We start from the raw sequence: 230,686 nt of genomic DNA on the forward strand, positions 1-230,686 counted from the left end.
ATCTATTAGAAGGTATCTATCTAACAAGCCACGGCGCTAAAGCTAAGGTGATTATCCTCTGCCCACTGGAAGCCTTAAATACATCTGCTGCCAATGCGCTATTAAAGAGTTTGGAGGAGCCGCCAGAGAATACTTATTTTTTGATGACAACCAATCAATTACAGTGGATTATGCCAACATTGCGCTCGCGCGTACAAGTATTTGATCTGGCGTTAACATTGGCGCAAAAGAAAGCGTATCTCAGACAAAAGTATCAAATGAATGATGAGGATATTGCCAAAGCATTAGCGATTAGTAAGGCTGATCTGCGGGTGATTGATCGCATTAAGACAGATAAGAGTTTCTGGCAACTACGTAAAGAGCTGATACAGGTTATTCAAGGTCAGTTGTCGCCCTTGGCATTAACTATTGATATCAATGCCTATTATCAGGATGCGATTTATTGGTTAACCAGTTTACTGATTGATGCTTATTATTATCGTTTGGACTCATTACAAACCATGCCAACACAAGAGCAAAAAGCGTTATTAGAGGGATTGATTAAGCGCTATGACCATATTGCTTTATATGGTTTTTATCAGCGCCTACTAAAGCTTAAAGCCTATGAAGGTAAGCATTATAACGTCAATAAACAACTAGCTATTGAGAGTTTTTTGATAGAGTTGAGTGCTTGATTTTAACTGGAGTTATGCACTTTAAAAAATAGAAAAAAACGATGATTTTATAAACACCCCGTCAGCCTACGGCTGCCACCCCTCTTGCAAAGAGGGGAATTGGGCAATGGTGATTTTAATTCCCCTCTTTGCAAGAGGGGTGCCGAGCTTGCGAGGCGGGGTGTTGAAATAGTAAGAGTTCGTAACTCTAGATTTTAAGAGCAATTATTTTTTATGATCAATATGCTTGGCAAGAAAAATTCCTTGACCAATAACAAATACAAAAGTAATTCCAAGCATGCCAAAGAGCTTAAAGTCTACCCAAATATCTGTTGAGAAATTATAAGCAACAATAAGATTAATCGCGCCTAAAAATAAAAAAAACACACCCCAGATATTATTAAGGCGTTTCCAAATTTTTTGTGGCAGTTCAATGCTTTCTTCCATCAGGCGTTGAATAATCGGCTTTTGCATTAAATAGGTTGAAAAGATAAAAATTACACCAAATAACCAATTCACAATCGTTACCTTCCATTTGATCAATGCTTCATCATGGAAGTAAACGGTGGCACCTCCCAAGATTAACACCAAGACAAAAGTCACAACATGCATCATTGACACTTTGCGATAGCGGATAACTTCATAGGTTAGCTGAATTGCGGTGGCGATGATGAGTGCCACTGTCGCAGTGTAGATGTCATACATTTTATAGACGACAAAAAAGATGATAATAGGGAAAAAGTCAAAAAGCAGTTTCTTCATGTTCTCTCCAGAGAGGGTTAGTGGTACACTTAGCACAAATTTTCGCGACCAGTATAAAGTAAGAAGCTGCTATGAGCCAATACATTGAAATAAATCCTTACTCATCGAATAAGGCTGTCTTAGCAGAAATTGTTAATGCCTTAAATGATGGCAAGGTGATTGCCTATCCGACAGACTCAGGCTATGCCTTGGGATGCAAGATGGGCTTGAAAAAACCGTTGCAGCAAATAAAAAAGATTCGTGATTTGAATGATAAACATAATTTCACAATTATTTGTCGTGATTTATCTGAGATCGCGCAATATGCCAAGGTTGATAACAGTGTTTATCGTTTACTCAAAAGGGCAACACCGGGTGGTTACACCTTTATTTTGCAAGCAACGAGTAAAGTGCCGGGATTGATGTTAAACAAAAGCAAAAAAACCGTTGGCATTCGTGTGCCGGATCATCCAGTACCTTTGATGTTAAGTGAGGCTTTAGGCGAACCGCTATTAAGTACCACCTTTATCTTGCCAGATCAGGATAATGCGCTTGTATATAGCGAGGATTTTGCCAATGAACCCTGTGCGCAGATGATTGATTATATTCTAGAGTCGGATTATTGTGGTTATGAACCAACAACGGTTGTGGATATGACCGAAGTCCCTGTCGAAATATTGCGTGTTGGCAGTGGTGATATCAGTATATTTGAATAATTTAGGAAGAAAATGCAGGATCAATATTACAGTATTATTAATGAACAGTTATTACAGCCATTTGATTTAAGTTTGGAGAAATTAAAAGGCTTACTGGACTTATTAAGCCAAAAGCGAATTGATTTTGGTGATTTGTATTTGCAAAAGATAATCTCTGAAAGCTGGATGTTAGATGACGGTGTCGTCAAACATGGCAGCTTTGGTATTGAGCAAGGCATTGGTGTCAGAGCCGTATTTGATGGTGAGACAGGCTTTGCTTATGCTGATGATTTGCATCTGAACACCATTGAGAAACTCATTAAAACGGCACTTTACCTATTAAAAGACAGTGCTAATCCCTATAGGGTTGAAAAACTTAACACGCCACACATTATTCGCCATTATCCAGCATTGTCCCCATTGGATAGTATGCCTGCGGAAGATAAAATTGCACTGCTTCATCAAATTAATGCTTATGCTAAATCATTAGACAGCAATATCGAGCAAGTCACGGTTTCCATTGCCTCGAATATGGAAATGGTGTTGATCTTAAATACCGATGGTTTGTGTGTAATGGATGTAAGACCGTTGGTGCGCATGAATGTCAGTTTAATTATGGTTACTGATGATAAGGGAGATCAAAAGCGCGAAAGCTTTTCAGCCGGTGGCGGTGGGCGCTATGACTATCATTACTTCACTGAGCATAATCTATGGAAGTCTTATGTTGATGAAGCATATAAGGGCGCTAAAACTAATCTTCAGGCAAGTCCTGCACCTAGTGGTAAAATGCCAGTGGTGCTTGGATCAGGTTGGCCTGCAGTACTTTTGCATGAAGCAGTAGGGCATGGTTTAGAGGGTGATTTTAATCGTAAAAAAAGCTCACATTTCTCGGGAAAAATCGGACAGAAAGTTGCCTCAGAGAAATGCACGGTAATTGATGAAGGCTGTATTGCCAATCGTCGTGGCTCGCTTAATTTTGATGATGAAGGAACACCGACTCAGAAAACGGTGTTGATTGAAAACGGTATTTTAAAAGGCTATATGCATGATCGAATTTCAGCGAAAGCTTTTGGTGTATCAGCAACGGGTAATGGCAGAAGGCAATCCTATGCGCATTTACCATTGCCAAGAATGACCAATACCTATATGTTGCCAGGCGAGGATACGCTTGAGGATATGATCCAAAGCATTGATCATGGAATTTATGCGACTCATTTTAATGATGGTCAAGTGGATATTACCTCAGGGCAATTTGTATTTGTAATGGATCAGGCATATTTGATCAAAAATGGTAAGATTATGCACCCAGTCAAGGGCGCTTCTTTGATTGGTCACGGTCCGGAAGTAATGCAAAAAATCTCGATGGTTGGCAGTGACTTTGCTTTGGATAAAGGCATTGGCGTTTGTGGCAAGGATGGACAGTCTGTGCCTGTTGGTGTTGGGCAAGCCAGTTTAAAGATCGATGAAATAACGGTTGGTGGTTGTGAGTAGAAGTGTATAACTTCAATAAAAAAATGGATGAGATAAAGAAGATGAGCAATAAAGGAAAGGCAATAAGTAATGCTAAGAAAGCAATACTATTGGTTAATTTGGGAACTCCTGACTCATATCAAGTCAAAGATGTGCGCAAATATCTTAAAGAATTTTTGTCTGATCGGCGTGTGATTGAAGCATCTTCATTCATTTGGCAACCCATTTTGCGTTTGTTTATTTTGCCATTTCGCTCCCCTAAAACCGCTAAGCTTTATGAAAGTATCTGGTTTCAAGATAAACAATTATCACCTTTGATGTATTACACACAAGCTCAAGCACGTAAACTCGCCGATAAGTTAGGCAATGAGGTGATCGTTGATTTTGCAATGCGCTATGGTGAGCCATCGATTAAAGCAAAGATTGAGGCGTTGAGTGTCCAAGGCGTTACTGAAATTACTATTGTGCCACTTTACCCGCAGTACTCAGCCACAACAACGGCGTCTGTATATGATGAGGTTTTTCGTGTATTGCAAACAATGCGTTATCAACCTAATATTGTTGGTGTTGCCCCGTATTATCAGCATCCTGCTTATATTAAGGCATTAAAACAGAGTGTTTTAAGTTATCTGGAGACGATCGATTTCACGCCAGATGTGTTGTTACTGTCATTTCATGGTATTCCACTGGAGTGTGTACAAAAGGGTGATCCGTATCAAGCACATTGCTTACAAACCTTTGAACTACTTAAAAGTGCACTGAGTGAAACAAAGCTAGATATTCAACTATCTTTCCAATCTCGCTTTGGACCCAAAGAGTGGCTTAAACCATATACAACAGAAGTGTTGGCAAATCTTGCCAAAAAGGGCAAAAAAAATGTGCTAGTAATGGCGCCAGGATTTGCTTCTGATTGCTTGGAAACCTTGGAGGAATTAAAAGAGACGGAACGCGAGACATTTTTAAATGCAGGTGGTCAGCATTATGCCGTTATCCCATGTTTGAATGATCGTGATGAGCATATTGAGATGTTGAAAACCATTATTGGTGAGTAATAACGATGACGCTGCAAAAGCCAGAAGTTCTTCTTTGGTTTCGCCAAGATTTAAGAATTATCGACAATCCAGCGCTGAATGCAGCACTCAAAAGTGGTGTGGTTCTGCCGATTTATATTCTTGATGATACTGATTCACAAGACTGGCAAATGGGTGCAGCGACTAAAGCATGGCTTCATTATGCATTGCAATCTTTAAATCAGACACTTCATCATCGATTACAATTTTTTATAGGTGACCCTTATGAGATCATTATTGAGCTTATTGATCGCTATGATATTAAGCAGGTATTTTGGAATCGCTTATATACACCATGGCACGTCACGCGAGATAAACATATTAAGGCGCAACTAAAAACGCACGCAATAGATGTGCACAGTTTCAATAGCAGTTTATTGTGGGAGCCGTGGGAGGTATTAAAGAGTGATGGCCAGCCTTACAAAGTCTTTAGTGCATTTAAGCGCCAAGCATTGCAAGTCATGCCGCCAAGAGCGCCAGTAGATGAGATTAAAGAGATGCAAAGCTGCTTAACTGAAGTTAAAGTAAGTAATAGCAGTTTGGCGGATCTAAACTTATTACCTCAGCATGATTGGTCAGAGAAGGTATTATCACATTGGCAAATCAGTGAGAAGGCGGCGCATGATTATTTAGCAACCTTTATTGAGCATCATTTACATGATTATCAGCATAATCGTAATATTCCAAGCTTAAGTGCAACATCTAAGCTTGCGCCTTTTTTACATTTTGGGCAAATTTCACCACATATTATTTGGGAGAAGGCACGCCAAAGAAAATGCGATAAAGATAACAAACAGACCTACTTATCAGAGATTATATGGCGTGAGTTTAATTATGCTTTGCTCTATCATTACCCACAATTAAGTGATCACAATTGGCAGCAAAAGTTTGATCACTATCCATGGCAAGACAATAAGAGATTATTAACAGCATGGCAACAGGGTCAAACAGGTGTTCCAATTGTTGATGCTGGAATGCGGGAGTTATGGCAAACGGGGTTTATGCATAATCGCGTTAGAATGATCGTCGCGTCATTTTTGACAAAGAATTGTCATATTCACTGGCGCCATGGTGCTAAATGGTTCTGGGATTGCTTATTTGATGCTGATTTAGCGAATAATAGTGCCAATTGGCAATGGGTTGCCGGAAGTGGCGCTGATGCCGCTCCTTTTTTTCGCATATTTAATCCAGTCACTCAAGGGCAAAAGTTTGATAGTGATGGTGAGTACATTCGTCGCTATTTATCTCAATTGAGTCAACTTCCGAATAAGTATTTATTCTCACCGTGGTTGGCACCGGAGAGTGTTTTAAAACAAGCTGGTATCACTCTTGGTAAAGATTATCCTTATCCAGTTGTTGATCTTAAAGTCTCAAGAGAGGAGGCGTTAGCAAATTATAAAGATTTGTAGTTTTAGTATGGCGTAGCTAGGTGAGTTGGTTATTGATTTCCTATGGAGCTACCCATCTGCAAATGGAGAGATTATAATCATCGGACCTTAACCTTAATGGCGACTAGAAAGTGCATTATTTACCACTTTTATTGTTGGTTATTATTTTTATTGCGGCGTCTTTGCGTAAAGTAGGGCGATTTTCAGCGCCTATTTGGCTGGTAATGTTGGTATGCGCCATTATTGTTGTCGCTAGTGGCAATATCTCGCTGCAGCAGGCTTGGCAGTCGATTGATTTTCCGACGATTTTCTACCTTATTGCAGTTTTCTTTATCGGTAGCGCATTACATGATAGTAGGTTGTTGGATGTGATGTTGACAAAGTATGTTTTGCGTCATGCCTCACAAGAGAAGTTACTATGTATTTTGTGTTTTGGCAGTGGTTTGTTATCAGCACTTTTTCTTAATGATACGATTGCGATTATTGGCGCGGGTATTGTAATAACCTTGATTAAACGCCATTCACTTGCCAGTACGCCATATTTATATGCGCTGGCGTTTTGCATGACAATTGGCAGTGTTTTTAGCCCAATTGGTAATCCGCAGAATTTGCTGATAGCTGGATATTTGAGCACTCCATTTATTAGTTTCTTTGGCTGCTTATTTATTCCTAGTATGATCACGCTTTATGCTTGTTATCGACTGATTGCATTTGTATATCGCAAAGAGCTACGCCTACCGATGAACACTAATATCTTAATGACTGAAAGTGTTTCAATAAATGTTAAAGCAGTTACCCCTATCACCATCGCCCTGATAAGTTTTGTCATACTTATTATATTCAAAGTGCTATTAACGCTCATTGAGATGCCTTTTATTTCGCTAACCTATATTGCCCTTATTGCTTGTTTGCCGATTATCATTGCTTACCAACGACGAATGGCTGTATTTAAACATCTAGATTGGACGAGTATCATCTTTTTTGTTGCGATGTTTGTTTTTATGCATGCAGTTTGGTTAACAGGGATAACGCAGAGCTTTTTAAGTACGCATCAAGCATGGCTGCTTAATCCATTAAGCCTTATTATGATTGGTTTTGTGTTAAGTCAAATGTTATCTAATGTGCCCGCGGTAATGTTATTGCTACCGTTATTAAACCAATATGGACAGACAAGTGAGTTATTCATCGCACTTGCGGTAGGTAGCACATTGTCAGGGAATCTTAGCATGTTGGGGGCAGCCAGTAATGTCATTCTTTTTCAATCGGCTGAGCGTGTGAAAATATTTGCTTTTCGCTTTGCATCTTTTCTTTGTATTGGTTTAATATTGAGTTTGATTTTTCTAGGATGTTATTGGCTAATGACTTTATGTTTTACTAGTGTTTAAGCGTTTTCATCGGTAGCACAAACCCGTAAGCAATCGGTTTGAATTTGCTGATAAATAAGTTAGCTGACTTGGTATTGATGGTTTTATCTTTTGGGTTGTCGATGCTTTCAGCGATTTCTTTTTCAAGTTTTTTTATCTTCATCATAATGTCACCTCTAAAAGTTGATTGGTTCATTGTTTAAAGTAGATCAAGATTTAAATTTTTGCCATAAATACGAAAGAAATGTAGTTGAAATAATACCCAATGCGACATAATGAGGATAAATAGTGCTGTTAATCCCCTAGTCAAATGTAATACACTAGCCTCAGGAATAATGATTAACCCTCATGGTTGTCATCAAGCATATGAAAAAGATTAAAGTCATGTTTGTCTGTATGGGCAATATTTGCCGCTCACCAACAGCGCATGGTATCTTGCGTAAGCTTGTTGCTCAAGCGCATTTAGAACCTTATTTTGAAATTGAATCATCGGGCACACACTCTGCTCAATGGCACAAAGGTGATGCCTCTGACCCAAGAACGATAGCAACAGCGTTGAAATATGATTGTGATATTCGTGACTTGCGCTCAAGACAGTTAGTGGCAGAAGATTTTGAGCATTATGATTATCTGATTGCCATGGATGATCAGAATCTCAAAGATATGCAGATGATTGCGCCAAATAGTGATATGCAAAAGGTAACGAAATTGCTGCAATATGCGCCGACTTTGGCAATAAATAATGTGCCAGATCCGTATTATAATGATGGGTTTGACCAAGTGTATTTAATGATTGACACGGCGTGCAGACATTTACTGGAAGCATTAAAAACTGAATTGAAACAAAGATAAGATATGTTGCATATAGCCTCATTTTTTTGGGGTATGTGATGATAAAAATAAAGAAGATATGTTATGAATGATAAAAAAATAAAAAAAGTCAAAAAAGTAAAAGAAAGAGAAAAAGTAGATAAAGTCAATAAAGTGAAAGATTTGGAAAACATTAAAGAGCCACAAGCAGTCGTTGATGAAGCAGGTGAATCACTGCCGCTCAAGCCGATGAATTACCGGCATGCAACCTATGTGATGGGGGCTGCATTAGTTGAGCAACTTCCTCATGACTATGGTATTGAAGTAGCGTTTGCGGGACGTTCTAATGCCGGTAAATCCAGTGCCTTAAATGCATTAACCGAACAGACAAAATTGGCACGTGTCAGTAAAACACCTGGGCGGACGCAGCTGATCAATTTATTTGAGTTGGAAGAGGATAAACGCTTAGTCGATTTACCCGGTTATGGTTATGCCAAAGTATCGGAAAAGATCAAAGCAAGTTGGCAGAAAACGCTAGAGATGTATCTAACCACCAGAGCCTGTTTAAAGGGGATAGTGTTGCTCGTAGATTCTCGCCATCCCATTAAAAGCTTTGATTGCATGATGATCGAAGCGGCAGTACAGAATAATTTAAACTTGCATGTTTTATTAACCAAGGCGGATAAGCTTAATAATTCAGAAAAAGCAAAAGCTGAGCGCTTATTACGTGACTATTTAAAGCAAGTGCGCGCACCTGAGAATATCAGTTTTCAATTGTTTTCAGCGCAAAACAAAATGGGATTAGATAAGTTAAAGCATAAGCTCGATCAATGGTATAACCTGCCATTTGTTGATTTGGAAAGTATCTAGCGGCTAAATCTTAAGAGGGAGAAGATTGTGCAAAGGCATGAAGATCAATGTGTATTACGCTTAGAGAATATTCATAAAAGTTTTCCAGGGACTAAAGCATTAGATGGTGTGAGCTTATCAGCATATCGCGGCAAAGTGATGGGGCTTTTGGGTGAGAATGGTGCCGGTAAATCAACGTTGATGAAAGTGTTAAATGGTATTTACCAAAAAGATGAAGGTGAGATTTATTGTTTTGGTCAAAAGGTTGAGTTTGATGGCATTGCCAAAACGCAAGCAGCGGGCATCGCTATGGTGCATCAAGAGCCGCATATATTGCCGGATCTGACAATTGCTGAGAATGTTCTCTTGGGTCGCGAGGTTATGCGTAATCGCCTAAGTATTGACTGGAAGGCAACTTATCATAAAGTTGATAAAATACTTGATGGGTTGCATATGAAACAAAAGGCATCAAGCTTGGCAAATAACTTAAGTATTGGTGATCAAAAACTTTTGGAGCTTGCCAAAGCTTTATCATTAGATGCACAAATTATTGTGATGGATGAACCTACCGATGCATTAACTGAAAAAGAGGTTAAACGCTTATTTGAAATTATTAGAAAATTATGTGAGGAAGGAAAATGCATTATTTATATCTCGCATCGCATGGAGGAAATCTTTGAGATTTGTGATGATATTACGATTATGCGTGATGGTCAGTTTATTATCGAGAGTAAAACAAATGCGTTAACGCATGAACAAATCATTGAGAAAATGGTTGGTCGTAAGATGGCAGCATTATCATCTACAGAGCATACCCAGATCTCAGAGCAGCCGATGCAGCAATTATTTAAAGCAGAAAGTATTAGTAATGACAAAATCAAGCCAGCAAGTTTCGTTATTCATCAAGGTGAAGTGCTTGGTGTGTATGGGTTAATTGGGGCGGGACGAACTGAGCTTGCGCGTAGTATTTACGGTTGTCATCCGATTAAAAAGGGACAAATGACATTGGCAGGTGAAGTAATTCGCGTAAACAACCCAACACAAGCTTTAGCCCATGGTATTGTCTATATTTCAGAAGATCGCAAAGTTGATGGACTTGTTTTAGGCGCTAGTGTTAAAGAGAACATGACGTTAGCATCACTTAAAAAACTTTCAAATGCATTTGGGCATATCGATCGATCACAAGAAAAAGAAGTGGCTTCTAAGTATATAGATAAACTGAAAATTAAAACACCGAATCAAGATCAATTAGTCAGTAACCTAAGCGGTGGTAATCAGCAAAAAATTGCGATTGCCAAGGGTTTATTATGTCAACCGAAGTTGTTAATTTTAGATGAGCCAACGCGTGGTATTGATGTCGCGGCAAAGCGCGAGATATACCGCTTGATTCATACACTCAAAGCGCAGGGTTTGGCGATTTTATTTATTTCCTCAGAAATGCCTGAGGTGATTGGTTTGAGTGATCGTATGCTCGTGATGCGTGAAGGTGAGATAAAGGGTGAGTTGATGGCAGATAATATTTCACAAGAAGCAGTAATGAAATTGGCAATTGCTTAAATGGTTTAAGGGGAGAGTAATGCTGAAAAATAGAGTGATGAGTAAAGTTAATAAACAATTTTTAATTGAGCATAAAGCGGCATTGGCACTTGTTGTTATGATTATTGTGATGTCATGTTTGAATCAATACTTTCTGACGTGGAATAATATCTTAGTGATTTTGCAACAGACATCTGTCAATGCCGTGATTGCAGTGGGTATGACGTTTGTTATTTTAACCAAAGGCATTGATCTATCGGTTGGCTCTGTATTAGCACTTTGTGGTGTTGTTTGTGCGTTTTTATTGCAATGGATGGTACCGATTTATTTAGTTATTCCCTTGACGATTTTAGCCGGTGTTATCTTTGGTGGTGTCAGTGGCACGATTGTCACTAAAGGCGCGGTGCAGCCGTTTATTGCAACATTGATTACCATGACTTTATTTCGTGGGTTAACTATGGTGTTTAGTGATGGTTATCCGGTGGCAACAAGCTCTGATGCTTTTGCTTTTATTGGTACGGGTAGTTTGTTGGGTGTTCCTTTTCCTGTGTATATTATGGCAGTGGTTTTTGCGGTGGCTTTTTATGTATTGAAATACACGCGTTTTGGGCGATATGTCTATGCTACCGGTGGCAATGAAGAGGCAACAAAGCTTGCTGGCATTCGTGTGAATCGTATTAAATTTGCTGTTTATGCCATCTCGGGTGCTTTATCAGCAGTTGCGGCAATGATTATTACCTCGCGACTGTCATCAGCACAACCTACAGCAGGTACTGGTTACGAGCTTGATGCAATTGCTGCTGTAGTCTTAGGCGGGACAAGCCTTTTTGGTGGTAAAGGTAAAATTATGGGCACATTGATGGGCGCGCTTATTATCGGTTTATTAAGTAACGCGCTTAATTTAATGGATGTTTCCTCGTATTATCAAATGATCGTCAAGGCATTGGTCATATTGATAGCGGTATTATTTGATTTTAAAGTGAAAAACTAGTGTAACTAACCTCATGGAGAAGAAATGAAAATGAAAACACGTATTTTTAAAGTGATTACAGCTATTATTGGTGTTGTTGCAATGCTAATAGTGGCAGGATGTGGTAGCTCAAATGATAATGATAAAACGGTTGGCTTTGTGGTCTCAACTTTAGATAATCCATTTTTCGTTAGCATGAAAAATGGCGCGGAAGAAACAGCAAAAGCGGAAGGATATAAAGTTATCACCCTTGATTCACGTAATGACCCAGCAAGAGAGCTGTCTAATGTCCAAGACCTAGTGACTAAAAATATTAAAGTGATTATTATCAACCCAACGGATTCACAAGCCGTTTCTAATGCGGTGAAATATGCGAATCAGCATGGTGTTGAAATCATTACTTTAGATCGCACAGCTGATTCAGGCAAAGTATTGTCACATATTGAGTCAAATAATGTGGCAGGTGGCAAAATGGCAGCACAATATATGATTGATCGTTTAAATAACAGTGGCAAAATTATCGAACTTCAAGGGATCCCAGGTGCTTCAGCTTCTAAAGAGCGTGGTCAAGGTTTTGATAATGAAATGGCAACATCAGATATCAAAATTGTGGCGAAACAGCCAGCGAATTTTGATCGCACACAAGGTTTAAATGTCACGCAAAACTTATTACAAGCCAACCCTGATGTTAATGGTATTTTTGCGCAAAACGATGAGATGGCATTGGGTGCTATGCGTGCGATTGAAGAAGCAGGTAAAAAGCATATTATCCTTATCGGTTTTGATGGCACGAAAGAGGGTATCAATGCCGTTAAAGCCGGAAAAATGGTAGCAACCATTGCGCAACAACCGTATTTAATGGGTGAGCTTGGTGTTGAAGCGGCGATTAAATTCTTGCGCGGTGAAAAGGTAAATCCACATATTGTTGTTCCTTTGAGATTAGTCACTCAATCTAACGCTTAATCTGCTAGGCATTTAGAGCAAATATTGGTATTCTTATGCCAGTTTTTAGGAATGGAATGAACAAATTAAAGGTAAAACAATGAACGCAAAAATTAGTAATGTTGTTGCAAGACAAATTTTAGACTCTCGTGGTAATCCAACAATTGAAGCCGATGTTATTTTAGAATCAGGTGCTTTTGGTCGTGCTGCTGCACCTTCAGGTGCATCAACAGGCACCAGAGAAGCACTGGAATTACGTGATGGTGATAAGAAGAACTATCTTGGCAAAAGCGTGCAAAAAGCAGTGAATAATGTCAATAAAGCAATTAAAAAAGCGGTTGTTGGCTTAGATGCTTTAGATCAACGTTTGGTTGATCAGACGATGATTGATCTAGATGGTACTGAAAATAAAGAAAAGTTAGGTGCTAATGCCATTCTAGCCGTGTCTTTGGCATGTGCTAAAGCAGCAGCTTCACACCTTAGAAAACCTTTTTATCGTTATTTGATGAACTCTAAAGAGTATATTATGCCGGTGCCGATGATGAATGTAATAAACGGTGGTGAGCATGCTGATAATAATGTCGATATGCAAGAGTTTATGATTATGCCAGTTGGCTTTGATAAATTCTCTGATGCACTTCGTTGTGGCGCTGAAATCTTCCACACCTTGAAAAAAGTTCTAGCAAATGCAGGCTTTAGCGTTGCCGGTGTAGGGGACGAGGGCGGATATGCACCTAATTTGCCATCAAATGCGGTTGCGATTGAAATGATTTTAAAAGCGATTGAAGAGGCGGGTTATAAAGCCGGTGAAGAAGTTTATATCGCGCTAGATCTAGCCAGTAGTGAATTTTACAAAGACGGCAAGTATGTGTTGGCATCTGAGAATAAATCATTAAGCTCAGCGGAGTTTGTTGATTATCTAGAAGATTGGGTCAATCGCTATCCGATTATTTCTATTGAAGATGGCATGGCTGAAAATGACTGGGAAGGCTGGAAGTTATTAACTGAACGTTTAGGCAAAAAAGTACAATTAGTTGGTGATGATTTGTTTGTGACCAATAGTAAAATTTTGCGTGAAGGAATTGACAAAGGTATTGCTAATTCAATTTTAGTTAAACTCAATCAAATCGGTACATTAAGTGAGACATTTGAAGCGATGGCGATGGCAGCTGAAGCAGGTTATACTTGCGTTATTTCACATCGCTCAGGTGAGACATCTGATACGACGATTGCTGATTTAGCGGTGGCAACGGGTGCTGGACAAATCAAAACAGGTTCTTTATGTCGCTCAGATCGCGTTTCTAAATACAATCAATTATTACGTATTGAAGAAGATTTAGCAGATAATGCCATCTACCCTGGACTTAAGACATTTAATTTTAGTGACGATGTTGATGCTGATGATTCAACTGCTGAGCAAAATGCTGAAACAGATGAAGCAGATGAAGCAGGTGAAGCAGGTGAAACAGCAAAAGCGCATGTAGCGCAAAAAAATACTGTTGTTGAAGAGACAATCGTCATTGTTGAAGATGAAAAAAATCACACCACTGAAGTCAAGGAACATATCGTTGAAAAAACGGAAAGTTTAGTGAATGATGCTCAGTCTCAAGAGGACAAAGAAATTAAAAAAGCTGAGTCGGTTGGAAGTGATGCAACAGCAGAAGCTCAGCCAAAAGCATAAGCAAATATCAAAAACCTAAAAACTTAAAAAAATAAAAGCATAATGATCTCACGTTACACCCTGTTTATTGCTGTACTATTTATTGGCATTGTTGCCTTACAATACGATTTTTGGTGGAGCAAAACAGGTTTTTTTGCCACGCACGAGCTAAATGGACAGGTAAGCGTCAAACAGCAAAAAAATAATGAACTCTTAGCGCGTAATATGCATTGGTATGCAGAGATTATCTCTTTGCGCCAGAATGACTCCGTACTTGAAGGCATGGCGCGTGCTAATCTTGGCTTTATCAAGAATGGTGAGGTTTTCTATCAAATCGTCACACCGCAGGATAAAAAAGTGGCATTACAGGAAGATAGTCAATGAAACGAATTCTAGTGATTCCGGCAAGTGGCATTGGTAGTCGCATGAATCATGATATTCCAAAGCAATACATTAAACTGGATAATGGTTTATCGATTCTCGATACGACGATTTCACGCTTATTAAGCGAACCCTTCTTTGATCTGGTTGTGGTCGCACTTGACTCAAAAGATCGTTACTGGAAAAACTCAATTCATATCAGCAATGCACGCATTAAGATCTGCGCCGGTGGCAAAGAGCGTAGCGATAGTGTGCGCAATGCCTTGATGGCGTTGAAAAATGTCGCTAGTGATGATGATTGGGTTTTTGTACATGATGCCGCAAGACCTTGTGTGCGTTTAGATGATATCAGAAGGCTTTATGCGGCTATTCGTGTTGAAAATGCGATTGGTGGGATTCTCGCCACCGCAGCTCATGATACCGTTAAAGCTGTTGATACGGAGTTTAATATCGTTAAAACGCTTGATAGAAAACAGATTTATCTTGCGCAAACGCCACAGGTATTTCGCTATCGCAGTTTATTGATGGGCTATTATTTTTGTCTACACAATAATATTGTTGTGACGGATGAGGCATCCGCAATTGAAGCGCTTGATCATCAGCCTATTATTATTGATGGCGATAAGCGTAATATTAAAATTACGACACCAGAGGATCTGGTGCTTGCCAATTATTTTTTATCAACGCTAAGTTGAGCCGGAATATTTTCGATATGTAATGATCTTTGAGGGAAAGGGATCTCAATATCATTGTCATCAAAGCAAAGTTTAGTCTGTTCGGTTAATGCCCATTTAGTTTCCTGAAAGTCAGCGCGCTTTGTCCAATAGCGAACCAGTAAATTAACACTGCTATCAGCCAAAGCATCAACACGAATAATAGGGGCTTTATCACCTTCTTGAATAATGTTTGCATTGTTTGTTACAAGCTCTTGCAATAGCAATTTTGCTTTCTTTAGATCGCTACTATAGCCAATACCGATAATGAAATCATTGCGGCGAAACTCGTTGTTAGAGAAATTAGTAATAATGCGTGAAGTCACTAAGCTATTAGGCACTTTAACCTCTCGACCATCGGTAGTACGTAGTGTGCAAAAGACAAAGTTAATTGCCTCGACAGTTCCTGTTGTGCCGCCCATATCAACAAATTCACCAATTCTAAATGGGCGCGTTGAGACAATCATAATGCCCGACACAACGATATTAGCAGAGGTTCTTAAAGACATACCGATACCAACAATAAGTGCCGTAATTGCGGCAGTCAATGGGGTAGTGGATATACCCATTTCACTCAAGGCAATCAAAATGACAAAGATAACCAGAAAGATATGTAATATCTGCATTAAAAACATCGTTACCGCTTTGTCTAGCTTGGTTTTAAATAGCAGCTTCTGCGTGGTTGATCGAATAATTTTGGCAAGAATAAGTCCAATAACAAAGATAATCAGCGCAAGAACAACGCTAGGCAAATGTTCTAAGATAAGCGATATGATCCATTGAAAATATTGATTAATATTCTGTGTTTGAAACTCCATAAAGTTAGTCCTTTAAGTCTAAAGATTTATTGATGAAGCTAAAGTTACAGAAAATAGTAAATAGTGCAAGTGGAAATGTGAATAAGTCTAAGCTAAGTACCTAAACAACGGGTGAGGGGGAATTAAACACCAATTTTATCATCAAAGGCGATAATATGATCGCGACCGGTGAAGTTAAAACCGTGCATGAGGGCTAGATCAATAATTTTGGGATAGGCTTTAATTATTTCCTGACGAGTACTGCCTGCTGGCATTAAATACACTTTATGCTTTGGAATATTAAGCGCCTTAATCAAAGACGTTATTTCTGCTAGATTTTCATCACTGCCATCGCACACCGGTTTTAATTGATAGTCATGGTGATAATCAATCATCTGACGCATGGCAGTAAGATTTAAGCGATATTTGTTATGTTGATCAATCAGCTTTTGATCAACAATAGTGCCTTTAGGTGTTTTTATACCTAGCTTTGGAATGCTGTTAGTAAATTTAGGTGACAGGCTTAATAAATCAATCGGATGATCGGTTTTTATAAAATGTGAACCTTCGGTTTCTAGTGTCACAAATAGCTTATGCTCATGTGCCACATGCATGATCTCATTAATCAATGCCGGATGCATGGTTGGCGCACCACCTGTGAGCATGATTTCTTTGATGTCAGGATATGCTTTGACCATGTCGATAATATCGTTAAAACAAAACTTGCCTTTATCCGCATGAATGCTTGAGTACCATGTATCACACCAACCACCATGTTCACCGAAGTGGCAGCGATGCGTGCAACCCGTCGTGCGAATCGCAAATGAGGGGTGTCCACGGCGTGATCCCTCACCTTGTAAACAAGGGTAAAGTTCAATAATCGGTAGTATTTTATGGTAATCATTAATGCGCATAATCAATCTCAACGGCGCCAAGGTTTTTGTTATTCTCCATGACATCGACACGAAATAATGTAACGCGATTATCACTATGCTGCTGTACTAACGGATTTAAGGTGTTTAATACAAACTCGGCAATGCCCTCACAACTGAAGTATGGTAAGGTGCGTAATTGTAATAATCCTTGTTGCTCCAATGCTTTAAATGTCTCAAGGGCTGGATCTTTTTGTGATAAGACAACGGTGTGATCAAACATATAGTGAAACCACTCTTTAGCGGTCATGCCGTCAATGGTGTGATTTTTATCTTTAAGCCAGCCAAAATCCCAGACCCAGTTATGCTGATCGAGTGATTTAGCAGCAAAGTGTAAACGAAAAGAAATGGCATAACCATGCAAAAAGCGGCAGTGTGAGTGTTCAGCATTCCATTGGCGAAAGCAAGTGGAAAAGCCATCAAGATATTTTTCAACTCGATAAATCATTATGGTATGATACTTTGAATTTTTGAGCACTATACCATTTGCTGATGCTTTTATAAACTTTTGCGTTGAAATTAGGGAATGATTTGGAGAATAGAATGAGTAATGAAATAAAAAATAATACAAAAAGTATAAAAAGTACAAAAAATAAATATGCAGTATTGTCGCTTTCAGGTGGTATGGATTCATCTTCATTGATGTTGCGTTTACTTGATGATGGCTATGAGGTGACAGCGATTTCATTTGACTATGGTCAAAAGCATAAAGTGGAGCTAGAGAAAGCGTTGAGCCTTACTGATTACTTAAAACAGCAAGGTCTTAAGGTCAAACATCATACCATTAACATCGATGGTTTATCGCAATTATTACATTCAGCATTGATCAGTGGTGGTGAGGATGTACCGACTGGGCATTATCACGAGAGTAATATGCGTCTAACCGTTGTACCAAATCGCAATAAAATTTTTAGCTCAATCATTCAAGCTGCAGCATTATCGATTGCCGAGGCGCAAAACACCGATGTAATTATTGCGATGGGTGTTCATGGCGGAGACCATGCAACCTATCCTGATTGCCGACAATTATTCCGTGATAAAGATTATGATGCCTTTATCGCAGGGAATTGGGATGCTGAGAAAGTCACGTATTATTTACCATATATCAATAGCTCAAAGACTGATGTGCTACGCGATGGCATGCGCGCTTGTGAGGCATTGGGATTAAAATATGAGGAAGTGTATGAGATGACGTTTACCTCCTATATTCCGGTTGAACATGACAATACGATTTACAGTGATTATCAATCTGCTTCATCGATTGGGCGCATTGAAGCATTTTTGAACCTGGGGCTTCAAGATCCTGCTGCTTATGCCGATGAGTTGGGACCTGTGACTTGGCAAACTGTCAAAGCGCATGCTGAAAAAACGCTTGCGGAATTTAAAAAGCAAGAAGTTTAAATAAGACAGCCACCGTACCCTGAGCGAAGTCGAAGGGTGTATGCCCTTTGTGTTTTGTAATGGCTTCGACTATCTCAGCCAACGGTGAGGTGGCTTCGACTAGCGCTCAGCCAACGGGTGGATAAGTTGTTTGAATGAAATGTAAAAAACAAAAAAACAAAAAAACAAAAAAACAAAAAAACAAAAAAATAAAAAGAGTATTGAATGACTGAATATACTTTGCATCTGCAAAAAATGAAAACTTCATTAGATCATGACAATAACGCTTGCTATCAGTTGCATGATATTAATATGAATGACTTACTGGGCAAAGTAATTAAGCTTGAGTTTTTAAACGAGATAAATTGCGTTGCTTGTGGGCGATTAACCAAAAAAAGCTTTAGTCAGGGCTATTGTTTTCCTTGTATGCGTAGCTTGCCTGAGTGCGATACTTGTATTATCAAGCCTGAGTTATGTCATTTTCATGAGGGGACATGTCGAGATAGCAATTGGGGAAATGAGCACTGTATTAAACCGCATTATATCTATTTGGCAAATACTGCCAAGGCGAAGGTCGGTATTACGCGTGAGAAAAATACGCCCGCGCGTTGGATTGATCAAGGTGCGGTACAAGCTTTACCGATTATTAAGGTGAGTGAGCGTTTGTTATCAGGGCTGATTGAAACCAAGCTTGCGAAACACTTAGCGGATAAAACCAACTGGCAGGCAATGTTAAAAGGGCAGCCTGATACGATTGATTTGTTATCAATAAAAAATGAAGTGCTCCTAAAAGAGCATGATTTTATTGAATCACTTAAAACACAATATGGCACACAGTCAATTGAGCTGATGAATAGTGAAGTGATTGATATTCATTATCCTGTGCTTTCATATCCGCAGAAAGTTAGCTCACATAATCTGGATAAAAATCCATTGGTTGAAGGCGCATTATTGGGTATTAAGGGGCAATATATCATCTTAGATACAGGGGTGATGAATATGCGCAAGTTTGCCGGATATAAATGCCAATTGGTGGTGTAATTAACAATAAGCTAAATTCAAGGAGGAAAAATGAAAATTTTACTAGCAGGAGGCTCAGGGTTTATTGGTCAAAACCTTGTTCATCATCTTAAAAAACAAGGTTATTGGGTGTCATTATTAAGCCGTCAAATACAAACAATCGAGGGCTTTGATGAATGTATTACGTGGCAGGACATGACGACGACAAAAATCACACAATTTGACGTAGTGATTAATTTATGTGGATTTGGCATTGGGGAGCAGCGTTGGCGCAAATCAGTAAAAGACAAGATAATAAACAGCCGCGTTGAACCGACTGAGCGTTTGATTAAACTTATTGCTGATCATGATGTGTGGTTGATTAATGCCAGTGCGATTGGCTTTTATCCCTTCTCTGTCAAAGAGCAAGATGAAACACATATTATCCAAAGAACTAAAGCAAATAGTGGCTTTTGCCAATATGTTGTGAATCAGTGGGAGGCGGTGGTCAATCGCGCACGCTTACGCCGCAAAACTATCGTGCGCTTTGGTGTCGTGCTTGGTAAAGGTGGTGTGCTTGACAAACTGCTGCCAACTGCCAAAAAGGGATTAGGTGCAATGATTGGCAATGGTCAGCAGATGATGTCATGGGTGCATGTTGATGATCTGTGTCAGGCGATGGTTTTTATCCTTGAGCAGAAGTGCATAAATACTGAAATCAATATTGCCTCGGGTAATGCCTGTAGCCAGAGAGTATTTATTAAGGCATTGACAAAAGTGCTTAATAAACCCTGTTATTTGGTTTTGCCGCAATGGTTGATAAGATTAATGTTTGGGCAAATGGGTAAGGAACTGCTGCTATCTTCACATAATATCTCGGCGAAATACTTACAAGAAAAAGGGTTTATGTTTGAATATCCATATATTGAGATGGCATTGATGGATTTGTTGGAATGACTTTTTAGTTTTTTACCGCAATATAAAGTAACTACTGTTGTGACTCGTTTTCTTGGCATACCTTAATCTTAATTATCTGCAGCTTTATTGATTAAGGAATAGACTACATGATTCAATCGGCAATTCTAGTTGTCGTGACTGGTAAAGCTAATTGTCACCTAATATTAGATCACCTTTAAGGAGTTAAGCATAATTAAAAAACAACAGAAGGTGATAATTACCGGCATGGGTGTTAGTTGTTTGCGATCTTGAATAAGAACAATCACAAACCAGCTAACCATGCCCCAAACAATACCTTCTGATATTGATAAGGTCAACGGCATGAGAATAATCGTCATAAAAGCAGGAATCGCTTGCGTTAAATCATCCCAATGAATTTGCTTAACTGAACACAGCATAAAGCTGCCGACAATCACAAGTGCTGGTGCGACAACAAAAATCGGCACCATCATCACTAATGGCGCTAAGAATAAGAAAGGTAAAAATAATAAGCCCACAACGACAGCGACTAAGCCTGTGCGCCCGCCAACAGAAATACCTGTGATCGATTCAACATAAACAGAGGTTGGTGAGCTGCCAAAAAGACCAGAAGAGGCTGAAGCAAATGAATCCACAATCAGTGATTTTTTAATGCGAATTGGTTGACCATCTTTATCAAACCAGTTGGATGCTTGTGCTAAGCCGATTAACGTTCCTGTGCTGTCAAAAATATTAATAAACAAAAAGGTAAAAACCGCCGGAATAATGGCAATTTTAAAGCTCCCCAACCAGTCAATTGAGAGAAATAGTGAAAAATCAGGTAATGAGAAGATATGATCTGGTGTGTGCATGATAATGTGATCACCAAAGAAACGTCCCACAGGAAAAGAGATAACACATCCTAAAATAATCATCAGGAGAATAGCCGCTTTAAAACGGCATGCTAAGAAGATGATAAGCACAAAAAAACAGATTAAGAAAATTAAGGTTTCAGCGGTTAATGGCGCGATTTCCAATAAACCTGATGGTGCTTGGTGGATAAAGCCTGCGTTATAAAAACCAACTAAGGCAATAAATATGCCAATCCCTGCGCCAATGCCGTGCTTCACGCCATCAGGGATCCCTGCAAGAATTTTGGTGCGGATATTAAAAAGTGCTAAAAGGGCAAAGATAACCCCAGACCAGAACACAGCACCTAATGCTACTTGCCAAGGAATGCCCCATGCTTTAACAATGGTGTAGGTGAAAAATACATTCATACCCATGGCAGGAGCTAGCGCGTAAGGGTTTCTCGCGTAAACGCCCATGGCAATAGAGGCAAAGGCTGAGATGATGACAGTGCTTGTTACCAATGCATTCTCGGGCATGCCTGATTGAGAGAGAATCTTGGCATTAACGACAATAATATAAAGCATTGCTAAGAATGTCGTGACACCAGCGATAAGCTCAGTGCGTAGTGTGGTGTTATATTTAGTAAACTCAAAATAACGGCGTAAAAAATGTAAAAAATTCATAGTGGATTAAAGCTTGGTTCCCAAGCGCGCTATTGTAGCATGAAATAAAAAACATGCTATGACACGAATAGGTAAAAAAACTTTATTTTAGGCAGAACTTACTGTTGAGGGACAGGCAAAACTCGCTTATCATGCATGCGTATTTTGTCAAAACAAAACAGTAGGTTAAAAATGCACTACAACGAGAGAACGCAAGCGGTTATTCAGAAATTAACAAGCATGTTCAATGAGAAATTTTCGTCACAGGATGCCTCAATACTCGAATCTCTATTAAAAGCTTATGTACGCGTGATATCAGAAGATGAGCTTCATCAGCGTGAGCTATTAGATTTATATGGTTCGATTATTTCTTTTTGGAAATTTATCTACAAAAACCCCGAAGGAAAAGCACTGATTCGCGCATATAATCCGGTATATGAACAAAATGGCTGGGTATCACGTCATACCGTTATCGAGCTAAGTTGTCAGGATTCCCCTTTTATTGTTGATACGTTAATGATGTTGATGTCATCGATGGGGCTTGGTATTCATTTTATGATGAATATTGGTGGTATTGATTTAAAGCGTGATGCTAAAGGCAATCTTATCTCATTAGCTGACCGCATGACAGATGATAAAAATGCTACGAGCAAGGATAAGACGTGTTTAGTGATTATGGAAGTGGATCGCCAGACAGATGATAAAAATGCGCTTAAGGCGATTGAGCAAAAAATTGCTGAAAATTATAAAAAACTGCAGGCGGTTGTTCGTGACTTTGAGCCGATGAAGGCGGAGTTGCAAACGATGATCAAAGAGGTGCATCAACCTAAAGATAAAGTCGCACAAAACTATTATGAAGAAGCGATTGACTTTTTAGAGTTCTTAAAAAAAGATCATTTTATCTTTTTGGGTTATTGTGCATTTAATGCCACACCTGTAAAAGGTGAAAAGGCATTTGTCGCTGAGAAATCATCAGCATTAGGTTTGTTCTCAGTTAATGATGATTACATTACGGCGTTAAATGATATCTATGAGAAGAATCTAAATATCAATAAAAATGTCGATGCCATTTTAACAGTTGCGAAATCCGATGAGATTTCTCCGATTCACCGTCCTGCGTACATGGATATTATCTCAGTGGCAATTTATAACAAAAAAGGTGAAATCACTGGTTATAAACGGCTGCTCGGTTTATATACATCAACAGCATACCACTCATCACCACAACACATTCCTTTTTTGCGTTTGCGTAAAGAAATGGTGTTAAAGCAATCGGGCTTTAGACAGTTTGGTCATGCTTATAAGGCGTTAAGTAATATTATTGATACCTATCCGCGTGATGAGTTATTTTTAAGCTCAGATGAGGAGTTGTTTAACACAGCCCTTGGCATTTACCATATTCGTGAGCGTCAAGTCATGAAGTTGTTTGTGCGCAAAGATCAATTTAGCCGTTATTATTTCTGTATGTTATACATGCCAAGAGATCGTTATAACTCAGAAGTCAGAGAGCGTGTTGAGCGCATATTGTTAAAGACGTTGAACGGTCAACGTATCACTTTTAAAACAAACTTCTTAGAAAGTGTATTATGTCGCATTGATTTTACGGTTTATCTTGATGGTAATAAGCCGGTGGATCATGTTGATTTAGAATTATTGGAAGATAAAATTAAAAATGTTGAGCGCCAGTGGAGCGATTATCTATTTGATGATTTAATTGAAGAATTTGGCGAGAACAAAGGTCGATCTTATGCCCAAGAATATGCGCATGCCTTTTCTTCTGCTTACAAAGATGACTATATCCCACGCAAAGCAGTTTCGGATATCCTGCATTTTGAACAGGCACGCAAAAATCGCCTATCGATGAGTCTATATCAGGTACTTGAAGAATCTGGTGATCGTTTACACTTCAAATTATTCTTAAAAGATCAGGCAGTGCAGTTAAGTCAGGTCATGCCGATTTTAGAAAACTTTGGTTTATCCGTTGCTGAAGAGCGCCCTTATAAAGTTAAACCTAAATCAGGTGGCTTTGTTTGGTTGTCTGATTTTGCTTTATTGACCAGTAAGCCAGTTGAAATTGCTGAAGTAACCGATAAGTTAAAAGAAGCATTTGCTGTTACTTGGGCAGGTGTTGCTGAAAATGATCGTTTTAATTCACTCATTGTTTATGCGGGTCTTGATTGGCGTGAAGTGGCGATTGTGCGCGCTTATACGCGTTATATGACACAAATTGGTGTGCGCTTTAGTCAACAATATATTGAAGATACGTATATCGAATATGCCGAGATTATCCGTCTGATGGTGTTATTATTTGATGCTCGCTTTAACCCTATTTATGAAGCAAAAGAGCGTGAGATCATAGCAAAAGATGTTCGCGAGATATTGGCTGCAAAACTCATTAACGTTGCAAGTCTTGATCAAGATAAACTATTACGTCGTTTACAAGAGGTAATTGAAGCAACACAAAGAACGAACTTTTATCAAAAAGATGCGCATAATCAACATAAGGAATACATCTCATTTAAGTTAATTCCATCAAGAATTTCTGAAATGCCAAAACCTGTGCCAATGTTTGAGATTTTCATGTATTCGCCACGTGTTGAAGGGGTTCATTTGCGTGGTGCTAAAGTCGCGCGTGGTGGACTACGATGGTCAGATAGAAAAGAAGATTATCGCACCGAAGTATTAGGTTTAGTTAAAGCACAACAAGTTAAAAATGCGGTCATTGTGCCATTGGGTGCAAAAGGTGGCTTTTTACCAAAAAGATTGCCAATTCTAGAAGGGCGCGAAGCGGTGATGGAAGAAGCAATTAGCTGCTATCGCATGTTTATCAGCTCATTGTTAGATATTACCGATAACATTAAAAATAATGAAATCATTAAGCCACAACATGTCATCTGCTATGATGAGGATGATCCGTATTTAGTGGTTGCGGCAGATAAAGGTACGGCCACCTTCTCTGATATCGCCAATAGTGTGGCGATGGAATATGATTTCTGGCTAGGGGATGCCTTTGCTTCGGGTGGTTCTAATGGTTATGATCACAAAAAGATGGGGATTACCGCTCGCGGTGCTTGGGAGTCGGTGAAACGTCATTTCAGAGAAAGAGGTAAAGATACCCAAACTGAGGACTTTACGGTTGTCGGTATTGGAGACATGGCAGGTGATGTATTTGGTAATGGTATGCTATTATCCAAGCATATTCGCTTAGTGGGTGCCTTTAACCATATGCATATCTTTATTGACCCAAATCCAGATGCGGCTTCAAGCTATAAAGAAAGAAAACGCATGTTTGATTTACCGCGTTCAAGCTGGGAAGATTACAACCAAAAGCTTATCTCACAAGGTGGTGGTATATTTAGCCGTCAATCTAAGAGCATTCAATTAAGTCCTGAAATGAAAGCATTGTTAAAAACAGATGCGGTCAGTCTCGAACCAAACAAACTCATTCAGTTATTATTGAAAGCAGATTATGAATTATTGTGGAATGGTGGCATTGGTACTTATGTCAAAGCGCATACCGAAAGCAATGAAGCCGTTGGTGATCGCGCCAATGATCCAGTGCGCATAAATGGGCGTGATTTAAACTGCTTGGTGGTTGGTGAAGGCGGTAACTTAGGTTGCACACAGTTAGGGCGTATTGAATATGCCTTAAAAGGCGGCTCGATCAACACTGATGCGATTGATAATGCTGCGGGTGTTGACTGTTCAGATCATGAAGTAAACATCAAAATTTTACTGAATATGGCGATTGAAAACGGTGAGTTATCCGAAAGTAGCCGCAATAAATTATTGGCTGAGATGTCTGATGATGTCGCGCATTTGGTGCTGCAAAATAACTACGGTCAAAACCGCACGATTGCTAATGAACTGCAATCACAAGAGCGCTATTTTGTTGAATCATATGCACGCTTGATGCGTGAGCTTGAGCGTAAGATGCAGCTTGATCGTGAGGTTGAGTATTTACCAACAGATAAGATGCTGCAATCACGTGCGTTATCAGGCAAAAGCTTAACAGCGCCTGAGTTCTCTGTGATTATGGCGTATACCAAGACGATGATTAAACAGCAGATTTTGAAATCTGACTTACCAGATGATCCGCACTTTAACTTTTTCTTATTGTGGGAGTTCCCAACGGTGCTACGTGAAAAATACGCGGATTTAATGCAAGGGCATAAGCTCAAGCGTGAAATTATTGCCACACAGATCACCAATGCGGTTACGTTGCACATGGGGGTCACCTTTATTCAACGTCTATATGATGAAACAGGGGCGTCGGTTGCCGATATTATCAAAGCGTTTATTGCTGTGGTTGAGATCTTCTCTTTGGATAAACTGTGGCAAAAAGTTGAAAAATTAAGTGGACAAGTAAGCGCTGAAAGCATTCAGAAATGCTTACAGATCTTATTTAGATTTGTGCGTCGTAATTGCCGCTGGATTTTACGCAACGAACCTAAAGGCTTCCCAATCGCTGAGGTGATTGCTAAGTATAGACATACAGCACCTAGCGCGTTAAAAGTCTTTCCAAGATTGTTAATTTCATCAGAAAAGCAAAAGATTGAGGATAAAGCGACGGCTTTAATTGATGCAGGTGTGCCAAAAACAATTGTTGATCAGGTGTTATCATTTAAAATGGCAACATCCGTGATGGATTTAGCGCATAGTATAGAGATCTCAAAGGATAGTAAGTCATTTGAAAAGATTGCTATATTGCTTAATCAAAAGCTATGGTTATCTTGGTTTAGAAGTTGCATTAACCACTTAGGTGGTAAGCAATCGTACTGGGGCACGTTATCAACATCGGCCTTACGTGATGATCTGGATAAAATGCAATACCGCTTGGTCAGACGTGTGATTGAATTCACCAAAGATATCGAAGATGTCAATGACAAAGTTGAGCATTGGTTGAGTACCAACAGCAGTTATTTAGCACGCTGGAATGGTCTCATTGAAGATATGCGCACGGATGAGCCAAACTTTGAATCCGTCAATATCGCTTTTAGAAGCTTAAGCGATTTGGCGCGCTCTCATTAACCTTTACGCTTGATAGCGTTCAACGCTATCAAGCCTTATATTCTCTCTTATATTTATCTTACAAATAGCACTAACGACAAACTGTAATTCTATTAAGCTTTAGTGTAGTATTATGCCCATTCTTATCAGGGTTAATAAGACAAATAATGCAAAGCAATTTACAAAAAGCACGCGTTTTAGTTGTAGGTGATGTGATGTTAGATCGCTATTACTATGGTTCAACAGAACGTATCTCACCTGAAGCACCGGTTCCTGTGGTACATGTTAAGAATATCCAAGATCGCGCAGGTGGTGCTGGTAACGTCGCTTTAAATATTACCTCCTTAGCAGGAGAGGCTGGAATTTGTGCGATGGTTGGGCAAGATGAGCCAGCGCACATACTAAAAAACTTTTTAGCGGATCAATCAATTCATAGTCATTTGATTGAAACACATTTGCCAACGATTACAAAGTTGCGTGTTTTATCGCAAAAGCAGCAACTTTTGCGTCTTGATTTTGAAGAAGGTTTTGCACAAGTTGATGAAGGTGTGCTTTTCAACAATGTTGAGGCAGTGCTTAAAAACTATAATGTGATGGTATTGTCAGATTATGGTAAGGGCACCTTGCATGATGTGCAAAAACTCATAAAGCTTGCAAATAAGCAACAGGTTGCAACGTTAGTTGATCCTAAGGGCAATGACTTTAGTATTTATCAAGGTGCTACTTTAATAACACCAAATCGCAAGGAGTTTGAAGCGGTTGTTGGCAAGTGTCACACTGAAGATGAGCTAATTGCGAAAGCGCATCAATTAATAGCAAACTGTCATTTAGGTGGACTGTTAATTACTCGTAGCGAAGAAGGGATGACGTTGGTGTTAAAAAACGGTGAGGTAACCACGATTCCTACCGTTGCCAAAGAAGTCTTTGATGTTACCGGTGCCGGTGACACCGTCATTGCAGTGATGGCAATGGCAGTTTCCTGTGGTTATGATTATATCTCAGCGATGCGTCTGGCGAATGCCGCAGCAGGCGTTGTCGTTGGTAAAGTCGGCACAGCAACATTAAATGCTCAAGAGTTGCATGATTCACTTCATGCACAAGCGAGTGTACACAAAGGTATTTTAAGTCAAACCGAGCTTAAAAAAGCAATGAGTGAAGTTCATCTTCAAGGTGAGAAAGTCGTTATGACTAATGGCTGCTTTGATATTTTGCATGCCGGACATGTTGAGTATTTACAAAAAGCGCGTGCTTTGGGTGATCGATTGATTGTCGCTGTCAATACCGATGAGTCGGTTAAGCGCTTAAAGGGTGAGTCTCGACCATACGTCAATTTGCAATCGCGGATGGAAGTGCTTGCGGCATTAGGCTGTGTCGATTGGGTGGTAGCTTTTGAGGAAGATACCCCTAAGCGGGTTATCAGTGAGCTGTTGCCGGATATTTTGGTTAAGGGTGCAGATTATGAAATCGCGCAAATTGCAGGAGCCAAAGAGGTATTAGCCGCAGGTGGCGAGGTTAAGACCATCACCTTAAAGCCTAGTCACTCGAGTACGTCGATTATTGAAAAAATAAAAAATCAAAAGTAGAAACTTATACCTTAGTGCTTACAACTGACAAAGTATGCTTTGGTATTATTGATGATTACAGTTGAAATAGAAAAAGTGAGCAACTCCAGTAAGAAATAGTATTATCATATTTTGGGCGTATTCAATACGCCCCTACGGTAGATATGAAATAAATAAAAGAACAAAAGAACAAAAGAACAAAAAAAGAGCAAAAAAGAATAAAAGGAAAAGAACAATGCGTCCAAGTCAACGCCAAACCAATGAAATGAGAAAATTAACGGTAATTCATCAATTTACCAAACATGCAGAAGGCTCTGTGTTAGTGTCTTTTGGCGATACCAAAGTATTATGTAATGCCTCGGTACTAAAGGAGGTGCCTAAATTTCTAAAAGATGCCAATCAAGGTTGGCTAACGGCTGAATATGGTATGCTGCCGCGTTCCACCCACTCAAGAATGGATAGGGAAGCTGCAAGAGGTAAACAATCAGGCAGAACGCAAGAAATCCAGCGTTTAATCGGTCGTGCTTTGCGTGCGGCAGTCAACTTGAATGAGTTTCCAGGAATTACCATAAAGGTAGATTGTGATGTCTTGCAGGCTGATGGTGGCACAAGAACGGCTGCGATTACTGGAGCGAGTCTTGCGATTGAAGATGCAGTGAAATATATGCAAGCAAATGGACTTGTTAAAGAAGATGCCAAACCGATTCAGGCGCATGTTGCTGCCATTTCTGTTGGCGTCTATAAAGAAACCCCCGTGCTTGATTTAGACTATGCTGAAGATTCAGATGCTGATACGGATATGAATATTGTGATGACGCATAATGGTGGTATTATCGAGATTCAGGGAACCGCTGAAGGTACACCTTTTTCAGAAGAAGATTTTGCGCAAATGCTTGCTTTGGGTAAAAAAGGGATTAATGAGATTTTCAAGCAAACGCGTAACCTACCGTAGGGGCGTATTGTATACGCCCTAATTACATACGCCAAAAATATTGGAGTGAAAACCATGATTCGCCTAAGCCCTTTACTACAAGCCTTTTTAAGTGTTGAGAAAAATAAAACGGTACATGCTGCCGCGGAGACTCTTTTTTTGACGCAAACTGCGGTAACGCAAAGAATAAAGCAGCTTGAGGAGAAACTTGGCGCGTCACTTTTTATCCGCTCACGTAAGGGCATGCAATTGACAGAAGAAGGGCAAGTACTGCTTAGATATTGTCATGATATGCAAAACTTAGAAAACAGCTATTTGCATAGCTTAAACATGAGCGAAAGTGACAATATTATTGCTTTGAAACTGGTATCTTCCTCGACATTAATGAAAACACGGATTGTCAAAGTAGTGACAACCATTGCTAAATTATACCCGCAACTAAGACTACATTTGCAAATTCAAGATATTGAAGCGCGACATGAGTTGTTAAAAACAGGGCAAGTTGATCTAGCGATTGTTAATAATAAGCAAATTTCAAAAGAGATGTGCACTAAGGCGCTATCTCCAGAGCGTTATGTCTTTATTGTGCCTAAGATATGGGCAAAACGCTCAATTAAAGAGATTGTGCTTAATGAAAACATTATCGACTTTGATAGTAGTGATGACATTACCTTTTCCTATTTGGCAAAGTATGACTTATTGCAGTTTGCACGCAAAGACCGACATTTTATCAACTCTCCTGATCAATTAGCGCAATTGGTTGGCTTTGAGCTTGGTTATACGGTGGTTACTAAGCAATTCTTTGAGCAGTATTGTGATCAGAGTAAAGTGATCATTCTTAAAGATAATTGGTTTTATGATCATGAAATTTCATTATGTTGGTATGATCGTGGTGTGTTGCCGAGTTACTTTAAGGCGTTAATTGATGCGATTAACTAATACCTGAAATGGCTTCGACTAACGCTCAGCCTACGCATGTCCCCTGAGCTAAGTCGAAGGGGGGGAGGAAAAGGCAGTAAATGGCTTCGACTGACGCTCAATCAACATCCGTCCCCTGAGCGAAGTCGAAGGGGGAGCGGGAAAGGGAATGACAGAAAATGGCTTCGACTAACGCTCAGCCAACTTACGTCCCCTAGCGCTCAGCCAGCGTATAGTTTAAAATCCAGACTCTTTTACCCAAAGGATAAGGACTTGCTGCCATAGACGTGCGGCAAGTGATTTTCGTTCAATATCAATAAACACCTTACCTCTAACAACATGGGGTAATTCATAAGGTAAAGGTGAGATAAGCGTTAATAAAATTAAAAATACATTTTCCTGCGGTGTGAGTTTGCCTTCCTTATCAGGGTTAACTGCAATACTTCCACCAAAATTTGACGCGTGATATGCACTTAATGGAGCTGCTTCATGGATATAGCTTAAGTTCGCTTTGTTTTCATTTTGACTTTTGAAAACACTTGAGTGTGAGCTCACAATATATCTAATCTCAACGGGTATTTTAGCAAGATCAATATTTTCAGGAACAAAATAGCCCTTTTGATTAAGCTTTAACTGATCCTGATCATCCGCCGTTGTATATGCGCGTAGCTGCAAAGTTTTGCTATTGACAATAAGCATTAATGCTTGTTTTGCTTTAAGCCAAGCATCAGGGTGCAAATCCTCGGATAATGACTCCACAACACCATCAAAAGGTGCCGTAAAGACTAATTTATCCTGTTGCTTTAATAATTGATTGAGTTGGGTGTTCGTGTGATTAATTTGTGTTTGTAGTACTTGCTGTTGATCCAATTTTGTTTGAAAGTGGACACTGTTTCTTTGTTGCCAAATAAGTTGCTTTAGTTTTTCATTAGCTTGGGCGATTTGAAAATCAAGTTGATCAGATTTAAGTTGTGCTAAGAGTTGCCCTTTTTTTACGCTTTCACCTTTTTTAACGTTGACAGATATTACGCGTGCTGCAATTTCGGTATAAAGTGGCTTGGTTTGATAAGACAAGGTTGCCGGCAATGAGACTTGTGACTGCCAAGGAATAAAAAATAAACCAATCAGAATAAGGATAATGATCGAAAAAATGAAGGTGTTTTTATTAAGTGATATGTTGCTTTTCATGCTCCACCAGACTTTTAGTTCGCGATAAATGGGATGTAAAATAAAATAAACAATTTCAATGACAAATAAGATGATACCTAGTGCCTTAAAAAACAAATAATAGACCATGATCGCAATCCCTAGAAAGAGCACAAAGCGATAGATCCAAGTCAATACCGCATAGGTGATCAAAACACGTTGACGCGTTTGAGAAAATTGTTCAGGTTCAGGCATATTCAGCCCAAATAGCATCTCACGCATTTTCCATTTGGTCAATGCAAAGGCACGGGTTTGTAAATTACGCATGCTTAAAACATCAGACAGTACATGGTAACCATCAAAGCGCAAAAACGGACTGATATTAATGATATAGGTGGTCATTAAGCTGTAGGTTGCTAGAAAAAAACAAATACTTTTAATCGCTCCCTCAGGCATGAGTAACCATGCGCATAACGCAAAGATCGCAATATATGTCTCGGTGATAACACCTGCTAACGCAATGGATACACGCTCTTTGGGGTCGTTGATTTTCCAGCTCTCACCGGTATCGGTGTAAAGCATGGGAAACATGACCAAAAAAGCGACCCCCATCGTTGGCACATTTAACGCATATTTCTTACACATTAATGCATGTCCTAATTCATGGCAGCTCTTAGCAAGTATTAGTGCGATACCATAGAGTAGAATATATTGAATGGAGAAAAGCGCAAAAAAGGTGTGCGTAAACTGATCCCATTGTCTCAATGTAAAGATAATGGCAATAATGCCTAATAGCATCATGCTAAGTGCGAAACCTTTCCCAAGTGCAAAGCGCATGTAAGGATAAATAGCATTTAAAAAACGATTTGGCTTAACTAAGGGGATACGAAAGAATAGATAGTTTTTGGCAAGCCATAAAAACCAGTTCATCTTTTTAGGTGCTTGCGCTTCATTAATACTCTTCATGGTACTAAAAGATTGTTCAATCAAACAGTTTTGTGATAAAAATTTCAGGATTTGCGTGATGTCATCTGTGCTAACTTGCGCTAGTGAATTTGATTTGACCGTATTAATTAGCTCATCAGGCGAAATATTCTGCCAAAAGCGCAGTATCTCGTGCTCGCGCCAACCAAGATGGAAAAAGCGATTATTTAGAAGATCCTGAACAACCCATGTTGGACTATTATTAAAGTCCATACCACCTTTTTGCAAGACAACACCTTCACGTAAGGGCGGGAGAATCTCTGGTAATTCTGAGTTCATCGACATTTGCATAATTTACCACCCAAAAAACTGTCTTAAGGTTGTGATTGGTTTACGGAATAAGTAATAAAATAAACTAACATTACTGCCCATTAGTTTGGCAGTTCCTTGGCTGCCAATCTTAGGTATATCTTGATCTGAGTTAATACGTGCAATCACTTGATAAGCCAAAATCTGTGATGGTGTAATCGTTGCTTCAAAACTTGAGTAATCAATAATGCCATAAACAGGATTAAGTGGATCAGCATTTAGGAATAACTTTACCTTATCTCCTTTGTTAAAATTAATGGCATCAGCAACAGGTAACCAGATTTCCATTTCAACCTGTTCTGGGGTTGCTACTTGCATGACATTCTCACCCGTGACAACGGGTTTACCAAACCATTGATTCGGGGTATCAATAATCGCAATACCATTAATCGGGCTTTTGACATCAGATTCACTTATCAGATGTGCCGTATAGTTAACTTCAAGTTGCTTTTCTTGCATAAGTGCTTGCAAAACTTGGATTTCAGCGCGTTTTTGAATGTCTTGATAGCTGCTTTGAACCGCTGTTTTATATTTTGCAGTAGCAGTAGCAAGTTCTTTTTGTGCAAGTTCATTAGCGTTGATCAGATCTCGCTTATCCATATCAAATAAAACTTCACCTTGGGTGACGTATTGCTCAGGCTTCACAAAGACGGTTTCAATCACGCCTTCCATTGGTACGGTAATGATTATAGGGTCTTTGGCAATAATCGTAGCAGGGGCTAATACACTTTGTGGTATACGTATAAACATCGCAAGAAATGCAGCTATAATTATGAGCCAAATAATACGACGTTTACGACTTTTAAAGTAATAGGCAAACTGCCCAAAGATGTTGCGTGGTTTGCTTAAATGCAGCCATGCTTGTTTGTATGAGTGGGCAATCCAGTCAAATTGTTTAAACTCATTTTCTTCTGGTAACGTGTTACTCAATAGCAGCACGCCACCGATAATTTCTTTATGGCTATTACGAAAAAAATAAAAGGTTGCATATTTAGATAAGGGCTCTAACCAGATTTTATTGACAGCCTCAACCGAAGTTTCACTATCAATGGTTTGCAAATCGCTATTTTGTGCATAATAGGTAATGAGCTTATCAATGAATTCAGTGGCAGATAGTTGATAAGGGCTTGTCTTGTTCAAACGGGTAATGCCTGAGACACTTCTGATTTGAATATGCTTATTCTGCCAAGAACTCCACACCAGTGCGCGCTGATAATCAATGACGACCTTGCTTTGATGTGCAATAAAAAAAGCCAGCTCATTGAGTTTATTGATTTCTCTTAACTCTTGTTGTAAAGAAAGCAGGTTGGCTAATGTATCTTTCATGCTACCTACTCCTTGTTAACCGTTGCTTGTGTGTCTAGGTCAAAATAGGCAACGCCACTCATCCCTGAGAACAGCATTTGCGGTGTGAGTTTATCGGTTGTGTCTAAAGATGCTAGTTTGCCATAGATTAAAATCGATTGGCTTGCTGGATCAATTTGCCCGACAACCTTTGTTACTACTGCCTGAAAGCGCTCTTTTGGTAGCTCATCTAACTGTAAAGTAAAAGGTGTTTGTGCTTTGATATGTTGCAGCCAGATTGAGGGAATATACATCTTAATCTCAAGCTCACGATTATCGATGATATCAATTAAGGGATCATCCGTTTTAACGGTTTCATTTTCCTCAGCAGATTGATGGACGACTTCGCCATGATAGGGCGCTAACACCTGACATTGCTTTTGTTGGAATTTCATGATGTTAAGATCTGCCTTGGCGATTTCAAACTGACTTTTTGCTTTAGCAAGCTCAATTTTGCTTGCTGAGTTTAAGCGCATAAGTTCAGTTGTACTATCTAATTGCGCACTAGCAGCATCAAGCTCGGCTTGAGCACGTTTGCTTTTTAAATCAACCTCTTCACAATCAAATTGCACAAGCACATCACCTTGTTTGAATTGATCTCCTGGGCGAAAGTTGATTTTCTGAATAACACCAGTCATGGGACTTGATAATGAAGCTTTTTGTATCGGAAACAATGAGGCATATGTGCTATTTGATTTGTCATAGCTAATGCTTGTTGGCGTAGGCTCAGCTGCATATAGCAAGCTAGTCATCAGCAAGCTGGTATAGAAAATAATAGGTCTGTACATAACGGTTCCCTGTATAGTGATGTCTGTTTTTGTCTATGTTGAGCGTAGTAATAAGATGTCGTGATAACAATGGATAATAACTTTTTCTTATGTGCGAATTTGACGATAACAATATAGCAAAGTGCGTATTTAGTGCGTGTTTTAAAATGACAGATATTTAACTAAACTAATGACCAATTTAACCGACAACAAAAAGCAAAGAGAGCTTGTTATGCAACAGAATAATGGATTTAGTTTAACGACACGGATCATTCATATGATTGGTTTTGAGTTATTTGCAATTATCATTTTCGCCCCTGTAGCGGCATTGGTGTTAAATAAAAGCATTGTTGAGGTGGGTGTGTTGGGTGTACTTATCTCATTGATGGCGATGCTGTGGAATTTCATCTACAACTGGATGTTTGATCATTATGAGGCAAAGCTTGGCAAAGATCGCTTCAAGCGCAGTGCCATCACGCGCACAATACATGCATTATTGTTTGAATTGGGACTTTTAGTGGTAACGATTCCATTGGTTGCTTACTGGCTTAATATGACGTTATGGCAGGCGTTTATTGTTGATATCGGTTTTGTCGTATTCTTCTTGATCTATGCCTTTGTCTACAACTGGTTATTTGACTGTTTATATCTGCAATTATCGCGTAGAGCAATCGCCTAAGAAATTGAGTTAATCTCATGGATTTTAACCAGCTTTATCATATTATTTTCAACCTTTTTCACCTCGATAATAAACCCATTGATTTTAAGACAACAGTTGCCAATTGGGATTTCATGCAGTTCATCGATAATAAAGCCAGAGATGGTTTTAGCGCCTTGGGTTGGCAAATGCAGGTGCAAATGACGATTAATCTCACGAATGGTGGTATCTCCAGTGGTGCTATAAGTATTATCTTTACCTGTTTTAATATGGGTTTCAAGGTTGTACGTATCGGCAAATTCACCAACGATTTCTTCAATAATGTCTTCAACGGTAATAATGCCTTCAATCTCACCATATTCATTCACTACAGTGGCAAAACGCATGCCTTTTTGTTGGAAATTAATCAATTGGCGCTTAATAGAGATATGATCGGGAATATAGTAAGGCTCTTTAAGTAGCGCTAAAACATCTTCATAGGTGGGCGTGTCATCCGTGGCAATAAACTTTAATGCCTCGCGTGTGAGAATAATACCGGCAATATTCTCAATGTTTTCATAGCATGCGATCAAGATAGAGTGCTTTGCATGAACGATTTGGTGAATGACCTCAACAATATCAAGACTCAAGTTGATATATTCGATTTTATGATGTGGGATCATCACATCAGAGACTTTGATTTGATCAAGCTCCAACACACCTAAAAGCATATTTTTGTTTCGGGGTCCCAATTTACTTTTGGAGTCGTGGACAACCGAGTGAATCTCATCACTGCTTAATGGCTCAGCCGTTTCTTTGTGTTTTATTTTAAGTCCTACTAAACGAAATAACAGATTAGCAAAACCATTTAATAACCACACAAGTGGGTAAAATAAAACGAGCAAGATGAGTAGTAGAAAAGAAGCAGGGAAAGCCAACTGTTGCGGGAAAAGTGCCGCTAGTGTTTTTGGAATAATCTCAGCAAATAGTAGAATAATGATGGTTAATACAATGGTTGAAATAATCATGCCAATATGCCCAAAATGCTGCTCGGCATAGCTGGTTAAAATCGCTGAGGCAATGATGTTGGCAAAGGTATTGCCGACAAGAATCATGCCTAACAGGCGATCAGGGCGTTTAATCAGGTTTAAACTACGTTTGGCTGCTTTGTTCTTGCGTTTTGCCATGTGCCGCAATTTATATTTATTTAACGACATCATTGCAGTTTCAGACCCTGAAAAAAAAGCAGAGCATAAAATTAAAATGACCAAAAGAAGAAGTGTAAAGCTAAGATCCATGAGTTATTGGTTATATATTAAATTTATCACCCGGTTATCATAGCAATCAGCTGTGGGCAGCGCATTATTTTTATTGTTTTTTATTGCCAAAAATGAGCACTCGGGATGAGATTGATTCTGAGATTGGTCATCATAAGATTCTGATATTAATTTCTACTAAGAAACACTTAATTTAATCTAAAAATTCAAAAATATAATATGACTATTTAAATATCTGATTTTACGCTCTTGCTATTTAAGTTCATATTTTGACCCAAACAGTTATTTAATCCGACCCCGAGGAATATATATGATCAGCAAGAAATACAAATTACTCTATATTTTATCTGCGCTAAGCTTAACTGCCTGTGGGGGAGGTGGTGGTGGCGGTTCATCAGCGACGCCTGATACACCAACAATAGCAGCCAATGCCAAGCTTATGACGGATGTCTCGCGTCCATATATGAGTGATAAAGAAGCGATACTTGAAATGTCTATTGAAGTAGGAAGTATCAATCAAATGCTGTTACAGGCAGCTGATAATAAGAATGAGTTAGAAATATATTCAAGAGAGTTTGTGAGCACCAGTTCATCAAGTCATGCAATACACTTTGAGGAAATAAGCTCTGATCAGTCATGCCTTAGCAAAAAAATTCTGCAGCCTGCTGAGAACTGTATTGATCAGTGGAAAGTAAGTACTGTCAATCAAGAAGATCAATATCAAGGCAAGGTTGTCTATGGTACCAATCTTGGTAGCATTGAAGCGCCTGTGCAAATTGTTTTTAAGTCACCAACTGATCCAGTTTTTCAAAGAGATCGCTTTACGATTAGCTCGATTACTCCCATAGCAGTGGGCGAAACTACGAGTATCACTTTGAACAATAGCACTCAATATCCGATTAACTATCCCGTTATTGAATTTCCTAAAGGACTCAAACCATTTATCACTGATATGTCGACTGTGACAGAGATTAAAAGTGGTCAATCAGCCATTATTCGTTTTAAAATCATCGATAGTAAAGAAGCGCAACAGGCACTAAAAGCGGGGCAAGATGATCTTAATGCAAATAAAGAAGATGCACATTTAAAATACTCAAGTGCACGTTTTTCGACACAAGTTTATCAATTGCAACCAACAATTTATTTGAATGATTTAGTCATTCAAAAATCAAATGCTCAGAATTTTCGTGAGATAGATGGCAAGTTAGCGATGGATTTATCAATACTTAATGTCAGCCAAGACAGCATGACAAATCTTATAATTGATATTACAAAAGGTAGCCAATATATCACAGTAGATCATTCAAAATGCCATTTCCCATTACAAAAAAATAATAGCTGTATTGTGACCATTATGGTTGATCCAAGTATTTCAAGTACTTATGCTAGTGATTCAGTCTTTGATATAAATCTTAAGGTCAATGATCAAAGCAATAGGGAGCCAGGTTTAATTAGCTTTTTATTAGATATGAACGCAAATGTTGCTATTGGTCTTGAAAGTACTTTAGTTGCAGATCATGAGAATCAGATATATTTACAAAATAATAGTTTGATTCAATGGCTTCCATCATCTGATGTAGAAGACTATAAAATCATCGATGGAATGATGAATGATATCACCTCAGAATTTGTTATAGGCAATGGCGTTAAGTCACCTGATTGCTTAACCGCTCATACAATAGCTAAAAATACAGGATGTTATATTACTGTACTGCCAAATACTGATCAAACAGGGAAGCAACTTAAGTTGCATTTAGATCATTCTAATGTACAAAACGCAGCACTTTTGTTGCCGAGTTATAGCGCTAACGGCATTAGTGGTAATAATGCATTAACGCCTGCAACAGTAATTAAAGGACGTGATTTATCAATGTATTTTACGATAGCACCACCATCATCCAAAACATTTAAGGGTTTTGAAGTCGTTGGTCTATCAACTGCTACACAAGATATGAGTTATCCCAACAGTTGTAAACAAGGCGATATCGTCAATAGTGATCATCCTTGTCAGCTTAAAATTGATATTGCTGGAGATGAAATTGATGGCGAGAATTTTAAACCGCAATTAATCATACTCTGGCAAGATGGCACGCAATCAACTGCTGAGCTTAATATTGATATCGTTGATCCTACGCAACCAGGCGAAGATGTAAGCGGTTTGTCTGATATTAATCTTTTACAGTCGCAAACGAATTATGTTGATATTAATCAAGATGGCATACAGATATTTATTAAAAACACAACGGGTAAAGTATTATCAGCTTTAAATATACAGATGCTACCGCAATGGCTTAATGATTTAGTTGATGTAAGCCAGTTGCAGATGATCACACTTAGTCCAGATCAAGAAGCCATGCTTAACATCCCGCTTAAATCCGATAAATCAGCGAATGATCTAAGTGCTGCGTTAAGAGCACATCTGGATGAGATTACACATAATGATCATCAAGATGAAACGGGTGGTCAGGTAATACGCTTTAGTAGTAGTAACGCATTAGATGACTATTTTCCAAAGATTAAAGTGGATACCATTCCCTATTTTGATAGCGAAGGCTTTAATGATGAAAACAATAAGCAAACGCTAACTTATACGATGGTGTTTGGCAAACCTAATCAACAGTATATCGAGGTGAAAAATCCAACCAATTATCGTTATGATATAAATTTCTCAGAAAGCTTACCCAGTGGTATTACACGCGTGATGTCAGGCGCAATCAATGGGTTAACAAATTGTAGTGAGTTTCCAAGTTTATTAGCAGGGGAAAAGTGTGCTGTAGCATTGATAGCATCACCAAATGCAAATGTTATTGAAGGTGATCATCTTGATCTAAGCATGACACCTGCTGAAGGAGATGTGACAAGCACAACAACATTGCAGATGAGCTTTAAAGTGAACTATGTTTATGATATCACTTATCAAGCCGAGGGCAGTGCAATTGCAATACCATTATCAGGTCATAAGGTATATAACTTAAAATTAGTCAATAATGAACAAGGCATACAATGGGTTCCTTCAACGAATATTTCAGATTATATGATCAGTCATGACCAAGGCGTTAGTGGACTTAGCATTACTGCACCAACCATAATGCCAAATTGTACGGATGGATCTGCAGTTGCTACGGATGGCTATTGCTATATTGGCTTAGAGATTGATGAGCATGCTTTAACACAGTCAAACTATCAGCTAAGCCTTAAAATGGGCGAAAGTAATTTGGCACTTGATGTGTTGAATGTTGGACAAATATCAATTGTCGAATACGGCAAGGCAAGTGTTCAGTTAGTGCAAAATGGTCATAGCATTAATCATGTTGTGCGCGCAGGAGAAATCATTGATGTGGTGATTTCAGCACCTGAGAACTGGTACGCTTCTGTAGCGGATGATCAGCAATATAGTATCAGGGCAAACCATCCCGCTATTAGCTTTCCTCAAGGGAGCATGTGTATTCTTTCACAATCTGCACAAAGTACTGAGTGTAAAGTGCCTGTCCAGATCGACGAGGCGCTTCAAAGTGGTCATTATCTCTTGAAGATAATACCTGAACAGCAAACGATTCTACCTATTAATTTATCTGAGTTAGATTTGGGTGTTTCTTCAGTAAAATACACTTCGATTTCTAGTTTTAATAATCACGTTTGTGCACTCGATGACAAGGATAATGCTTATTGCTGGGGGCGTAATTTCAATGGTCAATTAGGATCAGGAGAAAGTTATGAGTATGCTTTAGAGCCTGTATCGGTTGTTTTAGGAGATGCATCAGCAGGAAATCAGTGGCAGAATATTGCGGTGGGATTCTATCATACTTGTGCACTTAATCAGCTTGGAGATGCGTATTGTTGGGGCTCTAATTACAAAGGAGAGCTTGGCAATGGTAGCTTTCAAGAGAGTAATACGCCCAAAGCACTTGCAAATGGCGAGATTCCACAAGGTGTCAAACTTACTGAAATGCAATCGGGTGCTTCATTTTCTTGTGCGCTAGCGACAGATAAGCATGTTTACTGTTGGGGTAATAACCAAAATGGTGTGTTAGGTGCTGGGATTACTAATCCAAATAAGACAGTGCCTGTAAGAGTTAATGAAAGCAATATAACGCCAGGTGCGCTGATTGAATCAATTTCTCTTGGAAATAACCATGCTTGTTTATTAACAGATACAAAAGAAGCTTACTGCTGGGGCAGTAATTACTATAAAGAGTTGGGCACTCAATTGCCAGTGAACACATCAAATACACCAATTAAAGTAAACCTTGAAGGCGTGAGTTTAAAAAGCATATACACGGGGCATTCTCATACCTGTGGCGTGAGTGATCATAATGAAACCTATTGTTGGGGTAATAATGACAGTGGGCAATTGGGTACTGGAGTGCCTCCATCTTTAGGTGAAGCTTTACCTAAAAAAGTAGAAAGTGGCTCAATGCCTGAAGGTGTGTATATAGAATCAATGGCATTGGGTAGCGCTCATAGTTGTGCCATTGCAAGTGATGATAAAGTCTACTGTTGGGGTGCGAATAGTAATGGTTTGCTTGGCAATGGCGTTGAAACGGGTAATTATGAAAATAAACCGATTGCGATTGTACAAGGAGATATTCCAGAAGGTGCACTTATGAGCTCAATCGTTGCCGGAAGTTCACATACATGTGTTCTTAGTATGGGGTATAGCTATTGTTGGGGGCGCAATACAAATGGTCAGCTTGGTAATGGTACGCTCAATAATAGCCTCATTCCTGCTGTTGGCAAATTGCCGATAGTCTAAACATTACAAAGTTAGAAAACGCCATACATTTACTGTTTATCAAATTACTTCAAAGATAATTAACATGCTTTAAAGGAGGGCTTTGTATGCTATGTTATGTTAATAAAAGAAAATTAAAACTCATTACTATTTTCTCATCGATGGTCTTGATAGGTTGCGGTGGAGGTGGTGGGGGTGAATCCTCTGATTCAATGCCGAATCCAACCCCCTCGACATCGCCAGATCCTGCACCAAATCCAACGCCTACACCAACGCCAACACCAACACCAACACCAAACCCTCAACCGGAGCCAGAACCAGAACCAGAACCGGAACCAGAACCTAAACCAGAGGTTATTCCAGAAGGGATAGCACAGCTTACAGCCACTCTTCATGAAGCACCGTCTGAGCCTAATGTGTTAGACAATGTTATGCTTGAGTTGACCAATGAAACTGGGCAAAAATTTAGCTATCCACTTGTGTATCTTGCCAATGGTGTCGAGATGCAAAGCGGGCGTTATAAGATATCTTCATATATGCTTGGTGAGAATAAGCATGAATATACGCTATCTCATGATCGGATTGAGTTATACCCAAATGATAATAAAACCATTGCAATTACATTTCAAAAGGTTGAACCAGAACCTGAACCAGAACCAGAACCTGAAGAAAGTGAGCATATTGCGTTAATGCCGTTTAAAGATGTGAGTTTTAACATGCTATGGTCAACTGTGCCACCACGATCCAATTTACAAGAAATTGCTGATGTTTCTAAACACTATGATTATGTGTTGGCATTTATTACGCAAAATGCATGGTCAGATAGTTGTTTTCCAGCATGGGGTGGATCTCCTGAGCTTGCTTTAGATAAAGCGCTTTATGTTAATGAAGTCAATTACCTTAAGAATCAAGGGGGACATATAGGGATTTCATTTGGTGGTGAAAATGGCAGTACTGTGGCAAGTAAATGTACGCTTAATGAGCTTATTACTGTTTATCAAGAAGCCATTAATACTTATGATCCTTTTATGATAGATTTTGATGTTGAAGGTGGTGCTTTAGGTGATACTGAGGCAAATAATAAGCGAATAGATGCTTTGCTTGCAATTAAACAAGCCAATCCGAGTATTAAGTTTTCATTTACCCTACCGGCAAATATTGATGGTTTCCCACCTTCTGCGATGCAAATCATACAGCGCGCAAAGGAAAAAGGGCTAGAGGTCTTTGAATGGAATATGATGACAATGGCATGGTATGCACAAAAACTCCAAGATAAGCCCATATCAGATAGTGTTATTGCTGCAGCTGAGAAGGGGTTTACGCAATTAAAGTCAATTTATCAAGAGGCATCAGATGATGAAATCTGGCAGATGATACGTGTCACGCCAAAGATTGGCGTTGATTATGATTACAGTGAGTTTTATCCACAAGATGCTTATGATTTGCAGGCATATGTCAAATTAAAGAAAATGGCAGGTATTTCATTTTGGTCAATGGATGGTGATCGTAATCAAAATAAAACAGGTGATTTAGGAGAGCATGCAAGCCCTGATTACTCAGGCGTGGAGCAAGCGCCTTATGATTTTACGCGTGCCTTTTTGGGTAAGCTGCCAATACCTACGCCAACACCTGATGAAATCAGTGTTAAATTTACTTTAAATGGAATTCCTTCCTTAGCAACAGGTAACTTGACATTGACAGATGCTAATAATCAAACATTGACATTTACGCTAGATCAGTTGCGATCTTCTGAAGGTATTGCCCTTAGCGAGGGTGCATATACGCTGCAATCATTGATTATATACAATGGTGTGAGTTATATTCTCTCGACACCGCAAATATCGATATCTCAAGGTATGTCATTACCTGCGACGATTGACTATACAGAAGTAGCTGCTAATGAGTTGGGTTATGTTAATATTTCACTGACTGGGTTGCCACAGGCTGCATCACAGCGGATGGTAACGGTTTATGATGCGCTTTATCGTGTTGTAATCAGTAAAAGTACCAGTAACTTTATGACAGAGTTTGAGTTGCCAGAAGGAATATATCACCTATCCTATGAGGGTTACTTAGATGAAGTAAATAAGCGCTACTATAGTACATCACAAACTGAGCAGGTGGTAATTGAAAAAGACAGCACAAAAAATTTGAGCATAAGCTATACCGCAGATAGTGTTTTTTATAAGGTTGGTGCGTATTATCCGGCATGGGGAACTTATGATCGAAATAATCAAATTCATGATTTGGATGCAAAAGATTTAGATGTGCTTTATTACGCCTTTTTAAACTTTGATAGCAATGGTAATGTCAGCTTAGGCGATAGTTATGCCGATATTGATAAGCGCTTTACGACTGAAGTGGTAACAGAGCATGGAACCTATAAGCCCGGAACATGGTCAGGGGAAGGATCAGACAAGCCTTTTTATGGTAATTTAGAGCGTATAGCACAATTAAAAGGTTTTGCTAAAGAAAAATACAATAACACGTTGATTGCCGTGTTTTCCATAGGGGGGTGGACTTGGTCAACGCATTTTGCAGAAGTCGCTAGAGATCCAGTAAAACGTGAGAACTTTGCCAATACAGCAGCGGCTTTAGTTCAAGCATATGATATGGATGGACTTGATTTAGATTGGGAATTCCCAGTATGGGGTGTACAAAATGCTTTTTTAAATGCAGCGCAAGCTGAGATTAAAGCCGCAGGGGCTAGTATTAGTGACGCGCAAAAGCAAGCCATTTATGATAAGCATTTGGCATATGAGGAAGCAGATAACTATGTTGAGCTCATCAAAGTGACACGTCAAAAACTCAATGAATTAGCCAATATTACAGGCAAACATTACCACTTAAGTATCGCAATTAATCAAGCACCCGATAATATTATCGTCAATAGCTACAGTAAGATGATGGATTATTTAGATTCAATTAATATTATGTCCTATGATGCTGCAGGGACTTGGGATCAAACGACGGGCAATCAAGCGCCACTCTCAGCTGCTGAAGGTTCTGATGCACCAAATTATACGACGACTAAAGGAGCATGGAATTTAATAAGCTCAGTTGCGGCATTAAATGCAGTAGGTGTTCCTAATAATAAGATTGTTGCTGGTATTCCTCTTTACGGGCGTCAATGGGTTGGGGTTGCCGAAGGTCAGAGCCATATCCCAGGCGTTTATCAAACCGGTAACGCAGGTAATGGCGAATGGGAAGTTGGCAATCTGGGGTATAACTGTATCATGGGTGGTACTTTCTCAGCGCAAAAGACGATAGAAGTTTGTCAAAGCTTTGAAGATACAGCCAGTGAATATACTTATATTCTGGTGCGTGATAATAATGAGGTGCTTAGAAGTGTCGGTAATTTTGGTGAAGTAACATCCTCTGGATATCGTGTTAGTGGCATCCTTTATCCCTTTGATAAAGTGATAGAAAGTTACTATTACAATCCGATAAGTAAAATGTTTATCACCTATGACTCGGCAACGATGGTTAACATAAAAGGTCAATGGATAAAACAACAAGGATTACAAGGTGGTATGTTTTGGGATACATCAGGCGATGTGCCAAATCCATCAACTAATTCAGATCCTTCTTTAATTGATACACTATCCCAGAGTTTCTCAGGTTAAATCCAGCATATAAAGTTCAGTATCAATAATTCAAATAGAGATATTAGGAAATCTAATTTTACTCAATCATTAATATAGTTCATATTTTGATCTGTAAAAACATCAATATTACCCCCCTTCAAAAAAACATTAGGAGAAATTATGAAATTTAATCTAAAGCATACCTCATTACTATTTTCATTAGCATTAATAGGCTGTGGCGGTGGTGGCGGTAGCAGCAGTGGCGATATGCCAATTCCAACACCTGTTAAAGCGCAATTGACAGCCGCAGAAGCAATTAAAGCACCCGCTGTTATTCAATCAGGTAAAACAACGGTTTTATCCTATACCGTGACGAATCCTGTTGTCGAGCAGGTGAAAATTGGGGCTATTGGTCAAAGAAGTAGTAATGCTTCAGTAGAAATTCAAGGCTTTGATGTGCCAGTTACTGATGGCGTTGAGTTGAATTATGATCTCAGTTTACCGCAAAACACTTGTTTTGATGAAAATGGACAAGGCAAAATGTTACCAGCAGGTGAGCAATGTCATATTGCTTTTTTAGCTAAGCTAAATGGTGCGATTGATCAAGAAACAGATAGGCATTTAGTCTTAGCCGTAAGAACATCAGATAATGCAGAAGATTTGCAAATTAATAAATCATTAAAGTTTGTTTCTCAACATGATGCACGCTTAATTGATTTAACTGATTCAATCACAACAAGCCGTTATCTTAAACCGGGCTCGATGGTTACAGTCGATGTGCGAAATAATACATCAGCAACAATTAATGCTCTAAATATCCAATTGCCAGAATGGTTAAAGGATATTGCTTTAAATATTTCCGCTGCGCAGATAGATGAATTGCATGTCGGTGATAGCTTTAGTTTTAGTTTTAATTTAGCGATTGATCAGAAAACGATAGATGCGCTTACTAAGCATCAAGATGATCCCGTTGATATTATGATTGAAGCGGCAAATGCCAAAGATACACATGCTATTGATCTAGAAGTTACTACTTCGATTGTCGATAGTAATGATGTTGCTTTTCAACAGCCTGAAATGCAGACAGTAACTTATACTAATAACACCGATACGGTTTTAACGATTAACTCTGTTACACTTGAAAATATTGCAGATAATAGTGTTGTGATAGAAGACAATAATTGTCAAGAAACCCTAGCAGCCCATGCGTCTTGTCGCGTGCTGCTAAAAGCAGGTGATAATGCAAGGGTAAAGGATTATGCGCAACCTGCTCACATTGTTTTTGATTACTCAACAGAGCATGGCGCTAAATTAAGTTCTCAAAATGCCATCAATATCAATCCAGTGAATGTTTCTATTGAGAAAGATGTTCATGCTAAGCAAGGTGAGACTTTTGAGGTTAATATTACCAATGATGGTCCTTTTACAGCAGAGCTTCCTGACATGTCACATTTTAATATTATGCAAGACAATAAGAACATAGCGGGTTTAACACTTGATCCTCTATCGAATTGTTTTAATACAGCGCTTGAAGTAGGTCAATCATGTCAGGTTAAAATACACGCCGCTGAAGATATTACACCCGATGGGTATTTATTGCATATAGATCAAAGCAATAATTTGATTTCTGATGTTAATGAGTCATTTTATATCAATGATGCTGATGCAAGCATTGTTGTTGAAGCCTTTGACAACTATGATCATTCAAATATGGGTTATATTAAACTGGTCAACAATGGTGAAGTTGACATTAAAAATATAGGGCTTGATCGCACTTATTTGCCTGAGAATGTTGAGTTATATAACGGTAGTAATGGTACTTCAAGCCACGGTGCAACATGGTGTACTGCTGAGCTTTGCCCAAATTATTGTGAGGTGAATGATGGGGTATTTAGTCTTGCGGTAGGGGAATCTTGTCATCTATATATGTTTAGCTCAACGGATGTGAATATAGCACAGGCACAGCTAACGATTAATGCACTTGGTCAAGACTATGGGTTTAATCTAACAAGAAAGACAGCACTTTATGCGGACACCCCAAATGCAACACACTCTGATCACAAGCTTTATCAGTTTATGGGCGATAGGATTAGCCATAAAGAAGAAAAAATAGTAAAACATTTGCATACAGCAGGAACCATAGAACAATATTATTGGCTTGAGAACGATCCTGATCATAATACACTGGCTGTTGTTGTCATTGATAAGTCACTTAATGATAGAAGAACTATTGAACTGCTTAAAAATATTGGTGGGACTTGGGTTAATCTTAACTTTCCGAGTAACCAGTATGTTTATCTTGGTATTAGAGCCATATTTAGTCCAACAGGTGAGCTTCAAGTTATCGTTGTAAATTCTTCAGAAGAAATTATAAGAGTTATCGGGAAACCAACAGCGTCAGGCTATACATGGCATGAAGATTATAATGAACCTGCAACCAGTATAAATAGCCATACTGATTTAAAAATATTAATGGATCAACATAGTAACTCTTATACAATTAGATTTGATAGCGATTATGAGTCTGGCGGCTTTATAAAAATTGGATCTAATTTTGATGATACGGATTTATATGTATCACAAGGATTACTAAAGCATAGTCTCTACTTTGCTCAAGCTGATTATATGGCAGTGATTGATGCACCCGATACGGATTCACATAGCATTAATTTCTTTAACCATCAAAGTAAGCCTGTGGAAAGAGATGGAAATATTGTTATCAATCATCCTGATGCATCTTATTTAATGCCAAGTCATTACAAAGAAATTTATTCAGTACTTGCCATTCCCAATGCGATGTCTTTCTATGCTTTAGTTGATGCTGGACATAGCAAAAAAGAAATTGTTCAGTGTGATATTGATTATGAGCATGGGCATTTTGGTGATTATTTACATTGTCGTGAATTGACTGAAATCCCAGATGCAGCGGCGAGTGCAAAAACATTGAAACTAATTGATAACAAGTTGGTTTTAATTGGTACAAAGGTAAAAAAAGAAGCACCACGCTCAAATAAATTCTCAATCTTTGAGTATGCCGACAAACAATGGACTGAATTAAGTTATCTATCAGCAGATTTTAGCGAAGGCTATCAAATATCTGAGTTAGGGTATCAATATTATTATCCGATCGTACAACACGACTAGAACATTAATTATTGGGGTTACGCATTTTTTCTATTTCAACACCCTGCCTCACAAGCTCGGCACCCCTCTTGCAAAGAGGGGAATTTGGCAACAGTGGTTTTATATTCCCCTCTTTGCAAGAGGGGTGGCAGCCGTAGGCTGACGGGGTGTTTATAAAATCATAGTTTTTCCTAAAAGTGCGTAACTCCAGTTAATTATCAAATCCTCAAATATTTCTATTAAAAGAATTGATTTTACGACATCTTCAAATCAGATCATATTACACATCATAAAAGATCATTATTTGCATCAAATACTTTGAGATCCACAAACGGAGGATTCCATGTCAAAATTTAATTACAAAAGTTTATACCTTATCTCATTAGCAACGGTTTTAAGTGCCTGCGGGGGCGGTGGTGGCGGTGGAGGATCTTCCGATCCTTCACCTACACCTGATCCAGTAGTTGGTGTTCAACCAAAACTTGCTGTAGCGAGTAATATGTCTGAGGTGTATATGAGCGATAGCAGTGCTATGCTTGAGATGCAGTTTATGGTTGAGGATGTCAATCATTTGCAAGTCAAAGCAGCCAGTCAAAATACGCATTTAACTATTTTAAGCAAAGAAGTGGTTAAAACAAGCTTAGATGATAGTAGTGTAACGATAACAGCAGTTGATAATAGCAGTTGTGTGATTAATAAAGAAATGGCAATGGGTGAGTCCTGTCGCGATACGTGGAATGCGTCAACCTCTGAAGAATCGGATCAGTTTGAAGGTAAAATTATTTATAACACAAATGTGGGAAAGGCAGAGGCAGAGATTAAGCTCACCTTTAAATCACCAGATGATCCTGAGTTTAATCTCGATAAATTTAATATTACCGATATTTCACCTATAGGTACGGGCATGCAAAGCAATGTGACAATCAGTAATGCCACCGCTCGTGCGATTAATAATCCTGAGATTATCTTTCCAGCCGTCATTGACAGCTACATTAAAAATATTCAAGCACCGACAGAGATAAAAAGTGGTCAAAGTGCCAAAATAAGCTTTGAAATGGAAGACTCACAAGCTGCCCTTGATGCATTAAAACAATGGCAAAATGATATGAGTGCTCATAAAGTAGGCTCAAGTATTGAGTATAGAAGTGCGCGTTTTCCAGTACAAGCTTATCAGTTGCAGCCTGTTATCTATCTAGGTTCTTTATCTTTAGAGGTTAATACGCTAAGCAAGTTTACTGAGGTTAACGGTAAACTTGAGGCAACTGTTTCTGTATTAAATGTCAGTGGTCAGGATATTGCAGGCATTGATACAACGATGGTGCAGGAGGAAAGTGCAATAACAATTGATACAAGTAGTTGTAGCTTCCCATTATCTGCAAATAATAGCTGTTTACTGAGAGTGATCATTGATCCTGACATTGCCAAAGGCGATGTAACACAACAGCATGTTAATATTACGCTGAGCACACCTGATGTGATTCATCGTGATCACACGACGTTAGCGATTAATATTGATAGCAAAACTGAGGTGGCATTATCAACAGAAAGCACTTTGCTTGCCAATTATAATAATCAAATAGCCTTATCAAATACGCGCTTAATCAACTGGGTTGTCTCAAAGCATATTGACGATTATCGAATTGTTGATGAAGCGGGTAATGATGTGACATCACGATTTGAGTTAAGTGGTGGTATCAAAGCGCCATCATGTTTGACGGTAACTTCTTTATCTAAGGGGCAAAGCTGCTATTTAAGCGTCAAACCTTTAGCGAATGAAACTGGCAAACGCTTATTTTTAAAGTTATTAAATACCAATGCCAATCAAACACACAATATCACCTTGCCGGATTACAGTGATAGTGGTGTATATCCAAGTGTGGATTTAAATCCCGATACCGTTGTCAAAAATAAAGATCTATCGCTTTATTTTACAATCGCGCCACCAGTTAATAAGACTTTTGTCGGTTTTGAATTGGTTGGTGTTAATAAGGTTACTCAAGATGTGGCTTACCCTAATAGTTGTATTAGTGGTGCGCTAGTAAGTGCTGATAACCCTTGTCAATTAAAACTTGATATCTCAGGTGACGAGGTTAATACGTCACATTTTAATCCGGAGCTTATTATCCATTGGCAAGATAGTACACAGACAACGACTGACATTGATATCAAAGTGGTTGATCCGACTCAGCCAGGCGAGGATGTCAGTGGTTTAGCAGATTTATATCAGTTAGATGCTGCGTTTAATTATGTTGATATTAATGTAGATAATATTGTGATTTACATTAGAAACACAACGGGGAAAGTCTTATCTAATTTTCAGGTGGAGATTTTACCAAATTGGTTGAGTGAATTAATCGATACGTCGTCATTAACACCGATGACACTTGCTAATCATCAAAACGTTGCCGTCACATTACCGTTAAAATCCGGTAAAACAGCAAATGATTTAGTCGCTGTGTTAGAGAGTAACATGTCGGATTTAGCCAATAATGCTCAAACTGGCGTTGATGGTGGAAAAGTAGTACGTTTTACAGCAAGCAATTCAGTGAATGACTATCGACCAGAATTAACCGTTGACACCTTCCCGCATATTGTGACGCCATCAAACGAAACAGTTGAGCAAAGTTTAAATCAGGTCATGGTATTTGGTAAACCGAGTATAAAGCATATTGTGATCAATAATCCAACGAGTGATCAATACACTATGAGCTTTGATCAATCTTTACCAATAGAGAGTATTGTACGTGTGACTACTGGCGGGATTAATGGCTTAGCAAACTGTAGTGAGTTTACTACCTTATTAGCGGGAGAAAGTTGCGCACTGATAGTAGAAGCCAAAGTTGATGCCTATAACACACCAGGTAGTTATCTAGATGTTATTATGACACCGATAAACTCGCCAATAACAACACAGACAAAGCTGCATATTAAACCACAGATTAATTATGTTTATTTTGTGAGCTACGAGCCAAGTGAGCAAGCGATTGAAATTCCTTATGCAGGTGATAAACACTATGATTTACAGATGTATAACGATGAAATCTATATTCATTGGCTACCGTCAACAGATTTATCAGACTATGTCATCTCGCATAAAGATGGGGCAGCAGGTTTAACCATAACCACACCAGAGCAAACACCAAGTTGCCTTGATGGTGCGCCAGTTGCGAGTAATGAATACTGTTATATTGGTTTATCCGTTAACGACACCGCAGTATCAAGGGATGATTATGATTTAACGTTAAAAATGGGGCAGAGCAATCTCGCTGTAGATAGTGTTGATATCTCTTATGTTGCAATTGTTGATCATGGTGTGGCAAGTGTCAGTGTAGAGAAAGGTGCTCAAGTGATTAGCAAAGTAGTACCAAACAGTAGTGTTGACGTCGTCATTAGACCTCCTCAAGGTTGGCAGGATCAGGTAACGGCTGATCAAAGTTATACAGTCACAGCAAATAATAGTGGTATAACTTTTCCTAAAGGTAATCAGTGTACCTTATTAAGATCTCAGCCAGAGGCAGCGTGCAGGGTTGAAGTACACATTGCAGAGGATATGGCGGTTGGGGAATATGAGTTAACTATAGTGCCAAATACAGCTACAACGGTACCTTTGTCGGAAGCGGTTGTCATTAAAGCTTTGCAGGTGATTAATGAGCAATTCCAGCAGATTTCTCTTGGGCAATTTGGAAGTTGTATGCTTAACTCGATTGGTCAAGCTTATTGTTGGGGGAGCGACGCTTATGGTTTTATTGGCGATGGTACTCCGGATCAAGACAAATATCAGCCAACTCCAGTAAACATGCCAGATAGCGTAGCATTTACTTATATAAGATCTTTGTCGAGTAGTTCTTGTGCATTAGGTGATGATAATAACGCCTATTGTTGGGGGGAAAATCACAATGGTCAATTAGGTGATGGTAGTACTACTAGTAAGTATCAACCGAATTTAGTGAAAATGCCTAATGGGGTAAGCTTTACGGCTGTATCCCTTGGATATACTCATGCTTGTGCCTTGGGTGATGATAATAACGCTTATTGTTGGGGGAGAAATTACTATGGTCAATTAGGTGATGGTAGCACTACTGATAAATATCAACCGACTTTAGTGAAAATCACAAACGGTGTAAGTTTTACTGCGATATCTGTTGGCTCTTCTCATGCATGTGCCTTGGGTGATGATAATAACGCTTATTGTTGGGGTAGAAATGACTATGGTCAATTAGGCGATGGTAGCACTATTAGGAAGCTCCAACTCACCTTAGTGACAAAGCCAAATGGCGTAAGTTTTACGACGATATCTGCTGGCCCTAATCATGCTTGTGCTTTAGGCGATGATAATAACGCCTATTGTTGGGGTAGGAATGACTATGGTCAATTAGGTGATGCTAGCACTATTCATAGGCATCAACCCAATCCAGTAAAAATGCCAGATAGCGTATCATTTACTGCTATAGAATCTCAAATGAATGGTTCTTGTGCTTTCGGAAATAACAATAAGACATACTGTTGGGGTATGAATGACTATGGTCAATTAGGTAATGGTAGCACTACTAATAAGTATGAGCCGACATTAGTGAGAATGCCTAATGGGGTAAGCTTTACGGCTATTTCCATTGGATGGATTCATGCTTGTGCCTTGGGTGATGATAATAACACCTATTGTTGGGGGGATAATCGATTTGGTCAATTAGGTGATGGTACAAAAAATAATTCATCTATCCCTGTCGCCGTTAAAATGCCGGAATAAGTAAAAATCCCTTTTCTTTAATCACCGACTAAACCTATCAATCACTGACATCACACACTTTTGCTTAATTTCAGTGATTTAACATCATGCCTCAAGAAAATCATAAGGAGGATTCCATGTCAAAATTTAATTACAAAAGTTTATACCTTATCTCATTAGCAACAGTTTTAAGTGCCTGCGGGGGCGGTGGTGGCGGTGGAGGATCTTCCGATCCTTCACCTACACCTGATCCAGTGGTTGGTATTCAGCCAAAACTTGCCATTGCCAGTAGCGTATCTGAAAGCTATATGAGTGATAGTAGTGCCATGCTTGAGATGCAATTTATGGTTGAAGATGTTAATCATTTGCAAGTCAAAGCGGCAAATCAAAGTACACATTTGAAAATTCTAAGCAAAGAAGTCGTTAAAACAAGCTTAGATGATAGTAGTGTAACGATAACAGCAGTTGATAATAGCAGCTGTGTGATCAATAAAGAAATGGCAATGGGTGAGTCCTGTAGTGATATGTGGAGTGCCTCAACTTCCAAAGAGTCCGATCAGTTTGAGGGAAAGATTATTTACAATACCAATGTCGGAAAGGCCGAAACTGATATTAAGCTCACCTTTAAATCACCAGATGATCCTGAGTTTAATATGGATAAGTTTAGCATTACCAATATCTCGCCAATCGGTACGGGGATGCAAAGCGAAATTACCATCAGTAATGCCACAGCTCGCGCGATCAACAACCCTGAGATTATTTTTCCAGCAACTATTCAAGCGCATGTGAAAAATATTCAAGCGCCAATTGAGATAACAAGTGGTCAAAGCGTCAAAATAAGCTTTGAAATCGAGGACTCACAAGCTGCCCTTGATGCACTTAAGCTGTGGCAAGAGCAAATGGTCAGTGATCCTAATGCGTTAATTCAATACAAAAGCGCATCTTTCCCAGCACAGATATATGAAGTAAGGCCAACGATTTATCTACAAGAGCTTAAACTGGCAACATCGAGTTTGAGTAAATTTATCGAAAGTGAGGGTGTTTACTCTGCCGTTGTATCATTGTTGAATGTCAGTGGCAAAGCCATCAATGATATATCGATCGCTATAGCACCTCAAACGGATGATATCAGTGTTGATTTGTCAACGTGTACTTTGCCATTAGCGTTTAATAAAAGTTGTTTGGTTAAAGTCACTGTTTCCCCTGAGATTGCTCAAAAAGCAGTGGCTGGATACAGTCATGATGTAAGCTTTGTTGGTGTGGATATTGCCTATCGTGAGCCAACGATTTTGCAAGTTAATATGCCAAATGATGTCACTTTACAAATTGGACAAAATAGTACCTTTTTAGCAAACTATCAAAACCAAATTGAGATTCAAAATAATTCATTACTATATTGGCTGCCATCTAATGAACTGCAAGGCTATCAAGTAGTTGATGCCAATGATGAGGTGATTGCATCCGATCGGGTTGAAGTCAGTGATGGTATAAAAACACCGTCATGTACAGCTGTTACGTCCTTAGCCAAAGGGCAGTCTTGTTACTTGACAGTGAAACCTAATGACAGTGTTGAAAATGATCAGTTATTTCTAAAGCTATCAGATACCAATCATGATGCATTGCCTAAGCTGTCATTACCCAATTACAGTAGTAATGGCATACAACCAAGTAATCAGCTTAATCCAGAGGCGATTGTCAAAGATCGAGATCTTACTGTTTACTATACGATTGCACCAGCTGTTGAGAAGGTTTATAAATCATTTGAATTAGTTGATATCCCAGAAGCGGTAGAAGATACAACGATTGCAAATAATTGTGTGAGTGGTAGTACAGTAAGTGCGCTGTCGCCTTGTCAGCTAAAGATCAATATTCCAGCAGCGGTAATCACTGATAAAACCTTTGCACCGGATTTACGCATTCATTGGCAAGATGATACAACGGCAGAAAGCAAATTATTCGTTGAAATCAAAGATCCTGCAGCCAATGATGATTTGACTAAATTAAATGAGTTAACGCTTTTAGAGCCATTATCAAGTTATATCGATATCGATCAGACAAGTCTGCAAATTACGCTTAATAACAATACCGCAAGAGTACTCTCTGGTGTTGAATTAAACTTTAATCAAAGTTGGGTTGGTGAGTTATTTGATTTATCAGTTATCAAACAGTTACATTCAATTGCTGTGAATGATAGCTATACGCTACATTTGCCATTGCAACAGGGCAAAACGACAGAGGATCTGCATCAAGCTGTAAAAGATCATGCTGATGAGATCTTTAGTAATCATGTTAATGGCGATACTTTGGGGAGTGTGCTTGATATTTATACCAGTAATTCTCTTAGCAAGTATTATCCTGAGTTTCGTGTTGATATCATGCCATACATAGATATGCCGCAAACCCGATTATCACAAGAAATGGACTATCAATTGATTTATACTAAACCAGTGAGTCAGTACGTTAAAGTCACCAATCCAACGATATATAATTACATGATCAGTTTTAATGAGAGTTTACCTAATGGCATAACTCGAGTAATGACTGGAAGTATCGATGACTTAGCAAACTGTAGTGAAATAGGGCAATTAGCTGCAGGTCAATCATGTGCTGCTATTTTTGAAGCCAGTGCAAGCGCTGTTGAATCAACTGGCAATCATGCTGAGATCATATTAACAGAGGCTGATGGTAATTTACCTAGTACGCTGTTAGATATTAGCTTTAAAACGAATTATGTTTATCAGGTAAATTATGTTATTGCTGATCAACCGCTAGAGATACCAGAAACATCAAGCTTGGCTTTTTATGATATTGAATTAGTCAATAATGAACCGGATGTACAATGGGTTCCATCAATGGATATCAGTGATTATTATCTTTCAGGGAGAGTGGAAGGTCTTGAAATTTTGCCAGCTGCTGAGGGCAAAAATAGTTGCACGCTAGGGGCGAGCGTTGCCTTTGGCGAGTCTTGTTATTTACAACTAAGTGTTAGTCAAACAACGCCAGCAGGTGATTATGATCTGCTACTTAATGAGGGTAATAGTAATTTAGCGGGTGATGAGATTAAGGCAGGTAGATTGTCTATTATTAAGAAAGGCAATACCCAGATCTATGTTGTTGGTCAATATCAGGATATTTATTTATCTAAAGTTTATTTAAATCAAAGTATTAGGCTCAAAATCACTCCGCCAAGTAACTGGCTTGATTACACCAAAGGTGAAAATCTTGTGTATGAAGCATCGTTTCAAAATGCGCAATCAATGAGTTCACAATCACCGCCTAAATGCACGATTAGTAAATCTACTCCAACGAAACCATGCTATATCTCGCTTGAAATAACTGCACTTAAATCAGGGTTTACTACCCTTGATGTTAATATAACAGAGGTAGGTGCTGCGAAGATAAAACCTAGTATTAAGAACCCTCAATTTTCGATTGATATTCTTAGTGATACTTGGGCATCTGTATCTGCCGGTGGATATCATACCTGTGCAACAACAAAGGCAGGTTATGCTTACTGTTGGGGACGAAATAATGTAGGTCAACTAGGTAACAAGACGACGGTTGACAGTAATCGTCCTTTAGAATCTGTTACTGTTTACCGAAATTCCCCAAATTTCAATGTTGGCAAATTTAAACGTGTAGAAACTGGGCGCTATCACTCATGTGGTATTACGCTTGAAGGAGATGTTTACTGTTGGGGTAACAATATAAATATCGAGTCATTCCCAAATCGACAGATAAGTTATTTACCTTATGGTCGCTATGTTACAGGTAAATCTACTGAAGATAGTAGAGAGATTATTGATCTTTCATTAGGTGATGGTGTGAGCTGTCTTTTGAGAGACTATAATGTAGCCACTGGAAAATCCAACGCCTATTGCTGGGGCAAAAATGATAAAGGGCAGTTAGGGCGTTCCTTTGCATCCCCAGAGGGTCATTCTTATGAAAACAGCGTACCTGTGGCATCGCCATATTTATTTTGGGACATTGATGTCGGTTCTGACCATGTTTGTGCCATTCAAAAAGGAGATAATTTTCCAGTGCGTTGTTGGGGTGAAAATGATCATGGGCAGTTGGGTAGAGGGTTTATTAGTGCATATGAACCTGCATTATCTAGCAATGTTTATACAGACTACGATAATAGAGTGAAACTAAGCCAAACATATAAGGTTTCCGCTGGTTATGGGCATAACTGTGTTACAGTGTGGAATAGCTATGATAGCGTCTTTTGTTGGGGGATCAATATTTTTGGACAGATTGGTAATGGTCAATCTGGTTACTATGCCCGCGAGGTAGAGGCAAATAGTAGATACTTATATGGTATGGTTATAAAAGCCGATTTAATTCAAACAGGTAATGAGTATAGCTGTGCTGTTGTGAGTACGAATGGTGGTGTTAACTTTAATAAAGTCGCTTGCTGGGGGTCTCCTGGCTTTGGTCAGATGGGTATTAGTAACACCAGTACAAATAGATTAAGCCCTGAAATTGTGATGGATTTTTCTGATAAGCTTCGCGAGATTCATCAGCTGACACTTGGAGAGCATCATACCTGTGTTTTAGGTGAGTCAAATACAAACCGTGAGGTTAATCGCTTATTTTGCACAGGCTATAATCTTTATGGTCAAGTCGGGGGTACCTCAGAGAGGGTAACGACACCGATTGAGATCCATTACCCACGTTAAGCTAAAGCAAAAAATTCGATCTTTTAATTTAATGATTGCTATCTATACTTGATGATGTGAATGTTTTTAATTAAAAAGGATATTTAAAATGCAGATGAAAATTCTAACAATAACGATATTGAGCCTGCTAAGTAGCCTATCACTTGCAGTGACTGCAAGAGAAATAACCAAACCTTCAGTAGACTCTAAAGTACCGGTGAATAAGCATCATCATGTATTAGGCGCGGGTGATAGCAGTGAACATATGGCTTTGGATGAATATGTAATACCCTTGACAACCTTGCAATATGATCCTAAGGGAATTGGACCAGAGCTTGAGATCAAGGCGATTCAGCCGATTACCTATCCTTACCCAAGTAGTCCATCAGAGCATGAAACCATTCCTGAATCTTTGTTTTATATTGATTTGCCGAGGATTGAGACTAATTTACCACAAAGAGCTAAGTCAAAGGTAAACTCTTCTGCGTTCCCTAATCATAGAAAGTTGCTAGATAGAATAAATGATGGGAAAAGTTATTTTGGTGAAAATCTACCCAAATATAAGCTACATTTAGCGGGTAGTGAAGCCTATTTACTTTACGATATCAAGCAAACTCATGCTGAAGAAAAGGAAACTTCGCAGTGGTCAAGTAACACAGAACTTTGGGTTGCGCAGCACGAATTTAATTCTTTTAAGCTTCCAGATTATTTTAACTCCGGAAACTTAAGTTTATCCTTTGCTAACAATGTTGTTAAAGTCGTTGATGGTAATAATGGCATTGAATATGAATTTGCTATCTCGATGGAAGAAGACTTGTATTATTCGGCATTATGGGATTATTCTAAAGAGAACGAATATACTAAAATATACAAATGCGGCTTTTTGAAAATGCCAAAAATGGCAGCTTTGCAGAAAATGACCAAACAAGGAAAATCATTTGTTTTTGACCATGGAGATAATGGCAAGATTGCAATTTATAAAGACAGTTTACTAGGTCAAAAGATTTTTGAAGGTTATCGTTTGAAAGATGAGCGTAGCTATTCATATGTTGTGAAAACACAAGGAGATGCTTTCCCCAAAGAGTATAAGATGAGTTTTCACTTGTATGAACATCAGATTGCAGATGAAGAGTATAGAACCTATTTACTAAAAGAATATAAAATTTCACCATTAAATAGTTCAAATGAATATAACACTGTAAAACTTGATTTTTCCCCATATATTACGAATGATCAAGTAAATAACAAAAGGATCTATCTTTCAAAAGAACTATATACTGTTGATAGCTCATCTAAGCCTCTGTTTTCAATTGCTAATAAGCGAAGACATAAGACCGGTAGTAATATTGATAGTTACACTGATGCGACAACCTATCGCTCGCTACTAAATAGCCAATACTACTTAAATGGTTTAGATAGCTATGAGATGGGCGCAGGTTTTTCACATCCGTCGGCAAGTCAGCCAGCGCTTAAAAGTATTGTTGCATATAATCCAAATGATATGTGTTATATAAAAGATAAATGTCATGATAGTGATCATCGATTATATAGCCAGAAATTCCCTCAAGTAGTGATGGCAGCAAGCGTGCCTTTTGAAATGATTCAATTCCAAAGGACTAAACCAGAGGTATTCTCATTATCGTCATATAGTGGTTCTTTTATTTCAGAATATAGAACTTCAGGAAATCGGCATATAAGTGAAACAACAAATAACCTTACCAGTGTATTGCCTGATTTTGTTCAAGGAGGTGATGGTAAATACAAAGATGATCTTGAGAAGCTTTTATTAGAATACACTTACTTACCCGTTGGTGTTGAAGATAGTGCTTGGATGAATCCAATACAAATAACCCAAAAAAATAAAACAGGTGATGTAGAAACAACGAATGAAACCAATTTTGTCTATCAGCGCTGTGATAAAGAGTCTTCAGTCTCGTCCCCAATAAAACCAATTTGTGTACGTGGAGAGAGGGTTAAAACCACCTCCAATAAGACAAATTATGCTGCTTGGATTATCAAAGATTATACAAATTTTACCACGCCAAGTAGTCAGCATAGCAACGCATTGCGGTTACCACAAAAAACTCAAAATAGCAGTTGTATAACAAATGCTGGCGTTGCAAAGCCAAGTAATTGTAATTTATATTCAAGCATTATAGCGGCTGAATATAACTATATGGGGGACGATTTTGGTAATTATTTCCCCGTTATGACGTGGAATAAAGAGTCAACAACTTACTATAATGGCAGTCAACTGTCTGATGTTGATAATGCCTATGCCAGTTATGTGTATGAGAAAAATCCCAGTAGTCAACTCTATCCATTATTACAAACTACGTATGAAAGTACTCAAAATAGCCAACTTGAATTAGGCAAACAGGGACTAAAAACCGAGGTGCATTATGTCACATATGCCGATAATAGTTATGATATTTATCAGGATATTGCCAGTTTGCGTACGACAAACTATGAAAATGGTGCACCGAATAAATTATCTAAAACAGGATGGGAGCATTATAACAGTAAAGGGGTTTTGCAATACTCCGTAGAAAAAATGGACTTTAGTTCAGGTGACGCATCTTCAACGGAAGATAAGTACTTTGTTACTTATTATGATTATGATGGATGGGGCAGAGTGATCAAAGAAACGAATTATTCAGCAGTCAGCGCAAGTCAAGTGGGCACACGTCAAGGTAGTTACTATCAATCAATTAGCTATGTGTATGAGCCAGGGGTAACCACCATAAAGTCATATGCAGGAAATGAGCTCGTTGCCACAAGGAAAGAATACTTTGATGGTTTTGATAATTTGGTGAAAGTAGAAGCCAGTGTTGATACGATGCCTGATAAATTGGTTACCGTGCAAGAGAATTACTATGCGTTTAAAGATACTTTAATGCAAAGCGTTCAGTATGATTATTCTGATTATCAAGAAGGGAAGACAAATCCTAAAGTGCAATATTATATTAGTAACTTCTATTTTACTGAGCAGGCTGAGCAAAATGCTATACAGAACTCAGATGGCACAATGAATTTTGTTTACAGCTATCCTGATGCCTCCATTGAGTTTAGTTTGCTAGCAGATACCAATAAGTCACCAATTCAAACACGTGCTTTGCTGCCTAAAGGTAAGTTTTTAGAGAGTAAAAATCGTCCTTCTTTCTGTTATATTCGAAGTAAAGAGCAGATTTATGGTAGCCAAGGGGCTACGGTTGATTTTTACCCATGTAAAATTGATGGATTTGAATTCGTCATAGCGCCTGAGCTAATCAATGAAAAACATTATCAAAGCAAAACACTTGCTTTTGTTTTAGATAAAAATAAGCAATATAGCTGCTATCCAGCTGGCTCATCTAGCTTAAAACAGCAGGCTTATATAACTGATTTGGCAGCGATAAATCGATTTATATCACCTGTTGATAAGGGGCTGCCTCCTGATGTCAGTGGCTTAAAAGATTTTGTTATGGATAAAGTGCGTAATGGTCAGTCATTGATACCTTATGGTTTAGTCGCACAGAACAAAACAATAAGTAATGTGCTTGGTCAACCGTTAGAGATTTTCAGCAGTGTTGATGATGGTTATTGTGCACATACAGCGGATAATCTGCACTTATCCCAAAGCTATAGCTATATTGACAAAAGCGATATTTCAGGAACAAACGCTGCTTATGCAAAACAACTGATAGGTGAAATTAAAGCGCGTCATGCTTATTCACCCTCTAATGCGACAAAACCTTTATTTAGTGTTTACTATAGCTATGATCAGAACTTAAATAATAATGGTTTTTATGTTCAAGCGAACAGCGATGGGCAATTAAAGCGTTACCATTTAGGCTATCAGCAAATTAATGATTTAGGCTTAATCACGAAGCAGTCGACTGGTGTGGGTACGATCAACGATATAGATTTTGGCAAGGTGATTGAATATATCTATAGCCCATCAACTGCTGCATTAAAAAGGACTGAGTTACCACAAGCAGATGGATATAATATTAAAAGTTTTATTAAGAGTTATGATGCATGGGGAAATCCAACAAAAACGGTGATACAGAAGCAAAAATCATACTTCTCTACCCTGGAAGAAACCGTTGAATCAAGCTTTGATCAGAAATATAACCTCCCTGTCTCGATAAAAAATGAGCATGCCGAGCATCGTTTTGAGTATAGAGAAGCAGGCGCTTTAAAATCAGCTCACTATCAAAATAAAGACAATAAAACCATCATGGCAGAGTTTATTCCAAGTTATAGTACACAAGATATTGCAGGGCTGTTGATGGCAAAGCATCAGCTTGTAACACCTAACTTTAATGCAAACAATAATTTAAGCTCACAAAATGGTCTTATCAGGAAACTCGAGAGTAACGTTCTTGACAAAGCGTATGCCAAAAAACTCGATATTGAGCTAGATTATGACTACAAAACGGATGGCACTTTAAAGAATATTACTAAATACAGAATCGCTGAAGATAGTGTCAAAAGTAGTCAGATGGAGTTTGCTCTGCAAGAAGGAGATCTCAATACCGCATATCAAATCAAGTATCAAAATATTAATCATTACATCCACAGGCAAGAAATAAATTTTGAGCAATATTATTCGCGTTCAGGCTTATTGTTACAACAGCTAATCACGATTGATGCAAACCCAGTCGCTACGTATTTATATGCTTACAACGCACAAAATCAACTGTCACAGTTCGAGTGTAAAACAAATTATATGTATAATTTCTGTCAGATCAATACAATGGAGTCAGAAGAACCAACAAGCTTTAGCAATCTTAGAATATGGTATGACTACAATAATTTAGGACTTTTACAGTCAGTGAATATTAATAATCAACAGACGTTAGGTTATGACTACAATTCAGAAAATCCCTTTCAGCTTAAATCGATCAGCACAAGACAAACCCCAGTAGTCAACTTTAGTTACAATGAGTTAGGTCAAGTGACACAAATTGATAAAAAAGACCCTCAAGGCAAACATCTCTCAACGACACAGTTAAGCTATAACTTAGCTGGAAATGTGATTAATTATAAGAAAACAGGTTATCTTGCCACTGAGTTAGAGTATCACTATGACCCTTTAGGATTCCAATTGGCAGAGATTGGTAAGTCAGGGGTTAATAAGAATCAATCTAACTATAATATTTTTATTCAAGGTAACTTAGTGTCACAATATATTAATGGTAAAGAGAAGCTGATTGTCCCAGGTGGTGCCGTAGTACAAGATCATACTAACAATAGCTTATATTACGCTGGTAATATAACCAATGGGCAAACACAATATGGTAGTTGGGCAAAGGGCGAGTTACAAAGTTTGCTTACTTATCTTCCGTTTGGGGCAAGTTATAGCGCGATAACGGCAAAACCGCGTTCGCATGATTTAGATGTCAAAAACAATACATTTGGCTACAACCTGCAAAGGGATGATCAGGCAACTGGTATTCAGTTTTTAGGCACAACGTATAATCGACCTTATGATCCCGAGTATCGCGTATTTTTATCGCCAGATAGCGCATCACCGTGGGGAGCAGGTGGCTTTAGTCCTTATGCTTATGTTAACAATGATCCAGTAAATAATTTCGATCCAACAGGGCATTATTTACAACCTATTTCAGGCGGGGATCGTGTCGCTGATGCTGGGAACCTTACTGCCATGATGGGGGGATTGACAATGTTGGTGCCAGGGGGCCAAGCGATAGGTCTTGCAATGATGGTATCAGGTGTCGCCACAGCAGTTACTGATTATGCTGCTTCAGGTGAAACAGATGCCGTAGCACAATCAATTATGAGTGTTATTCCTGTCGTTGGTGAGGCGATGATGATAAGTGACACCGTTGAAACCGCTCAGCAAATTCAAGAAGGTAATATTGGTAATGAAGCTGAAGCCATTGGACAGTTAACTCAGATGTGGGCAATGACAGTGGCGACAACGGTGGGTGGTGCAGTTGCTGGCAGTAGGGGAGTCAAAGGAGGAGCAGCATCTTCTGAAGTAGCGCCAAAGAGTCTGGCTGAAGTGGCACCAGAGAGTCTGGCTGAAGTGGCACCAGAGAGTTTGTCTGAAGAATCTCTATCAGAATTGGATACTATAGAAGAAGTGCCTGAGAGTATGGAACATGAGGCTGTATACAATTTACCTTTGGAAAAATCAGGTAGTGCATTTCTTAACATCGTTCGACATGCAGGGGATAAAAGCTCTCTCCATGAAATCTTAGCATTTCAAATTAATAAGGATTTATCGAGAGGTTTTAAAATACATCTGCAAGATACTACCTATGATAAAAATAATCTTCTAACTGCTGACGATATAGCAAGGCATCCCGAGATTGCTACTTCTTTCCAAGGAGGGGTTCATGGTCAGTTTTGGCTGGATTTAAGTACAGTTCACCAACCATCAATCGATGCAGCTGCTAATAATTTATATAATGCAGCAGATCTTGAAGTTATGAGAGAGGATCTTGCGATACAACCTGTACCGGGCGACGTCAGCAGCTTTATAATAGAAGGAAGAAAAGCTAAGCTGGTAGATAGCGATATGCAGATTATGATTCGGGAAATGAAAAATCCTGAGAATCTTGAGATAGCTAAAGGAGAATTCCAAGCTGAGATTACCAATATCGATTTCAACGCGATAAGGCAAGGAACTAATGCTTCTGGAGAAACAGTGTTTTTGATTCCCTATGATTATAGCTATAAGTTTACTCCCTCTCCCCACTAGTTTGCGGGCGGTATATATCGATAGAAATATTTAATTGTTTATCGCTTCGCTGTTAATTTTACGATTGGTATCTATACTTCATATAATCATTGATATAAAGGATGATATAAGATGGACAATGAAGATGTTCAGGTTTTACGCTTGTTACTTACGGGTGCTAAGGTGACTGAGGTTGGTGAGCAAATTAATTTATCGCAACCGGCAGTAACTGCACGCATCAATAAGCTTAGAAAGTATTTTGATGATCCGCTATTGGTGCGAGATGGCAAAGAGATGGTGCTAACTGCTAAAGCACTGTCGCTTAGCAATGCGATAACGCGCTTACATGAAAGTATTCAAAGTCTTTATCCTATTGAGCATTTTGATGCTAAAAATACACCGAGTATTATTAATTTGTATATATCTGATGGGCATTACTATTTTTGTTTTGAAGAGTATATTGATGCAATTTATGAGGTCAGTGATCTACATGAAGTGCGCATTACGGTATTCCCATTAGAGTCAGGTATTGAAGGGCGCTATGATTTTCAAAACGCCGACATTATTATTGGCACGGTGTATCCAATAAAAGGCTTTACTCAGGAAATTATTGCTTGGGATCAATATCAATTGGTTCATCAGGTGAGCTCTTTAAAAAATACTAAAAAAATAACGATGCAGCAGTACGTGAAATTACCACATGTTGTATTTGCAAGAGAGGATGAGAGCAATCCATTTTTAGAGTATTTATCAAGACCGGATCCTAGAAATATTAAGCTGCGTACTAACAATATAAACGTTGCTTATCCACACCTTGCTCAGGGGAGATGTGTAGCAACGCTTGGTGAGTCTTTTGCCAAAGAGCATGGATTGGCGTACTTGCCATTACCTTTTTTTACACCAGAGATTCCGATTGCATTGTCATATCCAAATTTCTTACAGATTGATGCTAAAAATCGTTGGTTAAGAAATCTATGTGCCAAAGTTATCCGCACTAAAGCTCGTGCGCTTAACTTAAAGCTTGGAGTATAAATCTTATGGACATAAAAGATTATCTTGTATTACAAACCTTAATTACTGAGCGCAGTCTTAGTAAGACAGCGAAACTTATGAATATGTCACAGCCTGGCGTGACCTTGCGTTTAAATAAAATACGCAATGAGCTTAAAGATCAAATATTGGTGCGCAATGGTCATAATATGGAGCTTACGGCAAAAGCACATGCGATATTGTCAACCTTGCAGCAAATTAATCATGAGTTTGTTGCTATCTTGCCAAATTTACAGCAGTTTGATCCATATAAAACACCGGCTCAGTTTACCATTCATGTTATTGAAATTGCTTATGATGTTATTGCTGAGCGCTTGATCAATGAAATACAGCGCTATAACAAAGATCATGTGATCTCGCTACAGATTTTTCAAGGGGTCTATAACTATGAATATGTACATCAATTTGATAAAGCAGATGTTATTATCGGCTTCTATGAACATTTATCAAATTTTGGTGTTAAAGTCATTGCTGAAGATGGTTTTGTTTTAGCTTATGATCGTTACCCATTGCCACAAAAAGCAATTGATTATGAAACATATATCAACTTACCACATGTTGCCCATAGCATTAGTAGTGATGACAACCTATTTGTTCAAACCTACTTAGGAATTCCCGATCCAAGAAATATAAAGTTAAGATGTGCAAGGATTGATCGAATCGTCTCATTGTTAAAAGATCGATATGTGGCAACTTTACCTTTAAACTACGCTTTATATAAAGGGTTAAATGTTGTTCCTTTACCATTTGAAACAGCGAAAGTGCCAGTAACGTTGGCTTATCCTAAACGTCTTGAGCATAATGTGCAAAATAGATGGCTTAGAGAGCTGTGTGAACGAGTGTGTTTAGAATGTATCAATGCGTTATAGTATTTTCCATTAATGAATACGATTGCATTTTGCCATTTGCTTATAGGTAACTCTAGTGAGTAACGCCAAGCAAAATACAAGGCAAAAAATCTGTAAAATAATTGACGATGGGTATATAATCTCGGGCAGTTTTTAATGTGGTGATGGGTGTTTCCTGTATGCAAGATATACATAAGCATAGATTGTTGATTTTAGATTTTGGTTCGCAATATACCCAATTGATCGCGCGTCGCGTACGTGAGATTGGCGTGTATTGTGAGATTTATCCTTATGATGTTGATGTGAGTTTTATCAAAGATTTTGCTGCCAGTGGCATTATTCTCTCAGGCGGACCTGAATCAGTTAATGAATCAGTACATGTCAGAGCACCTGAATGTGTATTTGAATTAAATGTCCCTGTATTAGGCATTTGCTACGGTATGCAAACCATGGCGCATCAGTTTGGTGGTGAGGTTGCCTCATCTGATAAACGAGAATTTGGTTATGCCAAGATTGAGATCAGTAAAGCAAACCCTCTGTATGAATCAGTACCGCAAACCCAAGATGTGTGGATGAGCCATGGTGATAAAGTGGTTGACCTAGGCGATGAATTTGAAGTGATTGCTTCTTCTGAAAACGCACCGATTGCGGCGATGGCACATAAAACAAAGCCATATTATGGTGTGCAATATCATCCAGAGGTAACACATTCTGCTTATGGCAAAGAGTTGCTTGAGAACTTCGCCTTTAAGATCTGTGGCTGTGAAGCGTTATGGAATCCAGCAAGCATCATCGAAGATGCCGTGCAAAAAATCAAAGCACAAGTTGGATCTGATGAAGTTGTTTTAGGCTTATCCGGTGGCGTTGACTCATCTGTCGTTGCTGCCCTTTTACATAAAGCCATTGGCGAGAAATTAACCTGTGTATTTGTTGATACTGGGTTATTGCGCTTGCATGAAGGTGATCAAGTCATGCAGACATTTGCTGAAAATATGCATGTTAATGTTGTGGGTGTTAATGCGGAAGATAGATTCTTAAACAAGCTTGAAGGGGTTAATGACCCTGAGAAAAAGCGTAAAATTATCGGTAATTTGTTTGTTGATATATTCGATGAAGAATCAGCCAGACTTAAAAATGCTAAATGGTTGGCGCAAGGCACGATTTATCCTGATGTGATTGAATCAGCAGGCAGTAGCAGCGGTAAAGCGCATGTGATTAAGTCGCATCATAACGTGGGTGGATTGCCTGAAGATATGAAGCTTGGGCTTGTCGAGCCGTTAAGAGAGCTTTTTAAAGATGAAGTACGTAAAGTGGGCGTTGAGCTAGGCTTGCCATATCGCATGGTGTATCGTCACCCATTCCCAGGTCCTGGTTTGGGTGTGCGTATCTTGGGAGAAGTCAAAAAAGATTATGCTGATATCTTGCGTCAAGCAGATGCCATCTATATGCAAGAGCTAGAGAAAAGTGGTTATTATGATAAAGTCAGTCAGGCTTTTGCGGTCTTCTTGCCGGTGAAATCAGTTGGAGTGATGGGTGATCAACGTAAGTATGATTATGTTGTTGCCTTAAGAGCGGTTGAGACGATCGACTTTATGACTGCACGTTGGGCGCACTTGCCTTATGAGCTGATCGGTCATATTTCCAATCGGATTGTTAATGAGGTCAAAGGAATCTCACGTGTGGTATATGATGTCACAGGTAAACCGCCAGGAACGATTGAGTGGGAATGATCAAATAATTAGGGTTACTCAATTTAGAAAAATTATAATTTTATAAACACCCCGTCAGCCTTTGGCTGCCACCCCTCTTGCAAAGAGGGGAATTAGGCAGCAGTGATTTTATATTCCCCTCTTTGCAAGAGGGGTGCTTAAGCTTGCGAGGTGGGGTGTTGAAATAGAAAAGTCCATAACTTCGCTAAATAATACTGTGTTGCTGCTTTAGGTTGGTTAACGCCGTTTTTGTTTTCTTTAAGCGCTGAGCTGCACGCTGTTCATTCAATCTTGCGTAGTTATACACCAAAAAATCAATGATTGTTAACTGCTTTAAACGATGTGCCATTGGTACAAATAACCCCGTATCGACTTGTTTTTTGATATTCAAACGCACGCTTGCTGTTTGATCAACTGGTGAACCTGGGTCGGTAATGGTGATTACCTTTGCGCCATTACTGCGTGCAAGCTTACATAAGCTAATCAAGGCTTCTGATTTACCACTGTTAGAAATGGCAATAATTGCGTCCCCTGGTTCCAAAGAGCCGATCGCCATTGCTGACATATGCATGTCAGGATAGTAGCCAACTTTTGGCATCATTCTAAAGAGTTTATGGAAGCTATCAAAAGCAGTACAGTTTGATGCACCAAAGCCGCAAACAACAACTTTATTAGAGTCAATTAGAATGTTTGTCGCTAACTCAAGCTGCTCGTTGTCAATTTCACGATCGACATTGGCAATAGCAGCGCGCGCGTATTGAGCAACCTTATCTTTAACGACAGCAGTAGAGTCATCAAGCTTGATATCAATCGATTCATTGATTTTCCCAAGGGCTAATTCCTCAGCAAAGCGAATCTTGAACTCTTGAAAACCTTTGCAACCTACTGCGCGACAAAAGCGGACAATGGTTGGTTCACTCACACCAACATTGTGTGCAATTGTCGTGATGTTTAGCGAAGTTGCCTCATGGCTGTTATCAATAATCCAATTTGCAACCTTTTGCTCAGATTTTCTTAATTTAAACTCCCCATTTTGAAGTTTTTCTAACATTGTTTCATCGTGTCTCACGCTTTTGTACCCCTAAGTTGCCGCGGTGTCACTGCATTTTTAGCGTTTAAACGCTATAATCTGCAGAGACATTAAGTTTTGCTTATAACCATAAAAAATTGGGCGCATTATAACATGGCGTGTAGATAATAAACATGGATCACAGTAAAAATGCTAAAACATTTTATATACAACTTATCAAAGAATGACCCTGGGGCACATGTGTTGTCGATGGTGATTAAAGTTGGTGCGATTATGCTTATCTATTTTCTGATTGCATGGCGCTTGGGTTTTGTTTATGAAGTCATTATTTGGGTGTTTTATTTTCTGGCATTCGCTGCCATTGTTTGTGCGGTGGGCGATATATATTCACGACGCAAGATATTTCTATGGTTTTTAGCAGGATTTGCTCTGGCATTAACTGTCTCCTACTGGTTGCACCCCTATAGGTTATTAAGTTTCAGTTTAGTAATTATCTGTGCGTACTATGCTTTTTGGGTGAGAAAATATGACCATATATTTAATCAATTTCCTGGTTATTTGGTGATTGTATTAGCAATATCGTCGATTCAGTTGCCGGTGCTTAAACAGGATCTAACACAGTTATATATCAGCCTACTGTGTGTAGGGAGCGCTTTTTTTGTGTTGGTGTTAATGCTGCGCCCATGGGATACGCCTAGGCAGTTATTACGCGTCTTACAGATGCATGCGATTTTGCTGCAAAATGAAACACGTCATATTTTGCATATGGCATTTGATCTTAATACAGGTGTTTTTGATATAGATAAAACTCAAAAAGAAGTTAACACGCGCTTGATCACGCTGCACGATAAAGGAGCGAGCTGGATTATTCTACCGAAACGTAAAGTTGCTTGGCATAAATGCTATGGTCATTATCACAACCTAGTGCAGAATATTTTCCGCTTAATCTTTTTCTATTACACGCTATCCAAAAGAAAGTCAGTCATTGCTGAGGATGTTATTAAAAAAACGGCACTTAAGGATATCGTTTATATGGCAACTAAGCTTGCAATTTGGGTGTTTTTAGTGAATAAAGATGAGGATTTTAAATACCAAATAAATCAATTCAAAACCCATGTCGATCATTATAAACAAGCGGTATTAACTCTATCTACACTAAAAGGCTGCCAAGTGCTTGTTTTTGAGATATTACTTATTCTTGAGAGCTTACACAATACAACGTTATCTTTAAGAGAGGTTGTGCATGAGATTGATTAATTGGTTAAATGCATTGCCGACGTACAAGTTGTTGGCAATTAGGGTAGCAAGTGCTTGTTTACTTGCAATTGTATTTACTGAAGCGATTGGTTTGCAGCGTAATTATTGGAGTGTGTTGGCAATCATATCCATCAGCATTAGCGTGCATGCCAGAGAAGTTCTATTTCGCTCTAAAGCTGTTGTTATTAATACGATTTTAGGCTGCTTTATTGGGACAATTGCTTATTACCTATTAAATCTATATGTACCGTTTTATGTGATTATCACGGTGATCTTGGTGTTAGCACTTTATACGCTTTATTTTAGTGTGGTGCACTATGCAGTGGGCGTTTTCTTTAGCAGTATTTTTGTGGTGATGTTTATCGGCACCCTATCCTTTTGGGATGTGTCGTTACTTATCGCGCGGATATTGGATATTGCAATAGGCGCGTTGGTGATTCTGCTCATTAGTAGGGTATTAAAACAGCGCAATTTAAGAGAAAAATTCTATATGGAATTCTCATCGGTTTATCTTACACATAAGCAAATTATTGAAATATTTTTAATGCAAAGAGCAGCAAAAGACAATACATCAATAGATAAAGAAAATGATTTTAATGAAAGTGATGAGAGTTTGGATAAAGAGATATTAAGGCTACTTATCGATGAGTTGGCATTGCAAGAAAAGCATATGGTTGAGAACTTTATCAATACCAAAACAGAACTTAATAAGGCGCAAATCAATATGATTAAGGTGCTGCTGTCAACGATGCGTGAACTTATGTCAGTTTATCGTGCTTTGTTATTATTGGATGATCGTCAAAGCAACCAGAAATTACTTCATTTTTGTCGACAGAAACTAGTGATGTTTTTTGATCTGTTAAAAAATGAATACGCTACGCTAGAGAAAATGATTAATAAGTCGTTTAAAGAAAAATGAGCAAAAGAATTATGCAGTCATGTATCGATACATAATTGCATAATTCTTTTGTGCGTTTGTGAAAAGCATGTTATCTTAGCCAAACTTATGCTTAACTTAAGTGTCATTTTATGCAATTAAATACACGCTATGGTCAGTTTGGGGGCTGTTACGCGCCTGAGAGCTTGATGCCAATTTTGACAGAGATTGAGAGAGGCTTTATCGCCATTCAACAAGATGAATCCTTTCAGTTAGAATTTAAACGTCTATTAAAAGACTACGCCGGACGCGACACACCGATTACCTATATACAGAACTTATCTAATAAATATGGCGCTGATATTTATCTTAAGCGTGAGGATTTATTGCATGGCGGTGCGCATAAAACCAATAACACCATTGGTCAGATGCTCTTGGCCAAATACCTTGGTAAAAAGCGTGTTATCGCTGAGACGGGTGCCGGTCAACATGGCGTTGCAACCGCGATGACCGGAGCGATGCTTGGACTTCAAGTTGAAATCTACATGGGAGCGGTGGATATTGCCCGACAAAAGCCTAATGTTGAGCGCATGAAATTATTTGGTGCTAAAGTCCATAGCGTATCATCGGGAAGTGCAACATTAAAAGACGCGATCAATGATGCCATGCGTGATTGGATTACACATGCTGAGGATACCTATTACTGCTTTGGCACTGCGGCAGGACCACATCCATTTCCGGCGTTAGTGCGTTATTTTCAAGAGATTATTGGTAAAGAAGCACGTGCGCAAATGCTTAAATTAAACAATGCTTTACCTGATGCGGTTATTGCTTGTGTTGGCGGAGGTAGTAATGCGATTGGCATATTCAGTGGCTTTTTGCGTGATGAGGGGGTGGCTATTTATGGCGCGGAACCCGCTGGCAAAGGACTTGAGACTGGAGAGCATGCGGCAACGATGAACAAAGGTGAAATAGGTGTATTCCATGGTATGCAATCACTGTTCTTACAAGATAAAGATGGGCAAATCAAAGAACCCTATTCGATCTCAGCAGGATTAGATTATCCTGGCATTGGACCTGAGCATGTTTATTTGCAAGAGAGCAAACGCGTGAGTTATCTTACCATCACTGATGATGAGGCAATTGCGGCATTTGAAGAGTTGTCAAAAAAAGAGGGTATTATTCCAGCTTTTGAATCAGCGCATGCATTAGCATTGGCGTTTCAATTAGCGCAGTCACAATTAAAGGGTAAAACCATTTTGGTTAACTTATCAGGGCGGGGTGACAAAGATTTGCAAAGTTATTTTAGATATAAAGGACTTTCCGATGAGTAATCAATTTGACAAATTATTTAAAGATCACGATAAAAAAGTATTTATGCCGTTTTTCACCTTAGGCGACCCTAGTTTTGATGAAAGCTTACATATCATAAGTACAGCAATTGATAGTGGGGTTGAAGCGATCGAGCTTGGCTTTCCATTTTCTGATCCGATTGCCGATGGTCCAACCAATCAGCGATCAATGGAGCGAGCATTAAAATCAGGTATGACGTTTGATCGCTGTATTGAGATGCTAAGTATTATTCGCCAAAAATATCCAGATATCGCAATTGGCTTACTTATTTACTATAACCTTTTATTTAAGCAAGGCGAAAGCGCTTATCAAAAACTTTCACAGGTTGGTATCGATGGGGTGGTTTGTGCTGATTTACCGTTAGAAGAATCAAAAGAACATGAAGCATTACTTAAGAAGTATCATATTGGTGCGGTACAAATGGTTGCCCCAAACTCATCCGATGAGCGTGTCAAGCAATTAGCTAGTCGCAGTAGTGCGTTTAATTATGTGTTAAGTGGTTTTGGTACTACGGGTGCTAAAAGCGAGATTGCTCCACAAACCATTGCGCGAATTAAGCATGTAAGAGCGTTGATTGATCAACCCATGGTCGTTGGTTTTGGTATTTCAAAACCTGAACATGTGCACGCAGTATGGCAAGCAGGTGGTAATGCGGCAATTGTGGGTAGTTATTTTACTTCATTAATTGAGCAGCATTTGTCAGATACCAATGTAGCGGCTGATCAAATACGTCAGTTTATTAAGGTGCTCAAGTAATTGATATATGGCTTCGACTGACGCTCAGCCAACGAATGCCGCTTCCTGAGCGTAGTCGAAGGCAAGGAAAGTAAAGAAGAGAAAGTAATGGCTTCGACTGACGCTTAGCCAACGAGTGCCGCTCCCTGAGCGAAGTCGAAGGGGAGGAGAGAAGAGAGGGTAATGGTTTTGACTGACGCTTTAAGCCAACTGTTATACATTGATGCTTTATAATAGCTCTAGCAATATTTCCCCCAGCTTATTTATCGTTTTTATATCAGTATTCAGTGGTGGCAGCCAATAAATAGTATTTCCTAATGGACGCATTAGTGCGCCTTTTTCAATCGCTCTTTGATAAAGCTTGTAACCCGCTCGAGGTTCAGTGGTTTTTAAATCAGCGGCAACCACGCCACCCAGACTGCGAACATTATGCAGTTTCTGGGTGCTTTGAGCGATTTCTAGCATGATGTTATGCATCGTTGGCGCCAATGTTTTATTAACATAATCAAGTATATGCTCACGCTCAAAAATAGTGAGTGTTTCTAAAGCGACTCTTGAAGCTAATGTATTGCCACTATGGGTATGCGAGTGCATAAAGGCTTTTTGTGTTGCGTAATCATCATAAAAAAGCGCATAAATATCATCATGCGTTAAGCAAATACTCAAAGGCAGCATGCCTGAGGTAATGCCTTTCGATAAGCAAATAAAATCAGGTGTAATATCAGCATGCTCACAAGCAAGCATTTTTCCTGTGCGTCCAATGCCCGTCATAATTTCATCGGCAATTAAGTAAATATCATTCTCTTTACACCATTTGGCGAGTCTGCTTAGATAGTCTTTGCTATAGATCAGCATGCCACCAGCGCCTTGAATCAATGGCTCGATAATCACGGCATTTAGCTTATCTTTAATTGCCTCTAATTGCATCTGTGACTTTTGCCAAGCACTTTGTGCATCATGCCAAAGCGGGTCGTTAATACCAGTCACATAAGGAATATCTTTTAAGAAAGTGCAATCAAATAATAAGGATTGATAAGCCTCTTTGTACAACCCTAAATCACTCACACTTAAGGTGGCACAAGTTTCACCATGATATCCATTTTGCAGTGCGGCAAAATGCGTTTTGTTTGTCGGCCCTTTGATAACACGTGCATGAACACTCATTTTCATTGCAATTTCAACAGCACATGAACCATCACTGGCAAAGAGTGCTTTATCAGTGTGGGTGAGCTGGCAGAGCTTTTGTGTTAAGTCTTCAATGGTTGTATTGGTGGTATTTGCTAAAATGGTATGCTCAAGTGTGCCTAGTTGCTGTGTTAAGGCTTTTTGCAAATCTGGATGGCTATGACCTAATGACTTAGACCACCAGCTTGAGATCGCATCAATAATCGGTTTGTCATTATGATAAATAAAGCTGCCTTTGGCCTTGGTAATATTAAGTGGTGAGAAGGTTTCATAATCCTTCATTTGAGAGCAAGGATGCCAAAGATTGGTCGAATACATTTTTTGTAAACCTTAATAAAATTATAAGTTGACTAAAGCGGCAAGTATATCTAGATTGTTGCCGATGTAAAAGTATTGCAATGTGAAAAAGTGAAAAAGTGAAAAAGTGAAAAACAAAGGATCAAGGATAATAATGACAATGATTGATTTAAATTATGCACAAAGCTTATATAAAAAACCATTTAATGAATTGCTATTCAATGCACAAACGGTACATCGCGAAAATTTTGCTGATGAAATTGAACTGTGTGTGCTGCTAAGCATTAAAACAGGCAGTTGTCCTGAAGATTGTAAATACTGTCCGCAAAGCGGGCATTATAATGCGGGCGTTCAAAAAGAAAAGTTAATGGATGTTAAGAGTATTCTAACGCAAGCTCAAAGAGCCAAAGATCTTGGTGCTAAGCGCTTTTGTATGGGGGCTGCGTGGCGCAATCCGCCGGAGAAAGCGATGCCACAGTTACTTGAAATTATCCAGTCAGTCAAGTCACTAGGGTTAGAGACTTGTATGACTTTGGGGATGTTATCCAAAGCACAAGCGACAGAATTAGCCGATGCAGGTCTTGATTATTACAATCATAATTTGGATACCTCTGAGGAATTTTATAAAGAGATTATTAGCACCAGAGATTACCAATCGCGTTTAGATACCTTAGAAGAAGTATCAAATGCTGGTATGAAAGTTTGCTGTGGTGGCATTCTTGGGATGGGTGAGACGATTGATGATCGTTTACAAATGTTAGTAACGTTGGCAAATTTAAAAACACCACCGGCAAGCGTGCCAATTAATCAATTGATTCCAGTGCCTGGTACACCACTTGGCAATAAACTAAAAAAAGCAGAAGTTGATAGCTTTGACTTTGTGCGCACGATTGCTGTGGCAAGAATCTTAATGCCAAGCTCAAAAATTAGGCTCTCAGCAGGGCGTTCTCAAATGAGTGATGAAATGCAAGCTTTAGCCTTTTTAGCAGGAGCAAACTCTATCTTTTATGGGGATAAACTGTTAACTGCGGCGAACCCTTCAGAGAATCATGATCTGAAGCTTCTCAATACACTTGGCTTTAAAGTAACAAAAAACAGTGAGGAACATCATGAGCTTGTTAGCGAATGATGCGCATTACGTTGACGACTTAACGGCAATTAAACAAAATGGGCGTTATCGACAACGTGTATTTACTCAAATACACGATAAATTTATTCATATTTGTCAGCATGCATTGATCAACTTTAGTGGTAATGATTACTTGGGATTATCACAGCATGTTGAGGTCAAAAAAAAAGCGCAACAAGCGATTGATCGTTATGGTGTAGGTAGCACATCATCTGCGATTGTTTCAGGAAGTCATTATTTGATTGAGTCGTTAGAACATGATATGGCGGCATTTGTAGACTATCCACGCGCTTTGCTATTTAACTCTGGTTATCATGCCAATTTAGCGGTGATGAGTCTAATAGGAAAAAATGCTCAGACAGTAGTTGCGGATAAATTAGTTCATGCCTCTATATTAGATGGTATTGCTTTATCAGGCGCCAAGCTTAAGCGTTATCCGCACCAAAATATTGATAGTTTATATGCCACCTTACAAAAACATCCAGAAGCTAAATATGTCATTAGCGAAGGTATTTTTAGTATGGACGGTGATATCTCGCCTTTAGCAAGACTTGGCAATATGGGTCTCGCTAAACTTATTGTCGATGATGCGCATGGCTTTGGTGTGCTAGGTCAATCAGGCAGAGGTGCGGTAAATCATGCAGGTTTAACTTTTGAGGGTGTGCCTATCATGATCGTGCCATGCGGCAAAGCATTAGGTGCCATGGGTGCACTGGTGTGTGCCAGTGAGGAATTTATTGAGCTATTGATACAAACAGCGCGTAGTTATATCTATAGCACGGCACTTGCCATTCCGGTTGTTGCGGCTTTAAATGCGAGTTTAAAGCTAGTCATGAAGGGGGATTGTTTGCGTGACAAGTTGTTTGAAAATATTGCCTTTTTTAACCAATATGCACAGAAACTAGGTCTTCATGTTGTGTCTCACGATTTAACGCCAATTCGCAGCATTATTATTGGTGATAATAAACGAACGCAAAACATACAAAGTATGCTTAAAGATAAAGGTTTTTATGTTTCGTGTATTCGCCCACCAACAGTGCCTCAAGATAGTGCTCGACTACGCATATCGCTCACTGCCTTGCATGATACAGATGATATTAAAGCATTATTAGATCAATTGGTGTATGTATTATGAATATTCAAAATCATGTGTTTTTATCAGGCTGGGGCTTTAAGGCGAGTCTTTGGCAAATATTTCACCCTGAAATATCCACTCATCAATGCATAGATATGCCTCCTTTTAGTTCTTTTGATTTTTTTGATTCTTCTAACTCTTTTGAAAGCGTGGGTAAAAAAAATGAAGAACAAGTATTGCAGTATTTATTAAGGAAATTAGCCAAAGCCGAAGCTATTCATGCATGGTCGCATAGTGGTTTGTGGGTATTGAGACTCATTCAACAAAATAAATTAGATGTCAAAAATAAAAACATTTATTGTTATGGTTTGCCATTATTATGGCAGTTTGCCAGTGATGAGAAAAAACAAGCGTTTATACGGCAATATGAATCAAATCCAAAGAGACTATCACAGAAATTTTTAAAGCTTGTTGCTTTTCCAGAGGTTGATAGGCTTAAACTGATAGAGTCGTATTGCCTATTGGCAGATGCTGGAGAGCATTATGGTCAATTAAACTACTTAAAGTGGATGTTTGCCTTTACTGAAATAATGCCAATAACAGATGCCATTGCTTTGTGTGAAAAAACGGGTGTTACTGTATTTCTGGCAGAAAATGATGCGATTGTTGATAGTCTATCTTTGGTAAAGTTACTTAATAGTGAGCTTACAAAGAATCTAAGCCATCTAGGCTTATTGGACCTTGCCGTACATGAGGTAAGTGCATGCTAAAATCGCCGCGCATAAGTTTTAGTGCCGCTAAAGATAGTTATCATCAGCACGATCAAGTGCAACGTAAGGTGGATGAGAATTTAAAAAACATGGCATTTCGGCATCTTGAGCAATATCAAAATATACAGCATATATTAGAGTTAGGTTGTGGGGATGGTGTTGCCAGTATTGATATCGCAAAACGACTTATGCCATTGACATATGATGCGGTTGATATTGCAGATGCTTTAATTGATAGAGCAAGGGAGATAGCAGTTGATAGTTCGTCCATATCAAGGTGTAACTTTAACTTCATACAAGGTGATTTTAATCAATCACTTTTCTGGCAAGCATTACCGCAAAAACAATATGATGTGATCTATAGTAATATGGCGCTACAGTGGTCTTATTGCTTGCAAAAATTATTCAAATACATTGATCAAGTGTTGGCTGTAAATAATATATTTGCCTTTTCAATTCCTCTGGATGGCACATTTAAAGAGCTTGAAAAAGTAGTGCGCATTAACAAGTTTACAACGCATCATGAAATGCAGTCTTTGTTTCAGTTGTTTGGTTGGCAGTGTCTAAGTGTCGATAAGCAAAGCATTCAATTAGGATTTGTTAATAGAATGGCACAGCTCAAGCATTTAAAAAGCACAGGTGTAAATAGTTTTTTAGGGGATGGAAAGGAGGAAAAGAATGGAAAGGGTCGAAAAAGTAAAAAGCCAGAAATGAAATCACTTTGGCGATATTTGCATGATGATAATGAGCAAATGACAACGTTAAGTTATGAGATTGGGTTATATGTTATTACAAAGGGGTAATTCATGAAAAAAATAAGGAAAATAAATGAATATATCTTCATTAACAAAATTAACAAAACATAAGCAAATCGCCATTATCGGTACTGATACCGAAGTCGGCAAAACTTATGTCTGTGTTTATTTAATGAGTCAATTAAAAAAGCAGGGCTTAACAGTTACTGGGTTAAAGCCAATGGCATCAGGTGCCTTTATCAAAGATGCTCACTTAGTTAATGAGGATGCATTGGCTTTACAAGAGGCATCTTCTGTATCACTTTCCTATGAAGTAATAAACCCTAACGTTTATGAGCCTGCCATTGCCCCGCATATTGCTGCAAAGCAAGCAAATAAATTATTAACTGTTGAAAAACTTGTTGCACAAACCAAGCATTCTTTAGCGCAAATTAACAGTGATATTACCTTTATTGAAGGCGCAGGTGGCTTATTAACGCCATTAAATTTCAATGAAACATGGGCTGATTATTTAAAGGCTTTAGATATTCCAGTGCTTTTGGTTGTCGGCATGAAGCTTGGTTGTATTAATCATGCTTTGTTAACTGAACACTATCTTAAACAGCAACAAATCCCCTGTATTGGTTGGATTGCTAATTGCATTAATCCTGATATGCCTGTTTTGCAAGAAAATATTGTGACATTGGAAGCGATGTTGAACTCTCCAAAAATAACTGATATTCAATTTAATCTGTAGCTTGATAACATCTTTAGGTGCTAGCGATCTGATTGGGTGATGAAAATGGTACAATTTTGGCTATTGTTGGTTTATTTCCTTCTGTTTAGATGATTTATCATTTTTATATAACTTTTATAACATTTGTCAGAAATTTTTGTCGCACATGCTCATTTTTTTCGGTAAATTATTGTGAGGATTGATTAATAGGATATTAACGAATGTTATCAAGTACACTTAAATTTGAGTGTGTTACATTAAAAAGGGGAAGGTATGAAATCAACTAAATTAAAACGTGATTTAAAAACGCGTCATTTAACAATGATTGCGTTAGGTGGTACTATCGGCACGGGGTTATTTCTTGCCAGTGGTTCAGCCATTTCACAGGCCGGTCCGGCTGGCGCATTGATTGGTTATGCACTCGTTGCAATCGTGGTCTATATGCTAATGACCAGTTTGGGTGAGATGTCAACATATGCACCATGTACAGGTTCTTTTAACAAATATTCAGAAAAGTTCGTTGACCCAGCACTTGGTTTTGCCATGGGCTGGAATTATTGGTTTAACTGGGCGATGACAATCTCTGCTGACTTATTAGGCGCTGGACTGTTGATGCAGTTTTGGTTTCCGGATACCCCTGTGGTGATGTGGAGTGCGATTTTCTTTGTCATTATTCTTGCTATAAATTTGTTTTCAGTATCGATGTATGGTGAGTCAGAATATTGGTTATCCTTTATAAAGGTATCATTTGTTATTATTTTTATTTTGGTTGGCGTGTTGGCTATTTTTGGCATTAGTGAGAATGGTCATGCCGTTGGCTTTAGTAACTGGCATATTGCAAATGCGCCATTTAATGGTGGAATATTTACGATACTAGGTGTGTTTTTAATTGCCGGCTATTCATTCCAGGGGACAGAAATTGTTGGTGTTGCCGCAGGTGAGGCAAAAGACCCAAGAAAGGCGATACCTAAGGCCATTCGTAGTACGTTTTGGCGTTTAACCTTGTTCTATGTTTGTGCATTAGGCGTTATTGGCTTTTTGGTGCCATATACTGCAACTTGGTTAGCAAACCCTGAATCTAATGTTGCCATGAGTCCTTTTACTATGGTGTTTCAAAGCACAGGGTTCACCTATGCCGCAACGCTCGTTAATATCGTATTAGTTACCGCAGTATTATCGGCGGCAAACTCATGTATTTATACCTCATCACGTACATTATGGTATTTATCTAAATCAAAACAAGCGCCTAAAGTCTTATCTAAAACGAATCGTCGTGGCGTGCCCGTGATTGGTGTATTAGTGACATCGATATTGGGTGCTACATTTTTCTTAGCCTCTTTTATCGGTAATGGCGCAATTTTCAACTGGTTAGTTAATTTAATCAGTTTATCTGGATATATCGGTTGGTTAAGTATTTCGATTAGCCATTTGCGTTTTCGTCGAGCATATATCAAGCAGGGTAGATCGCTTGATGATTTGGTTTATAGATCAAAGTTCTATCCATATGGCCCCATTATTTCGATTATCGCTTTGATTGTGATGATGTTTGGTGCGCAAGTAGAACAAATGCTATCAGGTACCGCAACATGGGGGGCTTTCTTTGCAACCTATAGTGGTGTGATTTTATTTGTTCTTTTGTATCTTGGTTATAAATGGCGTAAACGTACCAAGTTTGAGCGTTCAGCAACATCAGATATTGATTTCTTCCATAAAGAAGCACATCAAAGTGCGTTTTAAATTCTAAGCTTTTAGCATAGCTATATCGTTATTACTACTATTACTATGCGGTACTTTAATCAAGAAGATAACAGCTATGCTAGCAATCAAATAGCCAAATAATACGACGATCATACCATTATGGTAACTTGAGCCATCATATAGGTAGTTTGTTGTGGGTTGTGACTGACTTTCACGGATAACATAGCCAACAAATGGCTGGAAAATAAAACCCGAAATAACAACCGCCATATTATTAAAACCAATGGCAGTGGCGCGATGCTCAAGTTTATTATTGCGTGAAACCAAAGAAAAGCTTAACGCCTGTCCCGCACATGCAGCACCTGCTGCAAAGAACAATATAACAAGGATTGTGACACTATTAATTGGTGCTAGTGTAATAAACCCAAAAGCGACAGTGCCAATTACCGCACAAAGTACAAGCACGCGTTTGATATGTTCTGTTTTATCGGCAAGAAAACCAAACAAGGGGCTGCCAATGGCAATACCAATCCACATAAAAGTGACAATGGTTGCAGCGACTGAAAAAGGAACGTTAAAGTATTGCTCAACAAAAGGGATGCCATAAAGTGAGGCAACAACTGCCATTGGCATCCACAGCAAACAAGCATAGATTGCGATCATCCACGTTTGCGATTGGCGAGCAACAGACTTAAAAGCAAGCCATGAGCTTGTCACAGGTTTCGTTGTTAGGTGTTTATTAGGAAGCTTTAGATAGAAAAACATGATAATCAAGAGAATCAAGCCAAAGCTGCTAATAATCATCATTGTTGCACGCCAACCAAAGTGATCAATCAGTGGGATCAGTGGTAGCGCGCCACACATGGCACCTAATGCTGCAAGCATCTGGGTGATGCCTGCGATTAAGGTGAAATAGCGTTTACTAAAAACATGACTGGCAACGACAAGCACGCCAATAAAAGCAAAAGCGGAGCCAAAGCCCATAAAAATACGTGCACAAGCCGCAAGGTAAAAGTTTGGCGCAAGTCCAAACAGAAACCCACCAATGACGCAAATCAAAAGTGGTAACATAATCACATTGCGTGCAGAGAATCGATCATAAATAAGACCTGCGGGGATCTGCATTAAAGTATAGGTGATAAAATAAGCGCCAGAGGTCACGCCAAGCCAGAATATATCGATATGCAGACTGCTCATAAGGTTTTCGGTCATAATGCCAGGTGAGACTTGAAGAGCCATTTCAAAAAAAAGAAACAGTGCCGCTAAAATAAATAAAAGTACTGATTTAAACATAAGGTTATCCTGTTCATTGTTTATGTTTCTACGCTTAAAATATCAAAGATTAAAAGATTAAGATGCCTAATTAAAGATAAGCTTGCACGAGGCTAACAAGAGATTAAGTAGAAGGGCCGCAAATCCTAATTAGGCTTAATACATCGACAACAACAGCAAATAGGCATGGAAATAGCAGCACAGCCATTTAAGCCAGATAACTCTGTGTTTAGATATTTATTGTGCTGCATTTAAGTTTTTCTTGCCCGAAAGATCAGTGACTAGAAGGATAGACTACCTTGAAAAAAACAAAATGCAAAATGTTTTTTGTATCTATGATTATCGCTGCAATTAAAGGAAAACCAACTTTTAATCCGTTGACACAAACGCTAAAACCCATTACCCTTTGCGCATATGATACCAAGCCAGTACTATTTTGATGTTAAAAGTCAGTAAACTTGCTGATTACGCGGTGATGATCGTGCTCAAATTTGCGCAGAATCCGCAAGGATTATACAGTGCCACTGATCTTATTAGTCTTACGGGGCTTAATTTACCGACCGTGCGTAAAGTACTCAAGCTCTTGAGCCTAAAGGGGATATTACTTGCCAAACGTGGTGCTGAAGGTGGCTATGTTTTGGCTTCTGAAGTGAGTGAAATTTCAGTACTTGATATTGTTGAGGCAATTGATGGGCAGCTTGCGTTTACTGAGTGTTGCAGCACGGGATTTGTATCATGTTCTGTCAATGATTGTCATATGGGTGGCTATTGGCATGTGATTAATAAAAAAGTCCGCGAAACGCTAAGTAGCTTTAAATTACTAGAGTTAATGAATACATCATCTGATAAATTAGGTGAGTTAAGTAAGATAAGTAAAGTAAATAAATTAAGTGATATGAATCAAACTAAGAAAGAAAACAGCAAAGAGATCATGCGACATGACGGATGAAAAAATAAATAAAATGCTCGATCAGGAATATAAGCACGGCTTTGTGACTGAGATTGAACAAGAACGTTTTCGTAATGGCTTGGATGAGGATATTATTCGGCAGATTTCCAAGCGCAAGAATGAACCTGAGTTTATGCTCAAATGGCGCTTGCAGGCTTATCATAAATGGCTAGAAATGAAAGAGCCAACTTGGGCGCATGTTGATTATGAGCCAATTGATTATCAAGCGATTAGTTACTATGCGGCACCCAAGTCAGCAGCTGATAAGCCAAAAAGCTTAGATGAGGTTGATCCAGAATTAATTGAGACGTATAACAAACTAGGCATTCCCTTGCATGAGCAAGAAATGCTTGCTGGTGTTGCAGTAGATGCTGTGTTTGATTCTGTCTCGGTGGTCACTACTTTTAAAGAAAAGCTTGCTGAAGCAGGTGTGATATTTTGCCCAATTTCAGAGGCATTACAAAAATATCCTGAGCTTATTGAAAAATATATCGGCTCAGTGGTGCCGCAAACGGATAACTATTTTGCGGCATTAAATTCAGCTGTATTCAGTGATGGCTCATTTGTCTATATTCCCAAAGGTGTACGTTGTCCGATGGAGTTATCAACTTATTTTCGGATTAATGCCTCAAATACGGGGCAATTTGAACGTACCTTAATTGTTGCTGATGAGGGCAGTTATGTCAGTTATTTAGAGGGCTGTACCGCTCCGATGCGTGATGAAAATCAGTTGCATGCAGCGGTAGTTGAGTTAGTGGCATTAAAAGATGCTGAAATTAAATACTCAACTGTGCAGAATTGGTATCCCGGAGATAAAAACGGTAAAGGGGGTATTTATAACTTTGTGACCAAGCGTGGTGTGTGCATGGGCGCTAATGCAAAAATCTCATGGACACAAGTGGAAACAGGCTCCTCGATTACGTGGAAATATCCATCGGTTATCCTGCGTGGCGATAATAGTGTGGGTGAGTTTTACTCTGTGGCATTAACGCGTCATGCGCAACAAGCAGATACCGGTACCAAAATGATTCATATGGGCAAAAATACCAAAAGCACGATCATCTCAAAAGGGATTTCCGCAGGGCGCGCGCAAAACGCCTATCGGGGCTTGGTGCGCATGTTGCCAACGGCGGATAATGCACGCAATTTTTCACAATGTGATTCTTTGCTTATTGGGCATGAGTGTGGCGCACATACGTATCCGTATATTGAAAACAAATCAAAATCAGCACAAATTGAACATGAAGCAACGACATCAAAAATCTCTGATGAGCAACTTTTTTATTGCCGCCAACGAGGCATGTCAGAAGAAGATGCAGTAGCAATGATAGTGAATGGTTTTTGTAAAGATGTCTTTAAAAAGCTACCCCTTGAGTTTGCGGTTGAAGCACAAAAATTGATGGAAGTCAGCCTAGAAGGTGCAATAGGGTAGTGAAATAAGAGAAAGTGTAAAAGCTTTCACAAGGTGCAAGAGTAATAGTAAATAACTGAAGTTACGTGTTTTAGAAAAACTATGATTTTAAAACACCCCGTCAGCCTACGGCTGCCACCCCTCTTTGCAAGGAGGGGTGCTTAAGCTTGTGAGGCGGGGTGTTGGAATAAATGGAGTGCGTAACCTCAGTAAGTAGAAAAGTAAATTAAGAAAAAGCGAAGTAACGATATGTTGTTAGAGATTAAAAATTTACATGCCAAGGTTGAAGATAAAGTACTATTAAAAGGGATAAACCTTGAGATTAAACCAGGTGAAGTACATGCGATTATGGGGCCAAATGGTGCCGGTAAAAGTACGTTGGGTAATGTGCTTTCGGGTAAACCAGGTTATGAAGTGACTGAAGGCGAAGTGCTATTAAATGGTCAGAACATCTTTGATTTGGATGCTTCAGAGCGTGCGCACGCAGGGATGTTCCTAAGCTTTCAATACCCAGTTGAAATCCCAGGCGTTAGCAACACACAATTTCTAAAAACAGCCGTCAATAGTACACGTAAAGCCAAGGGGCAAAGCGAGCTTGATGCAATGAGCTTTATGAAAAAACTGCGTGCGAATATGGATATTCTTGAAATGGATCAAAAGTATATGAAGCGCGGTGTTAATGAGGGCTTCTCTGGTGGCGAGAAAAAGCGTAATGAAATGCTGCAAATGATGATGCTTGAGCCTAAAGTATGTATTTTAGATGAGACAGATTCGGGTCTTGATATCGATGCGTTGCAAGTAGTATCAAAAGGTGCAAATCATATGCGCAATGGTGAGCGTGGTTTTATTGTGATTACCCATTATCAGCGTTTATTAAACTATATCGCGCCTGATTTTGTCCATGTTTTGGCAGATGGCAAAATTGTTAAGTCAGGTGGTCGAGAGTTAGCTCTTGAGCTTGAAGATAAAGGTTATGCTTGGATTAATGACTAAGGAGCACACTATGCTGCAATTAGAACAGCCGATTTCTAAGCTTAATCTGACAGATGAGGCGATTAAACAGCGTGAAAATGCATGGCAAGCATTTGCTGATCAAGGCTTTCCAAATAAAAAAAATGAACAGTGGCGTTATACCGATTTAACTGCTTTGTATCGAAAGTACGATATTGCCCAAGTTAAGCTTGTAGCCAATACAAATATTGACGAAACATTGTCAATGATTAATCTAAATACGGATATGCATAATATTGTCTTTGTTGATGGGCAGCTTGCTCATGTTGATGACATTGATGGTGTAATCATTAACGATAGTATGTCACTACAGCCTCAGCATGAGAGTAGTGATGCGCTATCTAATCTAAACATTGCCTCGTATTTAGGCGGTGTGACGATTCAGGTTAAGAAAAACACGCGTTTGACAAAGCCTATCATTATGACGTATTTGCACACCGATAACAGCCAGAAAATGTTGGTTAACTATCAGCATACCTTAGTGATTGATGAATATGCGGAGTGTATGATTTGTGAGAATTTTATTGCATTAGGCGATACTTATTCAGCCGCCAATATCTGCAGCAATGTCGATGTTAAAGAGGGTGCCAAGTGCCGTTACGACGCTTTGGCAAACAAAAGCCTGGAGCAGTTATTGGTGACGCATAAACTAAAACTCTCAATAGCCAAAAATGCCTATTATGAAACATTTCAAATGGCAGCTTATGCGGCACTCAAGCGCATTGAGTTTGATGTGGATTTGCAAAGTGAAGATGCCGTTTTTAATGCAAAGGGCATTTACGCTTTAACACATAATGCAAAAGCTGATTATCACGTTAATGTCAAACATAATGCATCTAATACGCAAAGTGATGTCGCGTTTCGTGGTGTCGTTGGTGGCAAGGCATCGGCAACCTTTAATGCAAAAGCATACGTTGCTAAAGGCTTAAATAGCATCAAAGCGCTACAAAACAATCGTAATATTCAGCTAACGAATACTGCAGAGATTAACACCAAACCTGAGCTTGAGATTTATTCTGATGATGTTGTTTGCAGTCATGGCGCGACGATTGGTCAGCTTGATCAACAAGCGCTATTTTATCTGCAATCGCGTGGGATTAACAAAGATCAAGCAACGAGTTTGCTTATTGAAGGCTTTGTCAAGGAGCTCATTACTTTACTTGATCGTGATGAATCAACAATTGAGAGTTACCTTGATAGCCTTGAAGGGCATATCAAACATTTAGTTTAAATAAACGCCTTAAAGCCTTCGGCATATTTAACAGGGTCGAAGCTATGGTAGCTGTAACTTGCTACTTTTTCGGTGATAAAGGGATCTTCCTGTAATAAGGCTTTGATTTCATCTAAATCGCCCGTTGCCAATATAATGCCACCATTACGTGAACTATTAGGTCCTGAGGCAATAAATAATCCTTGCTCATAACCGCGTTCTAGAAATGAGCGATGTCTTGGGCGAATTTGATCAATCATATCAGTAGATGCGGTATAGGTTATGGTAATAATATGCGTTTGTTTCATCGATTTCACTTGAGTTAACATGAAGTATGGTTAATTTTGTCATAGTTATTAAGCTGTTTGTACTTTTTTTTCAAGAAACTAAAGCGTAAAATAGCACCAGCAATTTTGCTTATAGTGGTAAAGACAGTTTTCATGAAGTATTTTGATTTAAAAGCGTTAAAAAAAGATAAGATTTTCACTGAATCACGCAAACTTATGTCTCTATCACTTTGGCGAAGGCGTTTGATTTTCTGGGGTGGGGCGATTCTTGTTGGACTGATATGTGTATTGTTTGCATATCTGTGTGACAATCTTAATGATAGCTTCAATGAACTCAGTCAGGATCATCCTTATTGGCCTTTGTTTATCATGCCGATTGGTTTTATGGTGATTATTTATTTACTTAAAACCTATTTTGATGGCGCTGAAGGTAGTGGTATCCCTCAAGTGATGACAGCACTCAAAGTTAAGAATATGCAACGACGCAGTAAATTAGTATCAATGCGTATTGCGCTGGGTAAGTTCCTATTAACCGCATTAGGCTTTTTAAGTGGTGCATCGATTGGTCGCGAGGGACCGACGATTCAATTAAGTGCATCCGTTATGCACTTTTTAGGACGATTAGAGAAATTTAACCGTGAAGACACGGAAAAAGGTTTGTTATTAGCAGGAGGGGCTGCTGGGATCGCTGCGGCATTTAATGCGCCTTTGGCTGGGGTTGTCTTTGCGATTGAAGAATTATCAGGCTCGTTTGATAAAGGTATTACCGGTACGATGATTACCACCGTGGTATTGTGTGGTTTTGTATCCTTAGAGATCATGGGCAATTACGCCTACTTTGGTGCGAGCTCAGCGACGCTTGATATTTTAGGTGGCGGTTGGATCGTGCTTATTATTGTTGCTGTTGTTTGTGGTTTCTTAGGTGGATTATTTAGTCGGATGCTATTATTTGTATCCGCAGCTGTTGTAGGCATTGTTCGCAAGCACCCTGTATTATTTGCAGGGAGCATCGGTTTTGTTATTGCCGTGATTGGTGTGTGCACAAGTGGCATTATTTATGGCAGTGGCAAAGAAACAGCCGTTGCTTTGTTAAATGGCCATGATGTTCATGTATCTATTTTCTTTGGACTGTGGAAAATGATTGCAACGTTACTGTCATTTGTTAGTGGTATTCCAGGCGGGATTTTCGCCCCATCTTTATCAGCGGGAGCTGGCTTTGGTCATATGATGAGTGGTTTTTTTGATCCAAAATATGCAAGTGCAATTGTCTTGATTGGTACAGTGGCTTACTTCTCAGGGGTGGTACAAAGCCCGATTACTTGTTTTATCATCGTGTCGGAGATGACACAAAATGTCTCAAGTGGGATGTTGTTGCCGATTATGCTAGCGGCATTGTTAGGTACCGCTTCTTCACGTGTGATCTGTAAAGAGCCAATTTATCATGTGTTGTCGTTGCGCTATTTAGATAAGTTGCGTGAGCAGAAATAGATTAACTGAAGTTATATACTTTGCGATTTTTTTGAAGACTACTACTCTGTCTGCTTCGTAATCGCAGCAGAGCGTAAGTTATCAGAGTTACGCATTATAGAAAAACTATGATTTCACAAACACCCCGTCAGCCTACGGCTGCCACCCCTCTTGTAAAGAGGGGAATTGGGCGATGATGTTTTATATTCCCCTCTTTACAAGAGGGGAGCCGAGCTTGCGAGGCGGGGTGTTGAGATAGAAAAAGTGAGTAATTCCAGTAAGTTAGAAAAATAAATGTAACTATTATAGGTTTTAATAAATATGTTTGATCAATCATTATTTCAAAAAAAGCATCAGCAATATGAGCGGCGCTTTGTTAATGGTAGCTTTATAAAAAACGAAATTGCTGAGCGTTTATTGGATAAATTAAGTTTTATTAAATTAAATCCTCAATATGTCTTTGCAGAAGGGATAGACTCACATTTAGCGGAGATTAAAAGAATATACCCAAATGCAATAATACATCGCACGCTCAATCCAGAGATAGCTTATGATGTGATTATTTCACAGTGTAAAATTCAGCAAGCAGCAAATATTAATACCCGATTACGGCATTGGTATAAACAGTTAAAGCCGCAAGGCGTTTTAGTTTTCACAAGCTTTGGCAGTAGCAGTTTACATGAGATCAAAAAAGCTTGGCAGCTTATTGATGGGATGGTGCATATCAATCAAATGTTAGATATGCATGATATTGGTGATGTATTAAAAAAAGAACAATATCAAAGTGTGGTAATGGATACTGAAACGTTAAAGCTCGAATATGAAACAATCGAAACTTTACTCACCGATATTCGCGCATTGAATGAGCCTTTAGCTGATACTAAAATGCGTAAAACCTTGACAGGTAAAGCGCGTTGGCAAAGTTTTTGTGAGCGACTGGAGAAACTTGGGCTATCGGTAAGTTATGAAGTGTTTTATGGTTATGGATATAAGGGTAATGAGCTGATTGCCAGAAAAGAAACTGATCATGAGTCGATGATTAGCTTTGATCAATTAAGAGATGCGCTTAAGCATAATAAGAAATAAGCGCCTAAACAATAGCTTTTGGTAATAATGGATATTCGGGTCAAGCCCGAATATGACGGTTGGTGGTCATTCTTGGACTTGATCCGAAAATCCAAAAAATACCTGATGTACTTAGTAAAAAACAACTATTCACAGATAATTTCATCTTGGAAGGCGATGCCATCCTCTGCCTCTAAATCATTAGAGTTGACTGTACACGTTTGTCCATCTTGGGTTTCAAGGGTAAGTTTCTCTCCGAGTATGACATCAATTTGGGCAAAGCCATCGCCATCGGTTTCACTGGGCTCTAATCCGCCCGTTATTTTAGCAAAACTCAGTATTTCCCCTTGTGTATTAACAAAGTTGCCCATAATCAAAACAGCAGGTTTGGCATTAAGTGCAATGGTCTCAACATTGCCTGGATAAAGTATCACATCACGATCATTATGAGGAACACTTAAGGTGACTTCATGTGCTTGCACTTGGACGTTATGTTCTTTATATACCGACATCGGCACAAAGTAGCTTTCATTATTATCGATTACGGCATGTTCTTTACCATCAACATAGATGGAGTATTTGCTAGGAATGTCGGCATTAACATAAATAAGTGCGCCACTGCGATTGTCTGAACCACTGATTCCCCAGTTGGTCATTGGCGTGTAGGCAAGTGAGCTTGATGTCTGGATGTTGTAGCTAATGACAGATTTATCATGCTTTGATTGTGCCAAATTAAGCTGTTGTAATGAATTGAAATAACGATTGCTAGTACTTGCATATTGTGAGTAGTATTGGGTGTTGTGATTGACTTCAGTGCTCACTCCTATATCGTTTTGATAGTCACGACTTGCAAACTCTTTGCCAATATTGAGTTTAATGTTTTCCTCTCTTTGTACTTCTTTTTCACTTTGTTGACTTACTTGACCTTCAAGACCTGCTGCCATATACCAGCCATTTTGCGCACCAAAGCTCCATGTCAGTTGTAAGAAGACGCTTTTGTTACTCTCTGAGTGATCTAAAGATAACGAAAGTGTTAAGTCATTGTTATCACCAAAGCTAAAAGTTTTAGCAATACCAAAGCCAATATCATGTTGGAAGTTATTATCGACATAGGCATAGCTTAATGAAGTTGTGAAGTTAATATCATGCCAATTAAAGGACAATGATGTGCCGATATTCGTGTTACTTGTTTGAGTGTCTTCAAAATACTGGTTGATATAGCTACTACTATTTTCTTTAGCCCAAATTTGTCGAAAGAAAGTATTTAGTGTCACACCTGATACGTTGCCAGCAATAGAGAAAGCAAGACCTAAATCACCAAAATTACTCACAGCAAATGAATTATAAAAGCTTAAATGTGATAACTCCATCATTAGCATAAATTCGCCAATGGCTTCTTGTTGGTTAAATACTGTTACGTGCTCACCAATACCAAAAGACTTGCTTAAGCGTTGCTTGGCTTCAAAAGTCAGGACATTAAGATCGGTTAATGTTGGAAAAATAGTCCCAGAAACTAGCTCAGCCAAACGTCCATAGCTAATATAGTAATTAGGTAAAGTCAAAAGTGGCAGAGCATTGGTCTTAATAAAATAAACTTGTTTGTTGGAAGTTTGATTGGTCAGTGTGCGTATCTCAAGGCGCAGCATATAAGCACCTGATGGGAAGCTGCGTGTATCAAGAAAGTGATTTCCTGGTGGAAAGTATTGAGTATCAATTAAGGTGTTATCTCGATAAACATCAACATAACTAGGCACGATGATATTAACTTCAACCGGTGTGGCAATTTGCTCATTTAAGTTAGTCAAAAGCTCAAGATTGGTTTGCACGCTGGCGCCGACAATTTGTAAGCTTGGAATGATCATCGTGCCAACCGTATCTTGCAAGCCTAGTGATAGGTGATATTGTTTATGGCGCCAATTTAGATCAAAATCACGAAACTGAAACTGTTTAATAGGTGGCTGTCCTGGGGTGATAGAATAGGTGAAATTATCCTTGTAGTCCAAATGCCAATTGCCATAACTGAGGTAGCCATTATGATTTAAAGCCATCGAGTGATTTTGGTCATTATTGCCTGATAAACCAAGTTGAAATAAATTAAGCGTACCCAATCCTGCCGTTGAGTCTTGTAGAAATTTAGCAGGAACAGCGTCTTGCGCTAGAAGGTACTTGGGATTAATAAAAAGTTGCGCGCGATAATTATTGCGATCAAAAATAACGCCCAATGTTTGTGGGCGAATAAAGCCACAATTAGCACCATTGCTGCAATTACGTTCGGCATTGGTTTTTTGTGGTGCTGCTAGTTCTTCTAATAACAAATGCTGGGCAGTTTTTGCAATATAGGGTTTAAGTTTTTGTAAAATAAGATCCGGTTCATTAAAGGTGATTTCATCATCATTAAACGTAGCGGTTGTTTCTACTAATTTTTCCTTACCAAACACAATGGTCACAAGACTTGTCTCATCATCTTCAATAAAATCCTCAAAACCTGGTGGTAAATCGGATGCGGCAGCCATTTTTGGGATAACACCAACAAGTAAGCAGTGACTTAACAACAAACTTAGATATATGGAAAGGCGTTTTATTTTCTTCTTGCTGAAGTAGGAATGACAAGTAGCCATAGTTTATCTGCTTTGCAGAATTAAAGACAGCTGATAACGCCCAGCTTTGGCATTTTGAATCGTATGTTTGGAGAATTTAATGGCAATGCTTTCATAAAGTTGGCATTCATCAAAGTTATGGTTATTTGTTTGAACGCTTTGAATTTGATTGTAAGGTATCTCAATTTTGTTAATTAAAATCTGATAGGGGAGATTGCCTTGGTTATTTAATCCTTTAGCAATGAAGCCACCTTCATTGGATGTAATGCGCAAAGGAAAACCTTTGTTACCTTTATGATAGGCGCAGAAAGTGCCTAAAGAAATAATTTGATCCTGACCTTTGATGATCATGTCTGCACTAATAACGATTTTTTCATTGAGTGTCAGATTGCCAACGACAAAACGTGGATTCTCTTGTTCTTTTTCAGCTGGGCGCTCATAGTATTTTGAGTTGTTCTTGAACTGATAAGCCATTAGTGTTACGGGAGTAAAGGCGGCGATAAGGATAGCAGCAGCAAAAACAAAAGCAGGGTGTTTGCCTAGAGTTGTCATCTAACCTCCCGCACGTACGCTTAATTATTAGCTGATTGCAACGTTAGCAATATAATGGATAGAACCTTGAACATCAATACCTGCTTCGTCTTTGGCAATTTCAGTCTTATCATCAGTTGGTTTTTTATATTCGCTAATCACTAACTGTAGCTTCATGGGTTCAGTGATTTTACCCTTTGCACGCACCGAAATACGCTTGTTATTACCAGCGCTTAAATTACGAATCAATATGGGGGTAATAATGACAGGTAAATTTTTAAGCTCACTATTGCTGTAAGTGACAATATGTTTAGGGTCAGTGACGTTTTTAACTTGTACAATAAAAGTACCCTTTTCATTGCCAATATTGGTCAGCGGGATATAATCACGCTTAACTTTTTGGCTAATCACAATGTCAGGTTTAACAACATCAAGTACAGCACCTGCAAAGACTGAAGATATGGTTGTTATCAATAAAAAAAGGCCAGCGAATATGTGCGTTAATTTCATGGCTTTATTCCTTATTACTGGTTTAATATGTTTATAAATAACAAAAGGGACTCTTAAAAAAGATATCCCTTATGCTGTCACTTATATACTGAAAAAATTAATTGAATATGTGTTGTTAGGCAACACTTAAATTCAAAGAGGCATTATATGTCCCCGCTTTTGCATTGCGAATATCAGCACCTTTAAATGTCATAGCAACAGCTTCTTTGGTTTTGCAACCTGATGGTAAATCATTGCTATCAACAACTAATTCATTCTTACCATAATTTACCGCAGTCTTGTTAATGGTAAGTGTATAAGGTAGCTCGCCTTCATCTTTAGTGCCGATAACCGCAAATTTCTGCTCATTATTTGAAACATCAACGGTTACTTTGCCATCTTTATCATTGGTGTATGTGCAAAACTCTGCCAACTCAAAAGTTTTGTCTTTGCCTGCAGCAACGTCAGCAGCTGAAATAACAATCTTTTGGTTCATGCTTAGATCACCAAGAATGCTTTTTGCTTCAACAATAACTTCAGATTTGCCAGCTTCAGCAGCAAAAGCTGAAGTGGATAACAAAGCACCTACTGTGAATGCGGCAACTAGAACTTTCTTCATAAATCATTCTCCTTTAATTATAATTTTCCTTTAAGGTTTAGCTAAAACCTGATCTGTTGACACAGAGTTAACAATAGCTCATGCAACAACGCGCTTATTATTACGTAGGTTTACGAACCCTGTAAAGTAGTAACAAACAAAAAAACGTGAATACTACGCTTGACAGTGCAGGTAGCGCTGTGAAAAGCACAAGCAATCAGTTACACTGCTGTTGTTTTAGAAATTAAGTTAACAACAGGAAATATTGACAGTTATGTCAAGCAAGATAAAAAGATCACTTTATCAGGAAAAAGATTATTATCGTGGCGTGTATGAGTCACATCCAAAAGAGCACTTCTCCCCGTTTCGTCGTGATTATGCACGTGTCATTCACTCAGCATCTTTTAGACGCTTACAAGGCAAAACACAGATTTTTCCTTGTTCTGAGAGTGAATTTTTTAGAAATCGTTTAACGCATTCGCTGGAAGTGGCGCAAGTTGCCAAATCTATTGCAACAGGATTAAATTCACGCTTTGATTTGGATTTAGATACTGATTTAGTCGAAACAGCAGCATTGTGTCATGATATTGGGCATCCGCCTTTTGGGCATAATGGTGAGAAAGCATTACATGCTAAAATGCGTGAGTTTGGTGGCTTTGAAGGTAATGCACAAACGCTAAGATTATTGGCAAAAACAGAGAAAAAGGTTTTCAAAGGTGAGGGTCCGATTCACTCAGGTAAAGACAATCGCTTTGGCTTGAATTTAACCCATCGCACATTAGCAGCAACCCTTAAGTATGACAAAGAAATCCCCAGTTATATTATCAACTCAAGTGATCGACCAATAAAAGGCTATTATGCCAGCGAAAAAGCGATGGTTGAGAAGATTAAACAGCATGTGCTTTTTGGTTACCCTCTAGATGCTTTGCATGGGCGCAAGTTTAAAACGATAGAATGCTCAATTATGGACTTGGCAGATGATATTGCCTATTCGACCTATGATATTGAGGATGCGTTCAAGGGTGGTTTTTTAGATCCATTATCAATGGTTAATGCGGAAGAAAAAGTGCTTATAAAAGTGCAACAGCAGGCTGAGCTTGATGGGCTTCATTTATCAATTGCCGATATTAAAGCGATTTTAAAATCAATCTTTGAAGGGATTATTGATTTTGATGCTAAGTTTGACGATGTTTATCAGCAGGCAAAAAAGCTTGCTAACTCAAGTTATTTACGTACGAAATTCACCTCTAATCTTGTGCATTACTGTATTTCACACGTATCACTTAATTATGATGAAGTTTGTCCGGTGTTATCTTCGGTTTCTCTGGAATCAGACGTTTATAAGCAAGTAGAGGTGTTAAAGCTTTTTGTCTATTTTACGGTGATTAGCTCACCTAAGATGAATGTTGTGCGTTATCAAGGGCGTGAGATTATTTCGTCATTATTTGATATTTTGATTAACTCACAGATAGAAACATCCCTTTTGCCTGAAGATGTTGGTGAGATTTTTTATGCTTTTGATCCGGATGATCAGGTGAATCGCGCACGGGTGATTAGTGATTTTATTGCAAGCATGACGGATCGTTATGCAATTGAGCTACATAATCGTTTAACATCGTCATCTGTGCAAAGCATTTTTAAACCGGTTTAAGCTTTTCTCGTTTATGTATATTAGTGCACTTAATATCTTTCAATTTCGTAATTTAACCAATGCTTCATTAGCACTGCATCCACGTGTGAATATGATTTGTGGGCAAAATGGTAGTGGCAAAACCTCTATTTTAGAAGCGATTTATTTTTTATCGATGGGGCGCTCTTTTAGAAGCTCACAATTGGCTCGAATTATTGAACATGAAAAAGATAATTTTCAACTGTTTGCCAAATTTTATAGTGGCTATGAATTAAGTGACTCAAAAGAAAAAACGCTTGCCAGTATGCGTGATAAACACAGTAAAAGTATTGTGAAATTAAATGGCGAGGATGCTCAATCACAAGCGCAGTTAACACGTGCACTTCCTGTGCAATTGTTTAATCCAGAGAGTTTTAGTTTAATCAATAGTGGCGCGCAACAACGCTCAAAATTATTAGATTGGGGAGCCTTTTATCACAAACCTGAATTTTTAACGCTATGGCAGCAATCAAAGCGTTTGATTAAGCAGCGTAATGCGGCATTAAAGCAAGGTTATCCATTAAGCTATATCGAAATTCTAGATCAAGAGCTTGTTGCTAAATCAGAAAGTTTAGATGAAGCACGGCTTGAATACTTTGAGATTTTAATGCCTAAAGTCATGTCAATTCTTAAAGAGTTTAATGATGAGCTTTCCATTGATATGACTTATTATCGTGGTTGGTCACAAGATAAAAGCTTAAGAGAGGTATTGACATCAAGTTATGTCAGTGATTCAAAAACAGGGGTCACAAGTCATGGTGTGCATCGCGCGGATTTGCGCTTTAAAGTCAAAGGGCATCCAGCGCAAGATATTCTCTCACGCGGTCAGCAGAAGATTTTAATATCCGCGTTGAAGTTAGCCCAAGGTGAGATTTTTTCAAAAGAACACCAAACTGGTTGTATTTACCTTGTAGATGATTTGCATTCAGAGCTAGATCAAGCGCATTTACAAAAAGTGCTAAATAAGTTGATGCATATTAACGCACAAATCATTATGACGGCAATTAAACTCGAGCATTTACAAAGCTTATTAAACGATATTGAGTTTGCGCATTTTCAGTTAAAAGATAATGTTTGTGAAAAGTTGGATTAGCAAATAAATGCCAGTCTTTTGTTACTTATCTTCTATGCTATGGCATATAATTATTGCTAATAGAATATGTGACAAGATGTTAAAGAGGTCAAATGAATTACAAACGTTATCAACGTCATTTTCCGGTCATGGGGATAAAAGGGCAGCAAAAATTACAAAATGCGCGAGTTTGTATTATCGGTTGTGGTGGAATTGGCTCGCCAGTGTCGATGTATTTGGCTTCAGCAGGTGTCGGTACTCTTGGGCTTGTTGATTTTGATGTGGTTGAGTTATCTAATTTACAACGACAAATCTTATTTACTGAGAATGATTTAGGCGTTGCAAAGTCAACTGCTGCAGTAAAACATTTATCTCAAATTAATAGCGATATTGAGTTAATTGAACATAACGAGCGCTTAGATTTCAAGCGTGCTTGCGAGATTTTTGCGTCATATGATTTAATTATTGATGGTAGTGATAATTTTCAAACGCGTTATGCGGTAAATGATGCATGTTGCAAACTTGGCAAACCCTTTATTAGTGCTAGTGTGCTTAAATCGCAAGCTCAATTGAGTTTCTTTGATCCTACAAAGTCTTGTTATCGTTGTTTATATCCATCGCCACCACCGGCTCACTTAGTCCCAAATTGTTCAGAAGCAGGTGTATTAGGTGCCAGTGTCGGTGTGGTTGGCACGATGGCAGCGAATATGGTAGTGAATTTCTTTTTAGGTAAAGAGATTAAGCAACATTTAATGATATTTGATAGTGATGCATTAACTTGGCAAAATTATGGATTTAAACGCAATCCAAATTGCAAAGGCTGTGTCACCCATGATTTTGGTCTTGAGCAAAATAATAAAGCAACAATTGAAGTGCAAAAGGCATATCAGATTGATCCGGAGGCGCTGATTATCGATGTGCGCGAAGGGTGGGAGCTTGATATTGCTTCTTTAGATGTTAAAGTGGAGCATCTACCATTAGCACAAGTGCTGCAAGGTGTTACACCAGAAGGTGTGAGCAAGGCGCAAAAAATTATTGTGATTTGTAAATTAGGTATTAGAAGTCAAAAGGCTGCACAAAAGCTCATTGAGCTTGGCTTTGAAAACGTCTATAACTATGAAGGTGGTATTGCTCGTTACTTTGAAGAGCAGCAAAAAGAAATATGTTATTAGAGATTAAACAGAATAAAAATCACACAAAAGGAAGTTGATCTATGGAAAAAGACTACTATCAGCTGTTAGGGGTGGCAAAAACAGCTACTGATGCTGAGATTAAAAAAGCCTATCGACGTTTAGCTAAGAAGTATCACCCTGATGTCAGTACAGAGGCGAATGCTGAGGAAAAATTCAAAGAAGTGCAAGATGCTTATGAAGTGCTGAAAGACACTGAAAAACGTAAACTATATGATCAATATGGTGCCAATTGGCAACATGCCAAAGCCGACGGCTTTCATCAAGGTGGCAATACGCAGCAAGGACATAGCAATCGCCAGCAGCACTTTTATCAAGGTAGCGACTTTAGCGGTTATGAGGATATTTTTGGTGAGTTTTTCCGTCAACAGCATAGGGAGCGTCAAGGGCGTAAACAAGGTTTTGCAATGAACGGTCAGGACTTGCATACCAAGGTTGAAATTAGTGTAGCTGATGCCTTAACTGGTATAGAGCGTGAGCTACACTTTGCGTACCAAACGGTTAATGAAGAGGGTCGTATTGTTGAGAAAACAAAACGTTTAAAAGTGAAAATCCCTAAAGCCGTTGGCAATCATCAGCAAATTCGTTTAAAAGGTCAGGGCGAAGCCGGTGTCAGTGGTGGTTTAAGTGGTAATCTATATCTTGAGATTATTGTCCACTCTGATAAGCAATACAAAGTAGTTGGCAATGACATTTATAGCCATATTCCCATAGCACCTTGGGAGGCAGCATTGGGTGCAGAGATTAATGTGCCAACACCGCATGGTCAGATGAAACTTAAGGTGCCAGAGCATACTCAAAGTGGCAAGAAAATGCGTTTGAAAGGTAAGGGTTTGGCAGATGGCGATTTTTATGTGGTTTTAGATGTTATCCTGCCGCCTGCGGTATCAGAAGCACAAAAGGCTTTTTATCAAAATATGGCCACTGAGATGGCGTTTGATCCACGCAAAGACTTATTAGGAGCGTAAAAATGGCAGAGATGATTGTATCAGGAGACTATATTAGCATCATTGAGTTGTCAGAGATGCTGTGTGTACCACAAACCATTATTATTGAATGGATTGAGCATGATGTAGTGAGTGCAAAAATCCAAGCAGATAGTTATTATGTTGCAGCATATGATATTGCCCGAGCTAAATCAGCGATGCGTTTGATGCGCGATTTAGATGTTAACTCATCAGCTATTTCAATTATTTTAAGCTTAAGAGAAAAAATAAAAGAACTAGAGGCGGTCGTTTCTGTAAACATGCGCTAATTTCAGACTTGTTTAGCTAAAAAATACGTACTAAAATACCGCCGAACAACAGGGGTGCATTTTGCTGAGAAGGTTTTACCTAACCCTTTGTACCTGAACTAGTTAATCCTAGCGTAGGAAGTTGATAAAGTGCATTTCTGCATCTGCTTTTTCTGTCTTCCTATGCATATAAAAGAAAGCCAAGGGGGAGATCAAAGCGTGATCGGTCATATTAGCATTAACATATCATTTGTTATTTATTGCATTTATTTTTTGCCGCAGATAATTCATAACCAGTTCAAGCGTCAAGCTGGACATATTAGCCATGGTACGCATTTGTTGATGGTCGTTGCTAATGTTTTGGATCTGATATATGGATTTGGCTTTGATTTGCAGTGGCAATATCGCGTAGTTACGATATTGACTTTGACATGTTTGTTATTTCAGCAGTGGCAAATATATCGTGATAGCAAAAGTATAAATCAGCAAAAAAACAGACACGCTCAAAGTTATAATTTTCACATTTTATGCCTACTTGTTATCGCTGTAGGTATTGCTTTGGTAAGTTTGCATAATTTAAACAATGCAATGTTAGAAAATATCGGCTTTATTAGTATGTTTTGTTATGCCATTTATTGGTTGCCGCAAATTATTAAAAACATCAAAGAGAAAAATGCCACAGCATTTAGCTTGATTTTTCTGGTATTAAATGTGCTCGCACTTATCTGTGATGAAATATCGGCATTAAGCTTTGGTTGGCCGCTGCCGAGTATTATCAGCCCCATTGTGATTTTAAGCCTACTATTTATCATGGTTGGGCAATACTATTATTACTACCGCCTGAGAATGATTATTGATTAGTACTAAATTAGTGCTATATCAAGTATTTTTATATACAAATTAAGAAACTTCAGTATGCTAAGCACAAAATAAGCTTAAGTAGAGAGGTTGCAAATATGGCAGTTTCTGAAGTAGAGCGCTATCAAGCAAGTAAAAAAGTCACCATTGTGGGGATGTTTGTTAATACTGGATTAGCAGTGTTAAAAATGTTAATTGGTCTAGTCGGTGGCTCGCCTGCATTATTCGCCGATGGCGTGCATTCATTTTCGGATTTATTAAGTGATATTATGGTGCTTTTCGCAGCCAAACACGCCAACAAAGGTGCTGATAATAATCACCCGTATGGGCACGAACGCATTGAAACTTTAGCAACCGTTATCTTATCAATCATTTTGATTTTAGTGGCGTTACTCATCACTTATCATGCTTTATCTAATTGGTTTTCAGGTGATTTGATGATTCCTGATCAGTGGACCATTTATGCGGCTATTTTCTCGATTTTAGCTAATGAGGGGCTTTTCCGCTATACGATGGTTACTGCTAATCGCATTGATTCTGATCTCTTACGTGCCAATGCTTGGCATAGTCGATCAGATATGTGGTCGTCTGTTGTCGTACTTGTTGGCTTAATCGGTAGCATGCTAGGCTTAATGTGGATGGATGCATTAGCAGCCATTATCGTATCTATTATGATTGGCAAGATGGGTGTTAAATGGTGTTATAGAGCATTGTCTGAATTAGTAGATACTGGTGTTGATGATGTATTATTGCATCAAATTGAAGAAACTATTAAAAAAATTGATGGTGTTAAACACTATCATTGTTTGCGCACACGCAAAATGGCAGGACAAGTGGTACTTGATGTGCATATTTTGGTTGATTCGCATATCACCGCCTCGGAAGGGCACTATATTGCCGAGCATGTTCGAGGTGCACTTAGCTTATCAGTTGAAAATATCAAAGATATCACGGTACATGTTGATGTTGCTGAGCACCCTGAGCAGGTGGTCAACCCCAAAGATATGCCACCAGCGCGTAAAGAGATTTTGCAACAATTAGCAAGCTACATTAACAAAAAGCATCAAAACGTCGATTTATGTCAAATTGAGATGTTTGTTTATTACTATCCTAAACGGATTGAGCTATACTTACTGGCGCCGGCTAAGGAGCTGGAAATATTGCAGCTAATTGATGTGGAGCGCTTCCAGATCGATGGTATTGGATCAACTAATGTGAAGCTGTTTGGTAATAGTAAATAATAGGGATAAATGCATGCATTAAAATGTGTGAATCATTGACGCAATATCAATCGCTATTTTTTGTTTATCAGGCTGCTCAATATAACGAGTAAAAAATAAGGATGATGTAGATATGCATAGCTTGGTATTTGTGTTTTTTTTAGTGTTTTTTGGCGCGTCAGTCTTTGCGACTTTAGCACTTTATACACGACAAGCTATTATCGTTGCTTACATTGCACTGGGTGTTATTGTTGGTCCGCATTGCTTAGGGTTTATTGCCGATACTACAACCGTACATGAGATCTCAGATATCGGTATTATGTTTTTGTTGTTCTTGTTAGGTCTTAATTTAGAAATCAAAAGCATGATCAAAATGCTCGGTAAAGCGATGTTTGTTTGTATTACAAGTAGTGTGGTATTTATTGCAGCTACCGTGTTGATTTGCCACTTCTTTGGTATTGGTGCACAAGGTTTTATTATCGGTGCAGCATTGATCTTCTCAAGTACAATCATCTGTTTAAAGTTGCTACCAACGACTGCATTGCACCATAAACGCATTGGTGAGTTGGTGATTGCTATTCTTTTAATTCAAGATTTAATTGCGATTTTAATGCTTACCTTTATCAGCTTATGGTCATCACAAACCGACAGTTTCCATTTGTTTTCATTAATTAAACTACTATTAGCATTACCGGTTTTAGGCGGTGTGGGCTTTTTGGCGCAACGTTATTTTTTATTTAAACTCTTTAGAAAGTTCAGCCGCTTTCAAGAGTATATATTTCTATTATCTATTGGCTGGTGTCTTGGTATGGCGCAATTAGCAATGGTTTTTGGTCTATCCAATGAGATTGGTGCGTTTATTGCGGGTGTCACTGTCGCAAGCTCACCGATTGCTAAATATATTTATGAAAACTTAAAGCCACTGCGTGATTTCTTTTTGATATTGTTTTTCTTCTCCGTTGGTGCAGGCTTTCAAATCGCGCTATTGCCTTCGGTATGGGGTGTTGTATTAGCATTAACTATTTTAATCTTGATACTTAAGCCTATCGTTCATTTTGTCACCTTGTGGTTAGTGCGTGAAACACCAAAAGAATCTTTTGAGATTGGTATGCGCTTGGGGCAGGGTAGTGAGTTCTCATTGATGTTGATTGCATTAGCGAATACCGCAGGCATCGCTACGGCAAGCTCTGAAATTATCGTTGAAGCAGTCGCTATTCTAAGCTTTATTTTATCGTCGTATATTATTGTGTTGAGTTATCCAAGTCCGATTGCTGTTTCAGATCGTTTAAGAAGAGATTGATGCGATTCGATCTAAAGTTCACCCTTCGACCCGGCTCAGGGTACGGTTTACAATTAACGCTGGCTGAACATCGGTCGAAGGCATAGTCTAATTTGTTATTTAGTGACAGCCAGACTCTTTGCTGTTAACCGTCACCGCACATCCTTTGCTACAGCCTTTGTTTAACTCAAGCTCAAACCGGAATTTCTGTGAGAAGTATTTCATCGCAAGTAACAATAGAATCATATAAATAATGACTCCAATAATCCAACTCAGTGCATGAAGCGGCGTACTTGCTAGTTGTGCTAATTGATAGACAATAACCGCAGCAACATAGGCAATTGAGGTGCTCCAAATCACAGATAGCCATGCCCAACCACGTGTTGCCTCACGTGCCATTGCACCAATGACTGAAGCACAAGGAACATATAAAAGGACAAACAGCATATAAGCAAATGCTGCAGCTAGTGAACCAAAGGCAACAACCATCGAACCCATTGCGGTTTTATCCATGTTGGCATCTGCTTCATTTGCGGCAAATGGATTGATAAATGCGCTTAAACTCATGTTTTTGAAGCCATCAACGGTATCATGCCAAGAAGCGGCAATACCACCCCAAAAATCAAACTTCTCGCTTGCAGCATCGGCTAAACTTTGTGGTTTTTCTTGCGTATAAAGTGTATTTAAAGTCCCAACAACAACCTCTTTGGCTAGCGTACCAGTCAAAAGACCAACGGTTGCCTGCCAGTTATCTTCAGTAACCCCCATCGGTTTTAACACGGGGGTAATCGCGCGTCCAGTTTGTGCAAGAATTGAGTCAGGTGAGCCACCGGCAACGACAACACCATTGGTTTGGATACTATTTAAAGTACCAACTAAAACACAAATCGGGACAATGACTTTACCTGCTCTAAAAATAAAACGCTTTAAACGGTTCCAACTATTTAAGCCGATCGTTTTAAAGTTAGGTAGGTGATAAACAGGTAACTCCATGACAAACGGCGCACTTTTACCGGTTAATAACGCAAACTTCACGACATATCCAGTAATAATGGCACCTAAAATACCCGCGATATATAAACTAAACACGATCAACGCACTGTTTTGCGGGAAGAATGCCGCAGCAAATACCGCAAAGATTGCTAAACGTGCGCCACAAGACATAAATGGTGCCATCATGATGGTCATTAAGCGATCGCGTCGAGTTTCCAATGTTCTTGTTGCCATGACCGATGGCACATTACAACCAAAGCCAACAATTAGCGGCACAAAGGCCTTGCCAGGCAGTCCAATCGCTTGCATAAAACGATCCATGACATATGCTGCACGTGCCATATAGCCTGAGTCTTCCAAAAAGGATAAGAATAAAAACATGCAGCCAATTTGAGGGATAAAGGTCAAAACGGTATTAATACCTAAACCAACACCTTGTGCAATGACAGCAACAAGCCACAGTGGCAAGCCAAGGTAAACACCTAAATGTGTCATGCCTTCAACAAATATGACACTTGATGTATTATCAAATAGTGGTTGCAGTGCACCACCAATGGTAATCGAGAATTCAAACATTAAATACATGACAAATAAAAATACCGGAATACCTAAGTATTTATTCATGCATAACTTATCGATCATTTCAGTTGCTTTATGCTGTGAAACCTGTTGTGTTTGTGTACTTTTATTAACGATATCTGCAATAGCTTGGTAACGCGAGCTTGATAGCGTGATATCAGCTGTGTGATCAAGTTTTAGCTCAAGCTTTAATGCTTGTAAGCGATTAAAATCAGTTGATGAAAGCAATTGCTTAAGTAGATAGTTATCTTCAGCAATTGAAGTACTTAACCATAAACTAGGATATTGATAATTAGCCTCAGTGATTTGGGTCGTGAGCTTGTTAATTGTCTCTGGATAGTAGTGACTTAAATCATAACTTGAGGTGCTTTGAGGTTTGAATAATGCAGTCTTTAATTCGCTAATGCCTACTTTTTTGCGCCCAATAACAGGGATAACCGTGCAGCCGAGCGTCTGTTCAAGTTTATGATAATCAATAACAATACCTTTTTTGCTGGCAACATCGATCATGTTAATAACGAGAATCAATGGAATACCTGTTTCCATTAATTGTGTGGTCAGATATAAATTGCGCTCAAGATTTGAAGCATCAATGACATTAATAATTGCATCAGGCTTATCTTCAACAATAAAGCGGGCAGCAATTTGCTCGTCAATAGATGATTCATCACTGGCGGTTAAGGTATAAATTCCCGGTAAATCAACAATTTCTATGCGTTGGTTATTGAAATCAACTTTGCCAACTTTCTTATCAACGGTCACACCACTCCAGTTGCCAACCTTTTGTTTAAGACCGGTTAATGCATTAAAAAGCGTTGTCTTACCACAGTTTGGATTGCCAATAATTGCATATTTCATAAGGCTTGTACCTGCATGTAAAGAATTTCTGATTTGCGCAACGACACAGAGAAGTTTTTAATCGAAATATGATAGGGATTACCAAAAAGTGCTTTCTTAGCAATATAAAAAGTCTCTCCGGGAATAAAGCCTAATGACAACAGTTTCTGCATATAGTTGCGTGGACAATTATCATTAAACCCAAGGATTTTATAATTTTGTTTCGTTTTGATATTCATAAGGGGGTAAGTATATCAATCAATGGGTGCTTGATTATAAACAGGCGTTTTCTTTAAGTCAATCTAATTGAGAAGGGTTATCATTTTTGTTTGGCGATTTCAGCAATCCTTTTACCTAAAGCTTTTGCTAAGATAATCTCATCTTGAGACAGTGGTTTATCGGAATTAATACCATTGTAATGACTTAAGCCATAGGGCGTGCCACCGGTTTGTGTATTTTGTAACGAAGGCTCACTATAGGGAATACCAACAATCATTGCGCCATGGTGTAAAAGTGGCAGCATCATTGAAAGTAAGGTAGTTTCCTGACCGCCGTGCAAGCTTGCTGTAGAGGTGAAAACAGCTGCAGGTTTATTGATTAATGCGCCTTTAAACCATAAATCACTGGTGGTATCGATAAAGTATTTAAGCGGTGCCGCCATATTACCAAAGCGCGTAGGGCTGCCAATAATAATGCCTGAGCAGTTTACAAGATCTTCTTTGGTTACGTAAATCGCACCACTATCAGGAATGTCACTTTCAGTTTTTTCGCAATTTGCTGATATGTTTGGCACGGTTCTAAGCTTTGCTTCTAAGCCACCAAGTTCAACACCTTGCGCAATTTTTTCCGCCATTGCTTTTGTTGAACCGCCTTGACTATAATAAAGGACTAAGATGTTTTGCATAAAAAGGATCCTTATGACTAAGTTAATACAAAGCTATAGTAAGCGATTTAGCCACTTCTGGGTATCGGTGTTTAGGGAATATTTGCAACAAAACTGTTTAACCAAGGCATCCAGTTTGGCTTTGACAAGTCTTTTTGCCTTGGTACCACTTCTTATGGTGTCAATTTCAATTTTAAGCATGTTGCCTGCGTTTAAAAGTATTCAAGGCGATTTTCAACAATTTATTTTGCACAATATGCTGCCAAGCTCAGGCGAGGCTGTAAATGAGTATTTAAAACTCTTTATGAAAAATCGTGCGGGATTGCCGATTACTGCGGTTGTTGTACTTTTTTTCATCAGTATTATGATGATGCGTTCGCTTGAAAAAGTACTCAATGATATCTGGCAAGTTAAAAAAGAGCGCCCCTTATCACAGGCATTTTTATTGTATTGGGCAGTGTTGAGCTTGGGACCTTTGCTTGTTGGGGCAAGTTTGGGCTTAAGCTCTTACTTATTATCATGGCATTGGTTAAATGATGGATTTAGCCAATTGATAAGCTTTCTGCAAGTTTTACCTTTTGTTTTTAACCTTATTGCTTTTACCTTTATCTATCAAGTTGTGCCATATACGCGTGTTAAATTCAAGCATGCGCTCTTGGGGGGCTTGATGATGGCAGTTGTGTTTGATTTGGCAAAAAAAGTATTTGCATGGTATGCGCTAAACCTGCCAACCTATGAGATGCTTTATGGTACATTAGCAATTATTCCATTATTTATTTTATGGATTGCGATCTCATGGCAGTTGTTCTTGCTAGGCGCTATCGTTGTGCGCATGTTAAGTTTGCCGCCAGCGTTACGCGTGAAGCAAAAAACACCGCAATTTAGCTTAACCATTGATGTGTTGCGTCTTTTGCATATCAAGCAAAAAAGCAAATGTGCGATTGATAAAGAGGCATGTGCTAAAGAGTTGTCACATATTGATTTAAAGCTATTAGATGCTGTTTTGAGCGCATTAATCAAATTTCAATATATCAGTATTACGCAAGAGCAAAAATATGTCTTAAGTTGTGATTTATCACAAGAAAAGTTAAGTGATTTTTATCAAAATATGCATAGCTTTTTATCACTTAAAGATGATCGCAATAAGGCGTTAAATGGCTTAAGAAAAACAATACATCAACAAATGGACAAGCCTTTAATTGATTTTATTTCAGCATGTTAAATGACTTGTAATTGTTAGTTATCAAAGTGCAATGCATTTAACACAGCTTTTGGATTGTTGGCAATTACCTTCAGTAATACTAAGGTTGCGCCGGAGGGTTTTTTTCGCTTTTGCTCCCAGTTCTGTATTGATTTTAAGTTTAAACAAAACTTTGCTGCAAAATCATGCTGAGACATATGTAGCGATTCACGAATATTTTTAACATCAATATCATCAAAACTGTGTTGTTTTGCATTCTCAACAAGTCCTTTTTGATGATAAATAGCCTCTTGTAATCCTTGTTTTATTTCTTGAAATGCACTCATTTTTTACCTCTTTTTAAGTAGCTCAACCATAATGGCTAAATCGTTTCTTTCAGCTTTATTTAAGTTTGCCTTCTCACTCTTTTTGAACATGGCAATTAAATACAGTGGCATAGTTTCATTGTAATAATAGTAAATAACGCGTACGCCACCACTTTTACCACTGTTTTCAGTTGCCCACCTTAGTTTGCGAACGCCTCCAGTTCCTTCCATAATTACACCAGCTTCAGGGTAAACTGCCAAGTAGTCTACAAGTGCTTTTTGATTATCCGCTGTAAGACATGTGCTTGCTTTTTTTATGTAGCTTGGAAGTTCAACTATTGTAATCATTAGAAGATTCGCTATGTTTTTATGAAACCAAGTTTATACGCCTAGGGCGTATTCGTCAAGTTGTAAGCTATGATTACTGACATTCAATAGCAAAGGGGTTACACTGTGGCAATTGATGGTAAGGAGTGAAAACTTCATGGCAAAAACTTTTCTTTTTTATGATTTGGAAACAACCGGAATCAATAAATGTTTTGATCAAATCATTCAATTTGCAGCAGTGCGTACCGATGAGGCGCTCAATGAAATTGAGCGTTATGAGTTTTTAATCAAATTAAATCCAGATACGATTCCCAATCCTGAGGCCTCGATCACCCATCATATCTCGATTGAACAAGCTAATACTGGGCTTTTTGAGTATGAAGCGATTAAAAAAATCTATGCATTGTTCAATACGCCGGAAACAGTGAGCTTAGGCTATAACACGTTAAGTTTTGATGATGAGTTTTTGCGCTTTGCTTTTTTTAAAAATCTTTTTCCAGCATATGATCATCAATATAAAAATAATTGCTCACGCATGGATTTATATCCGATGGTTGCTTCCTTTTATTTATTTGCCAATGAGGTACTTAGCTGGCCTATTAATGATGAGAATAAGGTGTCGTTGAAACTCGAAGATATCAATGCGCAAAATGGTCTTTATAGTGAAGGGCGCGCACATGATGCATTAACCGATGTATTGGTTACTTTGGAATTGGCACGTAAATTAAGATCACACCAACCGAAGATGTGGGATTATTTAACTGCACGCTTTAATAAAACTGAAGATCAAAAGGTTTTGTCGCAATTGGATATTGGTCTAGATATTAATGGTGAGGATTACCAGCAAGCTTTGATGATCTCAGGACGCTTTGGCTATAATGAACGTTTTATGTTGCCAGTACTTAATTTGGGGCAGCATTGGCATTATAAAAATCAGTGGTGTTTTTTACGTCTCGATTATGCTGAACTTACCGAAGTAAATTTGGAAAATTTATCAGAGCATTTCTTAACGGTGAATAAGAAATGGGGTGATCTGCCGTTGGTGTTACCTGCGAAAAATCGCTTTCTAGCGCATTTATCACCAGAGCGTATCGCATTGATTAAACGCAATAAAGAATTCTTAATTCAAAATCCAAGCTTATTTGTAGATATTAAAGAATCAGCTTTGGATTTTAAATATCCAGAGGTCGAGCATGTTGATGTTGATGCTTCACTTTATACGGCAGGATTTATGAATTATGCTGAGCAGGCTTTGTGTGAGCATTTTCATCAAAAAGCAGTTGGTGACAAGGTTAAACTAATGCGTGAGATGAACCGTGGGCTATATGAGCGTGCATTGCGTGTTATCGGTAGAATGGCGCCAGATAAGCTAACTCCTGAAATGCAAGGTGAATTTCAGGAGTATTTAGAGAAAATTGCGGGCTTTGACCCTCAAAATATGCCTGTTGACTTTAAAGGCGGGCGTAAAGTCTCAATCCCTGAAGTTTATGAGCGTATCCAGAAACTGCGTGAAGGCGAACTTACTGAAGAGCAATTGTACTTACTTGATGAGTTAGAAGCATATTTGTCTTTGTAAAAAAAAAGGCAAAAATATAATAACCGTATGCATTTGGAATGTAGGGGCGTATTGCATACGCCCAATTTTGAAAAGGTAAGGTAATAAAGATGTTACAATTGGATAGCGCTGGCTGGCTAAATAAAGCCAAGATTATAAAATCACCCAATTATAATGCGCGTCCAGATGATGCAAATGTTGATTTGTTGGTGATTCATTGTATTTCATTGCCAGAAGGGCAGTATGATAATCATTATGTTGAATCACTTTTTTTAAATAATTTGGATTGTAACCTAGATCCAAGCTTTAAAGATCTTATAAACCTTAAGGTCTCAAGTCATTTTTATATTACAAGACAGGGTGAGATTATCCAGTTTGTTGCAACTGAAGATCGCGCTTGGCATGCCGGTGTGAGTTCTTATAAAGGTAAAAACAATTGCAATGATTTCTCGATTGGCATTGAGCTACAAGGCACCGATAAAACAGCTTTTACTAAAGCGCAATACACAAACTTAATTGAGCTTACAAAAGCCCTTATCAAAAGATATCCTGCAATTAAAGGTAATATTGTTGGACACAGTGATATTGCGCCAACGCGCAAAACAGATCCAGGCAGAGAATTTAACTGGGAGTATTTCTTAAGCAATGTAGATTAAGGTCGCGATCTTAAGAAATGTAGCCTGTGAATATAATCCAGACATAAACAGAATCGTGATTAAAATTTTACTGTAAAAAAATTATTTTTTTGTTATATTTGTCGCCCTTGAAAATACAGTTCGCAACTCGGAGTGTTATGACTTCCACTACGTATCAGGAAAAACTAGCTCAAATGCCATTGGCAAAATCTTGGGCAGTCGTAATTTTAATTTCATTTTTCTTTTTCTTTGAATTTGGCTTAGGTAATGCTTTTAATACATTAACACCTGCCATTTTAAATGCTTATCCAGATTTAACACCGGTGAGTGTGAGCTTTATTGCCAGTTTGTATTTTTATACAAATATCATTTGTTTAATTCCTGCAGCATATATCTTAGATAGATTCTCGCCGCGTTTAGCGATATCAATAGCGTTATTAGTCTGTGCATTGAGTATTTTTGCAATGACTATGACAACAAGTGTTTATGTGATGGGTGTTTCCCGTTTATTTATGGGGATGGGTGCGAGTTTTAGTCTTATTGGTTGTATTCGCATTGCAACAAACTGGTTCCCAGCAAATCGTTTAGGTTTTGTTATTGGCATTATTATCGCCATTGGCATGTTGGGTGGCTATGCCGCGCAAGCTCCTGTTGGTTATTTGCTTGATGCATTTGGCTTAGAGCATACGCTACATGTCATTAGCTTGTTTGGCTTGGTTTTAGCGGCACTTATTTTTATTGTTGTGCGTAATGCACCAAAAGCATTAACAGAAGCGCGCACGATGCAGACTAAAGCGTTGCGATCAGAGTCTATTTTGGCGACATTGAAGCTCGTGTTATCCAAGCCACAAAACTGGTGCGCGGGTATTTATGTTGGCTTGATCAATATTGGTACATGGATGTTAGGCGGTATGTGGTCAAATGAATATTTGATGAAAACTCATGGTGTTAGCATGTTGGAAGCACGTTCTATCACCGGCTATATCTTTTTAGGCATGATCTTTGCTTATCCATTTTGGGGTTGGTTGACTGAGCGTATGCGTCGCCGTAAACAACCTTTAATTCTAGGTGGTGTTACATCGGTTATCATCATTGCCATTATTATGTTTTGTACGGTGAGTGTCGCGCAATTATCAGTACTATTTTTCTTATTAGGGTTTGTCACCAGTGCGCAAACCGTTGCTTATCCATTTGTGGGTGAAACCAACCCGATGAAAAATAATGCCATTGCAACAAGTATCGTATCTATGAACTCATTATTATGGGGTGGCGTGATCGCGATGCCATTATTTGGCGTGATGACAACATGGTTTAATCACAGCAAAGGTTTGGATGATATGGCAGCACCTGGGCTTGATTTTGGCATGGGGATTTTGCTAATTGGCTTTATCATTAGTATTATATTTGCTTTATTTATTAAAGAGACGTATTGTAAGCGTCAAGTGGACTAAGTAAGGGAAAATATGCAATTTCTTGAATTTGAAAAACCAATTGCCGAATTAGAAGCAAAGATTGAAGCGCTGGCTAAGTCAAACGCGCATAGTGAAGATGTTCAACAGGAAATCGAGAAGTTACAGGGTAAAACGACCGATTTAATGAAGAAGATTTATAATTCATTAAGCGATTGGCAGATAATTCAATTAGCGCGTCATCCTGAGCGTCCGTATTTTTTAGATTTGCTTAATAAGATTTTTACTGACTTTCAAGAATTGCATGGTGATCGCGCGTTTGCTGATGATAAGGCAGTTGTTGGTGGTTTGGCTAAATTAGGCGATCAAGCAGTGATGGTGATTGGTCAGGAAAAGGGGCGCAAAACAAAAGATAAACTGCGTCATAACTTTGGCATGATGCATCCAGAAGGATATCGTAAAGCATTACGATTAATGAAGCTTGCTGAAAAATTTAATGTGCCTGTTATTACATTTATTGATACACCAGGTGCTTATCCTGGTGTTAAAGCCGAAGAGCGCGGACAAAGTGAGGCGATTGCGCGCAATTTGCTTGAGATGTCTAAGCTAAATGTCCCTGTGATTTGTGTCGTTATTGGTGAAGGTTGCTCAGGTGGCGCATTGGGCATTGGGGTAGGTGATAAGCTCGTAATGCTCGAGTACAGCTATTTTGCCACAATTTCACCAGAGGGATGTGCTTCAATCTTATGGAAGACAGCCGAGAAAGCTGCCGATGCCGCTGAGATTATGGGTATTACTGCTAAGCGTTTGAAAGAGCATGATATTGTAGATGAAGTCATCAAAGAACCTTTAGGTGGCGCGCATCGCAATATTACTGAAGCTGCAAAAGAAATTAAACTGACATTGCAGCGTTTGTTAGGTGATTTAAGTACTTTATCTAATGAGGATCGCTTGGCAAAACGCTATGACAAATTAATGTCTTTTGGTGCATTTGAGGGGTAATATTTTAAAGGGTAGCCATTAAGAATGCCCAAACCATTTCTTCAATTTATCTTCTGCTTTTAACACATGTTTCTCTAGTCTTGGAAAGCGATGTAATAGTTTGTGAAGCCATCTTCGTACGGGTGGGACAAGCCATGAAAGCACGATCACTCCAGCGAAAAAGAATATAAATCCCGGAATGATCGGCAAAATTGCACCAAGTAATGCCAATGCAAATAGAATAATGACAATGACGATGAGTAAAGTCTTTTTAAAGATAACGCGCATGGTTATTCCGATGGTTTGTTATCATCAAATAGATAAAGATAGGCGCCATAGCCGCTTTTAGCCATTTCATCTTTTGGGATAAACTTAAGTGCTGCTGAGTTCACACAATAGCGAAGTCCTGTAGGTTTTGGTCCATCATTAAAAACATGTCCTAAATGTGAGTCAGCCAGCAAAGATCGGACTTCCGTGCGCACGATAAAAAAGAACTTACGATCTTCTTTTTCCTGAATATATTTTGTATCGATCGGTTTTGTAAAGCTTGGCCAACCTGTGCCTGAATCAAATTTATCCGTTGAGCTAAACAGCGGTTCGCCAGAAACTACATCAACATAAATGCCTTCATTTTTATGATCCCAATAGCTATTTTCAAAGGGTTTTTCTGTTGCCTCTTCTTGAGTTACTTGATATTGCAATGTCGATAATGTGCTTAGCTTTTGCTGTTTTACATCTGCATTAAAATGTTGGTAATCAGTTGCCATTGCTATACCTCCTGTGCACATTAAGATAAAACTCATGCCAATATTATGTTGATACATCGAGATTCTCCTATTGATTATGATGAGTACATTCTAGCAGGGCAATTGCTGTGAAGTATTAATTTGGGATAACAAAATCAGTAATGTAACAGTTTTTTTACATCGCAATACTTTCTTGAAACGGTTTTTTCACATTTATCTGAATATAATGCATCCAATTCGATCACATGATCGTTAGAAACAATATTTTGAAATTCAAGTAATAGGAGCAGAAAATGACCGTAACAAAAGAAACACAGCAAAAAGCATCAACTTGGCAAAAGTTCAAAAAAGAATATATCAAGTTTTGTTCATTACAAGCGCAGTCACAGCTGTATTTATAATCGTAGCGTAGTGCTAGCATTGTTTATGGATAAAGGTAAAGATAGTTGGGTTAACACCAAGTTTCTTGATCACAAAATAAGTTAATACCAAGTTCCAGAAAATCATCGCAATCGCTGAGGCAATGGCGACACCAAAGGCATGTAGACTTGGAATAAGCGCAATGCCTAGGACAATATTAATAACAAGTGCGATGTAAAAGACACGACATGTTGTTTTCTCAAATCCTGCCATATTTAAAATGGTAAAGACACTACCACAGAGGACGTTGACCGCTTGACCAATCATTAATACACAAAATAGTGAGTAAGCTTGGGTATACGCCTGACCATAAAGTATAGTGATCCAATAACCTGCAATAATCAGAGCCACCATACCAAGTGCCGAAAGTCCGCAGATAATACGTGTATACTCGGTGATTTTAGTTTGAAATGCATCACGTGATAGCATTTTATAGTCATTGGCTACTTGCGCCATAATGTTGGCACTCACTGCATTTAAAACAAAGACGACTAAGGCGCTTAATTGCAGTGCCACGGCGTAATAAGCAATACTTTCATTATTAGAGAATATTTTCAGTAAGACAATGTCAATTTGGCTTAGTAATAAATTCCCCCATTTCAATAACATAAAAGAGAGGTTGCTACCCTGTGGCTTATGACTTTTAAATCCGTGTTTGACGCTTATTTTTAACCATAATATAAACATATAAAGGGTAATCGCAGCAAGCATTGAGCCAACAAGCAGGGGTGCATTGTGAATCTCGATCACAATATAGATGCCAATGATCAATAGCATAATCAGGCGCATGATAAACTGGATTAAGTTGGCATAAATCACTTTTTTATTAGCAACATAAAAAGACTGCAAAAGATTGGCAATAAAAAAAGGCAATGCAAATAAAAAGGCAAAAACCTCAATAAAACTGGCATTACGATCAAATAAATAAATATAGCTAAAACAGCCGATACAAGCAAAGATCAGAATAAGTATCCCGCGGCGCCAAAACCAGTTGTGTAGTTGGAAAACTTCTTTTGTACGTGTAACCCCGTTGTTGCTAGACCAGCCCCAGCTACGAGCTAAAATCCCATCGGCTCCTAAGGTGGCAATCACTGCAGAAATCGTGGCAATGGTTACACCAAACATATATTGCCCATATTCAGAAACAGTTAGATAGTGTGCCAATAAAATGGCAGAGGCAAAGGCAGTCATCTGTCCTAAGCCTTGTACAAACATTGTCCCTAGAGATTTGATAAGAATTTCATTGTGAAGTAATTTTTTAACTTTTACGGTTAACATCATTAAATGCATCTTTTAGGTTTGGGCAATCCTGCGATTTTAGCGGCTTGTACTGCAGGTGAGATCGGAAATAGGGTTTGTAGATAAAGGCTATTGCCAATGTTGCTGCCGTATTTTTCTTTGAGAGACTTCACCAAAAGGCGAATCGCCGGCGCTGTTTTATGTACCTCATAGTATTCACGTAAGAAATCAATAATTTGCCAATGCGCCTCGGTTAGTATAATATTTTCTTCTTTGGCAAAAATATAAGCAATATCAGCTGACCATTGTCTATGATCTTTCAAAAAGCCATGCTCATCAAGCAGTGTAGTAAATTGGATCATTAATATAGAAAAGGAAATTTTCAATCGCCATATGGTAGATGAATTTATACCCATCGTAAATCATTTTGCGGTGTTTGGTTGTAAAGTAGTTTGTGAAGATTTTGTCAAGCTGGATTGTAGGTAATAGTTGCCCTTGACAGAGTCTTTGGGCGCTCATTTGCTAAAACAATGAAACTATTCATTGTTTCTTAACGCATTCGCTATTATCAAAACTCAACTTGACAAAAACACGCAAAATATAAAGCAAAAAATTCTGTAAGATGGTTTGTGATGGGTATAGCTGTATAGTGAAGTTGAAATTAAACGGTTAGATTATATAAACCAACTTCAATATTGCCTAATACCTGTTTATATATCCAAGAAAATGGTAGTTGGTCAGGGTTGAAGTTATAAACATGTACATCCCAGAGCTTGGTTGATGCATCGTAATCAATAACCATATTGAGATAACAAGGCGCATTGCTGCTATTGCTTAAAGTATAAAATGAGCTATCAGACATCGTTTGAAAAGCAGGTAGTGGATATTCTGAATTATTTGTTGTTACCCAACATTGTTGAACCTCTGTTTGCGAAGGGAGGGTAACGCGTGCGCGAGAGGCAAAATAAATTGTTGTAATGCCTTTTTCATGGCGAACTCTTTCGAGTAATCCAAAATAGTTATCATTGATGTATTGATTCAACAGCAATGAGATATAACGTGTAGAGCTATCATTTTCTTCACATGAGTGATGTGTGCAAGAAGTTAATGAGAACATCGTTATTAAAAATATAATGATAGTTGAGGGAAATACAAACCATCTTGACGCTTTTCTAGGTAATGAAAGTTTCTTATATAAAAATGTCAACATGATTCGCAAAACAAATTAAGTCCTTTAATTTAGTCAAAATAAAACAGATAAAGCAAGAAAGGCAACATAATTGTTGCCTTATATAATTGCTTTTACTTGTTCAATTTTTCTTTGATCAAGTCACCAATGGTTGTTGGTGCCATTTGCTCAGCTTTGTAGTTAGTTTTAGCTGTTTTTTCCATATCTTCATCCAAGCCTTTGATTGAAAGGTTGATGCTGCGACGCTTAGTGTCAATATTGCTAACGCGTGCTTCAATTTCTTGACCTACTTTAAGAACATGGCGGGCATCTTCAACATGCTCACGTGAAATATCAGCAACACGAATGAAGCCTTCTACTTCAGGTGCAAGCTCAACGTTGGCACCATTTTGTTGAACAGCAGTGATAACACCAGTTACTTTAGCACCTTTGTCATTTGCAGAGGTGTACTGTGTAAATGGATCATCAGAAAGCTGCTTAATGCCAAGTGCGATACGCTCACGCTCGATATCAACAGAAAGCATAACGGCTTCGATATCTTCACCTTTCTTCAATTGCTTAACAACGTCTTCAGCTTTGTTCCAAGCAACATCAGAAATGTGTACCAGACCATCGATATTGCCATCTAAGCCAATAAAGATACCAAAGTCTGTGATAGAGCGGATCTTACCATTAACTTTATCACCTGGCTTATGTGCATCAGCAAATGCTTGCCATGGATTGATAATGCATTGCTTCATGCCAAGAGAGATACGGTGACGTGAAGCATCAACTTCTAATACCATCACTTCAACTTCTTGACCTAAAGAAACTAATTTGTGCGGATTAGCATTCTTGTTTGTCCAATCCATTTCAGATGTGTGAACAAGACCTTCAATACCCTCTTTAAGCTTAACAAAACAACCGTAGTCAGTAATGTTAGTGATTTTGCCCATAAGTTTAGTACCAACAGCAAGCTCTTCAGCAACGCTTGCCCAAGGATCTTCACCCAATTGCTTGATACCAAGAGAGATACGACCTTTATCATTATCAAATTTGATGATTTTAATATCGATTTCATCACCAAGCGCTAGCATATCACTTGGGTGCTTGATGCGACTCCAAGACATATCAGTGATGTGTAATAAACCATCAACACCGCCAAGGTCAATAAATGCACCAAAGTCAGTGATGTTTTTAACAACACCTTTAACAACTGAACCTTCGCTTAACTTCTCGAACAATGCTTCACGATCTTCTTGTGTCTCAGCTTCGATAACCGCACGACGAGAAACAACGATATTGTTACGCTTAGTGTCAAGTTTAACAATCTTAAGCTCGATATCTTTGTCTTCTAGGTGAGAAATATCACGTAATGGACGAACATCAACAAGAGATCCTGGTAAGAACGCACGTAAGCCTTTAACTTCAACTGTGTAACCGCCGCGAACGTGGTTTGTGATGCGACCCAATACAGTTTCTTGATCATCACATGCTTTCTCAAGTGCATCCCAAACTTCGATACGCTTCGCTTTTTCACGAGATAGACGTGTTTCACCGTTGCTATTATCTAATGCATCAAGCACAACATCTACTTGATCACCAACTTGAACTTCAATTTCGCCTTGATCATTTTTGAATTGATCAAGAGAAACGATAGATTCTGATTTTAAACCTGCGTCAATCCAAGCAAATTCACGATCAATCGCAACAATAGTTGCTTTGATGATCTTGCCAACACGCATTTCAGTTTCTTTTAGTGAAGCTTCAAAGAGGTCTTTAAAATTTTCAGTCATGGTTTAGTTCCAATATATCTTAAGCCAGTGGTTAGTTATACATTGAGTTTACGGCATTCACTGGAAAACTGCATAAACTCAGCCTAAAAGGTGGCAAGATTTTAAAGGATTGTCTTGATGTTTTCAATCAGTTGTTGCAGTTTTGTGCAAAAAAGTCAAAAGTTAAATGGTTTATCCGCTTTCTATTAGCTGAAATAGTCGAAGCGGTATATGCTAATGCTACACATCCTTTAAGTAAAGCTCGCTAATACAATATGAAGAGTTACCTATGTTTTGACCTAGGCGGTACCTACACCAAATATGCACTGATTGATCTGGCGGGAAATATCGTTACAGCTGATAAATATCACACCGGAGAAATCATCGATCCTGAGGCGCTGCTTCAGCAATTTATTGTGCGTTTTGTAGAATTAAAAAAGACATATCACATTGTGGGTGTTGGTTTTTCGTGTCATGGCATTGTAGATCCTCAAAGAGGTTGCATTGCTTTTGGTTCACCTTATGTTAAAGCGCTAGAAAATTACCCGTTAGTTGAGCGCTTTAAACAAGAAACAGGCGTTGAGCTTGTGGTGATTGAAAATGATGTTAATGCTGCTGCCATTGGTGAAGCAGTCTATTGGCAGGAGAGTCATTATCAGAACTATCTTTTTTTAACATTGGGTACGAGTATTGGTGGTGCAATTATTATTAATGGTCAACTGTATCGTGGATTTAATAATGCAGCAGGTGAGTTTGGCTATTTGCTGACAAATGCACAGGATAATCAACAAAACAGTGGTAAAGCACAAAATATGCTACCAGGGGCTTGGGAAAGTTATGCTTCAGCTAAAGCGTTATTAGTAAGCTATTGCGCTGCAACACAATGTAAAGAGGTAAGTATAGCGCATTTTAAAGAGCAGTTATTTAATAAAAACCCTATTGCGCTACAGGTGTTTGAAGCGTATTTGCATCAGGTTGTTGTCGGACTTATTTCATTGACGCATATCTTGGCGCCTGAGCTGATTATCATTGGTGGCGCGATCTCAGAGGAGACATTTTTTATCAAAGCATTACGACAACGTTTTCAAGAGAAAGTATTGCCTTTTTATAACGAGGTAAAAATTATGCCAGCACATCTAGGCAATCATGCTGGCGTGCAAGGGGTTGCTGTTTTATTGAACAAAATGAAGGTGTGTTAACGATTATTTGCGTGAAGTGCTTGACGGATGCCGTAAGTTTGGTTATCAATAACAGCAGAAGTTAAATTACAAAAATAACTAAAAAACAAAAATTTAAAAAAAGTTAAGTTAAATAAACAGAAGTTTAAACGTCTTAAGGTGACTATCAGCATGAAGCTAAAAATGAACACGATGTTTAGATGGAGGAAGGAGTAATAAAACAATGGCAAATCAATATTCTCAGAGCTTTGAAATCATTCTGTCAAAGAAGTATGGAAGACCAGCAGAAGAAGTACTAAAGGATTATTCAAACGAAGGCTTAAGTTATGAGGACGTTGCTGGCAAGTTTGGCTTTAAAACCACGACGGTGCGGAAATGGTGTCGTAAATACAATATTGAGCTGTTGGGCCCTACGGATGGTAATGCTGCAAAGGCTTATGAGACACTTTATCAATCAAGTCTTAATGCTGTTTCTGTCAATACTTATAACGTACTGTATCGCTCTTGGTCAATTGATCATCAGTACTTTACGGTTGATAGAAAAAATTAAGCTTTGATGATTAATGCAGCTTAATCAACTCGATCAGCAGCGTTAGAATTATCGTAAACAAAAAAGCAGTTGATAATAAAAACGAGCAGAGTCTTAAGCTTAAATTATTCGTTGTTAAGTGGATGATTGAGTTAATGATCCTAAAGCTAACAAATAGCCAACCAAGGATGAGAAAATAGCTGATCTGCATGAGCTCTGGATTGAGCAAGATAATGATAAAGCAGATATAAAAGAGCACAGGCATTTGAAATAAGTTATCAAGATGTCTTGAGGTGATTTCAAGCCAAAGATGCTCTTTCTTACAAAAATCCATCGTCCGCAAATCATTCAGTGTGATTTTTTCTTTGCGAATAGCATGAATACGACTAAATAGGGTGATAAAAACACTGACGATGGTAAGAATCATCATCACAATAATCGGTATTGACCAAGCGGTTGTTGACATTGTGATACTCCAATTATTAGGTTTACTTAGCTAATGCTTGCCATTTTTCAGGTGTGTATGTTTTCATAGCAATGGCGTGCAATTCACCTGATGCAATGTACTCATTAATTGCGGCATAAACCATCTGTTGTTGTTTGACTTTACTTAGAACCCCGCTAAAAACATCACTGATAATCGTTGCATTAAAGTGCACGTTATCATCACTTTCAATCAGTGCGGTGGTGTTAGCCCCTAGTTTATTCTCGATTAAAGTTTTTAATTCGACTGTATTCATGATTTGTAGTCTCTTATTTGTTATTGTTTTATAAAAGGTGAAAATAGATTATCCAAACCGTGGATGTTAATCAATGATTTAGCATTTTCTGAAACAAGACCTGTAAACTGCAGGTCAATGTTATTGCTTTGACAGTGGTGGATAATATGCATAAGAAGTGCGATGCCGGCGCTATCAATCTCTTGAGTATCATTAAGATCAATTGCTAGTGTTGATGTTACCGATTTAAGCGCACGATCTAGTTCTTTTTCAATGCTTGCAGCGTTGCTAAAATTAAGATCGCCTTGCAGGCTAAAACTATTTGGATTTTTTATTGATAAGCTCATTGTTTTTTTTCTCAATGGCAAGGTTAATATCTTTAAGGGTTTTATAGTCTTTAAACTGCGCTCTGAAGTTATCTAATATGCTGACACCCGCAACAGATAGATCATAAATTTTCCACTTAGCTGCAGCGTCTTTTCCTGCTTCGTTTAGCATTTTAATACTCAAATCAGAAGAGGATTGATTTTGCAAATTAATGATTTTGCCAGTTACCACAATAAGACGTTGTCCTTGCCACGAGTTGTTGCTAAAGGGAAATATTTGAATATCATAATTACCTGCTTGAGCAATATTCTCAGCATATGAATAGGCCAACATTTGTGTGATTTCAGTGATAAACTTCTGTTGCTCGGGCTTATCAGCTGCTTGCCAACGTCCTTTGCCAACTAAAAGTTGAGCGATGATATTAGTCGCTAAAAGTGGCATCACATGCGTATCAATTAACTGGATCAGTTCTTTGGGGTTTTGACTTAATTCATTTTTTGATTTAATCAATGTTTTTTGTGTTTCAACAATAGATTTTTGCAGTAGTGCTACTGGATCGGTATTTGTTGCAGGTTTGCTAACCTCGGCAGCGGGTTTTGTGCCCGCAGAAGTTGCGGTTGTTACCGTTGTTGCAGGTTTAGCGTCAGCTGCATAGCTTAGCTGTATGCTACTTGCTGCTAAAATGGTACTTACCACTGCTATAATTTTTTTTGTTCTATTTACTTTATTCATTACTTCTTATCTCCAGAACCTGATACAAAGGTGTTGATCAGTGAGTTTAGGTTAATGGCTGAAGAGGTATTTGACAACTCTATGGTGCTACCATTTTCTAAGTATTTACTGTTATATAACCCAGATATGTCCATATCTGATGGGTGAAGGGCAATAAAACTATCGCCTAAAATACCACTTGTATCAATGGCAGCGCCATAGCTGCTAGGGATATTGCTATAGCGTTTATTGATGTTTAAAGTCACATCAGCAATAAAGCCATTATAATTTGGTGTTAAGGTGATGCTGTCAACTTTACCGATTTCAACACCGGCAATACGTACTGCAGCACCCGGGCGCAAGCTGCCGATGTTTTGAAACTGTGCTTTGACTTGATAAGAGCTATTATCAAAGCCAGAAAGCGACATTCCGCTAACTTTTAATGCCATAAAGATAAGTGCAACAATGCCAAGAAGGACAAAAACACCTACTAATAGCTCATAAGATTTCTTATACATTTTTTTAAACTCCTTTGAACATTAAGGCGGTCATTAGAAAGTCTAGACCTAAAATTGCTAAAGAGGAATAGACAACGGTCTTTGTTGTGGCTTGGGCAATACCTGCGGAATTAGCGCGACAATTATAGCCTTGATAAAGCGAGACAATCGCCACGGCAATGCCAAATACCAAGCTTTTTAAAATACCGTTCATTACATCATCATAAAATAATACTGAAGCCTGCATGTTACCCCAGAATGTACCACTAAAAAGACCCAATAGTTTGACACCAATAAGGTACCCACCCCAAATCGAGATGGTTGAGAAAAACAAATTTAAAATAGGCACACTTAAAACACATGCCCAGAATCTAGGTGCCAAGATAAAACGCACGGGGTCAACGCCCATCATATTAAGGCTGGCAAGTTGTTCAGTGGCTTTCATTAACCCCACTTCAGAGGTTAGTGCGCTGCCTGCGCGTCCAGCAAATAATAAAGCAGTGACTACGGGTCCTAGCTCACGAATAATGCTTAAGGCAACCATTGGACCTAAAGCCGATTCGGCGCTGAATTTAGCAAGTGTATAAAAGCCTTGTAGTGCTAAGACAAAACCAATGAATAAACCTGAAACCAGAATGATCAAAACCGAGTTTATGCCAACGTGATAGGTTTGCGTAATAATGCTACGTGGATTGCAACGCCCAAATGTCATCTCAAGTGCCAGTAATATTGACTCACCGAGATTGGTTATTGTATTTAAGGTGTTGCGACCAAGCACTTGGATTATTTTTAGCATGAATCACTTCCTCATTTATTGCAATGTGCTTAAGAAGTTAGGCGCAGGATAATCAAATGCCACCGGACCGTCTGCGCTACCGGATAGAAACTGTGAGACAAATGGGTCTTTACTGTTTTTGATAAATTCAGGTGATCCTTCAAGCATCACTTGTTGATTGGCAATGATAATGACATGATCAGCAATGCTCATCACCTCATCAATGTCATGTGAGACAATTACGGATGTCATATGCAGCGCATCATTAAGCTCTTTGATTAGGGTTAAAATTACCTTTAAAGAAATAGGATCTTGACCAGTAAAAGGCTCATCATAAAGCATAAGATCTGGGTCTAATGCAATGGCGCGCGCAAGCGCCACGCGTCGAGCCATACCACCTGATAACTCGCTAGGCATCATATCAGCTGTGCCACGCAGTCCAACAGATTGCAGCTTCATTAATACTAAGTTATGAATGAGGTGTTCACTTAGGTTGCTGTTTTGACGCAGAGGGAAGGCAACATTATCAAATACCGATAATTGCGTGAAAAGAGCGCCTGATTGGAATAAAACGCCCATTTTCTTACGTAAAGCCAGTAATGCTTTTTTATCTAATGAATCAAGCTCATGATCAAGTACACGAATATCACCGCTTCGAGCTTTTATCAGGCGACCAATCAGGTGCAAAAGGGTGGTTTTGCCAGTGCCTGAGGGACCTAATATTGCGGTTATTTTCCCCTTGGGGATATTGCATGTTAGGTTTTTATAAATGCATTTTTCACCACGGAAAAAGGAGACTTTATCAAAGCTTACAGCAAGGTGATCGTGAGACATTAGGCGTTTAATGCTTGTTTAGGTTGGTTTGACTCTTCAGGGATAGTAACATTAAGCTCAAGGACAGATCTATCTCCTTGGCTATCGATGTCAATTTTTATGTCATTATGTCCAATATTGACGTATTTTTTGACAACCTCAAGAATGTCATCTTGCAGTTTATTGATGAAATCTGGTTTTTTAATACCAGAGTGAGCTTCATTTCGCTGGTGTGATACGATGATCTGTAAACGCTCTTTAGCGATATGCGCGCTATTTTTTACTTCAGGTTTACTTTTAAAAAAATTAAACAATCCCATGTTACTTTCCTCCAAATAGACGCTTTAAAAGCCCTGGCTTTTCTGCAGTGATAAAGCGCAGTGGTTTATCATGACCTAAGAAGCGCTCAACAGCATCAATATAAGCTTGACCGGCTTCGCTGTCTTGATAAGCGGTTACCGGCACACCTGAATTTGATGCTTGTAATACCATTTTTGATTCTGGAATAACACCTAATAGCGGGATAGATAACACATCTTTGACATCATCAAGTGATAGCATTTCACCTTGCATAACACGTGTCGGATCATAGCGTGTAATCAAAAGCTTAGCGTCAACGGCTTCACCATTTTCTTTGGCTTTACGTGTTTTACTGGATAGCACACCAATGATACGATCTGAATCGCGCACAGAGGAAACCTCAGGATTGGTAACCACAATCGCTTTATCGGCATGGAGCATTGCCATTAATGCGCCTTTTTCAATACCTGCAGGCGAGTCGCAAATAATATAATCAAAATTTGCTTTAAGCTCCTTCATAATATCTTCTAAGCCAGCTTCGGTTAATGCATCTTTGTCGCGCGTTTGTGACGCAGGTAGAATGTAAAGATTTTCAGAGCGTTTATCTTTAATCAATGTTTGATTGATGTTTGCTTCTTTATTGATAAGACTGATTAAGTCATAGACAACGCGGCGTTCGCAGCCCATGACAAGGTCAAGATTTCTAAGACCGACATCAAAATCAATAACAACGGTTTTAAAGCCCTTCATGGCTAATGCTAATGATATCGCGGCACTTGTTGTGGTTTTGCCAACACCACCTTTACCTGAGGTGATGACCACGGTTGTGGCGCGCGGTTTGGCATTTTTTTTGGTTTGTTTGGAATCTGTGCTCACAGTATTTAATCCTTGATTCAATTGTTATTTTCTTAAAAAGGGGGGGAGCCTAAATTTGGCTGATCATGATTGTACCGTCTTTTAGCTGTATTTGATAGCCATTATTGTCATTTCCAAGCGGTTCAACAGGTTCTTCAAAAATTTTATACTGACCTGCAATTGATACAAGATCTGCTTCTAATTTGTGACAAAAAATTCGCGCACTGGTATCGCCATCTAAGCCAGCGACTGCACGTCCACGTAATGTACCATATACGTGAATATTGCCACTGGCTAATAACTCAGCGCCTGAACTTACGGACGATAAAATAATCAAGTCACCGTTTTGTGAGATCACTTGCTGACCTGAACGCACGCGTGAGCTGATGATTTTGTGTTGTGACGTTGAGACTTTATTAACGGAAACCATCGGCGCGGGAATGTTTTTCCCTTCTTTGAAGATTGGAAAACCTTTCGATTGTAAGGCATCGGTTAACGTCTGATCAGGTAATCTAAAGCCTACGGTAAGTAGTGTGTGTTTTCTTAACATCTCGGTTAAGTTTTCGATAAATTCAATCGTTAATCCGCTTGTTAAGGCAGTTAATTCAATGACCATTGGAGTATTATTAAAGAATTGCGGCGCTTGTTTTATCTTGGTTGTGATTTGTTTTTCAATGTCCTCAAGATCTGTACTCAATATTTGTAATACGCTCAACGTAAAGAGACTTCCCTTGATTTGAAAAGCTGCCGGCATTTTGTTTCCCTTGTTATTTTGTCGCACTTTACCAATAATGGTAGCGCAAATGCATTATTGTATCGTTAAAATATATCGATTTTATAACGAATATCATGATAATTGGCAAGGCTAATTATGCCTTTAGGTGGTAAATTATGGTGAAAGGGCGAAAAAGTTGCAAACACAGATAAATAAAGTGAGAAAAATTAAAAAAATAAATAAGGCAAGTAGAGTTGTTGGCTTTAATCTCATATTAGGCTTATTGTTGCTCGTGCTGTTTGTTATCGTGAGCTCACTGTCGTATGGGCGCAATGTGCATTTAAACAGTTTGCTAGCTAGTCAGTTGTTTTGGCAATATCAACTCATCATCTGGGTTGCGGCAACGCTTGTAGGTGGTGGTTTGGGTGTCAGTGGTGCCATTTTGCAGTTGGTATTACGTAATCCATTAGCCGATGCCAGTATTTTAGGCGTCTCCTCGGGCAGCCAATTTGTTGGGTTGGTGCTGTTGTTTATCTTACCTGCCTATTTTGTGACATTGTCGCATTATTCGTACTTGCTTTTTTTCCTTGCGTGTGTGTTTGGCGCATTTATCGTGCTTATTGTGTTTTTGCTGGTGATTAGCTTTCAGGATCGCCTTGCTAATATCGCCATAGTGATTTTGCTTGGTGTCGGTGTTTCAGCGATTTTTAGCGCGTTAACGGCGTTGATTATGAGTTTTAGCCAAGCGCAAACCTTGCAGCAAATCACCTTGTGGCAGTTTGGCGGCTTCGTCAACATCACTTGGCAGCAGGTGATATTATTAGCTATTATTACCATGATATTTTGCAGTTTTGCTTATTGTAGAAATCAGGCATTTGATTTATTGAGTCTGGGTGAATCTGAGGCAATGATGATGGGACTTGATGTCAAAAGATTATTGATTCAGTTGGTTGTGTTATTGGCATTCTTAATTGCTGCGATTGTCTCGGTTGCCGGCCCCATTGCCTTTTTAGGGCTTGTTGCACCTCATATTGCCAGAATGTGCATTGGTACGAATAAAATGAAGTATTTGCTGACCAGCAGCTTTTTGTGTGGTGCGATTTTAATGCTAATCAGTCAGTTTTTATCGCAAACTTTGCTTTATCCCATGGTTATTCCTGTTGGTGTGATTACTTCTTTAATTGGTGCACCGTTTTTAATCTTCTTGGTGATTCGTGAGCTTAGTCGATAACAGAAGAGTTGTTGCTATTTTGCTTTAGCCAACTACACTCAAAGCATACGCATAATTTGAGGAAATATAGATGAGAATCATTTTAGCAACATTATCTGTCCTTTATTGTTTTTTTAGTCAAAATGGCTACTCTGCTATTAATTTATCAACGGTGTATGTAACTAATCTAAATGACAGCGGCATAGGTTCTTTAAGAGAGGCTCTTATATTTGGGAATCGCAATATTGTGTTTAAAACCCAAGGCACAATTAAGCTTAACACACCTATTGTAATAAAAGACTTAGCTTATATTAATTTGGCCTTTCCAGAAGATACACAGATAGAAAACCAAGGAATTTACATTTCAAACAGTCATAATATCAACTTAACCAATCTGCGTATTCGGTTTGCTGCAAAATATGGGCTATTAATTACAAATGGTGCGCATGATATTGTAGTCGATCATGCTTCAATCGAAAATTCGAGTCAGAGTGATGTTGAGTTTGGTAAAAATGTCGATATTAATAATAGCAGTTATAACATTACCATCAAAAATAGCATTATTGCTTATGTAATCGAGGGTGTTGACGTGCTAAATATAAAATATAAGGGGATGCTTGTCACTGACAATAACATGACGCCTGCTCCAACCAAAATCACGCTATTTAATAATTTGTTTTACAATAACTTTCAGCGATCACCACAGTTTTCAAGTCCAGGTGAGCTAAACATGAGCAATAATGTCATTTATGGATGGGGTAGTTATGGGACTAGGGTGCGTAACAAAGCAATATCAACCCTATCAGATAATTTATATCTTAATCCTCAAAGACCCAACAAGGAAAAGGATGCACTTATTCTTGCTGAGGGTACCACCAATGTGCTCGTGGGAAATATGATTCTCAAAAATCAAGGCTTCGAATGTGTGGCACTTGATCAAAGCCCTAATGACAAGACATGTAGCTTGTTACAACGAAATAAGGACAGTTATGGTGCTTTGCCTCGCGATGCATTTGATAACATTATCATGACAGACGCCTTACAGGCTTTACCTGCATTATAATCATGAAATATGACAATCAGCCATGAGCCATCTGGATTGTCATAAGCCGACTGTGCTATGATACGCGCTAACCAAAACCAGAGTATTGATTTATTGATTGCTATGAGTCGTTTTCAACAAAATATTATTTATGCAGGGATTTTAATTGCCGTAATTGGCTTTTTTTGGGCGATTGTCCCTAAAACAAAATACGAAGCGCATGCGGTGTATTTACCGCAAACCAAAGAAATTTACTCGCCGGTCAAGCTTCAGGATGTGCAGTTTTATGCCTCAGAAGATATGAATTTAAGAAAGGCGGTGCCTGTGGTTAATGGGCTTAATGAATCGCCAATTGGTATTATCCGTGTTGATACGCATTATACGAGCAAAAAAGAAATCCAAGCAGCGTGTGAGCAAAATGTGCAAAAAGCCAAAGAAGTAGCAGCGCAGTATGGTGCCACCAAAGTCATTGGTAATTGTGTGGCTTCAGGCAATACTGGACCGTTAGATGGTGCTAATCTTTACGCTTACGCTTATCATTAATCTATTGAGTTTTCTAAATAAATAGCGATAAGTAGCTATGCAAATATTATCAGGTATTTTTCTGGATTCACGGATCAAATCCGAGAATGACCGCAAACCGTCATATTCTGGCTAGATCCGAATATCTATGATTATCAATAAACCATTGTTTAGGTGCTTATATGTCAAATAATCCTAAATCGTTACGTATCGTCTTTGCTGGTACGCCAGATATCTCAGCACATGTGCTAAGTGCCTTACTTGAAGAAAATTACAATATTGTTGGCGTTTTCACGCAACCAGATCGTGCTAAAGGGCGCGGTAAAAAACTGGAGTGCTCGCCAGTTAAAACGTGTGCTTTGGTGCATGATATTCCAGTGTTTCAACCGTTATCATTCAAAAAAGAGCCTGAAGCAATCAAGCAACTAGCCGATTTAAATGCCGATGTGATGGTGGTTATTGCTTATGGTTTATTATTGCCAAAGGTGGTGCTGGAAACCCCTAAACAGGGCTGCATTAATATTCACGTATCGCTTTTACCAAAATGGCGGGGGGCTGCCCCCATTCAGCGTGCGATTGAAGCAGGTGACAATAAGACTGGTATTACGATTATGCATATGGATGAAGGCTTAGATACTGGTGATATCCTACATGTGATTGAAACGCCTATTTTAGACAATGACACTAGTTTAAGCTTACATAATCGCTTGGCAGAGTTATCAGTCCCTGCTGTTTGCACTGTGCTAAAAGAGATGGCAGAGCATACATTAAACCCGCAAGTGCAGCCTGAGGGTGCGACTTATGCCCATAAGTTGACTAAAGAAGAAGGGTTGATTAACTTTAATAATCCTTGTCACGTAATTGATTGCAAAGTTCGAGCCTTTAGTCCTTGGCCAAGTGCTTATATGATGATTGATGACGAAGCAGTCAAGTTTGCCGATATTGAGATTATTCATCAGATGTCAAATTCGGCGATTGGTGGCATTATTGGCGTAGATAAAAAGGGACTTAAAATTCAGGCGCAAGATGGTATAGTCAATATTGGTTCATTACAATTCCCAGGCAAAAAAATGCTGGCTGTAGCAAGTATTCTTAATGGTAAAGATTTAAGCTATCTTGTAGGGAAAGTGGTTTAACGGGATGCTTAGACTGAGGTGATTAACTTGGAGAAACTTAAAAATGATTTTGGCAAATAAACTAAATATCACCAATCAATTAGAACTGGCTAAAGCAGAAGAAAAAATAAGTAAGCAGAAGGCGAAACAGCTATTTATCAGTGGTGATATTGATCAGGTTGAAGTTGGCAAATTCGCGGGATTATCGTATATCCATGCTTATCTTTTTGCAGAGATCTATGATTTTGCTGGCAAAATTCGTGAGGTGAATATTGCCAAGGGTAATTTTCGTTTTGCACCTTTGATGTATCTTGAGCAATCATTAAAATATATCGATGCTATGCCACAAACCAGTTTTGATGAGATTATTGAAAAGTATGTTGAGATGAATATCGCACACCCATTTAGAGAGGGCAATGGACGTGCAACACGCATTTGGCTAGATTTGATCCTAAAAAAAGAAATTCAGCATGTGATTGACTGGAATCAAGTGGATAAGGATGAATATTTATCGGCAATGGAGCGCAGTGTGGTTAAGGATATTGAAATCAAAGTTTTGCTCAAACAAGCATTAACCACGCAAATAAACGATAGGGCGCTCTTTATGAAAGGCATAGATATTAGCTACTACTATGAGGGGTATAGTGAGTTTAAGACTGAAGATTTGTAATGTGGTTATGTATAAATAACCTCTCCCCCTGTGGGATAGGTCGTACAGCTTAAGCTGTAAGGGTGAGGGGGAGTTAAAATTTAACTTATTCTTGATGAGCTGAAATACTTACTACCTACTAATCAATGAACTCAACACATTCTGCACAATCTTAATCCCGCTATTATGCTTTAAAGTTAATATTGATTCAGGATGAAATTGCACGGCGATTGCAGGATGGGTTTTATGCTGTATTGCCATGATATGTTGATGCTCATTGCTCGCAATGACGCTCAAGCAATCAGGCGTTGTTTCTGGATCAGCAATGATTGAGTGATAAGCAGCAACCTCAGCGTGTTGTGGTACGTCTTTAAAAATATCACTTTGATGTGTCAGTTTCCAAGTTTTGCCATGATGTGGATTATCAAGATAGCTAAGTTTGCCACCAAAGGCTTGAAACATGCCTTGAAGACCTAGGCACACGCCAAATTGTGGGATGCCTGCTTTGGTGATGTCTCTAATCATTAGCGGTAGCTTAAAATCATCAGGTGTGCCAGGGCCTGGTGAGTAAATCACTAAATCAGGTTTTTGTTTGATGATTTCATCAGCAGTAATGGTGCCCGTGCGATAGGTGCTAAGCTTAACACCCAGTTTACGAAAATAGCTTGCCAAGGTATGCACAAAAGAGTCTTCGTGATCAATCATAATCGCTTTGATGTGATCAAAGCGCTGTGCTTGCCATGTGTCTTGGCTTGCTTTGGGATTAAATTGCCCTAGAGCTTTATAAAAAGTCGTCGCTTTAGTGATTGTTTCCAAGGCTTCTTCCTGCGGATTTGAATCCCATACTAAAGTCGCACCTGATTGATAATATGCCATATTATCTTTTAAGTGTACGGTGCGGATGGTGATGGTTGAGTTAATATCACCATTAAACCCTAAGCAGCCAATTGCACCTCCATACCAATTGCGCGGTTGCTTTTCATTGTGTTCAATCAGGCTTACCGCGCGCTTTTTAGGCGCACCAGTCAAGGTGACTGCCCACATATGACTTAAGAAAGCATCAAGACCATTATAACCATCGCGCAATACGCCTTTAACATGATCAACAGTGTGGAAAAGTCCGACATAACGTTCAATCGTGCGCCTTGAGATCAGTTCAATACTATCAGGCTCACAAATACGCGCTTTGTCATTGCGATCAACATCGGTACACATCGTTAATTCGACTTCATCTTTGTAGGAATTCAGGAGTTCGCGAATTTTTAGCTCATCTTCCATTGCGTTATTGCCACGACGAATGGTGCCAGAAATTGGGCAAGACTCAACATTTTTGCCTTCACAGCGTACAAACATCTCTGGTGAGGTGCCGACGATTTGTTCATCGCCTAATTGACAGAAAAACTCATAAGGGCTTGGATTCATTTGTTTTAAGCGTGTATATAACTGCGCAGGAGAGCCTGACACACGCGCTTTAAATAGGCGGCTATAGACAACTTCAAAGATATTGCCTTTTTTCATTTCTTCTTTGGCGCTTTTAACAAGTTGGGCATATTCTTCATCAGAGATTGAGGTCTCAATTGTCGATTGTGCGCTGAAGTCTGTTTGATCAATGGCAAGTAGTTTAAAAGCATCAGTTGAGCTGTTTTTTGTGGTTAATTGATGTTGGCTAAATTCTAGAGTTAACTCAAAAGCTTGATCCTTTTGCTTATCAATAGCATAAACGTGATCAGCGAAAAATAAGTGATAAATCTTACTGTCCTGAGTGCGTGTTTGCGTTAGAGGCATTGTTTCAAAGGCAAAAATAAGATCATACGCAAATGCGCCAAAAAGCCCAAGCATGTTATCTTTTAACGGTGCAAATTCTTGATTAATAATACGTAACACAGAAGCGACAGATGGCTGCAAGCTGCGGTTTTCTTCGCTGAATGTTTCATTGGATAAATGGATTGATAATATCAAGGTGAGCTCAGTATGCTTTTCTAAGCTGACATGGGCGTTGCCCGCAAAAATGGGCTTTAAAAGCTGTAACAAGATAACACCACGTGGGTTAAGCGCATAAAAAACAACATGATCACCATAGGCAATAATCTCAAGCGGTGGATTATAAAACCCAAGCTCCCAACGATTATAGCGCCCTGGATATTCAATTCCTGAGGAGAGCATCATGCCTTTATATTGATGCAGGGCTTCAGTAATATGATTTAAGGTTGTATATTGGCATGGTGTTTTTTGATAATGTACGTCAATGCCATGTTTACTAATAAAGTTTTGGGTATCCATAGTCATCCTTTTAAAATTAAACAGTCTTGTTCTTGTATTTTTGTAACGATACATAAGTATGTTGATGCTGTCGATAGTTTATTGTATGTTTTTTTGTTGATGACAGTTGTCTTTGGTAAGGTGTGAATTTTTAATAAAAAAAACTGATCAATAATTAAAATACAATATATTTATCACATGCTTGAGCGTTTGTTATAGTGTTGACATCACAAAGAGCACTAAGGAAGAAAAGTATGAAAAAGATTACAAGTATCACAATCAGTGTTATGTTGTTAGGTGGTAATCTTGCGTTAGCAGGCACAGATTTTTATGCAACATCTACAATGGCAAAACAGGTGTATAAGACGCAAATACATAGTCTAAATGCATCAATCAATATTAATGAATAACGAAGCAATCAATAAAACAGGAGTCAATAAATGTTCCCAAATTTAGAAAACCAGCAAGTACCAAATGTCACGTTTAAAACCATGCAAGATGGGCAGTGGCAGGATGTGACAAGCGATGATATTTTTAAAGGTAAAAATGTTATTGTGTTCTCATTACCAGGCGCTTTCACGCCAACGTGTTCATCATCTCATGTACCGCGGTTTAATGAGCTGTTTCCAGTATTTAAAGAGCATGGCATTGATCGCATTGTTTGCATGTCAGTCAATGATACCTTTGTGATGAACGCGTGGAAAAAAGAACAAAAGGCTGAAAATATCGATTTTATCCCTGATGGCAATGGTGAGTTTACCGAAAAAATGGGGCTTTTGGTTGATAAAGAGGCTTTAGGTTTTGGTAAGCGTTCATGGCGTTATTCAATGCTTGTAAAAGATGGCGTGATTGCCAAGATGTTTATTGAGCCAAATAAAGCAGGTGATCCGTTTGAAGTCTCTGATGCGGATACGATGCTTAAGTTTGTTGCACCTAATGCGCAATTACCGAAAGAAGTGACCATTTTCACTAAGCCAGGGTGTCCACATTGTAAACGTGCTAAAAAGTTATTGACAGAGCAGAATCAAGGCTATGAAGAAGTCGTGTTGGGGCATGGCGCTTCAATGCGTACCGTCAAGGCGTTAACTAATCGCCAAACCGTACCGCAAATTTATATCGATGGTCAGCATATCGGTGGCGCGGATGATTTGGAGAAGTACTATAGCGGCAAGTAACAAATTGATTTAAATAAAGCGTAAGCCTTTTGCGCTGCATTAAGGTACAATCACAGGCATTGTTGAGTGGCTATAAGGAGCATCATTAGATGCATTTTCAAATCAACCCATCCATTTTATCGGCAAATCTTGCACATTTAGGTGATGATGTTAAAAAGGTATTAAAAGCCGGCGCTGATAATATTCATTTTGATGTGATGGATAATCACTATGTCCCTAACTTAACATTTGGTTCAATGATATTAAAGGCATTGCGCGATGATGGCATTAATGCTGGCATGGATGTGCATTTAATGGTTGAGCCTGTTGATTCGATGATTGAGAGCTTTGCTAAAGCCGGAGCGACAAGTATTGTCTTTCACCCTGAGGCATCAAAGCATGTTGATCGAAGCTTGGGGTTAATCAAATCTTTTGGCATTGATGCAGGTATTGCTTTAAATCCGGCGACGTCTGTTAGCGTCTGTCAGCATGTGCTTGAAAAGGTCGATAGGCTACTCATCATGACGGTAAACCCAGGATTTGGTGGGCAGAGTTTTATCGATGCGATGTATGATAAGATAAGCACGACAGCGCAATGGATTAAAGAATATAAAAGTGATATTTTGCTCGAAGTTGATGGCGGGGTGAAAGTCGATAATATTGCTCAAATTGCAAGCTGTGGAGCTCAAGCATTTGTCGCCGGATCAGCAATTTTTAATGCGCAAGATTATAAGGAAGTTATTGATAAAATGCGCCAACAACTCGGATGAAAAAAGACCATAAAAAAGCCCATAAAAAGTGGGGCAAAAAAGATTGATGAAAAAAATATTTTTTGACCTTAAATTTTTGATTGACCCGCAAAAAAATTGGCTCTAATATTCGCACTTTCTGTCACCATAAAACTTAAGGCATGATCGCAATGACGGAAGTAAAAACACTAAGAAAAGACCTTAAACTACGCCATCTGGAATTGATTTCTTTGGGAGGCATTATCGGATCAGCTTTTTTCCTCGGCACGGGATATATTATTGCCCAAGGAGGTCCTGCAGTTTTAATATCTTATGCCTTAGGCGGATTGATTGTGTTTTTAGTGATGCTTTGTCTGTGCGAGCTAACGGTGGCAATGCCCAGTTCAAGTTCGTTTATTCAGTATGCTAGTGATTATATTTCACCAACATGGGCATGTGGCACAGGGTGGTCATACTGGCTTAATTGGATTGCTTATATTCCGGCTGAGTGTACGGCAGCTGGCATTATTATGCATTATATTATCCCAAGTGTGCCTGCATTTACTTGGGCGATGCTATTTGGATTGATGATTACCGTTATTAACTTATCCAAAGTACGTATTTTCGGTGAGATGGAGTTTTGGCTGTCGATTGTTAAAATTGTCGCGATTGTGATGTTTAGTGTGTTGGCAATATTCATCTTTTTTGGACTATATAAAAGTGGCGGCAAAATGCCAACGATTGGTACTGAGTATTTGCTTGGTGATGGTGGTTTCTTCCCGCATGGCAAGCTTGTTGTGATTAGTTTAATGGTCATGCTACTTGTCAATTTCCAAGGGTCTGAAATCGTGTGTTTAGCAGCGGCTGAGTCAACTGATACTGATGTTGCTATTCCACGTGCTTCACGCAATATTGCTATTCGTATCGTGTTGCTTTATCTAGTACCAGTATTGCTATTAGTGCTCATATTCCCATGGAATAAAATGGAAAGTGATACTTCGGTTTTTGTTCTAGCATTGCAGCAATATGGTTTTCACTGGGTCGCTGGCGTCTTTACGTTTGTGATTCTAACAGCAGCTTTTTCATGCGCTAATAGTGGCATGTATGCAACGGTGCGTGCGTTGTATGGTTTGTCAAATCAAAAGATGGCACCAAAAATATTCTCAAGACTTAATCGCCATCAAGTGCCAATGCCTGCGGCGATATTCACTTTAATTTGCATCTGGATATTTTTGATTTTGTCATACTTTTTCTCGTCAACAGCAGCATTTTCTTACCTTTTAAGCATTTCTGGCTTTACCGGTGCGGTATGCTGGATTTCAATTTGCTGGTCACAATACAACTTTAGAAAGCATTGCAAGAAGCACAAGATTGAATTAAAAGGCAAGTTCCGTACGCCATTTTATCCATTGGTGCCACTCTTGGGAATCTGGTTGCAGGTTGCTTGTTTGGTGCTGTTATTTTTCAATGAAGAATTAAGACCAGCCTTCTACTTTGGCGTACCGGCAGTACTCTTACCAATGGCGATTTATTGGCTATATAAAAAGTACAGCAAAGCCAGTAATCATATTGAACAGAGTTTATAGATAATCTTTTTATTTTTTTTAGCAAAAAAATTTATTTACAGCGAAATAACTTGCTGTTACTTTATGCAAAATTTTTAGCAGTCTTGATTTTAAGTGCTAGACTTCATATATGAATCAACGCTTTAAATCAAACTTGTCTGATGAGAGTCAGATAATTGTTTAATTGGCACAAAACGGGAGTTTCCATGGCCTTCAATGAATAGGGCGCACATGAGTTAAATAGCTTAAGGTGCGCTTTACAAACTATAGGAGAGGTTCTATGCATAATATCAATTCATTTAACACACGTAACACATTTCAACCCTACTTCAGTTATGATGAAAACAATCAGTTGTGTGTTCATTATGGTCAGAGTTTCACACAGTCGAAACCACTCACCGAGATCATTGACAAAGTACTACAAAAAGGCGGCAGTAAGCCTTGTGTACTAAACTTTAAACACATCACTGAAGATAGGATGTTAAACCTCTACCAAAGTTTTGCCAAAGCAATGGAAAATTACCGTTATCAAGGTGCTTATCAGTTAGCGTATCCGATCAAAGTAAACCCTAATGCTGCGGTGATGGAGACCTTAAAAGAGTGCGCTTATAAATATGATTTACCTTTTAACTTTGAAGTTGGCAGTAAGTCTGAGTTGCTAAGCGTTTTAGCACTTGCTGCAAAGGAAAATAATATCATTTGCAATGGCTTTAAAGACAAGGCATTTTATGAACTTGCCAACTTAGCTGCCAAGCTAGGTTACACGGTCATTATGGTGCTCGAAAATGTTGATGAATTAGCAGTTGTTAAATCTCTAAGCTATGAATCGGCGATTTACTTTAAATTAGGCTACCGTACAAAGCCATTTCATGAGGATTTGCATAGTGTTAAGTTTGGTCTTAGCTTAAAAGACATTCATTTTGTTAATAATGAACTAAAAGCGCTTAATTTGAGTGACAAAGTGGTATTGCTGCATGGACATATCGGTTCACAACTTAAGCAGTTAAGTCAGGTTGAGAAGCATATTAATATGATGGTTTGCTTATATGGCAACCTATTAAATGATTGTAAAAATCTGACAATGATTGATTTAGGTGGTGGCTTAGGTATTGATTATGAAGATACCCAAAATCCACGTTTTCAATTGCCATATTATGCTGAAACGATTGTTAGAACATTTAGCTATTTTGTCGATCTTTTCCAACTGCCACCCCCAACGATTATTACTGAGTCAGGCAGAGCTGTGACGGCGATGTCAAGTGTGTTAATCGTTTCACCTCTTTATCAAAAAGCAGAGAATGAAATTGTTACTCAAACAAGCTATGACGAGGCTTTACAAGCAGGGTGGTTAAATGGTGAAATTGATTTAGCTGACTTGGTTGACAGCTCAAGTGTCAGCTATTTGGGCGATCAAAATGCACAAAAGTTATGGCTTAATTTCTCGTTATTTCAGTCTTTACCAGATCACTGGGGGATTGGACAACATTTCCCATTATTACCAGTAACACACTACTCAGAGGAAGAAAGCATCGACTGCCAGCTATTTGATATCTCATGTGATGCCGATGGTGTTTTTAAAGATAAAGAAGGCAATGATTATATTAACTTGCCATGCACTGAGATTAATGATCTTGCCTTTATGTTTGTCGGTGCTTATCAAGATATGCTCAGTAGCAAGCACAATATCATTGGGCGTACGACCTCTGTTGAGGTGGATTTTGTAACCTATGATGATTGTGTGTTATATGTTGAACAGGCTGAAGATTATCATGCACTATTGTGTCAGTATGGACATAATCCGCTGCAATTAAGCTCAAGGCTGCAACGTTTGGCTTATTTTCATTTAACGGAAGAGTTAACAGATCATGAGCAATTGCTATTGGATAATATCCTAAGTGGCAATCCTTACTTGCAATTGGCAGATGCCGAACAAGTAGCTTATGATTTTAATCAGCAAATATTCAATAAAATCTAAACCAAAAAGACAGTAATAAGCAGATAAAAATACGATTGCTTTGGTTTTCATAAGCAATCTTTGTTATGATTTTGCCAGTTAAAACTAAACCTCAGGATGTGCTTATGCGTGTTTTGCTTAATTTACTGTTTGTTGTTGCCGTCGTTGTCGCTGTATTGGTGTTTTTTCCGTTCTCAATGCTCGTGTTACTTGGCGTATTGTTATTGATGCTTTACTTTTTACCAAGCTATATTGCTTTTAAAAAGCAGCATCCCAGTGCGATTATCATCTTTATTGTTAACTTATTATTGGGCTTTACGTTTATTGTTTGGTTGATCTGCTTAATTTTGGCAATTGCCTACCAACCACGTACAATTATCGTCGAAAAACATCATTACCATGGCGTGTAATGCGATGACTGTGATGTTAGATATGATTAAATCGCTGAATAAAGCGCAGCAAGAAGCCGTGCTTTTAGCAAATGAAAACGCATTAGTTTTAGCCGGAGCAGGCAGTGGTAAGACGCGTGTGTTAACGCATCGCATTGCCTACTTGTGTCAGGAAAAAAATGTTTCACCCTTGAATATATTGGCAGTGACCTTTACCAATAAAGCAGCACGAGAGATGCGCGGTAGGGTTGAGGAGCTTCTAGGCTTTTCAACCGTTGGTATGTGGATTGGCACATTTCATGGCATAGCCCACAGGTTATTGCGCCAACATGCACAAGAGATCGGTTTTGATCGACGCTTTAAAGTGCTCGACCAAGATGATCAATTACAAGTCGTTAAGAAAGTTATCCAAAGTTTAAACCTAGATGAGAAATATTATCCACCTAAGTATTTTCAAGGCTTTATTAATGGCAAAAAAGATGAAGGAATGCGCGCGATTGATTTGCCAACGGCCGAGTTTGATAGTGAAGTGGTTAAAATATATCAAGCTTATGAAGCGCGCCTAAAAGCGGATAATGCATTGGATTTTGCTGATTTGCTACTATACGCTTATGAGTTGTTTAAACACAATGAAGTGCTTCGTAGCTATTATCAAAAGCGCTTTCAATATGTATTGGTTGATGAGTTTCAAGATACCAATAGTGTGCAATATAAATGGTTGATGTGTTTAAAATCACAAAATAACGCTTTTATGGCGGTGGGTGATGATGATCAATCTATTTATGGTTGGCGTGGTGCTAAGGTTGAAAATATCGAGCATTATCTTGCAGATCTATCACCGGTAACAGTCGTGCGTTTGGAGCAGAATTATCGCTCAACACAGCTAATTTTAGATGCAGCTAATGCGGTGATTGCCAATAACAGTAAACGCATGGGTAAGATGCTGTGGTCTCAGGCTGAAAAGGGTGAACCAATAGCGCTTTATGAGGCGTTTAATGAGCGTGATGAAGCGGATTATATTGCCGATAAAATTGATGATTTACATCATAATCAATCTATTTCCCTGACTGATATTGCGATATTGTATCGCTCTAATGCGCAATCGCGTGTGATTGAAGAGGCATTACTTAAGCGCGGGTTGTCTTATCGCATTTATGGAGGCTTACGCTTTTTTGATCGCGCAGAGATTAAAGATGCATTAGCCTACATGCGTTTGCTTGCACTACGCGCCGATAACTTAGCCTTTGAGCGGGTGATTAATCTACCAACGCGTGGCATTGGTAATAAAACCTTAGAAAGTATCCGCGAGTATGCCGGAGTGCATGATTTATCCTTATGGCACGCGACATTACAGATGATTGAAATAAAAGCGTTTAGTAGTCGTGCCTCTCAAGCACTGCAGCGATTTGTTGATTTGATTGAGGATATGTCTTCGTTGAAAGATGCATTGACTTTAGGGCAGTTAATGCGTCATGTACTTGATGCCAGTGGCTTAATGCTGATGTATCAGGAGTCAAAAGCTGAGAAAGCACAACAAAAGCATGAAAACTTAAAAGAGTTAGTCAATGCAGCCAATGAGTTTATTCCGCCTGTTGAGGATGCTGCTGATGAAGATTTGCTGGTTGAGTTTTTAAGCTTTGCTGTGCTTGAGTCAGGGGAGATGCAAGCTGAGGACAATATGGATGCGGTGCAATTGATGACACTTCATACCGCAAAAGGGCTTGAATTTCCTTATGTGTTTATGACAGGGCTTGAAGATGGCTTATTTCCATCATCACGCTCGATTGAAGTGCATGAGAAATTGGCTGAAGAAAGACGGCTTTGTTATGTGGGTATTACGCGTGCGATGCGTTATCTCACTTTAAGCTTTAGTAAAGTGCGCCATCAATATGGCGATGTTAATTATCAGATTAAGTCGCGATTTTTAGATGAGATTCCGGATGAGTATATTCAGTATGTGCGCCAGCAAGTGAACAAAACGCCATCGCCAAAAGCTAAGAAAGCAAGTTTTGGCATGTCGCCTTTTGAGTTTATGAAAATTCAAAGTGCAAATAGCAATGCCTTTAAATCAGGTGACTGTGTTGTTCATCCAAAGTTTGGTATAGGCGTGGTTTTAAAAACTGAAGGACAAAATGATGATTTGTGTTATCACATTGACTTTCAAGCCGGAGGTGGCAAAAAGGTGTTGCTTGCCAATATGGCGAAGCTGACAAAATTATAATGCTTTTGTTTGCGCGGTAAGCCACGCTTTAATTGCTTCGTCACTAATCATAGGCAATATTTCTTTTTCGACACGCAAGTGGTAACTATTAATCTGTTTAATTTCATCATTAGTCAAAAGTGCAGTATCGATTAGATTACGCGCATAAGGCACAAGTGTGAGATCTTCAAAACAGTAAAAATCGCCAAAATCACGATGTGCCTGCTCGCGCATTGCTTTAACAAAACATAAGTTCTCGATGCGAATACCAAACTGGTGAGGGAAATAAACACCCGGTTCATTACTCACAATCATGCCAGACTCAAGTGATTGATTACTAAACGCCGGAGAAATACGCTGTGGTCCTTCATGCACACACAGAAAGCTGCCAACGCCATGACCTGTGCCATGCCCGTAGTTTAACTGTTGTTGCCATAATGGTTGACGAGCGAGTGTATCTAGCTGCTCGCCACGCGTGCCTTTAGGAAAGCTTGCATTTTGAATAGCCAAGTGTCCTTTAAGCACTAAAGTGTAATAGTATTTATGCTCTGAGGTTGGGTTGCCTAGATGAAATACACGCGTGATATCTGTGGTACCTTCCAAATATTGACCACCTGAATCTAGTAAGTAAAGACTGCTGTTATCAATGACTTTAGAAGTCTTTGTGGATGAGCGGTAGTGGATAATCGCGCCATTTGAGGCAAAACCGCTAATGGTATCAAAACTCGCGCCTTTGAAATTAGGCTGTTTTTGACGAAATTTCAATAGCATATCTTGCGCTTTAAGCTCATCAACACCTTCATGCCAATGGTTTTCAAGCCAATGAATAAACTCAATCATTGCAATAGCATCTTTTTTATGCGCATACTTACTACCATCAATTTCAGTCATATTTTTGCATGCTTTGGCAAGTGCAATAGGTGATGGTGCAAAATGATCATTACAGTCGATATTTAAGTTTTGTAGGATTGCATAATTTGCCGTATTAGGATCAATCCAGATTTTACCTTGAAGCTTTGATAATTTCGGGTAAAACGCATCATAACTTACGATACTAATGCCTTGAGTATTCAGTGTGGTTTTAACCTCATCACTCAATTTAGAAGCATCAACAAAAAACTCACAGCGATCTTTATAAAGGATCACATAGCTAATCACTAAGGGGTTAAAGTTAATATCATTACCGCGAATATTGAGTAACCATGCAATTTCATCAAGCATGCTAACAATTAATGCATCGACTTTATTCTTGTGCATTAGTGAGCGCATTTCTTTAAGCTTCGTCGTGGTATCCTTGCCACTGAGATGATCTTTTTGCAAAAAGGTAGCAGCACGTGGTAATACGCTTTGATCATTAAGCGTGGTGCGCGCTTGATCGATTAAATTATCTTGATCAAAAACACATTTGCCTTCAAGTGAGCGCATAAGCTCCTCAAGGTGTTCAGCGCGTTTAATCGATACGGTGGTTGGGTCAATAGCAATGGTTTTGCCATAGGCATTGTCTCTTAGCCAATTTTCTAACTCGGAAACAAAGCCTTGCTGTTTTTGTAAGCTATAGATATTGCGATCAAGCTGCGCCTCAGCTTGCAAGAAGTAACGTCCATCTGTCCAAAGAAGGGCATTATTTTGACCAATTAACGCTTCACCAGCACTACCATCAAATTCACTTATCCAAGGACGGCGTTGCCAAGCTTTAGGTAAATACTCGTTATTATGTGCATCTGTGGATGGTGCAAGATAAAAATCATATTGTTTTTGCTGCATTAATTGACGTAATGTTTGAACTTTTGTGGAGGTCTCCAGCATGAAGTTGTCCCTATTGCTTATTTCATAAGTTGTGGTTATTTAATCGTAGATGCTTGCTATAAACAATAAAATTTAAATTTTTTCATTGAAAAAGCGCTAACAACACTCCCAGTCTGCTAAAAAGTTAACTATACTAGCCAAGGTTTAATTAAAAGGAATAGCTTCTTTATTGAGAAGCTCCCGCAATGTCCTGCTAACGGATAAACTATTTTTATAACCGAAAAAAAATGAGGAAGAAACATGAAGAAAAAAATCATTGTTGGCTTATTAGCAGCGGGCTTGTGCTCTGCAGCTTTCGCAGCGAATGATCATAGCAACCAATTATATGGACAGTTTGGCTTAGGTGGTTATATCAATCATAGCTATTCTCAAAGTGGTCCTGCTGTATCAGGCACTGTTGGTTATGGTTTTAACAAGAACCTTGCGGCACAAGCAAGTGTTAGCTACATGGGCAACAACCAAAAAACTGTTTTAGCGGAAGGTATCTGGAATTTTGCTAATAACACGAAATTTACACCGTATGTTGCGATCGGTGGTGGCTATATGAGTTTAACAACAAATTCATTTGGTCTTGATGCGGGTCTTGGTGTTAAGTATGACTTTGCGCCGAATGCTTATATTTCAGCTGATTATCGTTATCTTCAATCATTTGGCTCTAAGACACCAAATGGTAGCATGATTACTGTTGGTCTTGGCTTGTATTTTGGTGGTGCGAATAATACATCTGCTTATGGCGCTATGGGTTCTGTAGCAGCAGACCAACAAGCACGTGAAGATGAGTACCATGCAGCTTATGCATTGCCAAAAAATGTAATGGAATGTCAAGCAGGTACTTCTGAAATGACACGTGAGTCTATCGGTTGCTACACAGTTGATGGCGATAAAGTAACAATGCATTTAGATGCTAAATTTGCCTATAGCAGCTATGCATTAAATGCTAAAGCAAAAGCGGCAATTGATAACCTAATCAACTTCATGAACGAGTATGATATTAAGAAAGTGGTATTACAAGGCTTTGCTTCACAAGGTAAAAAAGGTCCAGCATTTGCACAATACAACCAGCAGTTATCAGTTAACCGTGCGCAAGCGGTTAAATCGTATATGATTTCTAAAGGTGTTGATGCAAGCAATATTGAAGTAGTTGGTTATGGTTATACACGCCCATTAGTACCAAACACAACAAAAGCTAATCAGTCAATCAACCAGCGTGTTGAGGCAAGTATTCCTGTTCCTTTAAAGGCTCAGTAAGTATTTTTGTCTGAATTGTAATCAGCCTTATTTTGTCAAGGCTACCTTCTTCTGAATTGTTATTTATTTCTTAAATTTTTTAGTTCGCATTCATTCGGAAATCGGATAGAATAGCTCGAAATTTCCATAAAGCGAAACTTCAAAATCCATGTCAAAAATTACACCTACTTTCATTAAAGAAGTCTTTGATGCTTCACGTGTTATTGTGCCTCAGCAAACTTTAGAAGCATCATTTGAAAAAGTGGCAACGGAGATTACACAAAATCACATCAAAGATAATCCGATTGCTGTGTGCGTGATGAATGGTGGCTTGTTTATTACCTCAGAAATTGTCAAACGTTTGCGCTTTCCATTACAGGTTGATTATATTCATGCCAGCCGTTATGGCAATGAGTATACGGGGGCTAATATGCTAAATTGGGTTAAAACACCTAATATTAACCCGCAAGGTCGCACGGTTATTTTGTTTGATGATATCTTGGATGGTGGTTTAACCTTAGCTGAAGTTAAACGTTATTACGAAGATCGAGGTGCGTTAAATGTCTTAACATCAGTGATGCTTGATAAAAAAGCACCAAGAGATAAAGGTGGATTGATCAAAGCAGACTACGCTGGTCTTGAAGTTGAAAATGAATTTTTATTTGGTTTTGGTTTGGATTATCACGGTTATATGCGCAATGTGCCAGAAATTCGTGCCGTAGATGCTAAGCATATGATTTAATCACTCTTTTATTGTTTTTTTCTTATGATCATTGATTCTCATTGTCACCTCAACTATTTACAAAAAAAAGGGCAACCAACGCTTCAGGAGATTGTTGCTGAAGCCAAAGCAAAAGGCGTTGAAAAAATCATCTCAATTTCAACCACACTAGAAGATGTCGAAGCAATTAAAGCGATTGCCTTAACGTTTCCTGAAGTTTATTACTCCGTCGGTGTTCATCCCAGTGAAGTTGAAGGTGTTCAACCGCTTAAGGCGCAAACTATTATCGATTATATCGATCATGATAAATGTGTTGCGATTGGTGAGACAGGGCTTGATTATTATTACAATGATCAAGAGACGCATTCATTGCAACAGCAAAAATTTATTGCCCACATTGAAGCGGCAAAAATATTAAAAAAACCTGTTATTGTGCACACTCGTGGTGCGAAAGAAGATACATTAGCTATTTTAAAAACATATGGCATTGACCAATGCGGTGGCGTGCTGCATTGCTTTACCGAAGATTGGGATATGGCAAAAAAAGCCCTTGATATGGGAATGTATATTTCAATTTCAGGCATTGTGACCTTTAAAAATGCACAAGATGTGCAAACAATGGCGCAGAAAATTCCTTTAGATCGACTGCTCATTGAAACCGATGCGCCATATTTGACGCCCGTACCGTATCGTGGTAAACCGAATTATCCAGCGTATGTTTATTATGTCGCGGAATTCTTAGCAAAACTGCGTGGCGAGAATTTTGAACACTTTTGTCAGGCAACAAAAGAAAACACTAAGCGTTTGTTTTGTGGTATGAAAGATTAATAACTCAATTATAATACCCTAGGAAATTTAAACTGATGTACCCGCTCAATTTGGGAAAGTTGCTAAAGATTACCGTTTATCAAAATCTAACCTGCTGGGTAGTTGCAAATATTGTCTAAATCTCCAATTATTAGCGATAAGATTGTCAATTTGAGGAAGCAGCAAAAATGACCACCTTCCACCCATATGAAAACGAAACCACGGACTTTAAGCGTGAACTTAATGACAGGCTGGAAAAGGAAGTGATTGCCTTTTTAAATTCTGCAAAAGGTGGTCACTAGCGGATAATCGAATGATTGAATATGGGTAAGAATATGAAACAAAACCAATTTACAGAACAAACTATTTGGCAGTATTGCCTTGACCATACCAAGCCAAACTCACCACTTTTACAAGCGTTAAAGGCGGACACTGAGAGCTCAGTACATGGTGCGCAGATGTTATCAGAAACGATTGTCACTAAGCTTTTGCAGTTTTTTATCAAAATGCAAAATCCAAAAATATGCGTTGATTTAGGCACCTTTAGTGGCTTATCAGCACTAGCTATGGCGGAAGCAACTGCTGATAATGCTTTAATATATACGATTGATCGCACACATCAATCTGGACATGAACTAGCTTGCAAGTATATTGAAGAAAGCAGCGTTGGTTATAAAATTAAAATGCTTATTCAAGAGGGCATTGATGCAATAAGCAAGCTTCCTGATGATATTGATTTTGCGTTTATTGATGCGGATAAAATGCAAACAAAATGCTATTTTGATTTGCTATTGCCGAAGTTAAGTGCAAAGGGCATGATCATTGTCGATGATGTGTTATGGCGAGGTGAGGTGCTTGATCCTGTGGATAAGCGCGCCAAGGCATTAGATGATTTTAATCAATATATTTGTAGTCATCCACAAGTGGATAATTTAATATTGCCAATCAGACACGGATTACATCTAGTCATTAAAAAATAAGAAATTAAAAAAGTAAAAAATAATAAAGTACATGCGATGAATACAACGATTAACCATTTTGTAATGCAATCCATTCAGGTCAGCGCTGATAATGCACCTATTGCCATTTTTTTGTTGGGTGCCAACGGTTCGGGCAAAAGCTCATTACGTGCTTATTTGGATTTATCAAATATCCAAACGAATATTGATCCTGATGCACTTAATCGCATTGCGATGTTAAAAAATAAAGACAATCCATTGATCTTTGCATCAAAGCAAGCGATTACTTTATATAAAACTGCACTTGATAATAGCTTAAACACCTGTATGGAAAGCACATTTTCAGGTAAGAGTATTTTAAATCGTATCTTGCGCGCTAAACAACAAGGTTATCGCACCATATGCTATTTTATGGGCTTGGAGTGTGTTGAGCTGAATATCGAGCGTGTTGCCCATCGAGTGAAAAAAGGAGGGCATGATATTGCTACTGAGCTTATCCTCAAACGCTATGATGAATCAGTCGCTAATCTCATCAATCATCACTATTTATTTGACGAGTTACATGTGATTGATAACAGCTTGGATTACTATCGTTTGCAGTTTTCATGTTATCAAGACCAAGCGGTTCAATACGAAAAAATATTGCCTTGGGCTAATGGTATTTATAGACAAATTAATCAATAAAAGGAAAGAGTATAAATGAGTGAATTAGTTGATGCAGCCATTGCACGTAAAGCGCTAAAAGGATCACAATTTGAGATGACTTATGGTGGGGTAACGAGTTTTATGCGTCGCAACTACACCAAAGATTTGACAAATGTTGATGTTGCTGTCAGTGGCGTGCCCTTTGATTTGGCAGTCACCTATCGCTCAGGTGCGCGCTTAGGACCAAGAGCGATACGCGCGGCATCAGTACAACTTGCGGAGCTTACCACATTTCCATGGGGTTTTAATCCTTTTGATGAGCTTGCTGTGATTGACTATGGTGATTGCTTTTTGGCTCCACACAATCCGCTGACCACACCTCATGCTATCCAAGCGCATATCAAAAATTTACTTGATCACAACGTCTTTCCATTGACCTTTGGTGGCGATCACTATATTACCTATCCTATTTTAAAGGCGATGGCTGAAAAATATGGCAAAGGTTTGTCAGTGATCCATTTTGATGCACATTGTGATACTTGGCGCGATGATGATGAAGATTCCATGAATCATGGCACAATGTTTTATAAAGCGATTAAAAATGGCATTGTCGATCCTAAACATTCGGCACAAATTGGCATTCGTACGTGGAATCAAGACTTTATGGGGATGAATGTACTGGATGCGCCTTTTGTTCATGAGCATGGCGTTAAAACAGTCATCGAGCGTGTAAAGCAGATTGTTGGTGATAGACCAACGTATATTACTTTTGACATTGATTGTTTGGATCCGGCATTTGCACCAGGCACGGGAACTCCTGTATCAGGGGGCTTAAGCTCAGCGCAAGGCTTAGCTATTTTGCGTGGATTAACGGGTTTAAATTTGATTGGTGCTGATGTGGTTGAAGTTGCCCCTGCCTATGATCATGCTGAAATTACAGCGATTGCTGCGGCTCATGTTGCTTGTGATATGATTTGTCTTTTAGCGCATGATAAAAAAATAAAAAAAATAGAAAAATGAACAAATAGTGAAAATAGCTAATCAAGAATGCCAATAATCGGCATTAAAAATAAAAAGTGGGGGGAGGCAGTTAAACATGAATATTGAAATTTGTCTGGATAATATTGAATCCGTTGATGTAGTAGCAAAATTTCCTGAGATAACTCGTTTGGAGATTTGTAGCGCTCTTAGTTTGGACGGTTTAACTCCCGCGCCTTATTTAGTGCAATATGCTAAAGAGAAATCAATAGCTCGTCGTCATACGATGATCCGTCCGCGCGCGGGGGATTTATGCTATAACGAGGCTGAAATTAAGATGATGGCTCAAGAGATAAAGCTTATGCATGAGTCAGGTGCCAATGGCGTTGTTATCGGTGTGCTTGATACAAACAGTCATATTAATATCGCAGCAACTAAATATCTAACGGATCTTGCTAAGTCTTATCAATTAGAGGTTACTTTTCATCGTGCGATTGATATGGTGCCTGATTACCTTGGCAGTGTACAGATATGTGTCGATCTGGGTATTGATCGCATTTTAACATCTGGTGGTCAAAAGAAAGCATTTATGGGACTAGATGACATTGCCAAAGTGATGCAAAAATATCATGGTCAAATCGAGATTATGGCAGGTGGCGGAGTCAATAAAGATAATATTCCACATTTTAAAGAAATTGGCGTTGATGCCGTGCATTTTTCAGCAGCGAGTAACAAAAGTAATGTGCAGGGTGAAAGTGTTTTTAGCAAAAGCTCATTAAGTTATAACGTAACTAATGAGGATATTGTTAAAGAAAATATTGCAGCTATAGCTTGTCAATATCAATCACCACTATCTTGCTGATGCTTAAAAGACATAATTTGGCGACGTTCTTTTTTATTTGGTTTCGTTGGATTGGGTAGGGTGGCTTTGTTCAACTTCCTAAGCATTGTCTCATGCTCGCGTTTCTCAATGCTATCAGTAGTTTCATTGTAAAGTGTTTGCGCAATACTTGCCGCCCCTCGCGTATCAGATAAGCCTATGACTGTTACAACTTTCTCAGCATAGCCTTGACGAATGGTGAGTGTCGCACCAATCTCAACTTTTTTACTGACTTTGGAGCGCGCGCCATTGTAATGTACTTTGCCACCTTCAATAGCATCTTTGGCTAATTGACGCGTTTTGAAAAAACGTGCCGCCCACAACCATTTGTCTAAACGAACATCATCTGCCATATTTTATCCTTCTAGAAATACGCTTAGTAATCCATAAAAAAATTGAGTTGAACTTCAATTATCCCCTCACCCGAGCAGCTTAAACTGAACGACCTCTCCCGCAAGGGGAGAGGTAATAGGTGATGCAACTAATTTTTCATCATCATCTAATAAACATTAACGCATGGTAACCAGCTCTTCAGCACTGGTTGGATGAATAGCAATGGTGTTATCAAGGTCTTGTTTTGTGGCACCCATTTGGATCGCAACGGCAAAGCCTTGTAATATTTCATCGGCATCTAAACCAATCAAGTGACAACCTACTACTTTTTCATCAGCACCTGCAACAATAAGCTTCATCACGGTTGGCAATCTAAAACCCGAAATTGCGGCAAAAAGCGGGGTGAATTTACTTTGATAAACTTTGATATTATCTTTGCCATACTGATCATTGGCATCTTTTTCAGATAAGCCCACTGTACCAATTGCTGGATGTGAGAAAACAACTGTGGGAATCAAATGTGCATCCAACTTAAGATTGCTTTCACCATTAAATAAACGTCTAGATAAGCGTCTGCCTGCGGCAATTGCAACTGGGGTTAGTTGTGCAGCTCCTGTGGCATCACCAATGGCGAAAATATGAGAAACTGTTGTTGTTTGGTACTCATCAACGATAATAGTACCATTATCATTGAGTTTAACATCTGTGTTTTCTAGTCCTAAATTAGCCGTAAGTGGGGCGCGTCCCGTTGCCCAAACGAGACAATCAACATCATAAAGCACATCACCATTATTTAAATGGATATCGAGTAGCCCATTGGATTTTTTAACCACTTGAGTGATATTGGTATGGGTTCTTACATCCATCTTTAACATTTGCATACTGCTAAGTAATTCATCACTTAACATTTCATCAAATTCTTTAAGTGGTTTATCCCGACGAATCAGAAGATGGGTTTCTGTACCTAATTCATGAAAAACACCGGCAATCTCAACACCAATATATCCACCACCGACGATGACGGCTTTTTGCGGTTGTGTATCAAGTTCAAAAAAATCATCCGATGTAATGCCATGCTCAGCGCCTTGAATATTCTCTGGAATCACAGGGTAAGCACCTGGGCACACATAGATATAATCAGCAGTTATTTCGGTGCCGCCATTTTCATTATCAATGATGATAGTATTGCTGTCTTTGAATTTTCCCCATCCTTTAAAGTGGGTGATTTTTTGGCTGTCAAATAGCTTATTATAAAATTGATGAATATTAGAAATGTAGGTGTCACGCTTGCTTTTAAGTATTTGCCAATCAAATCCTTTAACATCTAGATCAAAGCCATAGCCTTGATAGTCATGTTTTAAGCGAGAAGCAAGATTAGCTGCATACCACATGGCTTTTTTAGGTACGCATCCGCGATTGACACAGGTACCACCTAGGTCTTTTGCCTCAACAATAGCGACTTTTTTCCCGAAGCGCGCTGCTTGAACACCTGCGGCAATACCGCCACTGCCGCCACCAATACAAATTAAATCAAAGTGTTGCATTTTTTTCTGTCTCTTTATGAAAAGTAGGGCAGTAGTATAAACTAGCAAGCGCTATATTTACGAGTGGTAACCATCATTTAATCAATATAATTTCAGTCACGCTAAAAATAAAAAAACAACTGTTTGTTTAGACCGAATGAATAAAATAACAATGTTAAGAGACGCTTAAAGACAGTAATAAAGATAGGCAAAAATAAATTTTAAACGTTGGCAATAAAAGGGCAGGTTACTGGAACATATCGGCAATTGATTCAAACATCTGGCGCGTGTAGGTTTTATTTAATTTGCACATTCTAAATTGTGCTTTGCGTTCACACGTAATAATGCCAGCTTCTTGAAGTTGTTGAATATGTTGTGAGGTGACAGATTGAGAAAGGTCTAATTTTTGCATAATCATATTAATGGTGACACCTTCCTTTTCAATATCAATTTTCTCAGAGAAAAAATTCTTTTTAGGTTCTAATAACCATAGTGCAATATTAAATCTATCGGGATTAGCCAGTGCTTTAAATGCCTTTAAACACAGTTCCGTTTGATAAGTTGAGCCTAAGTTTTTTAATATCGACATATAAATATCCCATCATCATCTTAAATTACATCTATTTTTACCGATGAGGGCAGGGCAGTCAAACAATATATGCATAGCCATATATATAAATACCTGTTTTTTCAAATATTCGTATATCTATATATTCAAATATACGCATATATAAATATTTGAATATAGAAACACATGAATATGCGAGTACTGCTTTATTGCTATATTAAGGACTTTTCTTTATAGTGGTGCCTTTGGTAGCTGGGCGGGCAAGGCGCATGCTTGAATTAAGAAATATTAATATTGATGCCAGAATCTTCGATATGAACACATCATTTGAGTCCGGTAAAAAATACGCGATTATCGGTGTAAATGGCGCTGGCAAAACATCGCTATTAGACGTGATATCATCCAAGATTTCTGGGAAAAGCATTGCTGGAAAGATTCTGCTTGGCGGTGAAAATATAGCTAAATTCAACCCGAAGAAGCGAGCTCAGAAATTTGCTTATCTTGCGCAAAATACACAGGTTTTATTTAATTATACCGTCAATGATATTGTGAGCATGGGGCTCTATCCGCATGACTTAAATCCCAATCGTAAAGAAAATCTAATCAATCAAGTGTATGAAATGTTAAGCCTATCTAAACAAAAAAACATGCCTTTTCATACGCTTTCAGGTGGGCAAAAACAGCGGGCTCATTTAGCGCGTGTCGTATTGCAAATTATTGCTGGTGATAATAATGAAGAAAAATGGCTGCTACTGGATGAGCATGCCGCTGGATTAGATCTTTATCAACAAGCGCTGGTTTTTGAGATTTTAGATAAGTTATTAAAGCAGCATAATCTGGGTGTCATTATGGTGATGCATGATTTAAATTTAGCAGCTCAATTTTGTGATCAAATGCTTTTAATTGATAGCGGCAGATTGCTTAAAATGGATGAAACAAAAAAAGTAATACTTGATGATGAGTTTACCAAAGCATTTAAAATCAAAGCCAAATATTTAGCTGATGAGGATGCATTTTTGTTTACAGCAACTAGGTGAAACGCCCCTTTAATAAGCTTAAATTACTCTTAGCAAGCGTCTTTCTTTCGGCTTGTGTGCTTTCTGATTTACCACTCCAACTCAGGTCATCTTGTGGCAGCTCATCGATAAAACGACTGGGTTTTGAAGGGATCGTTTCGCCAAATTTTTTGCGTATTTTTGTTAGCGTAAGCGTTAAAGTATGTTTAGCGCGGGTGATGGCAACATAAGCCAAGCGTCGCTCTTCTTCAACAAAATCATCATCAATGCTTTGCTGATGTGGTAATAAGCCTTCCTCAACACCCATTACATAAACATGTGGATATTCTAGACCTTTTGAGGCATGTACTGTGAGGATTTGGACTTTTTCATCCTCTTTTTGCTCTTGTTCACGATCAATAATGTCTAATAACAACATACGATTGATCGTTTCTGCGAAATTTATCTCTACGGACTGAATTTTTGAGTTTTTTGAGCTTTCTAAATTTTCTGCATTTTCCGTATTTTCTATTTCTGTTGTTTCATCTAAATCAGCTATATCGCTAGCGTTGCTATCTTCTTTTTTCTCACAAATCCAACCAATTAAATCCAGTACGTTTTTATAGCGTTTTTCGGCTTGCGCCAATGAATTCGTATTATCAACAAGCCAAGTATGGTAATTGATTGCTTCCATCATATGGATTAAATGCGTTGCTAAATGATGTACATCCTTGATTTTACGCTGATAGTCATAAATAAATTGTTTAAAGACTTTCAACTTTTCAATCGCAATAGGTTTTAATACTTGTGTTAAACCCATTTCATCGATTGCATTGAATAATGAGATATGCCGCGATGTTGCATACTCACCAAGCTTCTCAAGTGTCGATGGACCAATTTCGCGTCTTGGGGTATTGATCACGCGCAAAAATGCACAATCATCTTGATCATTCACAAGCAATTTAAAATAAGCCAAAGCATCTTTAATCTCGGTTTTAGCAAAAAATGAACTGCCACCACTAATGGCATAGGGGATTTTATATAGCTGAAAATAACGTTCAATCAAAAATGATTGGTGATTGCCACGAATAAGCACAGCATAGTCTTTAAAATGCGTATTATGATTGACTTTGTGCGTCATAATTTCACTGGCAATGCGCTGCGCTTCATCTTCTTCACTTTTTGTTACCAATACACGAATCGGCTCACCATAGTGGTGAGCTGACCAAAGTTTTTTGGTAAATAGGTGAGGGTTGTTATCAATTAATGTATTTGCTGCATGCAAAATGCGCCCGCTTGAGCGATAATTTTGCTCCAGTTTAACGACTTTAAGCTTCGGATAATCTTGTTGCAAGAGAGATAAATTCTCAGGACGCGCACCACGCCAAGCATAAATCGACTGATCATCATCACCGACCACGGTAAATTGTTGGCGCTGAGAAACTAATAATTGCATTAGTTTATACTGGCTTTCGTTGGTATCTTGATACTCATCGATTAATACATAATGAAAGCGTTGCTGCCAATACTCTTTAACCTCGGGATGTTTTTTTAATAATTGCACGGGAATGAAAATCAAATCATCAAAATCTACTGCATTATAGGCTTTAAGGTATTTTTGATATTGAATATAGACTTCATGCGCCTGCTTTAAATGATCATTGCCTGTAAGCATGACCTCTGTCGGGGTCAGTAGCGCATTTTTCCACAATGAAATTTGTTGTTTAAATTCAGCAGCTGCCTGTTTGGTTGATTGAAAAGCACTATAAGCAATCTCATGAATCAATGTAATCGCATCTTGCTCATCAAAAAGGGTGAAATTGGCCTTATAACCTAAAAGTGCATGGTGTTTGCGTAATAACGTTAACCCAAGATTATGAAAAGTTGAAATACGCAAGCCTCTAGTGTTCTCACCTTCAAGGCGTGATTGCACACGTGATTTCATCTCTTTGGCTGCTTTGTTGGTAAAAGTAACCGCTAAGATACTATGTGCCTTGTAATGACACTTTTGAATTAGGTAGGCAATTTTCTCAGTAATCACACTGGTTTTGCCACTTCCGGCACCCGCAAGTACTAATAGTGGACCACTGATATATTCAACCGCTTGTTGTTGCTCTGGATTTAATTGACGCATTTGAGCTTAAGCAATAATTTTGGCATGGATATCGCCTTGTAAAATAATCGGTGTGTTTTCAATGGCGTGATTAAAAACAGCAAGCACAAAGCTCTTATCATCTATATTCACTTGATTAACAATATCAGCGATATTTTTTCCGTCAACGTTTTGCAGTTTTTCGGCAATGGACAATGCCTTGTCCGTTTCAATGCTTAACAAGAATTTCTTTAAATTACCGCGATATTTCATGCGCGCAATAATTTCTTGCCCCATAAAGCAACCCTTTTGATAGCTAATGACATCCAAGCGATCAAGATTAAGCTCTGCAGGCAGAAAGGATTCGCTATTATGAATATCAATCATCGGTAATTGTTGGCAAATATTTTCTTTTTGCACTTCGTCAACATTTAATGAGCTAACAAGCTGTTGAGAAACATCAACAATAGCGTGTTGCAGCAAAAAGCCTTTTTCGTCATCATTTTGGCTATATGTTAATTGATACTGATCAGAAGCCTCAAAGCTAATCTTAGAAAATACAGCATATTTTCTAAGCGCTTGTAATGCTTGATCAGCCAAGTCTCTGGGTAACGCTAATAGTAAATCATTCTCAGCAACAAAACGCATAAAGAATAGGGCGATAATACGTCCCTTTTGATTGCATAGCGCGTTTAGCTGTATCGGGTTATCAGCATTAAGCAGTGTCACATCATTGGTTAATTGACCTTGCAAGAACTTCACACAGTCTGCGCCAAATACGCGAATCACTTCAAACTCTTCATAAATATAATAAGCCATAAAATCAACACAAAAGGCTAGTCACAATGCTAAGGAAAATAGCGGATTTAATGCCCAAAGTAAAGCAAAGTGAAGCTTGCGTGGTGCTGAAAAGTATAAAAATAATAGAAATCTATAAATAGCGTTTGAGGGTGCCAAATAGTTTTTGTTACAATCTGGCTACCTTTGTTTTTGAATGTTGAGTCTTAACTTTATGGATTCCGTATTGTGTTTGTCACCTGTTGATGGTCGTTATGCTGATAAAGCAGCGAGTTTACGTCCCTTTTTAAGTGAATATGGTCTTATTTATTACCGCACCTTAGTTGAAATCAAATGGCTAAAGCATCTTGCCAATACCCCTGAAATTAATGAAGTGCCAAAGCTATCAACAGATGCTTTAAATGTCTTAGATGGAATTATAGATAACTTCAGTGAAAAGGATGCGCTCGCGGTTAAAGAGATTGAAAAAACAACTAATCACGATGTCAAAGCCGTTGAGTACTTTATAAAAGATAAAATTGCAGCAAATGCCGAGCTTGCCAATATCAGCGAATTTATTCATTTTGCCTGCACCTCTGAGGATATTAATAATCTTTCTTACGCCTTAATGCTAAAAAATGCGATTGAGAAGGTAGTGTTAGCAGAGGTTCAACACGTTCAAGACTTTATTCAAAAATTAGCAAGAGATTTTGCTGATCAACCGATGTTATCGCGCACTCATGGGCAACCCGCGTCACCGACAACGCTTGGCAAAGAGCTCATTAATGTCGTTTATCGTTTATCACGTCAAACCAAGCAATTAGCGCAAATTGAGTATTTGGGTAAAATCAATGGTGCGGTCGGTAATTTCAATGCGCATGTTGCAGCATATCCTGATATTGATTGGCAGAAACTGGCTAAGTCCTTTGTTAAGAGCTTAGGGTTAAGCTATAACCCATTAACCACACAGATCGAGCCACATGACTATGTCGCTGAATGCTTTGACTGCTTGTGTCGTATTAATACCATTTGTATCGACTTTAACCGTGATATTTGGGGTTATATTTCTCTAAATTACTTCAAACAAAAAACGATTGCGGGTGAAATTGGTTCTTCAACTATGCCACACAAGGTCAATCCAATTGATTTTGAAAATGCTGAGGGCAATCTAGGTCTTGCTAATGCGTTAATGAATCATTTATCTGCTAAATTACCGATTTCACGTTGGCAGCGCGATCTGACGGATTCTACGGTGCTACGAAATATCGGTGTTGGTTTGGCGTATAGTTTGATTGCTTATCAGGCGATGCTAAAGGGCATGAAAAAACTTGAGCTTAATCGCGAGCCAATTTTAGATGATCTCAAAAATAACGTCGAAGTCTTGGGTGAGGCCGTGCAAACGGTGATGCGTCGTTATGGTATTGAAAAACCATATGAAAAGCTCAAAGAGCTAACACGTGGCAAACGTATTTCACTGAATGATTTATCCGTTTTCATCGATGGACTTGCTTTGCCACATGAGGTGAAAGAGAATTTAAAAGCGATGACACCGGCGAACTATATCGGTATTGCCGAGCAATTATGTCAGGAGCATGCTAATTAAAAAAACTGGCAACAAGTCCAATAATAGCACCAAAAACGCCACCCCAAACGACCAACCAGCCAAGGTGCTTTCTAATCATCTCTTGAATAATATTCTTGACCATCTTTGGTGTAAGCTCTTCTAAACGCGCATCAATCATGGATTCAAGTTTTTCAGCAATATGGTGTGCATTTAATTGATCAAACTTAAACTCACCATTGCCATCAGCGTTACTTAGCATTGCCATGATCGATTTTTCCATCTTGGCTTTAAAAGAATCACGCATTGGCTCAATCGCATCTTTTCCACCTAGAAATGACTCAATCATACTACCGAACTGGCTTTCCATGATCGCCTCAACAAAACGGTCAAATAGCAAATCATAATCAACCTTTTTGGCAATAGTATTTTTAAAGCTGTTTTTCTCATCAGCAAAAGTACTTAATAAAAAGCGCTCAAGATATTCAGTTTTGAAGAACTGCTTTAACAACATATTTTTAATGGCACGTTTAAAACCCTCAAATTGTCGTGGAATAACGCCTGAGCCATAGGCAAAGGGGATTTTGTCAAAAAGCATCACTATCGCTAGCCAATTGGTGATAGCGCCAGAAAGGGCATAGAAACCAACCGCTTTAAGCTGGGCATTGGCAAATAGCACGCCTACAATACTGATGATAAGTGCGATAAGATTGGTCATAAGACTTTTATTAAACATATTTATTATAGTTTCCATTAATCGGTTTAAAGCGGCGGCTATCATAAGAAAAATTTGTATTTCAAGCAAATGTTCAATCGGTTAATTTTATGATTTTGCTTATATTAGTCATTACAGAGAATTTAAAAACTGTTAGCCTTGCTTTATCTAAATTAGAGTAGTAGTGTTCATATGCAAAGCATTGTTTTTAATGGTGAAAGTATTTGTCCTTCAAAAATCGTATGTGTTGGGCGCAATTATTTAGATCACATCAAAGAGCTTAATAATGAGACGCCTGAAGAGCCTGTGCTTTTTATAAAACCTAACTCAGCGATCAGTGAGGCTTTAGCGATTGACTCGGTGCGTACACTGCACTATGAAACAGAGTTATGTCTACTGATAGAGTCACAAAAAATAGTAGGTGTTGGTTTAGGGCTTGATCTAACCGATCGCAATCTTCAAAGCAAGCTTAAACAAAAAGGGCTACCATGGGAAAAGGCCAAATCATTTGATGGCGCTGCGGTTTTTAGTGCATTTATTCCCTTAGAAAACATCAATGATTTAGCTGATTTGTCATTTACATTAATGATCAATGGATGTATAAAACAGCATGGTGTATATGAGCATATGTTGCATAAACCAGAGTTTTTAGTTCAATATATCCAGACATATTTCAGCTTGAATGATCACGATATTGTCATGACAGGCACACCTGAAGGTGTTGGTGAGGTTAAACTCAATGATGTTTTTGATCTTAGTTTATATCTCAAAGAAAAAGTTGTGTTAACAACGCAATATGTCGTAGGCAATCGCTAGCTTATGATTTGATATGCTACGTCCAAAAGTGGAAGTATATTAACTGAATTAGCATTAAGATCAAATGGCTTCGACTTCTCTCAGCCAACTGTTTTGCTAGGGAATCTAAGTTATATCTAGATTTAATAAGTTTGCCTGATAAAACTTCATCTCATCAATGGACTCTTTAATATCATCTAAAGCCAAATGCGTGCTTTGTTTGTCAAATTGTTGCAAAATTGAAGGTTTCCAGAATGAAGCAGCAATCTTAAAGGAACTTACATCAAGCAAGCGATAGTGGAAATAGTCCTCTAAGGTTGGCATATATTTCGCTAAAAATTTGCGATCTTGCCAAACCGAGTTACCACACAAGGGTGATTGACCTTTTTTAACATATGGTTTAATAAACTCAAGAATCATTTGCTCAGCTTCATTTAAACCGATGTTGCTTTGTCTGACACGTTCGGTTAGTCCTGATTCACCATGCGTTTTAATACACCATGAATTCATGCTTTTTAATACATCTTCATTTTGATGAATGGCAATGGCAGGCGATTCAGCCAAGATATTCAAATCTGGATCAGTAACAATCGCAGCGATTTCAATAATATGACACGTGTCGATCTCAAGACCAGTCATCTCAAGATCAAGCCAGATAAGATTACTTTTTGTTTGTGCCACGTCGCTCACAACCTTAGTCCTTAGCGCGTGAAACGTAATCACCTGTACGCGTATCGACTTTGATCACTTCATCGATTTGAACAAATAAAGGCACTTTAACCACAGCGCCTGTTTCAAGTGTCGCTGGTTTGCCACCAGTACCCGCTGTGTCACCTTTTAAACCTGGATCTGTCTCAACAATCTTTAGCTGCACAAAATTTGGCGGGGTAACACTAATTGGCTCACCGTTAAACAAAGTGATAGAACATTGATCCTGCTCTTTGATCCATTTCTTGCTATCAGCTAATGCTGTTTCAGTCACATTGTACTGCTCAAATGTTTCATCATGCATGAAAACATAAAACTCGCCATCAAAGTATGAGTAGCTTGCTGCTACCTCTAGGACATCTGCGGCATCAACGGATTCGCCTGATTTAAATGTCTTTTCAATCACACGTCCATTTTTTAGATTACGCAACTTGACACGATTAAATGCTTGACCCTTACCAGGCTTCACAAATTCATTTTCAACGATAACCATCGGGTTGCCATCCAGTAAAAGCTTCAAACCATTTTTAAATTCACTTGTACTAAAACTTGCCATCTTTTTCCTCTTTAGTATATTAGCGCTACTTTATTTCAAAACGTCGAACATGATACACGAAAAACACGCCACGCAACAGGGTAAAGCGCATAGCAAAAGTGCAGATTGGAAAAATGCATTGGCAACAGGTTTTGCACATTGGCAGGACTTGGCACAATTTTTGGAAATTGATCCTGCGTCTTATGATATTCCAGCACTTAAAACATTTCCGATGCGTATCCCTAAAGGCTTTGCGTCGCGCATGCAAAAGGGTGATATAAATGATCCATTATTATTGCAAGTCTTGCCTTCAGTAAAAGAGCTTGACTCAGTCAATGACTATGTTGCTGACCCGTTACAAGAAGCAGATTTCAATCCGGCAAAAGGTCTTTTGCATAAATATAAAAATCGTGCGTTATTAATCCTTCATCCAGCTTGTGCCGTGCATTGTCGCTATTGTTTTCGTCGGGAGTATGATTATCAAGCGCAAACACAATCAAAAGCATTGTGGCTTGACACTTTTGAGTATATTCGTAAAAACACAGCGCTTGATGAGGTGATTTTCTCTGGTGGTGATCCACTCATGCATAATGATGTGCTGTTGGCATGGTTTTTGGCACAAATTGAGGATATTTCGCATATCAAACGTCTGCGTATTCACACACGAATTCCGGTAGTATTGCCCGAGCGAATCACCGATGAGTTAATCAATGTGTTTAAAGAAACGAGATTACAAAAAATCATGGTCATTCATGCCAATCATGCCAATGAGATTAATGATGATGTTACAGTCGCTTTGGCAGCACTTAAGAATCAGTCTCAGTTTACTTTGCTTAATCAATCAACCTTACTTAAAGGCGTCAATGATAATGCACATATACTAAAAGCTTTATCTGAGGCACTTTTTGCTGCAGGTGTTATGCCATATTATTTGCATGTGCTTGATAAAGTCAAAGGGGCGGCACATTTTGATATTGATGAGTCAACCGCCAAAAAAATACATACCAAGCTCAAATCACTAACCTCAGGCTATCTTGTTCCTAAATTAACACGCGAAGTGGCGCATGAAATGGCAAAAACTTGGATAAATTAATGCTTTTTTGCATAAAAGCATTGAAAGTAAAGATACGATATAGCTTAATATCATTGCTTTTACGGTTTTATGATGAGAAGGAAATAATGTTAAAAATAATCAATAAAGTAACAAAGGTATGTTTTATGGCAGTAGTATTAACCGGCGTGTCACAGGCGTCTGATTGTGATAGCAGCAAACTCACCAATGCGTTTAATTTAATTGCTAAGCGCGCTGAAGTTATGCAATTAGTTGCTGCTGATAAATACTCAGATAAGGCAAGTATTTACGCACCAGCGCGTGAGATACAGGTGTTACAAAACGTTCAAGCAATTGCCAACAAAGAAAATTTGCCACTTTATCCAACCTTAATGTTTAGCCAGTTACAAATGGATATGTCAAAATTTATTGAACAGTATTGGCTAGATAAATGGCTTGTTGACCCTAAAAGCTTTGATCATAAAGATTTAGATCTAACGAAATTAAGAGCGACGATAAGTAGTGTTGATAAATCACTTTATCCTGCGATTAAAGATGCATTACCGTCGCTTAAGCGCTGCTCACTAGCGATTAGCTCAAAAGCATTTAAAGCAGCAATGAATAAAGTCGAAGGAGTGCCTAGTAATCCGGATTATGTGAATATGATGTTGGCAAGCTTAGTGGCAATTTCTCAAGCTCAGCAATAATCCTTTGTGGTAGCAGCTTATTCATGCAATCCATATGTCCTAATGGGCATTCACGTTTGAAACAAGGACGACATTCAAGATCATCAAGATAAACACTTTTTGCCAATGTATTTAACGGTGGTGTGAACTTATCAGAAGTCGAACCATAAATAACAAGTGTTGGGATATTAAGCGCGCAAGCGATATGCATTAATCCTGAATCGTTACTTATAACCCGTTGGCAACTTGCCAATAAATAAACCGCTTCTGGTAGAGTCGTTTTTCCGGCTAAGTTAAATAAATGTGCATGATGATTGCAGCCTTTACTAATATCTGATGTGGTTTGCTGATCTTTAGTGCCACCTAACAAAAGCACTTGATAATTTTGATCCAACAGATATTGCGCAAGTTCTGTATAATACGCACTTGGCCATTTTTTGGCAGGACCAAATTCAGCACCTGGACACAGCGCGATAATCGGCTTATCTTTGGTTAAACGATACTTAGCTAGTGTCGTTTCGACTAAGTGACGATCAACATTAAACTTAGGGTAGGGCAGTTTTGCAGGTAAGTGCTCTTTTTTAGCAATGCCTAATGCGCAAAAACGCTCAATCATTAAGGGGTATTTTGCTTTATTGAGTTTACGGCGATCATTTAACAACACAAAACGCATTTCGCCATGCCAGCCTGTGCGCTTTTTAATGCGCGCAAAAAAAGGAATCAATGCTGATTTCCATGAATTGGGTAAGACGATTGCATCGGTATAACCTTTGCCTTTAAATTCAAGGGCTTTTTGTTTGCGTGCATTAAAGCCAAATTGACCATGCTTAAATTCAAGCTCAAAATCTTGATTAATTTCAGGCATAAATTGCGCGAGCTCACAACAATGTTTTGGGGCTGCAATATCAATAATACAATTGGGATCTTGTGATTTGAGAAAGCGATAAAGTGATTGCGACATCACCATGTCACCAACCCAACTGGGTGCGATAATAAGATATTTACGCATCAGAGACAGTTTGATCGTCACCAACGACAACAAAGCGTGTGCTGCAGTAGGGGCAGACACCTTCGTTTTGATCATGTAGGTCTATATATACGCGTGGATGTTGATTCCAAGAAGCATGTTCAGGAATAGGGCAACAGATTCTTTGTCCACTGGACACTTTGACGGTTTGAATATCTTTAGACATAAAAAAACACTCTAGCTAACGATGCATAATGACGCGTAGTGTAGCATAGAGTGTTGGTTGCGACAATTTGTCTCTTTTGAATTAAATGGAAAGTTATTGAGGGATTAGCTTAAGACACTAGCGCTTTGAGTTTTACTATATCGAGTATGGTAATATCTTTGTGCTTAGCTTGAACGACACCATCTTTAGCCAATGTTTTAAAGGCACGTGAAACTGTTTCAATACTTAGGTTGAGATGATTGGCAATTTCTAAATGCTTCATCGGTAAAGTAAATGACATGTTGGAGTAACCACAGCGTTTTTGATGCGTACTTAAACGATAAATAAACTGTGCTAACTTAATATGTGCCTCATAAGTCGCGTCAACAAGATGAATAGCAGCATTAAATTTCTTACTCATTAATTGCAAAAAATCTAAATTAGATAGTGTGTCATTTGAAATCGCTTGCACAAAACTATGATAATCAAAGCCACAAACGGTACTATCCTCTAAAGCAATAGCGTTTAGTTGATGTAGACTTGATTCAATGCCATCAAATCCAAAGGCATCACCTTGTAGGCAAAAATCAACAATATGTTCATTAGCATTCACCAGTTTAAAGCTACCAGCACGCACACTATAAAAGGCAGTTAGATTGCGATTGATTGTATATAACGCATCGCCTTTTTTGACATTAACCGCAATGGATTTCACTTTAGTTAATGTTTTGTCATCATCAAATGGATTGATGTTAAGTGCACTACATAAATCACGGCAATCACAAAAATGACAGGTTTTAGGGCGACCGGTTAATTTATGGGCTTGATGTACCACCATGAATTTGCTTCAACTATTCTATAAGAGATATCAGGCATTGTGCCAAAAACTTGATCTATGTCAACAAACAGCAAGCTTAATTCATTGTTTTATCTTTGATAGTTTAGCTCGGTGATAACTCAAACTACAATGGCACTGAGATGCTTTGATATTTACAAAGTGTTGATAACGATGTTCAATCATATGAAGGGTAGTATAAATGATACCAAGTTTATTATCAGTGGAGCTTGCACGTTGGCAGTTTGCCTTTGTTGCCTGCTTTCACTTTATTTTTGTACCATTGACACTGGGGCTTACGTGGATTATTTTCACGATGGAGCTTATGTATGTCATCACTGGCAAACAAGTCTATAAAGACATGACCAAGTTCTGGGGAAAACTCCTTGGAATTAACTTTGCGGTAGGTGTTCTCTCGGGTTTAACGATGGAGTTTTCATTCGGTTTAAACTGGGCATATTACTCACAATTTGTTGGTGATATTTTTGGAACACCATTAGCGATTGAAGGCTTGGTCGCCTTTATGCTTGAGTCAACCTTTGTCGGTATGTTTTTCTTAGGTTGGAACAAGCTCTCTAAGAAACAGCATCTATGTGTGACATTCTGTTTGGCAATTGGTTCAAATCTATCTGCACTTTTAATTCTAGTTGCAAATGGCTTTATGCAAGTACCCGCTGGTGGTGAGTTTGTCTGGCAGACAATGCGTATGGAAACAACACATTTGTGGGATTTATTCATTAACCCGATTGCGCAAATTGGCTTTGCACATACGGTAATTGCCGGTTATGTAACATCATCTGTGTTTGTCATTGGTATCAGTGCTTTTTACTTGCTACGCAAGAAAAATAAAAGTGATGTTGCCTTTGCTAAACGCTCGATGGGAGTTGGCTTAGGCTTTGGTTTAATCGCTTCACTAATGGTGATGGTAATGGGCGATGAACAGGGTATTTTGGCATATAAATATCAGCCAATGAAGCTTGCTGCGATTGAAGCGGAGTGGGGTACACAAGCACCTCCGGCTAACTTTAATGTCATAGCATTTCCTAATCAGTCTGAGCGCAAGAATGACTTCTCAATTCAAATTCCTCATCTATTAGGTTTATTAGCCACACATTCCTTCGATCAGAAGATTTATGGTGTTAATACCATACTCTTTGATGGCTATACTGATGTCATGACAGGTAAAGAAATTCCTGCAGTTACGACACGCATTGCCAACGGTGCCAAGGCATATGAAGCAATGATGAAAATGCGCGATGGTTCGGCTGCAAAAAGTGACTACGCTACTTATAATGAATACCATCAAGATCTAGGTTATGGCATGTTGCTATTACGTTATTTGCCAGTCGGTGAGCCATTGACTCAAGCGACTTCTCAGCAGATTCGTGCAGCAGCCTTAGATACAGTGCCAAATGTTTCAACCATATTCTGGACATTTAGAATAATGGTTGGCATTGGTGTATTTATGTTCCTTGTCATGATTGGCGGCTTGATCTTACTCTTTAGAAAAACTTTATGGCAGAAGCGTTGGGTTTTACGAACGATGCTTTATATGATTCCATTACCGTGGATTGCTTGCTTATGCGGTTGGATTGTCACAGAACACGGACGCCAACCATGGACAGTGTATGATATGTTGCCAACAACCGTAAGTTCATCGATGATTAATGGTTGGGATATTTTATTCACATTAGTAATATTCTGCTTGTTCTATGCTTTATTGTTCGCTGTTGAAATGTATTTGATGTTTAAGTTTGCGCGCTTGGGACCAAGCAAAGTCCTTAATAAAGCACCGGCAACTACGAAGGAGAAGCAATAATGATGGATTTATATAGTGTTATTCAGTTATTAAGCTGGCTCGCGGTTGGTCTTATCATGTTCTTGACAGCTGCAACGATGTGCTTTGACTTTGGTGCGGGCATCTTGGCGCGTTTTGTTGGTAAAAATGATAATGAAAAACGTGCCATTATCAATATAGTTGCACCGACATGGGATGGTAATCAGGTCTGGTTAATCACCGCCGGCGCTGGATTGTTTGCAATTTGGCCACGTGTCTATGCCGGATCATTCTCAGGCATGTATTTAGGTGTTTTGGTTGTGCTTTGGGGCTTGTTTTTACGTCCTGTTGCCTTTGAATATCGTCATAAAATTGAAAACACCAAATGGGCAGGTTTCTGGGATTGGATGCTGTGCTTAGGTAGCTTGATTCCTATCTTGATCATTGGTGTCGCTATTGGTAATTTATTCTTAGGTTTACCATTTCAGTTTGATCCACATAGCTTACGTTTTTACTATGGTGAGACCAAAGCATTGGTGCAAGAACCTGCCTTTATCTCACTCATTGGCTTGCTAAGACCATTTGCGTTATTAATTGGTATTTTTGCCGTGATTATGTCGATTATGCATGGCGCGTCATATTGCGCAATGCGCACCAGTGGCGTGCTATTAGATCGTTTTGTTAAGATCCAAAAAATAAGTGCATGGCTTTTTATCATCCTATTTGCCATCGGTGGTATTTGGCTTATCTTTATTCCTGGCTTTCACTGGCAGCTAGCGAGTGATTTAAGTACATACTCACAAGCGATCAATCACCCATTAACAGGTGGCATTGTGACCGTGACACAAGGTGGTTGGTGGAGTAATTATGGCAATCATATCTGGATGCTAATCGCGCCTGTATTAGGCTTTGTTGGCGCAATAATGGTATTAAGCTTTGCTAAGAAATCAAATCCACTACTTGCATTTGTGGGTAGTGTTATCGCATGCTTTGGTGCGGTGTTTACACTAGGCTTTAGCTTATTTCCATTTATCATGCCATCAAGTATTGAACCTATGCAAAGTATGGTGCTTTGGAATTCAAGTAGTTCATTGATTTCACTGATTGGCATATTAATTGTGGCAGTGATTATGCTGCCAATCATTTTTATCTACACAACCTTTGTTTACAAAAAAATGTGGGGTAGAGATACTAAAATGACAGCGCAAGAAGTAGAACAACGCTCACATGAGTTATATTAAGAAGACTAAGGAGCTCTTAAAATGAAATTAATTTTATGGATTATTGGCATTGCCGCTTTGGTGTTGTCCTATGTGTTTGAAAGTTTTTATATATTTTGGTTAGCAACGGCTTTTACTGCGGTGGTTGCAGGATGCACTGTCGCCCATAGTGTTGATAAAAACCTACCAGCTGAAAGCGAATAACAACTCAATTTCTCCAATGGAATCATATTTCCATCAAATATCCTTCTTCATGCGCGACATATTTTTTATTTTACACTACACTTATTTGTGATTAAGATGCGCATGGATTGCCAAATTGGCATAAGAAAATAGGAAAAACACATGAGAATATGCTTTATTATGTACCCTTGGGAGCGTGTTGAACCAAAGATGGATTCAACACTGCGTTTGATTCACGAATGTGTTAAAAGAGGGCATACGGTTGCGATTGCAACACCTAGTAATCTTACGATTCGTGATAGTGTTGCACAGGCTTATGCAGATGTTTTCACCAAAGAGACAAAGGTAAGCTCAAGTTTTGTATCCTTTTACAATAATGCTAAGTTTAAACGTTGCCAATTGCCATTGTCAGGTTTCGATGTGATTTTTATGCGTGATAATCCACCGTTGGATAATTTAGCATTAAACTTCCTTGATTCAATTCATTCAGATACCTTTATTATGAATAGCTTAAATGGGCTTAGAATCGCTAATAATAAGCTGTATACCGCAGGCTTTAATGATCATGAAAATCTGTTTATTCCCGTGACTCATGCTTCAAAAAACCGTGAATATTTACAGCGTGTTCTTGAAGAAGAAGCAGGAGAGAAGATGATACTTAAACCACTAAATGGTTTTGGTGGAGAAGGTGTGATCGTGGTTGAGAAAAAAGCGTCTTCTAATTTCAAATCGCTGCTTGATTTTTATATAGGGGATAAAAACTCCAAAGGCAATTATGTTATTTTGCAAGAGTATGTTAATGGTGCTGAAGAGGGTGATGTACGGATTTTGATGCTCAACGGCGAGCCAATTGGTGCGATGAAACGCGTACCTGCTAAAGATGATATTCGCTCAAACGTGCACGCAGGTGGGCATGTGCAAAAGCATAGCTTAAGCAAACAAGAAAAAGCGCTATGTAAATTTATTGGTCCTAAATTGGTAGAAGATGGACTTTATTTTGTTGGGATTGACGTTATCAATGGCAAGTTGATTGAGGTTAATGTCCAAAGCCCAGGTGGTATCTCACGGATAAATATGTTAAACAAAGTCAAACTACAAGAAAAAGTCATCGATTTCTTGGAAAATATTGTAGTCACACGCAAAAATTTGATCAAACATAAGAAGTTATTAACCAAGGTGATTGATGATGCTAACGCTAACGACCAATGAAATTATTGACAAAGTAAATACCAACGAATGCTTTGAGGCAACGGTTGATCATGGTGGGTTTAGTATTTCCATTCGGGAGTACACACCATTTATTGCTACGGCCATTCATGCAGGCAGCAACTTTGAAAGTGCGCTTAAATCCCATTGTCAACTGACGGAAACTGAGCGCTATTTTGAAGAAGATCCATTTACTGATCATTTTATTACCGGACTGCCCATCACATTAATTGCACATGATTCGCGTTATGCGTATGATCTAAATCGCGCACTAGATTCATGTATTTATGATACTGCTTGGGGTAAAGCTGTGTGGCACACGCCACTTACTAATAAATTAAGAAATAGTTTAATCGCTAAGCATGCAAGTTATTATGAGGTGCTTTCAGCGCTGGTGACTGCAATTGAAACCACACATCAAAAATGCTGTATTATCGATGTACACAGTTATAATTATCAACGTATTACAGATAAAGTCACACCGGTGTTTAACATTGGTACACATTTTATCAATAAACGTAAATGGCATAACACGCTTAGAAAATTCAGTCTAGCACTGTTAACTGAAATGGATATTCCCAATATTGAAACGACCGTTGAGCATGATTTGGTATTTTATGGACGCGCTTATCAGGCTGAGTTTATTCATACACAGTTTAAAAACACCTTACTCATCCCTTTAGAGGTCAAAAAAATTTATATGGATGAATTAAGTGGCGAGAATTATCCTTTAGTCATTGAAGCCATTGCTCAAGGCTTGCAAAGCGCGATATATAAAACTATGGAAGGATTTAGTAAAACCCCTCGTCAGGCACGCCAAAAAAATAAGGGCATGCTTGACAAAGGATTACTTTCTTTTGATAAACGACTTTTTCAATTATCACGTAAGATCGATGTGCTTAATTATGTTAATCCGATTAATTTTCACACCGAGAAGAAGAAATTTTTCCAAAAACGTGGTGATTACGAGCCAAAATTTCATTATCGCCAGTTAAAAATCAATCCGTTTGAGTTTAGAGAGAAGCTTTATCATTTACCTTTGCATGATGTTGAGTCTCCTGCGTTAAGACAATTATATTGTGAGGTGATCGACTCGATTGCATTAGATGTCGATCTTTTAACAAGTGTTGGCAAAGATGAATTTTTCTATAATAGTTTGCGTATTTATGGTGAGCCAAGTAACCGTGATATTGCTAATGCCAATTTTTTACTACATGCACCTGATATCACTAAGCCATGCAAGACAAACTATGAAGGTGATGAGATTATCAATGCTTTTGAGGAAGTCATTCAGAGTTATCAAATCGACTTCAAAATCAAGCTTTCCGATCAGATTATTGCCAAAGCAATGGTTGATAATGGCAAAAAAGAAGTTGTGATTAACAAAAATGCTAAGTTCAATCATAAAGAGCTACAAGCGCTGATTCATCATGAGGTCGGTGTGCATGCATTAACAACCATTAACGCTGAAGCTCAACCTTTGTCATTATTGCGTTTAGGCTTGCCAAATAATACGCATACACAAGAAGGCTTGGCGATCTTTAGTGAGTATTTATCTGGAAACCTCACGATTAAGCGTCTGCATGAATTAGCACTTCGTGTTATTGCTGTTGAACATATGATTAAGCATATGCAGTTTTCTAAAACTTATCATTACTTGCGCTCTATCAGTGGTCTTGAATCGCATGCTTGTTTTCGTTTGGTGGCACGCGTTTATCGTGGTGGCGGCTTTAGCAAAGATTTCCTATATCTTAGCGGTTTGCGCGAAATTATTGATGCACATCAAAGGATGGATATTAATCTGTTATTTACCGGCAAAACCAGTCTTAAATACCTTGATAGCTTGCATAAAATTGCTAATGAAGGGTATTTAATAGCGCCTAAGCTTATTCCTGTAAGTTATCAATCACCAACCGTTGATGCCGATGATCAAATCATTCGTTATTTGATGCAGTCGATTAAATAATTAAAATCACTAAAATAATCAATGCCCTTCATAGACGCCAAAGGGCACCTATGTTATAGTTTGCGCTCAAATCACGTATACAGTTAGGTTTGAATCATGCTACTTCCTTATGCTCAATCATCGCATCCAGTCACACAAAAATTACACAAAATTGTACAAAACAAAAAAACTAATTTGGCATTATCAGCTGATGTCACCGATAGCAAATCACTTTTGAAGCTTGTTGAGAAAACAGCAGATCATATTGCTATATTGAAAACACATATTGATATCGTCTCTGACTTTAAACCACAATTGGCACGAGAATTACGCCAAATCGCTGATGAGACAGACTTTCTTATCTTTGAAGATCGTAAGTTTGCTGATATTGGTAATACGGTTTGTCACCAAGTGCGTGACGGGATTTATCATATTGCTGAATGGGCGGATATTATTAATGCCCATCTTTTACCTGGGGTTGGCATTATTGATGGATTAAAAGAAGGGTGTAAAGGGCGTGATATTGGTTTGCTACTTTTGGCACAAATGAGTAGTAAGGGCAATCTATTTAGTGATGACTATACACAACAAACGGTTGTTGAAGCCGAAAACAATAAAGACTTTATAATGGGCTTTATCGCCCAAGAAAAACTAAGTCAAGATAATGATTTAGTGACGATGACACCTGGGGTGAATTTTGCCTCCGCGGGTGATAATTTAGGGCAAAATTACAATACGCCTGAATATGTTATCAGCCACAAGAAATCAGATATTATTATTGTTGGACGAGGTATTTATGGTGCAGGAGATCCGCAAGAAGCAGCTTGCCAATATAAAGAGCAAGCATGGGATTTATTAACTCAATTAGTGCTTAGTTAGTCGATTGTTTCAAGCGTTTTAGCACTTTGTGTATTTTGAGCATTTGAATTTATTTTGATCTTCTTAGGCTGCATTGCTTCAGGAATCTCTTTAAGTAAAGCAATATTTAAAATACCATTTTCAAATTGCGCATCTTTAACCTCAATATGATCAGCAAGTTCAAAAGTGTGTGTAAATGAACGCTCAGCGATACCTCGATGAATAAATTTACGTTCTTTGCTGTCTTCATTTTTGTTGCCGGTGACAGTTAACTTACCTTGATGAACAACGATATCAATTTCAGATTCTTTAAAGCCTGCAATAGCCATACTGATTAAGTAATCATGCTCACCTAAAACTTCGATATTGTAAGGAGGGTAGCTCGTTGGTTTACCTGTTTCAGCCAATGCAAATAAGCGATCAAAGCCAATAGCATTTCTAACAAGTGCATCTAATGTATTCATAATTTTACTCCTAATTTAGCAAGTTTATTTTGATGTTTTGAAATCATAGTCATATGTTTCAAAGGTTTTTTGCAATACCCGTTTGGCGTATCACGAGTTGATAAATAGGGGGTAAAATTAGGATTTCAAGAAAAAAATTGAAAAGTTTATATAAATTTAGTGGAAGATAAAAGTGAATGCCTTTGGCATTACTTGTTGCTATGCTATGATGCCAATGGATAGCAAAAGTTAGGAAAAATAATACATTATGTCGAGTAAAAAAGTAGCGACAATCGATTTGGGTTCTAATAGTTTTCATATGTTGATTTCCGAGGTGACAACCGAAGGTGATATCAAAGAGCTTTATCGCGGTAAAAGTAAAGTACAGCTAAGAGCGGGGCTTACTGATGACATGGGACTTACTGATGAAGCCAAAACACGTGCTTTGGAATGTTTGCAAAATTTTGCTTTGTCCATTGATCATTATCAGGTAGATGAAGTCAAAGTCGTTGGCACATATACTCTACGTAAGGCACAGGACAATATTCAGGACTTTTTAACAGAAGCTCAACATATCTTAAAAACAAAAATTGAAGTTATCTCGGGTGAAGAAGAAGCGCGTCTTGTCTATGTAGGCGCTTCATCTGTAACACAAGCCAAAAAGAAACAAGCTTTAATTATTGATATTGGTGGTGGTTCAACAGAATTGGTCATTGGTAAGGGGCAGAATCTAAAAGCTTTAGTCAGTCTTGAAATGGGTTGTGTCAGCATGCAAAATCAATTCTTTAATGACGGTTTATTAAGCTTATCCAATATGAGTCAAGCGATTATATATGCAAATACTTTGATTGAACCAATTGCCACAGAATACATTCAAAAGGGCTGGGAAGTCGTTCTGGGATCCTCTGGCACTATTCGCTCCATTGCGGATTTGGCCTTAGCAAATAACTGGTCAGATGGCAGTATCACACGTGAGGTTTTAGAGAATTTGGCTGCTGAGTTATTACAAAAGAAGGTGGTTGCTAATATTCACTTTAATGGTCTAAGAGCAGATCGCGAAAACATTCTGGCGGGTGGATTTTGCGTGCTCTATGCGCTGTTTAATCGTTTATCGATTAAAAACATGTTGAAATCAGATGGTGCATTGCGTGAAGGAATGTTATACGAAATCGTCAATAATTATCAAAATAATAAGGATTAGCTATGTCTTATGTTCAAGCGCCCTTAGCCTATCGAATGCGCCCTAAAAACATCAAAGACTATGTCGGGCAACGACATTTATTAGGTGAGCAAAAGATACTAACACGGATGCTTGATAAGTCTCATATCGTATCAATGATCTTCTATGGCGATCCTGGTGTTGGTAAAACCACTTTGGCCAAAGTCTTGGCCCATGAGCTTTCCTATCACTTTATAGAGCTATCGGCAGTTAGTGCCGGTGTTAAAGACATTAAGCTTGCTGTGGAATCGGCAAAAATGCATTTTGCTGAGCATAAGCAGGCAACTATTTTATTTTTAGATGAGATTCATCGCTTTAATAAATCACAACAAGATGCATTATTACCTCATGTTGAAAGTGGTGATTTAATCTTAATTGGTGCGACTACGGAGAATCCATTTTTTTCCGTTAACAATGCGCTATTATCGCGCTTAACTGTATTGCGTTTAAAACCGTTGTCTCTTGAAGATATTAGTGAGCTTTTGCAATATGTGCTTATCTATGATGAGACACTATCAGCGCATGAGCTCACATTACCCGATACGGTTATTGAGAAAATATATCATTATGCTAAAGGCGATTGCCGACAAGCGCTTAATGTCCTTGAAATGCTCTTTTTAATGGCAGATACCAATGAACAAAAAGCAGTTGAATTAAATGATGAATTGCTAAATATTGCGCTGGGTGAAAACGCGCATAAGCTTGATAAGCAAGGTGATTATTTCTACGATCAATTATCGGCATTTCATAAGTCAGTGCGCGGCTCTGATCCAGATGCTGCGATTTTCTGGCTTGCTAATATGATTGAAAGTGGCGCTGATCCTTTGGTGATCGCAAGACGTATGCTTTGTATTGCTTCAGAAGATATTGGTAATGCTGACCCACGCGCGCTTAATATTGCCTTAGATGCATGGCAGTCGTATGAACGTTTAGGATTACCAGAAGGGCGCTTGCCACTAATTCAGGCAGCAATTTACCTCGCTTCAGCGCCTAAGAGTAACGCATCATACATGGCATATAAGAATGTTTTTAGCGATTTAAAAAATCATTCAGATGTCAGCGTACCAATGCATTTGCGTAATGTGAAACCCGCAGGAGAGGTAGCAGGGCAAAGCTATAAATACCCACATGACTTTCCAGATGCGTATGTTAATCAGCGCTATTTACCGGAAGGTGTAACTCACCAATATTACTACCCAACGGATAGGGGGCTTGAAAGTAAGATCGCACAAAAGCTTACGTATTTAAAATCAAAATATAAAATGTAATATATCGAATATATCGTAAATAACTATTTACATTAAACTCAATAGCACCTGCAGCGCTGGGCTAACAAGCATCAGGTTGAATTAAAATAACAAAAAGCAGGGCGCTCGTGCCAATTTTAAGACTTTTTTGTAGTTGTTAGCATTTGAATAATGACAACAATAACAACCGTCACAAGATAAAGCACAACAAACTCTGTTAGCGTATGGATGTGAAAAAGACTGGCAATGGACGTCATTACACTAATAATCAACATCACTGCAGCACCGGTAATGGCACCTGCAGTACCGCCTAATTGCGGAAATAAACTTAAGGTCTTACTCAAGTAAATAGGATATAAAATACCGGTAAGAAAGCAGGCAATAAATATATTAATAAGTAATATGCTAAGGCTTTGGCTAAAGGCAAAACTCATAATAAGGAATACAACATTACTTATAAGCAAAATGGCAAATGAGATATTCATTAGAATTTTATCATCAACAAAGCTTAATAGGCGTCTGACGATTGTTCCGGCAAAATAAGCGATACCAATAAATAACGAGATATAACCAAAGATTGCGGCAGAATAATATAATATTTCTTGAATATAAAAGCTGCCAATAATCCCAAAATAAAGCAGCAGCATATACAGCACGCCACTTTGTAAAATAGCCCCTAAAAACTGCTGACAGCTTAGGACGAGCTTATAATTAGCAAACACTTTAGATAGACTTAATTTGTGCTTGTGTACATGTGTTTCAGGCACATAACGATAAACAAACGCCATAAGAATAAAGGAATAAAATGCAAGAAACACAAAGCTTGCTTTCCATGAAATATACTCCTGCAACAAGCCGCCAATAAAGGGTGCCAAAATCGGTCCAAGCCCCCAAGCAATCGTCATTGATGAAGAGACTTTTTTCATCTCTTGCGCGCTAAAGATATCGGTGGCTTGCGCACGATTCATCGATGACACGCTGCCCGCGCAAATGCCCGTGATAAAACGGAAAATAATAACCCATGACATTGACGGTGATAATGCAATAGCAATATTAAATACCATATTAAGTGCCAAACTCCACAAGACAATTTTGCGCCGTCCCAAAGCATCAGCAATCGTGCCAAAAACAATCATGCCAATAAATGCACCGAGCATAAATAAACTAATGCTTAATTTAGTTGCTGCTGCCGTGCTATTAAAATAGGCACTCATATGTGGCAATGAAGGTGTGTAAAGATCAATACCAATACCAAATATTGGCGTACAAAGTAAAAGCGCTATCAGCGTCTTGGATTTATCCATGATGATTAAATAATAAGGTCAGTTTGCATAATAAAAGATGATAGTTACTTTGGTTGAATTAACAAGATGATCACAAGCATAAATGCATGAAGCTTATTATGAGGCAGTTGTTTTACTATGATTATATAGCTTCGCATAATATATATTATGTTAAATTAAATCTACCATACTTTTATAGGGGTTTCCTACAGAGCCCTCCAATTTTCCCTGTTTTGTAATTTCCTAACCTTTTAGCCTACTATGAAGGATGGTTCTAGGTGTATATAGTTTATGAGTTATATTTACTGTGCTTGATGCTTATTAATGATTGTGGAGCATAGTTGATACTGGCCATCAAAATTTAATCTTATCAAATTAGATGAGTGTTCATTATTATACTTAGTTATATTGTTTATATTATTATTTTTTATTTCAAGCTGAATATGTACAATATTATTGCCCGTAACTTCATCATTTAAAAGCGTATATTTGGTTGAATATTGAAAAACATAGCATGCATCATTGCTTTTAGATAAGATAAATATTAAATAAGACATTTCTGTATTTTGTTTGTTTAGGAATGGTTTAATTTTATCATATCCATATTGGTAATTATTTTTTAAAGCAATAGGTTTTAAGATATATAACTTAAAGTTTTCATAGTCATGGCGAGCTGCTTGATCATTTACAGGCTTTAGTAAAACTGGCTCATAATCATTGATTTTAATATCAAAGCTTAAATCATTTTCTTTGTATTCAGATGAATATGCAGCGGTGCACAGAAATAAATATAAAAATCCCATGTAAAGATAGTGGAAAAGCTTTCCTAACATTGAGGTTCACCATCTGTCATTGATAATAATTGCCAACTATACAAATACCCTGTTGTATATAACGCATGTGCTGGGGCGCATTTTTGGCTAAATGATGCAGTATAATCACCGTTATATCTCAAAACAATATCGAAACTGATTGGCTTGCTACATTTATTAACTATCACCCATGTATTACCATACTCAGGACTAACATATGCTCCAACACAACCTATATTTTTAAGATTTTTGCTAGAGGTGAAAAAAATTTGTTCTTGTTTCATAATTTTGTCTAATTGACTTTGATTCAAGATAGTTGGCTCACCCAAACTAACTTCTTTAACTTTAGCTGGGTTTATTTGATATTTACTTAACGTATTCATTAATGCAGGGTTATTATATGGAAAAACATTTTGATTACCTGCAAAAGCACTGACTGCAGTAGCTGAAAGTACACTTATAAGTGCTAATGATGAGCATGCTTTTTTAAAAGAATTCATTTCTTTGGTCTCCTTGTGTTAGATTTTGTAAAGCCAGTTTACAAAGAAAAGCTAACATAAAAACTAGTCACTCGCAACATGGGCAGTATTTTATCTGATTACTGTTTTTTAACGTTTGATCTAGCTTTTAGATACTTGTAAAGCGTTGTACGAGAAATATTAAGTTGATTGGCAATTTCTTCAGTTGTCAGTTCTTTTTGATTGTAAAGCGCTTCAGCAATGCGAGCTTTTTTCTTGGGTTCTTCAGACAAACCTTTGGGACGACCACCCATTTTACCTCTTGATCTAGCTGATTTTAAACCTGCCATTGTTCTCTCACAAATTAGGTCTTTTTCAAACTCTGCAAGTGAAGCAAAAATATTGAACATAAACTTACCTTGAATGGTAGTAGTGTCAATGGGGTCATTGAGACTTAATATCGCTACCTCTTTTGCAAGTAGCTCATTCACCACTTGAATCAGATGGTGCAATGAACGTCCCATGCGATCAAATTTCCAAATAACCAAAGTATCCCCTTTTGATATTTCATTAAGCAGCTTTAACCATTCTGGACGATCTGCCTTGGCGCCTTTGGCTACTTCATAGAAAATCTTTTGACATCCAGCTTTTTTAAGTGCATCCATTTGTAAATCTAAAGACTGGTCTTTGGTGCTGACACGCGCATATCCGTATTTCATTTTATCTGCAAACTAAACCTTAATATTTTTAGCTTATATTAACTTTGATAAAGTAAATAGCAATTTCTTACAAATTTTACTACGATTCGTAACGATTTTGTTTAACAATGATTTGCAAGCTTTAACGAGGGTTTTTATGAACACTTCAAATGTCAAAAAATGAACAGCGAATTCAATTATTAAACGAACAACAAATTGATGAGTTATACCATATCCCTAGATTTTCAGCTGATGGCAGAGAAGCTTTTTTTGACCTTAATGAAAATGAAAAAACAATTGTAACTACCCAGCAGGTTAGATTTTGATAAATGATACTTTTTGGCAATTTTTCCAGATTTGATGTTTTCATTTGCAAATAAATATGGCGTAATTTGATTGATGGATATGAAACTAGAAAAAATGATTCAAGAGCTATTAGCTAGAATCGACACGCTTGAGCGTGAAAATGCTCGATTAAAAGAGGAGATTGAGCAACTTAAGAAGCGGCTTTCCAAGAATAGTCGTAACAGCTCAAAACCGCCTTCAAGCGATGGTTTGTCACGTCCTAACAAAAATAACAGTGTCAGCGAAAAAGGTAAACTTAAATCCAAGGCTACCAAGAAGAAATCAGGTGGTCAAAAAGATCATAATGGTAGCAATCTTTGGCAAGCTAAACCAGATGAAGTCGTGACTAAATCTGTAACGAGTTGCGATCATTGCCAGAGCGATTTAAGTGACACAAAAGCACAAGGCTATGTAAGACGCCAGTTACATGATCTACCTGAAATGCCAAAGCTTAAGGTGATTGAATATTGTCATGAGAAAAAGTGTTGTCCGAACTGTCAGAAATATACGACGGCAAGTTTTCCAGAAGGTATTAATGCGCCAGTGCAGTATGGCAATAACCTAAAAAGCTATACGACGTATTTGCAAAATCAACACTTTATTCCTGAGCAACGCGTTCAGCAGTTGTTAGAGGATTTATTTGGTGTCAGTGTAGCAAAAGCCAGTATTGCAGAGTTTAGTCAAACATGTGCTGATCAATTGATTGAGTTCGAGCAAATGGTGTTTGATAAGCTAAAAAGTGCTCCAGTTAAACATCTAGATGAAACTGGTTATCGCATATGCTCAAAAACCCAATGGTTACATGTTTGTTCAAATGCGGACTATACTTTTTATCACGTGAGTCCTAAGCGTAAATCTCTACTGACTGGTCTAACAGGTGTGGTGGTTCATGATCATTGGAGATCCTATTTTACACTTGAAGGTGTAAGTCATGCATTATGCAATGCTCATCACTTGCGTGAGTTACGATCTTTAGCTGAAGATGGCGAGATTTGGGCAAAACGTATGATGAGATTATTGAGGAAGAGCTGTCACTTGGTGAATATATCTGATCAATCAGTGTTATTGCCTGATAAACAGGCTTTAATCAGCAAAATTTATGATCGGATTGTAGCTGATGGTCTTAAATACCATGAGATTTTGATGCCTTTAGCAAGCACTGGTAAACGAGGTAAGAAAAAACGACGAACGGGGCACAACTTATTATTACGATTGCGTGATTACAAGAATGACGTGCTTAGATTTATCTATGATTCAGAAGTTCCTTTTACTAATAATCAGGCTGAAAATGACTTGCGCATGATGAAGGTAAAACAAAAGGTATCAGGCTGTTTTCGTAGTGAAACTGGCGCTCAAAAGTTTGTGCGTATTCGCACATTATTATCGACTGCTCGCAAACAGGGTTGGAAGATTATTGACAACATTGCAGGTATTTTTGATGGCAAAGTCCCACAGTTCAATTAACAAGCTGCTGGGTAGTTACAAATAGCAAGGAGAAATTTTTTGATGAATACACAAGAAAATAAAAAACTAGTTGTGATCACTGGAGCTAGCTCTGGTTTTGGTGCAGCGATTGCCAAAAAACTCAGTGCAGATGGTTTTCCATTACTACTAATTGCAAGACGTTTAAATAAACTCGAAGCACTTAAGTTACCTAATACCATTTGCGCTAAAGTTGACATTACTGATCGCAATGCTTTTGAAAAAGCTGTAAGAGATGCCGAGAAAAAGTTTGGAAAAACCGACTGTCTAATTAATAACGCGGGTGTCATGCTACTTGGTCAGATTGACAATCAACATGCAAGCGAGTTCTCCAAAATGCTTGATGTTAATGTCAACGCCCTACTTAATGGCATGCAGATTGTTCTTTCTGATATGAAGCAGCGTAACGAAGGAACAATTATTAATATTAGCTCAATTGCCGGAAGAAAAACCTTTCCTAACCATGCTGCTTATTGTGGCACTAAATTTGCCGTGCATGCAATCAGTGAAAATGTTCGAGAAGAAGTTGCCGAACATAATGTTCGTGTAATCACTATAGCACCAGGTGCTGCTGAAACTGAATTATTAAGCCATACTTCATCATCAGAGATAAAAGTTGGTTATGAAGCATGGAAAGATGATATGGGCGGAGTTTTATCCGCTGATGATGTTGCTAATGCCGCTATCTATGCTTATATGCAACCACAAAATGTTTGCATTCGCGAAATTGTTATTGCGGCAACAAAACAACAACCTTAATTGATATATACCCATCACAAAGTGATTTGTGGAGGGGGGGTTATCTGACTTTAACCTTAAGCAGCACGTCCATTTTGTGACTTGGCAAGTTTAACTGACGAATAAGCCATTACGCGCCATACTTTGCGTTCAGTTTTGAATTTACGCTTTAATTCCTTATAGCGCTCTTTAAGTTGAATTATTTGTGTTGATGAAAGTTTATCTTTCTTTGCTTGCAAACAAGCTTGTTTGGCTTTAGCCCAGTCTTTAATGCTATCAAAAAGCAATTTATACTGCGTCTCTAAGCGCTGCTCAAAGTCAACAACTAACTTGATATAACGTTTATCTTTAAGCTTGTTTTGTGCATGTTTCAATTGCATCGACGCGCGTGCTGCTTCAATCACAGGCTTTGGTGTGGTTTTTAGATCATATGCCCAACCAATTTTTGATGCACTAAAAATAATCCATTTAGAAGGATCAAAGTCATACCATTTGACACCATTGCGATAGTCTCCAGCATACTTGTGATGATAGTTATGATAACCCTCTCCATAAGTTACTAATGACAAAATAGGATTATCACGTGCGGTATTCTCATCAGAGTATTTCTGTTTACCCCAAATGTGCGCTAGGGAATTAATAAAGAATGTAAAATGATGATTAAGCACTAAACGTAATAAGCCCGCTAATAACAAACATCCACCAATGCTGCCATAGGTAGCCCCAATAAGCATTGGCAATAATACACACATAAAAATAGCTAATGGCACATAGTATTTATGTTGAAAAGCAACGATCTTATCTTTCTCAAGATCATTTACGTTTTCAATTTTACCCACTTTTCTTGGTAACTCTCTTAGCATCCAAGTGAAATGACTATACCAAAAGCCTTTGGTTGCTGCATAAGGATCAAGTTCCTTATCATCAACATGACGATGATGTTTACGATGGTCCGATGACCATTTAATAATACTGTTTTGTAAAGCTGCCGCACCAAATAGCATAAAAAAGATCTTAAGTGGCGCTTTTGCCTTATAGGCGCGATGCGACCACAAGCGATGATAGCCTGCAGTAATCGACAAGCCAGTTGCTATCATAAAAAAGGCAAACCAAAGCCAGTCAGCTAAGGAAAAGCCATAAGTTATGGCATAATATGGAATAAATATTAATGCCGCAATCGGTGTTAACGTTAAAATCAGCACACTTTTCATATCCAGTGGCCGTTTTTCTACATTGTTTTGCATACGTATCCTTTTTCTAAGTTAATTCAGCAAAAAACAAAAATGCGAAAACGCAAAGAGAAAAATGAATTTCCACTGCTCATCTTATCGCAAATCTCTAAAAATACTAGGATTATTTTTCGCACAATGACAAGGCAAAAGCGCTAGCCCCTTTTATACCTACATCAGTATCCATCACGACAAAAACCGGAATCTCCTTCATTAATCCCGTCATACGTCCTTTATCATGGAAGTTTTTCATAAAGCGACCATCTTGCATTTGTTTAATAAGCTTGGGCGCAATGCCGCCAACAATATAAAGTCCACGTTTTGGCAAAGTAGCTAGCGCCATATTTCCAGCGACTGCACCATAAACTCGAATAAAAATATCAACGGCTCTTAGTGACATCGGATCACCCTTTTCAACGGCATATTGCGTAACTAGTTGCGCTTGATCGCCACCTTTGTGCATATCGCGTCTTAATTCAGGTGACTCTGGTTGATTATATAAAGGGTTAGCAACGACGTATTTATAGATATTAACAAGACCAGGACCGCAACAAATACGTTCAATGGACACGCGATGCAGCTTCTTCTTTAAAAATTGAAACAAACCAATCTGCTCATCATCAACTGGTGCAAAATCTTGATGTCCGCCTTCGCTTGGATAAACAAAGGTTTTGTTATCATGTTTAGTAACGATTCCCATGCCAATGCCAGTGCCCGCACCAACCATTGCAATCGGTGCATTTTGATCAATCGGCGCTTGTTGCAAACAGACTAAATCTTTAGTCTCTACCGAATCTAAACCATAGCCAATTGAGGCAAAATCATTAATTAATTTAACCTTACTAATATCAAGGGTTAAAACTTCAGCTAATTCAGTTTCGGTAAGTCCCCATGGTAGATTGGTGAATTCAATCGCACCATTTTTAACAGGACCTGCCACAGCAATACAAGCAGCTTTAATCAGTGCTTTATCAATCGACGATTCGGCAAGAAACTTCTCAATAATGGCGGATAAGCTTTTAAAATCAACGGCTAAATATTTTTTAGCAAACAATACTTTTGATTTTTTGTCTTTATACTCAGTCAACTGCAAACGTGTATTGGTTCCACCAACATCACCAGCTAATACGATCATCTTGTTTGTCCTTGTTATTTAACAAATTAAATCATGGTTAACACTCTAGAGTTACCACAACACCCCGCCTCGCAAGCTCAGCACCCCTCTTGCAAAGAGGGGAATAAAATCACTGTTGTCTAATTCCCCTCTTTGCAAGAGGGGTGGCAGCCGTAGGCTGACGGGGTGTTTATAAAATCATATTTTTCATAAAATACGTAACTTCAGTTAATAATTCACTACAACGGATGTAGTAAGTCAAATATTTTCTCAGCAAGCATTTTTTGTGCTTTGGTTGTTGGGTGAACATAATCCCAAAATAAATGTGTCTGTGGATCATGTTCAATCGGAATATCTGTTTGGATTTCACCATTAGCATCAACACCACCAAAGCTTCTAATACAGGCTTCCGTTGCATTATCAAAACCAAATGCCATTGGTGTTTCTAAGGCTTCGTGCAATAAGGCATAGGCATCAAATAAATGAATCTGTACGAAAGGATATTTCTCTTTAAGCTTATTAACACCGATTTCAAGCTGCTTATTCTGCTTGATAATATTACGCTTGATATATTTCTTAAGCCAAATAACTACAGGCTTTGGAAAAGGTGTCACCTCATAAGCAGGTGCGACAGTCACATCTGGCACATTCCAGACAACAACTCTCTTGGCACCAAGCTTAATGACTCGATCAATACTAGAAAGTAAATCACTGGCAACGCGATAGACCGCGGGAAAGTTTAAGAAAGGTTTTTCATTATGCACAGCAAATAAAAAGTTATTGCCACCACCATTTAGCATAATAAGCGCATTATCAGCAAAGCGCCCTTGTCGAGCAACATAGCGATCAATCTGATTTTGTACTGAAAAAGAATGCGCTGTTAATAATGATTTTGGATTTTTACCTGAGGTGCATGCACCACCTATGGCATAATTATTTACTTTAATATCCGCTACTGTTTGCTGCTTTTCTTTGAGCATCTTGCCAAGATACTCACAAGCAACCAATCCATCGCTAAAGCGCCCGCGGTCATAAGGCGCTCCTGGAATTTCAAGTGTTTTAATTAAATTGCCATTATCTTGTAGGCTATCGCCAAATACTACAATACTACCAACAATCATCGTTAGCTCCTTCAAAAAAATTAACCATCCACTGCGCAACCACCCTACCATGATCACGCATTCTCAAGCTATCTATGCCTGACTCAAAGCAATGTGATAATGCTTCTTTTTGCTCTTTTATTAATAAATGATTATGTGCACGCAACATTTCAGGGTGAGCTTGCATTCCCCAAACTAAATTATCAATCACAAACATCTGTATAGGACAAAAGGTGTTTGTGGCAATCAAAGTCGCATTTTGCGGCAGCTCAAGCACTTGATCTTGATGATAAAAAGTCAAGCTTAAATGATCGTGAAACGGGCACATCCAAGCTTGTCTTTCAAGTATTTTAATGCACTGCACGCCAACACCCCAGCCCTTAACAGAGCGTTCAACCCGTCCGCCTAAGGCTTGCGCTAGGATTTGATGACCAAAGCAAATACCAATCATCTTTTTATGTAAACTAAACAATGTCTTTATGTAATTTTCTAGGACACAGATCCATGGCAGACGTTCAAATGATGTCGCTTTGCTGCCGGTAATAATAAACTTGTCATAATGATTGATATCCTTTGGGTATTCACCAACGGTCACATCAAAAACATCAATATCGACAATAGTTGAGACTTTCAAAAAAAGATTAGCAAACATATCAGGATAATTGCCCCCCGAAACACAGTGGCGATACTCTGGAATATGATCAGCTTGCAGTAAGGCTATTTTCATTAAGATCTCTTTGAACCCCAACTCGTTAAATCATCTCTTTGAGCTGCATTAATGCTGCTTTTGATAACTTGAACGTATAGAGTTTACTGGCATGTTCTTTATCTGCTTTAAAGCCGATTACCCCATCATCTAAATTCAAGATTTCTTCAATCTGAATTGAGCTTTCTTTGTCGTCAAGCTTATCTTGTTTCTTATACCATGTTTCTTTAGCACGCTTGATTGCTTGGCGATAAGCGCCATGAATTTTATTCTCTCGCACTTTTTGCACAAATTGATTGGCAACTTGCGGTAATTCATCCTCAAGCTTTTTCAATTCATATAGTGTACGCACATCATCGATCAAACCATCCTGACTTAATAGGCGAATTGCTTGTGATGATTTGGCAAGTTTTAAGCGCATCGATACCCAGCTTGGCTCACGCCCTAAAGACTCAGCAACTTCTGCTTTGTTCACTTTGCGTTTCATCACAAGCTCAGTTAAAGCATCGGCCTCTTCAAAGGGGGAGACTTTTTCACGTTGCTCATTCTCAAGCAATTGAATAATTAAAATATCATTGTCCGCTTCATCACGTAAAATGCATGGCACACTTTCAAGCTTAAGCTCTTTTGCCGCTCTAAACCTACGCTCACCAGCAATAATATGATAAAAACCATCATCCTTTTTAGGCGTTACAATAATCGGCTGGATAATGCCCTTTTGCGCGATACTCTGCGCCAAAGTGTCAATATTTCTAAAGATTTTACGTGGCTGATTTGGATCAGGCATTAATTCATTTAAATTGATATTAAGCAACCCACCTGATTGTGCTGCATGTTCATTTAAAGTTTTAAGCTTAAGTGCCAGTAGCGCTTCCTTTTTATTATCAGCACTGCCATCAACACTGCCTAATTCATGCACTCTTTTTCTATTGGCTAAGGATATTTTGGCACTCATGCAGTCACTCCTGAGAATGAAGCCACGATTTCCTTAGCTAGTCTTCTGACTTGAACATGAACATTGCTCTCAGGTGCGTAATCGCCAATATACATACCAGAGGCCTCAGCTTCGACAAACTTAACACTTTGCGGAATAAACGTACTAAATGATTTCCCCTCTTCCTCTAGCACATTAAGCAAGCTGCGCGACATGTTTGAGCCTTTAACAACGCGATTAGCAAGTAGTTTATAAGGGCGATCAGCAGTTAGAGCTAGATCTTTTGCTTCAAGAAGTCCTGATAAATCCATGCCACTGGGCGCCGCTGGAATAACCACTAAGTCTGCCAATAAAGCAGCCTTTAAGGCAGCCGTTTGGAAATTCGGTGGCGTATCAATAACGATATAATCCACCTTTGATTTGACTTCTGCAATTGCCTCTCTGGCATGCTTTTCATCCACCTGAATAACATTATCAGCCGAGTCTTCATTTTTAGCTGCCCACGACCAAGCATCTGGCTTGTCTTTATCCATATCAATAACTAATACAGAATGACCTAATTCCTTAAGTCCACCATAAATATTCATTGCGGTTGTTGTCTTACCAGAGCCACCTTTTTGTTGTAAAAGGGCAATTACTTTTGCTGTCTTCATCTTCAACTGATTAAGTTACGTTTAATGCTTGTGCCAGTATATAACACTCATCAAGCATTTTACAGCCTTTCTGCCATGGCTTTTTTGCTTTATTCCGTATGAAGCATAGTGTTTATTTTGATTCAATGATTAAGTTTGATTATACTCTCAAATGAATTTCAAAGAATGATAACAAACAAGGATGCATTATGCATAACAAAGCCTCAAGCAAACCCACTAAATTCGATTCCAATAAAGCCAATGAGCTCGATGATCTGCTTCTTAATTTATATCCAGAACCCGCCGATGATTTTGATAAAGATGAACATATTTTCTCGTTATCTATGTTAGATGGATATCTCACAGCCGTATTGCTTTGCCCTGATATGATAGATCATGAAGATTGGTTAGAAGGTGTTTGGCAAGAAGATGCACTACCTCAATTTAAATCTCAAGCAGAAAAAGAAAAACTGATCAAACTGTTAATTGCTGAACACAGCCGTGTCAAAAAAGCATTTGCCAATGAGCTGACTGAGTTTGAACCACTTGTTTATCACGAAATGCATAATGGTCAAGCATTGCCTGCGATTGATCTATGGCTTGATGGCTTTGAACGTGGCTTTGAGTACTTCGTAGATGCTTGGATATTAAACCCGCAAATCGAAGCCGTGATTGACGATATTTTAGGATTTGATGATGATTGCGATTTTGAGCATCTGTCATTGGATCAACGTAATAAGTCACTAGAGAGACTCACTGATTTAATCATTCAGTTGTATGCATTAATTTGCAGTAACCCAAATGCCAAATAGTAACTAATAAACGTATCTATTATCATATTAAGTCGACGGGATAATCATCTTACTTTAACAAACGCCTTTTTTGATAAACATAGTACACAGCCGGCAGTAGCAATAGCGCTAAAATGGTCGCACTAATCATGCCACCGACCATTGGTGTTGCAATACGCTGCATAACTTCTGATCCAGTTCCTGTTGCAAACATAATAGGAATCAAACCAATAATAATCGTCGCCACCGTCATTGTGATTGGGCGCACGCGCAGTAATGCCCCCTCAATAATGGCGCGTTTAATATCATCTTCAGACAATGTTTCTCTATTAAGAGATTGTATCGTTTGATTCATATAAACCAGCATCAGCACACCAATTTCAACGGCAACGCCAGCTAATGCGATAAAACCAACTCCTACAGCTACCGACAAATTATAATTTAAAAGATAGATTAACCAAATCCCACCAACGATAGATAGTGGCAAAGTCAATACAATCATTAAGACATCAGCGACTCGTCGGAAGCTTAAATACAATAACAATAAAATAATTGCCACAGCAATGGGAACAACTTTTAAAAGTTGTTGATTAGCGCGCTGCATATATTCATATTGCCCTGAAAAACTGAGTGCATATCCAGTTGGTAACGATAGTTTTTGATCTAATAGCGCTTGTGCTTCATGTATATAACTGCCAACATCACCTTTGATATCAACCAACACGAGTCCTGTTAAACGTCCGTTCTCACTTTTAATCATCGGCGCGCCTTTATCGATATAAATATCAGCAACTTCTGATAAAGCAATATGTGCACCCGTTGCTGTCACAATCGGTAATGCTTTGAGTTTCTCTAAAGAGTCTCTATCATATTGTGGAAATCTTAGATTGACAGGATATCGCTCTAACCCTTCAACGGTTTCGGTGATATTCATCCCCCCTACTGCCATTGAGATGAGCGATTGAATTTCAGCAATGGAAAGCCCATAGTTCGCCGCCTTTTTGCGATTGATATCAATATTGATATAACGTCCACCTTCCGAACGATCAGCATAAACGGATGTAGTGTTAGGCAATTGATTTAACAGCTTCTCAATCTTGCTACCTAAAACTTGAATCTCTGCTAAATTATCACCTGAGATTTTGATACCAATTGGTGTTTTAATCCCCGTTGATAACATATCAATACGTGTACGAATCGGCATCACCCATGCATTAGTCACACCTGGGATCTTAACCGCCTGATCAAGTTCTTGTTTGATCTTTTCAAATGTCATGCCTTTGCGCCATTGTGACTTAGGCTTAAACTGAATCACTGCTTCAATCATGGTTAAAGGGGCAGGATCGGTTGCCGTTTGCGCGCGACCAATCTTGCCAAAAACCGTTTTAACCTCAGGAACTGTTTTAATCAAACGATCTGTTTGCTGCAACACTTGCTCAGCTTTACCAATCGAAACACCAGGGACAAGTGTCGGCATATACATCAAGTCTCCTTCGTTCATATCAGGCATAAACTCATAACCAATATGCTTTAACGGATAAAGCGTTATTGCCACAATGATTAAGCACGCCAATATCGTTGTTTTTGGAAACTTAAGCACCCCATTTAAAAATGGCTTATAAGCTGCCATTAGGATACGGTTTATTGGGTTTTTATGCTCTGACACGATCTTACCACGAATTAGATAGCCCATCAGTACCGGCACTAGTGTAATTGAAAGACCAGCTGCCGCTGCCATGGCATAAGTTTTAGTATAGGCTAAGGGCGAAAAAAGCTTGCCCTCTTGTGCTTGTAAAGCAAATACGGGCAAGAAGCTTAAAGTGATAATTAATAATGAAAAGAAAATAGGCGGACCGACTTCAGCAGTGGCTTTGGCAATTAACTGCCAGCGGTTATCCTTGGTCACTACGTTCTTTTCAAAGTGTTTATGTACATTCTCAATCATCACAATAGCAGCATCCACCATTGCACCAATAGCGATGGCAATCCCTCCAAGCGACATAATATTTGCATTGATCCCTTGAAGACGCATAATAATAAATGCGCATAATATGCCAATCGGCAAGCTGATTAATACCACCAGTGAAGAGCGAATATGAAATAAAAATACCAAGCAAACCAATAATACGATGATCAACTCTTCGATTAATTTATCACTTAAATTATCAATCGCATTATGAATAAGCGTTGAACGATCATAGGTTTCAACAACTTCAACCCCAAGAGGGAGGCTTTTTTGTAAAGACTGTAGCTTAGCTTTAACCGCCTTAATGGTTGCCAGTGCATTTTCACCATCACGCATCACAATGATACCACCAACACTATCGCCTTCCCCATTTAAGTCAGCAACACCTCGACGCATTTCAGGGCCAATATTAATCGTTGCAATATCTTTAAGCAGTATTGCCGTACCATTTTGCATGACACCAACGGGAATATCTTTGATCGATTGTGAATTTTTCAGATAGCCATTGGTTCTAACCATATATTCAGCTTCTGCCATCTCAAGCACTGAACCTCCTACTTCCTGATTAGCCTCAATAATGGCTTGCTTGATTTTATTTAAATTCAAGTTATAAGCGCGAATGGCATTAGGGTTTAAGGTAATTTGATACTGTTTAACCATACCACCAACGGTTGCAACCTCTGAGACACCGGGTACAGTTTGTAACTCGTATTTTAAAAACCAATTTTGCAAGCTGGTTAGCTTTGAAATATCCGTATTGTGTGATCGATCAACCAAGGCATATTGATAAATCCAGCCAACCCCTGTGGCATCTGGCCCCAAGGCACTTTTTACAGAAGCCGGTAACTTGTTTGAAACCTGACTTAAAATTTCTAAAACACGTGAGCGCGCCCAATAAGGATCCGTGCCATCTTTGAAAATAATATAGACATATGAATCTCCAAAGAATGAGTAGCCACGCACGCTCTGCGCGCCAGGCACTGATAACATTGCCGTTGACAATGGGTAGGTTACTTGGTCTTCAACAACTTGAGGTGCTTGCCCTGGGTAATTGGTTTTAACAATGACTTGCACATCAGAAAGATCTGGAATTGCATCAACAGAGGTTGTTTTAATAGCGTAAATGCCTGCAACAATTAATGCAATTGTTGCGACTATTACTAAAAATCTATTTTTAATTGACCAATAAATCACATTTTTTATCATAACTCCCCCCTTCCTTAGTGCCCTGAGATTTTAGTAATCACATAGTCATTGGCTTGTTTCTCAAACTCAAAATGAATACGTTCAGAGGGCTTTAATTCATCTAAACTCACCTTATTTGAAACACTAAAAGGCATTGTCATGGCAGGCCAATTAAGCGCCTTAATTGGTTCATGTGATAAGATGATGATATGCTTTTCTTTATCTATTTTTTGCACTACCCCCATTCCTTGATAAAGACTAGATTTGGATTGGTTTGACATCTTATCCATTTTTGTTTGAGACTTATGATTAGCATTAAGACGTTTCAGACTTGCTTGAACATTGGATTCTGAGTCGATTAAAAATAGACTCGAGGTAACGATATTATCATTTGTGGTTAATCCTGCCAAAATTTGCGTATAACCATTTGCTTCAAGCCCTAATTTAACTTCTTGTGCGCTAAATTGACCTTGTCCATTTTCTAAAATCACATAACTAAGATCTTTCAAACGAATAATTGCCGAGCTTGGTATCGTTAAAGATTTATCTAATTTTTTCGATAAAATACTAACATCCATATAAAGATTTGGCTTAAGCAATTGATCTTTATTATCGAGTGTTGCACGAATTGTCACGGTTCGCGTCACTGGATCAATTGTTGGTGAGATAAACGTAAGTTTGCCTTTGAAAATTTCGTTAGTACTATTGATCTTGCCACTGATTTCATCACCGATATTAAGATATTGCACCTGACTAGGAAAAACTTCTGCACTTAACCATACGGTGCTTAAATCAACAATAGACATGATGTTTTTATCTGGTGTGATATACATGCCTTCTTTGGCTTCAAGCTCAGAAACCACGCCCGAAATCGGAGCATAAATATCAATAAGCACATCGGCTTTTTTGTTTTTTTCAATACGCGTTATCTGCTTATCCGAGATCCCTAATGCTCTAAGTTTAAGCTTGGCCGCATTGATATAATCCGTCTGATCAGTATATTGAGATGTCTCTGAACTAGTCGTAGCAGGCTTGCTTTGTAACGCGAGCACAAATTCCTGTTCTGCCTCTAATAATTTTGGCGAATAGATCTGGGCTATTAGCTGGCCTTTGGTTACTTCTTTGCCAACTTCAGCAACTTGAAGTTTACGTATCCATCCATTTTCATAGGTATGCACATGCTCAACATAATTGTCATTTTCTTTAATAACACCTAATGCATCAATATTAATACGCAAGCTGCGATATTTCACCGGTTCAACTTGCACACCAATGTTGTTCATCACCTCAGGTGAGATTTTCACGCCATTTGCTGTAGATGACTCGGCATAAACAGGGACTAGATCCATCCCCATTGGCGACTTTCCTGGCTGATCTCTTTTGTAGTTTGGATCCATTGGCGCCACCCAATATAGTGGTTTTTTAGCTTTTTGATCCACATTACCTTTATTACTTTGCTTACTTTCATCTAAAGGTAATGCATAAAAAATGGCAAAACCAATCACACCGCCTAAAACAATCAGCCCCAGATTTTTAAGTTTTACATGCTTATTTTTTGTAATTTCTTTCTGCATTTATCCGCCTCCAAACATACTATTAACTACGCTACAACGACTGTGCCTTGATACATATTCATCTGACAACTAAAGTGATAAACCCCTTTGGGGAGCTTATGACAGCCAAAACCAATACACCACAAAAATGGCTATAATGATTAATAGAACATTCACAATAACCGTAATCATGCCGTTTCTCCTTGAACTATGTTATTTTCAACTCTTTTAATTTTTGTAACTTTAAAAAATCGTAATCGATTGGCGTTGGTCACGACGGTTAACGATGATGCCGCCATTGCAGCTGCTGCAATCATTGGACTTAAAAGCACACCAAAAACAGGAAATAAAATGCCTGCAGCCACTGGAATCCCCAAGCCATTGTAGATAAAAGCACCAAATAGGTTTTGCTTGATATTCTTCATCGTAGCGCGTGAAACTAAAATAGCATTAAGAACACCCATGAGTGAACTACGCATCAAAGTAATATCGGCACTTTCTATCGCAATATCCGTGCCATTACCAATCGCAAACCCCACATCTGCTTGTGCTAATGCAGGCGCGTCATTAATCCCATCGCCAACCATGGCAACCGTTTCATTTTTCTGTTGTAAGGCTTTGATATGCTTAAGTTTATCCTCTGGCATACTTTCGGCTAAGACATTATCTATACCAAGCGTTTTAGCAATTGCTTGTGCGGTTTGTTTATTATCGCCTGTGATCATCGTAATTTGGATGTTATTGCGCTTGAATGTATCAATAGCTTCTTTGGCATGCTCTTTAACTGGATCAGCAACGGCTATAGTGCCACTTAATACCTTATTAATTGCTACATATATTACCGTTTGACCTTGATGGCTTTTAGTTGTCGCCAGTGCTTCTAACACAACATTTTCAACGCCATGACTTGCCATCATTTTATGATTACCAATGATAATATTCTGACTGTCGACATCTCCTGTTACACCAAGTCCGGTATGACTCTGGAAATTATTAACGGGTAATAACTCTGCTGAGTTTAACACTTTTTTGACAATTGCCTCAGCCAATGGGTGCTCAGAATGCGCCTCTAAACTCGCCGCTATTTTTAATAAATCTTGTTCATTAATACCATCAACACAAGTTACACTGACAACTTCAGGTTGCCCTTTGGTAATTGTACCGGTTTTATCAAGCACCACGTGTGTTATTTTACTGGCAGTTTGTAAGGCTTCACCATTTTTGATTAAAATGCCTAGTTGTGCGGCCTTACCCATCCCCACAATAATTGAAATTGGCGTTGCTAAACCTAGTGCGCATGGACATGCAATCACAAGTACTGTAATACCTGTGACAAGCATAAAACCAATACCAAATCCCAAATTAAACCAAACAAGTGCCGCTGCAATTGCGCATAATATAACAAAAGGGACAAAGTAGCCTGATACCGTATCGGCAAAGCGCGCAATAGATGGCTTGGTATTTTGCGCTTGTTTCACCAATGCAATGATTTGCGACAGTATCGTATCTTTAGTGAGTTTAGTCACACGATAGTTAAAACTACCCGTTTTATTGATGGTACCTGAAAATACTTTATCTGACATTGACTTTGCAACAGCTACGGGCTCACCAGTTAACATCGACTCATCAACATAAGAGCTACCCTCGATAATCTCACCATCTAGTGCAATTTTAGATCCCGGCTTCACACGGACTACATCACCTAGCTTCAGCTGATCAATGGCAACCTTCTCCTCTTGCCCATCATCATTAATACGATAGGCAAATTTGGGTTGCAAACCAATAAGTTGTTTAATCGCTTCAGATGTTTTACCCCGCGCCTTGTGCTCTAACCAAGCGCCAAGATTAACCAGTGCGATGATAATAAGTGCTGCCTCAAGATAATTATGTCTGGCATTTTCAGGGATTATTGCTGGCGTTATAATCACAATTATTGAATAAATCCATGCGGCTATCGTGCCTAAACTAATGAGTGTATCCATTGTTGCATGATGCTGCAAAAAAGCTTTATAGGCTGATTTATATAAATGTGCAGCTGATGTAACCATAATAACAAGTGTAATCAGCGCCATAATAAGCCAAAATATATTCATGCTATGCGGCATAATTACTGGCGAGTATGAACTCATACCATAAAACATTAAAAATAAGCCAAAAACACCAGGAATAATTACTTTCTGCCACAGCTTAGATTTTTCAGCCAATGTGTTTTTTTCGGAATCTTCGGTGATTTGTTCAGCAATATAACCTAATTGCTTTAAGCGTTGAATAATATCTAGTGCTTTAAGACTTGTTTCAACCTGAAGGGTTCTATCGGCAAAATTAACGCGACCTTCTGTGATTTCTGGTGTTTTAGCAAGCGCTGATTCAATCTTGCCAACACAGCTCATGCATGAGACATTTTTCAATGCAAACTCATACTGATTTATTTTTGCATTATTCATTATCAACTTGCTCCTTGCTGTTTTTTTTCATTATTTTTGTGTTTTTTGTATTTTGATAAAGATCTTTCAAAATCGGACAGTTTTTGCTGTCTGCCTTACCGTCACAAGACTGCTCAAGCTTTGTAAGATGCTGTTTTAACTGAGTCAATAGTGCAATTTTCTCATTAACATCTTCTAGTTTTTGCCAAACTCTTTGCTTAATTTCAGCACTTGATAAATTTTTATCCTCAATCGCAAATAGCTCAGAAATTTCACTCAAACTAAAGCCTATATATTTGGCATTTTCAATAAAACATATCTTATCAATGATTGATTGGTCATATTGTCGGTAACCGCTAACACTTCGCTTGGGCTTTAATAAACCAATCTTTTCATAATGCCTTAAAGTGACCGTTGTAATCCCTAATTGCTGCGAAAGCTCACCAATATTCATAACATCTCCAGATGATTTGTGATAGGTACAATATAAGATTAACCTTAGGGTTAAGGTCAAGGAATTAGTTTGAAATATTTTAAGAGGTTAAGTTAAGCAAGAAATAGCAGAGTTTAAAAGTGGTGAGAACAGGCAATGAGTACTTAATAAACATAAGTAGCTATGCAAATATTATACGAATTCGCCTCAGGTGATTTTTTGGATTCTCGGATCAAGTCCGACAATGATCATGAGTCGTCATATTCGGGCTTGACCCGAATATCCATGATTAACAAATTACCAATAAACTATTGCTTAGGTACTTATCTATGCAATTTTAACTCTCAGCATTTTCCTGCATCAATTTTTTATATTTCTTCTCAATCATCTTGCGCTTCAGTGCTGATAAGTGATCAAAGTAAGTAATTCCATCTAAGTGATCAATTTCATGTTGAATACAGCGACCATGATAGCCATCGCATTCCATTTCATATTCTTCGCCAAACTCGTTTAAAGCGCGCATTTTAACCCACTCAGCACGCTTAACTTTAGCTGAGACGCCAGGAAATGACAAACATCCTTCCTCGTCATCAATTTCACCCTTGCGTTCGATGATTTCAGGGTTAATGGCAACGATTTTTTGATCTTTATTTTCAGAGCCATCCATAATAAATAAGCGCATGTTGAGTCCCACTTGCGTGGCAGCTAAGCCGCCACCATGCTCGGCATACATTGTTTCAAACATATCAGCAATCGTTTGACGTAACTCATTATTAATCGCATCAATAGCGACTGGATCAGCCTTTTGCTTTAGAAAGGGATGTGGATATTTTAATACAGTTAATAGTGCCATATTGATAAAGCTTCATTTATAACAATTTGTAATATGCGCGTTAGTCTACCATAAATTGTTTTTGAGCTTAACTACTTGCGTCACACTTTCCAATCAATTGGCAATAAATCATGCGCTAATAAGTAATTATTTGTTTGTGAGAAGTGTTTTGAGCCAAAAAAGCCACGATGCGCTGACAAGGGTGACGGGTGTGGCGATCTCAAAATACAATGCTTATTGTGATCAATTAACTGTGCTTTTTTTTGCGCAGGAGCTCCCCACAATAAAAAAACAACATGACTTTTGTATTGGCTGATCTGACGAATCACATGATCGGTAAATTGCTCCCAACCTTTATTGGCGTGTGAATGCGCTTGATGCGCCTCTACCGTTAAAACGGTATTAAGTAAAAACACACCCTGCTTTGCCCAAGTACTTAAATCACCTGTTTTCGCAATCTCAACACCAAGATCATTGTGCAACTCTTTATAAATATTCATAAGCGACGGTGGTAGCTTACCACCTGCCTGCACTGAGAATGCCAAACCATGAGCTTGGTTGATATTGTGATAAGGATCTTGTCCAAGAATAACAACTTTTAGCGATTCAAATGAACACAATTTAAATGCATTAAAGACATCTTCCTTTTGCGGAAAAATTTGTTTTCCTTGTTGTCGCGCGTTATCAACAAAAGCTAACGTGTCTTTAAATTTAGTGCTTTTTTTATAATCAGCTAAAACATCTGACCATGAGAGCAATGAGAGATCTGCTTGCATCTTAGTTATGCTCTGATGACATTAAGCTCACTGGCCATACGAAACCACTCAGCTGCCATTCTATAATCACCGCTATTATATGCATGCAAACCACGCAACATTGGTGATTTATTATAGGCATTGCGTTGTACGCCAATATAATACCAAAGACTAGCTGTTTTCATATCTTTGGCAACTCCACAGCCAAACTCATACATATAGCCAATCACTAAAGTGGCATTGGTATCCGCACTTCGCGCAAAAGGCAAAAGCTGCTGATAAGCAAGAGGACAATTGCCTTCTTCAAAATTATGATAACCCAACTGATAGTTTTGTGGCTCGTCACTTGTCAATTTAATGGAAGACAATAAGGCACTGGCATCGGCTTGAACCTGACGTTGTGAGGTATTTAACGTCAGCTTACTTTCATAACGACTATGCAATGCATCTACCATAATGCCCGCAAAGATAAACAATAAAATGACCAGAATAACCCACTGCATAGGTTTTGATTTTTTTAATTTCAAAACAATCTCCTAGTTTAATCGTTTAGGTTTTCTGCCAATAGCTCACGACGCTGGCGCACGACTTCATACATCGCAACACCTGCTGCAACTGAGACATTCAGACTCGATACTTGCCCCTGCATTGGTAGTTTAGCGAGATAGTCACACATCTTACGCGTACCAAAACGAAGACCTGAACCCTCAGCACCCATCACCAACGCGATCGCACCGCTAAAGTCGCTGTCATAGATCAGACTCTCTGCTTCACCTGCTAATCCTGTAACCCAAATGCCTTCATCCTTTAAGACACCAATAGCACGCGAAAGATTAGTCACCGAGACAAGCTTCATGCTACTTACTGCACCACTGGCAACCTTCTCAACCGTTGCATTAATCGTCGCACTGTTATCTTTTGGGAAAACGATAAAATCAACCCCCGCAGCTTCGGCACTTCTAATGCATGCACCCAAATTATGTGGATCTTGAACGCCATCAAGGATTAAAATAAAAGGCGTTTTTAAGCAACTTGCGACAAGATCCGATAAATCACTTTCTTCATACAACTTAATGTCGCTTTGGCAAGCAGCCAATACATTTTGATGTACCACATCTTCAAGTGTATGAGACTGTAGTAATGATTGAAATTCATCCTTATTGACAAGCTCAAACTCAATATTTTTCTTAGCCATCAATGATTTTAACTCACCCAATCTTGGGGATGTGTCTTTGCCTTTAAGACAATAGATAACTTTAATACCATTGGCATGCAGTTTAAGGCGCGCCTTGATCGCATGTATTCCATAAAGTAATGACATAATTAATTAAAAACTCTCTTTTCTTTGACCTTTCGGCGCACGTAAATATAAGTGACCGATCGGAATTCCTTCAACATGTAACCCATGGGTAATCCGATCAACGATTTCTTGGCATTTTTCTTTACATTCCTCACCACGAAACCCTTTGGTTACCAACCAATCTGCAATCTCATTCAAAAACATCTTAAGTTCAGATAATAATTTTTTATTGCGCTCGTTCGGGCTGTAGCGAAAACGATTAAAATCAAGCGGTTGACTCCACTGGCGATACAAATTACTTAGCTCAAACACCACATCCGTGACCATTTGCTCAATCGCGAGCTCAAGCTTGCCTTCGGGCATAATATGCATTTCCCGCATTGATTGAATCTGCTCACGCCTGACATCTGCAATGGTTCTCACAGGTTCGTTTTGCAGCTCACTTAAACGCTTCCTGTTCGATAAAGTGACTTTATTTTTGGACATAATTACTTAGCTTATGAAGATATATGTCAGGCATTATATACTTAACACTGCATTTTTTGCAGCGTTTTCTTGGCGTTTTACACCATCACTCAAGAAAGCATTTAGCACATGACCAACATTTAAATAAATCAGCAAAATTTATAATGAATTTTATTCAAAGACTGATAGGATAATGACGTCTAGGGTATAAAATTTTAGGGAGATTTCTCAAGTGCAAGCACATAAAGTAGGATTATTTTCAGCCATTGCCATTCCAGTGACATCAATGGTGGGTTCTGGTTGGCTTTTTAGCGCACAATTAAATGCGCAATTAGCAGGAAATTACGCGTTTATCGCATGGATAGGCGCGGCTTTTATCGCCATTATTGTTGGATTATGTTTTGCTAAGCTTTGCGCATTATTCCCTGAACGTGGTTTAAATGCCAAATGCGTATCACTAAGCCACGGCAAAGACTTTGGCATGGTCTTTGCTTTTGCCATCTGGTTTGGATTATTAGCAATGATCCCAACTGAAGCGCAAGCAACAGTGCAATATTTAAGTCCATTTATCAAGTTCACGACTTTATATCATGGTGAAAGTTTAACTTGGTCAGGCAAGCTGTTTGCCATTATTATTTTGGCAATTTACTTTATCGTGAATTACTTTGGCATTAAGCTATTAGCTTATGTCAACAACATCTCAACTGTTTTTAAAATCAGTATTCCAACGCTAACCATTATCGTTTTATTAGCCGCACACTTTGATACCACCAATCTTAATCTTGCGGTTAACCACTATACAGCAAGCTCAATTCAAACTGCACTGATTGGTGCGGGTCTTGTCTATGCGTTTAATGGCTTTCAAGTGGTTGCATCGTTTGCCAGCGAGATTAAAAACCCAACGCGCAATATTCCATTAGCGATTATTATCTCTGTTGTGGTTACCCTTATCTTATACATGCTATTGCAATTTACCTTTATGACGGCAATGCCGCATGATGTTGCTGCTAAAGGTTGGGCGGCTCTTAATTTCTCAAGCCCTTTGGTTAACTTAACCATGCTACTTGGTTTGAATTTCTTAACTGTTTTATTAATTGCTGATTCGATCGTAAGCCCATCTGTTACCGGCTTAACTTATATGGGCTCTTGCTCAAGAATGCTTTATGCGATGGCTGAAAAAGGGCAAATGCCACGCTGGATTGCTAAGCTGTGTCCTGTGCATCATTTATCTAAACGTTCACTATTTTTAAACTTCATTATTGGCATTATTATTTTGTTAAATTCCGCAAGCTGGGCATCGTTAATGGTAATTACTACTGCCTTTAACGTGTTAGGTTATATGGGTGCGCCACTTTCGCTAGCTGTGTTAGGTAGCCGCAAACTATCAACCAAAATAATGACTTTATTTGTCTTTATTGTACTGGCGTTGCTATTAGCCACCCTACCAGAAAAAGACTTTTTACTGAGTAATCTTGCTGTTACTGTAATGATGGCAATTTATGCTGTACTGCAAATAAAACAAGGTGGATTTAACTGGTTCGCAGTGAGTTTTGTCATATTCTTGTGGATTTTGATGTTAGTGGCAAGCTCAGCAATTGCCACTATTATCTTGGCAATTGTGTTCTTTTTAATTGTCACCAGTCAACGTTTTGTGACGAAATTAGGGCATTCACTGAATAAATAAAGATACAAATTTACTGATCCACAGGTAATCTGATCCATACTACGGGTGTGTCATTATTCTTCTGTATGCGCGAGGCAAAGTCCCTAAGCTCATTATTATCACCTACCAATATAATCATGTGCGCATTACGATAAGAGCTTCTTGTAATCGTTCTAAAACGTTCTTGTCCTGCAGTTATCCATAACTGCAAACGCTCATTATGTTGAAGATTAATGGTTTTATTTGTCAGCCCGATTGTACTGAGGTTATTGGCGTTAATTCCATATAGCACTGGTTTGTACTATCAAAGTGATGTTAGCCCTTATTCCATATAGGTTGTAGCCATATATTTTTCAGTCAAATTTAGCAAGAACACTTTCCACAATCCCTTTAATATCAAGGTTTTGAGCGTTTTCACAAAAAACAAAATTTCCAAGCAGACTAATATGTTGCCATGCTACAGGTGAAAGCCGCTTAATTTGCTTGCACAGCTTCTCATCACCTCTCGCCTCAGCCTGTGTTAGTAGCTCTGATAACAATGAAGCATTGTAATAAATAATACAGCAAGCTAATACTCGATTGCATTGATTGCTGATTTCAAGCGCATTTTCAGATTTACCAAGGATTTTTTTGCCATTGACCTGAAATAACGCAGATCGTATTTGATGAAATGCTTCACCACGATTTAATGCCCGATGCACGTTTCTTCTTAACTGAAGATCATCGATATATCTGAGCATGTAAATGCTCATAATGATTCTATCAAATTCAATGAGTGCTTTGAGTGTCTTGTTTTTTCGAGAGTATGATGATAATTTTTTTATAATTGTACTTTGTGACACATCTTTGCGCGCAATAGATGCCAAAATTCGTTGGATTTCATCCCATTCACTCGTGATTAACTCTTCATCAACAATGTTGGCGGGTTTGATTATGTCATTTTTAAAGCTTTTCATACCTTTGAAAGCAACCAATGATTGTTCTGTTTTTAAGTGCATCTGTGTAATTCTTGGCATAAAGTCATAGCCAAATAAATACAATAACGCAAAATTAACTCGATTTACTGAATGCATATCACCTGAGACGGCTTTGATTTTTAAATCGCTGTTGTTATTGTAGATGATATCTAAAACATAATGGCTCTCATGTTCATTGGCGCCAATGATCTTGGTGCTTACAGGTAGATGATTCGCAATTAAACTATAAGAAACAACACCTTTACCATAACCAAAATACTTTGTGGAATACCGGGATAACACGGTTTGATATTTGGTCTCGAGCTTTTGCCCATCTAGACTCGCATGAATACCATAATCAGAGAGATTGTAGTATTTAAATATGGGTAAATCGGAAATGGCATCTATGATAATATCACCTGCTTCAACCAAGGAATCCACTCGGATAAATTTACCCTCCATATCAATGAGATTTTGATAACTGACATCAGATGACTCTGCTGTTTTCTTATGTCCTATGGCTTCACCTTGTGATACAAGATAAGCTTTAATATGCTCAGGCTTAGCCTTTGATTTGGCACCCTTGCTCACAAGGTGGGTTAAGCTATCATAGAAATTAGTCTTGTTAGCGGTGAAGTCAATAACGTCAGCAATACCAATGGTTTTGAATTTTTCATAGTACGGATTATCAGCTGCATCAGCTTCTTTTTTGTAGGGCAATTTCCAGGTAATAATATTGTCTTTGTCTACGTTGATTTTAATATGCTTATTTGCACCAGACTTAATGCGTTGATTAACACCTTTATATAATTCATTGAGTGTATCTTTTAACTCAATGAGTATTTCATTTATTGGTTTAGTATTTATACAATCAGCTAGCGATGTTAAGATCGTCTTTTTGTCTTTTCCCCATATATGATTAGCAATTAGTTCAGCTTCCAAGCTGCGATAACCAACACTATCTGAAATAAAAATATTTCCAGCAGATATCGCTGTTGATAAAGCTTGATAGAGTGCCATTTCATAGCGTTTAATATCAATGTAGCTCAAGTTTTTCGTTCTTTTAGATTTAGGTGAGGTTTTGACTGCCTTTTTATAAAAAATGTACTTGCGTTTTGATTTGGGAATAAATTGAATTGGCACACCTTTAGCAACTGGGTCTTTTGTCTTATCTGATGATTGCCAATATGCTTTGGCATATTCTAGACCGTCCTTTAATGCTGTCTCATTATTAAAATCAATACATAAACTCAATGCGATATTGCGTAAGTTGCGCTTTATAGCAGCATTTTCACGAGCATAATAGCGCCATACATACCCTTCTTCATCAAGGTCTGGTTTAGCAAGTTTATCAGTGAAGTCGGTAAATTTGTCTTCGCTAACAATTTCATAACAGTTCGGTCTAATCTCCTCAGGTGCAATTTTGTCATCATGAACAATTTTAAGCATTTTGCTTGCAATTATCTTATCTCTACTAGCTTTTAGCTTAGCCTCATAAACACAGTTTCTTGCTTCTGTTGATGCTTCAGTTTCATACCAGTTAGTTTTATAAATAAAATAGTCGATCAGGTGATCATTGATCTTGGTGAACCTTTGCCAAATTAAGCAAAGCATTAATAATCTAGCCTTTTTCTTGCTAAATGCGCGTACGCGATATGAGTCATAGTAATCACACAACTCAGAGTAATATTGTAAATTCTGTCTTGATATCCCTAACTCAGGAATCATATGCTTTGACTTCTCAAAGACCATCAAAATGTTATTTTGTTTTGCTAGTTCTTTTTCCATCTCGCTAGTAGTTAAACCCTTGGGATCTTTTTTAAGTAGAGTAAGATCAGAAATTGTTTTTTCGTTGGAAATAAGTCTATCAATAGTGACTCGAGATGCCTTATCCAAAAGGTTGCCCAATTTTGTAAGTAGCCTCTTCTCTTCTCGTGTAATGGCTCTTGATACTATTGATTGCAGTGTTGAATACTTTGGACGCACTATCTGATATTGCTCACAGTAGTGCAATAATTCATCAAAAATGAATCGTGGTGTTAAGTCCCTCTGAGATAAACGATTTGCCTGCTTAGTAAGTTCAAGTTCAAACTTGGCGTCATATCTACGATATCCATAAGCCTGCATTATAAAACGTTGGGTTGCATAGTGTTTGTTTCTATTAACTGCTTTGAGTTTCTTTGAGCTATTAGGGTAATATCTATTTTGGATGTAGTTGATATCGTCTTTAACTTGATGAAAATCAAATGCATAAAAATTTCGTGTTGCTCTGAAATACCCTACTTGTAATACATAGTTTATCTTATTGTGAGTCTCCGTTTCGTTATCTAAATACTCAGTATCTTCAGAGGTTATCTCAAACAATGACTCGCGGTCTTTTGGGTCAATTTTTGGAATTTCAAATAGCTCCTCAAATTCGTTCTGATTCAAAATTTTTAGGCTATTATAAATTGCCATACAAACCCTCACTTATTCATGATTTTATCGCCAGCTGCTTTTAGCGTGCCATCGCCATTTACATATTTATATAAGGTTGTAGTTGTCATTCCCAATCGCTTTGCAATATCAGATGATACGGCATTTCTGTCGGACATCGCTGCCATTGCCATTTTCAACGTTGCTTTATCCATTTTTGTGGGTCTGCCACCTTTTCTGCCTCTTGCTCTAGCTGCAGCGAGACCTGCGTAAGTTCGTTCGCGTATGAGTTCGCGCTCATATTCAGCCAACGAAGCAAAAATACCAAAAATAAGGCATCCGTTTGCTGTTGTGGTATCAATTTTCGCGCCATGTCCTTCTAAAACTTTAAAATTGATCTTTGACGCATGCAAATCATCAATCATGGTAATTAAGTCCTTCATGTCACGACCAAGTCTATCTAATTTCCATACCACGAGAGTGTTCCCTGGTTGCAAAGCCTTAAGGCAAGATTCAAGATCAGGGCGTGAATCTTTTCTGCTAGATGCATAATCATGATAAATTCTGTTTTCATCAACGCCTGCTTTTTTTAAAGCATCAATCTGCAAATCTAACACCTGACTACCATCGGCTTTTGACACTCTGGCATAACCAATCATCATGATAAAAAATTCCTTAACCAATAAAGATAAATTGAATAATACAAATTAGTGTTGAATATTGCAATGGGTTTACTTGTTGATTTTGAATTGAAATATGTGAATTATCAGACCGCCAAGAAAACGGTCGTTTTCTTGGTTGACAATCATGATAAATGTATCAATATAGTGACAAAACTATGTTCAACAAAATATACAAAGGGGGAGAGAATGAATTTATTAAGCTCAGGAAAATTTAACAATTCTTTATGGCGTTCAATTCTAAAGATAAATGCTAATGAATTATCCAAGCAGATGGGAATCAACATAGAAGTGATAAGTCCATTTGGATTTGAGGTTACAAATAAAAAGAATCTTCTATCAAAGAAATTACGAAAATTCTATGCTTATCTTGGTATAAACAAAATTCATGAAAGCAAAATAATTAACATAAAGGCAGTTTCAGCTATCTATGGAGATTTATTACTAGCATATCTTAAGAAGCATTATGAATCATTCTATGACGATATTATTATAAAGGTCTATCAGGATGAGTTTATTAAGTTAAGATCATTTGATTATATACCGCAAGATGGCGATAAGTTAATTGATGTACAAACACGAATAACAGAAAGTAATATTTACCAAGATTACGCTGATTATATAATATGCTGCTTATCCGCGCTTGCACAAGACAAAGATGAACCTGCAATGTTTGCAGACAATGTAAGACACAGAGTTAGAACCATTCAGCTTTATATTATGCTGGAAAATATTTTTGGTCATTTAATTCACCAAATGACTGAAAAGCAGAATGGTTTATATAGAATGGCATATGGTAAAATAGACAATTCATTAAGTATATTTACAAATCCAGATTTGCTAAATATTCAAGCTGATAATAATGAGATGGAAATAATGTTGACCTTAATAAAACCCAGGGTGTCAGAAATAGTTGAAGTACTAAAGCATGGGCATGAAACTCAAACAATAGAGTCAAACTCTTATCATGTTTCTGGTAAATTAAAACTAGAATTAACTAGAAAACACTACAATAATGCGATAAATTTTATTACTCAAACATATCAGGAATTTATATGAAGGAGATAAAATGAAATTATACTTGGCGCACTTAGGATTTTATGATGATAGATATGGGATGTATGAAATTCATATCAATAAGCATGTCGTGGCTGAAAATATTAAAGATGCAAAACAAAAATTGTTTCAAGACGAAGAATTTAAACGACTTAAGATGCATATAGATGGCTTGCAAGAAGTCAATATAGTCAATGGTTATAAAATATTGGCTACAAAAGTCGAGCATCACAACGAGAACAATCCAACTTATAGCCATTGCGATGTAAAAAAACTAGTCATCTAGTATGGAAGATAAAATTATTTCAGGCAAGATATGTGCTGAGTTAAACCTTTTAACTCAGCAATACTTTAGCGATAGTTTCATTGATCATGTAAATATTATTACCAAATATCGAAATGGCTCACTCTCTTATGTTTGCAACAATGAACAATGGCTTCGCCTATATGTATCCAAAAGATATCCGCTCGCAGGCTTCTTTGAAAATAATACTTTGCCTGAAACTATATCATATATGCTTTGGGATAATTTAGATCCATTGGATCCCATTTTAGTAGACTCTAAAAATGTATTAAATTTATTGCATGGAGTTACTTTTGTAAAGCACAGTGATAACGCATCAACTTATTTTAATCTTGGCCAAAAAAACTCACAACGTCCTATTCTTTTTGAATACATCAAAAATCAACAAAGGATATTAAGATTTATTGATTACTTCATGGATTCTGGCATCAATATACAAAAACACACTGAAAGGAATCGTTTATATTGCTGTCATGGTGACATAGAAATAATGAAAAATGGTGATTTTACAAACCAAAGCCTGCGTGGAAAATCTCACTATTTATTGAGTGAGTACAACATTCAATTGCCTGAATCAGCCAAAATGTTTTATCAAAGAATAGTCGGGATCCTATCAGTAAGGCAATTGGATGTGTTTTATTTAGTTTTATCTGGATTTACGATGAAAATGATTGCCATTAGAATGAATATAAGCTTAGAAACGGTTAAAACCCACATAAAGCAGATAAGAGCTGAATTAGATTATCATTGTACGCCATCAATGATTGAGGATTGCTTCAACCATAAAGTTCGATATCAACTACAACACTCAAAAGCCCTAGCAACTAAACTCTTGTTATAACATCCCCTTTTTTTTGGGGAAAATCACTACTTTTTAGGGATATAGTTACATTTTTATACATATTAAAATGTTTATACACATTAGGACTCATCTATAAGGGAAGGAGGATGTATGGAAAGTAGAATAAAACAGAGAGTAGTCATCCCAACGCGCTATGGAGATGTAGAGTTTTGCACTTTCAGCAATCTATCAAGTAATACCGAAGATTTTGCATTAATTTTTAATCATGCAGACTCTGAAGTTTGCCCGAAAGTTCGTGTTCATTCTGAGTGTATTACTGGAGACCTATTTGCTTCCAAAAAATGTGATTGTGGGGATCAGCTTAATGAAGCATTAGAATTATTTTCGTCAACGAGTGGCGTAATATTTTATTTGCGTCAAGAAGGTCGAGGGATTGGTTTATACAATAAAATTCATGCATATCAGCTACAAGTTGAAGGTATGGATACATATGAAGCCAATCAAGCGTTAAATTTTGACCATGATTCACGGAGTTATATTGCTGCTGTTGAAATGCTAAACGCATTAGGCATGCACAAAATTAAATTATACACAAACAACCCAGACAAAGTTAATCAACTGCATAACCATAATATTAATGTCGTTGACATCTGCAAAACAGGATGCTATCTCAAACCTGAAAATATAGCATACTTGCAAGCTAAAGTTGTCAAAACAAATCACAAATTAAGTATCGGCGAGGTTATATGATTGTGCACTCTAGTCCAATTAGCGGTATTGCCACCAAGGATAATTATGTTGCGACAGCAGGATATGATAATAACTTGATTTTGTGGGAGGCAGCTAGATCTAATGCGATTGCCTCTGCTTCGCATGACCATTTGGTTAATCAATGTACGTTTAGTCATAATGGTCAATTGTTACTTTCAAGTAGCAGTGACTATACGGTGCGACTCTGGTCTGTCCCTGAACTACATTGTTTAGCTATATTTTCATTCGCCCAAGACGATACAGAGGGTGTTGCATTTCATCCTTCTGATAAGTACATTATTTTTACCTCAAGGGATCATAATATTTATTTTTGTGATATTGAAGGCAATCTTATCCATATACTTAAAGGACACAAACAAGATGTATTATCAGTGTCTTGGCTTAATGATGAAATTGCTATTAGTAGTAGCGATGATGGAACGATAAAAAGATGGTCACCATTTACAGGAGAATTACTTAGCTCAACAGACCTCAAGGGGGTAGAGACCGATACAATTGCAATTAAAGGTGACGAATGTATTTTTTCTGGCAACGATAAAGGAGAAATCCATATATTTGAAAATGATGAGATATCAGTGATTAAAGCACACAATGCTGGGATTAAACGATTATTATACTCTCAAGAATTTAGTCAGCTTATTAGCTTGAGCTATGATCGGTATGTAGCTATTTGGCAAGTTTCAAGTAATAACGATCTCGTTTTAATTAAGAAAATGCCCTACCCATATCAAATCTGGGCTAGATCTTGTGATTTTCAGAATGAAAATAGCTTGGTTGTGTCAACATTTGGATCAAGTTACGCTAAGTTAAATATCGAATCAGATAGCTGGGACTTAACTAATGTCATGCCTACCTCCGGTATTAATGCCATCTGTAAAAGCGATGATGATATTTTCAGCGTTGGTGATGCGGGAACTATAATCTGCAGGAGTGTTAATGGAAAAAAACATAAATATCCACTTTCAGATGTTCCAAGTTTGTGTAATTTCATCATCAAGGTTGATCAATTTTTATTAGTTGGGGGGCAAACGGGTACAGTTTATCAGGTAAGTGGTGAGGTCGTCACGAGCGTTTATCAACACCACTCGCCTATAAACTGTGCTATTAAATATGTAAACAATGAATGCACTTATGTTGCCATTGGTACCTATACAGGCGACATTGTCATCCTTAAGATAAATGGCGCGACATTGAATTTATACCAACTAATTCAAGCCCATGATAATGCAATAAAGTCGATCGCTACATCACAAAATTTTATTTATTCAGTAAGTGCAAACTGCAATGCTGCATTTCATTCAATACATGACTTTAATTGTGTGAAACGCTTAGAAGGCGCCCATGATAAAATCATTAATGGATGCACTTATTATCAAGACGATAAATTTGTCTCAGTAAGTAGAGACTTAACACTAAGATTAACTAGCCTTACTGAGCAAAGCATTATTAACACACCGCACAAGCACTCTATTAAATGTATCGCTATAAGCGATGATAAGAAATTTATTGCTACAGGTGGTTATTATGGTGATATTTATATATATCATTTAGACAGTGGCTTATGGCAATATTTTAGACCGTGTACCTCAGGGATATCATGCATGATCTACAATGCTGATCAAAAATGTTTTTTAGCTAGTAGCTATAATGGAAATATTTATGATGTAGAGTTAGAATCAATTAATTGTACGGCTGATCTGCTATGAAAGGTTATAAACTAGAGCAAGATTATATTTTTATGGATAGAGCAATTCAACTTGCTAAGCAAGGTTGCTATACCACAAGTCCTAATCCAATGGTTGGATGTGTTATTGTCCATGACGGACATATTATCTCGGAAGGAGCGCATTTACTATATGGAGGGAAACATGCTGAGAGACTGGCGCTTGAACATATTCCTGAAATAATTTTAGGGGCAACCAACATAAGCATGTACGTAACATTAGAGCCTTGTTGTCATTTTGGCAAAACTCCACCGTGCTGTGAGCAAATTGTTAAATCTAAGATTACTGACGTAATCTATTTATTGCCAGACCCTAATCCTCTGATTGCTGGAAAAGGGATTGATTCACTAAAAAACAAAGGGATAAGCATTAGGCAGTTGCAATCAGTAAAACTACAGAGGAAATATAGAGAATTAAACAAAGGTTATTTCCATAAGTTTGACTATAAACGCCCTTGGATAGCGCTTAAACAAGCAATTACACTAGATGGAAAAATTGCTGACTATACAAATAATAGTAAGTGGATCAGCAGTGATCACTCAAGAGCAGACGTTCATCACATACGTGCAATGTCCGATGCTGTTCTTACTAGCATAAAAACAATAAAACAAGATGACTGTAAATTAACTGTCAGAGAGCTGCCAGAAAGTGTAAATATAGGGTTGCATGAAATAAAGCAACCTATTTGTGTTATTTTGGATTCATCTTTATCCATTTCTGAAATGGATAATATTTTTAAGTTCCACGAAAAAATAATTGTTTATACTTTAAAGCAAGCAGATGAGATTCCTGAATATCTTCTTAAACTACAAAATTTATTGATTGTCACAGTACCATCAATAAATGGAAAAATAAACTTGACGTTTGTTGTAGAGGATTTATCAAAGAGAAATATTAATTATCTTTTGGTAGAGTGTGGAGCTGATCTAGCTGGTAGTTTCTTCAAGGATAATCTTGTTGATGAATATATAACCTACATTTCACCAAAACTATTAGGTAATCACAGCAAATCTTCTGTTTGGTTTGATCAAATAAAAACATTAGAAAATTGTCTACACTTTTCATTAGACCACACCTCACCATCTGGAGATGATATTAAAGCAGTATGGAAACCCATCCATCCTGAGATAAGGAAATTATAAAATGCTTGTTTCTGATATAAAAAAGACAATCAATCAAATGGGTGATCGCGAAGCAATGGGTCTACCAATGCACAACGTTGACACGAGAGTCCCTAATCTATCTAACGCGCTGCTGCATGTTAAAAAATACAATAAGCATGAGCTTGTCGAAACAGCTGAATCTCATCAGCTTTTTGAATATCGCTATGCTGCAGGCATCCTTTTAGGTTTACTGGGTGATCCAAGAACTTTAACCATCACCCCAAAAATGATTGAAATCCCCTCAGGAGAGATCGAAATTGGTATCGATATCAATCAAGCTTACGAAGTTTTTGACAGATTTAATCAACTGGGTGTACAGCAAGAATGGATACTAAAGGAAGTTCCTAAGTTTACTGTTATGGTTAAAGCATTTAAAGTATCTAAATACCTAGTAACTAATGAGAATTATTACGACTTCTTATTAGATACGAAATATTGTGAGCTACCTAGTAGTTGGGAGTTTGGTATTTATCCACATTTGAAATCAAATCACCCTGTTTATAGCATCTCTGATGACGCAGCAATTGCATATACTAAATGGTTGTCCCAAAAAACGGGAAGATTTTTCAGGTTACCAACCGAATACGAATGGGAGTATGCTGCTTCAGGTCCAGCTCACTATGAATACCCCTGGGGAGGTGAATATAAGCCTGATCTATGCAATACGCTGGAGACAGGGCTTTATTCCAGTACCCCCGTGGGTATCTTCCCCAAAGGAAATTCACCATTTGGGGTTTCGGATATGTCTGGGAATGTTGAAGAATATGTACAAGATTATTATCACCCATACCCTAATGGGGCAGTGATAGTTGATGATTTAGGTAATATCGATGAATATCGTATTGCACGAGGCGGGTCTTTTACTCGGCATCATGACTTAGCCCGAACAACAAGAAGGCATGGGCGATTTTCTAGGGATATTTATGTCATGGGATTCCGTTTAGCCGAAGATAAGTATAATTAAATTATGGACGTAAGTTACTATGTATTCTTCAAATAAAATAGACTCATTTGCAATATCTAGAAATGAAAATCACATGTTTTGTGGGACATATACAGGGAGCATATTTACCTTTGATATTGAAACGCTATCACTTTTATCGAGTGTAAAAGATCACAATGGAAGTATAAGTGCTATTTGCTCACATAATAAGTATAATCATATTTGTGTGTTGGGTTTAGATAACTATGTATCTATCTATAAATATAATAATGATGGTCTGCTTCAACTATTACATCATATATGCGTAAGGGGGATATCCCCTGCTAAAGATATGTATGATAGAACAGTTACAACTTCTCAGTCTATTGCATTTCATCCAAGTGAAAGAAAAATAGTTACCCGTGGAGGGTCATCCGCAACGATAGAAATAAGTTATAATGAAACTGAATATAAAATCTTATGGTCTCATAGATTTCATGGAAACTGGGATTTTATTGCATGTAGATATGCTAACTGTGGCAAATTGCTTTTTACAATGTCAAATAGTGGCGATATAGTTTTATCAAATAAGCGTAAAGTACTAAGAACTTGGGAAATACATAAATATGTTGGTTATGATGGAACGCATTGGATCGAGCCTTTGAATGATTTTATATATTTAGTTGCCAATGATTGTGGGCGTGTAATAGCAATTAATATAGATCAAGATGAGCCGGTCTATATCGGTGAGTTAGTTGCTATAGATCACCTTGAGCATATCACATATAATAAAACATCAAGGAAAGCCTATATTTCATCTTTTGATAGAACAATAAAAGAAATCAATATAGAAGATGGTTCATTGGTTAGGACAGTATGGGAAGCTCCTTTTAAATGTAGATGGATAAAAGTATTAGAAAAAGATTGCAATGTAATGATTGTCCAATGTCGAAATGGTGGAATATATAAAATTAATATTTTAACTTCAGAGGTTATTGCTTACTATAAGGATACCCCTGATGCATTATGGACAGCAGATAAATACAAAGATGGGTTTATTCTAGCTGGAGAAGGAAATTATTTTTATCAATATATGCCGCGATATTATAATGAACAAGCTTTGAAGTACGACTATAAAGTAAAGAGAATTGAAATTAATGATAATGAATTTTCTTATACTAAAAGACTTATTTGCACAGGTGAGGAAAAGATTTTTTTTGCAAGAACCAATGGAAAACTTTTTGCATTTGATGGCAATCGAGCAAAACTTATATTTGAAGCTTTCTCAGCTATTCGTGATATTACCTACGATTTTTATGATAAAAGCCTCATTTATTTTGTATGTGAGAACGGTCAATTAATTAAGCTAAATATTGATTCTGAGGAAAGTGAGATACTATATCAATCAAACACGTCTTTATGGGCTTTAGCATATAGACCTAACTCACCAGAAATTTACTTTGCAGATCGCAAAAGAAACATATATTCCCTTAATCTTAAGACTCATAAGACAAATAAACATGAATTCGAAATGGGCTTCATAAAACGTATGCGCTTTATAGATGAAGACACCTTGATTTTTTCACGCAGCAGTCGCCTCATGAAATATTCTATTAGCAAATCGGAGTTTAGCTGTTTAATTGATTTGCCCAATACTGTTGAAGATATGATATGGGATGATAATAAAAAGTATGGCTCTATTTGTGTTGTAAGGAGATTATAATTCATACTTATTGCATCGTTAGTTTTTTACAAAGGACGTTTTCTAACAACGAGAAAATTAATGCTTTTCCTCGCTTCTTTGCATTATGAACAAACTCAAAAAATGCCAAATACTTTGGTAGCTTTTCTTGAGAAATCCCTCGATGTGGTCTTAACCATGATCTTAATAGCGACCAACAACCCTCCTGAGTATTAACGTGGACTTCATAAAACCCATCACCATCCTCATCGCGTGCATATTCCCCAGAACCATGATTCACTGTTTTATGCTTATAGCCTAATTGCGTCAAATTGGCGTAAATGACATACTCATCCGTATAGACGGTACTGCCTGGCTGTATGCAAGATTCAATATAGGGTTTTATCGTCTTCTGTTTAACATCAGGTAGCATTTGCACCACAACATCTCCTCCACGTTGAATCATACCAAATACTGGCGGCTTTTCTTTTTCCAAAGTGCCTCGTCCTCGAGCTCCTTTCAATCGATTACGCCTTGCCTTACGCCCTTTTTTTTAACCGCTGTTGGATTACCCTTATGCCCTGCAACCACATACACTTCATCGCACTCGACCTCACCTGATAATACGGTAGGTTCTCGTCTTTGCTCGACACCTTCGCGTAATTGCATAGTCATGGTGTACACGTCAGTCTCATTCAGCTCCAACTCCTTTGCAATCTGCGCATTTGAGAGGTTTAGCCCCATGAAATAAAGGCATAGAATCCATGTCTTCAAAGGTTGGTGCCGATTGGTGAAAATCGTATGTGTTAAGTCGTCAAAATCTTTATCGCATTGTTTGCAATGGTAACGTTGGCAAAACTCTGCTTTACTTGAGGCTCCTCGCTTGATGATTTTGTCTGCCGACGCCATACAATGCGGACAAGTTACTCCATTTGACCAGCGCAATTTACGCACTGTTTCATAGCACTGCTGCTCATCTATTAAGTGTTGAATATTAATCATTGCCATATCTAATCACATAAAAACGTCATAAAACTACAGGATTTATCACTATTGCACAACACTTTATTTAACTCCCTGAAACACAAATAGAGCCAAAAGTATATCATTTTAATAAGTTACACCAGAAATATATACCTTTTAGATTTTTCAACTGGTGAGCTTCTACACGAGCAAGGTCAAGCAATTGATTATATTAAAGGTGGCTTATATTTGTCTGATGGAGACTTTATTACCTTTGGCAGGTGTGGTAAACCTTTTTACAATAGAATTAATGATGAAAGATTGATTCCGTACGGGTATGTTTAACTTACAAATTAATACAGAGGAGGTTGTTATGAAAATTATTACATCAATTCCATAGTTTTTAGCTTTAGCCAGAACAATAGTATCAATCAAACTAAGGAGCCCTTGATGTGTTTTAAAAATAAATTTAATATTTATCACTTATATGCATTAAGTGCTCTATTCTCATTCTTTTGGTTTTCTATTACGCCAGCTCTTGTAATTTATTTAGTTAAAAACTTAGACGCTTCATATTTTTATACAGGATTTATAGCTGGCATAGGTTATATCAGCTACGTTTCTAGCACATATTATTTGGGTAAAAAGGTTGATGACCTTGGTGCGGGAGTTGTAATGAAAGTTGCTTTTATGCTACTCTTGGTTAGCATAATAATATTGCTTATTTTTGGTACTGAGAAATTGATTTTTCTTTTTTCCAGTATACTTTTTGGATTTGCGAGATCTGCATATAGAAGTGCAAACAATGTTTTGATCAAGCATATTTCCATAAATGTGACTTCATCATTTGTAAGTAGTTATACTATCTACAATGCATTTTCATGTTTTGGCGCATTGGTAGGTACGTTTTTTGTTGGATTTTTAGATATTAGATTGCTGTTTTTGTTTAATCTAATAATAATTATTGTTTCTTTAGTTTTTATTAAAATTCCATCTTTCTCTAAAAAAGAAGTTTTCGTTAGCAAACAAAAACTATCTTTAATTTTATCTCAACCATGGGTTATAAATTTACTGCTAGTGCAAACGATATTTTCAATATCTTATTCACAGATTTTCAGTTCTTTGCCTATGATATTAAGTCACTCTTCTTCAAAAAATTTAACGTATGGTCTTATAGTAGCTTTGAATTCTACTCTTGTAATTATTTTTAGCCCCTTCCTCAAAAGGATGTTATCTAGATTATCTTTTTTACATGTCTCTTATTTTGGTTTTATGGCTATATTTGTGGCAACTTTATGTCTAGTATTATCTTATAGCATCTACTCACTATTAACTTTCATTGTATTTTTTACTTTTGGTGAAATTGCATTATTTCCTATTTTTAGTTTGTTAATATCTGAAAATGTTAACATTAATGATCAAGGCAAGTATTACGGGGTAATGAACTTAAGTTTTATTGGATCATTTGCAGGATCATTTGTAGGAGGGATTTTCCTAACTTATAGGCTAGACAGTATTTTATGGATAACTATCATGTTATTGATTCCAGTGTCAATGTATTTAATGACACGTATCTTTAAACAAATCAATAACTTATCAAGAATAGGTAGTCAAAACGATGTATTATGTTCTTTATGAATTTTCTTTGAAAAATAATAACCATAAGGATAAGTTTCTTTCACAGTGGATCAAAGCTACAAAATTAATTAAACTTCAGTACAGTGGAGCATTAGGCTCAAGGTTGCATCAATGTCAATCAAATAGCCTAAAGTTAGTGGCTTATGCTAAGTGGAAAACTAAAAATGAATGGATAAATTTTAGTAACCTAAAAGAACATGACAAAAACTTAGAACACGTGATTCAGGAAATGCGAAAATGTTTGTTGTCAAGCAATACAAAGATAGTATTCAATCTGTGTGAAATAGATGACTTTATAAGTTAATTACCAATGAGGAAAATTCATGAAAATAAAAATAGCAATCGTATACAATAGTTCATACGGCACCACTAAACTAATGGCTGAAGCTGTTAAAAAAGGGGTGTTAAAACATACTAATCATGTTGATACAATATTTGCTGATGAAAATACTGATGTTGAAGTATTGGATCAATATGATGGCATTTTATTTGGTACACCCACTTATATGGGTAGCGTTTCAGGTGGTTTTAAACAGTTTATGGACAAAAGCTCATCTCGTTGGGCAGTAGGTGCCTGGAAGGATAAATTCGCTGGTGGCTTTACTAGTTCAAATAGTACTAATGGAGATAAGCTTAATACCCTCATGACTCTATTTATCTTTGCTTGTCAGCATAAAATGAACTGGATATCTCTAGGGATTGCCAACCAATCATCTGAATCACAATACAATCAGGGTGATGTTGATTGTGTTAATAGGTTTGGCTCCAATATAGGTGCAATGGCACAGTCCGAACAGTGTAGAATCGATAACTCTGGCGATTTGCGTACTGCAGAACTATACGGTGAACGATTTGCAATGTTTATACTCCAAACAAGCACAACTTCAATATGTACATTTGAGCAGGAAAGATAGCTAAAACATATATGAAATATGGGCTAAGCATCATATCTGGGAAAAACCAGTGCTATATGGAATTAACCCCATATAGTCTCGCCGTAATATACTGCTTTCTCATACTTTGTATGTCACCATTCTCAATTTTAATACCATACTTACGCGGACGTCCACGTCGCTTAGTTACTGTCACTGGCACAAAATATAATGCGGTATCAATTCGCGCTTGACCGATGACGATCAGATCATGTTGAAGCGCATAAAGTATGACTTTTGCTTTCATATACCAACAATCCAATACCAGCACATCTTGTTTACAGAAAAATGAGGACACGGCTCTAATCAATGTGCATGCAATGTCCAGCTTATTTGTATTGCCAGAGACTTTGCTTAGGCGTGCTAAAACAGGTATGCCAATAAGTCGTGATAATCCACCAAGCACACAACCTAATACAACCCAACACTGTCCTCGAACATAATGAGGGCGATTCCCTTTATGACTGTGATCATAATGCGTTTGACTTGAGGGGGCTTTTGTTGATAAACGCAAAACCAAGGTATCGTCAATTACCCAAAAACGCCAACGTGCTGGAAACTGCCGCAAAATAAAGCCAATCAGTTGTCTTGATAGATTTAACCATGACCACTGACCTTTCTCTATCCATTTATAATAGCTTCCCCAGTGCTTAACACATCCTGAGGCAAGATATGCCTCACTAACAAAGCCTTGTGAGCTCAGCATGCAGCCTACGAGTAATTCAATAAAAGTCGGAATTGATCTAATCGGTAGTGCTTTTGTTAAAAAATTAATGAATTCGCTTATAAATCTTGTTGGTTTATCGTTATAATCTTCCATGTGATTGGTTCGTTGTTTTGTTTGCACTTATAGCCTGCCAATCACCATGCCATAAGTCGATTTAAAAATCCCCTCACACTAAAAAACATTCTGAAACTCTAAACTTCAGTTTGATTTACTAGATTTTGAAAAAACTCTCGACGATTTGGTAATAATGGGTTTAAAGTTGTTTGATAGTTTGGCTCTGGAACATTTCCATTTATAACTCTTATGCCATTTCTCACTGGACGATCTACTTGTAGTTGGGAAACCCCTCGACAAACGGGGCACCTTTGAGAACTTTGCAACCATGTTCGCGCACATGCTTCATGAAAACAATCATGCTGATTTGGACATAAAATATTAAATGACCTATCCATTGGCTGAAGACAAATAATACAGTCATCTGCTTGTCCCAAGCCATTTTGTTCCGCCTCTAAAAACTCCCCGATATCAAAGTTATCTTCTGGTCGTTGCCGCCTATTACCAAAGCTCGTTTTACACAGTGGGCACTCCTCTGAGCGTGACAACCATGTGTCAATGCATGGCTTATGAAAATAATGTTTGCACGTGGTTTCACATATGACTTTCTGTTCTGTTGGATTATCAGCATGTAAGTCCTCAAGACAAATGGTACAATTTACGCGAGCAGTATTATTACTAGGCTCAATAATATTATATGCAGGCATTATATCTCCTTATATTCCTACTTTATTTGACAACATTAAATACATTGAAATAAATTAGCATCAAATAATAATATTGTTGCTAACCATTCAAATAACATTATTCGTGCTTCCTTGCTATTCAGCTGGTGTTCCATAAAAATTGAACCATGAAAAATCATCACTATGATGAGTCATTCATGCTCAATAATCAGATAAAAATAATGCTACCTGCAAAATATTATTGATACTCCACATAAAAAGATATCTTTTTCTAGCAAATTTTCGTGTAAAAAAAATACAAATTCGGGAGATCTACTCTGGATAAAATGACGCCAATACTCCTTGGTTTTTATCACCTTTTAGCTTGTATGATTTAATATGTTGATACAAATCATTATATTCAGCAAACTCACCCTTAGCATATAGCGCTTTGTTCACAGAAGTAAGCATTACCTTAAGCGCTTTATCATCAATGACAGAAGCAACATCCATTACACTGTAAAAGCTTTGATTGAATAAAACATTACCCCAAGAGACAATTGCATGATTGACAGCGACTAGATCCTTATGATCACATGCGTGTTTAATGTCCTTAAGTATCTGATTAATATCTGGCTTTTCAATTGATGTTTGTTTATCTGAAGTTAGTGGTACTTTCTTAGATTTAAACTTGCTAATAACCATAAGCAATATAATCAATGTAACTAACCATAAGATCGCAAAGATAATCGCTAACACCATCCATAGTTTGCTATGCACCACCTTAATGACTGTCTTTTCGGGCTGTGATACAGAAGCTGCATTTATTGCACTGGTTTGCACAGGTGTTACCACTTTACCAGGCAATACTTTAAAGGTTTGGGCAGGCAAAATAGCTGTTTGCATAGTCTGTGATTTCACATCAAACCAATGCACTGTAATCTTTGGAAACTCAATAACACCCTTCTCAGTTGGGATATAGGCAACCTTAAAGACTTTACTTGCTGCAGGCAGGTTATTTTCCACATAATCTTTGCTTTGCGCTTTATCTGGATATGCATTCACACTATCGGCATGTGGAAAGGTTAAATTAGGTAAACTAGCTGCTTCTACACCTGTTGCTGTTAATACAATCGTGCGCGTTACCGGCTCACCAACGGTTAGCTCATTGGAATCACTTGACCAACTGTCTTTTAACGTAACTGAATTGGCAGGAAGCCAATCATTAATGTCAACATTTTGTGGAATTGGCTTCACATGCAACGTCAATGGGTTTGACTTCACCAATATTGGCTTAGCACTTTGCATGGCAAAAAATGAATTGGGATTATTTTGCAAAACCGCTGCCTGAATAATGCTTTGTGGAATAGTAATCTCACCGGATTGATTAGCTGTAATTAAAAACTGCTGCTCAACCACATTATAGGTTTTGCCATTTTGTTGTGCTTGATATTGGCTATTTTTGCCAAAAGGCTCAATCGTTGCATTGGCTAATTGTAGTGGCTGCATACTTAAATTAGATAATGGCTCTGCATAGTATAGCTTCAGGGTATAGAGCACAGGTGTGTTAACATACGCACTATCACTTGAAAGAGATGCATCCAAAAAGACATTTGCCGTTTGTTTAGCATGAGCTTCTTGTGTTGCTTTAGTTACCGTAATTGTCAATGGCTTAGTTTGCTCACTACCAACAGTTAACGCTGGAATGGTGATATTTCCAGTTTTTTTAGGCAATAAAGTCACAATATATGAAATATCCGACGTACTTTTGCCATTAATAACGCTGGTCTGACTACTGGTGCTGGTACCATAAACATCAAAGTCCTGCTTCAATGGCGCCAAATCAGGTTGTTCATTCATATCATCAAGCTTAATCGTTAATGTCAAACTTTCACCATCTGCCACCTGTGTGCGATCAACTGATGCAGACACCGCAGCATGCAATGATTGCACCATAAACATAAATAAAGCAGGTATAAGTATAAGAATGCTGATTGTTCTTTTGATTTTTTCCATTTTGTATGTCTTATTTATTCTGCTGATAAATCTAATCATTATTCCCTCCATTTTGCGATGTTTGACGTCGCTCATAATCTCTTAAGAATTTCTGCTTCAATAATCCACCTGGATCATCTGGAATCTGTGACAAAATGGCATCAACCTTCTTCAGACGCAGTGCATCTTCACGCGCTTGGGCACTTGAAACCGCTACCTTTTGTGACGGATCATGATCATCTTCTTTGTCTTTCTCTTTTGCTAATGCCTGAGAACGTTCATCTTTTTGATTTTTATCATTATCTTTGTTTTTCTCACTTTGAGCACTTTGAGTGTTTTCAGTCGATGATTTATTATCTTGTTGCTCTTTTTGACCGTTTTGACCTTTTTGTTTTCTTTGCTCTTGCTGCTGATCTATATTCTGTTGATCATTGCTACGATCACTTTGACTCTGCTCATTTTTCTTATTTTGCTCATTTCTTTGACTATCTTTATCACTCTGTTGTTGATTAGCATGTGACTGATCTTGTTGATTTTGTTGATCTTTTTGATTCTGATTATTTTTATTACTTTGTTTATTTTGCTTACTTTGATCATCTTGCTGATTTTTCTGATCACTATTTTGTTGACCTTGCTGATTCTGCTGATTTTGATCTTTTTGATCTTTTTGATCTTGCTTATTATTTTGATTGTTTTGGGTATTCTCTTGGTTATTCTGCTGATCTTTATTCTCTTTATTTTGAGAATTTTTCTGATCCTGCTTTTGCTGATTATTTTGTTGCTGTTGTTGCTTTAATAAATTCTCAATATACTCAAGGTTCGCTTTAGCGTCAGCAAAGTCGCTTTTTTTGGCTAAAGCCGCTTTATATGCTGCTATTGCTTTTTGATATTCATGCAATTGCGCTAAAGCATTGCCCTGATTATACAGCCCAACTGCCGAGTTATCTTTCTCAAAAGCACTTAATGCCGCCTTATAATCTTTATCACGATATAATGCTGCACCTTGCCAACGACTATCACTAAACATCGCTGCTGCTTCTTTGTTTTTGTGTTCATTAAATAAGTTCTCAGCCTGTTGATTTTTATTTAACCACAGATCCTGCCAAGTATTTGCCAACATCAGTGTCGGCAATAATAACACTGCAAACCCACTGATACGCTTTATCGACATACTTTCTCCAACCAACCTTTTCGTGCAACCAATGCCACCACAATAATCAACAACCAAATAAACCAATGCCCTTCATCTTTCCATAATGCGTTGGCTTTTTGTGCTTCTGTTTTTTGTGTCTTACCATCACCATCATGGCTTAGCATTTTTGTGACATCCTGATCATTATCGGTAATTAAGCTAAATTGCCCATCACCTGAGCTTGCAAGTTTTTGCAATTCAGCAGCATTCATATTAGCAAATACAATTTGTCCCTTTTTATCAGTAACAAAACCGCCATCGCTATTTTTGATTGGTCCACCTTGTGCTGTACCAATCGCTAATACCGACGTTTTAATACCCTCTTTTGCTAAACTTTTAGCCTCTGTCAATGCCGCAGATGACGGTGTACTATCAGTAATTAAAACAATCTGACCGTGAGCAAATCCCGCCTGTTTGATAAGTTTTGCTGATTCTACTAATGCTTTTTGGATATTGTCACCTCCAATCGGTACAACACTTGAATCCAATGAGGGCACCATATTAGCAATCGTATTACTATCAGCCGTCAATGGTGACACCACAAAAGGCTCACTCGAGAATACAATCATTCCTGTCTGCCCTTCTTTAATCGCTTTGAGTAAATCTAATACCTTAAAGCGAGCTCGCTCTAAACGCGTAGGCGGCACATCATTAGCATTCATGGTTTGCGAAACATCTAAGGCAATCACGCGTGCTGCTACTTTTTGATAAACCGGTTGCGGGTACTGTGACCATGTTGGTCCTGCCAATGCGACAATGCCAATACACCACAATAAGAAAACCATCACTGGTAACATCCGAGTCTTACGTGCTTGCTGCCCGACTAATAGATGCTTTAATAAGTGTGGATCACAATGCGCACTCCAGTTATTGCCACTGCTCTTAACTCTTAAGATCATAATGAGTAAAACAATCGCTGGAATGATCAACAAAAACCACCACGGACGTAAAAAGTGGAATGAGTGAAATAAATTAAATAAGTGGAAATCGATGGAACTCATATAACACTCCTTTGACTTCTTTTAATCCATAACAATGCCAAAATAAAGCTTAAGATCATAGCAGCTCCCAAAGTCCATGGATAAAATGGTGTTATCGGACGAATGGTGATTTTATCGGATTTCACCGGTTCCAACTGATTGATTTTATTGTAAATCGCTTGCAACTCTTGACCATCTTCAGCGCGGAAGAACTCACCACCGGTCATCTGTGCTATTTTTTTCAAGCCATCAATGTCCAAATCACTTGATGGATTAACAACTTGTGGACCAAACATCGTCTGCATCGTCATCTGCTTTGCGCCCAAACCAATAGTATAAATCTTAATATGTTCATCTTTAGCAAGCTTGGCTGCCGTATCAGGATCAATAACACCGGCGTTATTGCCTCCATCGGTTAAAAGAATCAGCGCACGTGATTGTTTGGGATAATGCATCAACTGCTTAATCGCAAGACCAATTGCATCCCCTATCGCGGTTTGAATACCCGCAATACCCACCGTAGCATCATTAAGCATTTGTCCAACGGTTTTGCGATCAAAAGTTAGTGGCGTTTGCAAATAAGGTTTAGAACCAAATAAGATAAGTCCCAAACGATCGCCCTCGCGCTTTTGAATAAATTTATTAGCAACCGTTTTCACCAAATCAATCCTTGACTCAGCCTTGCCGTTAACCATCATATCTGGCGTGCGCATGCTGCCTGATAAATCCACTGCCAACATCAAATCACGACCTGTTTGTGGCAAAGTTAATGGCGCACCCAACCATTGCACACCAGCACCTGAAACGACTAATAAACACCAAATGATAAGTAACAAATATTTAAACCATGACAAGTGTTGAGTTCGTTTAGCCTCACCTTCGGTCATTGTTTGTTGTAATGAGGTATAAAACGGAATTCTAAGCCCTTGTTTTGCATCACTATTGTTTACTCTTGGTAACACAAAACGCAAGATAATGGGTAATAAGAGTAAAACAAAAATCCAAGGATAAGCGATGGTCATCATAACACTTTCCTTAACCATTTTTTCGTTAATATAATAAGTGCTTGTTGTTCATCAATACTGACTTCTTTTAACCTATAGCTATCTAATAATAAACGCCCATCACCTTGACTAAAATCATCTGTTTTCAGCTGCTGATCTAGAAACTTCAACCAATCTTCACCAAAATATAGATGGGCATTATCCACTTTAAGCTCTTGCATAATAACTCGCTTTAAAAAAATAGAAATCACTGATATCAACATCTCTGGGTTTTCTGACTGAGTAGCTTGTATTGTTTGATCAAACATCTTTATTATTGCTTGCTTATGACGATGCGCTTTAATCTTTTTAGCTAAGAACCATATCATCAGCGCAATTACAACTAAGACAACAACAGCCAAAATATACCAACCCACTGCCAGTGGCCAAATCGATACCGCAGGCGGAAGATGAATGTCTTTTAGCCCAGCTAATACATCAGTAGCCATAACGCATTACTCCATGATTTAGGGTTTTAACCACATCATCATTCGTTGCCAATGCAACAAATTGCATATTGTGTTTGCTTGACAATGTTTTGATTTTGTCTAAGCGCTGATTAAATGGCTCAGCATAACGCTTATGCACATCTTTATCAGCTGCGTTTAACTCCAGAAAATGTAGTTGCCCATCACTAAAACAGTATTGCCCCTTATCAGGTAAACTCGCTTCTAATGGATCATAAGTAAATACTTGGATGATCTCACTCTTGCGATTAATTAATTTCAAATACTGTTCAGCTTCATCATCAAAATGCACAAAGTCACTGATCACAATCACAACACTGCCACTTTTAAGTGTTTTTGATAAATTCTTCAATGTCATTGCCATTGAATGGCTATTTGATGCCCTTAGCATATTATCTGGATCACTTAAGCATTTGAAAAACTTCAATAAATGCGTGCGACTACGCGCTGGTGTTAACTGATATAAACCATCATCTGCAAATACCACTCCACCTACCTGTTCATGATGATTCAGTGCTGCCCAGCCCAATAATGCACAAACCTTAGCCGCTAGAACACTTTTGAAACACACACGCGTTCCAAATTGCATCGATGCGGTTTGATCGACGATAAAATAGATCGCACGTTCTCTCTCTTCTTTATATACCTTGGTATATGGCTTCCCAAGACGCGCGGTTAGCGGCCAATGCATTAAACGAATATCATCCCCTGGTTGGTAATGTCGAACCTCTTCAAAGTCCATTCCTCGCCCTCTGGCGCGTGAGACATGTTGACCGACTTGATTGGTATTAACACGTTGACTATTAAAAAATTGAATATTTTGCGCCTGAAAACGCAAACTCAACAATTCATTAATATCTGCTGTTATACCTTGTTGATCACTTGTGTTTTTTAAACTCATGAGCGTTTCCCCTCTTCCACTTATGGAATCGGCACGGCTTTTAAAAGTGCATCAATCACATCATCACTGGTAATATTATCAACTTCAGCTTCAAAGCTTAGTAATATTCTGTGCCTTAATACCTCATGAATCACCGCATGCACATCATGAGGTGACACATAGTCTTCTGCATTAAGCCAAGCATGCGCACGTGCCGCGCGCTCAAGTGCAATCGTGCCACGTGGACTTGCCCCAAAACGAATCCATTTAGCTAAATCTTCATTGTATTTCGCGGCATCACGTGTGGCTAATACCAACTGAATCATGTACTCCTCAACGGCACTAGAAACATGCAGATCTAACACTTGTTGTTGCGCTGTAAATATTTGATCTTGTGTTATTAGCGGTGGCTTTTGCAAGTTCACTGAACGATTGCCACGATTTAATGCTAAAATTTCTTTTTCCATTGCTGCATCTGGATAGCCGATTTTAACATGCAGCATAAAGCGATCCAATTGCGCCTCGGGTAAAGGGTAAGTTCCCTCTTGCTCAATCGGATTTTGCGTTGCCATCACTAAGAATAAATCAGGCAATGGATAGGTTTGTTTGCCAATGGTAATTTGCTTTTCACCCATTGCTTCTAATAGTGCTGATTGCACTTTAGCAGGGGCGCGATTGATCTCATCAGCCAATAATAAATTATGAAACAAGGGACCTGTTTGAAATTCAAAGCTTTGACGCTCAGGAATATAAATCTCAGTGCCTGTTAAATCCGCAGGTAACAAATCAGGGGTAAATTGAATCCGATGATAGGAGCATTCAATACATTCAGCTAATGTTTTGATTGCTGTGGTTTTAGCAAGACCAGGCGCGCCTTCAACCAATAAATGTCCTGATGATAATAAAGCGATTAAAAGGCGCTTTGTCAAAGCGCGTTGCCCAACAATACGCGCATCTAAATACGCTAATAAACTTTCAAAATCCTGATATACCGACATAAACCCTCCTAAGGTTTTAAAAACTTTATATAGTTAACGGTCTTTATTTTATAAATACGTTTATGAATTTCAAGCCCCGTTATGCTCATGTTGTAAATTTCCAAAATTTGATTTTACGTTTAACTTTGAAGGTCTTAGACTATGTCAATTCACAAAACACAAGCACACTGTATGTTACGCAAACTCTTCCAACCGGCAAAGGCTATTGCCCTTTTGCCCGCACAACAAGTTAAAAAACTTTACCCACAACGGCGTTTACGAATGTTTTTAGTCGCTTATATTGGCTATTTTACGTATTACTTTGGACGCAGTAGTTTTGATGTCTCAAAGCAATACATTACCACCTTAACAGCTGACCAGCTAGGTTTAATTGGCGCGGCTTTAGGTGTCGCCTATGGTCTAAGTAAATTTTTGATGGGAAACATTTCTGATCGCAGCAATGCCAAGATCTTTCTTGCCACGGGCTTATTCATATCTGGCATATTGAACCTACTCTTACCTTCTTGCTTAAGCGCTGGCGTCACGGTGATGTTTGTCATTATGTTTATCAATGGTTGGGTACAAGGTATGGGCTGGCCGCCTTGCGCTAGAATCATGACACATTGGTTTAGTGATAAAGAACGCGGCACAAAAATGGGTATATGGAATACTGCACATAATGTTGGTGCCGGAGTATTAGCAATTGGCGTCGTCCCATTGGGAATACTACTTTTTAAAGACAACTGGCATGGTTTATTTTATCTAGCTGGAATCCTATGTATTCTGATTGCGATTTTGATTATCATCTTTGGCGCTGACACACCACAATCCGTAGGCTTACCCGCTATCGAAGACTATAGTCATGATTACCCGCCTGAATCTTGTGATAAAACTAAAGCTAATCGTGAAAAAGAGCTCTCAGCCAAGGATATTTTCTTTAAATATGTTCTAAACAATCCATGGATTTGGACCATTGCCATAGCGAATGCTTTTGTTTATTGCTCACGATATGGCTTACTGAGTTGGTCAACTTACTATTTGGTGCAAGTAAAACACATGTCAAAAACCACTGGACTTCTTGGCTTTGCACTATTTGAGCTGCCTGCCATTCCAGGAACAATTTTAATTGGTTGGTTAACTGACAGAGTATTCAATGGACGCAGAGCACCCATGAGTGTTATTTGCATGGTGTTATTTATTGCTGTCTTATTCATTTATTGGCAGAGTGGCACCCCATGGGTATTGTTATTGTCATTATCCTTGATGGGCGTACTCATCTATGGACCTGTTGCATTAATTGGAATTTTAGCGCTTGATTTAGTACCTAAAAAAGCTGCTGGCACCGCCGCAGGGTTTACCGGTCTTTTTGGTTATTTCCTAGGGACTGTTGGTGCACAAGCAGTTATCGGTATCATTGCCACTTATTACGGCTGGGATGAAGTGTTTATCTTTTTAATTTCAGCTAGCGTTATCGCTACAATACTACTGGCGTTATGCTGGAATCTGCATAACCGTAAAGAACATCATTAAGTGCTTAGACCTTATCCCAGTAAACTTTAATGCCTGCAACAACATTTTGTGGAATACCAACATAATCAAGTTTTTGAGCGATCTTGTCACCCTGTTCAGAATAAGCAAAAGTAAAGAATTGCTTAATATCTTGATTGATGCCTTGCTTTGCTTTCTCAGGTAACAAAACAAAAGTCGTGGCAACAATTGGCCAGCTGTTATTGCCAGGTTGATTTACCAAGAGCAGATTATAATTATCCTTTGCCTGCCATGATGCATACTTTGCGGCACTTGCAAAACTATTTAAATCAGCAGTTACTGTTTGACCACTTTGGTTAATCAGTTTAACCGTTGGGATATTCGCGGTTTTTGCATAGGCATACTCAACATAACCTATACTATCATCGACTTGCTGCACTTGTGCTGCCACACCTTGGTTGCCTTTAGCGCCAATCCCTACAGGCCATTGCACTGAAGTATCAACACCAACTTGCTTTTGCCATACAGGATTAACCGATGCTAAGTATTGCGTAAAATTATAAGTTGTTCCTGAACCATCGGCGCGATGCACCGTGATAATTGCATTATGTGGCAACTTAAGCTTTGGATTTAACGCGACAATCGCTGGATCATTCCAATATTGGATTTTGCCTAAATAAATATCCGCTAATACTTGACCACTTAGGACAAGCTCATTCGTCTTAATGCCCTGCACATTAATCACAGGCACAATACCGCCAACAATTGCAGGGAATTGTAATAAATTGTACTTACTAAGCTCAGCATTGTTTAGTGGCTGATCTGATGCTGCAAAGTTAACCGTGCCTGCAAAAATCTGGCGCTGTCCGCCACCTGAACCAATTGGTTGGTAATTAATTTTAACACCTGTTTGATTATAATATTCATTTGCCCAACGTGACATCGCAGGATAGATAAAACTTGAGCCTGAGCCCATAATAACTGACTGACTTGACGCTGCTTTACCATCACTCTCATGTGCTTTTTCGCTGCAGCCTGATAATGCTAATACGGTCATAGCACTACTTGCCAAAGTACAAATTAACAAAGTTTTTTTAAATTTTGCTCGTTTCATTCATTTATCCTTATATCTTAAGTTATAAACCGTTATACCCTTTTCCTATCTCAACACCCCACCTCGCAAGCTCGGCACCCCTCTTGTAAAGAGGGGAATATAAAACATCATTGCCCAATTCCCCTCTTTACAAGAGGGGTGGCAGCTGCAGGCTGACGGGGTGTTTTAAAATCATCACTTTGTTTAGAATATCTAACTCCAGTTATTCATTATGAATATAATCAACCGTTCGTGGATCCTTAGGTGCGTTAAAGAATACATCAGTTGGGGCGTACTCGACAAGCTCGCCATTGATCATAAACATCGTACTGTCTGATAAGCGCTCAGCTTGTTTTAAATTATGTGTCACCATCACAATTGTATATTGAGCCTTTAACGCTGTGAGCAATCGTTCTATCTTCTTGGTAGAAATAGGATCAAGCGCTGATGTCGGCTCATCTAATAATAAAATCTTAGGTTTTACTGCCAATGTACGCGCAATGCATAGTCGTTGTTGTTGACCACCTGAGAGACGTGTGCCTTGCTGTTGTAATTTATCTTTGACCTCATCCCATAAAGCAGCTTGCTTTAATACCTCTTCAACGCGCTGTTGCAATTCAGCCTTAGGTAACTTCTCATGCAACTTGATGGCAAAGGCAATATTATCAAAGATACTCATTGGAAAAGGCGTTGGTTTTTGAAAGACCATGCCAATTTCTTTACGCAGTTGATTCAAATCGATATTTTTTTCTAAGACATTTTGCCCTTGTAACAAAATCTGCCCTGTGGCTTTTTGCTTGGGATACAATTCATAAATACGATTTAATGTTCTAAGCAAAGTGGACTTACCAGATCCTGATGGACCAATTAATGCGGTAATTTTATTTTGCGCGAAGCTTGCATTAATATCATGTAATGTCTTGCTGTCACCGTAATAAAAGTTAAGATTTTTTACTGCTAAGTACTGTTTGTTTGACAAATTTAACACCCTCTCTTGAGTTTCAAATTGACTATGATCAGTTTGAGCTTGTGCTGTGCTTTCTATGTTTTCTAAATTTTTTAAACTTTTAAATTCTGTCGATTGTTGCATGATCATCTCTTATTCTTTACTTTATTACCAGTTATTTATCTTTTGCAATCCAACGCGCTGTCAAATTCATCACCAACACTAATGCGGTAACAATAAGTGCCGCCGTCCATGCCACTTGTTGAAACTCCGGATATGGTTGCATTGCATTTTCAAAAATCATCACCGGTAAACTCTCAATCGCTTGCCCCATATTGAAGCTTAAAAAGCTGTTTTTTGCCGAGGTAAACAACAATGGCGCACTTTCGCCCATCACTCTTGCTGTGGCTAATACCACTGCAGTAATGAGTCCTGTCTTTGCTGAGCGAAAGCTAATCATCACGATCACACGCCACTTTGGCACACCTAGTGCGATGGCTGATTCCTTTAGCATAGGGGATACAAGATATAACACATCCTCCGCTGCACGTGTGATCATCGGCATTGCGATAACCGCGAGCGCAATGATTCCGGCATAACCTGAAAAACTGGTGTTAACGACAATAAGAGTATAAATAAATAAACCAACAATCACTGATGGCGTGCTTAACATCATGTCATTGATAAAGCGTAAGACCTTAATCGTGCGTCTGAATTGTCGAAACTCAACAAAGAAAGTCGCCGTTAAAATCGAAATCGGTGTCGCAATCACGATGGCACCAATTGTTAACATTAATGAACCAATAATCGCATTTCTAAGCCCTAGTTCCCTCGTGTCATGTGTAAAAAGATACGTGCTAAAGCTAGGCATACCACGCATTACCAACTCATATAAAATGCTACACAAAAAAAAGATACTAATAATCGCACTTAGCCAGCACAGTGAGACAAAGATATTTGATTTAATGCGGCGCTTAAGTGCAACTTGTCCAATTATATTCATTATGCCACCCCTACTTTGTAACGCTTTAAAATCCAACGTGATATCAGTAAAACCACCAAAGTAATTAAGAATAATATCAATCCTGTTTCAACTAATGCGGCAGGATACAACGTGCCTAATGCCTCATTAAACTCATTAGCAATGGCTGATGAGATGGTCGCGCTTGGCATAAATAGACCTTGCAAACTATGAACATTGCCAATCACAAAGGTCACTGCCATTGTCTCACCTAGAGCACGACCAAATCCTAAAATAATCGCACCCATCATACCAGGTAAGGCATAAGGAAAAATGACATTTTTAGTGACTTCCCATTTGGTCGCACCGATACCAAATGCTGCTTCTTTTGTCACTTGTGGAATCGCACTGATGACATCACGCATCACCGATGAGATTAAAGGAATCACCATAATGGCTAAGATAATACTCGCAGCAAAAATACTACTGCCCGTTGGTAAGCTTTTGATAAAGAACATCACAAGCGGCTCAAAGTGCGCCCAAAATGAGCCACTCTCGGCAAGAGCTGAAAACTTAGCCTGCCAAGATAGTGATAAGGGCATTAATTTTAACTGCAAAGATTTCACCCACGGCAAAAGGATAAAAAGCCCCCAAATACCATAAACGATACTTGGAATCCCTGCCATTAGCTCAATCAATCGCGCAAGAATTCTACCTATGCGTCTGGGCAATAATTCATCGATTAAAAGTGCAACACCTAAGCTAAAGGGCACAGCAATTACAAGTGCCAAAATAGATGTAACCAGCGTACCAATGATGACTGAATAGGCGCCAAATTGCTCAGTTACAGGATTCCACGCATCACTCCACAAAAAAGAGACACCATACTCACGAATACTTGGCCAACTAAATACAATAAGACTCATTAACAGTAACACAAAAATGATCAGTGTTAGCGATGCTAAAGCTATTAATAGCTTCAAAAAATTTCTATCCCCACTTTGCCTCAAAACCTATCCTTCCTACTTAATTAAGTCGTTGCTAAGCATAAATATCAATTGTTACAGTTATGTTACAAATGATGGCTATGGTTGTTTTAAATTGAATTTCTCATATTTCTCACTATTATTCCATATGAACATAGGACTAAACACTAAGGAATATTTATGTTTCATATTTCAGAACGTAGAAAATGGTATATTGGATTTGGTATTGTTTTACTCATTATTCTTGCTGTTTTGGCTTTATTGCACAGTGAGATTACGATGAGTATTGTTATTATTGCGCTTATTATTGTTGCCATTTATGATGTAACACAAAAAAAGCATACCATACTACGCAACTTCCCCGTCCTTGGGCATATGCGCTTTATCTTGGAGTTCTTTCGCCCTGAGATTCAGCAGTATTTTGTTGCGACAGACCAAAGCGAGCGCCCTTTTGATCGACAAACTCGCTCTTTAGTTTATCAGCGTGCTAAAGGTATCGAGGACACACTTCCCTTTGGTACCGAGCGAGATATTAACCGTCCAGGTTATGAGTGGGTTTTGCATTCATTAGCGCCTATCCACCCAAAGGATGTGGATCCTAAATTTCAAATAGGCAATCATCAATGCACCAAACCTTATATCTCATCACGCCTAAATATTTCTGCCATGAGCTATGGCGCCTTATCTAAAAATGCAATTATGGCACTTAATAAAGGTGCTAAGCTTGGTGGGTTTTGTCATAACACTGGTGAAGGTGGTTTAACAGAATATCATCGCCAGGGTGGTGATATTTGTCTGCAAATTGGGACAGGATATTTTGGTTTTAGGACTAAAGATGGGCACTTCGATCCAGATAAGTTTGCCATTCAAGCACAGTATGATGATATTAAAATGATTGAGATTAAACTCTCACAAGGGGCAAAACCTGCTCATGGTGGTGTGTTACCCAAGGAAAAACTCACCCCTGAGATTGCTAAGATTCGTGATGTGCCGATGGGTGAAGATGTTTTATCTCCACCTGCGCACACTGCTTTCTCAACTCCTGTTGAGCTATGCCAATTTGTGCAAAAACTGCGAGAGCTCTCCAGTGGTAAACCCATTGGTTTTAAACTATGCATAGGGCGCAAAACCGAGTTTTTCGCTATTTGCAAAGCCATGTTAAAAACGCAAATTTTTCCTGATTTTATTACCATTGATGGTGCTGAAGGTGGTACAGGAGCAGCCCCTGAGGAATACGTCAATCATATTGGTGTACCACTTGAAGATGCTTTAGCATTCGTTCATAACGCATTGGTTGGTTCTGGCATTCGCGAGCATATTTGTATTATTGCCAGCGGTAAAACAGCGACAGGCTTTGATATGGTCAAGCGTATTGCCTTAGGTGCTGATGTTATCAATAGCGCCCGAGCCATGATGCTATCCTTAGGATGCATTCAATCTAAACAATGCAATCGCAATACCTGCCCAACAGGCGTTGCCACACAAAATCCACGACTATATAAAGCGCTTGATATTGATGATAAAAAACAACGAGTGTACCGCTTTCATGACGCAACCGTTAAAAGCTTTACTGAACTTGTTGGCGCTATGGGACTTAAGAACCCAAGTGAGCTTTCCGCCTCACGTGTTATACGTCGTATTGATGAAAAAACCGTGCAATCACTCGATGAAGTCTATCAATACCTTAAAAAAGGTAGTTTATTAGATGATAATAACTTGCCAGCGCAATATGCTAAGTACTGGCAACAAGCATCGGCTGAGCGCTTTTAAAAAACTATCAGCAAAACGTCCATTTTATCGACTTATTTTAAAAACTGCTTGCAAGTGATTAACTAAAGATTGTAAGGTATCCACCGGTAACTTGCTCTTACACTTTTTTAAATACTTAAATTATAATAAATAACAGGTTTTGGTTTATCATCTGACTAGCAGTAAGAGAAGTCATATGAAAAAACGACTTGAAAACAACGAACAAATAGGAGGTAAAATGCACAAAACAATAAGTTTTATTAAAACCGAATATGGCGTTATTTTGCCTATCATCCTCTTTGTTCTATTAAATATGGTTTTTTTAGGTCTGGACCCATATAACATTAGCCACTTTGCCACAGCAGCAACAACATTCGTTATCTTTGCTGTAATGCTCGTTTGCGCCTTTAATGTGGTTAAACACGCGGATTGGTTAGCTGAAAAATTTGGTGAACCCTATGGTACCTTAATTCTAACCCTTTCTGTTATCTCAATTGAAGTGGCATTAATTATCACCATGATGTTGATTGGCAAAGGGGACCCTACCCTTGCCCGAGACACGATGTTTGCCGTAATTATGATTGCCGTTAATGGCTTTGCTGGACTTAGTCTATTAACAGGAGGTATAAAACACAACACACAAATGTATAATACCGAAGGTGCTAGTATTTATATTTCTTTACTTATTCTTTTATTAACAGTCTGTTTAATACTCCCTAATTATACTGTCGCAACTGATGCGGGCACGTTTAACTTAAGTCAATCAGTTGTCGTGATTATTGTTTGTGTCATCCTTTATGCGGTATTTCTAGTGAAACAAACGGTAACACATAAAGACTATTTTCAGTATAAGCATGATGGCGATAGTGATGAGGAACACCACAGCCCTATGGGCTCAGTACTCTATCATGTCATTATGTTGTTCCTTGGTCTTGTCGTGATGATCGCCTTATCAAAAAATCTCGCAAGCTTCCTTGAGTTTAGCATTCAAGAGGCGGGACTTCCCAGTAAGTTAGGTGGTTTTATTATCGCACTTTTAGTATTAACCCCAGAGGGTGTAAGTGCTATTCAAGCTGCTTATAAAAATCAATTACAGCGCTCAATCAATCTATGCATGGGCTCTGCCGTTGCGACCATTTGCCTTACTGTGCCATCGGTACTCGTGATAAGTCTCGTTCTTGGTCAACCATTAATTCTTGGATTAAACAGCACATCGATTGTCATTATGGTGCTAACCTTTTTAATTGCTTTAGTTACCTTTACCTCACGACGCACTAGCGTCTTTAATGGAATGGTTCTTCTGAGTGTCTTTATCGTTTACTTTGCGTTGATTTTCGATGTCGCTCAACCTTTGTCTCAATTATAAATTCATCCAAGAAGCAATTCTCTAACAAATTTAAAACAATCTATCAGAGGAAATTTGCAAATTGCGATAATTTGCTCTAACCTTTCCACATGAGACAAACTTTGGAGTATTACCATGGGATTTATATCAGTCAGACTTCCTGAAGAATTTGTTAATGAAACGAAGGGTTTTGCAGAAAAAGGTTATCGCACAGTACCGCAACAAATTCTATATTGGGCAGAACTTGGCAGACAGCAAGAGCTACGAAACTGGCAACTTGAAAAAATGAGACTCGGCTTACAACAAGCCAAGAATGCTCAGATTGCCACAGAGCACGATGTTTCACGAGTATTTAGTAAATGCAAAAAATAAACTGGTCACTTGAGGCACTTAACGACTTTGAAGACTACGTTGAATGGTATTTAAAATATG

General features: G+C 38.3%; 203 protein-coding genes and 1 riboswitch (2 of these 204 only partly in view). Of the genes, 114 read left to right on the forward strand and 89 right to left on the reverse strand.

Going from position 1 to position 230,686, the window contains the following annotated elements:
* Window positions 1-674 carry the 3' portion of a DNA polymerase III subunit delta' C-terminal domain-containing protein gene (locus NYP54_RS00540; protein ID WP_283156697.1) on the forward strand. Its footprint begins 247 nt before the window's first position, so only the last 674 of its 921 coding nucleotides appear in the window; the start codon falls outside the window, past its left edge; it ends in the stop codon at window positions 672-674.
* Between the two features lie 204 nt (window positions 675-878).
* Here NYP54_RS00540 and NYP54_RS00545 read toward each other — a convergent pair whose 3' ends face one another.
* The gene (locus NYP54_RS00545; RefSeq protein ID WP_151193744.1) at window positions 879-1,415 is read right to left on the reverse strand and encodes a septation protein A; all 537 of its coding nucleotides are present in this window, start codon (window positions 1,413-1,415) and stop codon (window positions 879-881) included.
* 71 nt (window positions 1,416-1,486) lie between these two features.
* Between NYP54_RS00545 and NYP54_RS00550 the strand changes: the two genes are divergently transcribed.
* From NYP54_RS00550 to NYP54_RS00570, 5 genes are all read left to right on the forward strand, one after another.
* Complete coding sequence (locus tag NYP54_RS00550; protein ID WP_151193745.1) at window positions 1,487-2,110, forward strand: L-threonylcarbamoyladenylate synthase; 624 nt, start codon at window positions 1,487-1,489, stop codon at window positions 2,108-2,110.
* A gap of 12 nt (window positions 2,111-2,122) precedes the next feature.
* Complete coding sequence (tldD, locus tag NYP54_RS00555) at window positions 2,123-3,580, forward strand: metalloprotease TldD (protein ID WP_283156698.1); 1,458 nt, start codon at window positions 2,123-2,125, stop codon at window positions 3,578-3,580.
* A 41-nt stretch (window positions 3,581-3,621) separates the two neighbouring features.
* Window positions 3,622-4,611 carry a ferrochelatase gene (hemH, locus tag NYP54_RS00560; protein WP_283156699.1) on the forward strand — a complete coding sequence of 330 codons (990 nt, stop codon included), beginning with the start codon at window positions 3,622-3,624 and terminating at the stop codon, window positions 4,609-4,611.
* Between the two features lie 5 nt (window positions 4,612-4,616).
* Complete coding sequence (locus NYP54_RS00565) at window positions 4,617-6,038, forward strand: deoxyribodipyrimidine photo-lyase (protein WP_283156700.1); 1,422 nt, start codon at window positions 4,617-4,619, stop codon at window positions 6,036-6,038.
* 110 nt (window positions 6,039-6,148) lie between these two features.
* The gene (locus NYP54_RS00570; protein ID WP_283156701.1) at window positions 6,149-7,402 is read left to right on the forward strand and encodes an SLC13 family permease; all 1,254 of its coding nucleotides are present in this window, start codon (window positions 6,149-6,151) and stop codon (window positions 7,400-7,402) included.
* On the opposite strand, the gene NYP54_RS00575 is transcribed toward NYP54_RS00570, so the two are convergent.
* Window positions 7,392-7,547: a hypothetical protein gene (locus tag NYP54_RS00575; RefSeq protein WP_191092745.1), complete on the reverse strand. Its 156-nt coding sequence runs from the start codon at window positions 7,545-7,547 to the stop codon at window positions 7,392-7,394. The two genes, NYP54_RS00570 and NYP54_RS00575, sit on opposite strands and share 11 nt — an antisense overlap.
* Before the next feature lie 200 nt (window positions 7,548-7,747).
* Here NYP54_RS00575 and NYP54_RS00580 point away from each other — a divergent pair, with 200 nt between their 5' ends.
* From NYP54_RS00580 to ispD, 8 genes are all read left to right on the forward strand, one after another.
* Window positions 7,748-8,233 carry a low molecular weight protein-tyrosine-phosphatase gene (locus NYP54_RS00580; RefSeq protein WP_283156702.1) on the forward strand — a complete coding sequence of 162 codons (486 nt, stop codon included), beginning with the start codon at window positions 7,748-7,750 and terminating at the stop codon, window positions 8,231-8,233.
* A 207-nt stretch (window positions 8,234-8,440) separates the two neighbouring features.
* Window positions 8,441-9,061 carry a ribosome biogenesis GTP-binding protein YihA/YsxC gene (yihA, locus tag NYP54_RS00585; RefSeq protein WP_283157495.1) on the forward strand — a complete coding sequence of 207 codons (621 nt, stop codon included), beginning with the start codon at window positions 8,441-8,443 and terminating at the stop codon, window positions 9,059-9,061.
* A gap of 27 nt (window positions 9,062-9,088) precedes the next feature.
* Entirely contained in the window at window positions 9,089-10,597 is a 1,509-nt protein-coding gene (locus tag NYP54_RS00590; protein ID WP_283156703.1) for a sugar ABC transporter ATP-binding protein, read from the forward strand.
* A 19-nt stretch (window positions 10,598-10,616) separates the two neighbouring features.
* Window positions 10,617-11,567, forward strand: coding sequence for a ribose ABC transporter permease (gene rbsC / locus NYP54_RS00595; protein WP_283156704.1), 951 nt, complete (start codon window positions 10,617-10,619; stop codon window positions 11,565-11,567).
* 24 nt (window positions 11,568-11,591) lie between these two features.
* Window positions 11,592-12,509, forward strand: coding sequence for a ribose ABC transporter substrate-binding protein RbsB (rbsB, locus tag NYP54_RS00600; protein ID WP_283156705.1), 918 nt, complete (start codon window positions 11,592-11,594; stop codon window positions 12,507-12,509).
* 79 nt (window positions 12,510-12,588) lie between these two features.
* Complete coding sequence (gene eno, locus NYP54_RS00605) at window positions 12,589-14,169, forward strand: phosphopyruvate hydratase (RefSeq protein WP_349293330.1); 1,581 nt, start codon at window positions 12,589-12,591, stop codon at window positions 14,167-14,169.
* A gap of 42 nt (window positions 14,170-14,211) precedes the next feature.
* On the forward strand, window positions 14,212-14,532 hold the full coding sequence (locus NYP54_RS00610) for a septum formation initiator family protein (protein ID WP_283156706.1): 321 nt from the start codon (window positions 14,212-14,214) through the stop codon (window positions 14,530-14,532).
* Complete coding sequence (ispD, locus tag NYP54_RS00615; protein WP_151193755.1) at window positions 14,529-15,224, forward strand: 2-C-methyl-D-erythritol 4-phosphate cytidylyltransferase; 696 nt, start codon at window positions 14,529-14,531, stop codon at window positions 15,222-15,224. Before NYP54_RS00610 ends, ispD begins: the two co-directional genes overlap by 4 nt.
* Here the strand turns inward: ispD and NYP54_RS00620 are convergent.
* The 3 genes from NYP54_RS00620 to NYP54_RS00630 form a co-directional block, all read right to left on the reverse strand.
* Window positions 15,200-16,060, reverse strand: coding sequence for a mechanosensitive ion channel domain-containing protein (locus NYP54_RS00620; protein ID WP_283156707.1), 861 nt, complete (start codon window positions 16,058-16,060; stop codon window positions 15,200-15,202). The genes ispD and NYP54_RS00620 overlap by 25 nt on opposite strands.
* Window positions 16,061-16,182: 122 nt before the next feature.
* Window positions 16,183-16,998: a 7-carboxy-7-deazaguanine synthase QueE gene (locus NYP54_RS00625; protein ID WP_283156708.1), complete on the reverse strand. Its 816-nt coding sequence runs from the start codon at window positions 16,996-16,998 to the stop codon at window positions 16,183-16,185.
* On the reverse strand, window positions 16,943-17,419 hold the full coding sequence (locus NYP54_RS00630; RefSeq protein WP_151193982.1) for a 6-carboxytetrahydropterin synthase: 477 nt from the start codon (window positions 17,417-17,419) through the stop codon (window positions 16,943-16,945). Before NYP54_RS00630 ends, NYP54_RS00625 begins: the two co-directional genes overlap by 56 nt.
* A 95-nt stretch (window positions 17,420-17,514) precedes the next feature.
* Here NYP54_RS00630 and NYP54_RS00635 point away from each other — a divergent pair, with 95 nt between their 5' ends.
* From NYP54_RS00635 to NYP54_RS00645, 3 genes are all read left to right on the forward strand, one after another.
* Complete coding sequence (locus NYP54_RS00635; RefSeq protein ID WP_283156709.1) at window positions 17,515-18,372, forward strand: 7-cyano-7-deazaguanine synthase; 858 nt, start codon at window positions 17,515-17,517, stop codon at window positions 18,370-18,372.
* A gap of 204 nt (window positions 18,373-18,576) precedes the next feature.
* The gene (locus tag NYP54_RS00640) at window positions 18,577-19,392 is read left to right on the forward strand and encodes a DUF2797 domain-containing protein (RefSeq protein WP_283156710.1); all 816 of its coding nucleotides are present in this window, start codon (window positions 18,577-18,579) and stop codon (window positions 19,390-19,392) included.
* A gap of 30 nt (window positions 19,393-19,422) precedes the next feature.
* The gene (locus tag NYP54_RS00645) at window positions 19,423-20,307 is read left to right on the forward strand and encodes a TIGR01777 family oxidoreductase (RefSeq protein ID WP_283156711.1); all 885 of its coding nucleotides are present in this window, start codon (window positions 19,423-19,425) and stop codon (window positions 20,305-20,307) included.
* Between the two features lie 164 nt (window positions 20,308-20,471).
* On the opposite strand, the gene NYP54_RS00650 is transcribed toward NYP54_RS00645, so the two are convergent.
* Window positions 20,472-21,800 (reverse strand): NCS2 family permease, encoded by a 1,329-nt coding sequence (locus NYP54_RS00650; protein WP_283156712.1) that lies wholly within the window; start codon window positions 21,798-21,800, stop codon window positions 20,472-20,474.
* A gap of 171 nt (window positions 21,801-21,971) precedes the next feature.
* Between NYP54_RS00650 and NYP54_RS00655 the strand changes: the two genes are divergently transcribed.
* From NYP54_RS00655 to NYP54_RS00670, 4 genes are all read left to right on the forward strand, one after another.
* Window positions 21,972-26,810 carry an NAD-glutamate dehydrogenase gene (locus tag NYP54_RS00655; protein ID WP_283156713.1) on the forward strand — a complete coding sequence of 1,613 codons (4,839 nt, stop codon included), beginning with the start codon at window positions 21,972-21,974 and terminating at the stop codon, window positions 26,808-26,810.
* 146 nt (window positions 26,811-26,956) lie between these two features.
* Window positions 26,957-28,372, forward strand: coding sequence for a bifunctional D-glycero-beta-D-manno-heptose-7-phosphate kinase/D-glycero-beta-D-manno-heptose 1-phosphate adenylyltransferase HldE (gene hldE, locus NYP54_RS00660; protein ID WP_283156714.1), 1,416 nt, complete (start codon window positions 26,957-26,959; stop codon window positions 28,370-28,372).
* A gap of 214 nt (window positions 28,373-28,586) precedes the next feature.
* A complete protein-coding gene (gene rph / locus NYP54_RS00665; protein ID WP_283156715.1) occupies window positions 28,587-29,303 on the forward strand; it encodes a ribonuclease PH in 717 nt (238 codons plus the stop codon).
* A 54-nt stretch (window positions 29,304-29,357) separates the two neighbouring features.
* Complete coding sequence (locus NYP54_RS00670; protein ID WP_283157496.1) at window positions 29,358-30,221, forward strand: LysR family transcriptional regulator; 864 nt, start codon at window positions 29,358-29,360, stop codon at window positions 30,219-30,221.
* 216 nt (window positions 30,222-30,437) lie between these two features.
* Here NYP54_RS00670 and NYP54_RS00675 read toward each other — a convergent pair whose 3' ends face one another.
* The 3 genes from NYP54_RS00675 to NYP54_RS00685 are packed head-to-tail and all read right to left on the reverse strand — an operon-like array spanning window position 30,438 to window position 34,771.
* Window positions 30,438-32,621 (reverse strand): biotin/lipoyl-binding protein, encoded by a 2,184-nt coding sequence (locus NYP54_RS00675; RefSeq protein WP_283156716.1) that lies wholly within the window; start codon window positions 32,619-32,621, stop codon window positions 30,438-30,440.
* Window positions 32,622-32,624: 3 nt separating this feature from the next.
* Window positions 32,625-33,965: an HlyD family efflux transporter periplasmic adaptor subunit gene (locus NYP54_RS00680; protein ID WP_283156717.1), complete on the reverse strand. Its 1,341-nt coding sequence runs from the start codon at window positions 33,963-33,965 to the stop codon at window positions 32,625-32,627.
* A gap of 5 nt (window positions 33,966-33,970) precedes the next feature.
* Window positions 33,971-34,771, reverse strand: coding sequence for an efflux RND transporter periplasmic adaptor subunit (locus NYP54_RS00685; RefSeq protein WP_283156718.1), 801 nt, complete (start codon window positions 34,769-34,771; stop codon window positions 33,971-33,973).
* A 211-nt stretch (window positions 34,772-34,982) separates the two neighbouring features.
* On the opposite strand from NYP54_RS00685, the gene NYP54_RS00690 reads away from it, so the two are divergent.
* Window positions 34,983-35,429, forward strand: coding sequence for a PACE efflux transporter (locus NYP54_RS00690; protein WP_283156719.1), 447 nt, complete (start codon window positions 34,983-34,985; stop codon window positions 35,427-35,429).
* On the opposite strand, the gene NYP54_RS00695 is transcribed toward NYP54_RS00690, so the two are convergent.
* Complete coding sequence (locus NYP54_RS00695; RefSeq protein WP_283156720.1) at window positions 35,426-36,685, reverse strand: CNNM domain-containing protein; 1,260 nt, start codon at window positions 36,683-36,685, stop codon at window positions 35,426-35,428. The genes NYP54_RS00690 and NYP54_RS00695 overlap by 4 nt on opposite strands.
* A gap of 289 nt (window positions 36,686-36,974) precedes the next feature.
* On the opposite strand from NYP54_RS00695, the gene NYP54_RS00700 reads away from it, so the two are divergent.
* The 9 genes from NYP54_RS00700 to guaA all read left to right on the forward strand — a co-directional run bounded on the left by NYP54_RS00700 (window position 36,975) and on the right by guaA (window position 67,812).
* Window positions 36,975-41,417: a hypothetical protein gene (locus NYP54_RS00700; protein WP_283156721.1), complete on the forward strand. Its 4,443-nt coding sequence runs from the start codon at window positions 36,975-36,977 to the stop codon at window positions 41,415-41,417.
* 86 nt (window positions 41,418-41,503) lie between these two features.
* Window positions 41,504-45,022, forward strand: a complete 3,519-nt coding sequence (locus NYP54_RS00705; protein WP_283156722.1) for a glycosyl hydrolase family 18 protein — start codon at window positions 41,504-41,506, stop codon at window positions 45,020-45,022.
* 141 nt (window positions 45,023-45,163) lie between these two features.
* Complete coding sequence (locus NYP54_RS00710; RefSeq protein ID WP_283156723.1) at window positions 45,164-48,127, forward strand: hypothetical protein; 2,964 nt, start codon at window positions 45,164-45,166, stop codon at window positions 48,125-48,127.
* A 322-nt stretch (window positions 48,128-48,449) separates the two neighbouring features.
* A complete protein-coding gene (locus NYP54_RS00715; RefSeq protein WP_283156724.1) occupies window positions 48,450-52,850 on the forward strand; it encodes a hypothetical protein in 4,401 nt (1,466 codons plus the stop codon).
* Between the two features lie 116 nt (window positions 52,851-52,966).
* Window positions 52,967-57,511, forward strand: coding sequence for a hypothetical protein (locus NYP54_RS00720; protein ID WP_283156725.1), 4,545 nt, complete (start codon window positions 52,967-52,969; stop codon window positions 57,509-57,511).
* An 88-nt stretch (window positions 57,512-57,599) separates the two neighbouring features.
* A complete protein-coding gene (locus tag NYP54_RS00725) occupies window positions 57,600-64,205 on the forward strand; it encodes an RHS repeat-associated core domain-containing protein (RefSeq protein WP_283156726.1) in 6,606 nt (2,201 codons plus the stop codon).
* A 111-nt stretch (window positions 64,206-64,316) separates the two neighbouring features.
* Window positions 64,317-65,216 (forward strand): LysR family transcriptional regulator, encoded by a 900-nt coding sequence (locus NYP54_RS00730; RefSeq protein WP_283156727.1) that lies wholly within the window; start codon window positions 64,317-64,319, stop codon window positions 65,214-65,216.
* Between the two features lie 5 nt (window positions 65,217-65,221).
* Window positions 65,222-66,103, forward strand: a complete 882-nt coding sequence (locus tag NYP54_RS00735; protein WP_283156728.1) for a LysR family transcriptional regulator — start codon at window positions 65,222-65,224, stop codon at window positions 66,101-66,103.
* Between the two features lie 158 nt (window positions 66,104-66,261).
* On the forward strand, window positions 66,262-67,812 hold the full coding sequence (gene guaA, locus NYP54_RS00740) for a glutamine-hydrolyzing GMP synthase (RefSeq protein ID WP_283156729.1): 1,551 nt from the start codon (window positions 66,262-66,264) through the stop codon (window positions 67,810-67,812).
* A 184-nt stretch (window positions 67,813-67,996) separates the two neighbouring features.
* On the opposite strand, the gene NYP54_RS00745 is transcribed toward guaA, so the two are convergent.
* Window positions 67,997-68,860, reverse strand: a complete 864-nt coding sequence (locus tag NYP54_RS00745) for a MurR/RpiR family transcriptional regulator (RefSeq protein ID WP_283156730.1) — start codon at window positions 68,858-68,860, stop codon at window positions 67,997-67,999.
* 150 nt (window positions 68,861-69,010) lie between these two features.
* On the opposite strand from NYP54_RS00745, the gene NYP54_RS00750 reads away from it, so the two are divergent.
* The 4 genes from NYP54_RS00750 (at window position 69,011) to trpA (ending at window position 73,064) form a co-directional block, all read left to right on the forward strand.
* The gene (locus NYP54_RS00750) at window positions 69,011-70,078 is read left to right on the forward strand and encodes a hypothetical protein (RefSeq protein ID WP_283156731.1); all 1,068 of its coding nucleotides are present in this window, start codon (window positions 69,011-69,013) and stop codon (window positions 70,076-70,078) included.
* Complete coding sequence (locus NYP54_RS00755; protein ID WP_283156732.1) at window positions 70,065-70,997, forward strand: FUSC family protein; 933 nt, start codon at window positions 70,065-70,067, stop codon at window positions 70,995-70,997. Before NYP54_RS00750 ends, NYP54_RS00755 begins: the two co-directional genes overlap by 14 nt.
* Before the next feature lie 110 nt (window positions 70,998-71,107).
* Window positions 71,108-72,289, forward strand: coding sequence for a tryptophan synthase subunit beta (gene trpB, locus NYP54_RS00760; protein ID WP_283156733.1), 1,182 nt, complete (start codon window positions 71,108-71,110; stop codon window positions 72,287-72,289).
* The gene (gene trpA, locus NYP54_RS00765) at window positions 72,282-73,064 is read left to right on the forward strand and encodes a tryptophan synthase subunit alpha (protein ID WP_283156734.1); all 783 of its coding nucleotides are present in this window, start codon (window positions 72,282-72,284) and stop codon (window positions 73,062-73,064) included. Before trpB ends, trpA begins: the two co-directional genes overlap by 8 nt.
* Before the next feature lie 207 nt (window positions 73,065-73,271).
* On the opposite strand, the gene bioA is transcribed toward trpA, so the two are convergent.
* Window positions 73,272-74,546 (reverse strand): adenosylmethionine--8-amino-7-oxononanoate transaminase, encoded by a 1,275-nt coding sequence (gene bioA / locus NYP54_RS00770; protein ID WP_283156735.1) that lies wholly within the window; start codon window positions 74,544-74,546, stop codon window positions 73,272-73,274.
* Between the two features lie 133 nt (window positions 74,547-74,679).
* Between bioA and bioB the strand changes: the two genes are divergently transcribed.
* The 6 genes from bioB to NYP54_RS00800 all read left to right on the forward strand — a co-directional run bounded on the left by bioB (window position 74,680) and on the right by NYP54_RS00800 (window position 80,706).
* The gene (gene bioB / locus NYP54_RS00775) at window positions 74,680-75,654 is read left to right on the forward strand and encodes a biotin synthase BioB (RefSeq protein ID WP_349293332.1); all 975 of its coding nucleotides are present in this window, start codon (window positions 74,680-74,682) and stop codon (window positions 75,652-75,654) included.
* Window positions 75,635-76,789 (forward strand): 8-amino-7-oxononanoate synthase, encoded by a 1,155-nt coding sequence (locus tag NYP54_RS00780; protein ID WP_283156736.1) that lies wholly within the window; start codon window positions 75,635-75,637, stop codon window positions 76,787-76,789. Before bioB ends, NYP54_RS00780 begins: the two co-directional genes overlap by 20 nt.
* The gene (locus NYP54_RS00785; protein WP_283156737.1) at window positions 76,786-77,499 is read left to right on the forward strand and encodes a hypothetical protein; all 714 of its coding nucleotides are present in this window, start codon (window positions 76,786-76,788) and stop codon (window positions 77,497-77,499) included. The genes NYP54_RS00780 and NYP54_RS00785 overlap by 4 nt, the downstream gene beginning before the upstream one ends.
* Window positions 77,493-78,302: a methyltransferase domain-containing protein gene (locus tag NYP54_RS00790; protein WP_283156738.1), complete on the forward strand. Its 810-nt coding sequence runs from the start codon at window positions 77,493-77,495 to the stop codon at window positions 78,300-78,302. The genes NYP54_RS00785 and NYP54_RS00790 overlap by 7 nt, the downstream gene beginning before the upstream one ends.
* 25 nt (window positions 78,303-78,327) lie before the next feature.
* Complete coding sequence (gene bioD, locus NYP54_RS00795) at window positions 78,328-78,990, forward strand: dethiobiotin synthase (RefSeq protein ID WP_283156739.1); 663 nt, start codon at window positions 78,328-78,330, stop codon at window positions 78,988-78,990.
* Between the two features lie 252 nt (window positions 78,991-79,242).
* Window positions 79,243-80,706 carry an amino acid permease gene (locus NYP54_RS00800; protein ID WP_283156740.1) on the forward strand — a complete coding sequence of 488 codons (1,464 nt, stop codon included), beginning with the start codon at window positions 79,243-79,245 and terminating at the stop codon, window positions 80,704-80,706.
* A 3-nt stretch (window positions 80,707-80,709) separates the two neighbouring features.
* On the opposite strand, the gene NYP54_RS00805 is transcribed toward NYP54_RS00800, so the two are convergent.
* Window positions 80,710-81,960: an MFS transporter gene (locus NYP54_RS00805; protein WP_283156741.1), complete on the reverse strand. Its 1,251-nt coding sequence runs from the start codon at window positions 81,958-81,960 to the stop codon at window positions 80,710-80,712.
* A 418-nt stretch (window positions 81,961-82,378) separates the two neighbouring features.
* Here NYP54_RS00805 and NYP54_RS00810 point away from each other — a divergent pair, with 418 nt between their 5' ends.
* The 4 genes from NYP54_RS00810 to sufD all read left to right on the forward strand — a co-directional run bounded on the left by NYP54_RS00810 (window position 82,379) and on the right by sufD (window position 86,541).
* Window positions 82,379-82,888: an SUF system Fe-S cluster assembly regulator gene (locus NYP54_RS00810; protein ID WP_283156742.1), complete on the forward strand. Its 510-nt coding sequence runs from the start codon at window positions 82,379-82,381 to the stop codon at window positions 82,886-82,888.
* A complete protein-coding gene (gene sufB / locus NYP54_RS00815) occupies window positions 82,878-84,320 on the forward strand; it encodes a Fe-S cluster assembly protein SufB (protein ID WP_117001203.1) in 1,443 nt (480 codons plus the stop codon). Before NYP54_RS00810 ends, sufB begins: the two co-directional genes overlap by 11 nt.
* Before the next feature lie 228 nt (window positions 84,321-84,548).
* Window positions 84,549-85,292, forward strand: a complete 744-nt coding sequence (gene sufC / locus NYP54_RS00820; RefSeq protein ID WP_117001204.1) for a Fe-S cluster assembly ATPase SufC — start codon at window positions 84,549-84,551, stop codon at window positions 85,290-85,292.
* 10 nt (window positions 85,293-85,302) lie between these two features.
* Entirely contained in the window at window positions 85,303-86,541 is a 1,239-nt protein-coding gene (sufD, locus tag NYP54_RS00825; protein WP_283156743.1) for a Fe-S cluster assembly protein SufD, read from the forward strand.
* On the opposite strand, the gene NYP54_RS00830 is transcribed toward sufD, so the two are convergent.
* Window positions 86,538-86,849, reverse strand: coding sequence for a YciI family protein (locus NYP54_RS00830; protein ID WP_283156744.1), 312 nt, complete (start codon window positions 86,847-86,849; stop codon window positions 86,538-86,540). The two genes, sufD and NYP54_RS00830, sit on opposite strands and share 4 nt — an antisense overlap.
* A 111-nt stretch (window positions 86,850-86,960) precedes the next feature.
* On the opposite strand from NYP54_RS00830, the gene NYP54_RS00835 reads away from it, so the two are divergent.
* Both NYP54_RS00835 and NYP54_RS00840 read left to right on the forward strand, forming a co-directional pair.
* On the forward strand, window positions 86,961-88,295 hold the full coding sequence (locus tag NYP54_RS00835) for a chloride channel protein (protein ID WP_283156745.1): 1,335 nt from the start codon (window positions 86,961-86,963) through the stop codon (window positions 88,293-88,295).
* A 300-nt stretch (window positions 88,296-88,595) separates the two neighbouring features.
* Window positions 88,596-89,360, forward strand: coding sequence for a hypothetical protein (locus NYP54_RS00840; RefSeq protein WP_283156746.1), 765 nt, complete (start codon window positions 88,596-88,598; stop codon window positions 89,358-89,360).
* 125 nt (window positions 89,361-89,485) lie between these two features.
* On the opposite strand, the gene NYP54_RS00845 is transcribed toward NYP54_RS00840, so the two are convergent.
* The 4 genes from NYP54_RS00845 to NYP54_RS00860 all read right to left on the reverse strand — a co-directional run bounded on the left by NYP54_RS00845 (window position 89,486) and on the right by NYP54_RS00860 (window position 93,575).
* Complete coding sequence (locus tag NYP54_RS00845) at window positions 89,486-91,957, reverse strand: TcfC E-set like domain-containing protein (protein ID WP_283156747.1); 2,472 nt, start codon at window positions 91,955-91,957, stop codon at window positions 89,486-89,488.
* Window positions 91,958-91,960: 3 nt separating this feature from the next.
* Window positions 91,961-92,488, reverse strand: coding sequence for a hypothetical protein (locus NYP54_RS00850; RefSeq protein ID WP_283156748.1), 528 nt, complete (start codon window positions 92,486-92,488; stop codon window positions 91,961-91,963).
* A gap of 27 nt (window positions 92,489-92,515) precedes the next feature.
* A complete protein-coding gene (locus NYP54_RS00855) occupies window positions 92,516-92,977 on the reverse strand; it encodes a hypothetical protein (RefSeq protein ID WP_283156749.1) in 462 nt (153 codons plus the stop codon).
* 115 nt (window positions 92,978-93,092) lie between these two features.
* On the reverse strand, window positions 93,093-93,575 hold the full coding sequence (locus NYP54_RS00860) for a hypothetical protein (RefSeq protein WP_283156750.1): 483 nt from the start codon (window positions 93,573-93,575) through the stop codon (window positions 93,093-93,095).
* A 253-nt stretch (window positions 93,576-93,828) separates the two neighbouring features.
* Between NYP54_RS00860 and dgt the strand changes: the two genes are divergently transcribed.
* The 8 genes from dgt (at window position 93,829) to NYP54_RS00900 (ending at window position 102,097) form a co-directional block, all read left to right on the forward strand.
* Window positions 93,829-95,205 (forward strand): dGTP triphosphohydrolase, encoded by a 1,377-nt coding sequence (gene dgt / locus NYP54_RS00865; protein ID WP_283156751.1) that lies wholly within the window; start codon window positions 93,829-93,831, stop codon window positions 95,203-95,205.
* A 13-nt stretch (window positions 95,206-95,218) separates the two neighbouring features.
* Window positions 95,219-96,316 carry a DNA replication/repair protein RecF gene (recF, locus tag NYP54_RS00870; protein ID WP_283156752.1) on the forward strand — a complete coding sequence of 366 codons (1,098 nt, stop codon included), beginning with the start codon at window positions 95,219-95,221 and terminating at the stop codon, window positions 96,314-96,316.
* 92 nt (window positions 96,317-96,408) lie between these two features.
* Window positions 96,409-97,467 carry a HesA/MoeB/ThiF family protein gene (locus NYP54_RS00875; protein ID WP_283156753.1) on the forward strand — a complete coding sequence of 353 codons (1,059 nt, stop codon included), beginning with the start codon at window positions 96,409-96,411 and terminating at the stop codon, window positions 97,465-97,467.
* 41 nt (window positions 97,468-97,508) lie between these two features.
* Window positions 97,509-98,453, forward strand: coding sequence for a DnaJ C-terminal domain-containing protein (locus NYP54_RS00880; protein WP_283156754.1), 945 nt, complete (start codon window positions 97,509-97,511; stop codon window positions 98,451-98,453).
* Between the two features lie 2 nt (window positions 98,454-98,455).
* Window positions 98,456-98,740, forward strand: a complete 285-nt coding sequence (locus NYP54_RS00885; RefSeq protein ID WP_283156755.1) for a chaperone modulator CbpM — start codon at window positions 98,456-98,458, stop codon at window positions 98,738-98,740.
* Window positions 98,741-98,780: 40 nt separating this feature from the next.
* A riboswitch (TPP riboswitch) is annotated at window positions 98,781-98,877 on the forward strand.
* A gap of 25 nt (window positions 98,878-98,902) precedes the next feature.
* On the forward strand, window positions 98,903-99,580 hold the full coding sequence (locus tag NYP54_RS00890) for a PQ-loop repeat-containing protein (protein ID WP_283156756.1): 678 nt from the start codon (window positions 98,903-98,905) through the stop codon (window positions 99,578-99,580).
* 95 nt (window positions 99,581-99,675) lie between these two features.
* Window positions 99,676-100,818 (forward strand): cation diffusion facilitator family transporter, encoded by a 1,143-nt coding sequence (locus NYP54_RS00895; protein ID WP_283156757.1) that lies wholly within the window; start codon window positions 99,676-99,678, stop codon window positions 100,816-100,818.
* A gap of 112 nt (window positions 100,819-100,930) precedes the next feature.
* Complete coding sequence (locus tag NYP54_RS00900; protein WP_283156758.1) at window positions 100,931-102,097, forward strand: cation:proton antiporter; 1,167 nt, start codon at window positions 100,931-100,933, stop codon at window positions 102,095-102,097.
* Window positions 102,098-102,196: 99 nt separating this feature from the next.
* Here NYP54_RS00900 and feoB read toward each other — a convergent pair whose 3' ends face one another.
* The 3 genes from feoB to wrbA all read right to left on the reverse strand — a co-directional run bounded on the left by feoB (window position 102,197) and on the right by wrbA (window position 105,389).
* Window positions 102,197-104,506, reverse strand: a complete 2,310-nt coding sequence (feoB, locus tag NYP54_RS00905) for a Fe(2+) transporter permease subunit FeoB (protein WP_283156759.1) — start codon at window positions 104,504-104,506, stop codon at window positions 102,197-102,199.
* Window positions 104,503-104,724 carry a FeoA domain-containing protein gene (locus NYP54_RS00910; protein WP_117001223.1) on the reverse strand — a complete coding sequence of 74 codons (222 nt, stop codon included), beginning with the start codon at window positions 104,722-104,724 and terminating at the stop codon, window positions 104,503-104,505. Before NYP54_RS00910 ends, feoB begins: the two co-directional genes overlap by 4 nt.
* Window positions 104,725-104,804: 80 nt before the next feature.
* Window positions 104,805-105,389 (reverse strand): NAD(P)H:quinone oxidoreductase, encoded by a 585-nt coding sequence (wrbA, locus tag NYP54_RS00915; protein WP_283156760.1) that lies wholly within the window; start codon window positions 105,387-105,389, stop codon window positions 104,805-104,807.
* A 13-nt stretch (window positions 105,390-105,402) separates the two neighbouring features.
* On the opposite strand from wrbA, the gene NYP54_RS00920 reads away from it, so the two are divergent.
* Window positions 105,403-106,590, forward strand: coding sequence for a YihY family inner membrane protein (locus NYP54_RS00920; protein ID WP_283156761.1), 1,188 nt, complete (start codon window positions 105,403-105,405; stop codon window positions 106,588-106,590).
* A gap of 14 nt (window positions 106,591-106,604) precedes the next feature.
* On the opposite strand, the gene nadS is transcribed toward NYP54_RS00920, so the two are convergent.
* Window positions 106,605-106,895 carry a NadS family protein gene (nadS, locus tag NYP54_RS00925; protein ID WP_117001225.1) on the reverse strand — a complete coding sequence of 97 codons (291 nt, stop codon included), beginning with the start codon at window positions 106,893-106,895 and terminating at the stop codon, window positions 106,605-106,607.
* Between the two features lie 3 nt (window positions 106,896-106,898).
* On the reverse strand, window positions 106,899-107,222 hold the full coding sequence (locus NYP54_RS00930) for a type II toxin-antitoxin system RelE/ParE family toxin (RefSeq protein WP_283156762.1): 324 nt from the start codon (window positions 107,220-107,222) through the stop codon (window positions 106,899-106,901).
* A 136-nt stretch (window positions 107,223-107,358) separates the two neighbouring features.
* On the opposite strand from NYP54_RS00930, the gene NYP54_RS00935 reads away from it, so the two are divergent.
* The 4 genes from NYP54_RS00935 (at window position 107,359) to NYP54_RS00950 (ending at window position 111,802) form a co-directional block, all read left to right on the forward strand.
* On the forward strand, window positions 107,359-108,777 hold the full coding sequence (locus NYP54_RS00935) for an exodeoxyribonuclease I (protein ID WP_283156763.1): 1,419 nt from the start codon (window positions 107,359-107,361) through the stop codon (window positions 108,775-108,777).
* Window positions 108,778-108,875: 98 nt separating this feature from the next.
* Window positions 108,876-109,412 carry a 1,6-anhydro-N-acetylmuramyl-L-alanine amidase AmpD gene (gene ampD / locus NYP54_RS00940; protein ID WP_283157498.1) on the forward strand — a complete coding sequence of 179 codons (537 nt, stop codon included), beginning with the start codon at window positions 108,876-108,878 and terminating at the stop codon, window positions 109,410-109,412.
* Window positions 109,413-109,549: 137 nt separating this feature from the next.
* A complete protein-coding gene (locus tag NYP54_RS00945; protein ID WP_283156764.1) occupies window positions 109,550-110,842 on the forward strand; it encodes an MFS transporter in 1,293 nt (430 codons plus the stop codon).
* 12 nt (window positions 110,843-110,854) lie between these two features.
* Window positions 110,855-111,802 (forward strand): acetyl-CoA carboxylase carboxyltransferase subunit alpha, encoded by a 948-nt coding sequence (locus tag NYP54_RS00950; protein ID WP_283156765.1) that lies wholly within the window; start codon window positions 110,855-110,857, stop codon window positions 111,800-111,802.
* Window positions 111,803-111,820: 18 nt separating this feature from the next.
* Here the strand turns inward: NYP54_RS00950 and NYP54_RS00955 are convergent, their stop codons facing one another.
* From NYP54_RS00955 to rpsA, 6 genes are all read right to left on the reverse strand, one after another.
* The gene (locus NYP54_RS00955; RefSeq protein WP_117001231.1) at window positions 111,821-112,069 is read right to left on the reverse strand and encodes a hypothetical protein; all 249 of its coding nucleotides are present in this window, start codon (window positions 112,067-112,069) and stop codon (window positions 111,821-111,823) included.
* 2 nt (window positions 112,070-112,071) lie between these two features.
* Window positions 112,072-112,584: a peptide-methionine (R)-S-oxide reductase MsrB gene (gene msrB, locus NYP54_RS00960; RefSeq protein WP_283157499.1), complete on the reverse strand. Its 513-nt coding sequence runs from the start codon at window positions 112,582-112,584 to the stop codon at window positions 112,072-112,074.
* A gap of 357 nt (window positions 112,585-112,941) precedes the next feature.
* Window positions 112,942-114,237, reverse strand: a complete 1,296-nt coding sequence (locus NYP54_RS00965) for a polysaccharide biosynthesis C-terminal domain-containing protein (RefSeq protein ID WP_283156766.1) — start codon at window positions 114,235-114,237, stop codon at window positions 112,942-112,944.
* Window positions 114,228-114,548 (reverse strand): TusE/DsrC/DsvC family sulfur relay protein, encoded by a 321-nt coding sequence (locus NYP54_RS00970; protein ID WP_283156767.1) that lies wholly within the window; start codon window positions 114,546-114,548, stop codon window positions 114,228-114,230. The genes NYP54_RS00965 and NYP54_RS00970 overlap by 10 nt, the downstream gene beginning before the upstream one ends.
* A 299-nt stretch (window positions 114,549-114,847) precedes the next feature.
* Window positions 114,848-115,303 (reverse strand): hypothetical protein, encoded by a 456-nt coding sequence (locus tag NYP54_RS00975; RefSeq protein ID WP_150468901.1) that lies wholly within the window; start codon window positions 115,301-115,303, stop codon window positions 114,848-114,850.
* 185 nt (window positions 115,304-115,488) lie between these two features.
* Complete coding sequence (gene rpsA, locus NYP54_RS00980; protein WP_283156768.1) at window positions 115,489-117,150, reverse strand: 30S ribosomal protein S1; 1,662 nt, start codon at window positions 117,148-117,150, stop codon at window positions 115,489-115,491.
* Window positions 117,151-117,404: 254 nt separating this feature from the next.
* Between rpsA and NYP54_RS00985 the strand changes: the two genes are divergently transcribed.
* Both NYP54_RS00985 and NYP54_RS00990 read left to right on the forward strand, forming a co-directional pair.
* Window positions 117,405-118,328, forward strand: coding sequence for an ROK family protein (locus tag NYP54_RS00985; RefSeq protein WP_117001235.1), 924 nt, complete (start codon window positions 117,405-117,407; stop codon window positions 118,326-118,328).
* Window positions 118,329-118,530: 202 nt separating this feature from the next.
* Window positions 118,531-118,857, forward strand: a complete 327-nt coding sequence (locus tag NYP54_RS00990; protein WP_117001236.1) for a helix-turn-helix domain-containing protein — start codon at window positions 118,531-118,533, stop codon at window positions 118,855-118,857.
* Window positions 118,858-118,867: 10 nt separating this feature from the next.
* Here NYP54_RS00990 and NYP54_RS00995 read toward each other — a convergent pair whose 3' ends face one another.
* The 10 genes from NYP54_RS00995 to minC all read right to left on the reverse strand — a co-directional run bounded on the left by NYP54_RS00995 (window position 118,868) and on the right by minC (window position 124,587).
* The gene (locus NYP54_RS00995) at window positions 118,868-119,302 is read right to left on the reverse strand and encodes an MAPEG family protein (RefSeq protein ID WP_283156769.1); all 435 of its coding nucleotides are present in this window, start codon (window positions 119,300-119,302) and stop codon (window positions 118,868-118,870) included.
* A 22-nt stretch (window positions 119,303-119,324) separates the two neighbouring features.
* Complete coding sequence (locus tag NYP54_RS01000; protein ID WP_151194076.1) at window positions 119,325-119,576, reverse strand: BolA/IbaG family iron-sulfur metabolism protein; 252 nt, start codon at window positions 119,574-119,576, stop codon at window positions 119,325-119,327.
* 20 nt (window positions 119,577-119,596) lie between these two features.
* The gene (locus NYP54_RS01005; protein WP_283156770.1) at window positions 119,597-119,902 is read right to left on the reverse strand and encodes an STAS domain-containing protein; all 306 of its coding nucleotides are present in this window, start codon (window positions 119,900-119,902) and stop codon (window positions 119,597-119,599) included.
* On the reverse strand, window positions 119,874-120,614 hold the full coding sequence (locus NYP54_RS01010) for an ABC transporter substrate-binding protein (RefSeq protein WP_283156771.1): 741 nt from the start codon (window positions 120,612-120,614) through the stop codon (window positions 119,874-119,876). The genes NYP54_RS01005 and NYP54_RS01010 overlap by 29 nt, the downstream gene beginning before the upstream one ends.
* Window positions 120,614-121,111: an outer membrane lipid asymmetry maintenance protein MlaD gene (mlaD, locus tag NYP54_RS01015; protein WP_283156772.1), complete on the reverse strand. Its 498-nt coding sequence runs from the start codon at window positions 121,109-121,111 to the stop codon at window positions 120,614-120,616. Before mlaD ends, NYP54_RS01010 begins: the two co-directional genes overlap by 1 nt.
* Window positions 121,112-121,115: 4 nt before the next feature.
* Complete coding sequence (mlaE, locus tag NYP54_RS01020) at window positions 121,116-121,886, reverse strand: lipid asymmetry maintenance ABC transporter permease subunit MlaE (protein ID WP_283156773.1); 771 nt, start codon at window positions 121,884-121,886, stop codon at window positions 121,116-121,118.
* Window positions 121,887-121,901: 15 nt separating this feature from the next.
* Window positions 121,902-122,699, reverse strand: coding sequence for an ATP-binding cassette domain-containing protein (locus tag NYP54_RS01025; protein WP_283156774.1), 798 nt, complete (start codon window positions 122,697-122,699; stop codon window positions 121,902-121,904).
* The gene (minE, locus tag NYP54_RS01030) at window positions 122,699-122,998 is read right to left on the reverse strand and encodes a cell division topological specificity factor MinE (protein WP_117001244.1); all 300 of its coding nucleotides are present in this window, start codon (window positions 122,996-122,998) and stop codon (window positions 122,699-122,701) included. The genes NYP54_RS01025 and minE overlap by 1 nt, the downstream gene beginning before the upstream one ends.
* 1 nt (window position 122,999) lies before the next feature.
* The gene (gene minD / locus NYP54_RS01035; protein ID WP_117001382.1) at window positions 123,000-123,800 is read right to left on the reverse strand and encodes a septum site-determining protein MinD; all 801 of its coding nucleotides are present in this window, start codon (window positions 123,798-123,800) and stop codon (window positions 123,000-123,002) included.
* A 103-nt stretch (window positions 123,801-123,903) separates the two neighbouring features.
* Entirely contained in the window at window positions 123,904-124,587 is a 684-nt protein-coding gene (minC, locus tag NYP54_RS01040) for a septum site-determining protein MinC (protein WP_283156776.1), read from the reverse strand.
* Window positions 124,588-124,765: 178 nt separating this feature from the next.
* Here minC and NYP54_RS01045 point away from each other — a divergent pair, with 178 nt between their 5' ends.
* From NYP54_RS01045 to NYP54_RS01065, 5 genes are all read left to right on the forward strand, one after another.
* Window positions 124,766-125,779, forward strand: coding sequence for an iron ABC transporter permease (locus NYP54_RS01045; protein ID WP_283156777.1), 1,014 nt, complete (start codon window positions 124,766-124,768; stop codon window positions 125,777-125,779).
* 70 nt (window positions 125,780-125,849) lie between these two features.
* The gene (locus NYP54_RS01050) at window positions 125,850-126,821 is read left to right on the forward strand and encodes a right-handed parallel beta-helix repeat-containing protein (RefSeq protein WP_283156778.1); all 972 of its coding nucleotides are present in this window, start codon (window positions 125,850-125,852) and stop codon (window positions 126,819-126,821) included.
* A 102-nt stretch (window positions 126,822-126,923) separates the two neighbouring features.
* On the forward strand, window positions 126,924-127,343 hold the full coding sequence (locus NYP54_RS01055) for a hypothetical protein (protein ID WP_150468902.1): 420 nt from the start codon (window positions 126,924-126,926) through the stop codon (window positions 127,341-127,343).
* A 161-nt stretch (window positions 127,344-127,504) separates the two neighbouring features.
* Window positions 127,505-128,458, forward strand: a complete 954-nt coding sequence (gene fmt / locus NYP54_RS01060) for a methionyl-tRNA formyltransferase (RefSeq protein ID WP_283156779.1) — start codon at window positions 127,505-127,507, stop codon at window positions 128,456-128,458.
* Window positions 128,459-128,501: 43 nt separating this feature from the next.
* Window positions 128,502-129,107: a protein adenylyltransferase Fic gene (locus NYP54_RS01065; protein ID WP_117001250.1), complete on the forward strand. Its 606-nt coding sequence runs from the start codon at window positions 128,502-128,504 to the stop codon at window positions 129,105-129,107.
* 111 nt (window positions 129,108-129,218) lie between these two features.
* Here NYP54_RS01065 and NYP54_RS01070 read toward each other — a convergent pair whose 3' ends face one another.
* The gene (locus NYP54_RS01070; RefSeq protein ID WP_283156780.1) at window positions 129,219-131,366 is read right to left on the reverse strand and encodes an anthranilate synthase component I; all 2,148 of its coding nucleotides are present in this window, start codon (window positions 131,364-131,366) and stop codon (window positions 129,219-129,221) included.
* 233 nt (window positions 131,367-131,599) lie between these two features.
* Here NYP54_RS01070 and NYP54_RS01075 point away from each other — a divergent pair, with 233 nt between their 5' ends.
* The 7 genes from NYP54_RS01075 (at window position 131,600) to uvrD (ending at window position 139,356) form a co-directional block, all read left to right on the forward strand.
* Window positions 131,600-131,755, forward strand: a complete 156-nt coding sequence (locus NYP54_RS01075) for a hypothetical protein (protein ID WP_283156781.1) — start codon at window positions 131,600-131,602, stop codon at window positions 131,753-131,755.
* Window positions 131,756-131,785: 30 nt separating this feature from the next.
* Window positions 131,786-132,520, forward strand: coding sequence for a glutathione peroxidase (locus NYP54_RS01080; protein WP_283156782.1), 735 nt, complete (start codon window positions 131,786-131,788; stop codon window positions 132,518-132,520).
* Between the two features lie 89 nt (window positions 132,521-132,609).
* On the forward strand, window positions 132,610-133,269 hold the full coding sequence (gene rpe / locus NYP54_RS01085; RefSeq protein WP_283156783.1) for a ribulose-phosphate 3-epimerase: 660 nt from the start codon (window positions 132,610-132,612) through the stop codon (window positions 133,267-133,269).
* Between the two features lie 140 nt (window positions 133,270-133,409).
* On the forward strand, window positions 133,410-134,813 hold the full coding sequence (locus NYP54_RS01090) for an amino acid permease (RefSeq protein ID WP_283156784.1): 1,404 nt from the start codon (window positions 133,410-133,412) through the stop codon (window positions 134,811-134,813).
* A 259-nt stretch (window positions 134,814-135,072) separates the two neighbouring features.
* Window positions 135,073-136,767, forward strand: a complete 1,695-nt coding sequence (locus NYP54_RS01095; protein WP_283156785.1) for an arginine decarboxylase — start codon at window positions 135,073-135,075, stop codon at window positions 136,765-136,767.
* 104 nt (window positions 136,768-136,871) lie between these two features.
* Window positions 136,872-137,156 carry a superinfection immunity protein gene (locus NYP54_RS01100; RefSeq protein ID WP_283156786.1) on the forward strand — a complete coding sequence of 95 codons (285 nt, stop codon included), beginning with the start codon at window positions 136,872-136,874 and terminating at the stop codon, window positions 137,154-137,156.
* 4 nt (window positions 137,157-137,160) lie between these two features.
* On the forward strand, window positions 137,161-139,356 hold the full coding sequence (gene uvrD, locus NYP54_RS01105) for a DNA helicase II (RefSeq protein ID WP_283156787.1): 2,196 nt from the start codon (window positions 137,161-137,163) through the stop codon (window positions 139,354-139,356).
* Here the strand turns inward: uvrD and NYP54_RS01110 are convergent.
* On the reverse strand, window positions 139,351-141,141 hold the full coding sequence (locus tag NYP54_RS01110; protein ID WP_283156788.1) for an aminopeptidase P family protein: 1,791 nt from the start codon (window positions 141,139-141,141) through the stop codon (window positions 139,351-139,353). The genes uvrD and NYP54_RS01110 overlap by 6 nt on opposite strands.
* 240 nt (window positions 141,142-141,381) lie before the next feature.
* Here NYP54_RS01110 and NYP54_RS01115 point away from each other — a divergent pair, with 240 nt between their 5' ends.
* The 7 genes from NYP54_RS01115 (at window position 141,382) to NYP54_RS01145 (ending at window position 147,340) form a co-directional block, all read left to right on the forward strand.
* Entirely contained in the window at window positions 141,382-142,389 is a 1,008-nt protein-coding gene (locus tag NYP54_RS01115; protein ID WP_283156789.1) for an OmpA family protein, read from the forward strand.
* A gap of 148 nt (window positions 142,390-142,537) precedes the next feature.
* Window positions 142,538-143,110: a hypoxanthine-guanine phosphoribosyltransferase gene (locus NYP54_RS01120; protein ID WP_283156790.1), complete on the forward strand. Its 573-nt coding sequence runs from the start codon at window positions 142,538-142,540 to the stop codon at window positions 143,108-143,110.
* 24 nt (window positions 143,111-143,134) lie between these two features.
* Window positions 143,135-143,917: a TatD family hydrolase gene (locus tag NYP54_RS01125; protein WP_283156791.1), complete on the forward strand. Its 783-nt coding sequence runs from the start codon at window positions 143,135-143,137 to the stop codon at window positions 143,915-143,917.
* A 314-nt stretch (window positions 143,918-144,231) separates the two neighbouring features.
* Window positions 144,232-144,876 carry an O-methyltransferase gene (locus NYP54_RS01130; RefSeq protein ID WP_117001383.1) on the forward strand — a complete coding sequence of 215 codons (645 nt, stop codon included), beginning with the start codon at window positions 144,232-144,234 and terminating at the stop codon, window positions 144,874-144,876.
* 36 nt (window positions 144,877-144,912) lie between these two features.
* The gene (locus NYP54_RS01135; protein ID WP_283156792.1) at window positions 144,913-145,539 is read left to right on the forward strand and encodes a zeta toxin family protein; all 627 of its coding nucleotides are present in this window, start codon (window positions 144,913-144,915) and stop codon (window positions 145,537-145,539) included.
* A gap of 15 nt (window positions 145,540-145,554) precedes the next feature.
* Window positions 145,555-146,520, forward strand: coding sequence for an agmatinase (speB, locus tag NYP54_RS01140; RefSeq protein WP_283156793.1), 966 nt, complete (start codon window positions 145,555-145,557; stop codon window positions 146,518-146,520).
* A gap of 76 nt (window positions 146,521-146,596) precedes the next feature.
* Window positions 146,597-147,340, forward strand: a complete 744-nt coding sequence (locus tag NYP54_RS01145; RefSeq protein ID WP_283156794.1) for a copper homeostasis protein CutC — start codon at window positions 146,597-146,599, stop codon at window positions 147,338-147,340.
* Here the strand turns inward: NYP54_RS01145 and hslR are convergent.
* The 3 genes from hslR to NYP54_RS01160 form a co-directional block, all read right to left on the reverse strand.
* Complete coding sequence (hslR, locus tag NYP54_RS01150) at window positions 147,319-147,711, reverse strand: ribosome-associated heat shock protein Hsp15 (RefSeq protein ID WP_283156795.1); 393 nt, start codon at window positions 147,709-147,711, stop codon at window positions 147,319-147,321. The two genes, NYP54_RS01145 and hslR, sit on opposite strands and share 22 nt — an antisense overlap.
* Window positions 147,712-147,867: 156 nt before the next feature.
* Window positions 147,868-149,235 (reverse strand): glutathione-disulfide reductase, encoded by a 1,368-nt coding sequence (gene gorA, locus NYP54_RS01155; RefSeq protein ID WP_283156796.1) that lies wholly within the window; start codon window positions 149,233-149,235, stop codon window positions 147,868-147,870.
* A 226-nt stretch (window positions 149,236-149,461) separates the two neighbouring features.
* Complete coding sequence (locus NYP54_RS01160) at window positions 149,462-149,803, reverse strand: helix-turn-helix domain-containing protein (RefSeq protein ID WP_117001272.1); 342 nt, start codon at window positions 149,801-149,803, stop codon at window positions 149,462-149,464.
* A 248-nt stretch (window positions 149,804-150,051) separates the two neighbouring features.
* Between NYP54_RS01160 and NYP54_RS01165 the strand changes: the two genes are divergently transcribed.
* Window positions 150,052-150,819 carry an ATP-binding cassette domain-containing protein gene (locus NYP54_RS01165; protein ID WP_283156797.1) on the forward strand — a complete coding sequence of 256 codons (768 nt, stop codon included), beginning with the start codon at window positions 150,052-150,054 and terminating at the stop codon, window positions 150,817-150,819.
* Here NYP54_RS01165 and NYP54_RS01170 read toward each other — a convergent pair.
* A complete protein-coding gene (locus tag NYP54_RS01170; protein ID WP_283156798.1) occupies window positions 150,812-152,911 on the reverse strand; it encodes a UvrD-helicase domain-containing protein in 2,100 nt (699 codons plus the stop codon). The genes NYP54_RS01165 and NYP54_RS01170 overlap by 8 nt on opposite strands.
* Window positions 152,912-152,917: 6 nt before the next feature.
* Entirely contained in the window at window positions 152,918-153,688 is a 771-nt protein-coding gene (locus tag NYP54_RS01175) for an amino acid transporter (protein ID WP_283156799.1), read from the reverse strand.
* Between the two features lie 193 nt (window positions 153,689-153,881).
* On the opposite strand from NYP54_RS01175, the gene purB reads away from it, so the two are divergent.
* Entirely contained in the window at window positions 153,882-155,249 is a 1,368-nt protein-coding gene (gene purB / locus NYP54_RS01180) for an adenylosuccinate lyase (RefSeq protein WP_283156800.1), read from the forward strand.
* Here purB and NYP54_RS01185 read toward each other — a convergent pair.
* Window positions 155,242-155,943, reverse strand: a complete 702-nt coding sequence (locus NYP54_RS01185; RefSeq protein ID WP_283156801.1) for a DUF445 family protein — start codon at window positions 155,941-155,943, stop codon at window positions 155,242-155,244. The two genes, purB and NYP54_RS01185, sit on opposite strands and share 8 nt — an antisense overlap.
* Before the next feature lie 171 nt (window positions 155,944-156,114).
* On the opposite strand from NYP54_RS01185, the gene NYP54_RS01190 reads away from it, so the two are divergent.
* The gene (locus tag NYP54_RS01190; RefSeq protein ID WP_283156802.1) at window positions 156,115-156,738 is read left to right on the forward strand and encodes a fumarylacetoacetate hydrolase family protein; all 624 of its coding nucleotides are present in this window, start codon (window positions 156,115-156,117) and stop codon (window positions 156,736-156,738) included.
* Window positions 156,739-156,843: 105 nt separating this feature from the next.
* Here the strand turns inward: NYP54_RS01190 and orn are convergent, their stop codons facing one another.
* Both orn and efp read right to left on the reverse strand, forming a co-directional pair.
* The gene (gene orn, locus NYP54_RS01195) at window positions 156,844-157,398 is read right to left on the reverse strand and encodes an oligoribonuclease (RefSeq protein WP_283156803.1); all 555 of its coding nucleotides are present in this window, start codon (window positions 157,396-157,398) and stop codon (window positions 156,844-156,846) included.
* A 13-nt stretch (window positions 157,399-157,411) separates the two neighbouring features.
* Complete coding sequence (gene efp, locus NYP54_RS01200) at window positions 157,412-157,981, reverse strand: elongation factor P (RefSeq protein ID WP_117001280.1); 570 nt, start codon at window positions 157,979-157,981, stop codon at window positions 157,412-157,414.
* Between the two features lie 49 nt (window positions 157,982-158,030).
* Here efp and epmB point away from each other — a divergent pair, with 49 nt between their 5' ends.
* Window positions 158,031-159,053 carry an EF-P beta-lysylation protein EpmB gene (gene epmB, locus NYP54_RS01205; protein ID WP_283156804.1) on the forward strand — a complete coding sequence of 341 codons (1,023 nt, stop codon included), beginning with the start codon at window positions 158,031-158,033 and terminating at the stop codon, window positions 159,051-159,053.
* Between the two features lie 125 nt (window positions 159,054-159,178).
* Complete coding sequence (locus tag NYP54_RS01210) at window positions 159,179-159,718, forward strand: chorismate mutase (protein WP_283156805.1); 540 nt, start codon at window positions 159,179-159,181, stop codon at window positions 159,716-159,718.
* On the opposite strand, the gene waaF is transcribed toward NYP54_RS01210, so the two are convergent.
* Together waaF and NYP54_RS01225 are read right to left on the reverse strand one after the other, a co-directional pair.
* Complete coding sequence (waaF, locus tag NYP54_RS01215; protein ID WP_283156806.1) at window positions 159,651-160,781, reverse strand: lipopolysaccharide heptosyltransferase II; 1,131 nt, start codon at window positions 160,779-160,781, stop codon at window positions 159,651-159,653. The genes NYP54_RS01210 and waaF overlap by 68 nt on opposite strands.
* Before the next feature lie 218 nt (window positions 160,782-160,999).
* A complete protein-coding gene (locus NYP54_RS01225; protein ID WP_283156808.1) occupies window positions 161,000-161,707 on the reverse strand; it encodes a helix-turn-helix domain-containing protein in 708 nt (235 codons plus the stop codon).
* Window positions 161,708-161,906: 199 nt separating this feature from the next.
* On the opposite strand from NYP54_RS01225, the gene NYP54_RS01230 reads away from it, so the two are divergent.
* The 6 genes from NYP54_RS01230 to pyrF all read left to right on the forward strand — a co-directional run bounded on the left by NYP54_RS01230 (window position 161,907) and on the right by pyrF (window position 168,914).
* Entirely contained in the window at window positions 161,907-163,523 is a 1,617-nt protein-coding gene (locus NYP54_RS01230) for a cytochrome ubiquinol oxidase subunit I (protein WP_283156809.1), read from the forward strand.
* On the forward strand, window positions 163,523-164,722 hold the full coding sequence (cydB, locus tag NYP54_RS01235) for a cytochrome d ubiquinol oxidase subunit II (protein ID WP_283156810.1): 1,200 nt from the start codon (window positions 163,523-163,525) through the stop codon (window positions 164,720-164,722). Before NYP54_RS01230 ends, cydB begins: the two co-directional genes overlap by 1 nt.
* A 21-nt stretch (window positions 164,723-164,743) precedes the next feature.
* Entirely contained in the window at window positions 164,744-164,905 is a 162-nt protein-coding gene (locus NYP54_RS01240) for a hypothetical protein (protein ID WP_157968156.1), read from the forward strand.
* A gap of 141 nt (window positions 164,906-165,046) precedes the next feature.
* The gene (gene gshB / locus NYP54_RS01245) at window positions 165,047-166,093 is read left to right on the forward strand and encodes a glutathione synthase (protein ID WP_283156811.1); all 1,047 of its coding nucleotides are present in this window, start codon (window positions 165,047-165,049) and stop codon (window positions 166,091-166,093) included.
* Window positions 166,068-168,056 carry a flavohemoglobin expression-modulating QEGLA motif protein gene (locus NYP54_RS01250; protein ID WP_283156812.1) on the forward strand — a complete coding sequence of 663 codons (1,989 nt, stop codon included), beginning with the start codon at window positions 166,068-166,070 and terminating at the stop codon, window positions 168,054-168,056. Before gshB ends, NYP54_RS01250 begins: the two co-directional genes overlap by 26 nt.
* A 96-nt stretch (window positions 168,057-168,152) precedes the next feature.
* Entirely contained in the window at window positions 168,153-168,914 is a 762-nt protein-coding gene (gene pyrF, locus NYP54_RS01255) for an orotidine-5'-phosphate decarboxylase (protein ID WP_283156813.1), read from the forward strand.
* Here pyrF and NYP54_RS01260 read toward each other — a convergent pair.
* Window positions 168,911-169,357 (reverse strand): Hsp20 family protein, encoded by a 447-nt coding sequence (locus NYP54_RS01260; RefSeq protein ID WP_283156814.1) that lies wholly within the window; start codon window positions 169,355-169,357, stop codon window positions 168,911-168,913. The two genes, pyrF and NYP54_RS01260, sit on opposite strands and share 4 nt — an antisense overlap.
* A gap of 247 nt (window positions 169,358-169,604) precedes the next feature.
* Here NYP54_RS01260 and NYP54_RS01265 point away from each other — a divergent pair, with 247 nt between their 5' ends.
* Together NYP54_RS01265 and NYP54_RS01270 are read left to right on the forward strand one after the other, a co-directional pair.
* Window positions 169,605-170,537: a Ppx/GppA family phosphatase gene (locus NYP54_RS01265; protein WP_117001291.1), complete on the forward strand. Its 933-nt coding sequence runs from the start codon at window positions 169,605-169,607 to the stop codon at window positions 170,535-170,537.
* A gap of 2 nt (window positions 170,538-170,539) precedes the next feature.
* Window positions 170,540-171,823, forward strand: a complete 1,284-nt coding sequence (locus NYP54_RS01270) for a replication-associated recombination protein A (RefSeq protein ID WP_283156815.1) — start codon at window positions 170,540-170,542, stop codon at window positions 171,821-171,823.
* Between the two features lie 116 nt (window positions 171,824-171,939).
* Here NYP54_RS01270 and NYP54_RS01275 read toward each other — a convergent pair whose 3' ends face one another.
* The 4 genes from NYP54_RS01275 to NYP54_RS01290 all read right to left on the reverse strand — a co-directional run bounded on the left by NYP54_RS01275 (window position 171,940) and on the right by NYP54_RS01290 (window position 175,074).
* Complete coding sequence (locus tag NYP54_RS01275; RefSeq protein ID WP_283156816.1) at window positions 171,940-173,106, reverse strand: MFS transporter; 1,167 nt, start codon at window positions 173,104-173,106, stop codon at window positions 171,940-171,942.
* Between the two features lie 281 nt (window positions 173,107-173,387).
* Window positions 173,388-173,918: a hypothetical protein gene (locus NYP54_RS01280; protein WP_283156817.1), complete on the reverse strand. Its 531-nt coding sequence runs from the start codon at window positions 173,916-173,918 to the stop codon at window positions 173,388-173,390.
* On the reverse strand, window positions 173,912-174,397 hold the full coding sequence (locus tag NYP54_RS01285; protein WP_283156818.1) for a hypothetical protein: 486 nt from the start codon (window positions 174,395-174,397) through the stop codon (window positions 173,912-173,914). Before NYP54_RS01285 ends, NYP54_RS01280 begins: the two co-directional genes overlap by 7 nt.
* Window positions 174,398-174,495: 98 nt before the next feature.
* Complete coding sequence (locus NYP54_RS01290; RefSeq protein WP_283156819.1) at window positions 174,496-175,074, reverse strand: recombinase family protein; 579 nt, start codon at window positions 175,072-175,074, stop codon at window positions 174,496-174,498.
* Between the two features lie 149 nt (window positions 175,075-175,223).
* Here NYP54_RS01290 and NYP54_RS01295 point away from each other — a divergent pair, with 149 nt between their 5' ends.
* From NYP54_RS01295 to NYP54_RS01305, 3 genes are all read left to right on the forward strand, one after another.
* On the forward strand, window positions 175,224-175,379 hold the full coding sequence (locus NYP54_RS01295) for a hypothetical protein (RefSeq protein ID WP_283156820.1): 156 nt from the start codon (window positions 175,224-175,226) through the stop codon (window positions 175,377-175,379).
* 73 nt (window positions 175,380-175,452) lie between these two features.
* Window positions 175,453-176,862: an IS66 family transposase gene (locus NYP54_RS01300; RefSeq protein WP_283156821.1), complete on the forward strand. Its 1,410-nt coding sequence runs from the start codon at window positions 175,453-175,455 to the stop codon at window positions 176,860-176,862.
* A gap of 42 nt (window positions 176,863-176,904) precedes the next feature.
* Entirely contained in the window at window positions 176,905-177,639 is a 735-nt protein-coding gene (locus NYP54_RS01305; protein ID WP_283156822.1) for an SDR family oxidoreductase, read from the forward strand.
* 56 nt (window positions 177,640-177,695) lie between these two features.
* Here the strand turns inward: NYP54_RS01305 and NYP54_RS01310 are convergent, their stop codons facing one another.
* From NYP54_RS01310 to NYP54_RS01335, 6 genes are all read right to left on the reverse strand, one after another.
* Complete coding sequence (locus NYP54_RS01310) at window positions 177,696-178,862, reverse strand: acyl-CoA desaturase (protein WP_283156823.1); 1,167 nt, start codon at window positions 178,860-178,862, stop codon at window positions 177,696-177,698.
* Between the two features lie 109 nt (window positions 178,863-178,971).
* Window positions 178,972-179,982 (reverse strand): glucokinase, encoded by a 1,011-nt coding sequence (locus NYP54_RS01315; RefSeq protein WP_283156824.1) that lies wholly within the window; start codon window positions 179,980-179,982, stop codon window positions 178,972-178,974.
* 218 nt (window positions 179,983-180,200) lie between these two features.
* Window positions 180,201-181,082 carry an SGNH/GDSL hydrolase family protein gene (locus NYP54_RS01320; protein ID WP_283156825.1) on the reverse strand — a complete coding sequence of 294 codons (882 nt, stop codon included), beginning with the start codon at window positions 181,080-181,082 and terminating at the stop codon, window positions 180,201-180,203.
* Window positions 181,069-181,788, reverse strand: coding sequence for a type 1 glutamine amidotransferase (locus tag NYP54_RS01325; RefSeq protein ID WP_283156826.1), 720 nt, complete (start codon window positions 181,786-181,788; stop codon window positions 181,069-181,071). The genes NYP54_RS01320 and NYP54_RS01325 overlap by 14 nt, the downstream gene beginning before the upstream one ends.
* Window positions 181,789-181,813: 25 nt before the next feature.
* Window positions 181,814-182,722 carry a ParB/RepB/Spo0J family partition protein gene (locus tag NYP54_RS01330; protein WP_283156827.1) on the reverse strand — a complete coding sequence of 303 codons (909 nt, stop codon included), beginning with the start codon at window positions 182,720-182,722 and terminating at the stop codon, window positions 181,814-181,816.
* Window positions 182,719-183,360: a ParA family protein gene (locus NYP54_RS01335; protein WP_349293344.1), complete on the reverse strand. Its 642-nt coding sequence runs from the start codon at window positions 183,358-183,360 to the stop codon at window positions 182,719-182,721. The genes NYP54_RS01330 and NYP54_RS01335 overlap by 4 nt, the downstream gene beginning before the upstream one ends.
* A gap of 182 nt (window positions 183,361-183,542) precedes the next feature.
* Between NYP54_RS01335 and NYP54_RS01340 the strand changes: the two genes are divergently transcribed.
* Window positions 183,543-184,145 carry a UPF0149 family protein gene (locus NYP54_RS01340; RefSeq protein WP_283156829.1) on the forward strand — a complete coding sequence of 201 codons (603 nt, stop codon included), beginning with the start codon at window positions 183,543-183,545 and terminating at the stop codon, window positions 184,143-184,145.
* 49 nt (window positions 184,146-184,194) lie between these two features.
* Here the strand turns inward: NYP54_RS01340 and NYP54_RS01345 are convergent, their stop codons facing one another.
* The 9 genes from NYP54_RS01345 to NYP54_RS01385 form a co-directional block, all read right to left on the reverse strand.
* Window positions 184,195-187,296 carry an efflux RND transporter permease subunit gene (locus NYP54_RS01345; RefSeq protein ID WP_283156830.1) on the reverse strand — a complete coding sequence of 1,034 codons (3,102 nt, stop codon included), beginning with the start codon at window positions 187,294-187,296 and terminating at the stop codon, window positions 184,195-184,197.
* Between the two features lie 14 nt (window positions 187,297-187,310).
* Entirely contained in the window at window positions 187,311-188,849 is a 1,539-nt protein-coding gene (locus tag NYP54_RS01350; RefSeq protein ID WP_283156831.1) for an efflux RND transporter periplasmic adaptor subunit, read from the reverse strand.
* 167 nt (window positions 188,850-189,016) lie between these two features.
* Window positions 189,017-191,272 carry a heavy metal translocating P-type ATPase gene (locus NYP54_RS01355; RefSeq protein WP_283156832.1) on the reverse strand — a complete coding sequence of 752 codons (2,256 nt, stop codon included), beginning with the start codon at window positions 191,270-191,272 and terminating at the stop codon, window positions 189,017-189,019.
* On the reverse strand, window positions 191,265-191,705 hold the full coding sequence (locus NYP54_RS01360) for a heavy metal-responsive transcriptional regulator (protein WP_283156833.1): 441 nt from the start codon (window positions 191,703-191,705) through the stop codon (window positions 191,265-191,267). Before NYP54_RS01360 ends, NYP54_RS01355 begins: the two co-directional genes overlap by 8 nt.
* A gap of 316 nt (window positions 191,706-192,021) precedes the next feature.
* A complete protein-coding gene (gene def / locus NYP54_RS01365) occupies window positions 192,022-192,537 on the reverse strand; it encodes a peptide deformylase (RefSeq protein WP_283156834.1) in 516 nt (171 codons plus the stop codon).
* Between the two features lie 80 nt (window positions 192,538-192,617).
* On the reverse strand, window positions 192,618-193,292 hold the full coding sequence (gene ung / locus NYP54_RS01370) for a uracil-DNA glycosylase (RefSeq protein ID WP_283156835.1): 675 nt from the start codon (window positions 193,290-193,292) through the stop codon (window positions 192,618-192,620).
* A 5-nt stretch (window positions 193,293-193,297) separates the two neighbouring features.
* Window positions 193,298-193,798: a sel1 repeat family protein gene (locus NYP54_RS01375; RefSeq protein ID WP_151193517.1), complete on the reverse strand. Its 501-nt coding sequence runs from the start codon at window positions 193,796-193,798 to the stop codon at window positions 193,298-193,300.
* Window positions 193,799-193,812: 14 nt separating this feature from the next.
* On the reverse strand, window positions 193,813-194,592 hold the full coding sequence (gene rlmB / locus NYP54_RS01380; protein WP_283156836.1) for a 23S rRNA (guanosine(2251)-2'-O)-methyltransferase RlmB: 780 nt from the start codon (window positions 194,590-194,592) through the stop codon (window positions 193,813-193,815).
* 6 nt (window positions 194,593-194,598) lie between these two features.
* Window positions 194,599-195,057 carry a hypothetical protein gene (locus NYP54_RS01385; RefSeq protein WP_192484343.1) on the reverse strand — a complete coding sequence of 153 codons (459 nt, stop codon included), beginning with the start codon at window positions 195,055-195,057 and terminating at the stop codon, window positions 194,599-194,601.
* A 211-nt stretch (window positions 195,058-195,268) separates the two neighbouring features.
* Between NYP54_RS01385 and NYP54_RS01390 the strand changes: the two genes are divergently transcribed.
* Complete coding sequence (locus NYP54_RS01390) at window positions 195,269-196,720, forward strand: APC family permease (protein WP_283156837.1); 1,452 nt, start codon at window positions 195,269-195,271, stop codon at window positions 196,718-196,720.
* A 10-nt stretch (window positions 196,721-196,730) separates the two neighbouring features.
* On the opposite strand, the gene NYP54_RS01395 is transcribed toward NYP54_RS01390, so the two are convergent.
* The 3 genes from NYP54_RS01395 to NYP54_RS01405 form a co-directional block, all read right to left on the reverse strand.
* Complete coding sequence (locus NYP54_RS01395; protein WP_283156838.1) at window positions 196,731-196,991, reverse strand: hypothetical protein; 261 nt, start codon at window positions 196,989-196,991, stop codon at window positions 196,731-196,733.
* Window positions 196,992-197,052: 61 nt separating this feature from the next.
* The gene (locus NYP54_RS01400) at window positions 197,053-200,112 is read right to left on the reverse strand and encodes a Tn3 family transposase (RefSeq protein WP_283156839.1); all 3,060 of its coding nucleotides are present in this window, start codon (window positions 200,110-200,112) and stop codon (window positions 197,053-197,055) included.
* An 8-nt stretch (window positions 200,113-200,120) separates the two neighbouring features.
* Window positions 200,121-200,732 (reverse strand): recombinase family protein, encoded by a 612-nt coding sequence (locus NYP54_RS01405; protein WP_283156840.1) that lies wholly within the window; start codon window positions 200,730-200,732, stop codon window positions 200,121-200,123.
* Window positions 200,733-200,939: 207 nt separating this feature from the next.
* Between NYP54_RS01405 and NYP54_RS01410 the strand changes: the two genes are divergently transcribed.
* From NYP54_RS01410 to NYP54_RS01445, 8 genes are all read left to right on the forward strand, one after another.
* Entirely contained in the window at window positions 200,940-201,809 is an 870-nt protein-coding gene (locus NYP54_RS01410; RefSeq protein WP_283156841.1) for a hypothetical protein, read from the forward strand.
* A 10-nt stretch (window positions 201,810-201,819) separates the two neighbouring features.
* The gene (locus NYP54_RS01415; RefSeq protein WP_283156842.1) at window positions 201,820-202,092 is read left to right on the forward strand and encodes a DUF1543 domain-containing protein; all 273 of its coding nucleotides are present in this window, start codon (window positions 201,820-201,822) and stop codon (window positions 202,090-202,092) included.
* Window position 202,093: 1 nt separating this feature from the next.
* Entirely contained in the window at window positions 202,094-202,951 is an 858-nt protein-coding gene (locus NYP54_RS01420; protein ID WP_283156843.1) for a LuxR family transcriptional regulator, read from the forward strand.
* 111 nt (window positions 202,952-203,062) lie between these two features.
* Window positions 203,063-203,662, forward strand: coding sequence for a GTP cyclohydrolase II RibA (gene ribA / locus NYP54_RS01425; protein WP_283156844.1), 600 nt, complete (start codon window positions 203,063-203,065; stop codon window positions 203,660-203,662).
* Window positions 203,663-203,664: 2 nt separating this feature from the next.
* The gene (locus NYP54_RS01430) at window positions 203,665-205,389 is read left to right on the forward strand and encodes a hypothetical protein (RefSeq protein ID WP_283156845.1); all 1,725 of its coding nucleotides are present in this window, start codon (window positions 203,665-203,667) and stop codon (window positions 205,387-205,389) included.
* Entirely contained in the window at window positions 205,386-206,549 is a 1,164-nt protein-coding gene (gene ribD, locus NYP54_RS01435) for a bifunctional diaminohydroxyphosphoribosylaminopyrimidine deaminase/5-amino-6-(5-phosphoribosylamino)uracil reductase RibD (RefSeq protein ID WP_283156846.1), read from the forward strand. Before NYP54_RS01430 ends, ribD begins: the two co-directional genes overlap by 4 nt.
* A 1-nt stretch (window position 206,550) precedes the next feature.
* Window positions 206,551-207,534 (forward strand): formylglycine-generating enzyme family protein, encoded by a 984-nt coding sequence (locus NYP54_RS01440; protein ID WP_283156847.1) that lies wholly within the window; start codon window positions 206,551-206,553, stop codon window positions 207,532-207,534.
* A gap of 19 nt (window positions 207,535-207,553) precedes the next feature.
* The gene (locus NYP54_RS01445; protein ID WP_283156848.1) at window positions 207,554-209,215 is read left to right on the forward strand and encodes a hypothetical protein; all 1,662 of its coding nucleotides are present in this window, start codon (window positions 207,554-207,556) and stop codon (window positions 209,213-209,215) included.
* 7 nt (window positions 209,216-209,222) lie between these two features.
* Here the strand turns inward: NYP54_RS01445 and NYP54_RS01450 are convergent, their stop codons facing one another.
* On the reverse strand, window positions 209,223-209,696 hold the full coding sequence (locus tag NYP54_RS01450) for an IS1595 family transposase (RefSeq protein WP_283156281.1): 474 nt from the start codon (window positions 209,694-209,696) through the stop codon (window positions 209,223-209,225).
* Window positions 209,693-210,181: a transposase gene (locus NYP54_RS01455; protein WP_224728298.1), complete on the reverse strand. Its 489-nt coding sequence runs from the start codon at window positions 210,179-210,181 to the stop codon at window positions 209,693-209,695. The genes NYP54_RS01450 and NYP54_RS01455 overlap by 4 nt, the downstream gene beginning before the upstream one ends.
* Before the next feature lie 405 nt (window positions 210,182-210,586).
* On the opposite strand from NYP54_RS01455, the gene NYP54_RS01460 reads away from it, so the two are divergent.
* Complete coding sequence (locus tag NYP54_RS01460; protein WP_283156849.1) at window positions 210,587-211,774, forward strand: MFS transporter; 1,188 nt, start codon at window positions 210,587-210,589, stop codon at window positions 211,772-211,774.
* 323 nt (window positions 211,775-212,097) lie between these two features.
* Entirely contained in the window at window positions 212,098-212,688 is a 591-nt protein-coding gene (locus NYP54_RS01465; protein WP_283156850.1) for a flavodoxin family protein, read from the forward strand.
* Between the two features lie 52 nt (window positions 212,689-212,740).
* Here NYP54_RS01465 and NYP54_RS01470 read toward each other — a convergent pair whose 3' ends face one another.
* From NYP54_RS01470 to NYP54_RS01510, 9 genes are all read right to left on the reverse strand, one after another.
* Window positions 212,741-213,526: a transposase gene (locus NYP54_RS01470; protein WP_283156851.1), complete on the reverse strand. Its 786-nt coding sequence runs from the start codon at window positions 213,524-213,526 to the stop codon at window positions 212,741-212,743.
* A gap of 98 nt (window positions 213,527-213,624) precedes the next feature.
* Window positions 213,625-214,194 (reverse strand): RING finger domain-containing protein, encoded by a 570-nt coding sequence (locus tag NYP54_RS01475; RefSeq protein ID WP_283156852.1) that lies wholly within the window; start codon window positions 214,192-214,194, stop codon window positions 213,625-213,627.
* Between the two features lie 291 nt (window positions 214,195-214,485).
* Window positions 214,486-216,207 carry a BatD family protein gene (locus NYP54_RS01480; protein ID WP_283156853.1) on the reverse strand — a complete coding sequence of 574 codons (1,722 nt, stop codon included), beginning with the start codon at window positions 216,205-216,207 and terminating at the stop codon, window positions 214,486-214,488.
* Entirely contained in the window at window positions 216,200-217,318 is a 1,119-nt protein-coding gene (locus NYP54_RS01485; protein WP_283156854.1) for a tetratricopeptide repeat protein, read from the reverse strand. The genes NYP54_RS01480 and NYP54_RS01485 overlap by 8 nt, the downstream gene beginning before the upstream one ends.
* Window positions 217,309-218,340, reverse strand: coding sequence for a VWA domain-containing protein (locus NYP54_RS01490; RefSeq protein WP_283156855.1), 1,032 nt, complete (start codon window positions 218,338-218,340; stop codon window positions 217,309-217,311). Before NYP54_RS01490 ends, NYP54_RS01485 begins: the two co-directional genes overlap by 10 nt.
* Window positions 218,337-219,344: a VWA domain-containing protein gene (locus tag NYP54_RS01495; RefSeq protein ID WP_283156856.1), complete on the reverse strand. Its 1,008-nt coding sequence runs from the start codon at window positions 219,342-219,344 to the stop codon at window positions 218,337-218,339. The genes NYP54_RS01490 and NYP54_RS01495 overlap by 4 nt, the downstream gene beginning before the upstream one ends.
* Window positions 219,341-219,811, reverse strand: a complete 471-nt coding sequence (locus NYP54_RS01500) for a DUF4381 domain-containing protein (protein ID WP_283156857.1) — start codon at window positions 219,809-219,811, stop codon at window positions 219,341-219,343. The genes NYP54_RS01495 and NYP54_RS01500 overlap by 4 nt, the downstream gene beginning before the upstream one ends.
* On the reverse strand, window positions 219,801-220,730 hold the full coding sequence (locus NYP54_RS01505) for a DUF58 domain-containing protein (RefSeq protein ID WP_283156858.1): 930 nt from the start codon (window positions 220,728-220,730) through the stop codon (window positions 219,801-219,803). Before NYP54_RS01505 ends, NYP54_RS01500 begins: the two co-directional genes overlap by 11 nt.
* A gap of 20 nt (window positions 220,731-220,750) precedes the next feature.
* Window positions 220,751-221,707 carry a MoxR family ATPase gene (locus tag NYP54_RS01510; protein ID WP_283156859.1) on the reverse strand — a complete coding sequence of 319 codons (957 nt, stop codon included), beginning with the start codon at window positions 221,705-221,707 and terminating at the stop codon, window positions 220,751-220,753.
* Window positions 221,708-221,848: 141 nt separating this feature from the next.
* On the opposite strand from NYP54_RS01510, the gene NYP54_RS01515 reads away from it, so the two are divergent.
* Window positions 221,849-223,216, forward strand: coding sequence for an MFS transporter (locus NYP54_RS01515; RefSeq protein WP_283156860.1), 1,368 nt, complete (start codon window positions 221,849-221,851; stop codon window positions 223,214-223,216).
* Between the two features lie 4 nt (window positions 223,217-223,220).
* Here NYP54_RS01515 and pstS read toward each other — a convergent pair whose 3' ends face one another.
* The 4 genes from pstS to pstC all read right to left on the reverse strand — a co-directional run bounded on the left by pstS (window position 223,221) and on the right by pstC (window position 227,157).
* The gene (gene pstS / locus NYP54_RS01520; protein ID WP_283156861.1) at window positions 223,221-224,288 is read right to left on the reverse strand and encodes a phosphate ABC transporter substrate-binding protein PstS; all 1,068 of its coding nucleotides are present in this window, start codon (window positions 224,286-224,288) and stop codon (window positions 223,221-223,223) included.
* A gap of 202 nt (window positions 224,289-224,490) precedes the next feature.
* Window positions 224,491-225,357 carry a phosphate ABC transporter ATP-binding protein PstB gene (pstB, locus tag NYP54_RS01525; RefSeq protein ID WP_283156862.1) on the reverse strand — a complete coding sequence of 289 codons (867 nt, stop codon included), beginning with the start codon at window positions 225,355-225,357 and terminating at the stop codon, window positions 224,491-224,493.
* 31 nt (window positions 225,358-225,388) lie between these two features.
* A complete protein-coding gene (gene pstA / locus NYP54_RS01530; RefSeq protein WP_283156863.1) occupies window positions 225,389-226,216 on the reverse strand; it encodes a phosphate ABC transporter permease PstA in 828 nt (275 codons plus the stop codon).
* Window positions 226,216-227,157 carry a phosphate ABC transporter permease subunit PstC gene (gene pstC / locus NYP54_RS01535; protein ID WP_283156864.1) on the reverse strand — a complete coding sequence of 314 codons (942 nt, stop codon included), beginning with the start codon at window positions 227,155-227,157 and terminating at the stop codon, window positions 226,216-226,218. The genes pstA and pstC overlap by 1 nt, the downstream gene beginning before the upstream one ends.
* A gap of 183 nt (window positions 227,158-227,340) precedes the next feature.
* Here pstC and NYP54_RS01540 point away from each other — a divergent pair, with 183 nt between their 5' ends.
* From NYP54_RS01540 to NYP54_RS01555, 4 genes are all read left to right on the forward strand, one after another.
* Entirely contained in the window at window positions 227,341-228,930 is a 1,590-nt protein-coding gene (locus NYP54_RS01540) for an FMN-binding glutamate synthase family protein (protein ID WP_283156865.1), read from the forward strand.
* Between the two features lie 217 nt (window positions 228,931-229,147).
* Entirely contained in the window at window positions 229,148-230,275 is a 1,128-nt protein-coding gene (locus NYP54_RS01545; protein WP_283156866.1) for a calcium:proton antiporter, read from the forward strand.
* 114 nt (window positions 230,276-230,389) lie between these two features.
* Entirely contained in the window at window positions 230,390-230,626 is a 237-nt protein-coding gene (locus NYP54_RS01550; RefSeq protein WP_117001323.1) for a hypothetical protein, read from the forward strand.
* Window positions 230,614-230,686 carry the 5' end (the start) of a type II toxin-antitoxin system RelE/ParE family toxin gene (locus tag NYP54_RS01555; protein ID WP_283156867.1) on the forward strand. 212 nt of this gene lie beyond the right edge of the window, so 73 of the gene's 285 nt are visible here — the first part of the coding sequence; its start codon is at window positions 230,614-230,616; its stop codon lies beyond the right edge, outside the window. The genes NYP54_RS01550 and NYP54_RS01555 overlap by 13 nt, the downstream gene beginning before the upstream one ends.

Origin of the sequence: Cysteiniphilum sp. QT6929 (assembly GCF_030035755.1) — a bacterium.
Lineage (GTDB): Bacteria > Pseudomonadota > Gammaproteobacteria > Francisellales > Francisellaceae > Caedibacter > Caedibacter litoralis.

Excerpts from the sequence above, each read along its gene's own strand:
- dgt (WP_283156751.1), top strand. The coding sequence starts at position 93,829 with ATGTCAAGCAAGATAAAAAGATCACTTTATCAGGAAAAAGATTATTAT.
- ribD (WP_283156846.1), top strand. The coding sequence starts at position 205,386 with ATGAAAGGTTATAAACTAGAGCAAGATTATATTTTTATGGATAGAGCA.
- NYP54_RS00965 (WP_283156766.1), bottom strand. The coding sequence starts at position 114,237 with ATGCATTTAATGATGTTAACCGTAAAAGTTAAAAAATTACTTCACAAT.
- NYP54_RS00990 (WP_117001236.1), top strand. The coding sequence starts at position 118,531 with ATGGCAAATCAATATTCTCAGAGCTTTGAAATCATTCTGTCAAAGAAG.
- pstS (WP_283156861.1), bottom strand. The coding sequence starts at position 224,288 with ATGAAACGAGCAAAATTTAAAAAAACTTTGTTAATTTGTACTTTGGCA.
- purB (WP_283156800.1), top strand. The coding sequence starts at position 153,882 with ATGGATTCCGTATTGTGTTTGTCACCTGTTGATGGTCGTTATGCTGAT.
- rlmB (WP_283156836.1), bottom strand. The coding sequence starts at position 194,592 with ATGTCATTACTTTATGGAATACATGCGATCAAGGCGCGCCTTAAACTG.
- hldE (WP_283156714.1), top strand. The coding sequence starts at position 26,957 with ATGCAAAGCAATTTACAAAAAGCACGCGTTTTAGTTGTAGGTGATGTG.
- NYP54_RS00995 (WP_283156769.1), bottom strand. The coding sequence starts at position 119,302 with ATGTCAACAACCGCTTGGTCAATACCGATTATTGTGATGATGATTCTT.
- NYP54_RS01440 (WP_283156847.1), top strand. The coding sequence starts at position 206,551 with ATGCTTGTTTCTGATATAAAAAAGACAATCAATCAAATGGGTGATCGC.
- NYP54_RS00790 (WP_283156738.1), top strand. The coding sequence starts at position 77,493 with ATGCTAAAATCGCCGCGCATAAGTTTTAGTGCCGCTAAAGATAGTTAT.
- NYP54_RS00875 (WP_283156753.1), top strand. The coding sequence starts at position 96,409 with ATGAATTACAAACGTTATCAACGTCATTTTCCGGTCATGGGGATAAAA.
- NYP54_RS00685 (WP_283156718.1), bottom strand. The coding sequence starts at position 34,771 with ATGTACAGACCTATTATTTTCTATACCAGCTTGCTGATGACTAGCTTG.
- NYP54_RS01495 (WP_283156856.1), bottom strand. The coding sequence starts at position 219,344 with ATGATGACCATCGCTTATCCTTGGATTTTTGTTTTACTCTTATTACCC.
- speB (WP_283156793.1), top strand. The coding sequence starts at position 145,555 with ATGAGTGAATTAGTTGATGCAGCCATTGCACGTAAAGCGCTAAAAGGA.
- NYP54_RS01355 (WP_283156832.1), bottom strand. The coding sequence starts at position 191,272 with ATGAATAATGCAAAAATAAATCAGTATGAGTTTGCATTGAAAAATGTC.
- sufB (WP_117001203.1), top strand. The coding sequence starts at position 82,878 with ATGACGGATGAAAAAATAAATAAAATGCTCGATCAGGAATATAAGCAC.
- NYP54_RS01005 (WP_283156770.1), bottom strand. The coding sequence starts at position 119,902 with ATGAGCTTATCAATAAAAAATCCAAATAGTTTTAGCCTGCAAGGCGAT.
- NYP54_RS01545 (WP_283156866.1), top strand. The coding sequence starts at position 229,148 with ATGCACAAAACAATAAGTTTTATTAAAACCGAATATGGCGTTATTTTG.
- NYP54_RS00700 (WP_283156721.1), top strand. The coding sequence starts at position 36,975 with ATGATCAGCAAGAAATACAAATTACTCTATATTTTATCTGCGCTAAGC.
- NYP54_RS00890 (WP_283156756.1), top strand. The coding sequence starts at position 98,903 with ATGCATATAAAAGAAAGCCAAGGGGGAGATCAAAGCGTGATCGGTCAT.
- nadS (WP_117001225.1), bottom strand. The coding sequence starts at position 106,895 with ATGAGTGCATTTCAAGAAATAAAACAAGGATTACAAGAGGCTATTTAT.
- NYP54_RS00950 (WP_283156765.1), top strand. The coding sequence starts at position 110,855 with ATGCAATTTCTTGAATTTGAAAAACCAATTGCCGAATTAGAAGCAAAG.
- NYP54_RS00675 (WP_283156716.1), bottom strand. The coding sequence starts at position 32,621 with ATGCAAATGTCGATGAACTCAGAATTACCAGAGATTCTCCCGCCCTTA.
- gshB (WP_283156811.1), top strand. The coding sequence starts at position 165,047 with ATGAGAATATGCTTTATTATGTACCCTTGGGAGCGTGTTGAACCAAAG.
- NYP54_RS00630 (WP_151193982.1), bottom strand. The coding sequence starts at position 17,419 with ATGATTTATCGAGTTGAAAAATATCTTGATGGCTTTTCCACTTGCTTT.
- NYP54_RS01065 (WP_117001250.1), top strand. The coding sequence starts at position 128,502 with ATGATTTTGGCAAATAAACTAAATATCACCAATCAATTAGAACTGGCT.
- NYP54_RS00625 (WP_283156708.1), bottom strand. The coding sequence starts at position 16,998 with ATGTCATGGAGAATAACAAAAACCTTGGCGCCGTTGAGATTGATTATG.
- NYP54_RS01010 (WP_283156771.1), bottom strand. The coding sequence starts at position 120,614 with ATGAATAAAGTAAATAGAACAAAAAAAATTATAGCAGTGGTAAGTACC.
- NYP54_RS00710 (WP_283156723.1), top strand. The coding sequence starts at position 45,164 with ATGAAATTTAATCTAAAGCATACCTCATTACTATTTTCATTAGCATTA.
- NYP54_RS00620 (WP_283156707.1), bottom strand. The coding sequence starts at position 16,060 with ATGGAGTTTCAAACACAGAATATTAATCAATATTTTCAATGGATCATA.
- NYP54_RS01540 (WP_283156865.1), top strand. The coding sequence starts at position 227,341 with ATGTTTCATATTTCAGAACGTAGAAAATGGTATATTGGATTTGGTATT.
- NYP54_RS01075 (WP_283156781.1), top strand. The coding sequence starts at position 131,600 with ATGAAAAAGATTACAAGTATCACAATCAGTGTTATGTTGTTAGGTGGT.
- msrB (WP_283157499.1), bottom strand. The coding sequence starts at position 112,584 with ATGAGTTTTATCTTAATGTGCACAGGAGGTATAGCAATGGCAACTGAT.
- NYP54_RS01470 (WP_283156851.1), bottom strand. The coding sequence starts at position 213,526 with ATGGAAGATTATAACGATAAACCAACAAGATTTATAAGCGAATTCATT.
- minC (WP_283156776.1), bottom strand. The coding sequence starts at position 124,587 with ATGCCGGCAGCTTTTCAAATCAAGGGAAGTCTCTTTACGTTGAGCGTA.
- NYP54_RS00785 (WP_283156737.1), top strand. The coding sequence starts at position 76,786 with ATGAATATTCAAAATCATGTGTTTTTATCAGGCTGGGGCTTTAAGGCG.
- gorA (WP_283156796.1), bottom strand. The coding sequence starts at position 149,235 with ATGCAACACTTTGATTTAATTTGTATTGGTGGCGGCAGTGGCGGTATT.
- NYP54_RS00945 (WP_283156764.1), top strand. The coding sequence starts at position 109,550 with ATGACTTCCACTACGTATCAGGAAAAACTAGCTCAAATGCCATTGGCA.
- bioA (WP_283156735.1), bottom strand. The coding sequence starts at position 74,546 with ATGTATTCGACCAATCTTTGGCATCCTTGCTCTCAAATGAAGGATTAT.
- NYP54_RS00860 (WP_283156750.1), bottom strand. The coding sequence starts at position 93,575 with ATGAAGAAAGTTCTAGTTGCCGCATTCACAGTAGGTGCTTTGTTATCC.
- NYP54_RS01350 (WP_283156831.1), bottom strand. The coding sequence starts at position 188,849 with ATGCAGAAAGAAATTACAAAAAATAAGCATGTAAAACTTAAAAATCTG.
- NYP54_RS01095 (WP_283156785.1), top strand. The coding sequence starts at position 135,073 with ATGCATAATATCAATTCATTTAACACACGTAACACATTTCAACCCTAC.
- efp (WP_117001280.1), bottom strand. The coding sequence starts at position 157,981 with ATGGCAAGTTTTAGTACAAGTGAATTTAAAAATGGTTTGAAGCTTTTA.
- NYP54_RS01165 (WP_283156797.1), top strand. The coding sequence starts at position 150,052 with ATGCTTGAATTAAGAAATATTAATATTGATGCCAGAATCTTCGATATG.
- NYP54_RS00895 (WP_283156757.1), top strand. The coding sequence starts at position 99,676 with ATGGCAGTTTCTGAAGTAGAGCGCTATCAAGCAAGTAAAAAAGTCACC.
- hslR (WP_283156795.1), bottom strand. The coding sequence starts at position 147,711 with ATGGCAGATGATGTTCGTTTAGACAAATGGTTGTGGGCGGCACGTTTT.
- NYP54_RS01505 (WP_283156858.1), bottom strand. The coding sequence starts at position 220,730 with ATGAGTTTAAAAAACACAAGTGATCAACAAGGTATAACAGCAGATATT.
- pstB (WP_283156862.1), bottom strand. The coding sequence starts at position 225,357 with ATGCAACAATCGACAGAATTTAAAAGTTTAAAAAATTTAGAAAACATA.
- NYP54_RS01175 (WP_283156799.1), bottom strand. The coding sequence starts at position 153,688 with ATGGCTTATTATATTTATGAAGAGTTTGAAGTGATTCGCGTATTTGGC.
- NYP54_RS01050 (WP_283156778.1), top strand. The coding sequence starts at position 125,850 with ATGAGAATCATTTTAGCAACATTATCTGTCCTTTATTGTTTTTTTAGT.
- NYP54_RS00850 (WP_283156748.1), bottom strand. The coding sequence starts at position 92,488 with ATGACAACTCTAGGCAAACACCCTGCTTTTGTTTTTGCTGCTGCTATC.
- mlaD (WP_283156772.1), bottom strand. The coding sequence starts at position 121,111 with ATGTATAAGAAATCTTATGAGCTATTAGTAGGTGTTTTTGTCCTTCTT.
- NYP54_RS01340 (WP_283156829.1), top strand. The coding sequence starts at position 183,543 with ATGCATAACAAAGCCTCAAGCAAACCCACTAAATTCGATTCCAATAAA.
- feoB (WP_283156759.1), bottom strand. The coding sequence starts at position 104,506 with ATGAAATATGCAATTATTGGCAATCCAAACTGTGGTAAGACAACGCTT.
- NYP54_RS00800 (WP_283156740.1), top strand. The coding sequence starts at position 79,243 with ATGAAATCAACTAAATTAAAACGTGATTTAAAAACGCGTCATTTAACA.
- def (WP_283156834.1), bottom strand. The coding sequence starts at position 192,537 with ATGGCACTATTAACTGTATTAAAATATCCACATCCCTTTCTAAAGCAA.
- NYP54_RS01145 (WP_283156794.1), top strand. The coding sequence starts at position 146,597 with ATGAATATTGAAATTTGTCTGGATAATATTGAATCCGTTGATGTAGTA.
- NYP54_RS01190 (WP_283156802.1), top strand. The coding sequence starts at position 156,115 with ATGCAAAGCATTGTTTTTAATGGTGAAAGTATTTGTCCTTCAAAAATC.
- trpA (WP_283156734.1), top strand. The coding sequence starts at position 72,282 with ATGAGTAATCAATTTGACAAATTATTTAAAGATCACGATAAAAAAGTA.
- pyrF (WP_283156813.1), top strand. The coding sequence starts at position 168,153 with ATGCTACTTCCTTATGCTCAATCATCGCATCCAGTCACACAAAAATTA.
- NYP54_RS00690 (WP_283156719.1), top strand. The coding sequence starts at position 34,983 with ATGCAACAGAATAATGGATTTAGTTTAACGACACGGATCATTCATATG.
- rph (WP_283156715.1), top strand. The coding sequence starts at position 28,587 with ATGCGTCCAAGTCAACGCCAAACCAATGAAATGAGAAAATTAACGGTA.
- NYP54_RS00910 (WP_117001223.1), bottom strand. The coding sequence starts at position 104,724 with ATGAATATCAAAACGAAACAAAATTATAAAATCCTTGGGTTTAATGAT.
- rbsC (WP_283156704.1), top strand. The coding sequence starts at position 10,617 with ATGCTGAAAAATAGAGTGATGAGTAAAGTTAATAAACAATTTTTAATT.
- yihA (WP_283157495.1), top strand. The coding sequence starts at position 8,441 with ATGAATTACCGGCATGCAACCTATGTGATGGGGGCTGCATTAGTTGAG.
- sufD (WP_283156743.1), top strand. The coding sequence starts at position 85,303 with ATGCTGCAATTAGAACAGCCGATTTCTAAGCTTAATCTGACAGATGAG.
- NYP54_RS01110 (WP_283156788.1), bottom strand. The coding sequence starts at position 141,141 with ATGCTGGAGACCTCCACAAAAGTTCAAACATTACGTCAATTAATGCAG.
- sufC (WP_117001204.1), top strand. The coding sequence starts at position 84,549 with ATGTTGTTAGAGATTAAAAATTTACATGCCAAGGTTGAAGATAAAGTA.
- NYP54_RS01170 (WP_283156798.1), bottom strand. The coding sequence starts at position 152,911 with ATGCGTCAATTAAATCCAGAGCAACAACAAGCGGTTGAATATATCAGT.
- NYP54_RS01515 (WP_283156860.1), top strand. The coding sequence starts at position 221,849 with ATGTCAATTCACAAAACACAAGCACACTGTATGTTACGCAAACTCTTC.
- rpe (WP_283156783.1), top strand. The coding sequence starts at position 132,610 with ATGCATTTTCAAATCAACCCATCCATTTTATCGGCAAATCTTGCACAT.
- NYP54_RS01385 (WP_192484343.1), bottom strand. The coding sequence starts at position 195,057 with ATGTCCAAAAATAAAGTCACTTTATCGAACAGGAAGCGTTTAAGTGAG.
- NYP54_RS01275 (WP_283156816.1), bottom strand. The coding sequence starts at position 173,106 with ATGGATAAATCCAAGACGCTGATAGCGCTTTTACTTTGTACGCCAATA.
- NYP54_RS01490 (WP_283156855.1), bottom strand. The coding sequence starts at position 218,340 with ATGAGTTCCATCGATTTCCACTTATTTAATTTATTTCACTCATTCCAC.
- NYP54_RS00645 (WP_283156711.1), top strand. The coding sequence starts at position 19,423 with ATGAAAATTTTACTAGCAGGAGGCTCAGGGTTTATTGGTCAAAACCTT.
- NYP54_RS00725 (WP_283156726.1), top strand. The coding sequence starts at position 57,600 with ATGCAGATGAAAATTCTAACAATAACGATATTGAGCCTGCTAAGTAGC.
- bioD (WP_283156739.1), top strand. The coding sequence starts at position 78,328 with ATGAATATATCTTCATTAACAAAATTAACAAAACATAAGCAAATCGCC.
- NYP54_RS01055 (WP_150468902.1), top strand. The coding sequence starts at position 126,924 with ATGAGTCGTTTTCAACAAAATATTATTTATGCAGGGATTTTAATTGCC.
- NYP54_RS01550 (WP_117001323.1), top strand. The coding sequence starts at position 230,390 with ATGGGATTTATATCAGTCAGACTTCCTGAAGAATTTGTTAATGAAACG.
- NYP54_RS01135 (WP_283156792.1), top strand. The coding sequence starts at position 144,913 with ATGAATACAACGATTAACCATTTTGTAATGCAATCCATTCAGGTCAGC.
- NYP54_RS00885 (WP_283156755.1), top strand. The coding sequence starts at position 98,456 with ATGGCAGAGATGATTGTATCAGGAGACTATATTAGCATCATTGAGTTG.
- NYP54_RS00610 (WP_283156706.1), top strand. The coding sequence starts at position 14,212 with ATGATCTCACGTTACACCCTGTTTATTGCTGTACTATTTATTGGCATT.
- NYP54_RS00565 (WP_283156700.1), top strand. The coding sequence starts at position 4,617 with ATGACGCTGCAAAAGCCAGAAGTTCTTCTTTGGTTTCGCCAAGATTTA.
- NYP54_RS01330 (WP_283156827.1), bottom strand. The coding sequence starts at position 182,722 with ATGAGTGCCAAAATATCCTTAGCCAATAGAAAAAGAGTGCATGAATTA.
- NYP54_RS00680 (WP_283156717.1), bottom strand. The coding sequence starts at position 33,965 with ATGAAAGATACATTAGCCAACCTGCTTTCTTTACAACAAGAGTTAAGA.
- NYP54_RS01270 (WP_283156815.1), top strand. The coding sequence starts at position 170,540 with ATGTCTTATGTTCAAGCGCCCTTAGCCTATCGAATGCGCCCTAAAAAC.
- NYP54_RS00640 (WP_283156710.1), top strand. The coding sequence starts at position 18,577 with ATGACTGAATATACTTTGCATCTGCAAAAAATGAAAACTTCATTAGAT.
- NYP54_RS01360 (WP_283156833.1), bottom strand. The coding sequence starts at position 191,705 with ATGAATATTGGTGAGCTTTCGCAGCAATTAGGGATTACAACGGTCACT.
- NYP54_RS01025 (WP_283156774.1), bottom strand. The coding sequence starts at position 122,699 with ATGTCTCACGATCACCTTGCTGTAAGCTTTGATAAAGTCTCCTTTTTC.
- NYP54_RS00810 (WP_283156742.1), top strand. The coding sequence starts at position 82,379 with ATGTTAAAAGTCAGTAAACTTGCTGATTACGCGGTGATGATCGTGCTC.
- hemH (WP_283156699.1), top strand. The coding sequence starts at position 3,622 with ATGAGCAATAAAGGAAAGGCAATAAGTAATGCTAAGAAAGCAATACTA.
- NYP54_RS01290 (WP_283156819.1), bottom strand. The coding sequence starts at position 175,074 with ATGAAATACGGATATGCGCGTGTCAGCACCAAAGACCAGTCTTTAGAT.
- NYP54_RS01160 (WP_117001272.1), bottom strand. The coding sequence starts at position 149,803 with ATGTCGATATTAAAAAACTTAGGCTCAACTTATCAAACGGAACTGTGT.
- bioB (WP_349293332.1), top strand. The coding sequence starts at position 74,680 with ATGACAATGATTGATTTAAATTATGCACAAAGCTTATATAAAAAACCA.
- NYP54_RS00575 (WP_191092745.1), bottom strand. The coding sequence starts at position 7,547 with ATGATGAAGATAAAAAAACTTGAAAAAGAAATCGCTGAAAGCATCGAC.
- NYP54_RS00805 (WP_283156741.1), bottom strand. The coding sequence starts at position 81,960 with ATGTTTAAATCAGTACTTTTATTTATTTTAGCGGCACTGTTTCTTTTT.
- NYP54_RS00635 (WP_283156709.1), top strand. The coding sequence starts at position 17,515 with ATGAGTAATGAAATAAAAAATAATACAAAAAGTATAAAAAGTACAAAA.
- NYP54_RS01130 (WP_117001383.1), top strand. The coding sequence starts at position 144,232 with ATGAAACAAAACCAATTTACAGAACAAACTATTTGGCAGTATTGCCTT.
- wrbA (WP_283156760.1), bottom strand. The coding sequence starts at position 105,389 with ATGCAAAACATCTTAGTCCTTTATTATAGTCAAGGCGGTTCAACAAAA.
- NYP54_RS00655 (WP_283156713.1), top strand. The coding sequence starts at position 21,972 with ATGCACTACAACGAGAGAACGCAAGCGGTTATTCAGAAATTAACAAGC.
- NYP54_RS00955 (WP_117001231.1), bottom strand. The coding sequence starts at position 112,069 with ATGCGCGTTATCTTTAAAAAGACTTTACTCATCGTCATTGTCATTATT.
- NYP54_RS00840 (WP_283156746.1), top strand. The coding sequence starts at position 88,596 with ATGTTTGATCAATCATTATTTCAAAAAAAGCATCAGCAATATGAGCGG.
- NYP54_RS00735 (WP_283156728.1), top strand. The coding sequence starts at position 65,222 with ATGGACATAAAAGATTATCTTGTATTACAAACCTTAATTACTGAGCGC.
- NYP54_RS01400 (WP_283156839.1), bottom strand. The coding sequence starts at position 200,112 with ATGGCAATTTATAATAGCCTAAAAATTTTGAATCAGAACGAATTTGAG.
- NYP54_RS00830 (WP_283156744.1), bottom strand. The coding sequence starts at position 86,849 with ATGTTAACTCAAGTGAAATCGATGAAACAAACGCATATTATTACCATA.
- NYP54_RS01250 (WP_283156812.1), top strand. The coding sequence starts at position 166,068 with ATGATGCTAACGCTAACGACCAATGAAATTATTGACAAAGTAAATACC.
- NYP54_RS00920 (WP_283156761.1), top strand. The coding sequence starts at position 105,403 with ATGACTAAGTTAATACAAAGCTATAGTAAGCGATTTAGCCACTTCTGG.
- NYP54_RS00985 (WP_117001235.1), top strand. The coding sequence starts at position 117,405 with ATGAAGAGTTACCTATGTTTTGACCTAGGCGGTACCTACACCAAATAT.
- NYP54_RS00935 (WP_283156763.1), top strand. The coding sequence starts at position 107,359 with ATGGCAAAAACTTTTCTTTTTTATGATTTGGAAACAACCGGAATCAAT.
- NYP54_RS01485 (WP_283156854.1), bottom strand. The coding sequence starts at position 217,318 with ATGTCGATAAAGCGTATCAGTGGGTTTGCAGTGTTATTATTGCCGACA.
- NYP54_RS00755 (WP_283156732.1), top strand. The coding sequence starts at position 70,065 with ATGAGATTGATTAATTGGTTAAATGCATTGCCGACGTACAAGTTGTTG.
- NYP54_RS01285 (WP_283156818.1), bottom strand. The coding sequence starts at position 174,397 with ATGAATTCTTTTAAAAAAGCATGCTCATCATTAGCACTTATAAGTGTA.
- NYP54_RS01185 (WP_283156801.1), bottom strand. The coding sequence starts at position 155,943 with ATGTTTAATAAAAGTCTTATGACCAATCTTATCGCACTTATCATCAGT.
- guaA (WP_283156729.1), top strand. The coding sequence starts at position 66,262 with ATGCAAGATATACATAAGCATAGATTGTTGATTTTAGATTTTGGTTCG.
- NYP54_RS01115 (WP_283156789.1), top strand. The coding sequence starts at position 141,382 with ATGAAGAAAAAAATCATTGTTGGCTTATTAGCAGCGGGCTTGTGCTCT.
- NYP54_RS00695 (WP_283156720.1), bottom strand. The coding sequence starts at position 36,685 with ATGGATCTTAGCTTTACACTTCTTCTTTTGGTCATTTTAATTTTATGC.
- NYP54_RS00900 (WP_283156758.1), top strand. The coding sequence starts at position 100,931 with ATGCATAGCTTGGTATTTGTGTTTTTTTTAGTGTTTTTTGGCGCGTCA.
- NYP54_RS00835 (WP_283156745.1), top strand. The coding sequence starts at position 86,961 with ATGAAGTATTTTGATTTAAAAGCGTTAAAAAAAGATAAGATTTTCACT.
- NYP54_RS01260 (WP_283156814.1), bottom strand. The coding sequence starts at position 169,357 with ATGAATACATTAGATGCACTTGTTAGAAATGCTATTGGCTTTGATCGC.
- NYP54_RS01510 (WP_283156859.1), bottom strand. The coding sequence starts at position 221,707 with ATGTCGGTATATCAGGATTTTGAAAGTTTATTAGCGTATTTAGATGCG.
- NYP54_RS00880 (WP_283156754.1), top strand. The coding sequence starts at position 97,509 with ATGGAAAAAGACTACTATCAGCTGTTAGGGGTGGCAAAAACAGCTACT.
- NYP54_RS01410 (WP_283156841.1), top strand. The coding sequence starts at position 200,940 with ATGAATTTATTAAGCTCAGGAAAATTTAACAATTCTTTATGGCGTTCA.
- NYP54_RS00670 (WP_283157496.1), top strand. The coding sequence starts at position 29,358 with ATGATTCGCCTAAGCCCTTTACTACAAGCCTTTTTAAGTGTTGAGAAA.
- NYP54_RS01480 (WP_283156853.1), bottom strand. The coding sequence starts at position 216,207 with ATGATTAGATTTATCAGCAGAATAAATAAGACATACAAAATGGAAAAA.
- NYP54_RS01225 (WP_283156808.1), bottom strand. The coding sequence starts at position 161,707 with ATGGTGGTACATCAAGCCCATAAATTAACCGGTCGCCCTAAAACCTGT.
- NYP54_RS01000 (WP_151194076.1), bottom strand. The coding sequence starts at position 119,576 with ATGAATACAGTCGAATTAAAAACTTTAATCGAGAATAAACTAGGGGCT.
- rpsA (WP_283156768.1), bottom strand. The coding sequence starts at position 117,150 with ATGACTGAAAATTTTAAAGACCTCTTTGAAGCTTCACTAAAAGAAACT.
- rbsB (WP_283156705.1), top strand. The coding sequence starts at position 11,592 with ATGAAAATGAAAACACGTATTTTTAAAGTGATTACAGCTATTATTGGT.
- ribA (WP_283156844.1), top strand. The coding sequence starts at position 203,063 with ATGGAAAGTAGAATAAAACAGAGAGTAGTCATCCCAACGCGCTATGGA.
- NYP54_RS00930 (WP_283156762.1), bottom strand. The coding sequence starts at position 107,222 with ATGATTACAATAGTTGAACTTCCAAGCTACATAAAAAAAGCAAGCACA.
- NYP54_RS01325 (WP_283156826.1), bottom strand. The coding sequence starts at position 181,788 with ATGAAAATAGCCTTACTGCAAGCTGATCATATTCCAGAGTATCGCCAC.
- NYP54_RS00720 (WP_283156725.1), top strand. The coding sequence starts at position 52,967 with ATGTCAAAATTTAATTACAAAAGTTTATACCTTATCTCATTAGCAACA.
- NYP54_RS01420 (WP_283156843.1), top strand. The coding sequence starts at position 202,094 with ATGGAAGATAAAATTATTTCAGGCAAGATATGTGCTGAGTTAAACCTT.
- NYP54_RS01445 (WP_283156848.1), top strand. The coding sequence starts at position 207,554 with ATGTATTCTTCAAATAAAATAGACTCATTTGCAATATCTAGAAATGAA.
- NYP54_RS01475 (WP_283156852.1), bottom strand. The coding sequence starts at position 214,194 with ATGCCTGCATATAATATTATTGAGCCTAGTAATAATACTGCTCGCGTA.
- NYP54_RS00855 (WP_283156749.1), bottom strand. The coding sequence starts at position 92,977 with ATGAAATTAACGCACATATTCGCTGGCCTTTTTTTATTGATAACAACC.
- ung (WP_283156835.1), bottom strand. The coding sequence starts at position 193,292 with ATGCAAGCAGATCTCTCATTGCTCTCATGGTCAGATGTTTTAGCTGAT.
- NYP54_RS01310 (WP_283156823.1), bottom strand. The coding sequence starts at position 178,862 with ATGCAAAACAATGTAGAAAAACGGCCACTGGATATGAAAAGTGTGCTG.
- eno (WP_349293330.1), top strand. The coding sequence starts at position 12,589 with ATGAACGCAAAAATTAGTAATGTTGTTGCAAGACAAATTTTAGACTCT.
- NYP54_RS01320 (WP_283156825.1), bottom strand. The coding sequence starts at position 181,082 with ATGATTGTTGGTAGTATTGTAGTATTTGGCGATAGCCTACAAGATAAT.
- epmB (WP_283156804.1), top strand. The coding sequence starts at position 158,031 with ATGATACACGAAAAACACGCCACGCAACAGGGTAAAGCGCATAGCAAA.
- NYP54_RS01120 (WP_283156790.1), top strand. The coding sequence starts at position 142,538 with ATGTCAAAAATTACACCTACTTTCATTAAAGAAGTCTTTGATGCTTCA.
- mlaE (WP_283156773.1), bottom strand. The coding sequence starts at position 121,886 with ATGCTAAAAATAATCCAAGTGCTTGGTCGCAACACCTTAAATACAATA.
- NYP54_RS01210 (WP_283156805.1), top strand. The coding sequence starts at position 159,179 with ATGGCAGTAGTATTAACCGGCGTGTCACAGGCGTCTGATTGTGATAGC.
- NYP54_RS00750 (WP_283156731.1), top strand. The coding sequence starts at position 69,011 with ATGCTAAAACATTTTATATACAACTTATCAAAGAATGACCCTGGGGCA.
- NYP54_RS01405 (WP_283156840.1), bottom strand. The coding sequence starts at position 200,732 with ATGATGATTGGTTATGCCAGAGTGTCAAAAGCCGATGGTAGTCAGGTG.
- NYP54_RS01265 (WP_117001291.1), top strand. The coding sequence starts at position 169,605 with ATGTCGAGTAAAAAAGTAGCGACAATCGATTTGGGTTCTAATAGTTTT.
- NYP54_RS01305 (WP_283156822.1), top strand. The coding sequence starts at position 176,905 with ATGAATACACAAGAAAATAAAAAACTAGTTGTGATCACTGGAGCTAGC.
- NYP54_RS01500 (WP_283156857.1), bottom strand. The coding sequence starts at position 219,811 with ATGGCTACTGATGTATTAGCTGGGCTAAAAGACATTCATCTTCCGCCT.
- NYP54_RS00845 (WP_283156747.1), bottom strand. The coding sequence starts at position 91,957 with ATGGCTACTTGTCATTCCTACTTCAGCAAGAAGAAAATAAAACGCCTT.
- NYP54_RS01455 (WP_224728298.1), bottom strand. The coding sequence starts at position 210,181 with ATGGCAATGATTAATATTCAACACTTAATAGATGAGCAGCAGTGCTAT.
- NYP54_RS01460 (WP_283156849.1), top strand. The coding sequence starts at position 210,587 with ATGTGTTTTAAAAATAAATTTAATATTTATCACTTATATGCATTAAGT.
- tldD (WP_283156698.1), top strand. The coding sequence starts at position 2,123 with ATGCAGGATCAATATTACAGTATTATTAATGAACAGTTATTACAGCCA.
- NYP54_RS00545 (WP_151193744.1), bottom strand. The coding sequence starts at position 1,415 with ATGAAGAAACTGCTTTTTGACTTTTTCCCTATTATCATCTTTTTTGTC.
- NYP54_RS01345 (WP_283156830.1), bottom strand. The coding sequence starts at position 187,296 with ATGATAAAAAATGTGATTTATTGGTCAATTAAAAATAGATTTTTAGTA.
- NYP54_RS01280 (WP_283156817.1), bottom strand. The coding sequence starts at position 173,918 with ATGTTAGGAAAGCTTTTCCACTATCTTTACATGGGATTTTTATATTTA.
- NYP54_RS00650 (WP_283156712.1), bottom strand. The coding sequence starts at position 21,800 with ATGAATTTTTTACATTTTTTACGCCGTTATTTTGAGTTTACTAAATAT.
- NYP54_RS00705 (WP_283156722.1), top strand. The coding sequence starts at position 41,504 with ATGCTATGTTATGTTAATAAAAGAAAATTAAAACTCATTACTATTTTC.
- ispD (WP_151193755.1), top strand. The coding sequence starts at position 14,529 with ATGAAACGAATTCTAGTGATTCCGGCAAGTGGCATTGGTAGTCGCATG.
- NYP54_RS00715 (WP_283156724.1), top strand. The coding sequence starts at position 48,450 with ATGTCAAAATTTAATTACAAAAGTTTATACCTTATCTCATTAGCAACG.
- NYP54_RS01315 (WP_283156824.1), bottom strand. The coding sequence starts at position 179,982 with ATGATCGTATTAGCTGGTGATGTTGGTGGAACCAATACACGTTTGCAG.
- NYP54_RS01230 (WP_283156809.1), top strand. The coding sequence starts at position 161,907 with ATGATACCAAGTTTATTATCAGTGGAGCTTGCACGTTGGCAGTTTGCC.
- trpB (WP_283156733.1), top strand. The coding sequence starts at position 71,108 with ATGCAATTAAATACACGCTATGGTCAGTTTGGGGGCTGTTACGCGCCT.
- NYP54_RS00550 (WP_151193745.1), top strand. The coding sequence starts at position 1,487 with ATGAGCCAATACATTGAAATAAATCCTTACTCATCGAATAAGGCTGTC.
- NYP54_RS00580 (WP_283156702.1), top strand. The coding sequence starts at position 7,748 with ATGAAAAAGATTAAAGTCATGTTTGTCTGTATGGGCAATATTTGCCGC.
- NYP54_RS01295 (WP_283156820.1), top strand. The coding sequence starts at position 175,224 with ATGTCAAAAAATGAACAGCGAATTCAATTATTAAACGAACAACAAATT.
- fmt (WP_283156779.1), top strand. The coding sequence starts at position 127,505 with ATGTCAAATAATCCTAAATCGTTACGTATCGTCTTTGCTGGTACGCCA.
- NYP54_RS01090 (WP_283156784.1), top strand. The coding sequence starts at position 133,410 with ATGATCGCAATGACGGAAGTAAAAACACTAAGAAAAGACCTTAAACTA.
- NYP54_RS00730 (WP_283156727.1), top strand. The coding sequence starts at position 64,317 with ATGGACAATGAAGATGTTCAGGTTTTACGCTTGTTACTTACGGGTGCT.
- NYP54_RS00780 (WP_283156736.1), top strand. The coding sequence starts at position 75,635 with ATGAGCTTGTTAGCGAATGATGCGCATTACGTTGACGACTTAACGGCA.
- NYP54_RS01465 (WP_283156850.1), top strand. The coding sequence starts at position 212,098 with ATGAAAATAAAAATAGCAATCGTATACAATAGTTCATACGGCACCACT.
- uvrD (WP_283156787.1), top strand. The coding sequence starts at position 137,161 with ATGACTGTGATGTTAGATATGATTAAATCGCTGAATAAAGCGCAGCAA.
- waaF (WP_283156806.1), bottom strand. The coding sequence starts at position 160,781 with ATGATCAAAACGAAGGTGTCTGCCCCTACTGCAGCACACGCTTTGTTG.
- NYP54_RS01125 (WP_283156791.1), top strand. The coding sequence starts at position 143,135 with ATGATCATTGATTCTCATTGTCACCTCAACTATTTACAAAAAAAAGGG.
- recF (WP_283156752.1), top strand. The coding sequence starts at position 95,219 with ATGTATATTAGTGCACTTAATATCTTTCAATTTCGTAATTTAACCAAT.
- pstA (WP_283156863.1), bottom strand. The coding sequence starts at position 226,216 with ATGAATATAATTGGACAAGTTGCACTTAAGCGCCGCATTAAATCAAAT.
- NYP54_RS01070 (WP_283156780.1), bottom strand. The coding sequence starts at position 131,366 with ATGGATACCCAAAACTTTATTAGTAAACATGGCATTGACGTACATTAT.
- NYP54_RS01100 (WP_283156786.1), top strand. The coding sequence starts at position 136,872 with ATGCGTGTTTTGCTTAATTTACTGTTTGTTGTTGCCGTCGTTGTCGCT.
- minE (WP_117001244.1), bottom strand. The coding sequence starts at position 122,998 with ATGGGATTGTTTAATTTTTTTAAAAGTAAACCTGAAGTAAAAAATAGC.
- NYP54_RS01240 (WP_157968156.1), top strand. The coding sequence starts at position 164,744 with ATGAAATTAATTTTATGGATTATTGGCATTGCCGCTTTGGTGTTGTCC.
- NYP54_RS00975 (WP_150468901.1), bottom strand. The coding sequence starts at position 115,303 with ATGTTCTCATTAACTTCTTGCACACATCACTCATGTGAAGAAAATGAT.
- NYP54_RS01300 (WP_283156821.1), top strand. The coding sequence starts at position 175,453 with ATGGATATGAAACTAGAAAAAATGATTCAAGAGCTATTAGCTAGAATC.
- NYP54_RS01415 (WP_283156842.1), top strand. The coding sequence starts at position 201,820 with ATGAAATTATACTTGGCGCACTTAGGATTTTATGATGATAGATATGGG.
- NYP54_RS00970 (WP_283156767.1), bottom strand. The coding sequence starts at position 114,548 with ATGATCCAATTTACTACACTGCTTGATGAGCATGGCTTTTTGAAAGAT.
- NYP54_RS01080 (WP_283156782.1), top strand. The coding sequence starts at position 131,786 with ATGTTCCCAAATTTAGAAAACCAGCAAGTACCAAATGTCACGTTTAAA.
- cydB (WP_283156810.1), top strand. The coding sequence starts at position 163,523 with ATGATGGATTTATATAGTGTTATTCAGTTATTAAGCTGGCTCGCGGTT.